This window comes from Pseudomonas sp. AM8, assembly GCF_036346475.1.
Classification (GTDB): Bacteria; Pseudomonadota; Gammaproteobacteria; order Pseudomonadales; family Pseudomonadaceae; genus Aquipseudomonas; species Aquipseudomonas marginalis.
Genome location: NZ_JAOTNX010000003.1, coordinates 114,416 through 345,101, shown reverse-complemented (window position 1 = coordinate 345,101; position 230,686 = coordinate 114,416). Strand labels below are relative to the sequence as shown.

216 protein-coding genes and 1 riboswitch (2 of these 217 cut by a window edge) are annotated in these 230,686 nt (G+C 61.9%); of the genes, 87 read left to right on the top strand and 129 right to left on the bottom strand.

Features of this window, described 5'->3' with window-relative positions:
• The 4 genes from V3W40_RS11035 to V3W40_RS11020 all read left to right on the top strand — a co-directional run.
• Positions 1–160: the final stretch of an ureidoglycolate lyase gene (locus V3W40_RS11035; RefSeq protein WP_027603915.1), read on the top strand. The gene continues 344 nt to the left of window position 1, outside the view; the window shows 160 of its 504 coding nt (coding positions 345–504); the start codon falls outside the window, past its left edge; its stop codon occupies positions 158–160.
• Positions 161–211: 51 nt separating this feature from the next.
• A complete protein-coding gene (locus V3W40_RS11030; protein ID WP_330215010.1) occupies positions 212–1,495 on the top strand; it encodes a urate hydroxylase PuuD in 1,284 nt (427 codons plus the stop codon).
• A 174-nt stretch (positions 1,496–1,669) separates the two neighbouring features.
• Complete coding sequence (locus V3W40_RS11025; RefSeq protein WP_141606963.1) at positions 1,670–3,019, top strand: nucleobase:cation symporter-2 family protein; 1,350 nt, start codon at positions 1,670–1,672, stop codon at positions 3,017–3,019.
• Between the two features lie 230 nt (positions 3,020–3,249).
• Positions 3,250–4,035: an outer membrane protein OmpK gene (locus V3W40_RS11020; protein WP_065927236.1), complete on the top strand. Its 786-nt coding sequence runs from the start codon at positions 3,250–3,252 to the stop codon at positions 4,033–4,035.
• 109 nt (positions 4,036–4,144) lie between these two features.
• On the opposite strand, the gene V3W40_RS11015 is transcribed toward V3W40_RS11020, so the two are convergent.
• Together V3W40_RS11015 and V3W40_RS11010 are read right to left on the bottom strand one after the other, a co-directional pair.
• Entirely contained in the window at positions 4,145–5,287 is a 1,143-nt protein-coding gene (locus tag V3W40_RS11015; protein WP_065927235.1) for a patatin-like phospholipase family protein, read from the bottom strand.
• Between the two features lie 31 nt (positions 5,288–5,318).
• Entirely contained in the window at positions 5,319–6,254 is a 936-nt protein-coding gene (locus tag V3W40_RS11010; protein ID WP_065927234.1) for a lipid A biosynthesis lauroyl acyltransferase, read from the bottom strand.
• Between the two features lie 119 nt (positions 6,255–6,373).
• Here V3W40_RS11010 and minC point away from each other — a divergent pair, with 119 nt between their 5' ends.
• The 7 genes from minC (at position 6,374) to V3W40_RS10975 (ending at position 13,073) form a co-directional block, all read left to right on the top strand.
• On the top strand, positions 6,374–7,111 hold the full coding sequence (gene minC / locus V3W40_RS11005; protein ID WP_027603909.1) for a septum site-determining protein MinC: 738 nt from the start codon (positions 6,374–6,376) through the stop codon (positions 7,109–7,111).
• A gap of 200 nt (positions 7,112–7,311) precedes the next feature.
• A complete protein-coding gene (gene minD, locus V3W40_RS11000; RefSeq protein ID WP_065927233.1) occupies positions 7,312–8,124 on the top strand; it encodes a septum site-determining protein MinD in 813 nt (270 codons plus the stop codon).
• Between the two features lie 3 nt (positions 8,125–8,127).
• Positions 8,128–8,382: a cell division topological specificity factor MinE gene (gene minE, locus V3W40_RS10995; RefSeq protein ID WP_003175252.1), complete on the top strand. Its 255-nt coding sequence runs from the start codon at positions 8,128–8,130 to the stop codon at positions 8,380–8,382.
• Positions 8,383–8,478: 96 nt separating this feature from the next.
• Positions 8,479–9,114, top strand: a complete 636-nt coding sequence (locus tag V3W40_RS10990; protein ID WP_065940525.1) for an RluA family pseudouridine synthase — start codon at positions 8,479–8,481, stop codon at positions 9,112–9,114.
• 116 nt (positions 9,115–9,230) lie between these two features.
• Positions 9,231–10,520 (top strand): M18 family aminopeptidase, encoded by a 1,290-nt coding sequence (locus V3W40_RS10985; protein WP_027603907.1) that lies wholly within the window; start codon positions 9,231–9,233, stop codon positions 10,518–10,520.
• A gap of 167 nt (positions 10,521–10,687) precedes the next feature.
• On the top strand, positions 10,688–10,855 hold the full coding sequence (locus V3W40_RS10980) for a hypothetical protein (protein WP_162494268.1): 168 nt from the start codon (positions 10,688–10,690) through the stop codon (positions 10,853–10,855).
• Positions 10,856–10,907: 52 nt separating this feature from the next.
• Positions 10,908–13,073 carry a mechanosensitive ion channel family protein gene (locus tag V3W40_RS10975; RefSeq protein WP_315872346.1) on the top strand — a complete coding sequence of 722 codons (2,166 nt, stop codon included), beginning with the start codon at positions 10,908–10,910 and terminating at the stop codon, positions 13,071–13,073.
• A gap of 224 nt (positions 13,074–13,297) precedes the next feature.
• Here V3W40_RS10975 and V3W40_RS10970 read toward each other — a convergent pair whose 3' ends face one another.
• From V3W40_RS10970 to V3W40_RS10950, 5 genes are all read right to left on the bottom strand, one after another.
• Entirely contained in the window at positions 13,298–13,519 is a 222-nt protein-coding gene (locus V3W40_RS10970) for an MbtH family protein (RefSeq protein ID WP_027603905.1), read from the bottom strand.
• 82 nt (positions 13,520–13,601) lie between these two features.
• Complete coding sequence (locus V3W40_RS10965) at positions 13,602–14,996, bottom strand: aspartate aminotransferase family protein (protein WP_065927231.1); 1,395 nt, start codon at positions 14,994–14,996, stop codon at positions 13,602–13,604.
• Between the two features lie 166 nt (positions 14,997–15,162).
• Positions 15,163–15,930: an N-acetylmuramoyl-L-alanine amidase gene (locus V3W40_RS10960; RefSeq protein WP_137213188.1), complete on the bottom strand. Its 768-nt coding sequence runs from the start codon at positions 15,928–15,930 to the stop codon at positions 15,163–15,165.
• A gap of 123 nt (positions 15,931–16,053) precedes the next feature.
• A complete protein-coding gene (locus tag V3W40_RS10955) occupies positions 16,054–17,376 on the bottom strand; it encodes an ATP-binding protein (RefSeq protein ID WP_330215009.1) in 1,323 nt (440 codons plus the stop codon).
• Positions 17,373–18,053 (bottom strand): response regulator, encoded by a 681-nt coding sequence (locus V3W40_RS10950; protein ID WP_065927228.1) that lies wholly within the window; start codon positions 18,051–18,053, stop codon positions 17,373–17,375. Before V3W40_RS10950 ends, V3W40_RS10955 begins: the two co-directional genes overlap by 4 nt.
• Positions 18,054–18,229: 176 nt before the next feature.
• On the opposite strand from V3W40_RS10950, the gene dsbD reads away from it, so the two are divergent.
• Genes dsbD through dsbG form a run of 3 tightly spaced genes read left to right on the top strand, consistent with a single transcriptional unit; the run spans position 18,230 to position 21,545 of the window.
• Positions 18,230–19,957: a protein-disulfide reductase DsbD gene (gene dsbD / locus V3W40_RS10945; RefSeq protein ID WP_323147536.1), complete on the top strand. Its 1,728-nt coding sequence runs from the start codon at positions 18,230–18,232 to the stop codon at positions 19,955–19,957.
• Entirely contained in the window at positions 19,957–20,808 is an 852-nt protein-coding gene (locus tag V3W40_RS10940; RefSeq protein WP_065927226.1) for a TlpA disulfide reductase family protein, read from the top strand. The genes dsbD and V3W40_RS10940 overlap by 1 nt, the downstream gene beginning before the upstream one ends.
• On the top strand, positions 20,784–21,545 hold the full coding sequence (dsbG, locus tag V3W40_RS10935) for a thiol:disulfide interchange protein DsbG (protein ID WP_330215008.1): 762 nt from the start codon (positions 20,784–20,786) through the stop codon (positions 21,543–21,545). Before V3W40_RS10940 ends, dsbG begins: the two co-directional genes overlap by 25 nt.
• Before the next feature lie 316 nt (positions 21,546–21,861).
• On the opposite strand, the gene V3W40_RS10930 is transcribed toward dsbG, so the two are convergent.
• Positions 21,862–34,758 carry a non-ribosomal peptide synthetase gene (locus V3W40_RS10930; RefSeq protein ID WP_330215007.1) on the bottom strand — a complete coding sequence of 4,299 codons (12,897 nt, stop codon included), beginning with the start codon at positions 34,756–34,758 and terminating at the stop codon, positions 21,862–21,864.
• A 51-nt stretch (positions 34,759–34,809) separates the two neighbouring features.
• Complete coding sequence (locus tag V3W40_RS10925) at positions 34,810–35,562, bottom strand: thioesterase II family protein (RefSeq protein ID WP_065927223.1); 753 nt, start codon at positions 35,560–35,562, stop codon at positions 34,810–34,812.
• A gap of 302 nt (positions 35,563–35,864) precedes the next feature.
• Here V3W40_RS10925 and V3W40_RS10920 point away from each other — a divergent pair, with 302 nt between their 5' ends.
• Positions 35,865–36,416, top strand: coding sequence for an RNA polymerase factor sigma-70 (locus V3W40_RS10920; RefSeq protein ID WP_027603895.1), 552 nt, complete (start codon positions 35,865–35,867; stop codon positions 36,414–36,416).
• Positions 36,417–36,672: 256 nt separating this feature from the next.
• On the opposite strand, the gene V3W40_RS10915 is transcribed toward V3W40_RS10920, so the two are convergent.
• The gene (locus V3W40_RS10915; RefSeq protein ID WP_330215006.1) at positions 36,673–37,461 is read right to left on the bottom strand and encodes a substrate-binding periplasmic protein; all 789 of its coding nucleotides are present in this window, start codon (positions 37,459–37,461) and stop codon (positions 36,673–36,675) included.
• A 93-nt stretch (positions 37,462–37,554) separates the two neighbouring features.
• Positions 37,555–38,178, bottom strand: a complete 624-nt coding sequence (locus V3W40_RS10910; protein ID WP_141606971.1) for a TetR/AcrR family transcriptional regulator — start codon at positions 38,176–38,178, stop codon at positions 37,555–37,557.
• A 153-nt stretch (positions 38,179–38,331) separates the two neighbouring features.
• Here V3W40_RS10910 and V3W40_RS10905 point away from each other — a divergent pair, with 153 nt between their 5' ends.
• The 7 genes from V3W40_RS10905 (at position 38,332) to ppnP (ending at position 47,508) form a co-directional block, all read left to right on the top strand.
• Positions 38,332–40,110, top strand: coding sequence for an acyclic terpene utilization AtuA family protein (locus V3W40_RS10905; protein ID WP_330215005.1), 1,779 nt, complete (start codon positions 38,332–38,334; stop codon positions 40,108–40,110).
• 101 nt (positions 40,111–40,211) lie between these two features.
• Positions 40,212–41,828: an acyl-CoA carboxylase subunit beta gene (locus V3W40_RS10900; RefSeq protein WP_074847399.1), complete on the top strand. Its 1,617-nt coding sequence runs from the start codon at positions 40,212–40,214 to the stop codon at positions 41,826–41,828.
• A gap of 16 nt (positions 41,829–41,844) precedes the next feature.
• Positions 41,845–43,002 (top strand): citronellyl-CoA dehydrogenase, encoded by a 1,158-nt coding sequence (gene atuD, locus V3W40_RS10895; RefSeq protein ID WP_330215004.1) that lies wholly within the window; start codon positions 41,845–41,847, stop codon positions 43,000–43,002.
• On the top strand, positions 42,999–43,760 hold the full coding sequence (locus tag V3W40_RS10890; RefSeq protein WP_092486482.1) for an enoyl-CoA hydratase/isomerase family protein: 762 nt from the start codon (positions 42,999–43,001) through the stop codon (positions 43,758–43,760). Before atuD ends, V3W40_RS10890 begins: the two co-directional genes overlap by 4 nt.
• Positions 43,761–44,529: 769 nt before the next feature.
• Positions 44,530–46,413: an acetyl/propionyl/methylcrotonyl-CoA carboxylase subunit alpha gene (locus V3W40_RS10885; RefSeq protein ID WP_330215003.1), complete on the top strand. Its 1,884-nt coding sequence runs from the start codon at positions 44,530–44,532 to the stop codon at positions 46,411–46,413.
• A 74-nt stretch (positions 46,414–46,487) separates the two neighbouring features.
• Positions 46,488–47,030 (top strand): exonuclease domain-containing protein, encoded by a 543-nt coding sequence (locus V3W40_RS10880; protein WP_065924152.1) that lies wholly within the window; start codon positions 46,488–46,490, stop codon positions 47,028–47,030.
• A gap of 193 nt (positions 47,031–47,223) precedes the next feature.
• Positions 47,224–47,508: a pyrimidine/purine nucleoside phosphorylase gene (gene ppnP, locus V3W40_RS10870; protein WP_027603886.1), complete on the top strand. Its 285-nt coding sequence runs from the start codon at positions 47,224–47,226 to the stop codon at positions 47,506–47,508.
• A gap of 63 nt (positions 47,509–47,571) precedes the next feature.
• Here ppnP and V3W40_RS10865 read toward each other — a convergent pair whose 3' ends face one another.
• Positions 47,572–48,378, bottom strand: coding sequence for an MOSC domain-containing protein (locus V3W40_RS10865; RefSeq protein WP_065924151.1), 807 nt, complete (start codon positions 48,376–48,378; stop codon positions 47,572–47,574).
• 39 nt (positions 48,379–48,417) lie between these two features.
• Positions 48,418–49,353 carry a chemotaxis protein CheV gene (locus V3W40_RS10860; protein ID WP_027603884.1) on the bottom strand — a complete coding sequence of 312 codons (936 nt, stop codon included), beginning with the start codon at positions 49,351–49,353 and terminating at the stop codon, positions 48,418–48,420.
• Between the two features lie 550 nt (positions 49,354–49,903).
• Here V3W40_RS10860 and V3W40_RS10855 point away from each other — a divergent pair.
• The 3 genes from V3W40_RS10855 (at position 49,904) to V3W40_RS10845 (ending at position 52,258) form a co-directional block, all read left to right on the top strand.
• A complete protein-coding gene (locus V3W40_RS10855; protein WP_027603883.1) occupies positions 49,904–50,353 on the top strand; it encodes a hypothetical protein in 450 nt (149 codons plus the stop codon).
• A gap of 355 nt (positions 50,354–50,708) precedes the next feature.
• A complete protein-coding gene (locus tag V3W40_RS10850; RefSeq protein ID WP_027603882.1) occupies positions 50,709–51,602 on the top strand; it encodes a sensor histidine kinase in 894 nt (297 codons plus the stop codon).
• Entirely contained in the window at positions 51,599–52,258 is a 660-nt protein-coding gene (locus V3W40_RS10845) for a response regulator transcription factor (protein ID WP_065924149.1), read from the top strand. Before V3W40_RS10850 ends, V3W40_RS10845 begins: the two co-directional genes overlap by 4 nt.
• Here V3W40_RS10845 and yegS read toward each other — a convergent pair.
• The 53 genes from yegS to V3W40_RS10580 form a co-directional block, all read right to left on the bottom strand.
• Positions 52,217–53,137, bottom strand: coding sequence for a lipid kinase YegS (yegS, locus tag V3W40_RS10840; RefSeq protein WP_330215002.1), 921 nt, complete (start codon positions 53,135–53,137; stop codon positions 52,217–52,219). The genes V3W40_RS10845 and yegS overlap by 42 nt on opposite strands.
• Before the next feature lie 80 nt (positions 53,138–53,217).
• Positions 53,218–53,367, bottom strand: coding sequence for a hypothetical protein (locus tag V3W40_RS10835; protein ID WP_442962838.1), 150 nt, complete (start codon positions 53,365–53,367; stop codon positions 53,218–53,220).
• A gap of 47 nt (positions 53,368–53,414) precedes the next feature.
• Positions 53,415–53,741, bottom strand: a complete 327-nt coding sequence (locus tag V3W40_RS10830) for a hypothetical protein (protein WP_065924147.1) — start codon at positions 53,739–53,741, stop codon at positions 53,415–53,417.
• 451 nt (positions 53,742–54,192) lie between these two features.
• Positions 54,193–54,585, bottom strand: coding sequence for a DUF2802 domain-containing protein (locus V3W40_RS10825; protein ID WP_065924146.1), 393 nt, complete (start codon positions 54,583–54,585; stop codon positions 54,193–54,195).
• Complete coding sequence (locus tag V3W40_RS10820) at positions 54,586–55,068, bottom strand: chemotaxis protein CheW (protein WP_005790025.1); 483 nt, start codon at positions 55,066–55,068, stop codon at positions 54,586–54,588.
• 81 nt (positions 55,069–55,149) lie between these two features.
• Positions 55,150–55,944, bottom strand: coding sequence for a CheW domain-containing protein (locus V3W40_RS10815; protein ID WP_330215001.1), 795 nt, complete (start codon positions 55,942–55,944; stop codon positions 55,150–55,152).
• Between the two features lie 2 nt (positions 55,945–55,946).
• On the bottom strand, positions 55,947–56,735 hold the full coding sequence (locus V3W40_RS10810; RefSeq protein ID WP_065924144.1) for a ParA family protein: 789 nt from the start codon (positions 56,733–56,735) through the stop codon (positions 55,947–55,949).
• Between the two features lie 51 nt (positions 56,736–56,786).
• Positions 56,787–57,674 carry a flagellar motor protein MotD gene (gene motD, locus V3W40_RS10805; RefSeq protein WP_065924143.1) on the bottom strand — a complete coding sequence of 296 codons (888 nt, stop codon included), beginning with the start codon at positions 57,672–57,674 and terminating at the stop codon, positions 56,787–56,789.
• Positions 57,675–57,816: 142 nt separating this feature from the next.
• Positions 57,817–58,557, bottom strand: coding sequence for a flagellar motor protein (locus tag V3W40_RS10800; RefSeq protein ID WP_027603872.1), 741 nt, complete (start codon positions 58,555–58,557; stop codon positions 57,817–57,819).
• Positions 58,557–59,690, bottom strand: a complete 1,134-nt coding sequence (locus V3W40_RS10795) for a protein-glutamate methylesterase/protein-glutamine glutaminase (protein WP_074847404.1) — start codon at positions 59,688–59,690, stop codon at positions 58,557–58,559. The genes V3W40_RS10800 and V3W40_RS10795 overlap by 1 nt, the downstream gene beginning before the upstream one ends.
• A 49-nt stretch (positions 59,691–59,739) precedes the next feature.
• Positions 59,740–61,965, bottom strand: coding sequence for a chemotaxis protein CheA (locus V3W40_RS10790; RefSeq protein ID WP_330215000.1), 2,226 nt, complete (start codon positions 61,963–61,965; stop codon positions 59,740–59,742).
• A gap of 11 nt (positions 61,966–61,976) precedes the next feature.
• On the bottom strand, positions 61,977–62,765 hold the full coding sequence (locus tag V3W40_RS10785) for a protein phosphatase CheZ (RefSeq protein ID WP_065924973.1): 789 nt from the start codon (positions 62,763–62,765) through the stop codon (positions 61,977–61,979).
• 18 nt (positions 62,766–62,783) lie between these two features.
• On the bottom strand, positions 62,784–63,158 hold the full coding sequence (locus V3W40_RS10780) for a chemotaxis response regulator CheY (protein WP_160385018.1): 375 nt from the start codon (positions 63,156–63,158) through the stop codon (positions 62,784–62,786).
• 169 nt (positions 63,159–63,327) lie between these two features.
• Positions 63,328–64,068 (bottom strand): RNA polymerase sigma factor FliA, encoded by a 741-nt coding sequence (fliA, locus tag V3W40_RS10775; protein WP_065924972.1) that lies wholly within the window; start codon positions 64,066–64,068, stop codon positions 63,328–63,330.
• Positions 64,065–64,898 (bottom strand): flagellar synthesis regulator FleN, encoded by an 834-nt coding sequence (fleN, locus tag V3W40_RS10770; protein WP_003192912.1) that lies wholly within the window; start codon positions 64,896–64,898, stop codon positions 64,065–64,067. The genes fliA and fleN overlap by 4 nt, the downstream gene beginning before the upstream one ends.
• A 105-nt stretch (positions 64,899–65,003) precedes the next feature.
• Positions 65,004–66,320 carry a flagellar biosynthesis protein FlhF gene (gene flhF, locus V3W40_RS10765; RefSeq protein WP_330214999.1) on the bottom strand — a complete coding sequence of 439 codons (1,317 nt, stop codon included), beginning with the start codon at positions 66,318–66,320 and terminating at the stop codon, positions 65,004–65,006.
• 12 nt (positions 66,321–66,332) lie between these two features.
• Entirely contained in the window at positions 66,333–68,447 is a 2,115-nt protein-coding gene (gene flhA, locus V3W40_RS10760; RefSeq protein WP_371856044.1) for a flagellar biosynthesis protein FlhA, read from the bottom strand.
• A 237-nt stretch (positions 68,448–68,684) separates the two neighbouring features.
• Positions 68,685–68,891 (bottom strand): cold-shock protein, encoded by a 207-nt coding sequence (locus tag V3W40_RS10755; protein WP_027603866.1) that lies wholly within the window; start codon positions 68,889–68,891, stop codon positions 68,685–68,687.
• Between the two features lie 116 nt (positions 68,892–69,007).
• Positions 69,008–70,144 carry a flagellar biosynthesis protein FlhB gene (gene flhB / locus V3W40_RS10750; protein WP_065946824.1) on the bottom strand — a complete coding sequence of 379 codons (1,137 nt, stop codon included), beginning with the start codon at positions 70,142–70,144 and terminating at the stop codon, positions 69,008–69,010.
• Positions 70,145–70,147: 3 nt separating this feature from the next.
• Complete coding sequence (fliR, locus tag V3W40_RS10745) at positions 70,148–70,933, bottom strand: flagellar biosynthetic protein FliR (RefSeq protein WP_027603864.1); 786 nt, start codon at positions 70,931–70,933, stop codon at positions 70,148–70,150.
• Between the two features lie 4 nt (positions 70,934–70,937).
• Positions 70,938–71,207 (bottom strand): flagellar biosynthesis protein FliQ, encoded by a 270-nt coding sequence (gene fliQ / locus V3W40_RS10740; protein ID WP_027603863.1) that lies wholly within the window; start codon positions 71,205–71,207, stop codon positions 70,938–70,940.
• 18 nt (positions 71,208–71,225) lie between these two features.
• Positions 71,226–71,969: a flagellar type III secretion system pore protein FliP gene (gene fliP / locus V3W40_RS10735; RefSeq protein ID WP_065924965.1), complete on the bottom strand. Its 744-nt coding sequence runs from the start codon at positions 71,967–71,969 to the stop codon at positions 71,226–71,228.
• A complete protein-coding gene (gene fliO, locus V3W40_RS10730) occupies positions 71,969–72,403 on the bottom strand; it encodes a flagellar biosynthetic protein FliO (protein WP_065924964.1) in 435 nt (144 codons plus the stop codon). Before fliO ends, fliP begins: the two co-directional genes overlap by 1 nt.
• Before the next feature lies 1 nt (position 72,404).
• A complete protein-coding gene (gene fliN / locus V3W40_RS10725; RefSeq protein ID WP_027603860.1) occupies positions 72,405–72,872 on the bottom strand; it encodes a flagellar motor switch protein FliN in 468 nt (155 codons plus the stop codon).
• A gap of 38 nt (positions 72,873–72,910) precedes the next feature.
• Positions 72,911–73,879: a flagellar motor switch protein FliM gene (gene fliM / locus V3W40_RS10720; protein ID WP_065924963.1), complete on the bottom strand. Its 969-nt coding sequence runs from the start codon at positions 73,877–73,879 to the stop codon at positions 72,911–72,913.
• A 9-nt stretch (positions 73,880–73,888) separates the two neighbouring features.
• Complete coding sequence (fliL, locus tag V3W40_RS10715; RefSeq protein ID WP_065924962.1) at positions 73,889–74,395, bottom strand: flagellar basal body-associated protein FliL; 507 nt, start codon at positions 74,393–74,395, stop codon at positions 73,889–73,891.
• A 390-nt stretch (positions 74,396–74,785) separates the two neighbouring features.
• Positions 74,786–76,126, bottom strand: coding sequence for a flagellar hook-length control protein FliK (locus V3W40_RS10710; protein WP_330214998.1), 1,341 nt, complete (start codon positions 76,124–76,126; stop codon positions 74,786–74,788).
• Positions 76,127–76,212: 86 nt separating this feature from the next.
• The gene (locus V3W40_RS10705; RefSeq protein ID WP_330214997.1) at positions 76,213–76,557 is read right to left on the bottom strand and encodes an Hpt domain-containing protein; all 345 of its coding nucleotides are present in this window, start codon (positions 76,555–76,557) and stop codon (positions 76,213–76,215) included.
• Between the two features lie 30 nt (positions 76,558–76,587).
• On the bottom strand, positions 76,588–78,306 hold the full coding sequence (locus tag V3W40_RS10700) for an ATP-binding SpoIIE family protein phosphatase (protein WP_065946826.1): 1,719 nt from the start codon (positions 78,304–78,306) through the stop codon (positions 76,588–76,590).
• The gene (locus V3W40_RS10695) at positions 78,303–78,608 is read right to left on the bottom strand and encodes an STAS domain-containing protein (RefSeq protein ID WP_092486525.1); all 306 of its coding nucleotides are present in this window, start codon (positions 78,606–78,608) and stop codon (positions 78,303–78,305) included. The genes V3W40_RS10700 and V3W40_RS10695 overlap by 4 nt, the downstream gene beginning before the upstream one ends.
• A gap of 95 nt (positions 78,609–78,703) precedes the next feature.
• Positions 78,704–79,153 carry a flagellar export protein FliJ gene (fliJ, locus tag V3W40_RS10690; RefSeq protein ID WP_027603853.1) on the bottom strand — a complete coding sequence of 150 codons (450 nt, stop codon included), beginning with the start codon at positions 79,151–79,153 and terminating at the stop codon, positions 78,704–78,706.
• 3 nt (positions 79,154–79,156) lie between these two features.
• A complete protein-coding gene (fliI, locus tag V3W40_RS10685; protein ID WP_027603852.1) occupies positions 79,157–80,515 on the bottom strand; it encodes a flagellar protein export ATPase FliI in 1,359 nt (452 codons plus the stop codon).
• Positions 80,505–81,269, bottom strand: coding sequence for a flagellar assembly protein FliH (fliH, locus tag V3W40_RS10680; RefSeq protein WP_330214996.1), 765 nt, complete (start codon positions 81,267–81,269; stop codon positions 80,505–80,507). Before fliH ends, fliI begins: the two co-directional genes overlap by 11 nt.
• A gap of 10 nt (positions 81,270–81,279) precedes the next feature.
• Positions 81,280–82,296: a flagellar motor switch protein FliG gene (gene fliG / locus V3W40_RS10675; RefSeq protein ID WP_017527617.1), complete on the bottom strand. Its 1,017-nt coding sequence runs from the start codon at positions 82,294–82,296 to the stop codon at positions 81,280–81,282.
• Positions 82,289–84,067 (bottom strand): flagellar basal-body MS-ring/collar protein FliF, encoded by a 1,779-nt coding sequence (fliF, locus tag V3W40_RS10670; protein ID WP_027603850.1) that lies wholly within the window; start codon positions 84,065–84,067, stop codon positions 82,289–82,291. The genes fliG and fliF overlap by 8 nt, the downstream gene beginning before the upstream one ends.
• A 16-nt stretch (positions 84,068–84,083) precedes the next feature.
• Positions 84,084–84,413, bottom strand: a complete 330-nt coding sequence (fliE, locus tag V3W40_RS10665) for a flagellar hook-basal body complex protein FliE (protein WP_005790083.1) — start codon at positions 84,411–84,413, stop codon at positions 84,084–84,086.
• A gap of 128 nt (positions 84,414–84,541) precedes the next feature.
• A complete protein-coding gene (locus V3W40_RS10660) occupies positions 84,542–85,918 on the bottom strand; it encodes a sigma-54-dependent transcriptional regulator (RefSeq protein WP_092486528.1) in 1,377 nt (458 codons plus the stop codon).
• Positions 85,919–85,922: 4 nt separating this feature from the next.
• A complete protein-coding gene (locus V3W40_RS10655; RefSeq protein ID WP_065924955.1) occupies positions 85,923–87,134 on the bottom strand; it encodes a sensor histidine kinase in 1,212 nt (403 codons plus the stop codon).
• Positions 87,135–87,244: 110 nt separating this feature from the next.
• Entirely contained in the window at positions 87,245–88,720 is a 1,476-nt protein-coding gene (locus V3W40_RS10650) for a sigma-54 dependent transcriptional regulator (protein ID WP_027603847.1), read from the bottom strand.
• A gap of 168 nt (positions 88,721–88,888) precedes the next feature.
• Positions 88,889–89,185, bottom strand: a complete 297-nt coding sequence (gene fliT, locus V3W40_RS10645; protein WP_027603846.1) for a flagellar protein FliT — start codon at positions 89,183–89,185, stop codon at positions 88,889–88,891.
• Positions 89,186–89,226: 41 nt separating this feature from the next.
• Complete coding sequence (gene fliS, locus V3W40_RS10640) at positions 89,227–89,631, bottom strand: flagellar export chaperone FliS (RefSeq protein WP_065924954.1); 405 nt, start codon at positions 89,629–89,631, stop codon at positions 89,227–89,229.
• Between the two features lie 141 nt (positions 89,632–89,772).
• Entirely contained in the window at positions 89,773–91,164 is a 1,392-nt protein-coding gene (fliD, locus tag V3W40_RS10635) for a flagellar filament capping protein FliD (RefSeq protein WP_330214995.1), read from the bottom strand.
• Positions 91,165–91,244: 80 nt separating this feature from the next.
• Positions 91,245–91,595: a flagellar protein FlaG gene (locus tag V3W40_RS10630; protein WP_330214994.1), complete on the bottom strand. Its 351-nt coding sequence runs from the start codon at positions 91,593–91,595 to the stop codon at positions 91,245–91,247.
• Between the two features lie 74 nt (positions 91,596–91,669).
• Positions 91,670–93,094 (bottom strand): flagellin N-terminal helical domain-containing protein, encoded by a 1,425-nt coding sequence (locus tag V3W40_RS10625; protein ID WP_065924974.1) that lies wholly within the window; start codon positions 93,092–93,094, stop codon positions 91,670–91,672.
• A 274-nt stretch (positions 93,095–93,368) separates the two neighbouring features.
• A complete protein-coding gene (locus V3W40_RS10620) occupies positions 93,369–94,298 on the bottom strand; it encodes a ketoacyl-ACP synthase III (protein ID WP_065924951.1) in 930 nt (309 codons plus the stop codon).
• Positions 94,299–94,572: 274 nt separating this feature from the next.
• Positions 94,573–96,174, bottom strand: coding sequence for a flagellar hook-associated protein 3 (locus tag V3W40_RS10615; RefSeq protein WP_323146404.1), 1,602 nt, complete (start codon positions 96,172–96,174; stop codon positions 94,573–94,575).
• 14 nt (positions 96,175–96,188) lie between these two features.
• The gene (gene flgK, locus V3W40_RS10610; protein ID WP_141606985.1) at positions 96,189–98,237 is read right to left on the bottom strand and encodes a flagellar hook-associated protein FlgK; all 2,049 of its coding nucleotides are present in this window, start codon (positions 98,235–98,237) and stop codon (positions 96,189–96,191) included.
• 10 nt (positions 98,238–98,247) lie between these two features.
• Complete coding sequence (gene flgJ / locus V3W40_RS10605) at positions 98,248–99,516, bottom strand: flagellar assembly peptidoglycan hydrolase FlgJ (protein ID WP_065924948.1); 1,269 nt, start codon at positions 99,514–99,516, stop codon at positions 98,248–98,250.
• 4 nt (positions 99,517–99,520) lie between these two features.
• A complete protein-coding gene (locus V3W40_RS10600; RefSeq protein ID WP_033901075.1) occupies positions 99,521–100,609 on the bottom strand; it encodes a flagellar basal body P-ring protein FlgI in 1,089 nt (362 codons plus the stop codon).
• A 27-nt stretch (positions 100,610–100,636) separates the two neighbouring features.
• Complete coding sequence (flgH, locus tag V3W40_RS10595) at positions 100,637–101,332, bottom strand: flagellar basal body L-ring protein FlgH (protein ID WP_065924947.1); 696 nt, start codon at positions 101,330–101,332, stop codon at positions 100,637–100,639.
• 53 nt (positions 101,333–101,385) lie between these two features.
• Positions 101,386–102,171, bottom strand: a complete 786-nt coding sequence (flgG, locus tag V3W40_RS10590) for a flagellar basal-body rod protein FlgG (protein WP_027603835.1) — start codon at positions 102,169–102,171, stop codon at positions 101,386–101,388.
• Between the two features lie 72 nt (positions 102,172–102,243).
• Positions 102,244–102,984: a flagellar basal body rod protein FlgF gene (locus V3W40_RS10585; RefSeq protein WP_065924946.1), complete on the bottom strand. Its 741-nt coding sequence runs from the start codon at positions 102,982–102,984 to the stop codon at positions 102,244–102,246.
• A 290-nt stretch (positions 102,985–103,274) separates the two neighbouring features.
• The gene (locus V3W40_RS10580) at positions 103,275–104,837 is read right to left on the bottom strand and encodes a sigma-54-dependent transcriptional regulator (protein WP_065924945.1); all 1,563 of its coding nucleotides are present in this window, start codon (positions 104,835–104,837) and stop codon (positions 103,275–103,277) included.
• Positions 104,838–105,094: 257 nt separating this feature from the next.
• Here V3W40_RS10580 and phhA point away from each other — a divergent pair, with 257 nt between their 5' ends.
• From phhA to V3W40_RS10565, 3 genes are all read left to right on the top strand, one after another.
• Positions 105,095–105,886 (top strand): phenylalanine 4-monooxygenase, encoded by a 792-nt coding sequence (gene phhA, locus V3W40_RS10575; RefSeq protein WP_065924944.1) that lies wholly within the window; start codon positions 105,095–105,097, stop codon positions 105,884–105,886.
• A 105-nt stretch (positions 105,887–105,991) separates the two neighbouring features.
• On the top strand, positions 105,992–106,348 hold the full coding sequence (locus V3W40_RS10570; protein ID WP_315872359.1) for a 4a-hydroxytetrahydrobiopterin dehydratase: 357 nt from the start codon (positions 105,992–105,994) through the stop codon (positions 106,346–106,348).
• Positions 106,348–107,541, top strand: a complete 1,194-nt coding sequence (locus V3W40_RS10565) for an amino acid aminotransferase (protein ID WP_330214993.1) — start codon at positions 106,348–106,350, stop codon at positions 107,539–107,541. The genes V3W40_RS10570 and V3W40_RS10565 overlap by 1 nt, the downstream gene beginning before the upstream one ends.
• Positions 107,542–107,677: 136 nt before the next feature.
• Here V3W40_RS10565 and V3W40_RS10560 read toward each other — a convergent pair whose 3' ends face one another.
• Entirely contained in the window at positions 107,678–108,487 is an 810-nt protein-coding gene (locus V3W40_RS10560; RefSeq protein WP_065924942.1) for a UDP-2,3-diacylglucosamine diphosphatase, read from the bottom strand.
• A 137-nt stretch (positions 108,488–108,624) separates the two neighbouring features.
• On the opposite strand from V3W40_RS10560, the gene V3W40_RS10555 reads away from it, so the two are divergent.
• The 3 genes from V3W40_RS10555 to V3W40_RS10545 all read left to right on the top strand — a co-directional run bounded on the left by V3W40_RS10555 (position 108,625) and on the right by V3W40_RS10545 (position 110,771).
• Positions 108,625–109,374 carry a helix-turn-helix transcriptional regulator gene (locus V3W40_RS10555; protein ID WP_330214992.1) on the top strand — a complete coding sequence of 250 codons (750 nt, stop codon included), beginning with the start codon at positions 108,625–108,627 and terminating at the stop codon, positions 109,372–109,374.
• A 99-nt stretch (positions 109,375–109,473) separates the two neighbouring features.
• Positions 109,474–110,358: a DMT family transporter gene (locus V3W40_RS10550; RefSeq protein ID WP_065946835.1), complete on the top strand. Its 885-nt coding sequence runs from the start codon at positions 109,474–109,476 to the stop codon at positions 110,356–110,358.
• A gap of 131 nt (positions 110,359–110,489) precedes the next feature.
• Complete coding sequence (locus tag V3W40_RS10545; protein ID WP_330214991.1) at positions 110,490–110,771, top strand: hypothetical protein; 282 nt, start codon at positions 110,490–110,492, stop codon at positions 110,769–110,771.
• A 41-nt stretch (positions 110,772–110,812) separates the two neighbouring features.
• Here the strand turns inward: V3W40_RS10545 and V3W40_RS10540 are convergent, their stop codons facing one another.
• Entirely contained in the window at positions 110,813–111,100 is a 288-nt protein-coding gene (locus V3W40_RS10540; protein WP_027603826.1) for a SelT/SelW/SelH family protein, read from the bottom strand.
• 84 nt (positions 111,101–111,184) lie between these two features.
• Here V3W40_RS10540 and V3W40_RS10535 point away from each other — a divergent pair, with 84 nt between their 5' ends.
• Complete coding sequence (locus V3W40_RS10535) at positions 111,185–113,374, top strand: patatin-like phospholipase family protein (protein WP_330214990.1); 2,190 nt, start codon at positions 111,185–111,187, stop codon at positions 113,372–113,374.
• Between the two features lie 207 nt (positions 113,375–113,581).
• On the opposite strand, the gene V3W40_RS10530 is transcribed toward V3W40_RS10535, so the two are convergent.
• Together V3W40_RS10530 and recQ are read right to left on the bottom strand one after the other, a co-directional pair.
• On the bottom strand, positions 113,582–114,016 hold the full coding sequence (locus V3W40_RS10530; protein ID WP_065924937.1) for a MarR family transcriptional regulator: 435 nt from the start codon (positions 114,014–114,016) through the stop codon (positions 113,582–113,584).
• Positions 114,017–114,137: 121 nt separating this feature from the next.
• Positions 114,138–116,264, bottom strand: a complete 2,127-nt coding sequence (gene recQ / locus V3W40_RS10525; RefSeq protein WP_315872363.1) for a DNA helicase RecQ — start codon at positions 116,262–116,264, stop codon at positions 114,138–114,140.
• Positions 116,265–116,543: 279 nt separating this feature from the next.
• Here recQ and V3W40_RS10520 point away from each other — a divergent pair, with 279 nt between their 5' ends.
• The 3 genes from V3W40_RS10520 to V3W40_RS10510 all read left to right on the top strand — a co-directional run bounded on the left by V3W40_RS10520 (position 116,544) and on the right by V3W40_RS10510 (position 121,125).
• Positions 116,544–117,131, top strand: a complete 588-nt coding sequence (locus V3W40_RS10520) for a UPF0149 family protein (protein WP_167656588.1) — start codon at positions 116,544–116,546, stop codon at positions 117,129–117,131.
• Between the two features lie 20 nt (positions 117,132–117,151).
• A complete protein-coding gene (locus tag V3W40_RS10515; RefSeq protein ID WP_027603821.1) occupies positions 117,152–117,535 on the top strand; it encodes a YbaN family protein in 384 nt (127 codons plus the stop codon).
• A 119-nt stretch (positions 117,536–117,654) separates the two neighbouring features.
• Positions 117,655–121,125: a hybrid sensor histidine kinase/response regulator gene (locus V3W40_RS10510; RefSeq protein WP_330214989.1), complete on the top strand. Its 3,471-nt coding sequence runs from the start codon at positions 117,655–117,657 to the stop codon at positions 121,123–121,125.
• A 62-nt stretch (positions 121,126–121,187) separates the two neighbouring features.
• On the opposite strand, the gene rmuC is transcribed toward V3W40_RS10510, so the two are convergent.
• Together rmuC and V3W40_RS10500 are read right to left on the bottom strand one after the other, a co-directional pair.
• On the bottom strand, positions 121,188–122,552 hold the full coding sequence (rmuC, locus tag V3W40_RS10505) for a DNA recombination protein RmuC (protein ID WP_330215064.1): 1,365 nt from the start codon (positions 122,550–122,552) through the stop codon (positions 121,188–121,190).
• Between the two features lie 175 nt (positions 122,553–122,727).
• Positions 122,728–123,051: a hypothetical protein gene (locus V3W40_RS10500; RefSeq protein ID WP_065924934.1), complete on the bottom strand. Its 324-nt coding sequence runs from the start codon at positions 123,049–123,051 to the stop codon at positions 122,728–122,730.
• A 457-nt stretch (positions 123,052–123,508) separates the two neighbouring features.
• Between V3W40_RS10500 and V3W40_RS10495 the strand changes: the two genes are divergently transcribed.
• From V3W40_RS10495 to V3W40_RS10480, 4 genes are all read left to right on the top strand, one after another.
• Positions 123,509–123,814 carry a hypothetical protein gene (locus tag V3W40_RS10495; protein WP_065924933.1) on the top strand — a complete coding sequence of 102 codons (306 nt, stop codon included), beginning with the start codon at positions 123,509–123,511 and terminating at the stop codon, positions 123,812–123,814.
• 444 nt (positions 123,815–124,258) lie between these two features.
• Positions 124,259–124,480, top strand: coding sequence for a hypothetical protein (locus V3W40_RS10490; protein WP_010563939.1), 222 nt, complete (start codon positions 124,259–124,261; stop codon positions 124,478–124,480).
• Between the two features lie 279 nt (positions 124,481–124,759).
• Positions 124,760–125,242 carry a hypothetical protein gene (locus V3W40_RS10485; protein WP_065946840.1) on the top strand — a complete coding sequence of 161 codons (483 nt, stop codon included), beginning with the start codon at positions 124,760–124,762 and terminating at the stop codon, positions 125,240–125,242.
• A 146-nt stretch (positions 125,243–125,388) separates the two neighbouring features.
• A complete protein-coding gene (locus tag V3W40_RS10480) occupies positions 125,389–126,672 on the top strand; it encodes an OmpP1/FadL family transporter (RefSeq protein ID WP_330214988.1) in 1,284 nt (427 codons plus the stop codon).
• Between the two features lie 65 nt (positions 126,673–126,737).
• On the opposite strand, the gene V3W40_RS10475 is transcribed toward V3W40_RS10480, so the two are convergent.
• The 14 genes from V3W40_RS10475 to cobO form a co-directional block, all read right to left on the bottom strand.
• Positions 126,738–127,289 carry a glutathione peroxidase gene (locus tag V3W40_RS10475; RefSeq protein ID WP_090400088.1) on the bottom strand — a complete coding sequence of 184 codons (552 nt, stop codon included), beginning with the start codon at positions 127,287–127,289 and terminating at the stop codon, positions 126,738–126,740.
• Between the two features lie 35 nt (positions 127,290–127,324).
• Positions 127,325–127,447, bottom strand: coding sequence for a hypothetical protein (locus V3W40_RS10470; RefSeq protein ID WP_260845652.1), 123 nt, complete (start codon positions 127,445–127,447; stop codon positions 127,325–127,327).
• Positions 127,444–128,643 (bottom strand): MFS transporter, encoded by a 1,200-nt coding sequence (locus V3W40_RS10465; RefSeq protein WP_166655305.1) that lies wholly within the window; start codon positions 128,641–128,643, stop codon positions 127,444–127,446. The genes V3W40_RS10470 and V3W40_RS10465 overlap by 4 nt, the downstream gene beginning before the upstream one ends.
• Before the next feature lie 63 nt (positions 128,644–128,706).
• On the bottom strand, positions 128,707–129,111 hold the full coding sequence (locus V3W40_RS10460; RefSeq protein WP_027603812.1) for a MarR family winged helix-turn-helix transcriptional regulator: 405 nt from the start codon (positions 129,109–129,111) through the stop codon (positions 128,707–128,709).
• A gap of 42 nt (positions 129,112–129,153) precedes the next feature.
• On the bottom strand, positions 129,154–129,882 hold the full coding sequence (locus V3W40_RS10455) for an adenosylcobinamide-GDP ribazoletransferase (protein WP_027603811.1): 729 nt from the start codon (positions 129,880–129,882) through the stop codon (positions 129,154–129,156).
• Positions 129,883–129,884: 2 nt separating this feature from the next.
• Positions 129,885–130,460: an alpha-ribazole phosphatase family protein gene (cobC, locus tag V3W40_RS10450; RefSeq protein ID WP_330214987.1), complete on the bottom strand. Its 576-nt coding sequence runs from the start codon at positions 130,458–130,460 to the stop codon at positions 129,885–129,887.
• Positions 130,457–131,512, bottom strand: coding sequence for a nicotinate-nucleotide--dimethylbenzimidazole phosphoribosyltransferase (gene cobT, locus V3W40_RS10445; RefSeq protein WP_323146411.1), 1,056 nt, complete (start codon positions 131,510–131,512; stop codon positions 130,457–130,459). The genes cobC and cobT overlap by 4 nt, the downstream gene beginning before the upstream one ends.
• The gene (gene cobU, locus V3W40_RS10440) at positions 131,509–132,030 is read right to left on the bottom strand and encodes a bifunctional adenosylcobinamide kinase/adenosylcobinamide-phosphate guanylyltransferase (protein ID WP_053133123.1); all 522 of its coding nucleotides are present in this window, start codon (positions 132,028–132,030) and stop codon (positions 131,509–131,511) included. The genes cobT and cobU overlap by 4 nt, the downstream gene beginning before the upstream one ends.
• Positions 132,031–132,388: 358 nt before the next feature.
• Positions 132,389–133,840 (bottom strand): cobyric acid synthase, encoded by a 1,452-nt coding sequence (locus V3W40_RS10435; protein ID WP_330214986.1) that lies wholly within the window; start codon positions 133,838–133,840, stop codon positions 132,389–132,391.
• Complete coding sequence (gene cobD, locus V3W40_RS10430) at positions 133,837–134,826, bottom strand: threonine-phosphate decarboxylase CobD (protein WP_065924923.1); 990 nt, start codon at positions 134,824–134,826, stop codon at positions 133,837–133,839. The genes V3W40_RS10435 and cobD overlap by 4 nt, the downstream gene beginning before the upstream one ends.
• On the bottom strand, positions 134,819–135,727 hold the full coding sequence (gene cbiB, locus V3W40_RS10425; protein ID WP_065924922.1) for an adenosylcobinamide-phosphate synthase CbiB: 909 nt from the start codon (positions 135,725–135,727) through the stop codon (positions 134,819–134,821). The genes cobD and cbiB overlap by 8 nt, the downstream gene beginning before the upstream one ends.
• The gene (gene bluB, locus V3W40_RS10420; protein WP_330214985.1) at positions 135,724–136,374 is read right to left on the bottom strand and encodes a 5,6-dimethylbenzimidazole synthase; all 651 of its coding nucleotides are present in this window, start codon (positions 136,372–136,374) and stop codon (positions 135,724–135,726) included. Before bluB ends, cbiB begins: the two co-directional genes overlap by 4 nt.
• Complete coding sequence (locus V3W40_RS10415; protein ID WP_065946845.1) at positions 136,371–137,720, bottom strand: cobyrinate a,c-diamide synthase; 1,350 nt, start codon at positions 137,718–137,720, stop codon at positions 136,371–136,373. Before V3W40_RS10415 ends, bluB begins: the two co-directional genes overlap by 4 nt.
• Complete coding sequence (cobO, locus tag V3W40_RS10410) at positions 137,717–138,328, bottom strand: cob(I)yrinic acid a,c-diamide adenosyltransferase (RefSeq protein ID WP_065924919.1); 612 nt, start codon at positions 138,326–138,328, stop codon at positions 137,717–137,719. The genes V3W40_RS10415 and cobO overlap by 4 nt, the downstream gene beginning before the upstream one ends.
• Positions 138,329–138,401: 73 nt before the next feature.
• A riboswitch (cobalamin riboswitch) is annotated at positions 138,402–138,658 on the bottom strand.
• A 99-nt stretch (positions 138,659–138,757) separates the two neighbouring features.
• Between cobO and V3W40_RS10405 the strand changes: the two genes are divergently transcribed.
• The gene (locus V3W40_RS10405; protein WP_330214984.1) at positions 138,758–140,071 is read left to right on the top strand and encodes a PQQ-dependent sugar dehydrogenase; all 1,314 of its coding nucleotides are present in this window, start codon (positions 138,758–138,760) and stop codon (positions 140,069–140,071) included.
• Positions 140,072–140,192: 121 nt separating this feature from the next.
• On the opposite strand, the gene V3W40_RS10400 is transcribed toward V3W40_RS10405, so the two are convergent.
• The 5 genes from V3W40_RS10400 to V3W40_RS10380 all read right to left on the bottom strand — a co-directional run bounded on the left by V3W40_RS10400 (position 140,193) and on the right by V3W40_RS10380 (position 144,777).
• Positions 140,193–140,729: a C40 family peptidase gene (locus tag V3W40_RS10400; protein WP_027603800.1), complete on the bottom strand. Its 537-nt coding sequence runs from the start codon at positions 140,727–140,729 to the stop codon at positions 140,193–140,195.
• Positions 140,730–140,873: 144 nt separating this feature from the next.
• On the bottom strand, positions 140,874–141,503 hold the full coding sequence (locus tag V3W40_RS10395; protein WP_027603799.1) for a C40 family peptidase: 630 nt from the start codon (positions 141,501–141,503) through the stop codon (positions 140,874–140,876).
• Positions 141,504–141,712: 209 nt separating this feature from the next.
• Entirely contained in the window at positions 141,713–142,417 is a 705-nt protein-coding gene (hda, locus tag V3W40_RS10390) for a DnaA regulatory inactivator Hda (RefSeq protein ID WP_027603798.1), read from the bottom strand.
• Positions 142,418–142,620: 203 nt separating this feature from the next.
• The gene (locus V3W40_RS10385; RefSeq protein ID WP_065940599.1) at positions 142,621–143,694 is read right to left on the bottom strand and encodes an AI-2E family transporter; all 1,074 of its coding nucleotides are present in this window, start codon (positions 143,692–143,694) and stop codon (positions 142,621–142,623) included.
• Between the two features lie 42 nt (positions 143,695–143,736).
• Positions 143,737–144,777, bottom strand: a complete 1,041-nt coding sequence (locus V3W40_RS10380) for a DUF2066 domain-containing protein (protein WP_330214983.1) — start codon at positions 144,775–144,777, stop codon at positions 143,737–143,739.
• Positions 144,778–145,134: 357 nt separating this feature from the next.
• Between V3W40_RS10380 and purM the strand changes: the two genes are divergently transcribed.
• The 4 genes from purM (at position 145,135) to V3W40_RS10360 (ending at position 147,961) form a co-directional block, all read left to right on the top strand.
• Positions 145,135–146,193 (top strand): phosphoribosylformylglycinamidine cyclo-ligase, encoded by a 1,059-nt coding sequence (gene purM, locus V3W40_RS10375; RefSeq protein ID WP_014719398.1) that lies wholly within the window; start codon positions 145,135–145,137, stop codon positions 146,191–146,193.
• Positions 146,193–146,843, top strand: coding sequence for a phosphoribosylglycinamide formyltransferase (gene purN, locus V3W40_RS10370; protein ID WP_065924915.1), 651 nt, complete (start codon positions 146,193–146,195; stop codon positions 146,841–146,843). Before purM ends, purN begins: the two co-directional genes overlap by 1 nt.
• Before the next feature lie 8 nt (positions 146,844–146,851).
• Positions 146,852–147,565, top strand: a complete 714-nt coding sequence (locus V3W40_RS10365) for a DUF3108 domain-containing protein (RefSeq protein ID WP_065940602.1) — start codon at positions 146,852–146,854, stop codon at positions 147,563–147,565.
• A 207-nt stretch (positions 147,566–147,772) separates the two neighbouring features.
• Positions 147,773–147,961, top strand: a complete 189-nt coding sequence (locus V3W40_RS10360; protein WP_065940603.1) for a hypothetical protein — start codon at positions 147,773–147,775, stop codon at positions 147,959–147,961.
• Positions 147,962–148,112: 151 nt separating this feature from the next.
• On the opposite strand, the gene V3W40_RS10355 is transcribed toward V3W40_RS10360, so the two are convergent.
• The 7 genes from V3W40_RS10355 to V3W40_RS10325 form a co-directional block, all read right to left on the bottom strand.
• On the bottom strand, positions 148,113–148,658 hold the full coding sequence (locus tag V3W40_RS10355; protein WP_010208656.1) for a DUF2058 domain-containing protein: 546 nt from the start codon (positions 148,656–148,658) through the stop codon (positions 148,113–148,115).
• Positions 148,659–148,683: 25 nt separating this feature from the next.
• Entirely contained in the window at positions 148,684–149,517 is an 834-nt protein-coding gene (mazG, locus tag V3W40_RS10350) for a nucleoside triphosphate pyrophosphohydrolase (protein ID WP_065924913.1), read from the bottom strand.
• A gap of 66 nt (positions 149,518–149,583) precedes the next feature.
• Positions 149,584–151,827: a GTP diphosphokinase gene (gene relA, locus V3W40_RS10345; protein WP_027603791.1), complete on the bottom strand. Its 2,244-nt coding sequence runs from the start codon at positions 151,825–151,827 to the stop codon at positions 149,584–149,586.
• Between the two features lie 123 nt (positions 151,828–151,950).
• Entirely contained in the window at positions 151,951–153,303 is a 1,353-nt protein-coding gene (gene rlmD / locus V3W40_RS10340; protein WP_065924912.1) for a 23S rRNA (uracil(1939)-C(5))-methyltransferase RlmD, read from the bottom strand.
• Positions 153,303–154,205, bottom strand: coding sequence for a cysteine synthase CysM (cysM, locus tag V3W40_RS10335; protein ID WP_053133073.1), 903 nt, complete (start codon positions 154,203–154,205; stop codon positions 153,303–153,305). Before cysM ends, rlmD begins: the two co-directional genes overlap by 1 nt.
• 230 nt (positions 154,206–154,435) lie before the next feature.
• The gene (locus tag V3W40_RS10330; protein ID WP_092355263.1) at positions 154,436–155,041 is read right to left on the bottom strand and encodes a tRNA-uridine aminocarboxypropyltransferase; all 606 of its coding nucleotides are present in this window, start codon (positions 155,039–155,041) and stop codon (positions 154,436–154,438) included.
• A 6-nt stretch (positions 155,042–155,047) separates the two neighbouring features.
• Complete coding sequence (locus V3W40_RS10325; RefSeq protein ID WP_065924693.1) at positions 155,048–155,941, bottom strand: LysR family transcriptional regulator; 894 nt, start codon at positions 155,939–155,941, stop codon at positions 155,048–155,050.
• Positions 155,942–156,090: 149 nt separating this feature from the next.
• Between V3W40_RS10325 and speB the strand changes: the two genes are divergently transcribed.
• From speB to V3W40_RS10305, 4 genes are read left to right on the top strand one after another with little or no spacing between them, the layout of a single operon-like run.
• Positions 156,091–157,041, top strand: a complete 951-nt coding sequence (speB, locus tag V3W40_RS10320; RefSeq protein WP_027603787.1) for an agmatinase — start codon at positions 156,091–156,093, stop codon at positions 157,039–157,041.
• Positions 157,041–157,463 carry a YybH family protein gene (locus V3W40_RS10315; RefSeq protein WP_065946848.1) on the top strand — a complete coding sequence of 141 codons (423 nt, stop codon included), beginning with the start codon at positions 157,041–157,043 and terminating at the stop codon, positions 157,461–157,463. Before speB ends, V3W40_RS10315 begins: the two co-directional genes overlap by 1 nt.
• A 21-nt stretch (positions 157,464–157,484) precedes the next feature.
• Positions 157,485–158,999, top strand: a complete 1,515-nt coding sequence (locus tag V3W40_RS10310) for a purine-cytosine permease family protein (protein WP_065924695.1) — start codon at positions 157,485–157,487, stop codon at positions 158,997–158,999.
• Between the two features lie 24 nt (positions 159,000–159,023).
• Entirely contained in the window at positions 159,024–160,406 is a 1,383-nt protein-coding gene (locus tag V3W40_RS10305; RefSeq protein WP_330214982.1) for a sodium:solute symporter, read from the top strand.
• A 65-nt stretch (positions 160,407–160,471) separates the two neighbouring features.
• Here V3W40_RS10305 and V3W40_RS10300 read toward each other — a convergent pair whose 3' ends face one another.
• The 3 genes from V3W40_RS10300 to ptrR all read right to left on the bottom strand — a co-directional run bounded on the left by V3W40_RS10300 (position 160,472) and on the right by ptrR (position 163,663).
• Positions 160,472–162,079 carry an NAD(P)-dependent oxidoreductase gene (locus tag V3W40_RS10300; protein ID WP_330214981.1) on the bottom strand — a complete coding sequence of 536 codons (1,608 nt, stop codon included), beginning with the start codon at positions 162,077–162,079 and terminating at the stop codon, positions 160,472–160,474.
• A gap of 424 nt (positions 162,080–162,503) precedes the next feature.
• Positions 162,504–162,626, bottom strand: a complete 123-nt coding sequence (locus V3W40_RS10295; RefSeq protein WP_330214980.1) for a PA1414 family protein — start codon at positions 162,624–162,626, stop codon at positions 162,504–162,506.
• 143 nt (positions 162,627–162,769) lie between these two features.
• Positions 162,770–163,663 (bottom strand): putrescine utilization regulator PtrR, encoded by an 894-nt coding sequence (gene ptrR, locus V3W40_RS10290; protein ID WP_065924698.1) that lies wholly within the window; start codon positions 163,661–163,663, stop codon positions 162,770–162,772.
• Positions 163,664–163,766: 103 nt separating this feature from the next.
• Between ptrR and V3W40_RS10285 the strand changes: the two genes are divergently transcribed.
• Positions 163,767–164,975: an MFS transporter gene (locus tag V3W40_RS10285; RefSeq protein WP_330214979.1), complete on the top strand. Its 1,209-nt coding sequence runs from the start codon at positions 163,767–163,769 to the stop codon at positions 164,973–164,975.
• Here V3W40_RS10285 and V3W40_RS10280 read toward each other — a convergent pair.
• The 3 genes from V3W40_RS10280 to V3W40_RS10270 all read right to left on the bottom strand — a co-directional run bounded on the left by V3W40_RS10280 (position 164,887) and on the right by V3W40_RS10270 (position 167,875).
• Positions 164,887–166,329 (bottom strand): NCS1 family nucleobase:cation symporter-1, encoded by a 1,443-nt coding sequence (locus V3W40_RS10280; RefSeq protein ID WP_027603780.1) that lies wholly within the window; start codon positions 166,327–166,329, stop codon positions 164,887–164,889. The genes V3W40_RS10285 and V3W40_RS10280 overlap by 89 nt on opposite strands.
• Positions 166,330–166,526: 197 nt before the next feature.
• Complete coding sequence (locus V3W40_RS10275) at positions 166,527–166,925, bottom strand: DUF2177 family protein (protein WP_330214978.1); 399 nt, start codon at positions 166,923–166,925, stop codon at positions 166,527–166,529.
• A 113-nt stretch (positions 166,926–167,038) separates the two neighbouring features.
• Positions 167,039–167,875 (bottom strand): CvfB family protein, encoded by an 837-nt coding sequence (locus tag V3W40_RS10270; RefSeq protein ID WP_027603778.1) that lies wholly within the window; start codon positions 167,873–167,875, stop codon positions 167,039–167,041.
• 322 nt (positions 167,876–168,197) lie between these two features.
• Here V3W40_RS10270 and V3W40_RS10265 point away from each other — a divergent pair, with 322 nt between their 5' ends.
• The 3 genes from V3W40_RS10265 (at position 168,198) to V3W40_RS10255 (ending at position 170,240) form a co-directional block, all read left to right on the top strand.
• Entirely contained in the window at positions 168,198–168,377 is a 180-nt protein-coding gene (locus V3W40_RS10265) for a hypothetical protein (RefSeq protein WP_003193095.1), read from the top strand.
• Between the two features lie 206 nt (positions 168,378–168,583).
• Positions 168,584–169,306 (top strand): TorF family putative porin, encoded by a 723-nt coding sequence (locus V3W40_RS10260; RefSeq protein ID WP_330214977.1) that lies wholly within the window; start codon positions 168,584–168,586, stop codon positions 169,304–169,306.
• Between the two features lie 67 nt (positions 169,307–169,373).
• Positions 169,374–170,240 carry a DUF6279 family lipoprotein gene (locus V3W40_RS10255; protein ID WP_315871620.1) on the top strand — a complete coding sequence of 289 codons (867 nt, stop codon included), beginning with the start codon at positions 169,374–169,376 and terminating at the stop codon, positions 170,238–170,240.
• Here V3W40_RS10255 and copD read toward each other — a convergent pair.
• From copD to V3W40_RS10230, 5 genes are all read right to left on the bottom strand, one after another.
• Positions 170,237–171,118: a copper homeostasis membrane protein CopD gene (copD, locus tag V3W40_RS10250; RefSeq protein ID WP_330214976.1), complete on the bottom strand. Its 882-nt coding sequence runs from the start codon at positions 171,116–171,118 to the stop codon at positions 170,237–170,239. The genes V3W40_RS10255 and copD overlap by 4 nt on opposite strands.
• A complete protein-coding gene (copC, locus tag V3W40_RS10245) occupies positions 171,115–171,501 on the bottom strand; it encodes a copper homeostasis periplasmic binding protein CopC (protein WP_027603774.1) in 387 nt (128 codons plus the stop codon). Before copC ends, copD begins: the two co-directional genes overlap by 4 nt.
• A 50-nt stretch (positions 171,502–171,551) precedes the next feature.
• On the bottom strand, positions 171,552–172,376 hold the full coding sequence (locus tag V3W40_RS10240) for a copper resistance protein B (protein WP_330214975.1): 825 nt from the start codon (positions 172,374–172,376) through the stop codon (positions 171,552–171,554).
• A 10-nt stretch (positions 172,377–172,386) separates the two neighbouring features.
• On the bottom strand, positions 172,387–174,102 hold the full coding sequence (locus V3W40_RS10235) for a copper resistance system multicopper oxidase (RefSeq protein WP_330214974.1): 1,716 nt from the start codon (positions 174,100–174,102) through the stop codon (positions 172,387–172,389).
• A gap of 130 nt (positions 174,103–174,232) precedes the next feature.
• Entirely contained in the window at positions 174,233–174,622 is a 390-nt protein-coding gene (locus V3W40_RS10230; RefSeq protein ID WP_017134854.1) for a hypothetical protein, read from the bottom strand.
• A 154-nt stretch (positions 174,623–174,776) separates the two neighbouring features.
• Here V3W40_RS10230 and V3W40_RS10225 point away from each other — a divergent pair, with 154 nt between their 5' ends.
• Positions 174,777–175,052: a hypothetical protein gene (locus tag V3W40_RS10225; RefSeq protein ID WP_065940618.1), complete on the top strand. Its 276-nt coding sequence runs from the start codon at positions 174,777–174,779 to the stop codon at positions 175,050–175,052.
• Between the two features lie 48 nt (positions 175,053–175,100).
• Here the strand turns inward: V3W40_RS10225 and V3W40_RS10220 are convergent, their stop codons facing one another.
• Entirely contained in the window at positions 175,101–176,447 is a 1,347-nt protein-coding gene (locus V3W40_RS10220; protein ID WP_027603770.1) for a DEAD/DEAH box helicase, read from the bottom strand.
• Between the two features lie 193 nt (positions 176,448–176,640).
• Here V3W40_RS10220 and V3W40_RS10215 point away from each other — a divergent pair, with 193 nt between their 5' ends.
• The 6 genes from V3W40_RS10215 (at position 176,641) to V3W40_RS10190 (ending at position 183,005) form a co-directional block, all read left to right on the top strand.
• On the top strand, positions 176,641–177,927 hold the full coding sequence (locus V3W40_RS10215) for a mechanosensitive ion channel family protein (protein ID WP_330214973.1): 1,287 nt from the start codon (positions 176,641–176,643) through the stop codon (positions 177,925–177,927).
• Positions 177,928–178,196: 269 nt separating this feature from the next.
• Positions 178,197–179,576: an iron-containing redox enzyme family protein gene (locus tag V3W40_RS10210; RefSeq protein ID WP_242001066.1), complete on the top strand. Its 1,380-nt coding sequence runs from the start codon at positions 178,197–178,199 to the stop codon at positions 179,574–179,576.
• Positions 179,577–179,588: 12 nt separating this feature from the next.
• Positions 179,589–179,903 carry a Rieske 2Fe-2S domain-containing protein gene (locus V3W40_RS10205; RefSeq protein WP_065924709.1) on the top strand — a complete coding sequence of 105 codons (315 nt, stop codon included), beginning with the start codon at positions 179,589–179,591 and terminating at the stop codon, positions 179,901–179,903.
• Between the two features lie 8 nt (positions 179,904–179,911).
• Entirely contained in the window at positions 179,912–181,093 is a 1,182-nt protein-coding gene (locus V3W40_RS10200) for an MFS transporter (RefSeq protein WP_330214972.1), read from the top strand.
• A gap of 3 nt (positions 181,094–181,096) precedes the next feature.
• The gene (locus tag V3W40_RS10195; RefSeq protein ID WP_330214971.1) at positions 181,097–182,323 is read left to right on the top strand and encodes an ATP-grasp domain-containing protein; all 1,227 of its coding nucleotides are present in this window, start codon (positions 181,097–181,099) and stop codon (positions 182,321–182,323) included.
• Between the two features lie 4 nt (positions 182,324–182,327).
• Positions 182,328–183,005 (top strand): phenylalanine--tRNA ligase beta subunit-related protein, encoded by a 678-nt coding sequence (locus V3W40_RS10190; RefSeq protein WP_027603764.1) that lies wholly within the window; start codon positions 182,328–182,330, stop codon positions 183,003–183,005.
• A gap of 28 nt (positions 183,006–183,033) precedes the next feature.
• On the opposite strand, the gene V3W40_RS10185 is transcribed toward V3W40_RS10190, so the two are convergent.
• From V3W40_RS10185 to V3W40_RS10170, 4 genes are all read right to left on the bottom strand, one after another.
• On the bottom strand, positions 183,034–183,450 hold the full coding sequence (locus V3W40_RS10185; protein WP_027603763.1) for an Lrp/AsnC family transcriptional regulator: 417 nt from the start codon (positions 183,448–183,450) through the stop codon (positions 183,034–183,036).
• A gap of 68 nt (positions 183,451–183,518) precedes the next feature.
• Positions 183,519–184,394 carry a carboxylate/amino acid/amine transporter gene (locus tag V3W40_RS10180; protein ID WP_027603762.1) on the bottom strand — a complete coding sequence of 292 codons (876 nt, stop codon included), beginning with the start codon at positions 184,392–184,394 and terminating at the stop codon, positions 183,519–183,521.
• A 211-nt stretch (positions 184,395–184,605) separates the two neighbouring features.
• On the bottom strand, positions 184,606–185,208 hold the full coding sequence (locus V3W40_RS10175) for an FMN-dependent NADH-azoreductase (protein WP_330214970.1): 603 nt from the start codon (positions 185,206–185,208) through the stop codon (positions 184,606–184,608).
• 151 nt (positions 185,209–185,359) lie between these two features.
• On the bottom strand, positions 185,360–185,674 hold the full coding sequence (locus tag V3W40_RS10170; protein WP_027603760.1) for a hypothetical protein: 315 nt from the start codon (positions 185,672–185,674) through the stop codon (positions 185,360–185,362).
• Between the two features lie 49 nt (positions 185,675–185,723).
• On the opposite strand from V3W40_RS10170, the gene V3W40_RS10165 reads away from it, so the two are divergent.
• The 5 genes from V3W40_RS10165 to aqpZ all read left to right on the top strand — a co-directional run bounded on the left by V3W40_RS10165 (position 185,724) and on the right by aqpZ (position 190,875).
• On the top strand, positions 185,724–186,647 hold the full coding sequence (locus tag V3W40_RS10165; protein ID WP_330214969.1) for a LysR family transcriptional regulator: 924 nt from the start codon (positions 185,724–185,726) through the stop codon (positions 186,645–186,647).
• Positions 186,648–186,661: 14 nt separating this feature from the next.
• Positions 186,662–187,465, top strand: coding sequence for an alpha/beta fold hydrolase (locus tag V3W40_RS10160; RefSeq protein WP_065924715.1), 804 nt, complete (start codon positions 186,662–186,664; stop codon positions 187,463–187,465).
• Between the two features lie 3 nt (positions 187,466–187,468).
• Positions 187,469–188,032: a peptidylprolyl isomerase gene (locus tag V3W40_RS10155; RefSeq protein ID WP_027603757.1), complete on the top strand. Its 564-nt coding sequence runs from the start codon at positions 187,469–187,471 to the stop codon at positions 188,030–188,032.
• 82 nt (positions 188,033–188,114) lie between these two features.
• Positions 188,115–189,947 (top strand): ABC transporter ATP-binding protein, encoded by a 1,833-nt coding sequence (locus V3W40_RS10150; protein WP_074847437.1) that lies wholly within the window; start codon positions 188,115–188,117, stop codon positions 189,945–189,947.
• Between the two features lie 226 nt (positions 189,948–190,173).
• A complete protein-coding gene (aqpZ, locus tag V3W40_RS10145; RefSeq protein ID WP_065924717.1) occupies positions 190,174–190,875 on the top strand; it encodes an aquaporin Z in 702 nt (233 codons plus the stop codon).
• Between the two features lie 53 nt (positions 190,876–190,928).
• Here aqpZ and V3W40_RS10140 read toward each other — a convergent pair whose 3' ends face one another.
• The 3 genes from V3W40_RS10140 to V3W40_RS10130 form a co-directional block, all read right to left on the bottom strand.
• Entirely contained in the window at positions 190,929–191,177 is a 249-nt protein-coding gene (locus V3W40_RS10140) for a BrnA antitoxin family protein (protein ID WP_065946863.1), read from the bottom strand.
• Positions 191,155–191,433, bottom strand: a complete 279-nt coding sequence (locus tag V3W40_RS10135) for a BrnT family toxin (protein WP_330214968.1) — start codon at positions 191,431–191,433, stop codon at positions 191,155–191,157. Before V3W40_RS10135 ends, V3W40_RS10140 begins: the two co-directional genes overlap by 23 nt.
• Positions 191,434–191,510: 77 nt before the next feature.
• Positions 191,511–192,635: a GNAT family N-acetyltransferase gene (locus V3W40_RS10130; RefSeq protein ID WP_065946865.1), complete on the bottom strand. Its 1,125-nt coding sequence runs from the start codon at positions 192,633–192,635 to the stop codon at positions 191,511–191,513.
• Between the two features lie 283 nt (positions 192,636–192,918).
• On the opposite strand from V3W40_RS10130, the gene V3W40_RS10125 reads away from it, so the two are divergent.
• A complete protein-coding gene (locus tag V3W40_RS10125; RefSeq protein ID WP_027603753.1) occupies positions 192,919–194,262 on the top strand; it encodes a putative porin in 1,344 nt (447 codons plus the stop codon).
• 107 nt (positions 194,263–194,369) lie between these two features.
• On the opposite strand, the gene V3W40_RS10120 is transcribed toward V3W40_RS10125, so the two are convergent.
• The 5 genes from V3W40_RS10120 to aceK all read right to left on the bottom strand — a co-directional run bounded on the left by V3W40_RS10120 (position 194,370) and on the right by aceK (position 202,405).
• Positions 194,370–194,615, bottom strand: coding sequence for an anti-sigma factor family protein (locus V3W40_RS10120; protein ID WP_027603752.1), 246 nt, complete (start codon positions 194,613–194,615; stop codon positions 194,370–194,372).
• Positions 194,609–195,223: an RNA polymerase sigma factor gene (locus tag V3W40_RS10115; RefSeq protein WP_027603751.1), complete on the bottom strand. Its 615-nt coding sequence runs from the start codon at positions 195,221–195,223 to the stop codon at positions 194,609–194,611. Before V3W40_RS10115 ends, V3W40_RS10120 begins: the two co-directional genes overlap by 7 nt.
• Before the next feature lie 17 nt (positions 195,224–195,240).
• Positions 195,241–196,362, bottom strand: a complete 1,122-nt coding sequence (locus tag V3W40_RS10110) for a beta-ketoacyl-ACP synthase III (protein WP_137212098.1) — start codon at positions 196,360–196,362, stop codon at positions 195,241–195,243.
• A 297-nt stretch (positions 196,363–196,659) separates the two neighbouring features.
• Entirely contained in the window at positions 196,660–200,571 is a 3,912-nt protein-coding gene (hrpA, locus tag V3W40_RS10105; RefSeq protein WP_330214967.1) for an ATP-dependent RNA helicase HrpA, read from the bottom strand.
• A gap of 118 nt (positions 200,572–200,689) precedes the next feature.
• Positions 200,690–202,405 (bottom strand): bifunctional isocitrate dehydrogenase kinase/phosphatase, encoded by a 1,716-nt coding sequence (gene aceK, locus V3W40_RS10100; protein WP_065924721.1) that lies wholly within the window; start codon positions 202,403–202,405, stop codon positions 200,690–200,692.
• Positions 202,406–202,795: 390 nt separating this feature from the next.
• Here aceK and V3W40_RS10095 point away from each other — a divergent pair, with 390 nt between their 5' ends.
• The gene (locus tag V3W40_RS10095; RefSeq protein WP_065946869.1) at positions 202,796–204,421 is read left to right on the top strand and encodes a methyl-accepting chemotaxis protein; all 1,626 of its coding nucleotides are present in this window, start codon (positions 202,796–202,798) and stop codon (positions 204,419–204,421) included.
• A 52-nt stretch (positions 204,422–204,473) separates the two neighbouring features.
• A complete protein-coding gene (locus tag V3W40_RS10090; RefSeq protein WP_065924723.1) occupies positions 204,474–205,358 on the top strand; it encodes a DMT family transporter in 885 nt (294 codons plus the stop codon).
• A gap of 30 nt (positions 205,359–205,388) precedes the next feature.
• Here V3W40_RS10090 and V3W40_RS10085 read toward each other — a convergent pair whose 3' ends face one another.
• Positions 205,389–206,249 carry a DMT family transporter gene (locus tag V3W40_RS10085; RefSeq protein WP_065946870.1) on the bottom strand — a complete coding sequence of 287 codons (861 nt, stop codon included), beginning with the start codon at positions 206,247–206,249 and terminating at the stop codon, positions 205,389–205,391.
• Positions 206,250–206,674: 425 nt separating this feature from the next.
• Between V3W40_RS10085 and V3W40_RS10080 the strand changes: the two genes are divergently transcribed.
• Together V3W40_RS10080 and V3W40_RS10075 are read left to right on the top strand one after the other, a co-directional pair.
• Positions 206,675–207,466 (top strand): CPBP family intramembrane glutamic endopeptidase, encoded by a 792-nt coding sequence (locus V3W40_RS10080; protein ID WP_323146425.1) that lies wholly within the window; start codon positions 206,675–206,677, stop codon positions 207,464–207,466.
• A 103-nt stretch (positions 207,467–207,569) separates the two neighbouring features.
• The gene (locus V3W40_RS10075) at positions 207,570–209,135 is read left to right on the top strand and encodes a methyl-accepting chemotaxis protein (RefSeq protein ID WP_137212092.1); all 1,566 of its coding nucleotides are present in this window, start codon (positions 207,570–207,572) and stop codon (positions 209,133–209,135) included.
• A gap of 93 nt (positions 209,136–209,228) precedes the next feature.
• Here the strand turns inward: V3W40_RS10075 and V3W40_RS10070 are convergent, their stop codons facing one another.
• A complete protein-coding gene (locus V3W40_RS10070) occupies positions 209,229–209,921 on the bottom strand; it encodes an alpha/beta family hydrolase (protein WP_074847447.1) in 693 nt (230 codons plus the stop codon).
• 79 nt (positions 209,922–210,000) lie between these two features.
• Here V3W40_RS10070 and ccoN (V3W40_RS10065) point away from each other — a divergent pair, with 79 nt between their 5' ends.
• The 16 genes from ccoN (V3W40_RS10065) (at position 210,001) to hemN (ending at position 224,647) form a co-directional block, all read left to right on the top strand.
• On the top strand, positions 210,001–211,425 hold the full coding sequence (gene ccoN, locus V3W40_RS10065) for a cytochrome-c oxidase, cbb3-type subunit I (protein ID WP_065924734.1): 1,425 nt from the start codon (positions 210,001–210,003) through the stop codon (positions 211,423–211,425).
• Between the two features lie 10 nt (positions 211,426–211,435).
• The gene (gene ccoO, locus V3W40_RS10060) at positions 211,436–212,044 is read left to right on the top strand and encodes a cytochrome-c oxidase, cbb3-type subunit II (protein WP_017735321.1); all 609 of its coding nucleotides are present in this window, start codon (positions 211,436–211,438) and stop codon (positions 212,042–212,044) included.
• 3 nt (positions 212,045–212,047) lie between these two features.
• Positions 212,048–212,248: a cbb3-type cytochrome oxidase subunit 3 gene (locus tag V3W40_RS10055; RefSeq protein ID WP_065924735.1), complete on the top strand. Its 201-nt coding sequence runs from the start codon at positions 212,048–212,050 to the stop codon at positions 212,246–212,248.
• Complete coding sequence (gene ccoP / locus V3W40_RS10050; RefSeq protein WP_065924736.1) at positions 212,245–213,192, top strand: cytochrome-c oxidase, cbb3-type subunit III; 948 nt, start codon at positions 212,245–212,247, stop codon at positions 213,190–213,192. The genes V3W40_RS10055 and ccoP (V3W40_RS10050) overlap by 4 nt, the downstream gene beginning before the upstream one ends.
• Positions 213,193–213,542: 350 nt before the next feature.
• Entirely contained in the window at positions 213,543–214,985 is a 1,443-nt protein-coding gene (gene ccoN, locus V3W40_RS10045) for a cytochrome-c oxidase, cbb3-type subunit I (RefSeq protein WP_027603733.1), read from the top strand.
• A complete protein-coding gene (gene ccoO, locus V3W40_RS10040) occupies positions 214,985–215,593 on the top strand; it encodes a cytochrome-c oxidase, cbb3-type subunit II (protein WP_003193167.1) in 609 nt (202 codons plus the stop codon). Before ccoN (V3W40_RS10045) ends, ccoO (V3W40_RS10040) begins: the two co-directional genes overlap by 1 nt.
• Positions 215,594–215,599: 6 nt before the next feature.
• On the top strand, positions 215,600–215,785 hold the full coding sequence (locus tag V3W40_RS10035) for a CcoQ/FixQ family Cbb3-type cytochrome c oxidase assembly chaperone (RefSeq protein ID WP_003193169.1): 186 nt from the start codon (positions 215,600–215,602) through the stop codon (positions 215,783–215,785).
• Positions 215,782–216,759 carry a cytochrome-c oxidase, cbb3-type subunit III gene (ccoP, locus tag V3W40_RS10030; RefSeq protein WP_330214966.1) on the top strand — a complete coding sequence of 326 codons (978 nt, stop codon included), beginning with the start codon at positions 215,782–215,784 and terminating at the stop codon, positions 216,757–216,759. The genes V3W40_RS10035 and ccoP (V3W40_RS10030) overlap by 4 nt, the downstream gene beginning before the upstream one ends.
• 172 nt (positions 216,760–216,931) lie before the next feature.
• The gene (locus V3W40_RS10025) at positions 216,932–217,186 is read left to right on the top strand and encodes a type II toxin-antitoxin system Phd/YefM family antitoxin (protein ID WP_027603731.1); all 255 of its coding nucleotides are present in this window, start codon (positions 216,932–216,934) and stop codon (positions 217,184–217,186) included.
• Positions 217,186–217,596: a type II toxin-antitoxin system VapC family toxin gene (locus tag V3W40_RS10020; protein ID WP_053132925.1), complete on the top strand. Its 411-nt coding sequence runs from the start codon at positions 217,186–217,188 to the stop codon at positions 217,594–217,596. The genes V3W40_RS10025 and V3W40_RS10020 overlap by 1 nt, the downstream gene beginning before the upstream one ends.
• A gap of 207 nt (positions 217,597–217,803) precedes the next feature.
• Entirely contained in the window at positions 217,804–219,231 is a 1,428-nt protein-coding gene (gene ccoG, locus V3W40_RS10015; RefSeq protein WP_027603729.1) for a cytochrome c oxidase accessory protein CcoG, read from the top strand.
• Positions 219,232–219,246: 15 nt separating this feature from the next.
• Positions 219,247–219,786, top strand: a complete 540-nt coding sequence (locus V3W40_RS10010; protein ID WP_065924741.1) for a FixH family protein — start codon at positions 219,247–219,249, stop codon at positions 219,784–219,786.
• Between the two features lie 8 nt (positions 219,787–219,794).
• Positions 219,795–222,245 carry a heavy metal translocating P-type ATPase gene (locus V3W40_RS10005; RefSeq protein ID WP_330214965.1) on the top strand — a complete coding sequence of 817 codons (2,451 nt, stop codon included), beginning with the start codon at positions 219,795–219,797 and terminating at the stop codon, positions 222,243–222,245.
• A 22-nt stretch (positions 222,246–222,267) separates the two neighbouring features.
• Entirely contained in the window at positions 222,268–222,486 is a 219-nt protein-coding gene (gene ccoS, locus V3W40_RS10000; RefSeq protein ID WP_065924743.1) for a cbb3-type cytochrome oxidase assembly protein CcoS, read from the top strand.
• On the top strand, positions 222,479–223,162 hold the full coding sequence (locus tag V3W40_RS09995; protein ID WP_065924744.1) for a sulfite exporter TauE/SafE family protein: 684 nt from the start codon (positions 222,479–222,481) through the stop codon (positions 223,160–223,162). Before ccoS ends, V3W40_RS09995 begins: the two co-directional genes overlap by 8 nt.
• Positions 223,163–223,264: 102 nt before the next feature.
• On the top strand, positions 223,265–224,647 hold the full coding sequence (gene hemN / locus V3W40_RS09990) for an oxygen-independent coproporphyrinogen III oxidase (protein ID WP_065946877.1): 1,383 nt from the start codon (positions 223,265–223,267) through the stop codon (positions 224,645–224,647).
• Here hemN and V3W40_RS09985 read toward each other — a convergent pair whose 3' ends face one another.
• Positions 224,648–225,115 carry a hypothetical protein gene (locus V3W40_RS09985; RefSeq protein WP_083221141.1) on the bottom strand — a complete coding sequence of 156 codons (468 nt, stop codon included), beginning with the start codon at positions 225,113–225,115 and terminating at the stop codon, positions 224,648–224,650.
• A 151-nt stretch (positions 225,116–225,266) separates the two neighbouring features.
• Between V3W40_RS09985 and fnr the strand changes: the two genes are divergently transcribed.
• Together fnr and V3W40_RS09975 are read left to right on the top strand one after the other, a co-directional pair.
• A complete protein-coding gene (gene fnr / locus V3W40_RS09980; protein ID WP_065924746.1) occupies positions 225,267–226,001 on the top strand; it encodes a fumarate/nitrate reduction transcriptional regulator Fnr in 735 nt (244 codons plus the stop codon).
• Positions 226,002–226,080: 79 nt separating this feature from the next.
• A complete protein-coding gene (locus V3W40_RS09975; RefSeq protein WP_027603721.1) occupies positions 226,081–226,629 on the top strand; it encodes an adenine phosphoribosyltransferase in 549 nt (182 codons plus the stop codon).
• A gap of 78 nt (positions 226,630–226,707) precedes the next feature.
• Here the strand turns inward: V3W40_RS09975 and recR are convergent, their stop codons facing one another.
• From recR to dnaX, 4 genes are all read right to left on the bottom strand, one after another.
• Positions 226,708–227,310 (bottom strand): recombination mediator RecR, encoded by a 603-nt coding sequence (recR, locus tag V3W40_RS09970; RefSeq protein WP_137212089.1) that lies wholly within the window; start codon positions 227,308–227,310, stop codon positions 226,708–226,710.
• Between the two features lie 66 nt (positions 227,311–227,376).
• Entirely contained in the window at positions 227,377–228,411 is a 1,035-nt protein-coding gene (locus V3W40_RS09965; protein WP_065924748.1) for an NADP-dependent oxidoreductase, read from the bottom strand.
• Between the two features lie 136 nt (positions 228,412–228,547).
• On the bottom strand, positions 228,548–228,886 hold the full coding sequence (locus V3W40_RS09960; protein WP_003193199.1) for a YbaB/EbfC family nucleoid-associated protein: 339 nt from the start codon (positions 228,884–228,886) through the stop codon (positions 228,548–228,550).
• A gap of 43 nt (positions 228,887–228,929) precedes the next feature.
• On the bottom strand, positions 228,930–230,686 hold the 3' portion of the coding sequence (gene dnaX / locus V3W40_RS09955; RefSeq protein WP_330214964.1) for a DNA polymerase III subunit gamma/tau. 292 nt of this gene lie beyond the right edge of the window; 1,757 of the gene's 2,049 nt are visible here — the last part of the coding sequence; its start codon lies beyond the right edge, outside the window; it ends in the stop codon at positions 228,930–228,932.

Sequence of the window (230,686 nt, the reverse complement as noted above, 5' to 3'; positions counted from 1 at the left end):
GCAGGGCATCAATTACCATCGCGGCGTCTGGCACCACCCGGTGCTGACGATCGAAAAGCGGGATGACTTCCTGGTGGTTGATCGCAGTGGCACAGGCAATAACTGCGATGAGCATTTTTTCAAAGAGGATGAGCGGTTGATCCTCGCCCCCCACCAATAAGAGAAGGCCGGATCACCCGACAACAAGGGTGACAGGCGAGAGGTAAAGACTGTGGAAGCACATCTGTTGGAATGGCTGAACCTCAGCGTGCGCTGGGTTCACATGATCACTGGCGTCGCCTGGATCGGCGCTTCGTTCTACTTCGTCTGGCTGGAAAACAACCTCAACCGCGTCAACCCCAAGGACGGCCTGTCCGGTGACTTGTGGGCGATCCACGGTGGCGGTATCTACCACCTGGAAAAATACAAGCTGGCCCCGCCGACCATGCCGGACAACCTGCACTGGTTCAAATGGGAAGCCTATTTCACCTGGATGTCGGGCGTCGCGCTGCTGTGCGTGGTGTTCTACCTCAACCCGACGCTGTACCTGCTCGCCCCCGGCAGCAGCCTCAGCGGCAGCGAAGGCGTCTTGCTGGGCATCGGCTCACTGTTCGCCGGTTGGTTCATCTACTCCTTCCTCTGCGACTCGGCCCTGGGCAAACGCCCTGCCCTGCTCGGCTTGATCCTGTTCGTGCTGTTGATTGCCGCCGCGTACGGCTTCAGCAAAGTGTTCAGCGGCCGGGGTGCGTACCTGCATGTAGGCGCAGTGATTGGCACCATCATGGTCGGTAACGTGTTCCGCATCATCATGCCGGCGCAGCGCGCGCTGGTGGCGGCGATCGCCGAGAACCGCACCCCCGATCCGGCCCTGCCGGCCAAGGGTCTGCTGCGCTCACGGCACAACAACTACTTCACCCTGCCGGTGCTGTTCATCATGATCAGCAACCACTTCCCGAGCACCTACGGCAGCCAATACAACTGGCTGATCCTGGCCGGGATCGCGGTGGCGGCAGTGTTGGTGCGGCACTACTTCAACACGCGGCATAACAGCCAGAAGTATGCGTGGACCTTGCCGGTGGGGGCGTTGGCCATGATTTGCCTGGCGTATGTGACCGGGCCCAAGCCGGCCGAACCGATTGCCAAGGCACCGGCGGCCATTGAGTACCAACCGTTGCCGGAAACCGCATTGGGCGGTGGCCTGAAACCCGCCGCGCCGACAGCTCCGGCCGCCGCACCTGCGCCGGCCCAGGCGACGGTTGATTTCGACAAGGTCCACGGAGTGATCCAGGAACGCTGCGCCGTGTGTCATTCGGCCAAGCCCACCAGCCCGCTGTTCAGCACTGCCCCGGCCGGGGTGATGTTCGATACCCCGGCGCAGATCCAGCAACAGGCGGCGCGCATCCAGGCGCAGGCCGTGGCAAGCCAGATCATGCCGTTGGGCAACATCACCCAGATGACCCAGCAGGAGCGGGATTTGATTGGCACCTGGATCAATCAGGGGGCGCGTACCAACTGACTGATTCAAACAGTTCCAATGTGGGAGGGGGCTTGCCCCGATAGCGGTGTGTCATTTAAAACATCAGTGACTGAACCACCGCAATCGGGAGCAAGCCCCCTCCCACAGGGGACTGCAGTGATTTAGAGATGACGTTCTACACAACACAAAAATAAAAAAGATCCGAGGTGTTGCATGACCGAGTTAGTCGAACCGCAGATTCCTGCCGCACCCGCCATGGTGCGGCTGCCCCTCTTGCAACTGATTCTGGTAGGCCTGCAACACGTCTTGCTGATGTACGGCGGCGCTGTCGCCGTCCCCCTGATCATTGGCCAGGCCGCCGGCCTGAGCCGTGAAGAAATCGCCTTTCTGATCAACGCCGACCTGCTGGTAGCCGGCATCGCCACCCTGGTGCAGTCGTTCGGCATCGGCCCGGTGGGCATCCGTATGCCGGTGATGATGGGCGCCAGTTTCGCCGCTGTGGGCAGCATGGTCGCCATGGCCGGCATGCCCGGTATCGGCCTGCAGGGCATCTTCGGCGCCACCATCGCCGCCGGGTTCTTCGGCATGCTGATCGCGCCGTTCATGTCCAGGATCGTGCGCTTTTTTCCGCCGCTGGTGACCGGCACCGTGATCACCGCCATCGGCCTGTCGCTGTTCCCCGTGGCCGTGAACTGGGCCGGTGGCGGCAGCGCAGCCGCCACCTTCGGTTCACCGATTTACCTGGCGATTGCCGCCCTGGTACTGGCGACCATCCTGCTGATCAACCGCTTCATGCGCGGCTTCTGGGTGAATATCTCGGTGCTGATCGGCATGGGCCTGGGTTACGCCTTGTGCGGGGCCATCGGCATGGTCGACCTCAGCGGCCTGGCCCGGGCACCGTGGGTGCAAGTGGTGACGCCGCTGCACTTCGGCATGCCCAGGTTCGAGCTGGCGCCGATCCTGTCGATGTGCCTGGTGGTGGTGATCATCTTTGTCGAATCCACCGGAATGTTCCTGGCGCTGGGCAAGATCACCGGCCAGGACGTCACGCCGAAAATGCTGCGCCGTGGCTTGCTGTGTGATGCCGGTGCGTCGTTCTTCGCCGGTTTCTTCAACACCTTCACCCACTCCTCCTTCGCGCAGAACATCGGCCTGGTGCAGATGACCGGCGTGCGTTGCCGTTCGGTGACAATGATGGCCGGTGCCTTCCTGATTGTGCTCAGCCTGTTGCCCAAGGCCGCGTACCTGGTGGCGTCGATTCCCCCGGCGGTGCTCGGCGGGGCGGCGATCGCCATGTTCGGCATGGTGGCGGCCACCGGCATCAAGATCCTCCAGGAGGCCGATATCGCCGACCGTCGCAACCAGTTGCTGGTGGCGGTGAGCATCGGCATGGGCCTGATCCCCGTGGTGCGCCCGGAGTTCTTCGCACAGTTGCCCGTGTGGATGAGCCCGATCACCCACAGCGGCATCGCCATGGCGACCCTCAGCGCACTGTCGCTGAATATCCTGTTCAACATTCTCGGCGGGGCCGAACGCCCCGTAGTCGACCCCGCCCACACCTGACACATGCCCCATTGTCGCCCTGTGCGCGCTGTAACGGCGCACTTGAGCCCTGACGTGGGAGCCAGTATTCTCCGCGCCCGCTTGAATCGACGGTTGTTTGCCGCCTTGGCGCGGGTCTTGCTGTAGCAATAAAGCTGACCATTCAGACCACTTTTGTAACCACCAAAGGCGCCGCACCAGAGCGCTTGTGTAGAAGAAAAACCATAAAACTTTAACTCGGGAGCAACCGAATGAAACCTCTGTTCAAAGGCCTGATGCTGGCGGGATCCCTGCTGGCCGGCGGCCAGGCCGTGGCCGGTGACTTGTTGCAGTGGCAGAACAACAGCCTGACGTATCTGTGGGGCAAGAGCTTTACCGTCAACCCACAGATCCAGCAAACCGTCACGTTCGAACATGCCGATGCCTGGAAGTACGGCGACAACTTCGTCTTCGTCGACCGCATCTTTTACAACGGCAAGGAAGACGGCAACGTCGGCCCAAGCACGTACTACGGTGAGATCAGCCCGCGACTGTCGTTCGGTAAGATTTTCGACCAGGACCTGTCCTTCGGCCCGATCAAGGATGTGTTGCTGGCCTTCACGTATGAGTTCGGCGAAGGCGACAACGAGTCGTACCTGCTCGGCCCTGGCTTCGACCTGAACATCCCGGGCTTCGACTACTTCCAGCTGAACTTCTACCAGCGCCAGACCGAAGGCAATCGCCCAGGCGACGGTGTATGGCAGATCACCCCGGTATGGTCGTACACCCTGCCGGTGGGCAACTCCGACATCCTGATCGACGGCTTTATGGATTGGGTGGTGGACAACGACAAGAACGCCCGTGGCACTTACCACGCCAACCTGCACTTCAACCCGCAGGTCAAATACGACTTGGGCAAGGCACTGCATTGGGGCGACAAGCAGTTGTACGTGGGCTTTGAATACGACTACTGGAAGAACAAGTACGGGATCGAGGATTCCGGCGCGTTCAAGACGACCCAGGACACGGCGAGCTTCCTGGTCAAGTACCACTTCTGACCCCCTGTAGGAGCGAGCTTGCTCGCGAAAAACCAGAGATCACCGCGTTTATTCAGAACAAAAGCGGTGCCTATGGGTTCTTCGCGAGCAAGCTCGCTCCTACAAGGGTTCATGCCAAGCCCAGGAACCGCATGATCTCTTCACGCTTGGCCAGCGCATCCTTCCTGCCCAACTCAATCAACTCGCTGCAATACCCCGCCTCGAACAGCAAGTAACTCAGCACCCCTGCCCCGCTCGTCTTGGTCGCCCCCGGCCCACGCAGGAACAGACGCAATGCCGCCGGCAATTCCTGCCGATGCCTTGCGGCGATTTCGTCGATCGGCTGGCTTGGCGCAATCACCAGTACTTCCACCGGCGCCAGGCCACGGGCCGCACTGTCGGCTGGCTGGTGATGGCTGAACTGGTTCAGACGCTCCAGCAGTTCGATATCGCTTTCCAGGCTGTCGATGAATGTGCTGTTGAGCATATGCCCGCCGATCTGGGCCAACGTTGGCTCCTGGCCGGTATAGGTGCGTTGCGCCATCGGTTCATTGCCCCGCGGGTTACCGCTGACACCCACCACCAGCACCCGGGTCGCCCCCAGGTGCAGCGCCGGGCTGATGGGCGCCGACTGGCGCACCGCGCCGTCGCCGAAGTATTCCTGGTCGAGCTTCACCGGGGCAAACAGCAAGGGGATCGCCGAACTGGCCAGCAGGTGTTCAACGGTCAGTTGCGTCGGCACACCGATACGCCGATGGCGCAACCAGGCGTCGATGGTGCCGCCGCCCTGATAGAAGGTCACCGCCTGCCCGGATTCATAGCCGAAGGCCGTGACGGCGACCGCATGCAGGTGCTGTTGGCGGATGGCCTCGTCGATACCTGCCAAATGCAGTTTGTCCTGCAACAAGTCCCGCAGCGGCGAGCTGTTGAGCAGCGCCACCGGTAACTGCCGGCCCAGGCCCAGCAAGCTGTGGGTAAAGAAGCGACTCGCCTGGCGCACCACCCCCGGCCAATCGCTGCGCAATACCAGGTGGCTGCGAAACCCCTGCCAGAACGCGGTCAGGCGCTGGATGGCCGCCGTGAAGTCCATCGCACCGCTGGCCAGGCTCACCGCATTGATCGCACCGGCCGACGTGCCGACGATCACCGGAAACGGATTGGGCGCCCCCGGCGGCAACAGCTCGGCAATCGCCGCCAATACCCCCACCTGATACGCCGCTCGCGCCCCGCCGCCGGAAAGAATCAAGCCTGTAACCGGTTCAGCTGCGCGCATTGCATCACTCCACGTGGGGGGAAAGTCGGTCTTAGCGACGACGTTTTTCGTACAGCTTGGGTTCGCCCGGTGGCCGGCTCTTGAAGCGGCGATGGGTCCACAGGTATTGCTCGGGACATTCACGCACCGAGGCTTCGACCCACTGGTTGATGCGCAGGCAGTCGACTTCATCGCTTTCGCCGGGGAAGTCGGTCAACGGCGGGTGGATGACCAGGCGGTAACCGCTGCCGTCCGCCAGGCGCTCCTGGGTGAACGGCACCACCAGCGCCTTGCCCAGCTTGGCGAACTTGCTGGTGGCAGGCACGGTGGCGGCCTGGATGCCGAACAGCGGCACGAAGAGACTTTGCTTGGCGCCGTAGTCCTGGTCCGGTGCATACCAGATGGCGCGACCGGCACGCAGCAGCTTGAGCATGCCGCGCACGTCTTCGCGCTCGACCGCCAGGGAGTCGAGGTTATGCCGCTCGCGGCCACGTCGCTGGATATAGTCGAACAGCGGGTTGCCGTGCTCGCGGTACATGCCGTCGATGGTGTGCTTCTGCCCCAGCAGGGCCGCACCGATTTCCAGGGTGGTGAAGTGCAGGGCCATGAGGATCACGCCCTTGCCATCCAGTTGGGCCTGCTTGAGGTGTTCCAGGCCTTCGACATGGGCCAGGCGCGCCAGGCGCTGGCGCGACCACCACCAGCTCATGGCCATTTCAAAGAAGGCAATGCCGGTGGAGGCAAAGTTTTCCTTGAGCAGCTTCTTGCGCTCTGCGGCGGTTTTTTCCGGGAAGCACAGTTCCAGGTTGCGTGCGGCGATGCGGCGACGTTCGCCGGCCACACGGTACATGCCTGCACCCAGCAGGCGACCAATGGTCAGCAGCGCACGGTACGGCAGTTGGGTCACCAGCCAGAGCAGGCCGAGTCCCAGCCATAACAGCCAAAAGCGCGGGTGAAAAAATACAGCTCGAAAACGCGGGCGATCCATTACAGATTCCGGGAAAGACAGGGCCGCGCATTCTACAACGGTTCGACTCGGCTTGCGGCCAGTGAGTGTTCTCGTTATAAGTCTCGACACTTTTCGTGACAAGCCGCTTTTTGCCGACCATGAGCCAAACCGAACCGCTAGACCAAGATCCCGTGTTCCAGCTGAAAGGCAGCATGCTCGCCATCACCGTGCTGGAACTGGCCCGCAACGACCTCGACGCCCTGGACCGCCAGCTCGCCGCCAAGGTTGCCCTGGCGCCGAACTTCTTCAACAACGCCCCGCTGGTACTGGCCCTGGACAAACTGCCGGCCGGCCAGGGCAGCATCGACCTGCCCGGCCTGATGCGCGTGTGCCGCTCCCATGGCCTGCGAACCCTGGCGATTCGTGCCAGCCGCATCGAAGACATTGCCGCAGCCATCGCCATTGAACTGCCAGTACTGCCACCCTCCGGCGCGCGTGAGCGTCCACTGGAACCTTTGGTCGGCGAAGTGCAGAAAAAACCGGAAAAACCAGCGGAACCGACGATCAAGCCTACAAAGATAATCACCACGCCCGTACGCGGCGGACAGCAGATTTACGCCCAGGGCGGCGACCTGGTGGTGATCTCTTCGGTCAGTCCCGGCGCGGAACTTCTCGCCGATGGCAATATCCATGTATACGGCCCGATGCGCGGACGTGCCCTCGCCGGCATCAAGGGGGATACCAAGGCGCGCATTTTTTGCCAGCAATTGACCGCTGAGCTGGTGTCCATCGCGGGCCAGTACAAGGTTTCGGAAGATTTGCGCCGCGATCCACTGTGGGGAGCCGCGGTGCAGGTCAGCCTGTCGGGCGATGTGTTGAACATCATCCGTCTTTAACGGATACTGCCGCATTTTCCAAGCATCTCTAGACTCTGATAGCACAGCGAAATTGGCATTACTTGCGTAGGAACATTTGAAGGTTGGCGTTTTTCCTGCGAAAACCCGTCTTTTTCCTACAAAGGCTGTCCGCCTGCGGCGAGTTCCAAGAGATGTTTTTCAGGGGCTGAAAAGTCCTTTTTCCTTAGGGGTGAAACACCTTGGCCAAGATTCTCGTGGTTACATCCGGCAAGGGTGGTGTGGGTAAGACCACCACCAGCGCCGCTATCGGTACCGGCCTCGCTCTGCGCGGCCACAAGACAGTCATCGTCGACTTCGACGTCGGTTTGCGTAACCTCGACCTGATCATGGGCTGCGAACGCCGCGTGGTGTACGACTTCGTCAACGTGGTCAACGGTGAAGCCAACCTGCAACAGGCCCTGATCAAGGACAAGCGCCTTGAGAACCTGTACGTACTGGCCGCCAGCCAGACCCGCGACAAAGATGCGCTGACCAAGGAAGGCGTAGGCAAGGTTCTCGCCGAGCTGAAGGAAACCTTCGAATTCGTGGTATGCGACTCCCCGGCCGGTATCGAAACCGGTGCTCACCTGGCGATGTACTTCGCCGATGAAGCCATCGTGGTGACCAACCCGGAAGTGTCTTCGGTACGTGACTCGGACCGCATGCTGGGCCTGTTGGCCAGCAAGTCCAAGCGCGCCGAGGAAGGCCAGGACCCGATCAAGGAACACCTGCTGCTCACCCGCTACAACCCTGAGCGCGTCAGTAACGGCGAAATGCTCGGTGTTGAAGACGTCAAGGACATCCTCGCCGTGACCCTGCTGGGCGTGATCCCGGAATCCCAGGCCGTGCTGAAGGCGTCCAACCAGGGCGTCCCGGTGATTCTCGACGACCAGAGCGACGCCGGCCAGGCGTACAGCGATGCGGTTGATCGCTTGCTGGGCAAGACCGTGGAACATCGCTTCCTCGATGTTAAGAAGAAGGGATTCTTCGAGCGTATCTTTGGAGGCAACTAAACAATGAAATTTCTCGACTTCTTTCGCGCCAACAAAAAGCCAAGCACCGCGTCGGTCGCGAAAGAGCGTCTACAGATCATCGTGGCGCACGAACGCGGCCAACGCAGTACCCCGGATTACCTGCCGGCCTTGCAGAAGGAGCTGGTGGAGGTGATCCGCAAGTACGTCAATATCGGCAACGATGACGTGCATGTCGCCCTGGAAAACGACGGCAGCTGCTCGATTCTGGAACTCAATATCACCCTGCCTGATCGTTGATCGAACAGGCGGCCGCCACGGCGGCTCGGTCACCTTGATCCCTTTGCGGGAACCGGGTGGTCGAGCCGCCGTTGGCGTTTGTTACGAGGCTGTTTAATGCCGCTGTCCACTATTCATATCCTGCATCAGGACGACGCTGTCCTGGTGGTGAACAAGCCGACCCTGTTGCTCTCGGTGCCTGGCCGCGCCGATGACAACAAGGACTGCCTGATCACCCGCCTGCAGGAAAACGGCTACCCCGAAGCCCGCATCGTCCATCGACTGGACTGGGAAACCTCGGGGATCATCCTGCTGGCCCGGGATGCCGATACCCATCGCGAACTGTCCCGCCAGTTTCACGACCGCGAAACCGAAAAGGCCTACACCGCGCTGGCCTGGGGCCAACCAGCACTGGACAGCGGCAGCATCGACCTGCCCCTGCGCTACGACCCGCCGACCAAACCGCGCCATGTGGTGGACCACGAGTTCGGCAAGCACGCGCTGACGTTCTGGAAAGTGCTGGAACGCTGTGGCGACTGGTGCCGCGTCGAGCTGACACCGATTACCGGAAGGTCGCACCAGTTACGCGTGCATATGCTGTCCATCGGGCATCCGTTGCTCGGTGACGGCCTGTATGCCCATGAACAGGCCCTGGCCGCCTGGCCGCGCCTGTGCCTGCACGCGAGCATGCTGAGCTTCACTCACCCGCAAAGCGGCGAGCGCTTGCGCTTTGAGTGCCCGGCTCCCTTCTAAAGCTGTAAATACAGTGCATGTGGGAGGGGCGGTGCGACTTGCCTCCTCCCACATTTGTTCTGTGCACTTCTCGCCCTCGAACGGTAAACTCCGCGCATTGCTGTCTGGAGCTATTTATGCGCGAAGCGTTGAATCAAGGCCTGATCGACTTCCTCAAGGCCTCCCCTACTCCTTTTCATGCCACCGCCGCCCTGGCCCAGCGCCTGGAAGCGGCCGGTTTCCAGCGCCTCGACGAGCGCGAGACCTGGGCCACCGAAGCCAACGGTCGCTACTACGTGACTCGCAACGATTCCTCGATCATCGCCTTCAAGCTCGGCCGACATTCGCCGTTGCAAGGCGGGATTCGCCTGGTCGGCGCCCATACCGACAGCCCGTGCCTGCGGGTCAAGCCCCAGCCTGAGCTGCAACGCCAGGGCTTCTGGCAACTCGGCGTGGAAGTCTACGGCGGCGCGCTGCTGGCGCCGTGGTTCGACCGCGACCTGTCCCTGGCCGGCCGCGTCACCTTCCGTCGCGACGGCAAGGTCGAAAGCCAGCTGATCGACTTCAAGCTGCCCATCGCCATCATCCCCAACCTGGCCATTCACCTGAACCGTGAAGCCAACCAGGGCTGGGCGATCAATGCCCAGACCGAATTGCCGCCGATCCTCGCGCAATTTGCCGGTGATGAACGCGTGGACTTCCGTGCCGTGCTCACCGAGCAGCTGGCACGGGAGCACGGGCTGAACGCCGATGTGGTGCTCGACTACGAGTTGAGCTTCTACGACACCCAGAGCGCCGCCGTCATTGGCCTGAACGGCGACTTCATCGCCGGCGCGCGCCTCGATAACCTGCTGTCGTGCTACGCCGGCCTGCAAGCCTTGCTCACCAGCGAGAGCGACGAAACCTGCGTGTTGGTGTGCAACGACCACGAGGAAGTCGGTTCCTGCTCGGCCTGCGGTGCCGACGGCCCGATGCTGGAACAGACCCTGCGTCGCCTGTTGCCTGAAGGTGATGAATTCGTACGCACCATTCAGAAATCCCTGCTGGTGTCGGCCGACAATGCCCACGGCGTACACCCGAACTACGCCGACAAGCACGACGCCAACCACGGCCCCAAGCTCAATGCCGGCCCGGTGATCAAGGTCAACAGCAACCAGCGCTACGCCACCAACAGCGAAACCGCCGGGTTCTTCCGTCACCTGTGCATGGCCCAGGAAGTGCCGGTGCAGAGCTTTGTGGTGCGCAGCGACATGGGCTGCGGCTCGACCATCGGCCCGATCACCGCCAGCCACCTGGGTGTGCGTACGGTGGATATCGGTTTGCCGACGTTTGCCATGCACTCCATTCGTGAACTGTGCGGCAGCCATGACCTGGCGCATCTGGTGAAGGTGTTGGGCGCGTTCTACGCCAGCCACGACCTGCCCTAAGACCAGGAATGGATGTCGTCAACATATGGGAGGGGCGGTGCGACGATTCGCACTTGCCCCCCACATTTGGTTTACGTCCACCTGATCTGCATCACCTGCATTTCCTGCAATCCGACCTAGACTTGTCAGTATTCCCACTCCGACAAGGCCGTCGCCCCATGATCTCCATGTCCTCTTTCCACGCCATGCTTATCCCTATCCTGATCGGCATGATCATGCTCGCCGTTGGCTTCAACTTCCGCGACAAGCCCCTCGGCGTATTCGGCATGTGGGTCGGCATGCTGCTGATCCTGGGCACCGTGGTGTACAAGATCCTCGCCAAACTGGCCGAATGACGCTTGCACTCGTACACTCGCTCAACCCGTCGTTTCCAAGGTTGACCGCCTCGTGCTTTCCCGTCTGTTTGCGCTGCCCTGCTGTTTCCTGATCGCCCTGCTCACGCTGCTGCCGCTCTCGTCTGCCCAAGCGGTGGGCCTGCCCGGGCTGCTCGGCACCACCAAGACCCAACCCCAGGCCGACGTGCCGTTGGGGCAGTCGTTGGACGAGGTGATCAAGACCCTGGAAAACGACCAGCAACGCACCCAGTTGCTGAGCGACTTGAAGAAGCTGCGCGCCGCTACCCAGAAGGCCCAGCCCGCCGCCGAGCAAGGCGTGCTCGGGCTGATCGGCAGTACGCTGTCGGGCCTGGAGCAGCAGTTCTCCGGCGCCGACAGCCCGCTGGGGCGCTGGTCGAATGAAGTCGACCTGGCCAAGGACGAACTCAGCGCACTGATGCTGCCGGCCAGCGAATGGCTGCCGATCATTTTCGGCTTTGCAGTGATTCTCGCGGTATGGAGCCTGCTGGCAGCCGCGTTGATCTGGCTGAGCCACCGGGTACGCGAGCGCTTCGGCCTGCCCGAGGAGTTGCCGCAACACCCGCGTACCTGGGACATGCTGCGCTTCGCCCTGCGCAAATTGGGGCCCTGGCTGATCGCACTGGTGATCACCGTGTACCTGAGCTACGCCCTGCCCTCGTCCCTGGGCAAATCCCTGGCAATGGTGCTGGCTTATGCGCTGGTGGTCGGTACCTGTTTCTCGGCGATCTGTGTGATTGCCTTCTCCCTGCTCGACGGCCCGCACCGCCACCGCGCGCTGTATATCCTGCGCCACCAGGCGTTCCGCCCGTTGTGGTGGATCGGCAGCTTTGCCGCCTTTGGTGAAGCCTTGAGCGACCCGCGGCTGGTGGCTGCGCTCGGCCAACACCTGGCCCACACGGCGGCCACGGTCGCCAATGTGATGGCCGCGCTGTCCACCGGCGTGTTCATCCTGCGTTTCCGGCGGCCGATCGCCCACCTGATCCGCAACCAGCCCCTGTCGCGCCGCCTGACCCGCCGGGCCCTCAGCGACACCATCGAGATCATCGGCACCTTCTGGTACATCCCCGCCTTGCTGTTGGTGGGCATCTCGCTGTTCGCCACGTTCGTCTCCGCCGGCGACACCAGCACCGCCCTGCGCCAGTCGCTGTTGTGCACGGTGTTGCTGGTGTTGTGCATGGTGATCAACGGCCTGGTGCGGCGCCATGCACTCAAGCCGCAGCGTGGGCACAAGCGCCATGCGCTGTACTCCGAACGCCTGAAAAGCTTCGTCTACACCCTCGCCCACCTGGTGGTGTGGCTGGTGTTTATCGAACTGGGGCTGCGGGTGTGGGGCCTGTCGCTGATCCGCTTTACCGAAGGCGACGGCCATGAAATCAGCGTCAAGCTGTTCGGCCTGGGCGGCACGCTGCTATTTGCCTGGTTGATCTGGATCCTCAGCGACACCGCCATCCATCACGCCCTCACCCGCTCGCGCAAAGGCCTGGCCAATGCCCGCGCGCAGACCATGATGCCGTTGATCCGCAACGTGCTGTTCGTGACCATCTTTATCATCGCCGCCATCGTCGCCCTGGCGAACATGGGCATGAACGTCACGCCGCTGCTGGCCGGTGCCGGTGTGATCGGCCTGGCCATCGGTTTTGGTGCGCAGTCACTGGTGGCCGACTTGATCACCGGCCTGTTCATCATCATCGAAGACTCCCTGGCCATCGATGACTACGTGGATGTCGGCGGCCACCTCGGCACCGTCGAAGGTCTGACCATCCGTACCGTACGCCTGCGCGACATTGACGGCATCGTGCACACCATCCCGTTCAGCGAGATCAAGAGCATCAAGAACTACTCGCGGGAGTTCGGCTACGCGATCTTCCGGGTGGCGATCCCCTACAACATGGAAATCGACGATGCGATCAAGCTGATGCGCGATGTCGGCCAGAAAATGCGTAACGATCCGCTGCAACGCCGCAATATCTGGTCGCCGCTGGAGATCCAGGGGGTGGAAAGCTTCGAGTCGGGCAGTGCGATCCTGCGCGCGCGGTTCAAGACGGCGCCGATCAAGCAGTGGGAAGTGTCGCGGGCGTTCAACCTGTCACTGAAGCGGCATCTGGATGACGCCGGTCTGGACCTGGCCACGCCGCGCTTGAGTGTGCAGGTGGTGACGGGGGCTGCGGGGGGGTTGGAGAAGGACAAGAACGCGTAAGGTCATGGCGAATGTGATGAGCTTATTGTGGTGAGCGGGCTTGCCCCGCGCTGGGCTGCGAAGCAGCCCCACTCAAGAAGCACTCGGTGTATCAGACATAACTCAGCGGCTGGTTTTGGGGCTGCTTCGCAGCCCAGCGCGGGGCAAGCCCGCTCACCACAACAAGCCCGCTCGCCACAACAGGCCCGCCCACCACGACAAGCCGGCCTACTGCAGGTTTTGCGTCAGGCCAGCGTTGCGCCGTCCATCTTCTGGCGCAGGCTCAACGGACGCATATCGGTCCAGGTTTCTTCGATGTAGGCCAGGCACTCTTTCTTCAGGCCGCTCTTGCCCACGGTGCGCCAGCCTTCCGGCACGGCCTTGTAGTCGGGCCAGATGGAATACTGTTCTTCATGGTTGACCACTACCTGAAACAGGATGTCGTCGCGGTCAAATACTGAGGTCATTGCTGTTCTCCATCGCTCAAAGGCTGGCTGCGCACCATGCGCAGCGCTGATATCTGTAGAAACGTACCAACACGCCAAAAAATTAGAGGCTGGCGACGGCTGCCGCCAGGGCGCGCCCGAAGATCTCGGCCACGCGGTCGATCTCGGCGGCGGTGATCACCAGTGGCGGCAGGAAGCGCACCACGCTGCCATGCCGGCCGCCCAGCTCGAGGATCAGGCCGCGCTTGAGGCATTCACGCTGTACCAGCGGTGCCAGTTGGCGATGCACCGGCGGGTGGCCCTGGATATCCAGGGCGCCGTCCGGGTCCACCAGTTCCACACCGAGCATCAGCCCGCGCCCGCGAATATCCCCCAGGTGCGGGTAGTCACGCTGCAGGATGCGCAGGTGTTCGCCCAGGCGCTCGCCCATGACGGTCGCATGGCCGGCCAGGTCGTGCTCCTTGAGGTAGCGCATCACCGCCGAACCGGCCGCCATGGCCATCTGATTGCCACGGAATGTCCCGGCATGGGCGCCCGGCAGCCAGGTGTCGAGCCAGTCGCGATACACCACCACCGCCAACGGCAGGCTGCCGCCGATGGCCTTGGACATCACCACCACATCCGGAATGATGCCGGCGTGTTCGAAGGCAAACATCTTGCCGGTACGGCCGAAACCGCTCTGGATCTCATCGACGATCAACGCCACGCCGGCCTGCGCGGTGATGCGCCGCAGGCCGCGCAGCCAGTCGAGATCGGCCGGGATCACCCCGCCCTCGCCCTGCACCACCTCGACAATCACCGCCGCCGGCAGCAACACCCCGGCTTCCGGGTCGTTGAGCAGGTTTTCCAGGTAATGCAGGTTGACCCGCACGCCTTCTGCGCCGCCGAGACCGAACGGGCAACGGTAGTCGTAAGGGAATGGCAAAAACTGCACGCCATTGCCGAGCAAGGCACCCAAGGGTTTTTTCGGCCCCAGGCTGCCCATCAGGCTCAACGCGCCCTGGCTCATGCCGTGATAACCGCCCTGGAACGACAGCACCGTGCTGCGCCCCGTGGCAGTACGCACCAATTTCAATGCTGCTTCCACGGCATCAGTACCGGTGGGGCCGCAGAACTGGATCTTGGCTTCCCGCGCCAGCTCCGCCGGCAGCAGGCCGAACAGGTCCTGCACAAACTGGTCCTTGACCGGAGTGGTCAGGTCCAGGGTGTGCAACGGCAGTTCGTCGCTCAGCACTTGCTGGATGGCCTGGATCACCACCGGGTGGTTGTGCCCCAACGCCAGGGTGCCGGCGCCGGCCAGGCAATCGATGAAACTGCGGCCCTCCACGTCTTCCACATAGATCCCCTTGGCGCGCTTGAGCGCCAGGGGAATGCGCCGTGGGTAACTGCGGGCGTTGGATTCCTGCTGGCGCTGGCGGGCCAGCAGCGGGCTTTCGTCGAACTGATAAAGCGTTTCATGCACCTGGGTATCTTCGATACGGCTGGTAGCGACTGACATCTCTCGATCCCTCAATACGCGGATGATGGTGACCAAACTGCCGATCCGTTGGCGTCTGGCCCAAGGGCATGCGCACGGATTTCCTGTTCTGGAAACGCACCAGCTTCAATCGGATTTAGGGGCTGTTGTCGGTAACTGATGCATGAAGATCCAAATATGCCGGGCTTTACAGTCCGCGGTACTTTTCATTCAGGGCATACAGGATCGCGCAGGTCTCGGCATCCAACACACCACAATAATCCCGCGCCCGAAAGTGCATCTGAAACGCCCGGGTGCGCTGCTCGAACGCCTGGCGATTCTGCGCCGGCTTATAGCCATAGCGCTGAAATGCCCGCTCCACCTCCACTTCAGGCGGCAGCCCGACACAAAACCGGCGCTGGTACATGGCCCGCGTCGACTCGTCGAACCACGCCCCGACTCCCGCCTCGAACAAACCGCGCCACGGCAGGCGCGGTCCCGGATCGCTCTTGCGCCAGTACGCCACGTCCGAGTGCCCGAGAATGTCGGCCGGCCCGATCTGCGGGTAACGCCCAAGGATGTCGCGAAGCAATGCAATCAACACCGCCACCTGCTCCTGGCCGTACGCTGGAAAGGTGAATACGCCCCCGTCATCCCGGGCCAGGTTGACAATCTCGATGCCGATCGCCCGACTGTTGAGGTTATCGCGCCCCGCCCAGTGACTCGCCCCGGCATGCCAGGCGCGCTGGTTTTCGTGCACCAGGCGGAACACGCGCAACTCGTCATACCCGGCGGCGCGGTAGCCGGGCTCATGGGGATCTGGCAGCAGGTAATGCGCGCTGATCCCGTTCCGGGTCAGGGTGCGCAAGGAGGAGGCGAACGGCGCCGCGGTGTAATGCAGGATCACCTGCCGCACGGGTTCGCCGTGACGTTCGTTGAAATCCCTGGCGGGGAAACTGGTATCGATGACCAACATAAGAACCGTCCTTTTCAATACAGGCCGAGTCTTTCGGCCCGTTCAAGCGCAAAAAAATTACCGCCATCCTGAAGGCTTGCACTTCAAGCGGGCGGTAACTATTTGGCTTGTGAAAAAACGCGGTCAGCGTCGCAACGGCATGCCCAGGTCAACGCGCAGGCCATCCACCTGGCTATCGAACGTCAACGAGCAGGAACAGCGCTGCACGATCGCCTGCACGATCGCCAGGCCCAGGCCACAGCCCTCGCTGTTGCCATTGCGCCAGAAGCGTTGGGTGAGGTATTGCAGGTCTTCGGGGGAGATCTGCTTGCCGTGGTCGCGCACGCGGAAGATCACGTGATCGGCGGCGGTGAACACACTGAGCTCCACCCGTGTGTCTGCGGGTGTATGGCGCAGGGCGTTGTCCAGCAGGTTGCGCAGGGCCGCGACCGCCAGGCCCACCGGCATGTCCACCGGGGTTTCGCTGAGGTTGTCCGCCAGGTTCAGGTCGATACGCCCATTATCGCCGGCATTCGCGTCCTGGATCGCCAGCCGCGCGACTTCCTCGGCGCTGGACTGCAAGCCATCGTCGAATGACAGGCTGCCTTCCACCCGCGCCAACAGCAGCAATTGCTCCAGGGTGCGATGCAAGCGGTCGGCGCCCTCCTCGGCGTGGGCCAGGGATTGGTCGCGGGCCGCGCCCTCGGTCATGCGCGCCACTTGCAGGTGGGTCTTGATCGCCGTCAGCGGGCTGCGCAGCTCGTGGGCGGCGTCGCCGGTGAGGCGGCGTTCGCGCTCGATGGTCTTGGCGATGCGTTGCAGCAGTTGGTTCTGGGTGTCGAGCAGCGGCTTGAGTTCGCTGGGCAATGGGCGGATCTGCAACGGTTCGAGGGAATCGGCACTGCGGCGCATCAGCGCGTCACGCATGCGGTTGAGCGGCAGCAGGCTCTGGCCGATGCCCAGCCACAACAGGCACAGGCAACCGAGCATCGCCACGCCCACCGGCACCGAGGCGGCGAGCAGGATCGACAGGTTCAGCGCCTCGCGCTCCACCTGGCGGTCGGCGGTGGTGATCAACAGGTCGCCACGGGACAGGGTAAAACTGCGCCAGCCCACGCCATCGATGACTTGGTCACGAAAGCCGCTCTTGCGCGACTCCAGGCCCTCATCCGGCGTGGTATGGCTGCGGGCGAGGATTTCCCCGCGCAAGGAGCTGACCTGGCAGGCCATGCCCCCCGGCACATTCAGTTGCTCGGCACTGAAATGCGCGCCGCCGCTGACACTGGCCAGGCCCGGCATCTGCTCGGTCAGGCCCGCCACCATGCGCGCCGACGCCACCAGGCGCTGGTCGAGGGAAAACATCATCTGGTTGCGCAGGTCGTTAAGCATCCAGGCCGCCGCCAGGGCCCAGATCAGCACAAACGCGGCGCCGAGCTTGAACGTCAGGCGCAGGCGCAGGCTTTTCACGAAGCGTTCTCTCCATCATCTGCCGGGCCGAGGCGATAACCCAGGCCGCGTACGGTCTCGACGATGCCATTGCCCAACTTGCGCCGCAGGTGATGGATATGCACGTTGAGGGCGTTGCTTTCCAGTTCATCGTTGAAGCCGTAGACGCTGTCCTTGAGTTGCTCGCTGGACAGCACCCGGCCCTTGTTGTGCAGCAGCGCCTGCAACAGCGCCTGTTCACGTCGGGACAGGTCCACCGGCTGGCCGCCCAACAGGGTTTCGCGGCTGCTCGGGTCGTAGGTCAGCCGGCCGTGCTCGATCAGGTTGACGCTGCGCCCCGCCATCCGGCGCAGCAGGGTTTGCAGGCGTGCGGCCAATTCGCGCAGGTCGAAGGGTTTGAGCAGGTAGTCATCGGCACCGGCTTGCAGGCCGTCGACGCGGTTGGTCACCGAGTCCCGCGCGGTAAGGATCAGCACCGGAATCTCCAGGCCCTGGCTGCGCAGCTGTTGCAGCAGCTTGAGGCCGTCTTCGTCGGGCAGGCCGAGGTCGAGCACCATGATGTCGAAGGTCGCCGCCTTGAGCATCGCGCGCGCAGCGGCAGCCGTGGCCACGCGCTCGACTGTAAAGCCCTGGGCACCGAGGCCGGCCACGATGCCGCTGGCGATCAGTTCGTCGTCTTCACAGACCAGTACGTGCATGCTGAACCCTTCATGAAAGATGGGGGGATTAAAAGTGCAACGGATTAAGCGCAGATTATGCCGTGAAAAGATGCAAGCTCAGATAATCCCTACACTTTAGAATAGCGCCCGGTTAATCATCGGTTAATCAACGCCACACATTGTGTGCCTCACTTGCATCGAACTAAGGCTTGACCATGCGGCATCTGTTTACCTTTCTGCTGGTGTTATTCGCGGGGTTCGCCCAGGCCGCGCCGGGCAATCCGTTTGAGACCAAAGCCGATTTCCTCCCGGTGGGCAAGGCCTTCACCTTTACCTCCGAACGTCTTGAAAGTGGCGAGACCCAGCTGTATTGGCAGATTGCCGACGGTTATTACCTGTACAAGCAGCGCATGAAGTTCGATGGCCTGGCCGAAAAGCCCGTGCTGCCGCAAGGCGAAGCCCATAGCGACGAGTTCTTTGGCGAGCAGGAAGTGTATCGCCAGGGCCTGGAAGTGAAGATTCCCGCCGGTGTCACCGGCCAGGTCAAGCTCGGCTGGCAGGGCTGCGCCGATGCGGGGCTGTGCTATCCGCCGCAGTCGATCAGCGTAGACCTGGGCGGCAACCCCGCCGTTGCGGCCACCGCCGAAGCCCAGGACCAGAGCCTGGCCAGCGGCCTGCAACAACGCAGCCTGGGCTGGAGCCTGCTGGTGTTCTTCGGCCTGGGCCTGCTGCTGGCGTTTGCCCCGTGTTCGTTGCCGATGCTGCCGATCCTCGCCGGCCTGGTGGTGGGCAGTGGCGCCAGCCCGCGTCGCGGCTTTGCCCTGGCCGGCAGCTACGTGGTGTGCATGGCGCTGGTGTATGCGGCGCTCGGTGTACTCGCCGCCCTGCTCGGCGCCAACCTCGCGGCGCTGTTGCAAACCCCGTGGATCCTCGGCAGCTTCGCCGCCTTGTTCGTGATCCTCGCCCTGCCGATGTTCGGCTTCTTCGAACTGCAACTGCCCGTGGCCTTGCGCGATCGCCTGGATAACGTCAGCCGCAACCAGAGCGGCGGCAGCCTGGTCGGCGCCGGGGTGCTCGGCGCGCTGTCCGGCCTGCTGGTGGGGCCGTGCATGACCGCGCCCCTGGCCGGTGCATTGCTGTACATCGCCCAGAGCGGCAATGCCCTGCACGGCGGCCTGATCCTGTTCGCCATGGGCATCGGCATTGGCGTGCCGCTGCTGTTGCTGGTGACCGTGGGCAACCGTTTCCTGCCCAAGCCGGGCACCTGGATGAATGTGCTCAAGGGCATCTTCGGCTTCCTGTTCCTGGCCACCGCCGTGCTGATGATTCGCCCGGTGATCGACGAAAGCCTGTGGCTCGGCCTGTGGGGCGTGCTGGCCATGTCCATGGCCTATTGCGGCTGGCGCCTGGCCCAGGATTTCGGGCGGGTCGCCATGCTGTTCGGCGCCGGTTCCGTGGTCGTGGGGGTGTGGGGCGGCCTGCTGCTGGTGGGTGCGGCGGGTGGCAGCGACGACCTGTGGCAACCGTTGAAGGTCTACAGCGGCTCGCGGACCACTGCCGCACCCACCGCCCACGAAGCCTTCATGACCATCAATGATCCCGGCGTGCTGCAAGGCCAGCTCGACAGCGCCAAGGCCCAGGGCCAATGGGTGCTGCTGGACTACTACGCCGACTGGTGCGTGTCGTGCAAGATCATGGAAAAACAGGTGTTCGGCAAACCCGAAGTGCTCGACGCGCTGAAGGATGTACGCCTGCTACGCCTCGACGTCACCGCCGACAATGCCGCCAGCCGCGCACTGCTGGGCCGCTACCAGGTGCCGGGGCCGCCCAGCTTCGTGTGGATCGGCCCTGACGGTGAGGAACGCCGCGCCCAGCGCATCACCGGCGAAGTGGATGCCGCCGCTTTCCTGCAACGCTGGACTCAAGCCCGGGACGCCCTCTGATGCTGACCCTGACCATCGGCACCTTCGCCATCGCCCTGAATCACATCCTGCTGATCAGCGCGTTGATTCTCGCCACCCTGGTGGGTTGGCGCGTGGCCAAGCGTGGCGGTGAAAATCCGGAATCGGTGCTGTTCAGCCTGTTCCTGCTGGGCATGCTGGCGGCCCGCGTCAGCTTCGTGCTGATGTACTGGAGTTACTACAGCAATGACTGGCTGCAGATGGTCGACCTGCGCGACGGCGGTTTTCTCGCCTGGCCCGGTATCGTCGCCCTGATCCTCGGTGCACTGCTCTATGGCTGGCGTCGCCCGGCGCTGCGCAAGCCCCTGAGCGCCGGGGTCATCACCGGGCTGGTGTTCTGGGGCATGACCAGCCTGTCCTTGAGCGTGTATGAAAAAGGCACACGCCTGCCGGACATCACCTTGCGCAACGCCAATGGCGAAGTGGTGCAACTGGCGGATTACCAGGGCGGCCCGCTGGTGATCAACCTGTGGGCCACCTGGTGCCCGCCGTGCCGCCGCGAAATGCCGGTGCTGGAAAACGCCCAGCGCATGCGCCCCGACGTGACCTTCCTGTTCGTCAACCAGGCCGAAAGCATGCAAAGCGTCAGCACCTTCCTCGCCACCCAGGGCCTGACCCTCGACAACGTGTTGTTCGACGCCAGCGGCCGCCTCGGCCAGGCCGTGGGCTCCATGGCCCTGCCCACCACGCTGTTCTACCAAGCCGACGGGCGCCTGATCAACAGCCACCTGGGCGAGTTGTCCCAGGCCAGCCTGGCCCGTGCCATGGAACCCTTCGACACCGCCCCTGCCGCCACAAGGAAACCGACATGCCTCGCCTCCGCCACCTGCTGACCCTGCTGCCGCTGACGCTGGCGGCCACCCTGGCCCAGGCCGAAGACTGGCCGGCACCGATCAAACAGATCGAAGCCAAAGGCGCCAAAATCCTCGGCAAGTTCGACGCCCCCAGCGGCCTCACCGGCTACGCCGCGCAATACCAGAACCGCGGCATGGCGCTGTACCTGACCGCCGACGGCAAGAGCGTGATCGCCGGCAACCTGTACGACGCCCAGGGCAATGACCTGAGCAGCGCGCCCCTGGAAAAACTGGTGTACGCGCCGATGGCCAAGGAAGTCTGGGCCAAAATGGAAAAAAGCAGCTGGATCCAGGACGGCGACAAAAACGCCCCGCGCATCGTCTACCTGTTCAGCGACCCCAACTGCCCGTACTGCAACATGTTCTGGGAACAGGCGCGGCCATGGGTAAAAGCCGGCAAGGTGCAGTTGCGCCACATCATGGTCGGCATCATCCGCGAAGACAGCGCCGCCAAGTCGGCCGCCCTGTTCGCCGCCAAGGACCCGCAAAAGGCCCTGGAAGAACATGAAGCCGCCGGCAAGGGCAGCAACTTGCAGGCGCTGGCCAAGATCCCGGCGGACATCGAAGCCAAGCTCGATGCCAATATGAAGTTGATGGATGAGCTGGAACTGTCGGCGACGCCGGCGATTTTCTACCTGGATGACAAGGGCGGCTTGCAGCAACAGCAAGGGGCGCCGTCGCCGGAGAAGTTGGCGAAGATTATGGGGCCGAAGTAAGCGGCGCCTGGTCTGACGCCATCGGGGCATGGGTATCTACGCAACTTTCAGTGAATACGGAATTTATGGCAATTAGGCTTCTGTAGTGAGCGGGCTTGTCGAATCGTCGCACCGCCCGCGCTGGGCTGCGAAGCGGCCCCAATAAGGTCACCGCAGAGTGCCAGAATCAATCGAGGTGAAGGTTTTGGGGCTGCTTCGCAACCCAGCGCGGGGCAAGCCCGCTCACCACAGAGTTATGTGTCAGCCTTTAAGAGTTGTGTAGATACCTATGGCCATCGGGGGCAAGCCCCGATGGCGTCCTGACAGACAGCGAAGATCAGAGCCCTTCCAGCTCCGCCATCAAATCACTCAACCGATCCACCTTCTCCGCACTGATTTCATTGGCCGCCAGCCCCTCGATGTACGCGGCCAACTCCGCCACCGTGCTGCATTCGAACATCGCACGCAGCGGCACATCCCGCTGCAGGGTCTTCTGCACGCGCGAGGCAATCTGCGTGGCCAGCAACGAGTGGCCGCCCAGTTCGAAGAAGTTGTCCTGTACCCCTACCCGTTCGACTTTGAGCACCTCGGCCCAGATCGCGGCCAAGGTGTTTTCCAGTTCGTTGCGCGGCGCCAGGTAGTCCTGGCTGTGCAACTGGCCGATCTCCAGTTCCGGCAGGGCCTTGCGGTCGAGTTTGCCGTTGGCGTTGAGCGGCAGGCGCTCGAGCCATAACCAGTGCAACGGCACCATGTATTCCGGCAGTTCGGCACGCAGGCGTTGCTTGATGCGGTCCAGGCGTTCGCTTGAACTCAGTGCTTCATCGGCCGCCACCAGGTAGCCGACCAGATGCTTGCCGTTGACGCCTTCCTGCACGCCCACTGCCGCGTCGCGCACTTGCGGTTGTTCATGCAGGCGCGCTTCGATTTCACCCAGCTCGATGCGGTAGCCGCGAATCTTCACCTGATGGTCGATACGCCCGACGTACTCCAGCACACCATCGCTGCGCCGCCGTGCCAGGTCGCCGGTGCGGTACAGGCGCTCGCCCGGTGCACCGAACGGGTTGGGCACAAACACCTGGGCGGTGCGCAGCGGATCGCTGACATACCCGCGGCCGACCCCGGTGCCGGCCACGCACAGCTCACCGACCGCCCCCTGGGGCACCAATTCCAGCGCGCCATCCACCACGTACAAACGGTTATTGTCCGTCGGCGTACCAATCGGCAGGTAAGTGCCACGGGTGGACGCCAGGTCCACGCGGAAGAACGCCACATCGTCCGAACATTCCGCCGGGCCGTAGGCGTTGACCAGGCCGATGTTCGGGTAACGCAACAACCACTGGTGCGCCAGCTCCGGCGGCATCGCTTCACCGGTCGGCAGCATCCAGCGCAAACCGTCCAGGCTGATGCGATCCTGGGCCAGCATGCCCTGGATCAGCGACGGCACGCTTTCCAACACCGTGATGCCGTGTGCCTGCACATGGGCCAGCAAGCCCTGCGGATCGTGGGCGATGCTGTTCGGCACGATATCCACCCGTGCGCCGAACAGCGGCGCGGCGAGGAATTGCCACACGGAAATATCGAAGCTTTGCGAGGCGGTCTGGGCGATCACATCCGCTGGCGTCAGGTCCATATACGGCACCTTGCTCAATTGGTTGTTGAGCATGCCGCGCTGTTCGACCATCACGCCTTTGGGCAGGCCGGTGGAGCCCGAGGTGTAGATCACGTAGGCAAGGTTATCCGGGCCGCTGTAGATGCCCGGATTTTCCCCACGGGCAGGCACGTCCTCCCAGACCAGCAACTGGCAGTCGACGCCGTCCAGCAGCTCGATGGCCTGCTCGCGGCACGCTTCGGTGCAGACCAGCAACGGTGTGCGACTCAGGTCGATGATGCGGCTCAGGCGCGGGCGTGGCAGGCCCGGGTCCAACGGCAGGTAACCGGCACCGGCCTTGAAGCTGCCGATGATCATGCCCAGCAGGTCCAGATTACGCTCGGCCAGCAACGCCACCGGTTGGTCCAGGCCGACACCCGCCGCAATCAATGCATGACCCAGGCCGTTACTGCGCCGGTTCAGCTCGTCATAGGTCCATTGCCGGTCCAGGCAACGGGCGGCGATGCGCTGCGGATGCGCGCTCACCTGGGCTTCGAACAACTCGATATAGCTGCGTTCCAGCGGGTAGGCATGTTCGCTCTGGTTGCAGCCGTCCAACAGGAACGCACGTTCCTGTTCGCCCATCAGTGGCAGGTCGGCCATGTCGCCATGGAAGCCCTGCACCAGCGCCAGCAGCAGGCGCTTGAATTCACCCAGCATGCCCTGCACGGTGGTTTCATCGAAGTAACGCTGGTCGTAGGACAGGTGCAGGCCGAGGTCATCCCCCGGATAGCACACGGCGGTCAGCGGGAAATTGGTGTGGGTGCGGCCGGAGTCCGAGGTGGCATTCAGGCTGTGGGCGCGGTCCAGCACCGAGACTTCCACCGGGGCGTTTTCGAACACGAACAGGCTGTCGAACAGCGGCTGGCCCTTGGGCAGTTCGCTGTGTTCCTGGATCGTCACCAGCGGCAGGTATTCGTACTCGCGCAGTTGCATATTGCTGTCGAGCAACGCGTTCAACCACTGGCGTACGCTGCAACGCTGATCGTCCTCGGGCAGCTTCACCCGCAGCGCGATGCTGTTGATAAACAGGCCGACGGTGCGTTGCATCTCGGGCATTTCCACCGGGCGCCCGGCCACGGTGACGCCGAACAGCACGTCACGCTCGCCACTCAAGCGTCGCAGCACCAAGGCCCAGGCCGCCTGGGCAAAGGTGTTGACGGTGAGTTGATGGGCCTGGGCCAGTTCGCGAAGTTGCGCACCGTCACGGGCGTCGAGGCGGGTGTAGCAGTCACCCACCACCATGCCGCCACTGTGGCCGGCATGTTCGCGCAGGAACGGCCGGTCGCTGGGGATCGGCGTGGTGCGCTCGAAACCTTGCAGGTTCTGCTGCCACCACTGGCGTGCTTCGGCCAGGTTCTGGCGTTGCAGCCAGGCGATGTAGTCGCGGTAGCGCGGCGGCGTGGCCAGCTGCGCCTCACGGCCTTCGCCAAGGGCCATGTAGATATCGAAGAAGTCATTCATCAGCAGCGAGCGGCACCAGGCATCGATCAGGATGTGGTGGTTGCTCATCATGAACCAGTAGCGCGCTTCACCGACGCGGATCAGGCGCAGGTGGAACGGCGCCTGGTTGAGCAGATCGAAACCGGCTTCGCGTTCGGCCTTGAGCAGCGCTTGCAGGCGCGGTTCCTGTTCACTTTCCTGGTCGGCACTCCAATCCAGGTACTCGATCGGCGTGCTGCCCGGCTTGTGGATCACTTGCAGCATGTCTTCGCCGACGTTCCAGCAGAACGAGGCGCGCAAGGCTTCGTGGCGAGCGATCACCGCTTGCCAGGCCTGGGCGAAACGCTCGGGGTCCAGAGCGCTGTTGATGCGGTAGCGGTCCTGCATGCAGTAGAGGCCGGTGCCCGGTTCCAGCAGGGTGTGCAGCAGCAGGCCCTCTTGCATCGGGGTCAGCGGGTACACGTCTTCGATGGCGCTGGCCGGTACCGGCAAGCTGTCGAGTTGCGACTGGCTCAAGTGCGCCAGGGGGAAGTCGGACGGCGTGAGGCCGCCGGCGTTGTCCTCCAGGCAATGGGCGACCAACGCTTGCAGTTCGGCCAGGTAGGCCTGCGCCAGGTCCTGGATGGCCTGTGGGTCGTGGCGTTCGCGGCTGAAGGTCCAGCGCAGCACCAGTTCGCCGCCGTACACCTGGCTGTCCACACTCAGTTCGTTGGGCAGCGGCGCATCCGGGTCATGGGCCAGGCCCGCCGATTCGTCCAATGGGTGGAACAGTGCATCGGCGCCGAAGCTTTGGTCGAACTGGCCTAGGTAGTTAAAGGTGATCTGCGCGCTAGGCAAGGCGGCCATGCTCTGTTTGCACAGGTCATCGGCGAGGTAACGCAGCACGCCATAGCCCAACCCTTTATGGGGCACCGCACGCAGTTGTTCCTTGATCGCCTTGATCGAGTCGCCCTGCCCGGTTTGCGGGGTCAGGCGCAGCGGGTAAGCGCTGGTGAACCAGCCAACACTGCGGGTCAGGTCGATGTCGTCGAACAGGCTTTCGCGGCCATGGCCTTCGAGCTGGATCAGCGCCGCCCCGTGCCCGCTCCAGCGGCACAGCACTCGGGCCAGGGCGGTCAGCAGCAGGTCGTTGACCTGGGTGCGGTAGGCGCTCGGCGCCTGTTGCAGCAACTGGCGGGTGTGTTCGGCATCCAGGCGCACGCTGACGGTGTCGGCATCACGGTTGCGCCGCGAACCGTGCGGGTGGGCCACGGGCAATGCTGCGTCAGGGCCGGCCAACCGGTCCTGCCACAGGCTCAGCTCTTCACGCAGGGATTCGCTGCCGGCATACGCCTGCAAGCGCGCGGCCCAATCGCGCAGGGCGCTGGTCTTGGCCGGCAGGCTGACGGACTGGCCGTCGCTGAGCTGGCGGTAAACGTTTTGCAGGTCTTCGAGCAACACGCGCCACGACACACCGTCCACCACCAGGTGATGGATCGCGATCAGCAAGCGTTGCTGGCCTTGGGGGCCATCCACCAGCAAGGCGCGCACCAGCGGGCCGTGCTCCAGGTCGAGGCTGCGCTGGGTGTCGGTGAACAGCGCGGTGCACTGTTGCATGTCGCGCACTTGCGCCTGCATCAGCACGCCGCCTTTGGGTACGGCCAAGTGTTCGGCATGCCATTGCGCATCGCGCCGGGTGAAGCTCAGGCGCAGGGCGTCGTGGTGTTCGAGTACCGCCAGCAGCGCTTGCTCCAGGCGATGAGGCTCGAGCAGTTGCAGCGGCTTGAGCACCAGCGCCTGGTTCCAGTGCTGGCGCGCGGGAATATCGGTGTCAAAGAACCAGTGCTGGATCGGTGTAAGGCCCGAAGCGCCGGTGAGCACGCCTTGCTCGGCGCTGACCTGCTCGGAGCGCGTGGCCACCCCGGCCAGGGTTTGCACGGTCTGGTGCTGGAACAGGTCGCGAGGGCTGAAATGAATCCCCGCCTGCCGCGCGCGGCTGACCACCTGGATCGACAGGATCGAATCGCCGCCCAGTTCAAAGAAGTTATCGTCGAGGCCGACTTGCTGCACGTTCAACACCGCGCACCAGATCGCTGCCAAGGTGCTTTCCAGCTCGTTGCGCGGCGCCACGTACTGTTGCCGATTGGCCTCGGGATCGGGTTGCGGCAGGGCGCGGCGGTCGAGCTTGCCGTTGGCGGTCAGCGGCATGCTGTCGAGTACGATCAGGTGCGCGGGCACCATGTAGTCCGGCAGTTGCGCCTTGAGATGGGCCTTGAGCGCCTCACGCAAGGTGCCGTGGTCGGCGTCGCTGACCAGGTACGCCACCAGTTGCTTGCCACTCGGCGAATCCAGCGCCAGCACCACCGCTTCGCGCACGGCGGCGTGCTCCAGCAGGCGGGTTTCGATCTCGCCCAGTTCGATCCGGAAACCGCGAATCTTCACCTGGTGATCGATACGCCCCAGGTACTCCACCAGGCCATCGGCGCGCTGGCGCACCAGGTCGCCGGTGCGATACAGGCGACCGCCCTGGCGGGCAAACGGGTCGGCGACAAACCGTTCGGCCGTCATCCCCGGACGTTCGTGGTAACCCTGGGCCAGACCGGCGCCGCCCACATACAACTCGCCGGTCGCGCCTTGTGGTACCAAGGCCAGGTCGGCGTCGAGAATATAAGCCACGCGGTCGCCGATGATGCTGCCGATCGGCACACTGCCGGCGCCCTCATCCAGTTGCCGGGGCGCCAGGCTGGCCAGGGGCATCACCACGGTTTCGGTCGGCCCATAGGCATTGAAAAACACCTCGGGCTGGAACGCCGCACGGATACGCTGCAGGTGTTCGCCGGTCAGCGCTTCGCCGCCGGTGATGCACATGCGCACCGGCAAGGTCTGGTGCTGGGTTGCCAGCCACTGCGCCAACTGGCTGCCGTAGCTCGGGGTAAAACCGAGGATGTTGATGCCATGGGTACGGATCAGCCCGCAAATTTCCTCGGCATCCCACTGGCCCTGGGCGCGCAGGACCACCTGGGCACCGCTGAGCAGCGGCACCAGCAAACGCTCGGTGGCGGCGTCGAAGTTGATCGAATAGAAATGCAGCTCGCAATCGTCCGGGCGCATGCCGAAGCGCTCGATCACGGCCTGGCAATGCATGGCGATTTCACCGTGGGACACCACCACACCCTTGGGTTTACCGGTGGAACCGGAGGTGTAGATCAGGTAGGCCTGATGTTGCGGCAAACTGATAAACGGCAGCTCGCCGGCCGGGTAATTGGCCAGCACCGGCAAGTCATCTTCCAGGCACCAGCAGGCCACGCTCGCCGGCAATTCGCCAAGGGCGTCGAACATCGCCGCATCGCTGAGCAACAGGCCGATGCCGCTGTCTTCGATCATGTAATGCAGACGGTCCAGCGGGTATTCCGGGTCCAGCGGCACATAGGCGCCACCGGCCTTGAGGATCGCCAGCAGGCCGATGACCATTTCCAGCGAGCGCGGCAGCGCCAGGCCGACCCGCACCTGCGGGCCCACGCCGCGCTCGCGCAGCATCCAGGCCAGGCGGTTGGCGCGGGCGTCGAGTTCAGCGTAGGTGAGGGTCACACCGGCAAAGGTCAGCGCCGGGGCATCGCCACGCTTGAGCGCCTGCTGGCTGAACAGTTGCTGGAGGCACTGGTCGAGACGATGCTCGCCCGCCTCCACTCCCAGGCTGTCCTGCAACGCGCGTTGCTCGGTGGCGCTCAGCAACGGCAGTTCGCTGAGGCGTTGTTGCGGGTTGGCGATCAACGCTTCGAGCAGGTTGCGCCAATGCTCGGCCATGCGCGCGATGCGCGGTTCATCGAACAAATCGGTGCTGTAGGTCAGGCAGCAACCCAGGCGGTGGTCGAGGTCGGTGACTTCCAGGTTGAGGTCGAACTTGGTCGCGCGAGCATCGTTGGCCAGGTATTCGACGGTCATGCCAGCCAGTTGGCGGCGCTGCTGGAATTCCCAGCGCTGCACGTTGCACATCACCTGGAACAACGGGTTGTACGCCGCGCTGCGTGGCGGTTGCAGGGCCTCCACCAGATGGTCGAACGGCAGGTCCTGATGGGACTGGCCTTCGATCACGGTGTGACGGACCTGCTCGAACAGCTCGGCAACACTCATCTGCCCCGTGAGCTGGCAACGCAGCACCTGGGTGTTGAGGAACGCGCCGATCAGCCCTTCGCTTTCCGGGCGAATGCGGTTGGCCACCGGCGCGCCGATACGCAGGTCGGTCTGGCCGCTGTAGCGGTAGAGCAGCACGGCCAGGGTGGCGGTCATGGTCATGAACAGGGTCAGGCCACGTTCGGCGTTGAAGGCACGCACACGGGCGGCCAGATCGTCGCTGAGGTCGAAGCGGTACAGCTCGCCCCGGTGACTTTGCACCGGTGGCCGTGGGCGGTCGCCGGGCAATTCGAGCAGTGGGTGTTCGTTGCCCAGTTGCGCGGTCCAGTAGTCCAATTGGCGTTGGCGTTCGCCGGACTCCAGCCACTGGCGTTGCCACACGCTGTAGTCCAGGTACTGCACAGGCAACGGTGCCAGCGGCGACAGGCGCTCATCGATAAAGGCTTCGTACAGCGCGCTGAGTTCACGGGCAAAAATGTCCATGGCCCAGCCTTCGGTGACGATATGGTGCAGGGTCAGCACCAGGTAGTGTTCCTGCTCACCGGCCTTGACCAGGCAGGCGCGCAGCAGCGGCCCGGTTTCCAGGTTGAACGGCGTGTGAGCTTCAACATCGGCCAGTTGCTGCAGACGCTGCTCACGTGCGCATTCGTCCAGTGCAGACATATCCTGCCAATCCATGCGCAGGCCGGTCTGCGCCGAGACCTTTTGACAAGCCACGCCGTCGACACTCGGGAAGGTGGTGCGCAAGGTTTCGTGGCGCATGATCAAGGCCTGCAACGCCGCCTCGAAACGCCCCACATCCAGCACGCCACGCAGGCGCGCCATGCCGCCGACGTTGTAGGCCGGGCTGTCCGGTTCCATCTGCCAGAGGAACCACATGCGCTGCTGGGAATACGACAACGGCACCGGCAGGCTGCGGTCGACGGTGGCGATTGCGGTTTGCTGGTTGCGTTGGCCGCTGGCCTGGATCAGGCCGACTTGCTCGGCAAAAGCGCCCAGTTCGCTGGCTTCGAACAAGGTGCGCAACGGCAGCTCGACGTCGCAGGCCTGGCGGGTGCGGGAGATGATTTGCGTGGCCAGCAACGAGTGGCCGCCGAGGGCGAAAAAGTCATCGCGCAGGCCGATTTGCGGCAGGCCGAGCACCTCGCGCCAGATCGCTGCAATCTGCTGCTGCAACGGTGTTTCGGGTTCGATGTGTTCGCGGGTTTGCCACACCGGCGCTGGCAATGCGCGACGGTCGAGCTTGCCGCTGGGGCTCAGCGGCATCGCGTCCAGGCGCATCAGTTGCGCGGGCACCATGTACTCCGGCAGCTCGGCGGCCAGGGCCGCTTTGACGTCCTGTTCGTCGAGGGCGGCATGGGCGGTGTAGTAACCGATCAACTGCGCGTCACGCACCAGCACCACGGCCTGGGCGACACCGTCCAGGGCCAGCAGGCGCGCTTCGATTTCTTCCGGTTCCACCCGGAAGCCGCGCAGCTTGACCTGCTGATCGAGACGACCGAGGTATTCAAGCACGCCATCCACGCTCCAGCGTGCGCGGTCACCGCTGCGATACAAGCGTGCGCCCGCCTCGCCCAACGGGTCGGCGACAAAGCGCTCAGCGGTCAAACCGGCACGCCCAAGGTAACCGCGCGCCAGGCCGATACCGCCAATACACAGCTCACCCGGCACACCAGCCGGCAACGGGTTGAGCTGCTCGTCCAGCACGCGGCAGATCACATTGCCCAGCGGCCGGCCAATCGGCGAGCGCTCGCCATCCTCGGCGCGGCACTGCCAGTGGGTGACGTTGATCGCGGTCTCGGTCGGGCCATAGCGGTTGTGCAATTGCACCGCCGGCAACTGCGCCAATACGCGATTGCGCAACTCAGCAGGCAAGGCTTCGCCACCGGAGAACAGGCGACGCAGGCTGGTGCACTCGGGCACCAGCGGTTCGTCGATAAACAGCTGCAACAGCGGCGGCACAAAGTGCAGCGTGGTCACGCCGTGCGCCTGCACCAACTGCGCGATGCGGTGCGGATCGCGGTGCTCGCCAGGACCGGCCAGCACCAGACGGCAGCCGGTGATCAGCGGCCAGAAGCATTCCCACACCGACACGTCGAAACTGATCGGTGCCTTTTGCATCAGCACGTCGCTGTCATTGAGTTGATAGGTGGCCTGCATCCACTGCAAGCGCTCGGCCAGGGCCGCATGGGTATTGCCCACGCCCTTGGGCTGGCCGGTGGAGCCGGAGGTGTAGATCACATAGGCGAGGTTGTCGCCATCGAGGTGCAGGCCGGGCGGCTGGGTCGGCCAGCTGTCGAGGTGCAGGCTGTCCATGGCAATCACGCACACGCCTTCGGCACTCGGCACGCGGTCCAGCAATGCGGTCTGGGTCAACAGCAGGTGCACGCCGCTGTCCTTGAGCATGTAGGCCAGGCGCTCGGCGGGGTAATCCGGGTCCAGCGGCACATAGGCGCCACCGGCCTTGATGATCGCCAGCAGGCCCACCAGCAACTGCGGCGAACGCTCGGCGGCGATGGCTACGCACACGTCCGGGCCGACGCCTTTGTCGCGCAGGTAATGGGCCAGGCGGTTGGCCTGGGTGTGCAGTTGGGCGAAGGTCAGGCTGCCGTCCTGCCAAACCAGCGCGGTGTTGTCCGAGGTGTGCTGGTTGAGCAGTTCGGGCAGCCATTGTTGAGCGGGTGCGCACGGCGCCTGGCACCACGTTTGCTGTTCATCCTGCTGCATCAGCTGGATGTCGCCGAGGGCTTGCTGCGGTTGCTCACAGACCGCTTGCAACAGGTGGATGAAGTGCTCGGCCAGGCGCTGGATCGTCGCGCTGTCGAACAGTTCATCGGCGTAGTCGAAGGACAGGCTCAGGCGCCCGTTGCGGTCTTCTTCGCTGTGCAGCTGCAGGTCGAACTTGGCTTCGCGGCTGTGCCAGGGCAGCTCGTCGGCGAGCATGCCCGGCAGGCGGCGCAAGGCGCTGAGGTCACGTTGCTGGTGGTTGAACATGACCTGGAACAGGCCTTGTTCGCGGGCTTGCGGGAAGGCTTCCAGCAGTTGCTCGAAGGGCAGGTCCTGATGGGCCTGAGCGCCCAGTGCAGTCTGGCGGGTGGCGGCCAACAGCTGATTGAACGGCAGGCGCCCGTCCAGCTCGGCACGCAGCACCAGGGTGTTGATAAAGAAGCCGATCAGGCCCTGGGTTTCCTGGCGCGGGCGGTTGGCGTTGGGCACGCCGATGCGGATATCGCGCTGGCCGCTGTAGCGGTAGAGCAAGGTCTGGAACGCCGCCAGCAACAGCATGAACGGCGTGGACTCGTGGGCCTGGGCGGTCTGGCGAATCGCCTCGCTGAGGCTGACACTCAGGCGCACACTATGGCGCGACGCACTGTGGCGTTGCCGGGCCGCACGCGGGTGGTCGGTGGCCAGGCTCAGGGTCGGGTGCTCGTCCCCCAGTTGCGCTTTCCAGTACGCCAGTTGGCGCTGGCCTTCACCGTCGGCCAGCCATTGGCGCTGCCAGCTGCCGTAGTCAGCGTACTGCAAGGCCAGTGGCGGCAACGCCAGGGTCTGGCCCTGGCTTGCGGCGGCGTACAGGCGCGAGAACTCGTCGATGAGGATATTCAACGACCAGCCATCGGCGATGATGTGGTGCAGGGTCACCAGCAACTGGTGATCGTCTTCGTCCAGGCGCACCAGGGTCACCCACAGCAGCGGGCCTTTTTCCAGGTCGAACAGGGTGCGGGCTTCGTCCTCACGGATCTGTTGTGCGCGGGCTTCACGCTCGGCGACAGGCAAGTCGCTGAGATCGATAACCTGCAGGTCGAAATCACTATTGGCCTCCACACGCTGGAAGCCCTGCCCATCGCGCTCATAGAAGCGGGTGCGCAGGGCTTCGTGGCGCTGGATCAGGTGCTGGAAGCTCGAGCGCAGCGCGTCTTCATCCAGTTCGCCACGCAAACGCAAGGCGCCGGGGATGGTGTAGGCGCTGCTCTGCGGGTCCAGTTGCCAGGTGATCCACAGGCGGTTCTGGGCCAGGGATTGGGGCAGTTCGTCCTGGCGCGACAACGGGCGGATCGCACCTTGGGCAATGCCGCCGTCCTGTTGCAGTTGCGCCACGCCGGCGGCGAACCCGGACAACGTCGGCGCCTCGAACAGCAGGCGCAGGTTCAACTCCAGGCCGAGGGTTTCCCGCAGGCGCGCGACCACTTGGGTGGCGGTAATGGAGTTGCCGCCGAGCAGGAAGAAGTGGTCGTCGGCCGCCACCGTGGCGACCTGCAACTGCTCGCACCAGATCGCGGCGATGCGGCTTTGCAGTTCGGATTCCAGCGCAACAGCGCTCGCCTGGGCGTGCAGATCGGGGAACTGCGCGTAGCAGTCGAGGCTGTCGTCGGCCTGCCGAAGCGCGCACGCTGCACGCTGCACCTTGCCGCTGGAGGTCTTGGGCAGGCCGCCGGGGTTGAGCAATACCACCACGCACGGCGCCTCTTGATAGGCCTCGGCCACGGCTTGGCGGATGGCTTTGATCAGCGCTTCAGGCGGCAGGATCTTCTGCACGCTGCGACTGATTTCCGCGGCGATGCCGATGCCTTCCAGGCCTTTGTCATTCACCGCAAACGCCGCGACCCGGCCCTTGCGCACCACTTCCACTTCACGCTCGATGGTCTGTTCGATGTCCTGGGGGTACAGGTTATGACCGCGCACGATCAGCAGGTCTTTCAGGCGACCGGTGATGTACACCTCGCCCTCGCGGATAAAGCCCAGGTCACCGGTGCGCAGCCAGGTACGGCCGGCATGCTGCACGAAGGTCTTGGCGCTGGCCTCCGGGTTGCGCCAGTAGCCGTGGGCGATGCTCGGGCCGCTGGCCCAGAGTTCGCCGACGCAGTTGTCGGCCAGCTCGCTCAGTGTGTGCGGGTCGGCGATCAGCACCGCGTGTTCCGGCTGGGAGGTGCCGCAACTCATGATCGCACTGCCCTGCCCCGGCTCGGCGCGGTTGGCGGCCAGGGCCTGCTCGTCGACGCGCAGCGCCGGGATGCCATGGCCACGCCGGCCGCCGGCGACAAACAGGGTGGCTTCGGCCAGGCCGTAGGAGGCGAAGAAACTATCCGAGGTAAACCCGCAGGCGGTGAACTTCTCGGCGAAGCGCTCGAGGGTGTCGAGGCGGATCGGTTCGGAGCCGGAATAGGCCACGCGCCAGTTGCTCAAGTCCAGGCGTTCCAGGGCCGACTCACTGACCCGCTCGCTGCACAGGCGGTAGGCGAAATCCGGCCCGCCGCTGATGGTGCCGCGGTATTCGCTGATCGCTTCGAGCCAGCGCAGCGGCCGGCCGAGGAAATAGGCCGGCGACATCAATACGCACGGCACGCCGCTGAAAATCGGTTGCAGCAGGCCACCGATCAGGCCCATGTCGTGGTACAGCGGCAGCCAGCTGACGATCACGTCGTCAGGGTTCAGGTCGATGCCAAAGCCGCGCCGGATCAGCACTTCGTTGGCCACCAGGTTGCCGTGGCTGACTTGCACGCCCTTGGGCAACGCGGTGGAGCCGGAGGTGTATTGCAGGAAGGCGATGTCGTCGGGGTGCAGGTCGGGGGCGCTCCAGGCGCTGGCGATCTGTGCGTCGAGGGTGTCGACACTCAGCACCGGCGGCGCGTTTTCGATCTGCGCGAGGCCATCAGCCAGGCTGGCGATGGTCAGCAACAGGCGCGGTTCGGCGTCACCGATAATCGACAGCAAACGCTCCTGGTGATGACGGCGGGTGGACTCCGGCGGGTAGGCCGGCACCGCGATCACTCCGGCGTACAGGCAGCCGAAGAACGCCGCGACGTAGTCCGGGCCACTGGGGAACAGCAGCACCGCACGGTCGCCCTGTGCCGCATTGGCCTGGAGGGCGGCGGCGATGGTGCGGGCGCGTTGGTCCAGGTCACGGTAACTGAGTACCACGTTGTGCTCGGCCAACTCGGCGAGGAAGCGCAGGGCGACCTGGTCCGGGGCCTGGGCGGCGCGACGTTGAAGGGACTCGACCAGGGTGCGGGGAAGTTCGAAGGCGTCCATCATGGGGTTCCTGCCTGAAATCGGCTTACGGGAAATTCGGGAATGGGAGAGCGATCAGCCGGCGGCCAGTTGCCGCGCCGCGCCAATGCGCCAGCGGGCCAGGTGTTCGTCGGCATAGCGCCGCACGCAGCGCAATACGGCGCTTTCGTGCTGGATAAGGAAGAAGTGGTGGCCGTCGAACATGTCCAGGGAAAAACCGCTGGCGGCATCGAGCTGCCAGTCGAGCAACTGGTCGGCGCGCACGCTGTCCTGCTTGCCGCCGAACACATGGATCGGCAGGTCCAGCGGCTTGCGCTCGCCGTAGGTGAAGCTGCCGCACAGCAGGAAGTCGGCACGCAGGATCGGCAGCATCAACTGCATCAGCTCGGGATTGGCCAGGGCTTCTTCGGCGGTGCCTTGCAGTTCGCGCAGGCGGGCGATCAGTTGCGCGTCGGTCTTTTCGATGGCGTATTCGCTGACATCGCGGCGGGCCGGGCCGGCCGTGCCGGAGGCGAACAGCGCCAGCGGCGCAGGGACATTTCGTGCGTTTAACGCGTGGGCCAATTCAAAGGCCAGCAGGCCGCCGAGACTATGGCCGAACAATGCATAAGGGCCGCTCAAGTCGCGACTGATTTCCTCCGCGAGCTGCGCCGCCAAGGCCTTGATATCGCGCTGCAGGGGCTCGTCCATGCGCATGCCCCGCCCAGGCAGTTCCAGCGGACACACCTGCAACCACTCCGGCAACGTGCGGCGCCAACGTGCGTAAACCATGGCGCTGGCGCCCGAATAGGGCAGGCAGAACAGGCGCAGTCGAGTCGGCGTAGTCATCCAGCGACGACTCCAAACTGAAACACGCTGTGTGCACGATAAAAACCCATGTCGTCCTCCTGCGGGTGCTGATCCTTGGCCGCTTGACTAGCGACCCTGTCACCCAGAAGAACGGACGGCACCGGCAAATAATTAGTCGCCGGGTACCTGCGAGACGTGGTTCACACCAAACAAGAAAGCATAAGATTAGTTCGCCTTCTCATTTGACAATCATTATCATTCAGCATAATTTGTTGCCCGATGTGTAGGAGGCCTCAGCAAGGACGCCCTCCCCTAACCTCTTTTGCGACAAGGTGATTTCCATGACGGAACAAGTATCCACAGGCAGGTGCGACTCACCGCTTCTCCAGGCATTTGTCGACAATCGACTGATTCTGGTGAAGATTGCGGCACGTATTACCGGGTGCCGCTCCCGCGCCGAGGATGTAGTGCAGGATGCCTACTTCCGCCTGCAATCGGCGCCGACGATCACGTCATCGTTCAAGGCCCAACTGAGTTATCTGTTCCAGATCGTGCGCAACCTGGCGATCGATCACTACCGCAAGCAGGCCCTGGAACTCAAATATTCCGGGACGGAAGAGGAAGGCTTGAATGTGGTCATTCACGGCGCTTCACCGGAAACCTCCCACATCAATTTCAACACCCTGGAAAACATCGCCGACGCCCTGACGGAGTTGCCCCAGCGCACCCGCTACGCGTTCGAGATGTACCGCCTGCACGGTGTGCCGCAAAAGGACATTGCCAAGGAACTGGGGGTTTCACCGACGTTGGTGAACTTCATGATTCGCGATGCGCTGGTGCACTGCCGCAAGGTGTCCGGCAACCATAGCGATACGTTTGCACGGCGGGTGTGATTGAGGTGAAAGGGCTTGTTGTGGTGAGCGGGCAAGCCCTAATGCCAGTCAGTTAAGCGTACATCGCCTCCTGTAGGAGCGAGCTTGCTCGCGAAAAACGTCAACGATAACGCGTGCTTCCTGAATGAACGCGGCGCCTGTGAGTTTTTCGCGAGCAAGCTCGCTCCTACAAAAAGCCTTAACTGACTGGCATTAGGGCTTGCCCCGCTCACCACAACCAAAACCCGAACCACAGCCGCACTCATCCGAGCCAAGATCAGGGCACAGGCATCACATCAATACGATACGGCTCGAAAATCTTCAGCATCTCGCCGCTGTCGCGCAAGCGCTTGAGCAACGCCGAAAACGCCTCGCCCGTGATCGGCGCCTTGGGCCGCAGCAACGCGTAGTGGTGATAGACCTGGTCGATGCGCTCCGAGACCAGGAACTGCCCGGCCATATCCGCATTGCGCACCATGAAGTCACTCAGGTACGAACGGGTTACCAAGGCGATGTCCGCACGCCCGCGCGCAACCATCAGCAGGTTGCTGTCATGGGAATAGGTCAAGGTGGCGTTGAAGTGCTCGGCCAAGTACTTGGGGTCGGGGTTGAAGTTGGCAAAGGCGTAGTGATAGCCGCTGAACACCGCCAGGCGTTTCCCGGCAAGGTCGGCGAAATAGTCCTGGCCTCGACCGGGCTCACGCTGAGCGACGAAGATTTCCGCATCTTCCAGGCCCATGTCGATGCTGGTGTGGGCGACCTTCTGCCAGCCCCAATCGGGATTTTCGAAGATGGCCATGTCGATACGGCCTTGCTCGAAATCGCGAAAACGCCGGGGGATGGAGGTCGGTACCAGCACAAACTGGTAGTCGGTCTGCGAGGCGTTCAGGGCCTCCACCAGTTGCGGCAACAGACCGGTGTCGGCGCCCTGCTCCGGGCGCACGGTGTAGGGCGGAAAATGCGCCGCGCCGATGCGCACCAATTGCGCAGCCGAAGCCGGCAACCACGCTGCGGTGCCGAGTGCCCATAAAGTAAGTCCTGCAGCCAACCGCCATGGCGAAAACATCAAGGCACACACCGTTCAATACATCGATGTCGATAAGCTAGGCGTTTTTGTCCAGCTAGACAACTTTCCACCGGCAAATTAATAGCTTGCGCCTCAATCGGCCTTCAAAACCATCAACAAGGCTTCTTCGGCCAATTGCTCCAGGGTCAGGTTGCCCTCGGCGCGAAACCAGGTGGTGGTCCAGGACAAGGCTCCGGTGAGGAAGCGTCGCGCAATAAACACATCGCCCTTGATGTAACCCGCCGCCTTGGCCTCGCCCAGCACCTGCAGCCAGATGTCTTCGTACACATCGCGCAACGCCAGCACCTGGGCCTGGGCGTCGGCCGAGAGCGAACGCCATTCATACACCAGCACCGCCATGGCCTCGCCGCTGCCGCCCATGATCGACTGCAATTCGCAGCGAATCAGCGCCAGCACACGGTCGCGTACGTTGCTCGCCTCCTCGAGCGAGGCGCGCATCAAGGCGGTGTTGTAGTGGATGGTTTCCTCCATCACCGCGCGCAGGATCTCGTCCTTGCTCTTGAAGTGATGAAAGATGCTGCCGGACTGGATGCCCACGGCACTGGCCAGGTCGCGCACGGTGGTGCGTTCAAAGCCCTTGTTGCGAAACAGGTGCGCCGCGGTTTGCAGCAACTTGCCCCGGGCACTGTCGGGGTCGGTCAATTGGCCGCCGTCGACCATGGTGCGCATCACCCGCAGGGCTTTGTGCTCATCCATGCTGCTCTCCTCTACTTCTACTGACGTCTTGGCCGGCAATTTAGGCCGTGCCAGTCACCCAAGCAAGCGCTTGGGCAAAACTTGTGACCGGAGTTTACAAACCAAGCGCTTGCTTGGTAGTCTCGTTGCCAGCCATTCGAGGAAGGATTTCTCATGAGCAAGACGGTTCGTATCGGCTGCGCCAGCGCCTTCTGGGGTGACACCTGCAGCGCCGCCGCGCAGTTGGTGCACGGCGGCAAGCTGAACTACCTGGTGTTCGACTACCTGGCGGAAGTCACGATGTCGATCCTCGCCGGTGCACGGATGAAAGATCCCCAGGCCGGCTACGCCACGGATTTCGTCGAGGTGCTCACACCGCTGCTGGCCGAGATCCAGCGCCAGGGCATCCGCGTGATCAGCAATGCCGGCGGCATCCACCCCCAGGCCTGCGCCGCCGCCCTGCAAGCTGCCTGCGATAAAGCCCAGGTGCCGTTGAAAATCGCCGTGCTGCTGGGCGATGACCTGCACCCCCGGCTCAAGCACCTGCACGGCATCACCGACATGTTCAACGGCGCGCCGCTGCCGCCCCTGTGCGTATCGGCCAATGCCTACCTCGGCGCACCGGGCATTGCCCAGGCGCTGCAACTGGGCGCGGACATCGTCATCACCGGCCGGGTGGTCGACAGCGCGGTGGTCAGCGCGGCGCTGGTGCATGAGTTCGGTTGGTCGTGGCAGGACTATGACCGCCTGGCCCAGGCCGCGCTGGCCGGGCATATCATTGAATGCGGCGCGCAGTGTACCGGTGGCAACTTCACAGACTGGCGCGACGTGCCCGACTACGAGCACATCGGCTTCCCCATCGTCGAAGTCAATGCCGATGGCCAGTTCACGGTCAATAAAGTCGAGGGCAGCGGCGGCCTGATCAGCGAACTGAGCGTGGCCGAACAACTGCTGTATGAAATCGGCGACCCTCACGCGTATCTGCTGCCCGATGTGATCTGCGATTTCAGCCAGGTGAAGCTGCAGCAGCAAGGCAAAAACTGCGTACGCCTGCACGGCGCCAAGGGGTTGCCGCCGACGCACCAGTACAAGGTCAGCGCCACTTACCCGGAGGGCTTTCGCTGCACCGCCAGTTGCCTGATCGCCGGGATCGATGCGGTGGCCAAGGCCGAGCGGGTCAGCCAGGCGATCATCAACAAGACCTCGGAACTGTTCAGCCAGCGCGGCTGGGCGCCCTACACCGACGTAAATATCGAACTGCTGGGCAGCGAAGCGACGTATGGCCCCCGCGCCCTGCGCCACGACTGCCGCGAGGTGGTGGTCAAGCTGGCGGTGCGCCACCCGAGCAAGCCGGCGCTGGTGCTGTTCGCCCGCGAGATCGCCCAGGCGGCCACGGGCATGGCGCCGGGGCTGACCGGGATTGTCGGCGGGCGGCCGACGGTGTACCCGCTGATCCGCTTGTTCTCGTTCCTGATCGATAAGGCCGCCTGCGAGGTGGTAGTCGACTTCCAGGGCCAACGCCACGTCTGCACGCTGCCCGTCGCCGACGCCCCCCTCATGCCTGCCGCGCCGATGGATCCACCCCAGCCCCAAGGCCGCGCCGACGCCAGCGTGGCGCTGGTGAAACTCGCCGTGGCGCGCTCCGGCGACAAGGGCAACCACAGCAATATCGGGGTTATCGCCCGCGCCCCCGAGTACCTGCCGTGGATTGCCGAAGCGCTGACGCCGGAAGTGCTCGTCGACTGGATGGGCCACGTGCTCGACCCCGTGCACGGCCGCGTCGAACGCTGGTATTTGCCCGGCAGCCACAGCCTCAATTTCCTGCTGGAAAACGCCCTGGGCGGCGGCGGCATCGCCAGCCTGCGCATCGACCCCCAGGGCAAGGCCTTCGCCCAGCAGCTGTTGGAAATCCCCATCGCCGTGCCGCAACACATCGCCGATCAACTCACATAAAGGAGCGTCGCCGTGGCCTTCGACTCGACCTTCAAAGCCGGCCTGTTCCAGGGTCACACCGTGATCGTCAGCGGCCGCGACACAAGGCGGAGCAATAAACCATGCCGCTGATTGACAGCCTGATCGATCCCCACAGCCCGCAGTTCGCCCAGAACCGCGCCGCCATGCTGGCAGGCATCCAACACCTGCGCCAGTTGGAACAGACCCTGCTGAGCAAGGCCGAGGAGGCCAGGCCCAAGTTCGAAAAACGTGGCCAACTGCTGCCCCGCGAGCGCCTCAACCTGCTGCTGGACCCTGGCGCGCCGTTCCTGGAACTGGCGAGCCTGGCCGGTTACAAGCTGCATGATGACAAGGACGGCAGCGCCGCCGGCGGTGGGCTGATCGCCGGCATCGGCTACGTCAGCGGCGTGCGCATGCTGGTGGTGGCCAATAACAGCGCGATCAAGGGCGGCACCGTTTCGCCCTCCGGCCTGAAAAAATCCCTGCGCCTGCAACAGATCGCCATGGACAACAAACTGCCGGTGGTGACCCTCGCCGAAAGCGGTGGCGCCAACCTCAACTATGCCGCGGAGATTTTCATCGAAGGCGCGCGCAGCTTTGCCAACCAGGCGCGCATGTCCGCCATGGGCTTGCCGCAGATCACCGTGGTGCACGGCTCGGCCACGGCGGGTGGCGCGTACCAGCCAGGGCTGTCGGATTACGTGGTGGTGGTGCGCGGCAAGGCCAAGCTGTTCCTTGCCGGCCCGCCGCTGCTCAAGGCGGCGACCGGTGAAGTCGCCACCGATGAAGAATTGGGCGGCGCCGAAATGCATGCACAGATCGCCGGCACTGCCGAATACCTGGCGGAAAATGACGCCGATGGCGTGCGCATCGTGCGTGAAATCGTCAGCCTGTTGCCCTGGGATGAGCGCCTGCCGTTGACGCCCAAACGCACTTACGCCGAGCCGCTGTACCCCATCGACGACCTGCTGGGGCTGATCCCCGCTGACCCGAAAAAGCCCTACGACGTGCGCGAAATCCTCGCGCGCCTGGCCGACGGTTCGCAGTTCCTCGAGTTCAAGGCAGCGTTCGACGCCCATACCGTCTGCGGCCATCTGCACATCCAGGGCCGCGCGGTCGGCGTGATCGGCAACAACGGCCCGATCACGCCCAAGGGCGCGAGCAAGGCGGCGCAGTTTATCCAGCTGTGTGACCAGAGCCGCACACCGCTGCTGTTCCTGCACAACACCACCGGCTTCATGGTGGGTACCGAAGCGGAGCAGCAAGGGGTGATCAAGCATGGCGCGAAGATGATCCAGGCGGTGGCCAACGCACGGGTGCCTAAACTCACGGTGGTGGTCGGTGGCTCCTACGGCGCCGGCAACTATGCAATGTGCGGTCGCGGCCTGGACCCGCGTTTTATCTTCGCCTGGCCCAACAGCCGCACGGCGGTGATGGGCGGAGCCCAGGCGGGCAAGGTGCTGCGGATCGTCACCGAGGCCAAGCAGTTGAAGGACGGCCTGGTGCCGGATCCCAAGGTGCTGGACATGCTCGAACAGGTCACCGCGCAAAAACTCGACAGCCAGTCCACCGCCCTCTATGGCAGCGCGAACCTGTGGGATGACGGGCTGATAGACCCACGGGATACCCGTACCTTACTCGGCTTTCTGCTGGACATCTGTCACGAGGCCGAGGTCCGCGAGTTGCAGCCCAACAGCTTCGGCATCGCGCGCTTCTAACCGGAGAACAAGAACAATGATCTTCACCCAGGAACACCATGAACTGCGCCGCACCGTCCGTGCCTTCGTCGACCGCGAGATCAACCCCCATGTGGACGCATGGGAAAAGGCCGGGCGCTTCCCCATCCACGACATCTTCCGCAAGGCCGGCGACCTCGGCTTGCTGGGCATTTCCAAACCGGAACAATTCGGCGGTATGGGCCTGGACTACAGCTACTCGATCGTCGCCGCCGAAGAGTTCGGCACCATCCGCTGCGGCGGCATCCCCATGTCCATCGGCGTGCAGACCGATATGTGCACCCCCGCCCTCGCCCGCTTCGGTTCCGATGAATTGCGCGACGAATTCCTGCGCCCGGCCATCAGCGGCGAGCAGGTCGGTTGCATCGGCGTCTCGGAAACCGGCGCCGGCTCCGACGTGGCCGGGTTGAAAACCCATGCGCGCAAGGACGGCGACGACTATGTGATCAACGGCAGCAAAATGTGGATCACCAACTCGCCCAGCGCCGACTTTATCTGCCTGTTGGCCAACACCTCCAATGACAAGCCGCATATCAACAAGTCGCTGATCATGGTGCCGATGAACACCCCAGGGATCAGCGTCAGCCCGCCCCTGGAAAAACTCGGCATGCACAGCTCCGAGACCGCCCAGGTGTTCTTCGACGGCGTGCGCGTACCCCAGCGCAATCGCATCGGCCATGAAGGCGCGGGTTTCATGATGCAGATGCTGCAGTTCCAGGAGGAACGCCTGTTTGGCGCGGCCAATATGATCAAGGGCCTGGAGTACTGCATCGACAGTACCGTCGAGTACTGCAAGGAACGCCAGACCTTCGGCAAGGCGCTGATCGACAACCAGGTGATTCACTTTCGCCTGGCCGAACTGGCCACCGAAATCGAATGCCTGCGCGCACTGGTCTACCAGGCCACCGAACAGTACATCAAGGGCCAGGACGTGACCCGCCTGGCCTCCATGGCCAAGCTCAAGGCCGGGCGCCTTGGCCGCGAAGTCAGCGACAGTTGCCTGCAGTACTGGGGCGGCATGGGATTCATGTGGGACAACCCGGTGGCCCGCGCTTATCGCGATGTGCGCCTGGTGTCGATTGGCGGCGGTGCCGATGAAATCATGCTGGGCATCATCTGCAAGTTGATGGGCACTTTGCCGGGGAAAAAGCCATGAATACCCTGCTGCTCGAACCCCACAACGGCGTGTTGCACATCACCCTCAACCGGCCCGAATGCCGCAATGCCATGAGCCTGGAAATGGTCAACGAACTGCGCGCGGTGCTGGCCGGGTTGGACAGCCAGGTGCGCGCCGTGGTGATCAGCGGCGCAGGCGGGCATTTTTGCGCCGGTGCCGATGTGAAGGACCTGGTCAGCGCCGGCGATCAATTGCAGGCCCTGAACCGGGCCTTCGGCACGTTGCTGCAAGCGGTGGAAGCCGTGTCGCAAGTGGTCATCGTGGTGCTGCAAGGCGCGGTGCTGGGCGGCGGGTTTGGCCTGGCCTGCGTGAGTGACATCGCGATTGCCGATCACCAGGCGCAGTTCGGTTTGCCGGAGACCAGCCTGGGGTTGCTGCCGGCACAGATTGCGCCGTTTGTGGTCAAGCGTATCGGCCTGACCCAGGCGCGGCGACTGGCGCTGACGGCGGCGCGGTTCGATGGGTTGGAAGCTCAACGGCTGGGGCTGGTGCACTTCACCGAGACCGACCCGCAGGCGTTGGCGGAGCGTCTGGATGAGGTGCTGGGGCAGGTGCTGCGCTGCGCGCCGGGCGCCAACGCGCGTACCAAGGCGCTGTTGCTGGCCAGCGTGGAGCAGCCCTTGGGGCCGCTGCTGGACCAGGCGGCGCAGTGGTTTGCCGAGGCGGTGACCAGTGCGGAAGGGATTGAGGGGACGCAGGCGTTTGTGCAGAAGAGAAAGCCTCGGTGGTGCAAGTGACGCCCGCTGAGCATGGGTATCTACACAATTTTCTGTGGTCTGTGGCGAGGGCGCTTGCCCCCGTGGCGGCCTTCGGGCCGACCATGTCGTTGGCTTTGAGCGCGTACATATCCGTTGCTGCGGTCACGGCCGCTATGGGTTCCGCCCTTACGGCGGGTCACTTTGGAAAAGCCCCAAAGTAACCAAAAGGCTCTTGCCCCACCACTCGGTACCTCGCCTAGGCTCGGTATGCCCGAACGAAGGCTTGAATCCGTGGGCCGCCGTCATGGGCCATCCTTGGCCCAGGACGGCTAACCCGGCGTCCTGCCGGGTTACCCACGGATTCAAGCCTGCGTTCGGCCAGCGTGGTTAACGGGGCGCCTGAGATCAAGATCAAAAGCCAGAGCCAGATCAAAAGATTGCTGACTTCGCCAGCGGTTAAGGAAGTAGAAGCCACACCGCGTACGCTTCAATGATCAGGTCGGCTTTAAGGCCGCCTCGTCTTGTTTTTGATTTGGGATCGCCCCGTCAAACACGCTGGCCGAACGCAGGCTTTGGAGCGTGGGTAACCCGGCAGGACGCCGGGTTAGCCGCACTGGGCCATGGATGGCCCATTGCGGCGGCCCACGCTCCAAAGCCGGAGTGAGGGCACACCGAGCCTAGGCGAGGTGCCGAGTGTTGGGGCGAAGACCTTTTGCTTACTTTTGGGTCTTTCCAAAAGTGAGCCGCCGTAAGGGCGGAACCATAAGTGGCCGTTACCTAAATAACGGATATGCACACGGAGCAAAAAATGCCGCAGTTCACAAAAATCCTCATCGCCAACCGCGGCGAAATCGCCTGCCGCATCCAACGCACGGCCCAGGCCTTGGGCTACCGCACCGTCGCCGTCTACAGCGACGCCGACGCCGAGGCCCTGCACGTGCAGATGGCCGACGAAGCCGTGTGCATCGGCCCCGCGGCGGTACAACTGTCCTATCTCAACATCCCGGCCATCCTCGAGGCCGCGGAAAAAACCGGCGCCGACGCCATCCACCCCGGCTACGGCTTCCTCTCGGAAAACCCCGATTTCGCCCGCGCGTGCCAAGACGCCGGCCTGACGTTCATCGGCCCCAGCGCCGAGGCCATCGAACTGATGGGCAGCAAGCGCCGCTCCAAGCTCGCCATGCTCGAGGCCGGGGTGCCTTGCATCGCCGGCTACCAGGGCAGCGCCCAGGACGACACCTGCCTGCAACGTGAAGCCGAGCGCATCGGCTACCCGCTGATGATCAAGGCCAGCGCCGGCGGCGGTGGCCGTGGCATGCGTCTGGTCCACCAGCCGGAGGCGCTGCTGGAAAGCCTGCACAGCGCCCGCTCGGAGGCCAGGAACGCCTTCGGCAGTGACGAACTGATCCTCGAACAGGCGCTGATCGAGCCGCGCCACGTCGAGATCCAACTGTTCGGCGACCGCCACGGCAACCTGATTTACCTCGGCGAACGGGACTGCTCGATCCAGCGCCGCCATCAGAAAGTCATCGAGGAAGCGCCCTGCCCGGTGATGACGCCCGAACTGCGCCAGGCCATGGGCGAAGCCGCGCTCAAGGCCGGACGCGCAGTGAATTACCTCGGCGCCGGTACCGTGGAGTTCCTGCTCGACCGCAACGGCCGGTTCTACTTCCTGGAAATGAACACCCGCCTGCAAGTGGAGCACCCGGTCACCGAGCTGATCACCGGCCTCGACCTGGTGGCCTGGCAACTGCAAATCGCCGCCGGCCAGCCGCTGCCGCTCGAGCAGGCGCAGGTGAGCCTGAACGGCCACGCCATGGAAGTGCGCCTCTATGCCGAAGACCCGGCCCAGGGCTTCCTGCCGCAAACCGGTGAGGTACTGCGCTGGGAACCGGCCGTGGGCGTACGGGTTGACCATGGGCTGTGCGAAGGCGAAACCATCAGCCCGTTCTATGACCCGATGCTCGGCAAGCTCATCGCCCATGGCGCCACCCGCGAAGAAGCCCGGCGCAAGCTGCTGCGGGCGGTGGAAGACACGCTGTTGCTGGGGGTGACGACCAATCAGCGCTTGTTGGCTGAACTGCTCAAGCACCCAGGCTTTATCGACGGTGATTTCAGCACCGGGTTTATCGCCGAGCACTTCAGCGAAATACCGCGCCCGGCCGCGACAAGTGATCAACTCGCCCTGGCCGCCGCGCTGTTTTACCAACACAGCGCCGACCAGCATCCCCACGGCCTCGCGGGATGGCGCAACAACGCCCGTGTTCCCTGCACCTTTCGCCTGGAGGCCGACGGCGAAACCCACACCGTCACCGCCGCCGCCCTGCCACTCAGCACCGATGGCCGTCGCGCCACCCTGGTGCTCAACGGCGTTCGCCGTCGCATCGCCTATCACCTGGAGGGCTCCCGGCTGTGGCTGCCTGGCCTTATCGTCACCAACCGCACCCAGCAGGTTGCCGGGCGCCAGGCCGACGCCGGCAGCGGCACGGTCAAGGCACCGATGGACGGTGCCATCGTCGACGTCCGCGTCAGCACCGGTGAACAGGTGACTAAAGGCCAACTGCTGCTGGTGCTCGAAGCCATGAAAATGGAGCATCCACTCAAGGCCGACAGGGACGGCGTGGTCAAGGCCGTGCAGGTGATGGCGGGCGAACAGGTACGCAATCGCCAGGTTCTGCTGGAGATCGAATAACCCCCTAGTCGGAACTACAAGGCCGGTCTACGCTCTATCCCCAACAGGAAAGGACGAGTACGGGAACCTGCGCGATGCCTCATTGGCTGATTATTGACCTTGAAGCCACAACGGATGAAGGCGGCTGGCCCGTGACGGAGATGGAAGTCATCGAGATCGGCGCGAGCCTGGTGAACCGCCAGGGCCGCGAGCTGGACCACTTCCAGCGCTTTGTGCGGCCGCTGCGCCGCCCCTTGCTCACGCCCTTTTGTCGCCAGCTGACCCATATCACCCAGGCAAATATCGACGGCGCTGCGCCGTTCATCGAGGTGTGGCCGCTGTTCGAGCGCTGGCTGGGCCAGCATCAGGCGCGCCTGGAAGGCTGGGCCAGTTGGGGTGACTACGATCGCGTACAGCTGGAGCTCGAGTGGCAGCGCCATGGCCTGACCAGCGCCATGGCCCCCACGCCCCATGTCAACCTCAAGCAACGCTTCGCCAAGGCCCGGCGCCTGGACAAGCCCCTGGGGCTCAATGGCGCCCTGCAATTGGCGGGGATGCAGTTCCAGGGCCAGCAACATCGAGCGCTGGAAGATGCACGCAACACCGCGCGCCTGCTGCCGCTGATTTTGCCGGTCTAGGCAGCGCCCGAAGCCTTGGGCATACTGACTCCCCCTTTTCCTTGCTGCTCAACTGTAGGAGCGAGCTTGCTCGCGAAGGTCGTTAACGATAACGCGGTAAACCTGGCACCCAGCGGCGCTCTCAGGTTTTTCGCGAGCAAGCTCGCTCCTACAGGATGAGCGTAAAGCATCAACTTTTTCCGAGGATTCGCCCATGTTCAAAGTCAACGAGTACTTCGACGGCACCGTCAAGTCGATCGCTTTCGGCACCGCAGAAGGTCCGGCGACCATCGGCGTGATGGCCCCGGGTGAATACGAATTCGGCACCGCCCAGCGTGAAATCATGCACGTGGTGTCCGGCGCCCTGAGCGTCAAGCTGCCCGACGCCAACGACTGGGAAACCTTCGCCGCCGGCAGCCAGTTCAACGTACCGGCCAACAGCAAGTTCCAGCTGAAGGTCGCGGTAGACACCGCTTACCTGTGCGAATACCGCGGCTGATCGCTGCGCCGCAAAAAAAATGCCCGTCTCCTGCGAGACGGGCATTTTTTATGGGCGCATGACTTATTCGAGGATGATCACCGGCATGCCCACTTCCAGGCGGCCCACACCATCGTTGACCAGGTTCTGGCCAAAAATCGCGCCGTCCTCGGTCTTGCGGTAGGCCTCCAGCGTCACAAAAGGCTCACGGTCGGGGCTGCGCTCGCCGGTGTGCGGATCGATGGTGGTGAGAATGCAGCGTGAGCAGGGCTTGACTGCGCGAAACTCCACATCCCCGATGCGCAGGCGCTTCCAGCCGTCTTCGGCGAAGGCGTCGCTGCCTTCGATCACCAGGTTGGGGCGAAAGCGCAGCATGTCCATGGGACGGCCGACTTTCTGCGAGAGGTCGTCGAGGGACGCTTGCCCGATCACCAGCAACGGATAACCGTCGGCGAACGCGACCTGGTCATCATCGCGGCCGTAACCTGCCTGGGTAGTGCGCGCCCGTTCCAGAGGAATCTGCACCAGCCGCGTGGGCTTGCCGATAAAGGCGCTGACCCAGGCGGCGGCTTCGTCGCCGGCGTCCGGCACACGCAAGGTGTCGCGCCAGATGGTCACGCCACGTAACTCAGCCGCGCTGCCGGGCAGCGCCACATCCAGCGGCGCGTAGCCAGGCGAACTCAGGGTCAGGCCGCCGCTGCTGTTCCACAGCGCCGACAGTTGGCTCATCTTTGCCACGGCGCGCTGGGTGAGGAAACGCCCGCTGGCCTCATCCACCAGCATCCAGCGTCGATCGCCGTCCAACCCCAGTTTATCCAGGCCGACCTGTTGAAGAGTTTCGGCCTTGCCGGACTTCAAGGGGTAACGGTACAACGCGCTGAGACGAAGCATGGGCCAACATTCCTGAGGGGCAAAGCCGTCACCCTAAGGTCAAGCGGACGCTTCGTCCAGCATCAGGCGCTGACGTACCACATCCACCAGCTTGTCCGGCTGGAACTTGGACAGGAAGTTGTCGCAGCCGACCTTCTTCACCATCGAGTCGTTGAAGCTGCCTGACAGCGAAGTGTGCAGTACCACGTAGAGCTTGCGCAGCCGTGGGTCGTTGCGGATTTCGGTGGTGAGGCGGTAGCCGTCCATCTCGGGCATTTCGGCGTCGGTGAAGATCATCAGCAGCTTGTCGGTCATCACATGGCCGGCGTCGGCCCAGGCCTTGAGCATATTCAACGCCTTGAGACCGTCGCTGGCGATGTGCATCTTCACGCCCAGTTGGCCGAGGGTGTCGCGCAATTGCGACAGGGCCACGTTGGAGTCGTCCACCAGCAGCACTTCGCGGCCACGGGCGCGTTCCAGCACCGGGTCGTCGAGTTTTTCGCGGGAGACCTTGGCGTTGTACGGCACGATCTCGGCGAGGACTTTTTCCACGTCGATGATCTCCACCAACTGGTCGTCGACCTTGCTGATGGCGGTGAGGTAATGCTGGCGCCCGGCGCTGGTCGGCGGCGGCAGGATGGCCTCCCAGTTCATGTTGACGATGCGGTCCACACCACCCACCAGGAACGCCTGCACCGAGCGGTTGTACTCGGTGACGATAATGGTGCTGTTGGGGCCCGGCACCAGCGGACGCATGCCGATGGCCTGGGACAAGTCGATCACTGGCAGGGTCTGGCCCCGCAGGTTGACCACGCCGCACACGAAGGGGTGGCGCTGGGGCATCAGGGTCAGCTTGGGCAGTTGCAGGACTTCCTGCACCTTGAACACGTTGATGGCGAACAGCTGCCGCCCGGCCAGGCGGAACATGAGGATCTCCAGGCGATTCTCACCCACCAGTTGCGTGCGTTGGTCTACCGTGTCGAGAATGCCGGCCATTAAGAGCTCCTGGTGTGCGCTGGAAAGTAATGCGCGAAGTGTTTGTGCAGTTAGCTTGTTATCGGCGGCAAACGCCGGACCTTGACCCCGGTAAAATGCCACGTAAACTCATTGATGTCACACTGACATCATGCTTTACTGCTGAGGCCTGTTCATATGGCGGTGCAGCGACGTTGCGCGACATTCAAATCGACGCAAGGTTCCGTCATGTAAGGGATTCCCCTAGGCACAATCAGGCCCAACCTGATGTTCGCAATATCTAATAGCCATTAATGTGACGCCATTCTCATTGCATGAATGGAGTCAGGCTTTTGTTTGCCATCCCCAGCCCTCGTCTTATGGGTTTTCCAGACGTTCACGTGACGGCAACTGAAGGTGTGCAATCGAGCCCGCTCACGGGGGCCACGCACAGCCGTCGCCGTCATTCAAATAAACGTCCTACTGAAAACTCAGAAGCAACCTACAGATTCCCGTTATCTTTCAGCGGTAGTTTTACGCCATTCACCCGGTGCGACCTCTCATCACCCGACCTTATGTTGTGGAGACTTGCATGATGAACGACGGTAACGAGTGGCAACTTGCACTTCCTGAGTTCCTGCGCGAGGCTGAAAAGCTGCTGACCAAGTCGGAAGAATGCCTGAGCCACCTGCATTTGATCCGCAACGACAGTGACGCCATCGACTGCATGAAAATCAGCCTGATCAAGCTCGCCGAAAAGGCCGATTGCCTGGCCCTGCAAGCGATCAGCGAGTTCTCGCGGCATATCCAGGACGTGATCGCCAACGCCGAAAACCCGTTGCAGTTACATGATCAAGCCCTGGACGCCCTGCATGACTGCCTGACATTGCTGGCCTGGCAGTTGGAATTGATCGATGCAAAAACAGGCCAACTGCCCCTGGATGAAGAAGAACAGACCAAGTTGATTGACACGGTCACCCTGCACATTCCGCAAAAGGGTTTCAGTTACAATCCGCAACAACGTATGCACCATTTGTCTTGAAGCGTTATCAGGTCGCATTCAAGCACGGGGTTATCTAAAAACGACGACTCCAACTAATCTGCTGGAGAAAAATGGCTATTCAATATCAATTAGCCATTAACGATACAAACCCTTTGAAATAATACAACCTCACTTCATTAACTCTGGGATTATCATTCCTCGAGTTGTTGCGCGTTTAAATAGGCCCGCCAGGCACGGCACCTGGCGACCAACGGTAAGAGTGGTGGTACTATGCACCCGCTTGAAGTGACTCAACTTCAGCCTGCTTGAGAACGATTCAAGAACGTATTCCAAACAGAGCCCGGTCAGCCGCGACCGGTCTTCCCGCAGCGAACCTTCATTGGCTCCATCCGCTATGCATGCCAGCCTCAAGACATTCATCGCAAGGTCCGCGTCCCGCAGTAACGCACGCCGTTTGATCCTCGCCCTGTGCCTCGGCTCGCTGCTGCTGAGCCTGTGGGCCTACAGCCGCTCCGCGCCGCTGCCACTGCTGGTGCTGCTGCTCAACCTGGCCATCTTGGTGGTGGTTGGCCTGCAACAGTGGCGCTCGCGTAAATCCATCAAGTTCCAGCCCCAGGAGTTGGCCGATCGCCTGTTGCAAGTGCAGGAAAACGAACGTCATCGCCTCAGCCGTGAACTGCATGACGATATCGGCCAGTTGCTGACCGCCGCCAAGCTGCAAAGCGAATGGCTCAAGCGCCGCCTGCCGGAGGAGCTGCAAAGCCAGTGCACCGTGCTGTGCAACACCTTGAACGAGACCCTGGCCAAGGTGCGCGACGTGTCCGCCATCCTCAACCCCCGGCAGCTCGCCAGCCTGGGCCTGGAAGCCAGCCTGCGCGCGCACCTGCTCAAGACCCTGGAAAACACCCCGGTGCACTGGAGCCTCGAATGCCAGCAACGACTGACCGGCATCCCTGAAGAAATGGCCGTGGCGGCCTTTCGCATTACCCAGGAAGCCGTGACCAACATGCTGCGCCACGCCCAGGCGCGCAACCTGCTGGTGCGCCTGCAGCGCCTGCCCGAGGGCCTGTCGCTGACCATCTGCGATGACGGCCAGGGCTTTTCGCCCGCCATCAACCCCGGCCTGGAAGGCCAACGGGGCATGGCCGGCATGTCCGAGCGCATTGACCAGCTTGGGGGTTCATTGTCCGTCAGCAGCCAACCAGGCCACGGCACACGGATCGACGCGCTTTTCCCCTGGGCGCCTCGCTCCCTCGAACGGGCCAGCGCCCCTAAGGTTATCGAGTGACCTGCACATTACTCCTGGTGGATGACCATGCACTGATCAGGGCCGGCGTACGTGCGCTGATCCAGGATATTCCCGGCTACACGGTGACCGGCGAAGCCAGCGATGGCGCGCAATTGCTGGAGCAGTTCAATACCTTGCTGCCGGATATCGTGCTGTTGGACCTGTCCATGAAGCACACCAGCGGCCTCGAGGCGCTACAGCAACTCAAGCATGCGCACCCCAGGAGCAAGGTGCTGATCCTGTCGATGCACACCGACCCGGAGCTGATCATGTGCGCGCTGGAGGCAGGCGCCCACGGCTACCTGCTCAAGGACACCACTGCCAACGAGCTGGAACACGCGTTGCTGGCCTTGCGCAACAACGAGCGCTACCTGAGCCCGGCGATCGCCCATACCGTGATCAACCAGGCGCTGGTGCGCAGCCAGGGGCCGACCACGCCCGCCAGCCACAGCCATAACCTCACGGCCCGCCAACTGGAAATCCTGCGCCTGATCGTGCGCGGCAAATCCACCCGCGAGATCGCCCACGGCCTGGGCCTGAGCATCAAGACCGTAGAAGCCCACCGCTCGCAAATCATGAAGCGCCTGCAGATATTCGACGTGGCGGGCCTGGTGTTATTTGCCGTGCGCGAGCAGATCATCAGCCTGGACGACTAGGGGCGAACCCACCGGCAAATGCACGCGCAGGGCCTTGGGCAAGGCCTCGAAGTGCAGGTCGTCACCTTCCAGCGGCTCGCCATCGAGGTTGATGTACAAGCCCTGCGCGACCTTGATGTTGACCCACGGCAGGCGTGCCCGCACGAACATCGCGTCCAGCTCCCAGCCGTTGCCCATCAGCTCGCGCAAGGTGCCCACCACTTCCTGGGGGGCCGGCAGGATACTGATGTCGAGCAAGCCATCGTCGGCCAATGCCCCAGGGCACAGCACATGCCCACCGCCCGCCTGGCGACCGTTGCCGATGCCCAGCGCGAGCAGCTCGCCTTTCCAGTGAAAATCCGGCCCGTCCAGCTCGGCATAGGCGGCCTTCAACTCGCTGAAGCGCGTCAGGCCGGTGAACAGGTAGGCGGCGCCACCGAGGACTTTCTTCAGGTCTTCGGAGGTATTGGCGGTAACCTGGCTGCCGAAGCCGCCGGTGGCCATATTCAGGAAGATTTGCCCGCCGACCTGGCCGAGGTCGATCGCACGGGGCGGCACATCCAGCAACGCCAGGGCCTGGGCCGGCTCCAAGGGCACGCCGGCAGCCTTGGCGAAGTCATTGGCGGTCCCCAGGGGCATCAGCACCAGGCTGGCTTCACCCTTGGCCTCGGCCATGGCCTCGGCCACGTCGCGCAAGGTGCCGTCGCCGCCGCCGGCAACGATGTGGGTATAGCCGCCCTCCAAGGCTTCCTTGACCAGGCGCTTTGCGTCACCGCCCTCCCAGGTCACCCGTACCGCCAGCTCCCCACCCTGCCTGCGCCGGGCCAGCACGGCGCTGCGCACGTCCTCGTTGAGGGCTTGCTTGCCGTGGAGGATCAACAGTGCCTTGGGGGTGGTCATGGGTGGCTTACTCCTGGATTCAAAGGTGCTTGAAGGATGTGGACCCTGGGCGACCGAAAAAAAGCCATGGGCGTTGAAAATTAATCCCGCGACCCAGGCATGCCCAGGCTTTCGCCGCTGTGATCGGGGAAGCCCGCTTTCGTCGACGCCATCACCCCGGCGCCCGGCACGTTCCAGTCCAGGCAATCACGCCCCGGCACCGCGCGCACCAGCAGCGCCACGGGAACCACACGTAAAATGTCATCAGCAGTCAACTCGCAGAGGAATAAAGGGCTGCTTACGGCTGACGGCAATTCTGTTTGACCGACAGCCGCGGCGCCGGCTCGTACTTCACCTGCTGCAAGCCATCGGCGCCCTGGAAGATGAAGTATTTGATCCGGCAGTCCTTGAACATCGGCGAGTAACCCTCAGCCCGGAAGCCTTGGCCGTCGACCTGCTTGGTCACAGTGTTGTTGCGGCTGACCACCGCGAGCACCTGGGCATAACCCTGGCCCATCTTCACCCCCGGCTCGCCGGTGACCGTCATCGACGAGGCGCAACCACCCAACCCTGCCGCCGCCAATACCAGCGCGACGCCGTACAGTCCATTGCGTAGATCGTTCATTCACTGCTTCCCTTCAGTGATGGATCAGCGGCGGCCATCGCACACTGGAGATTCGCCAACGCGTCCCTGGCATGGCCCGCGGCTCAACGTGAGGTCAATGCCGCTGGCACCGATGCAACGTCCTTGCAACGGATCATCGACAGGGTTTACTGGACATCTTCAGCCTGATCGCCACTGAGCACTACGCGGTCGATCTTGAAGCACGGCGTTTGATTGCGCGCTAAGCGCGGAAGTGGCCACCCAAGACGGCAGCCAAACAGAGGGTTTTGCTCGAGAGGGGGATCAACAGACATTTCGCATCCTTGTGAGTGAAATTTCCTACATGCGTAGATGGGTCATCACAAAGAAGTAAAAGTGCCACGGAGAACCATGGCACTGTGACACATCCGACACAATCAGCCGCAGCCGGCATTCAAGGCATAGAGAGAGGCGCACGGTTCACACGGCGCAATCAGCTCTTGTGTAACTTACTCATCAACTGCGCCTCAGCCTGGGTCAAGCCACACGACTGGGTCAGTTCATCCACGGTAGCGCCCATGCCCACCAGCTTCGCCGCCTGGGCAAATGACAGGCTGGAAGGATCACGCTGCTCGATCTGCGCCAGTTTGTCCGGCAACGGCGCGAGGATGGCGCGCAGTTCATGCACCTCGTCCCCGACCTTCACCGCACTCTGCTGGAAGTGATCGACCCGCTTGACCAACTCCAGCACCCGTCGATCACGCACCGCATCGCGCTCGGCCTGCTGCATCGCCAATTCGCGCTGCTGGCGTATATAGCGCAGCAGAAAACCCAAGGTCCCGGCCCACAACAGGGCCAGGACAATCACCGCGACCTCAAGGAACAATCAGATGCTCTCCAGTTCCGACCATTCTTCTTCGCTCATCATTTTGTCCAGCTCAACCAGAATCAACAGTTCGTTGTTCTTGTTGCACACGCCCTGGATGAACTTGGCCGATTCCTCGTTGCCCACGTTCGGCGCGGTTTCCACTTCCGATTGGCGCAGGTAGACCACTTCCGCGACGCTGTCGACCATGATACCGACCACTTGCTTGTCGGCCTCGATGATGACGATACGCGTGTTGTCGCTGACTTCGACCGTGTCCAGGCCAAAACGCTGGCGGGTGTCGATCACCGTCACCACGTTGCCGCGCAGGTTGATGATGCCCAGCACATAGCTTGGCGCACCGGGAACCGGAGCGATCTCGGTGTAGCGCAGCACTTCCTGCACGCGCATCACGTTAATACCGTAGGTTTCGTTGTCCAGTTTGAAGGTAACCCATTGCAGGATCGGATCATCCAAACCTTGTGCGGACGCTGACTTGTTCATATCTCTGACCCCTTCAAATGCCGATGTAGGCGGCGTGTGTACTTCTTTTGGCCGCACGCTCGCGCGGCCCTTATTGTCCAATCAACTGCGTTTGTTCACCGGCATCGCCTTAACGGCACCGCTGGCGATCAACTCGGCCAGTTCGGCAACGTCCAGCAACGCGCACATGTGTTCGATCACGGTGCCTGCCAGCCAGGGCCGCTGGCCCCGGTGGCTGCGCCATTTGATTTCATTCGGGTCCAGGCGCAGCGAGCGGCTGACTTGATGCACCGCCAGCCCCCATTCGTAGCCCTGCACCGAGATCACGTATTGCAAGCCTTGGCGGAAGTCATCGCGGTAGCGGTCGGGCATCACCCAGCGCGCGGTGTCCAGCACCTTGAGGTTACCGGCCTGGCTCGGCAGGATGCCCAGGAACCACTCCGGCTGCCCGAACAATGGCGTCAGTTCCTGGCCCTCCAACGAGTAGATCGAGCCCAGGCACACCAACGGCACCGCCAGGGTCAACCCGGCGACGTCGAACAGCAGACATTCAAATGGCTCGGCCGCCCAGGCCGGACGATCATCGCCGCTCACCGGCGGTGGCGTGATGCTCGGTGGCAGGTGCACTTCCACGACCGGCTCGACCACCACAGGCACGACGGGCGCGACCACCGGGACGCTGACCGGGACGACGAGTGCATCGCGGGCCTGCTCTTCCAATACAGCCAACTGGAACTCATCCAGGCTGCTCGACGACGGCACTTCGACCGCCGGCTCCAGCACCAGGATCGGTTCCGGCAATTCTTCTGCGGTCGCGTCCTGCAGCAAGGCATCCAGGTAGGATTCCAGTGCCAGTTGCGGGCGGGTCTTGACCTTGAGTTCGACGGGACGGTTCATCATCAGGCCACCTGCGCCACAAGCTGCTGGGACAGCAGGTGCTTGAGCAACGCCCGGTAGGCCAGCACACCGCGGCTTTTGCCGTCGAACTGCGACGGCGTGAGCCCGGCACGGCTGGCATCACGCAGGCGGGTATCCACCGGGATGTAGCCGTTCCAGATGGTCTCCGGGTAGGCATCGCGCAGGACGCGCAAGGTGCCCAGGGACGCCTGGGTGCGGCGGTCGAACAGGGTGGGCACGATGCTGTAGGGCAACGCCTGTTTGCGCGAACGGTTGATCATCGCCAGGGTACTGACCATGCGCTCCAGGCCCTTGACCGCCAGGTGCTCGGTCTGCACCGGGATCACCAGTTGCTGGCTGGCCGCCAAAGCGTTGACCATCAGCACGCCGAGCAACGGCGGGCTGTCGATGATGGCGTAGTCGAAGTCCTGCCACAGTTGCGCCAGGGTCTTGGCGATCACCAGGCCCAGGCCGCTCTGCCCCGGCGACTGGCGCTCCAGGGTGGCCAGCGCGGTACTCGACGGCAGCAGGGAAATGCTTTCGTTACTGGTGGGCAGCAGCAATTGCCCGGGCAGGTCGGCCGGTACGTTGCCTTTGTGCAGGAACAGGTCGTAGTTGCTGTGCTCCAGCGCATCCGGGTCGTAGCCGAAATAGCTGGTCATCGAGCCGTGGGGGTCGAGGTCGACCACGACCACACGCTTGCCCGCCTCGGCCAGCAAGCCGGCTAAAGCGATGGAGGTGGTGGTCTTGCCGACTCCACCTTTTTGATTGGCAACTGCCCAGACTCTCATTCGGATGGTTCCTCCCGGTGGGCACACGCGCGACCGAGACATTGCATAAGGTTATTGAGCCGGCGACGGAGAATTGACGGCACTCTGCTGAACCGGCGGCTTTGCAGGGGCCGGTGCAGTTTGTGTGCCAGCGCGCTTCAAGGCCGCATCCGGTGTTGCATTGGCGGTACCGGTGCCGGTCAGGCTACGGCGCACCTCCAGGTTTCGGGACACCACCAGCACCACCCGACGGTTGCGTGCGCGGCCTTCGAGCGTGGCGTTATTGGCCACCGGCTGGAACTCGCCATACCCCACCGACGCCAGGCGTCCAGGGTTCACGCCCTGCATCGCGAGCATGCGCACGATGCTTGCGGCACGGGCCGATGACAGCTCCCAGTTGGTCGGGTACTGCGCAGTACTGATCGGCACATTGTCGGTAAAGCCTTCAACGTGGATCGGGTTTTCAAACGGTTTGAGGATCGCCGCCACCTTGTCGATGATGGTGAACGCCTGGTCGCTGGGCAATGCATCGGCACTGGCGAACAGCAGGCTGGAATTGAGCTCGATCTCCACCCACAACTCATTGCCGCGCACGGTCATCTGGTTGGAGCTGATCAGGTCGCCAAACGCGGCACTGATGTCATCGGCGATGCTTTTCAGCGGATCACTGGTGCCGCCCACACCGGCAGCGGTTTCGTCGCTGTCATTGACCAGCGGCTTGGCCGGGGTCACGGTCTTGGGCCGCTCTTCGCCAATCGGGATCGGCTTGAGCGAACGGTCGGCGTCGTTGAACACACCGATCAACGCCTGGGAAATGACCTTGTACTTGCCTTCGTTGATCGACGAGATGGAGTACATCACCACGAAAAAGGCGAACAGCAAGGTGATGAAGTCCGCATAGGACACCAGCCACCGCTCGTGGTTGACGTGTTCTTCAGGCTCGCGACGGCGACGGCTCACAGGCGATTACCTCCGCAAAACAAATCAACTGTAGGAGCGAGCTTGCTCGCGAAAAACCCGAGAGCAACGCGTTCATCCACGATGCCCGCGTTATCGTTGACGATTTTCGCGAGCAAGCTCGCTCCTACAGGGTTCATGACCATCAATCCATGAAGCCCTGGAGCTTCAATTCGATGGAGCGCGGGTTCTCGCCCTCGGCAATCGACAGGATGCCTTCCAGCAGCATCTCGCGATAGCGCGACTGGCGCATGGCAATCGACTTGAGCTTGCTGGCCACCGGCAACAGCACCAGGTTGGCACTGGCCACCCCGTAGATGGTGGCAACGAACGCCACGGCAATGCCGCTGCCCAGTTGCGACGGATCGGCCAGGTTGCCCATCACGTGGATCAGGCCCATCACCGCGCCGATGATGCCGATGGTCGGCGCGTAGCCGCCCATGCTTTCAAACACTTTGGCGGCGTTGATGTCGCGGCTTTCCTGGGTGTAGAAATCCACCTCGAGGATGCTGCGGATCGCTTCCGGCTCGGCGCCGTCCACCAGCAATTGCAGGCCTTTGCGCGAATAGCTGTCGGGTTCGGCATCGGCCACGCCTTCGAGGCCCAGCAGGCCTTCCTTGCGCGCGGTGAGGCTCCAGTTGACGACGCGATCGATGCCACCGGCCAGGTCGACACGCGGCGGAAAAATGATCCAGATGAGGATTTGCATCGCGCGCTTGAACGAACTCATCGGTGACTGCAGCAACGCGGCGCCCACCGTGCCGCCAATCACGATCAGCGCCGCCGGGCCGTTGGCCAGGGCGCCCAGGTGACCGCCTTCGAGGTAGTTGCCGCCAATAATGGCGACAAACGCCAGGATGATGCCGATCAGGCTCAATACATCCATCAGAGGCAGGCCTCCACCAGATGCCTGCCGATATCGTCCAGGCTGTAGACGGCGTCGGCCAGGTCAGCCTTGACGATGGCCATGGGCATGCCATAGATCACGCAGCTGGCCTCGTCCTGGGCCCAGATCGCACTGCCGCCCTGCTTGAGCAGGCGCGCGCCTTCACGACCGTCGGCGCCCATGCCGGTGAGCACCACCGCCAGAACTTTGTCGCCGTAGGACTTGGCCGCCGAACCGAAGGTGATGTCCACGCACGGCTTGTAGTTGAGGCGCTCATCACCCGGCAGGATTTTGATCGCGCCACGGCCGTCGACCATCATCTGCTTGCCGCCCGGAGCCAGCAACGCCAGGCCAGGACGCAGGATGTCGCCATCCTCGGCTTCCTTGACGCTGATGCGGCAGAGCTTGTCCAGGCGCTCGGCAAAGGCCTTGGTGAACGCGGCGGGCATGTGCTGGATCAACACGATCGGCGCCGGGAAGTTGGCCGGCAATTGGGTCAACACGCGCTGCAAGGCGACCGGGCCGCCGGTGGAGGTGCCGATGGCGACCAGTTTATAGGCCTTGCGCTTGGGCGCAGGCGAATGGGCAGCCGCCGGTGCGGACGTGCGCACCGGCGGCGCGGCAGGCCGTGCAACCGGCGCAGGCGCCGGGCGGCCAAACGTGGAACCGGCAGGCGCCGCCGGCGCAGCAACCGGTGCCGGCGCAGGGGCTGGCGCGCTGAACAGGCTGCGGCGGTTGCTGCGGGAAATACTGTGGACTTTCTCGCACAGCAGTTGCTTGACCTTCTCGGGGTTGCGCGAGATGTCTTCGAAATTCTTCGGCAGGAAGTCCACCGCCCCCGCATCCAGCGCGTCGAGGGTCACTCGGGCGCCTTCGTGGGTCAGCGAGGAGAACATCAATACCGGGGTCGGGCAGCGTTGCATGATGTGCCGGACTGCCGTGATGCCATCCATCATCGGCATCTCGTAGTCCATGGTGATCACGTCCGGCTTCAACGCAATGGCTTGATCAATCGCCTCTTTGCCGTTGGTGGCCGTGCCGACCACCTGGATGCTTGGATCGGCGGAAAGAATTTCCGAGACGCGGCGGCGGAAGAAACCCGAATCGTCCACCACCAGGACCTTGACTGCCATAAACACTCCGTTAGGTGGGGCGGGCAATACCGCCTATGCCCCACCAGAATCAAATACGCCGAGCGGCGTAACGCTTGAGCATGCTCGGAACATCGAGAATCAGCGCGATCCGACCGTCACCGGTGATGGTCGCACCCGACATGCCCGGGGTTCCCTGCAGCATTTTGCCCAAAGGCTTGATGACCACTTCTTCCTGGCCAACCAGTTGATCGACGACAAAGCCGATACGCTGGGTGCCCACGGAGAGAATCACCACATGGCCTTCGCGCTGCTCTTCATGGGCGGCCGATGCAACCAGCCAGCGCTTGAGGTAGAACAGGGGCAACGCCTTGTCCCGCACGATCACCACTTCCTGGCCGTCGACCACGTTGGTGCGCGACAGGTCGAGGTGGAAGATCTCGTTGACGTTGACCAGCGGGAAGGCGAACGCCTGGTTGCCCAGCATCACCATCAGGGTCGGCATGATCGCCAGGGTCAACGGCACCTTGATGACGATCTTGGAGCCCTGGCCCTTGGTCGAGTAGATGTTGATCGAACCGTTGAGCTGGCTGATCTTGGTCTTCACCACGTCCATGCCCACGCCACGGCCCGACACGTCGGAAATCTCGGTCTTGGTCGAGAAGCCGGGGGCGAAGATCAGGTTGTAGCACTCGGTGTCGGTCAGGCGGTCGGCGGCGTCCTTGTCCATCACGCCACGCTTGACGGCGATACTGCGCAGGATATTCGGGTCCATGCCCTTGCCGTCATCGGTGATCGACAGCAGGATGTGGTCGCCTTCCTGCTCCGCCGCCAGGATCACCTTGCCGCCACGGGACTTGCCTGAGGCTTCGCGTTCTTCCGGGGTTTCGACACCGTGGTCGACAGCGTTGCGCACCAAGTGGACCAGCGGGTCGGCCAGGGCCTCGACAAGGTTCTTGTCGAGGTCGGTTTCTTCACCCACCAGTTCCAGGTTGATCTCTTTCTTCAGCTGGCGCGCGAGGTCGCGAACCAGGCGCGGGAAGCGGCCGAAGACTTTCTTGATCGGCTGCATGCGCGTTTTCATCACCGCGGTCTGCAGGTCGGCGGTGACCACGTCGAGGTTCGACACGGCCTTCTGCATGGCTTCATCGCCACTGCTCAGGCCCAGGCGCACCAGGCGGTTACGCACCAGTACCAGCTCGCCGACCATGTTCATGATGTCGTCCAGCCGCGCGGTATCGACCCGTACGGTGGTTTCGGCTTCACTGGCCGGTTTTTCCGCGACCGGCGCCGTAGCGGCACGCGCTGGAGCCGGGGCAGCAGCCGGCGCAGGCGCAGGCTTGGCGGCGGGCGCGGCGGCTTTGGCGGCAACCGGTGCCGCCGTGGCTGCAGCAGCGGCCGGGGCGACTTCGGTGAACTTGCCCTTGCCGTGCAGATCGTCCAGCAGTGCTTCGAATTCGTGATCGGAGATCAACCCATCGTCCGCAGGCTTGGCGCCGGCAGCGGGTGCTGCCGGGGCCGCGGCCGTAGCGGCGACTGCCGGCAAGGCATCGGCCGCGAAGGTACCCTTGCCATGCAACTGGTCGAGCAACGCTTCGAATTCATCGTCAGTGATGTCGGTGCTGGCAGAAGCGGCAGGCGCCTGCGCAGCACCGGCGGCGGCACCGGCAGGCGCCACGGCGTCGGCGGCGAACTGGCCCTTGCCGTGCAATTGATCGAGCAGGGACTCGAACTCAGCGTCGGTAATGTCCTCGCTGGTCGGCGCGACAGCCGGGGCAACCGGGGCAACCGCAGCCGGCGCTTCGGCTTCGGCCTTGACGGCACTGAGGGAGCTGAGCAGTTGCTCGAACTCGCTGTCCGTCACATCCGCTTCAGGCTCCGCCACCGGTTCCGGTACGGCTTCGACCACCGGCGCTGCCGAGGTGTCGGCCGGCTCTGCATAGCGCGCCAGGGCGGCCAGCAGTTCCGGAGTGGCTGCGGTGATCGGGGCACGCTCGCGCACTTCGCTGAACATGCCGTTGACCGCATCCAGTGCTTCGAGAATCACGTCCATCAACTCCGAATCAACGTGACGCTCACCCTTGCGCAGGATGTCGAACACGTTCTCGGCGATGTGGCAGCACTCCACCAGCTCATGGAGCTGGAGGAAGCCGGCGCCCCCTTTTACAGTATGAAAACCGCGAAAAATTGCATTGAGCAGGTTCGCATCATCCGGGCGGCTTTCCAGCTCGACCAGTTGTTCGGACAGTTGCTCTAAAATTTCGCCGGCCTCTACAAGGAAATCCTGAAGGATCTCTTCATCGGCGCCGAAGCTCATGTGGGTGCTCCTTAGAAGCCTAAACTGGATAACAGGTCATCTACGTCATCCTGACCTGACACAACGTCTTCACGTTTATCGGCATGAATCTGCGGACCTTCACCCTTGGCGAGATGTTTTTGTGGATCTTTTTCAGAGAGGATCGCTTCGCGGTCATGTTCGATGCCGGCAAAACGGTCGACCTGGCCGGCCATGAGTACCAATTTGAGCAGGTTGCTTTCCACTTCGGTGACCAACTGGGTCACACGCTTGATCACCTGACCGGTCAGGTCCTGGTAATCCTGGGCGAGCAGAATGTCATTGAGGTTGCTGGAAACCGTGCGGTTTTCCTGCTCGCTGCGCGACAAAAACCCTTCGACCCGACGTGCCAGCTCACGAAACTCTTCCGCACCGACTTCACGGCGCATGAAGCGGCCCCAGTCAACGCTCAGGGCGTGGGCTTCCGTGGCCATGCCGTTGACCAGGGGCGTGGCGTTTTCCACCAGGTCCATGGTGCGGTTGGCCGCCGCCTCGGTCAGCCTGACCACATAGGACAGGCGTTCGGTGGCGTCGGTGATCTGCGAAATCTCTTCGGCCTGGGGCATGTGCGGGTCAATCTGGAAATTGACGATCGCGCTGTGCAGCTCGCGTGTGAGCTTGCCCACTTCCTGGTACAGGCCTCGGTCACGGGTCTGGTTGAGCTCATGGATCAACTGCACCGCATCGCCGAACTGGCCTTTTTCAAGGCTGTCGACCAACTGGTGAGCATGCTTTTTCAGGGTCGACTCAAAGTCTCCCTGTGACGTTTCTTTATGCTCCATAGCTCCCCCGCGATGGCATCAGCCGTGGATGCGTTCGAAGATCTTTTCGATCTTCTCTTTCAAGGCCTGTGCAGTGAATGGTTTGACCACGTAACCGTTGACCCCGGCCTGGGCGGCTTCGATGATCTGTTCACGCTTGGCTTCGGCGGTCACCATCAACACGGGAAGGCTGCGCAATTTTTCGTCGGCACGCACGTGGCGCAACAAGTCGATACCGGTCATCCCCGGCATGTTCCAGTCCGTTACCAGAAAGTCGATGCTCCCGCTGTTGAGGATCGGAATCGCCGTAAGGCCGTCATCCGCCTCGACCGTGTTTGTGAACCCAAGGTCACGCAACAGGTTTTTTATGATCCGCCGCATCGTTGAGAAGTCATCAACGATGAGGATTTTCATGTTCTTGTCCAATTCGACCTCCAAGCAGTCTTAAACGCGCCCAGCACCTGGACGCGCCATTTCAATCAACAGGCATTACACAAAAAGGACTGCCGAGGGCACCACGGCCCGAGCCCGCGAAGGCTATCACCTTCGCGGTATCGCTTTGCAATGCTCCCCACACTGCCTGTCAGCGCGCTCGCCACTCTCCCAGACGCCCCCGCAAGCGGGCCGCGCACTGGCTGTGCAACTGGCTGACACGGGATTCGCTGACCCCCAGGACCTCACCGATTTCCTTGAGGTTCAGCTCTTCGTCGTAGTACAACGCCAACACCAACCGCTCACGCTCCGGCAAGTTGGCAATGGCGTCCGCCAACGCTCCCTGGAAACGCTCATCTTCCAGGTCACGCGACGGCTCCATATGCGTGCTCGCGCCGTCCTCATGCAGCCCTTCGTGTTCGCCGTCCTGTAACAGGTCGTCGAAACTGAACAGGCGGCTGCCCAAGGTATCGTTCAAAATCCCGTAATAATCGTCGAGACTCAATTGGAGTTCGGCCGCAACTTCGTGATCTTTAGCGTCGCGACCGGTTTTTGCTTCAATTGCACGAATTGCGTCACTGACCATGCGTGTATTGCGGTGCACCGAACGCGGCGCCCAATCGCCTTTGCGCACTTCGTCGAGCATCGCGCCACGGATGCGGATGCCCGCATACGTCTCGAAGCTCGCGCCCTTGCTCGCGTCGTACTTGGTCGACACTTCGAGCAGGCCGATCATGCCCGCCTGGATCAGGTCTTCGACCTGGACGCTGGCGGGCAGGCGTGCCAGCAGGTGATAGGCGATGCGCTTGACCAGTGGCGCATAGCGCTCGATCAACTCGCCCTGGCTGTCACGGGCAGACTTCTTGTAAGCGTTATAGCCGTTCGCTGTCATAGCACCGGTCCTGCACTCGTCTGATGCACCAATCGCTCGACGAAAAACTCCAGATGCCCCCGAGGGTTGGCAGGCAACGGCCAGGTATCGACCTTCTGGGCAATAGCCTTGAACGCCAATGCGCACTTGGAACGAGGGAACGCTTCGTAGACTGCACGCTGCTTTTGCACAGCCTTGCGCACACACTCGTCGTAGGGAACTGCACCGACGTATTGTAAGGCGACATCGAGAAAGCGATCCGTGACCTTGGTCAACTTGGCGAACAGGTTGCGACCTTCCTGCGGGCTCTGGGCCATGTTGGCCAGGACGCGGAAGCGGTTCATGCCGTAGTCACGGTTAAGCAGTTTGATCAGGGCGTAGGCGTCGGTGATCGAGGTGGGTTCATCGCAGACCACCAGCAAGACTTCCTGCGCCGCGCGCACGAAGCTGACCACGGACTCGCCGATCCCGGCGGCGGTGTCGATCACCAGCACGTCAAGGTTGTCGCCGATGTCACTGAATGCCTGGATCAGGCCGGCATGCTGCGCCGGGCTCAGGTGCACCATGCTCTGGGTACCGGAGGCGGCCGGCACGATGCGGATCCCGCCAGGGCCCTGGAGCAGCACGTCGCGCAGCTCACAGCGCCCCTCGATCACATCGGCCAGGGTGTGTTTGGGCGTCAGTCCCAGCAGAACGTCGACGTTCGCCAGCCCCAGGTCAGCATCCAGCAGCATGACGCGACGGCCAAGCTCTGCCAGGGCCAGGGACAAATTCACTGACACGTTAGTTTTTCCGACGCCACCTTTGCCGCCGGTCACCGCGATCACCTGTACGGGATGCATGCTGCCCATTTTATTTCTTTACCTTGTCTTGCTTAGACGCAGGCTACATGGCTTGGCCGCGTGAATCGCTTGCAGACCATCGATGTAGGTACATTTCACGGTGTTCATCGCGCCTCAACCCACCCGCTTTGCCGGGTTGTGGTAAAGGTCGGCGAACATATCGGCCATCGCTTCCTCGCTAGGCTCTTCTTGCATTTGCACGCTGACAGCGCGGCTGACCAGTTGATGACGGCGCGGCAGATGCAAATCATCCGGGATCCGCGGGCCGTCGGTCAGGTAGGCAACCGGTAGTTCATGGCTGATAGCCAGGCTCAACACTTCGCCCAGGCTGGCGGTTTCATCCAGTTTAGTCAGGATGCAGCCGGCCAGACCGCAACGCTTGTAGCTATGGTACGCAGCGGTAAGAACCTGTTTCTGGCTGGTGGTTGCAAGCACCAGGTAATTTTTCGACTTGATACCACGCCCGGCCAGGCTTTCCAGTTGCAGGCGCAACGCCGGATCGCTGGCCTGCAGGCCGGCGGTGTCGATCAGCACCACGCGCTTGCGCAGCAACGGATCGAGCGCGTTGGCCAGGGATTGGCCCGGGTCGACGTGGGTGACCGGCACATTGAGGATACGGCCCAGGGTCTTGAGCTGTTCCTGGGCGCCGATGCGGTAGCTGTCCATGCTCACCAGCGCGATGCTGTTCGCGCCGTACTTGAGCACATAGCGCGCCGCCAGCTTGGCCAGGGTGGTGGTCTTGCCCATGCCGGCAGGGCCGACCATGGCGATCACACCGCCCTCTTCCAGGGGTTCGATTTCCGGGGTGGCGATCATCCGCGCCAGGTGGGCCAGCAACATGCGCCAGGCCTGGCGAGGCTCTTCGATTTCGGTGGTCAGGGCCAGCAGGTCGCGGGACAACGGGCCGGACAGGCCGATGCGTTGCAGGCGGCGCCAGAGGTTGGCCTGGTGCGGTTTGCTGCCTTGCAGTTGGGTCCAGGCCAGCGAACCCAGTTGCACTTCCAGCAATTCGCGCAGGCCGTTGAGTTCAAAACGCATCGAGTCGAAGACGCGCTGGTCGACTGCGGCGGCCGGGGCTGGCGCGGCAGGACGTGGCGGTTCGATGAACGTTGGCTCAACCAGCGGCTCGGCGGCGGTCAGCGGCAGGCCGGCGAACAACTGGCGATTGGTGGAGGCATCGCTGTCGCCACGCATGCTCAGCTCAGCCTGGGCCGAGACGATGCGCGAAGCGGTCTTGCGCAGCTCGTCTTCGAGCTCCATGTTCGGCACACGCGGCGCCAATGCCGAGGGGGTGTAGTCCAGGGCAGCCGTCAGCTCGACACCGCCGGCAATACGACGATTACCGATAATCGCGGCATCGGCGCCCAGCTCATCGCGGACCAGTTTCATGGCCTGACGCATATCGGCGGCGAAAAAACGCTTAACTTGCATAACCCACTACCCTCAGCCGTTGGGCCCTACTGTCGCGACGATAGTCACTTGCTTGTTGTCAGGAATTTCCTGATAAGCCAAAACGTGCAAATTCGGTACTGCCAGACGTCCAAACCGCGACAACATCGCCCGGACCGGACCCGCCACCAGCAGAATCACGGGTTGGCCCTGCATTTCCTGGCGCTGTGCGGCGTCGATCAACGAACGCTGCAGTTTCTCAGCCATGCTTGGCTCCAGCAGAACGCCCTCTTCCTGGCCTTGTCCTGCCTTCTGAATACTATTGAGCAATATCTGTTCCAACCTTGGTTCCAAGGTGATCACAGGCAGCTCGGAGTCAAGCCCTACAATGCTTTGCACGATTGCGCGGGACAATCCGACACGCACCGCCGCCACCAGCGCGGCGGTATCTTGACTCTTGGCGGCATTGTTGGCGATAGCCTCGGCAATGCTGCGAATGTCGCGTACCGGCACCTGTTCGGCCAACAGCGCCTGCAGCACCTTGAGCAGTTGCGACAACGACAGCACGCCCGGCACCAGCTCTTCTGCCAGTTTTGGCGAGGCCTTGCCCAGCAAGCCCATCAATTGCTGGACTTCTTCGTGGCCGATCAGCTCGTGGGAGTGCTTGTACAGGATCTGGTTGAGGTGGGTTGCGACCACGGTACTGGCGTCCACCACGGTGTAGCCCAGGGACTGCGCCTGGCTGCGCTGGCTGATTTCGATCCACACCGCCTCCAGGCCAAAAGCCGGATCTTTGGCGGTAATGCCGTTGAGGCTGCCGAATACCTGGCCGGGGTTGATTGCCAGCTCGCGGTCCGGGTAGATCTCGGCTTCGGCCAGGATCACGCCCATCAGGGTCAGGCGGTAGGCACTGGGGGCCAGGTCGAGGTTGTCGCGGATATGCACGGTGGGCATCAGGAAGCCCAGGTCCTGGGACAGCTTCTTGCGCACGCCCTTGATCCGCGCGAGCAACTGGCCGCCCTGGTTGCGGTCCACCAGCGGAATCAAGCGGTAGCCGACTTCCAGGCCGATCATGTCGATCGGGGTCACGTCGTCCCAGCCCAACTCCTTGGTTTCCTGGGCGCGGGCCGGGGACGGCAGCAGTTCCTGCTGGCGCGCAACTTCTTGCAGGGCCTGGACCTTGACCGCATTCTGCTTTTTCCAGAACAGGTAGGCACCACCGCCCGCCATGGCTGCCATGCTCAGGAACGACACATGGGGCATGCCCGGCACGATCCCCATGATCGCCATGATGCCGGCCGCCACGGCCAGGGCCTTGGGCGAGGCAAACATCTGGCGGCTGATCTGCTTGCCCATGTCTTCGGAGCCCGAAGCACGGGTCACCATGATGGCGGCAGCTGTAGATAACAACAGTGATGGCAATTGCGCCACTAAACCGTCACCGATGGTCAGCAGGGCGTACACCTTGCCCGCATCGCCGAAGGTCATGCCGTGCTGGAAGATCCCGACCGCCATGCCGCCGATCAGGTTGATGAACAGGATCAGCAGGCCGGCGATGGCGTCACCGCGCACGAATTTACTGGCACCGTCCATGGAACCGTAGAACTCGGCTTCCTGGGCGACTTCCAAGCGGCGGGTCTTGGCCTGGTTCTGGTCGATCAGGCCGGCGTTGAGGTCGGCGTCGATAGCCATCTGCTTGCCGGGCATGGCGTCGAGGGTAAAGCGTGCGCTCACCTCGGAAATCCGCCCGGCGCCCTTGGTCACCACCACGAAGTTGATGATCATGAGGATCGCGAACACCACGATACCGACCACGTAGTTACCGCCAATCACCACCTCACCGAAGGCCTGGATCACCTTACCGGCAGCGGCGTGGCCATCCTGGCCGTGGAGCATGACCACACGGGTGGACGCCACGTTCAGCGCCAGGCGCAACAGGGTTGCCACCAGCAGGATCGTCGGGAACACCGCGAAATCCAGCGGCCGCAAGGCGTAGACGCACACCAGCAGCACGACGACGGACAGGGCGATGTTGAAGGTGAAGAACACGTCCAGCAGGAACGGCGGCATCGGCAACATCATCATTGCCAGCATGACCAGCAACAACAACGGCACACCCAGATTGCCCCGCGAGAGGTCAGTCAGGGTGCCACGGGCCGTGCTGAACATTTGAGAGCGATCCACCACCGGTATTCCTCGTTTCCTTGAAGCAAACTTTTGACGCCGGGAGACGTCCTGGAGGCGGTATTGCAAGAAGCCTTCCAACTTTGCTTTTGAGGAGGTGGATCGCTACAGGCGCCCGAGTTCTATCGGATGTAAACACTCCAACTGCGGGAGGGGACAAGCCCCCTCCCATAGTCGGTTCTGTGCACATCCATTACCGACAGCGAAACTAGCGCCCACGGGCTAGCTCACAGTTTTAACTTCAGTTGCCTGCAGCCCCTTGGGACCGTTGGCAAGCACGTATTCGACCTTTTGGTTTTCATCCAGGCTTTTGAAACCGCCGGAAACGATCCCCGAGTAATGCACAAATACATCTTCAGAACCGTCGTCCGGCTTGATGAAACCAAACCCCTTTTCTGCGTTGAACCACTTTACGATGCCGGTTGCCATTAACCTTCTCCACCCTGCTTGTTTTAAGACCTGAGCCTAATCAAACGCGCTGGAAATAAGATTGACTACTGTCAAAGTTGACAGGTAGACGGCAGTTAGTGACGAGTGGTAAGAGGTCAGGAATCGCGACGCAACTCCGGCGGAATCGGCAGGTCCTTGAGCGGATCCGGGCGTTTCCCCTTACCCGCGCGATATTGGCGAATCTGATAGACATACGCCAACACCTGGGCCACGGCCAGGTACAACCCCGCCGGGATTTCCTGGTCGAGGTCGGTGGAGTAGAAGATCGACCGCGCCAGCTCCGGCGATTCCAGCAGCAGGATGTCGTGGGCCACGGCGATTTCACGGATTTTCAGTGCGGTAAAGTCGCTGCCCTTGGCCAGCAGCATCGGCGCGCCGCCCTTCTCCGGGTCGTACTTGAGGGCCACGGCGTAGTGGGTCGGGTTGGTGATGACCACGTCGGCGTCGGGCACCGAGGCCATCATCTTGCGCTGGGACATTTCCCGCTGCAGCTGGCGGATGCGTTGCTTGACCTCGGGGCGACCTTCCTGGTCCTTGTGCTCGTCGCGCACTTCCTGCTTGGTCATCAGCAGTTTCTTGTGGCTTTCCCACAACTGGATCGGCGCATCCACCGCCGCGATGATGATCAGCCCGGCGGCCATCCACAGCGCACTCCAGCCCACCACCTGCACGCTGTGGATGATCGCCGACTCCAGGGGTTCATGGGCGATGCGCAGCAGGTCGTCGATGTCGGACGACAACACCATCAGCGCCACGAACAAAATCAGGATGAACTTGGCCAGGGCCTTGAGCAGCTCCACCAGGGCCTTGGCGGAAAACATGCGCTTGAGCCCTGCCGCAGGGTTCATGCGGCTGAACTTGGGCGCCATGCTGCCGGCGGCGAACAGCCAGCCGCCGAGGGCGACCGGGCCGATCAGTGCGGCCAGCAGCAGGGTGATCAGGATCGGCTGCACCGCCAATATCGCGATCTTGCCCGAGTGCAGCAGGTATTGGCCCATGGAGCCGGGGTTGAGCAACACATCGCGGGGCAAGGTGAAGTTGTGCTTCATCAGTTCCATCAAGTCCAGCGCCAGGCCGCCGCCATAGATCAGCAAGGCACCGGATCCGGCCATCATGGTCGCAACGGTATTGAGTTCCTTGGAACGGGCAATCTCGCCCTTTTCCCTGGAGTCCTTTTTACGTTTCTCCGTGGGGTCTTCTGTCTTGTCCTGACCACTCTCGCTCTCGGCCATGGCTCAGCGCGCCCGTGCCAGATCACGTAGGAACTGCAAGGCGTCGGTCGCCAGCGGTTGATACTGATTGAGAATGTCGGCCAGGCCGACCCAGAAAATCCCCATGCCCAGCACCAGGGTCAAGGGGAAACCAATGGAGAAAATGTTCAGCTGTGGCGCCGCGCGGGTCATGACGCCAAACGCGATGTTGACCACCAGCAAGGCCGTGATCGCCGGCAGTACCAGCAACAGCGAGGCACCGAGCACCCAACTGAGACGCCCCACCAGCTCCCAGAAGTGATTGACCACCAGCCCGGAGCCTACCGGCAAGGTGGTGAAGCTTTCGGTCAACACCTCGAACACCACCAGGTGGCCGTTCATGGCCAGGAACAACAAGGTCACCAGCATGGTCAGGAACTGCCCGATCACCGCCGCCGATACGCCGTTGGTGGGGTCGACCATGGACGCGAAGCCCATGCCCATCTGGATCGAGATGATCTGCCCGGCGATCACGAACGCCTGGAAGAACAGTTGCAGCGAAAAGCCCAGCAGCGAGCCGATCAGGATCTGCTCGGCAATCAGCATCAAGGCACTGAGGTCGAGTGCGTTGACCGGGGGCATCGGCGGCAGGCCAGGCACGAGCACCACGGTGATCGCCACGGCGAAATACAGGCGGATGCGGCGCGGCACCAGGGTAGTACCGAACACCGGCATGCTCATCAGCACCGCCGTCACCCGGAACAACGGCAGGATGAACGAGGCCACCCACGTGCTGATCTGGGTGTCGGTCAATGCCAGCAAGGACTGCATCGGGTCAGCCGATCAACTGCGGAATACTGCCGTACAGCTGCAGGATGTATTCCATGAAGGTTTGCACCAGCCACGGGCCGGCGACAATCAGGGTGATCAGCATCACCAGCAGGCGCGGCAGGAAACTCAAGGTCTGTTCGTTGATCTGGGTCGCGGCCTGGAACATCGCCACCAGCAGGCCCACCAACAGGCTCGGCACCACCAGCACGGCAACCATCACGGTGGTCAGCCACAGTGCTTCACGGAACAGGTCGACGGCGACTTCTGGGGTCATGCTGCTTCACCTAACAAATCACACCCCTCCGAAACTGCCGGCCAACGTGCCGATAATCAGCGCCCAGCCGTCCACCAGCACAAACAGCATGATCTTGAACGGCAATGAAATAATCAGCGGCGACAGCATCATCATCCCCATGGCCATCAGCACGCTCGCCACCACCAGGTCGATGATCAGGAACGGGATAAAGATCATGAAGCCGATCTGGAATGCGGTCTTCAGTTCCGAGGTGACGAACGCCGGCACCAGGATGGTCAGCGGCGCCTGGTCCGGGGTCGCGATGTCGGTACGCTTGGACAGGCGCATGAACAGCTCAAGGTCGCTGGAGCGGGTCTGCGACAGCATGAAATCCTTGATCGGCCCTTGCGCCCGGTCAATCGCAACCTGGGCCGTGATGGTCTCGGCCAGGTACGGCTGCAGGGCTTGCTGGTTCACCTTGTCGAACACCGGCGCCATGATGAACAGCGTCAAGAACAATGCCATGCCGGTGAGGATCTGGTTCGACGGCGTCTGCTGCAGGCCCAGGGCCTGACGCAGGATCGAGAACACGATGATGATCCGCGTGAAGCTGGTCATCAGCATGACAAACGCCGGGATAAAGCTCAGCGCAGTCATGATCAGCAGGATCTGCAGGCTGACCGAATACTCCTGGGCCCCCGCGGCGTTGGTACCCAGCGTAATCGCCGGGATCGACAACGGGTCGGCGGCCAGCGCCAATGGCGCGGCCAGCAACAGCATGAGCGTCAATAAAACGCGCATTACTTCTTATCCTTCTGATCCTTGCCCAGCAATTCCATCAGGCGCTGGGCGAATTCTGGCGTGGCGGGCTGGGATTGGGTGGTGGGCACCGGGGTCTTGAGCACATGCAGCGGCGTGATTCGGCCGGGGGTAATGCCCAGCAGGATCTGTTCCTCGCCCACTTGCACCAGCACCAGCCGGTCACGCGGGCCGAGGGCGCGCGAGCCGATCATTTCGATGACCTGGGCATTGCCCGGGCCGATGCTCTGCACACGACGCATCAGCCAGGCCAACACGAAGATCAAGCCGACCACCAGCAACAGGCCCAGCACCAGCTGCGTCAGTTGCCCGCCAACGCTGCCGCCGACGGGCGCAGCGGCAACTTGGGCCGCCGGCTCCGCCGCCCACGCCACCAATGGCAGCGCGGCGAACAGTCCCACCATCAGCCGTTTCATATCAGCGCAACTTCTTGATGCGTTCGCTTGGGCTGATCACGTCGGTCAGGCGGATGCCGAACTTTTCGTTGACCACCACCACTTCGCCGTGGGCGATCAGGGTGCCGTTGACCAGCACGTCCAGCGGCTCACCGGCCAGGCGATCCAGCTCGATCACCGAGCCCTGGTTGAGTTGCAGCAGGTTGCGGATGTTGATGTCGGTACTGCCCACTTCCATGGAGATCGACACCGGGATGTCGAGGATCACGTCCAGGTTCGGCCCATCGAGGGTCACCGGGTCGTTGTTCTTCGGCACGCTGCCGAACTCTTCCATGGGCAGGCGATTACCCGCTGGTGCTGTGGCGGCATCAGCGGCCAGCAGTGCGTCGATATCATCCTGGCCAACATCGCCGGTCTCTTCCAGGGCCGCAGCCCACTCGTCAGCCAGGGCCTGGTCTTCGGCGGAAGTGTTTTCGTGTTCGGTAGCCATTACATGTCCTCGGCGGAGCAAACATTCATAAATAGGGATCAGCGACGGTTGATCGGCTCAACCACTTGCAAAGCGAGGTTGCCCTTGTGGGACCCCAGCTTGACCTTGAACGACGGCACGCCGTTGGCGCGCATGATCATTTCGTTCGGCAATTCGACCGGGATAATGTCCCCCGGCTGCATGTGCAAAATATCCCGCAGGCGCAACTGGCGCCGGGCCACGGTGGCGCTCAGCGGCACGTCGACATCCAGCAGGTCTTCGCGCAGGGCCTTGACCCAGCGTTCGTCCTGGTCGTCCAGGTCGGACTGGAAGCCGGCGTCGAGCATTTCGCGCACCGGCTCGATCATCGAGTACGGCATGGTCACGTGCAGGTCGCCGCCACCGCCATCGAGCTCGATGTGGAACGTGGACACCACAATGGCCTCGCTCGGCCCGACGATGTTGGCCATGGCCGGGTTCACTTCCGAGTTGATGTACTCGAAATTGACTTCCATGATCGCCTGCCAGGCTTCCTTCAAGTCAATGAAGGCCTGTTCCAGCACCATGCGCACCACGCGCAATTCGGTAGGGGTGAATTCACGGCCCTCGATCTTGGCGTGACGGCCGTCACCGCCGAAGAAGTTGTCCACCAGCTTGAACACCAGCTTGGCGTCGAGGATGAACAGCGCGGTACCGCGCAATGGCTTGATCTTGACCAGGTTGAGGCTGGTGGGCACGTACAGCGAGTGCACGTACTCGCCGAACTTCATCACCTGCACGCCGCCCACCGCCACGTCCGCCGAGCGGCGCAGCATGTTGAACATGCTGATCCGGGTGTAACGGGCGAAACGTTCGTTGATCATCTCAAGGGTCGGCATGCGTCCACGGACGATGCGATCCTGGCTGGTCAGGTCATAACTTTTGACGCTGCCGGGCTCGGCAGCCATTTCAGTCTGTACCAGACCGTCGTCGACGCCATGCAACAGCGCGTCGATTTCATCCTGGGACAGCAGGTCCTGCACGGCCATGGGGTGATCCTACTGCAATACGAAATTAGTGAAGAGCGCCTGCTCGATCACGACTTTGCCGAGCTCCTTCTGGGCCACTTCCTGCACGCTGGCAGTGACCTTCTGACGCAGCATTTCCTGGCCCACCGGGGTGGCCAGGGTGTCGAAACTCTGCCCGGAAAACAGCATCACCAGGTTGTTGCGGATCACGGGCATATGCACCTTGAGGGCATCCAGGTCCGACTGGTTACGCGCCAGCAAAGTGATGCTCACCTGCAGGTAGCGTTGACGACCGTTCTGATTGAAGTTGGCGACAAAGGCCGGAAGCATCGGCTCGAAGATTGCCGGTTGCTTGGCGTTAGTGGCGGTTTCGGCGGCAGGTGCCGGCTTGCTGGCACTGCTGTGCATGATGTACCAGGTGCCGCCCACCGAGGCGCCGATGGCCAGGAGCAGGCCCACGACAATCATCAGGATAAGCTTGAGCTTGCCTTTGCCTGCGGGTGCGGGTGCTTTTGCTGCGTCGTCGCTCTTCGCCATGCCAATAATCCGTCACTATTCGGGGATTCATAGATCTACGGAAAGGCAAGAGCAAGTGTTATGCCAGAGTTGGTTGGCTGAACGCAGACGAGGGAACACCACAAATCAAGTGTGGGAGGGGGCTTGCCCGATGAGGGTGTATCAGTCAACTGATGCATGAACTGACACACCCTCATCGGGGCATAAGTATCTACACAACTTCAGTAGGATAACGCGTAGCAGCTGTCGAGCCTTGGCGAGGCTGCGTCGGCGGTGTGTCAGACGCGCCGCAAACGCAGCCTCGCCAAGGCTCGACAGCTGCTACGCAGGGGACTCGGCTCAAGATGTGTAGATACTTATGCTCATCGGGGGCAAGCCCCCCTCCCACATTTGTCCTATGCCAGACTTACATCAGGCGTAGTAATCGACGGCGCTGGAGCCGATCACCGTCGAAGTCACGGGCGCCACGGCTTCGGCCACTTCAATGTGGCTGCCGCTGTCGCCGCTGTCGCCACCCCGCCCGCTACGACTAACGCCCCCCGTCTGCGCCTGCTGTTGCTGCTGCTCCTGGCCACGGGACTGGTCGGACACGTTCACATCCACCTGCCCCATGCCCTGCTGGGCGAACATCTCGCGCAAGCGACCGGACTGGCTTTCCAGGGCTTCACGCACCACCGGGTGGGCGCTCATGAAGTTGACCTGGGCCTGCTGGTCGGCGGTCATGTTGACCTTGATGTCCAGGCGCCCGAGCTCAGCCGGCTGCAACTGGATCTCCGCCGACTTGAGGTTGGCGCTGGAGAGGTACATCACACGGTTGACGATCTCGTCGGTCCAGCCGCTCTGATGCATGGCCAGCGGCGCATTCGTCACCGGCGGCAAGGCATTCGCGGTTTTCGGCGTGGCCGCCTGGGTCAATGCGGCCAGGCGGTTGGCGAAGTCATCGACGCGGGTGTCGCTGCTGGCCTCCTTCAAGTCCTTGAGGCCGCCTTCGATCAAGCCGCTGAAGGCCTTGTCGCCACCCTGGTCCGTACTGTCCTTGGTGGCTTGCTGGTCGACCATGGTGGCCAGGCCAGCGGCAAAGTTCTGGGCGGCGGTTGGCTGGTCCTGGGTGGTCGTCGGTGCGGTTTTGGCCGGTGCCTGGCTGCTGGCCGACACATGCCCGCCCTGCTCCATTGCCAGGCGTACGGCCGGCATGGCGTCCAGGGGATCGGCCTCAGGGTCGAAGGCCGGCGTGGCGTCCTCGGTCGCTGCGATTGGCGCCGCAACCACGGGTGCAGCCTTGTCATCCTTGGCAGCGGCAACGGGTGCCGGATTTTCCACCGGCACTGGCACCACCACCAACGGGGTGACCGTGGCAATCAATGCCGGGTCGACCACCGGGTCCACCGCAGGCTGCTGCGCCAGGGCCGGATCCACAGGTGCAGCGTCATCCTTGCTGGCAGTGTCGTCGGACGATGCCGCAGGCTTGGCAGGCAAGGTATTGCCGCTATCGGCAACCGCTGGCGTGGCGGCGGCAGGTTTGTCGTTGCCCGCCGCAGGCTTGGCGCTGGCATCGGCAGGCTTGTCCCGCGAGGGCTTGGCCGAGTTGTCATCAGCCTTGACCGTGGGTTTGGAACCCTGGCTGGCGAACACCTGAGCGAAGCCAGGGCCCTTGTCCCGTGGGTCCGCAGCCACTGCCGGTGGATTGACGGCAGGCGCTTGAGGCTTGGCCGCAGGGGCAGCCTGGAGAAGCGAATTCGGGGCGACTGGCATAGGTAAAGGTCTCCACTGCATGGGGATCGGGGATGCAGTATCAGGAGGTAGAGCAAGAGTCGGGCCAGGTTTTCAAACTGATGGAATCAAATCTGGAACCGCTGCCGCTCCGACTCATACATCGGCTTCACCAAGGCAAACTCATGATCGATCTGGTCCACCAGCGCCCCCAGGTCCGCCGCGGCCTCGACCGACTCCGCCTCCAAGCGCTGGCACAGGTACGCCAACCGCACTGCGCCGAGGTTGCCACTGCTGCCCTTGAAGCTATGGGCGATACGCCCCAGTGCCTTGGCGTCGTCCCGTGCCTTGCGCAACGCTTCGACGCGTTTTTGGGAGTCATCGAGGAAGGTATCGAGCAGCTTGGGGTACTCGCCTTCCATGACCTCCTGCAAACCCGACAACACGTTCGGGTCCATATGAATCTCAGCCACTTGCTCGCTCCTTGATCAAGAATCGGCGGATTATGCCAGAGCCCCCCAGCAAAACTCTACGCAGACACTGCGCCCGCCGTCGGACCAGCGCACCTCGCTGCTGAGTTGACGCACCAGGCTCAGGCCCCGACCGGACAGGCAATCAATGTCCAGCGGCCGGGCCAGCACCTGCTCCACGTCGAACCCTGGCCCACTGTCTTCAACGCGCAGGGTCATCTTGCCGCCCGCCTCGGTGGGCACCACCTGCACATGCACGCGCACATAACCACTGTTCAACTGCGCCAGGCGGTCATTGCGCTGGCGATAATACTCGGCAAAGCCCCGGGCATCGCGCTTGAGCCGCGAGTCCAGGCCCAGCACGCCATGTTCCAGGGCATTGGAATACAACTCGGCCATGACGCTGTAGAGCGCCCCGCTCTGCTCGCGCAGCCCCTGGATCTCCAGCAGCAGTTGCAGCAGGTAGGGCAAGGGGTTGTAACGCTTGAGGGTTTCGGCACGAAATTCGAAACTCACCGACCAATCCAGCGGGCACGACTGGCCGCTGTCGGCATACAACGGCCCGGTGGCCCGCAGCGGCTGCCCGGGACGCAGTGTGATTTCCACCATGCTCACATCATCCCGCGTCACACCGCGAAAGGCCGCCAGGGCCTGCTCGATGTCGTCGAAGAGTCGGTCGGGCTCACGGTTGGCGGCAAAGACCTGCTGCAAGCGCTCGACGCCAAACAGCTGGTCGTTGGCGTCGGCGGTGTCCAGCACGCCATCGGAGAGCAGGAACACGCGGTCACCCAGCGCCATGGGCCAGACCTCGGTGCGATCATCAAATGCCTCAGCCGACAGCACCCCCAACGGCAAATGCCGCGACTGCAGCGGCGCGCGCTTGCCGCTGGCGACTTCATGCACATAGCCTTCGGGCATGCCGCCGTTCCACACCTCCACCACCCGTCGCTGCGTGCTCAGGCACAGCAGGGTGGCGCAGCAGAACATATCCACCGGCAGGATGCGCTTGAGCTTGGCATTCATCTCCCGCAGGATCTGCGCCAGGCCGTAGCCCTTGGCAGTCATGCCGTAGAACACCTCCGCTAGGGGCATGGCGCCCACCGCCGCCGGCAGGCCATGGCCGGTGAAATCGCCAAGCAGCACGTGCATGTCGCCCGACGGCGTATATGCCGCCAGCAGCAGATCGCCGTTGAACAGCGCATAGGGCGATTGCAGGTAGCGGATATTCGGCGCCGCGTTGATGCAGCCGGAATGGGCGACTTTATCGAACACCGCCTTGGCCACCCGCTGCTCACGCAACAGGTACTCATGGTGCCTGGCGATCTGGTCACGCTGCTGCAGCATCGTCGCCTGCAGCCGGCGCAGGCGGTCCATGGCGTTGATCTTGGCCGCCAGGATCAGCTGGTTGTAGGGTTTGGGCAGGAAATCATCGCCGCCGGCATCCAGGCACTCGGCCAGGGCGGCACTTTCGCGCAGGGACGTGAGGAAGATGATCGGCACCAGCTCCTCCCCCGCCAACTGCTTGATCCACCGCGCGGCGGCCAGGCCATCCATCACGGGCATGATCGCGTCCATCAACACCAGTTGCGGACGCTCGCGCGCGAACAGTTCAACGGCCTCCTCGCCATTGGTTGCAGTGAGCACCTGGTGCCCCTGGCGTCGCACAATGGTCGACAGCAACAGCAGGTCGGCGGCGCTGTCTTCGGCGATCAGGATCGTCAGCGGCTCAACCGCGGGGGCCAGGGCGCTCAATTGATGTCGAACAATTTGTCGAAGTTGGAGATAGCGAGGATCTTGCGCACATCGGGGTTGGTGTTGATCACCTGGACCTCCGACTCCTCGCCGCCGGCATGGTCCCTCAACAGCAGGAGCATGCCCAGGGCCGAACTGTCCATATAAGTGGTTTCCTTCAGGTCGACCACATACGACTCAGGCACCTTGTAGAAACGCTCGTAAGCCTCACGAAACGCCTGGTGGCTGCTGAAATCGAACCGACCCTTGATTGCGATCGTCAACTTCTTCCCGTCCAGGGATACTTCTGACTCAATTGACATGCGACTGCTTCCTTGTCATAGGCATAGACACAAGGTGTAGCAGGCGAATGGGATACCAGCAACACAGCAGATCAAATGTGGCAGGCGGGCAACCGTCAGTATTGTGATTGGCGCGGCAGGCGCTGGGACAATTCGTCGAGCAGTTTCTGCTCGCGCTTGTCTTCCAATGCCCGCGCTTCGTCGATGTAGCGCTGCACCAGTTTGCGCAGGCCCTCGACGCGCGCGAAGGCTTGCTGCCAGCTCTCGCGGGCCTTGTCGAGGTTGTTCTGGTGCCAGGCCAGGCTTTGGCGCTGCTGGCCGACGGCCGTCTCCAGCTGATTGAGAAAGCCCTGGTAACCCATCAGCCATTGCCCCGATACACCTTGCGTGCCGCGTTCGATCCATTGCTGCTGGTACTCGCCACGAAAGCGCTCCAGGTCGCCCAGCTTGCTTTCCGCCAAACGCACCTGGCCCTGGAAATACCCCAGGCGCTGGACCGCGGTTTTCTCGGCTTTTTCGGCCATGTCGACCACCGGGGCCAGGCGCGCAGCGCGGCTGTTGGCCATGGCTTAGCCGCCCGGCGCAGGAGCGAAGATCGAACCCAGGTGCGCTTCGCTTTCACCCATGCTGATCTTGTCGTTGAGGCCCTGGCGCAAGTAAGTCACCAACTGCGGTTGCAGGGCGATCGCCAGGTCGGTGTCGCGGTCGCCACCGGCCACATAGGCGCCGACGCTGATCAAGTCGCGGCTCTGTTGATAACGCGACCACAGCTGCTTGAACTGCTGCGCGCGGGCCATATGCTCCGGCGTGACCACCGCCGGCATGACCCGGCTGATGGACGCTTCGATGTCGATGGCCGGGTAGTGCCCCTCCTCGGCCAGACGCCGCGACAGCACGATGTGGCCGTCGAGCACGCCCCGCGCCGAGTCGGCGATGGGATCCTGCTGGTCATCGCCTTCGGACAATACGGTGTAGAACGCGGTGATCGAGCCGCCACCGGCCTCGGCATTACCGGCGCGCTCCACCAGCTTGGGCAGCTTGGCGAACACCGACGGCGGGTAGCCCTTGGTGGCCGGGGGCTCGCCGATGGCCAGGGCGATTTCCCGCTGGGCTTGGGCGAAACGGGTGAGCGAGTCCATCAGCAACAGGACGTTCTTGCCCTTGTCGCGAAAATATTCGGCGATGCGCGTGCAGTACATGGCCGCGCGCAGACGCATCAACGGTGCATCGTCCGCTGGGGATGCGACCACCACCGAACGCTTGAGGCCTTCTTCGCCGAGGCTGTGTTCGATGAACTCCTTCACCTCGCGGCCCCGCTCGCCGATCAGGCCCACCACGATGATGTCGGCCTCGGTAAAGCGCGTCATCATGCCGAGCAACACCGACTTACCCACACCCGTACCCGCGAACAGGCCCAGACGCTGGCCACGGCCGACCGTCAATAAACCGTTGATGCTGCGAATCCCCACGTCCAGCGGCACGCTGATGGGGTTGCGGTTGAGCGGGTTGATGGTGGGGCCGTCCATCGGCACCCAGTCTTCGGCTTTCATGCCGCCCTTGCCGTCCAGTGCGCGACCGGCGCCGTCCAGCACCCGGCCGAGCATGCTCATGCCCATGGGCAGGCGGCCGGTGTCGGCCAGGGGCACCACGCGGGCGCCGGGGGCGATGCCGGCCAGGCTGCCGACGGGCATGAGGAAAATCTTGTTGCCGGAAAAACCCATCACTTCGGCTTCGACCTGCACCGGATGGTAGCTGTCGTCGTTGATCACCATGCAACGGCTGCCCATGGCGGCGCGCAGGCCCTCGGCTTCGAGGGTCAGGCCGACCATGCGCAACAGACGCCCTTCGAGGATTGGCTGGCCGGGCAATTCGGTGGCCTCGGCATAGCCGCCCAGGCGCTTGGCGAAGCTGGTGCGATCAAGGCGCATCGGCGGCGTCCAGGTCCACGCTCAGGTCCGGCTCGGCCGGGTTCAGCGCCTGCTCGTGTTGTTGATCAAGCAGCTTGGCCATGATCTGGCTGATGCGGGTTTCCACCGTGGCATCGATGCGGCTGTGCTCGGTCTCGACCCGGCAACCGCCGGGCTGCAGCGCCGCATCTTCGACGATGCGCCAGGTTTCTTCATGGCGCTCGCGCATCGCTTTGACCTGTTCGAAGTCCTGCGGGTTGATGTACAGCCGCACATTGCCGACGCCCAGGGGCAGCAACTTGAGGGCTTCGCGCATCACGCTTTCGATCTGGCTGGAATCCAGCACCAGTTCGCGCTGAATCACCTGGCGGGCGATGTGCTGTACCAGGCCGACCATGGCTTTTTCGATTTGCGAATCCTGCTCGGCGATGGGCGCGAACAGGTTGCCCATCAGGCGCTCCAGGCTGGCCAGCTTGACGCTCAGCGCCGCCTCGGCTTCCTGGCGCACCTTGAGGGTGGTGCTGCGAAAACCGTCTTTCTCGCCAGCGGCAAAGCCTTCGTTGTAGGCCTCCTGACGGATGCTTTCCAACTCTTCCAGGGTCAGTGGCTGGACTTCCTCCAGCGGCACTTCTTCCATTTCCACCGGCGGCTCTTCAACCGGTTCCGGCTCGGGCTCGGGCACATGCGGATCGAAGCTGGGCAACGACCAGATGTCGAACCCACCGACGTCCCGTGCGCGAATCAGATCGCTGGGCGCCTCATCTTTGTTCGACATGGGGAGCGCCTTAGATCATTTCTTCGCCGCCCTTCCCACCGAGAACGATTTCTCCGGCTTCGGCCATACGGCGGGCAATGGTGAGGATTTCTTTCTGGGCGGTTTCCACGTCGCTGACGCGCACCGGACCCTTGGCTTCCAGGTCGTCGCGCAACAGCTCGGAGGCACGCTTGGACATGTTCTTGAAGATCTTCTCCTTGACGCCTTCGTCCGAGCCCTTGAGGGCCAGTACCAGCACGTCGGAGGACACTTCGCGCAGCAACGCCTGGATGCCACGGTCGTCGACATCGGAGAGGTTGTTGAACACGAACATGAGGTCTTCGATCTGGCCGGACAGGGTGTCGTCGATCTCGCGGATCGAGTCCATCAACTGGCCTTCGACCGAGCTGTCGAGGAAGTTCATGATGTCGGCCGCGCGCTTGATACCACCCAGGGTAGTGCGCGAGGCGTTCGAGTTGCCCGAGAACTGTTTCTCGAGAATCGTGTTGAGTTCCTTCAGGGCCGCCGGCTGCACGGTGTTCAGCGACGACACGCGCAGGATGATGTCCAGGCGCACCTTATGGTCGAAGTGGCCAAGCACTTCACCGGCCTGGTCCGGGTCGAGGTAGGCCACCACGATTGCCTGGATCTGCGGGTGCTCGTAGCGGATCACGTCGGCGACCGCGCGCGGTTCCATCCACTTGAGGCTGTCCAGGCCACTGGTGTTGCCGCCCAGCAGGATGCGGTCGATCAGGCCGTTGGCCTTGTCTTCGCCCAGGGCCGAGGTGAGCATCTTGCGGATGTAGCTGTCGGAGCCGACGCCCAGGCTGGTCTGGTCGCCGACGATCTCGACGAACTCGCTCATCACCTGCTCGACTTGCTCGCGGTGCACATTGCGCATTTGCGCCATGGCCACGCCCACCCGCTGGACCTCTTTGGGGCCCATGTGGCGCAGCACTTGGGCGGCGTCGGTTTCCCCCAGGGACAGCAGCAGGACTGCGGCTTTGTCGACCCGGGAGAGCTTGGCAACAGCGGCTCGATCACTCATCTGCGTTAATCCACTCTTTCACGACCTGGGCCACACGGCCCGGGTCTTCTGCTACCAGACTTTTGATTGCGTTCAACTGAGCGTCATAGCCTTCGCTCGGGCTCGGCAACAGGATGCTTTGCGGGCCGCCGAGGCTGACGCGGTCGTTGGCCAGTTCGCCGTCCAGGCCGCCCATGCCACCCAATTCGACATCGCTGCCACCGAAGGCCGCCAGTTGTTTCTTGCCGTTGCCGGTGATGTTGTTGAGCACCGGACGCAGCACGCCGAACACCAGCACCAGGATGAACAACACACCCAGCACTTGCTTGACGATGTCCCAAAACCACGGCTGGGTGTAGAACGCCGCTTCGGCGATCACTTCGCCACGCTCGGCGGAGAACGGCATGTTGATCACGCTGACGCTGTCACCCCGACTGGCGTCAAAACCAACGGCGTCCTGCACCAGGCGTGTGAAGCGCGCCAATTCGTCGGCGCTCCACGGCGCACGCGTTACGGCACCATCCGCAGCGTTGACCTTGACCTGGTCATCCACCACCACCGACACCGACAGGCGATTGACGCGACCCTGCTGCTGCTTGGTGTGGCTGATGGAACGGTCGAGTTCGAAGTTCTTGGTGGACTGGTTACGCTTGTCCGCCGGGTACGGCGCGAGCATCGGCTGGCCGGTGGCCGGGTCCATGATCTGCTGGCCGTTGGCATCCAACAGTGGCTGGCCAGGCTGGATCGCGCCCGCGGTGGCAGCGGCGCCACCGGTGGTTTGCGGCGCCGAGGCCGGGGCCGGCGGCTGGTTGCTCAGGGCACCCGGCACACCTTGCGGGCCATTGCTGGCGGTACGTTGTTCGCTGGTCGATTGCTCACTGCGCAGGGCCGGTTGGTCCGGGTTGAACTGCTCGGAGGTCGACTCGACGGCGCTGAAGTCCACGTCGGCAGACACTTCCGCCTTGTAGCGGTCATTGCCGAGCACCGGTTGCAGGATGTTGTGCACACGCTGGGTGAGCATGCTTTCCATGCGGCGACTGTAGTCGAACTGCTTGCCGGCCTGGGTCAGCGCGGAGTTTTCGGCCATGTCGGAGAGCAAGTTGCCCTTCTGGTCGACCACGGTGATTTGCGACTTGCTCAGTTCGGGAACGCTGGTGGCCACCAGGTTGATGATCGCCATGACCTGGCCAGGCTCCAGGGAGCGGCCGGAAAACAGTTCGACCAATACCGACGCACTTGGCTTGCGCTCATCGCGCACAAACACCGAGCTTTTCGGAATTGCCAGGTGCACGCGGGCACCCTTGACGTTGTTCAGGCTGGAAATGGTGCGCGCCAGCTCGCCTTCAAGGCCACGACGATAGCGCGTGGCTTCCATGAACTGGCTGGTCCCCAGGCCCTGGTCCTTGTCGAGGATCTCGAAACCGATATTGCTGTCGGACGGGGTCACGCCGGCGGCGGCCAGCTTCATACGCGCACGGGCCACATCGTCAGCCTTGACCAGCAGGGCGCCGGAGTTGGGCTCCACGGTGTAGGCGATGTCGGCGGCGGCAAGGGTTTCCATGATCTGCTTGGAATCCATGCCTGCCAGGCTGCCATACAACGGCCGGTAATCGGGCTGCTGTGACCACAACACCACGGCAAAACCAATCGCCACGCTGGCAGCCAGGCCGACCATCAGGCCCACCTGACGCAGCATGGTCATTTCCGAGAGGTTTTCCAGGAACGACAGGCCAAACAGCGGCGGCTTGCCGTCTGTCTTGGCGGGTACGTTGTCGGAGACTGCTTCTGCCATGACTTAAATCTCGCCCTTAAACCGGCATCTGCATGATGTCTTGATAGGCCTGAACCAGCTTGTTACGCACTTGGGTCAGGGCCTGGAAGGAGACGCTGGCCTTTTGCGAGGCGACCATCACATCGGTGAGGTCCACGCCGCTTTTGCCGATTTCGAACGCAGTGGCCAACTGGCTGGAAGCTTGCTGGGTGTCACTGACTTTGTTGATGGCCTGGCCGAGCATGTCGGCGAAGCTGCTTTGGCCCAATTCCGGCGCTGGCGCGACGGATTTCGGTTGAGCCATGGCATCCATCTGCATGGCGCGCATATCCAACATCAACCGATTGAACTCAATACCCTGGCTCATGACCTTCTCTCTCCAACCTGCAATTTTTTGACACTACGCAGCGATTACTAGGGGAGGTAGCAACAAGGGTGCCAGATCCGCATCAACTCGTAAGAAAAGGCGACAAACCTTGTCGACCTTCTTACCGGTTACGTGGCGAATAGATACGCTTCCACATCCATTCCGGCGTCACGCATCTGCGCCAGCTTGTAGCGCAGGGTGCGCGGGCTGATGCCCAGGCGCTCGGCGGCCTCTTTGCGCCGGCCGCGCTCGGCGCGCAGGGTGTCGATGATCATCTGGAATTCGCGGCGGCGCAGGTCGTCGCCGAGGGCACCGGCCGATTCAGCCTCTGCAACCACCGGCGCGGGCGCCAACGTCGGCAATGGCGCCGCGCCACTGCCCATGGACAGGCAGAAATCCTGGGGCTGGATCAAGCCGCCTTGCTGCAGGATCAGCGCGCGCTGGATGGCGTTATCCAGCTCCCGTACGTTGCCGGGCCATGGATAACTGATCAGGCAGGCCTGGGCTTGCGCCGATAGCCGCGCCTGGGCGTGCTTCATTTTTTTGACGTGGTTGTTCAGCAGGCGCTCGGCCAGCGGAATGATATCTGCCGGGCGTTCACGTAGCGGGCGCCAGGCCAGGGGGAACACCGAGAGCCGATAGAACAGGTCTTCCCGGAAGCGCCCCGCCGCCACCTCGCCGGCGAGGTCCCGGTTGGTGGTGGCGACCACACGGATATCCAGCTGGATCGGCTTGCGCGCCCCCACCCGCTCCACTTCGCGCTCTTGCAGCACGCGCAGTAGTTTGGCTTGCAGGCCCAGGGGCATTTCCGAAATTTCATCCAGCAAAATGGTGCCGCCATCGGCCTGTTCGAACTTGCCCGCCTGGGCCGCGATGGCGCCGGTGAACGAGCCCTTTTCGTGGCCGAACAGGGTGGCTTCGAGCATGTTGTCGGGGATCGCCGCGCAGTTGATGGCGATAAACGGTTGCTGGGCGCGGGTCGACTGCTGGTGGATATAACGCGCCAGCACCTCTTTACCGGTGCCGGACTCGCCGGAGATCAGCACGGTGGAATCACTGCGCGCCACACGGGCCGCCAACTCAAGCAATTGTGCACTGGCCGGCTCGAAGGCGATCGGGCCCTCGCCTTCGTTGGCCGGGATCACCCCCAGGGCGTGGCGCGCCACCAGTTCGATCAGGGCTTTAGGCTCGAAGGGCTTGACCAGGTAATCCGCGGCGCCCTGGCGCATCGCGTCCACGGCACGCTCCACCGCACCATGGGCGGTCATCAGCAGCACCGGCAGTTGCGGCTGACGCGCACGCAAGAGACCGAGCAACTGATGGCCGTCCATGCCGGGCATGTTCACGTCGCTGACCACCAGGCTGAAGGCTTCCTGCTCCACCGCGTCCAAGGCGTCCTCGGCAGAACCGACCGCCCGATAGTCATGGCCCGCCAACAACAGCGTGTCAGCCAATGCTTCACGCAGGGCGCGATCGTCTTCCACCAACAAAACCTTGATAGCCATATCCTTACTCCGCGCTTGCCGCGCATGAAAACAGCGGCAAGGTCATCAATGCACAGGTGCCACGCCCAACGCGGGAATGCAGCTGCAATTCTCCCTGATGGGCACGCGCCACCGCCTTGACCACGGTCAGGCCCAGGCCGGTACCGTTGGTCTTGGTGGTGAAAAAGGGTTCACCCAGGCGCTTGAGCACCACCGGGTCGATACCGCTGCCGCTGTCGCTGATGCACAGGCGCAGGGTTTGCTCGCGGTTGTACAGGTGCACCTTGAGCCGCGCGCCGGGGCCGCTGGCCTGGGTGGCGTTTTCGATCAGGTTGAGCAGCGAGCCCACCAGGGTGTCGCGGTTGCAGAGCAGCTCGCCGAGGTGACTGTCGCACTGCCAACGCACGTGCACGTCCTGGATATGGGCAGCGGCCGCCGCTTGCAGGGCCTGCATCAGTTGGGCCGGCGTCACGCGGTCGGTCAGCGGCAATTCGCCGCGGGCAAACACCAGCATGTCGCGGACCTGGTGCTCCAACTCATGCAGACGCTCCTTCAGGCGCCCGGCAAAGCGCTGGTGCGTGGCGGCGGGCAATTGCTCATCAGTCAAATGACTGGCGTAGATCAACGCGGCCGACAACGGCGTACGGATCTGATGCGCCAACGAAGCGACCATCCGCCCCAACGAGGACAAACGCTCATGGCGCGCCAACTGGTCTTGCAGATGACGGGTTTCAGTCAGGTCGTTAAGCAGCACCAACTGGCCTGGCTCCGCATCCAGGGAACGGGTGGCGATGGACAGGCGGCGCCCGTCCTTCAGGGAGATTTCGTGGCCATCGTCCTCACGCGGCGCAAAGCAGCGGGTGATGACATGGCGCCACAGCTCGCCTTCCAGCGGCAGGCCGAGCATGTCGCAGGCCGCCGGGTTGGCTTCACGCACGCGGCCTTCTTCATCGATGACGATCACGCCACCGGGCAACAGCGACAACAGGTTTTGCAAACGGTTGGCCAGGCGCTCTTTTTCGGCCAACTCTTCCATGCGCTGGGCGCTGACTACCGCCAGTTCGCCTTTCAGCTCGGAGACCCGGGCTTCCAGCAGGCTGTAGGAGTCGGTCAGCTGGCTCGACATCTGGCTGAACTGCGAGAACGCCTGCTCAAGACCCTGGCGGGTCGGCGGCTCGACAGGCGGAACCAGCCCCTGGATGGCAGGGGCCGAAGATAGTTGGGCGGCGTGGGGCATGATGCTCTCTCGCTTGGCTGACCGTCAGTTAAACGGAACGTTGCGAGGGCTGTAGCAATAGTTGTGCCGAAAAAAAACCGCTGAAATATCAGCGGCTTGGAAAACAGGCGTCAATCATCTGCCTGTTCATCACCTTCTTTGCGGCTCATTCCGTACTTGCGCATCTTCTCCACCAGGGTGGTTCGACGGATGCGCAGGCGCTCGGCGGCACGGGCGACGATGCCGTTCGCGTCGTCCAGGGCCTGCTGGATCAACCCCTGCTCGAGGTTGCCGAGGTAGTCCTTCAAGTCCAGGCCTTCGGGCGGCAGCATGGCGGTGGAGCCGAAGTCCGGGGTGTGGCCGTTGATGGCAACCCGTTCTTCCATGTCGCTGCGCAGGCTGTCGACCAGTTGCTCGTCTTCGTCGTCGACGTAGCGGAATTTCTTCGGCAGCTCGACCACGCCGATCACACCGTAGGGATGCATGATCGCCATGCGCTCCACCAGGTTGGCCAGTTCACGGACGTTACCGGGCCAGCCGTGGCGGCACAGGGACATGATCGCGGCCGAGTTGAAGCGGATCGAACCGCGCTTTTCGTGCTCCATGCGCGAGATCAGTTCGTTCATCAGCAGCGGGATGTCTTCCACGCGCTCACGCAGCGGGGCCATCTCGATCGGGAATACGTTGAGGCGGTAGTACAGGTCTTCGCGGAAGCTGCCGACCTCGATCATGCTCTCGAGGTTCTTGTGGGTCGCGGCGATGATGCGCACGTCGACGCTCTGGGTCTTGTTGCTGCCCACGCGCTCGAAGGTGCGCTCCTGCAAGACGCGCAGCAGCTTGACCTGCATCGGCAGCGGCATGTCGCCGATTTCGTCGAGGAACAGGGTGCCGCCGTTGGCCAGCTCGAAACGCCCGGCACGGCTGGTGATCGCCCCGGTAAAGGCGCCCTTCTCGTGACCGAATAGTTCGCTTTCAAGCAGCTCTGCCGGGATCGCTCCGCAGTTGACCGGCACAAAAGGCCCGTCGCGGCGCTTGGAGTGATAGTGCAGGTTGCGCGCGACCACTTCCTTGCCGGTGCCCGACTCGCCGAGGATCAGCACGCTGGCGTCGGTATCGGCCACCTGCTGCATCATCTGGCGCACGTGCTGGATGGCGCGGCTGGTGCCGACGAGGCTGCGGAACAGGTTGGGCTCGCGGTGGCGACCGCGCTCGCGGGCCTGGTCGTACATCTCGCGATAGACCTGGGCACGGTGCAGGGAATCGAGCAATTTGCTGTAGCTGGGCGGCATTTCCAGGGTGGAAAGCACACGACGGCGCTGGTCTTCGGGCAGGTCGACAGAAGAAATATCGCCTATTAGCAACACCGGAAGGAACTCATCCCAGGTTGACAGTGTCTTTAACAAGCCCAAAACAGCGCCAGGAGCGTTTACCGTCCCGATCAGCACACAAATGACTTCACGGCTCGATGACAATGAGCTGACTACCTGCTGCCAGTCATGGCTGCCGCAGGGCAGATTTTCTTCGCCAAGAAAATTCAAAATCACCGCTAAATCGCGGCGGCGGACGCTATCGTCATCGATCAGCAGAATTTTGGTTTCACGCCACATGCAATAGCAACTTCCCTAGTAAAACGCTCTGCCCAGTGTAAGGGCAATCGAGACGGCCGTAAGACTTCTTACTTTATAGACGTCTGAAATCTGAAAACAGCACTAGTTAAGTCAAAAAAGCTGGCACGGTCAAATTTATGACGCGCCGTTCGGATTAACTGCGTCTGTTCAGCCGAACAAATGGTAAACCTTTGACGCGTTCTTCGCTTGGTTGATCTGCGACATCTCTTCAAAAATCGCCTGGCGCTCGCCCGTCGTCACCTCAAGCAACTGCTGGTATACCGCCAACAGGCTCTCAAGCTTTTCACGCAACGCATCCTCATCCACCGGCGCTTCGCTGAGCACCTCGTCGATCACGTTGCGACAGCCCATGTCCAGCTCGCCAATGGCGTCCCAGTTACGGTCTGCCAGCGCGCCGATCAGCGCTTCACGGGTTTCATCAATGCGTTGCAGTGCTTGGCTCATGACGTATTCCTCAAGGCCCTCAGGCCCTTCTTTGCTGCGCCTTACTCGGTTGCAGCCTGTGGCGCGGCGATGGCATCCCAGCCTTCTTTCACGGTAATCAGCAAACGGGCGACTTCGTCGATCATGTCGGCATCGTTATGCAGGTTCGCTTCCATCAGGCGGTTAGTCATGTACGCATACAGACTTTCCAACTGCTGGACGTAAGCCGGGTTGTCACTCTTTTCAGCATTCAGGCCGTCGCGCAGGCCGATCACGATATCGATGGCCTTGCCCAGCATCAGGCCCTTCTGGGCGATGTCGCCACGAGCCAGCGCACCCTTGGCCTGGGCCATGCGGTCCAGGCCGCCCTCCATCAGCATCTGCACCAGGCGATGCGGGCTGGCTTCAGAGATCTGGGCATGGGAATTGACCTTCTGGTATTGGCGAAGGGCTCTCATGGGATTCATGTTTCTACCTCGTGACAGGCGACAGCGAAAAGGATTCTAGTAACCAATATGTCGACGGGTTTGCAAAAAGCTTTAGCCCCCGTCGTCCCGCGATAAAAAAGGCCAGGCAGATTGCCTGGCCTTTTTTTGTTCGGCAGGGGATCAAGTATTGGTCTTTGGATTGTTCAAGGCATTGAGCGTGGTCATCACGCTGGTGCTTTGCTGGCGCAACTGGGCGACCAGGGTGTCCATGGCGTTGTACTTGGCCGACAGGCTGCTGGTGAGCAGGGTCATGCGCTCGTCCAGCGTCGACTGCTGCTTGGTCAGGTCCTTGAGCGTGTCGGACAAGGACGTCGAGCGGGTCGCCAGAATGCCGGTAGTGGATTTGGCAAAGTCATCCGTGGCGCTTTTCATCCGTGCCAGCATGCCGCCCTTACCGCTGAACATGCTGTTGATGTCGGCGCCGTTGGTTTTAACCGCCGCGTCCCACTTCTTGTCATCGATCGCCAGCAGACCCGTGCTCGAACTGGTGGTCACGCCGAACTGCGCCAGGGACTTGAACGCACCGGTGCCCGACAGCGCGTTGAACTCATTGCGGATAGCGCTCTGCAACGAACGCATGGTCGAGTCGCCGGTCAACGCTGCCGCTGTAGTGCTGCCGTCCAGGTTCGTGGTGACCTTGGTTTCGGCGTTCATGGCAGTGATCAGGGCGTTGTAGGTATCAATGAAACCCTTGACCCCGGACTTGAGTGCGGTGTTGTTGGTGCTGACGGTGATGAGCGTTACGTTTTTATCGACGGTGGAATTGGTCTTGTAAGTCGACGCAGCTACCAGCTTGATATCCACCCCGCTAAGAGCGCCTGTGATGGTGTTGGACTTGGACACAGACGCAACCCCATCGATGCTGTAGAGCGCATCCTTGGGCGGATCGACGACCGTGGCACCCACATCGAGGCCCGAAGTGCCAGAGAGTGTAAGGTCCGAGCCGGTCCCCATGGTGGTAGAGGTCAGGATCAATCGCGAACCGTTGGAGTCGGTTTGAATGTTGGCGCTCAGCCCCGAAGTACCAAACTGGGTATTGATCGAGTCACGCACCTGCTGCAGGGTCGCACCCGCGGGAACATTGAGGTCGTATGACTTGCCCGATTGACTGATGGTCAGCGTCGTCGGCTTGTCCGTCGCGTTGACTACCGTCGAGGTGCCACCGCTGAAGTTCTTGCTCGACAGCTTGGACGCTTGGGCCAACTGATCGACGACCAGCCGGAAGCTGCCGTTCGAGGCCGTGTTGCTGGCCGTCATGGTCGCGGTCTTTTCATCCGAGGACGAACCGGTCAAGCCGGTGAAACTGCTGTCCTTGGCCATGGTGTCCAAGGCACTGCGAAACGCATCCAGCGCGGCCTGAACCTTGCCGATCGAAGACAGCGTGGTGGTCGCCTTCGCAGACGCGGTATTGATCTGCGTTTGCTTGGGCACCTTTTCGGCGTTGACCAAGGATGTCACGATCGCTTGCGTATCGATGTTCGAACCGATACCACTTACCGTTGAACCCGCCATCATCTATCTCCTGTTCGGTGGCTGCCGTTATCTTGACTTATTACGCCTCAAGACCAGACAGCAACAAGTTTCATGCCAGCTCAGGCCTTGTCGTCAAACAACAAGTTGCTTGCGCTGCTGAGGTTCTGTGCCAGCTTCAAGGCTGTTTCCGACGGAATCTGGCGAATCACTTCACCATTGTCGGTATTGATGACCTTGACCACCACGCGGTGGGTGGAGTCATCAATGGAAAAGTCCAGGCTACGCTGGGTAGCCTGAACGAAATCACGAATATCGGTTACTGCTTTTTCCAGGTCGGCGCGTGCGGGCTCTTGGCTGGTCGCGGGCGTTGCCAGGACATTCTTGACACCGTTGTCAGTCACTACCTTGGCAGGTGCGCTTTGAGGTGCAACCGGCGGATAAGACTGGTTCAGCTTTACACTCATGTCCATGTCCAATCTCCTCTAAACCGAAAAAACGGAAGGGCACGTAGACGCGCCCTTCCGTTAGTTACCAAGCGCTGGGATTACTGAAGCAGCTTCAGTACAGCGGATGGCAGCTGGTTAGCCTGCGACAGGATCGCGGTAGAAGCCGACTGCAGGGTTTGTTGCTTGGTCAGTTCGGCGGTTTCGGAAGCGAAGTCGACGTCCTGAACGGTGGAACGTGCAGCGGTGGAGTTCTTCTGAATGTTCTGCAGGTTGTCTGCAGTGGTAGTCAGACGGTTCTGGGTAGCACCCAGGCCCGAACGAACGCCGTCGATGGTGCCGATGGCCTTGTCGATAACAGCCAGGGCGTTTTGAGCGTTGGTAGCGTCGGTCACGTCGGTTTGGGCGATGGAGGTTTTGGTCGACGAAACGGTAGCAGCCGAGAACAAGTCCGAAACACCGGTACCGGCGTCGCTCAAGGAGTAGCCTTTAGCCGAGTCGAGGGAGACTTGACCGGTAACAACGATTGCAGCAGCACCCAGAGCAGCCGGGGTAGCGAATGCGCCAGCGCCATCTTTCGCGCCAACCAGGATGTTCGTCTGAGCGTTGGCATCAGCGCCAGCGAACGACAGGTTTTCACCGGAATCCGACTTAACCGACAGGCTCTTGTTAACTTCGTCGTAGTTGACACTGATACCCAGCTTGGCAGCGTTGGACTTCAGTTGGTCAGCCAGGCCAGCCAGATCGGTAACGCCTACGAAGCTCACAGCGCCGCTGTTACCAACAGCCAGAGTGAAGTTCGACGGGGTTGCGGCACCCACTTCCAGCTTGACTTCGGTGCTGGCGGTAGCGGTCAGGCCACCGATCGAACCGTTCAGGCCGGAAGCAATGTCTTTAGCCGACGCGCCTGCTGCATAAGTAACGGCTTTGCTTTGGCCGTTGCCGGTTACTGTGATGCTGCCGCCAGCCAGGCCAGTTGCGCTAGGCACGATGGCCTTGGTTTTGATCTGCTGCGAACCAATGTTGTTGGCTGCAACGTTTTCCAGGCTCAGGTTGATGGTTTCGTTAGCGTTGGCGCCAACCTGAATGGCCTTGGTACCGTACGAACCGTCCAGCAGCTTCTGGCCACCGAAAGTGGTGGTGTTGGAGATACGGGTCAGTTCCGAAGTCAGAGCCTGGTATTCGTCGTTGTTCGACTTACGGTCGTCAGGGCTGAGGGAACCAGTCGCGGAAGACAGAGCCAGGGTACGCATTTTTTGCAGGATGTCGGTCGAAGCCTGCATCGCGCCTTCAGCGGTCTGAGCGATGGAGATACCGTCGTTCACGTTTTTTACAGCTTGGCCCAGGCCGTTGATTTGGCTGGTCAGGCGGTTAGCGATCTGCAGGCCGGCTGCGTCGTCTTTAGCGCTGTTGATACGCAGGCCGGAAGACAGGCGCTGCATGGAGGTGGCCAGGGCGCCGCCGGCTTTGTTCAGGTTGCCCTGAGTAGTGATCGAAGCAATGTTGGTGTTTACTGTTAAAGCCATGACGAAATCCTCGTTGGATGGATACTGCGGCTTCCGGCCCTGGCAACCGCCGGGTGTGGCCTGAGAACCTACGTAATAGTTATCGTCGTGGTAGCCGGTTGCTTGAGGATTTTTTTTGATTTTTTTAATGGCGCCGTGCCACCCCTTGTAATTCAAGGGCTTACGCCGGCTAAAAACCCATATTTCATTGGGTTTTCTGGCGCCAAATAAAAAACGCCGATGTTCTTTCGAGCATCGGCGTTTGCTTTTACGCAGAAAGCAGTCTATCGAAGCGTCACGGACGATAGAGAATCGCCGATCCCCACGACAGGCCCACGCCAAAACCGCTGATTGCCACGCGCTTCCAGGTGGCGTCCATCACATGCTTTTCCAGCAGCAACGGAATGCTCGACGACACGGTGTTGCCGGTCTCGACCATGTCCTTGATGAACTTCTCCACCGGCGCGTCTTCGAAACGCCGGGCCACGGCGTCGACAATCGCCGCACTGCCCTGGTGAATGCAGAACGCATCGATGTCATCGGCCGCAAGGTCCGACTCGTCGAGCAGCTCGTGCAAATGCGCGGGCACCTTGAGCAAGGCGAAGTTGAACACCTGGCGACCGTTCATGAAGAACACGCCATCGCTGACCTTGAGATGCGGTGCGCCGGAACCGTCCGTGCCGAACTTGGACTTGCCCAGCAACCACGGCGCGTCTTCGCCCATCCAGGTGGCGGTGGCGGCATCGCCGAACAGCATGGTGGTGTTGCGGTCTTCCGGGTCGACGATCTTCGAATACGGGTCGGCGGTGACCAACAGGCCGTTTTTCAGGCCGGTGGCTTCCATGAAGCCCTTCATCGCGTAGATGCCGTAGACGTAGCCAGAGCAGCCCAGGGAAATATCAAACGCCGCCACGTGGGTGGGCAGGCCGAGTTTGTCCTGGACGATCGCGGCCGTATGGGGCAAACCCTCTTCATCGCCGTTCTGGGTGACGACGATCAGCGCATCGATGGACTCGCGCTTCAAATCCGGATTGTTGGCAAACAAAGCGTTGACCGCCTCGACACACAGATCGGAGGTTTCCTGCGCGGCTTCCTTGCGCGGCAGGAACGCCGAACCGATCTTGCCGATGATGAATTCTTCATCCTTGGCGAACTTGGCACCCTGGGCGTAGTTATCGATCCCGTCTGCCGGCACGTAACTGGCGATGCTTTTTATGCCAATCATTGTGGCTTCCCAATACTAAATAGCTGGAGAACACCCCAGACGTGGCCTGGAGTGCTGACAATAAAGGGGATAACCCCATAAAAATCTCGCTGAAAGCCGCCCCGCAAGGACCATGTGACGACTTATCCTTTTCACACGATACAGTGAAGATGCGCTTTATGACTCACAGGTCACTCAATTGTGTGTGCTTTGTGCAAAACCTTCAAACAATTAAGTCCCAGAAACGGCAACGGCCCGCCCTGTTTCCAGAGCGGGCCGCTTGACTTGACGCCACTTACATCTTGTTGAACAAGCTCAACTGCGAGACTTTCACGAAAGCCAGCTGCGAGGCCTCCAGCATGGTTTGCTGCAGGGTCAGGTTGATCGCTGCCTCGCCCATGTCAATGTTGGCCAGGTCACTCATCGTGGTCTTGTTGGCCAGGCCGACACTGGTGTTTTCACTGGACTGCACCGTGAGTGCATTCTGTCGCGCACCGATGGAGCCACGCACGTTGTCCACCTGGTCGGCCGAGTTGGTCAGGTTACTGACCGCGGCGTTCAGGGCGTCCTGAAGCTTGACCCGCGCACCGGGAATACCATCCGCCGGCTGTTCCAGGGCCTGGCGCAGCTGGCTCAGGGTGTCGAGGGCATTCTGGGTTTTCTGGGTGGTGTTGCCGACCGAAAACTGATCGCCGGTGTTCGGCGTACCGCTCAACTCGAAGGTGACACCCGCGGCGGTGATCGTGTCCTTGGCTGGCGGCGTACCGCTGACGATCACGCCATTATCGACAATCGGCTTGCTGTCGGGGGTATACGGCTGGGCATACACCTTATAAGCAGTCGGGTCGACATCGTCGAACTTGATCAGTACGCCGCTGTTGGGAAACGTACTGGAGTAGTCGGCTGCACTGCTGACGCGGGCATTGGTCAGTTGCGCCGCCGAAGTGTTGCTTGCGGTGCGAGAGACATTGAACGCGTCCGGCTTGGCGGCCAGGGTGAACTCACGCCCTGCAACCAACGCATCGGCATCCGGCCCGGTGGCCACGCCGGTGAGGTCTGCGGTGATATCGAATTTGACCCCGCGTACATTGATACTGGCGCTGCCTTCCTTGGTGGAGTCGAACGTACCATTACCTGGAAGCTGCGAAGTAATGTCGTTGTTGTCCTTGTCGGTCACAACGTACTGCGTGCTACTGGTAAAGGTCACCTTATAGGGCTGGCCGTCGGCAAACTGCTTGGTGTAATCGATGCCCGACGTTACCAGGCCTGCCGAGATCGCGACCTTGTGGTCATCCACCGTTGCAGGCGTCGTGTAGGTGGCTTGGGTGCGGCTGGTGTTGACCGCGCCTTCCAGGATGGTCTTGCCCGTATCGCTGGTGCGCACCTTCAGCGTCTCGGAAACCTGCAGGCTCAGCTCGTTTTCGTCGCCTTGATAGCTATAAGTACCATCATTGTTGCGCGAATACGGCGGCGTATCGGTCTTGGAACCGGAGAACAGATAGTTGCCCGCCGCATCCTTGCTGTTAAGCAAACCGAGCAGCTGATTTTCAAGCGCGCCCACCTCGACCGCAATGGACTTGCGGTCAGCATCGCTGGTCACGCCACCCGCACGCAGCGCCAACTGGCTGCCGGCCTGGATCGTGGTATTGATCGCCTCCAGCACGCTTTCTTCGTTCGTCAGGGTATTTTGAATGCTGGTGATGTTGCCGCTGTACTGGGCCAGCATGTCTTTTTGCTGTTGCAGCATCAGCAAGCGCTGGGCGGCAACCGGATCATCCGAAGCGGTCTGTACACGCACGCCGGAGCTCGCCTGTTCCTGGGCCTTCACAACGCTGGAATAGTTGTTCTGATACTTGACGGCACTGGTGTCGTAATACTGCTGTGTAGAAATGCGCATCGTCCCAGACTCCCTTAAAGACTATTGATCAGCGTGCTGAAGGTTTCTTGCGCAGCCTTGATGATCTGCGACGACGCCGTGTAGTACTGCTGGAACTTGATCATGTCGCCCGCCTCTTCATCCAGGTTCACCTGGGATACGGAGTTGCGCGCGTTCTTGTTGGCGGCCAGCAGCGCACCGGTAGCGGTGTTGTCAGTGCCGGCCGAAGCGGCCTTGGCGCCCACGGTGGAGACCAGCTTGCTGTTGGCGCCCACCAGGCTGGTGCCGCCGCTGCCATCGGCCGCCAGGCCCACGGTTGCCTTGGTCTGCAGGTCGAGCAACGCCTGGGCGTTGCGATTGTCGGACTTGCCGGTGGCATTGAACGAGAACGAGGTGCCGTCGCCGTTGGCCGGCGAACCGCCCACCGTGGTGTCGAAACTGAAGCTCTTGGCTGGCGACACCAAGGCACCGCTGGCATCACGCATCGGCACGCTGATGCTGATCTTATTGGCCTGTCCCGGAATGATGGTGCCGGAACCGATGGGATCGCCCTGGGCGTTACTCAGCGTATAAGGCTGGGTGCCATCGGCCGCCGGTTTACCGAAAACCATCTTCACCGGCATCGAGTATTCGATGCCGGTACGCAGTTGTGCCGTATCGGCACCACCCTGTATGTCCAGGGGCACGGTGAGCGTCGGCGGCGTGAAGGTGCCGGTGCCCTGGTTGGTCTTGCTGGCCTCGCCCTGCAACGGCGCGGCAAAGGCAATCTTGCTGGGGTCGCTGAGGACCGTGCCGATTTCCTTGGCGCCGTTGGCGGTGGGGCTGACCTTGAAGCTGTCACCGGCCTGCACCGTACCGCTCTTGACCGCCAGGGTGAACCCATCGATGACCGGAGGCGGCGTGGCACTGAGGTCATAGGTACCCATGGCCTTGCCGTCGGAGCGCAGCACCGTGACCTTGTTGAGGTCGGTGCCGTCGTTGAAGCTGACCTTGTAATCGAAGTTGGTCAGCTGAGTGCTGTCCTTGATCGTCACGCCCAGGGCACCGTCGCCCAGGTTGCCTTGGGCAGCCAGGCTACGCAGGGCAACCGAGGCTGCGTTGTTGATGTCGGTGAACATCGAGGCGCCGAACTCGCCATTGAGGTCCAGGCCCTGGCCCAACTGGCTGTTGACCGTATCGGCGGTGGCAATCGCGATGCGCCCCAGATCATTGATCGCAGGAATCAACGCGTCGCTGCGATAGCGCAACAGGCCGCCGATGCTGCCGCCGCTGATCACGTTGCCCAGGTCCATCGTCGTACCGCCGGCCGCATTGAGCTGGATCGTGTACTGGCTGGTGTCGCTCTTGCTCGGTACGGCGGAAATGGTATTGGACTTGTCACCCAGCACCAGGGATTGGCCGCTACCGGTGCTGACACTGAACACGCCGTTCTTCTCAGTGGCGGTCACACCGATCAGCTCATTGAGCGAGCGCACGGCTTCGGCGCGCGAGTCCAGCAGGTTGGCCGGGGTGGTGTTCGACGAACCCTGCACCTGGGCGATCTGCTTGTTGAGAGAGGCAATCGACGAAGTCAGCTGGTTGACCTGATCGCTCATCGAGGACAACTGGCTGTTAATGGTCTCTTTCTGCTGGCTCAACTGGCTGGAAATGGAGTTGAACCGGTTGCTCAGCGTCTGGGCGTTCGTGAGCAGGATCTGGCGGGCCGAGGTATCGTTGGGGTTCGCCGAGGCGGTCTGCACAGCAGCGAAGAACGAACTGAGTACGGCGGACATGCCGGTGGTCTTGTCCGACAGGGTCTTGTCGACGGCACTGACCTGATCAAGATAAGCCTTGGCATCGCTGTTGAGCGAGGTGCTGTTCTGGTAGGCGGTGTCCAGGTATTCGTTGTACACCCGGCGCACGTCGGCCAGGGTGGTGCCGCTGCCGATGAACACGCCGCCATACTGGTTCGACGCATTTGCGCTCTGGGTGGTCTGCTGACGCGAATAACCCGCGGTATTGGCGTTGGCGATGTTGTTACTCAAGACCGACAACGATCCTTGAGCGGCGTTAAGCCCCGACATCCCGATATTGAGCAAACTCATGGTTCAGACCTTATAAATGAGTGGTCGCGCCCGCGGCAGCGTAATTCTGGTAACTGTTCATGGTTTTTGCGATCTGCGAAATCTTGCTGGCGTAGGCCGGGTCCGTGGCGTACCCGGCTTTTTGCAACTCGCGCACAAACTGTTCCGGGTTGTCGGCCGATTTCACAACATCTTTATAGCGATCATTGCTTTGCAGCAATGTCACGAGGTCATGGAAGCTGTCCTGGTAAGAATCGTAGGACCGGAACTGCGCCGTTTCCTTGACCATCGCCCCATCACGAAACTCGCTGGTGATTGCACGGGCCTGGCCGCCCTGCCAGCTCTGGCCGGCCTTGATGCCGAACAGGTTGTGGCTGCTGCTGCCATCCTCGGCGCGCATCACCGACTTGCCCCAACCGGTTTCCAGGGCGGCCTGGGCCACCAGGTACTTCGGATCGACACCGATACGCGCGGCCGCCGCCTTGGCCATCGGCAACATGGTCGCGACAAACTCATCCTGGGAGCTGAACGCCTTCTTCACCGGTGCCAATGGCGGCTGGGCCACGGCGCGGCCGTAGACCTGCATGCGCCCGCTCGGCACGGCAAACGTGCGCGCCGTGCTGTTGACCACATTGTCGGCGGCCGCGCTGTTACGCAACGGCGCCGCCTGGGCAACGGTGGTGGTGTCGGTGCTCGGCACGATACCGGCGAGCAGGCGATCGGTGAGCTTGCTCGGCAAGGCGATACGGCGCTGGTTCATCAGTGCGATGTCATTGCTATGGGCCGCTGCAGCGCCCGCCTGGGGCTCCGCCACGCGATAGGCCCACAGTGGACGCTGGCCATTGGAACGCCCCAGCGGGCCCTCGGCCTGGGTACCGGCGGCAATTTGCGTCGGCACATCGACTTTCTTGACCGCCTCGGCCGCCGCCGGGCCCTGCAAGGTGGCCGCCTGGGCGTCCACCGGCTTGTTCTTCTGCATCTGGCGCATCAGCACATCGGCCAGGCCGATACCGCCGCCTTCGCGGGACATGGAAACCGCCAGTTGCTGGTCGTACATTTCCTGGTACTGCTTGGCGGCCGGGGTGTTCATCGGGTTGTCCTTGCCCAGGGCCTCGGTGGCCGAGCGCATGGACTTGAGCATCTCGCTCAAGAACAGCGATTCGAATTCCTGCGCCACCTTGCGCATGTTGCCTTCGCTGTTCTTGTCGCCGACCTTCAGTTGGTTCAGGCGATTCAAGTCGGAATACGAACCCGAATCCGCCGTGCTGGTCAGGCCGCTGTTACGCATGTCCATGGCCATGGCCTTAAATCACGATCAGGTCGGCTTGCAACGCGCCGGCCTGTTTCAAAGCTTCGAGGATCGCCATCAAGTCGCCTGGCGCTGCGCCCACCTGGTTCACTGCACGCACAATCTCATCCAGGGTGGTACCGGGGCCGAACTTGAACATCGGCTTGGCTTCTTGCTGGGCATTCACTCGCGAGCGTGGCACCACCGCCGTCTGGCCATTGGACAACGGCCCAGGCTGGCTGACGATCGGATCTTCGGTGATGGTCACGGTCAGGCTGCCGTGGGTCACCGCCGCCGGCGAGACCTTGACGTTCTGGCCGATCACGATGGTACCGGTGCGCGAATTGATGATGACCTTGGCCACCGCCTGGCCCGGATCGACTTCGAGGTTTTCCAGGATCGACAGGTAGTCCACACGCTGGCTGGGGTCCAGCGGCGCGGTGACGCGGATCGAGCCGCCGTCGATGGCCTGGGCCACGCCAGGGCCGAGCATGTCGTTGATCTTGTCGACTACACGCTTGGCGGTGGTGAAGTCCGAACGGTTGAGGTTCAAGGTCAGGCTGTTGCCCTGGTTGAAACCGCTCGGCACGGTGCGTTCAACCGTGGCGCCACCCGGGATACGCCCGGCCGACGGCACGTTGACAGTGATCTTCGAACCGTCGCGACCTTCAGCGTCAAACCCGCCCACCACCAGGTTGCCCTGGGCGATGGCATAGACGTTACCGTCGATACCTTTAAGCGGGGTCATCAGCAAGGTGCCGCCCCGCAGGCTTTTGGAGTTACCGATGGACGACACAGTGATGTCGACCACCTGGCCCGGCTTGGAAAACGCCGGCAAGTCGGCACTGATCGACACCGCCGCGACGTTCTTCAACTGCACGTTGCCCGAACCCGCCGGCACCTTGATGCCGAACTGCGACAGCATGTTGTTGAAGGTCTGCAGGGTGAACGGGGTCTGGGTGGTCTGGTCGCCCGTGCCATTGAGCCCCACCACCAGGCCGTAGCCGATCAACTGGTTGGAACGCACGCCGGAGATGCTGGCGATGTCTTTCAGGCGTTCGGCCTGGGCGACTGCGCTCAGGCTCAGCAACAGTGCGGCCGCCATCAGCTGTTTGAATTTCAAAGTAGTCACCTAGAAAGGGAACAGCGGGCTGAGGAAGAAACGGTCGAGCCAACCGGGCTGACTCGCATCAGCAAAAGCACCGGTACCGGAATAGGTAATGCGTGCATCGGCAATCCGCGTGGAAGGCACGGTGTTGTCCGTGGAAATATCATCGGCGCGGACCATACCGGCTATGCGCACCAATTCGTCACCAGTGTTGAGGGTCATCCACTTCTCGCCGCGCACGGCAATGATGCCGTTGGGCAATACGTCAGCGACCGTCACGGTGATCGAGCCGGTCAGGCTGTTGCCCTGCCCCGCCGCACTCTTGCCGTCGGTAGCGCGGCTGCCGCTGTAGCCGGCGTTCAAGGTCAGGTCACCGTCGCTCAACGGGTTATTGACGTTGGGCACGGCGCCAAACAGAGAACTCAAACCAAGGCTGGCGGTGCTGTTCTTGCCCACCTGGGAGTTGGCATTCTTGCTGGCCTGGGTGCGTTCGTTCAGGGTGATGGTGATGATGTCACCGACCCGGAACGCCTTGCGGTCGCTGTACAGGTTCTGTTCGAAACCGGCCTGGTAGATCGAACCGTTGTTGGCCGCCGCCGGCAGTGGGGTGCGCGGCAACACCGGCGCGTAGTACGGGTCATTGGGTTTTGGCGTCGGGGCGACACAGCCCGCGAGCACGGCAATCCCACTCAATGCCAGAACGGAAACATAGCGATTCATGACCCTTACCTCACGGTGTTGCAGGTGCTCTCAGGAGCGCCCCATAGACTTGATTACAGATTCTGCGTTACGAACGAAAGCATCTGGTCGGCGGTGGAAATCACCTTGGAGTTCATCTCGTAGGCGCGTTGAGTGGTGATCATGTTGACCATCTCTTCAACGGTGCTGACGTTGGAGGTTTCCAGGGTGCTTTGCAGCGTGGTGCCGAAACCGTTCAGGCCAGGGGTGCCGATTTGCGGCGCGCCGCTGGAAGCGGTTTCCAGGAACAGGTTGTTACCCATCGCCTGCAGGCCGGCCGGGTTGATGAAGTCGGCGGTTTGCAGGTTGCCGATCACTTGCGACGCCGGGTTACCGGCCACGGTGATCGACACGGTGCCGTCGTTGCCGACGGTGAAGGTCTGGGCGTTGTTCGGCACGACGATAGCCGGTTCCAGGGCGAAACCGTTGGCCGTCACGATCTGGCCATTGGAGTCCAGGTGGAAGGTACCGTCACGGGTGTAGGAAGTGGTCCCATCCGGCTGCAGGATCTGGAAGAACCCTTTACCGTTGATGGCCATGTCCAGCGGCTGCCCGGTCTGCTGCAGGTTACCGGCGTTGAAGTTCTTCTGGGTGCCGACGATCTTCACACCGGTACCCAGTTGCAGGCCCGACGGCAATTCGCTGTCCTGGGTCGACTGGGCGCCTGGCTGGCGTTTGATCTGGTAGAGCAAATCCTGGAACTCGGCGCGGTCACGTTTGAAACCCGTGGTCGACACGTTGGCCAAGTTGTTGGAAATGGTGGTCAGGTTGGTGTCCTGGGCGGACAGGCCTGTTTTGGCAACCCATAGAGCCGGAAGCATGCTGTTCTCCTTCGTGCGCCTGTTTGTTGGCGCTGCGCTGCAAAAATTAGTAGTCGGTCAATAACGCGGCTATCAGCTCATCGCCATTACGCGGGTCATGGCCTGGTCGTCTTCCTTGGCGCTGTTCATCATCTTGATGTGCAACTCGAACTGCTTGGAAAGCGCCAGGACCGCGGTCATTTCTTCAACCGCGTTGACGTTGCTCGCCTGCAGGAAACCCGAGGTCAGCGTGACGTTCGCATCGGCGACGGCCGGCTGGCCATCCTTGGTATGGATGGTGCCATCCAGGCCTTTATTCATATTCTTGAGGTCGGGCTGGACCAGCTTGATGCGGTCCACTTCAGCCATCACCCGCGGGCCTTCGCCCATGGCGCGGATGCTGATGGTGCCGTCGGCGCCCACTTCGACTTTCTGCTGCGGCGGTACGGCGATCGGGCCACCGTTGCCCATGATCGGCATGCCGTTGCCGGCGCGCAGCACACCCAGCGCATCGACGTTCATGCTGGCACTGCGCACGTAGGCTTCACCGCCATCGGGGGTTTGCACCGCCATCCAGCCATTGCCGTTCACCGCCACATCCAGGTCGCGACCGGTCTCGATCATGGCGCCAGGGCTGAAGTCGGTCGCGGGACGTTCGGTCATGGCAAACGCACGCGCCGGAAAGCTGTCACCGAACACCGGCATCGAACGCGCCTGTTCCAGGTCACGTTGAAAACCGTTGGTGGAAATGTTCGCCAAGTTGTTGGCATGGGCCTTCTGCGCCAGTGCATTCTGGCTGGCGCCGGTCATTGCCACATAAAGGTACTTGTCCACGCTCTTTCCTCTTTCTGACGCAGGCTTGCCGCCCACCGCTGTACTGATGAGGCTTAAGCAATTTGCGAACCAACTTTTTAAAAGAGGACGAAGCCCAGCAACGACGGGGGTTTGCGCGAAGGTATTGAAAAATATGGATGGAGGGATAGTCGAAAAAACGGCGGACTACTGCCGCTTACGGCAACGGCGCAGATCAATGTGGGAGGGGGCTTGCCCCGATGGCAGTCTGTCAGCCAGATTACTCTTAGCTGACACACCGCTATCGGGGGCAAGCCCCCTCCCACATTGGGTTATTTGTCGGACTTGAGGATTTCGTAATCACGCAACTTATTGGCGATGGTGGTGTGTGACACCCCCAGGCGTTTCCCCAACTGCCGGCTGCTGGGATGCTCGGCATACAGGCTCTCCAGCACCGCCTTCTCGAAGCGTCCGACGATCGCCTCCAAACCGCCCTCCAGGGAAAAGTCGCCAAGGGGTTGGCGCACGCCGTAGTCCGGCAGGCGGATGTGTTCGACCTTGACCGTCCCGCCGTCACACAGCGATACCGCCTGGAACAGCACGTTTTCCAGCTGCCGCACATTCCCCGGCCAGTGGTAGTGGCTGAGCTTGTCCATGGCGGCAGGCGCCAGCCTGGGCAGCGGGCAGCCAATCTGCCGGCTGGCCTGGTCGAGAAAGTGCTCGACCAGGGGAGCAAGGCCGTCGAGGCATTCGCGCAGGGGCGGGATATGCAAGGACAGCACGTTGAGGCGGTGATAGAGGTCCTGGCGGAATTCGCCACGGGCGCAGAGTTCGGACAGGTCCACCTGGGTGGCGCAGATCACCCGCACATCCAGGTACACCTCTTCGTCACTGCCCACGCGCCGAAAGCAGCCGTCCTGCAGGAAGCGCAGCAATTTCACCTGCAAGCGCGCGCTCATTTCCCCGACACCATCGAGAAACAACGTACCGCCTGACGTCAGCTCCAGCAGCCCGAGCTTGCCTTCGGCCCGCGCGCCTTCAAAAGCGCCGGGGCCGTAGCCGAACAATTCGGTCTCGGCCATCGACTCGGGCAGCCCAGCGCAGTTCAGCGCCATCAACGGCGATTGCCCGCGCGGGCTGGCCAGGTGGCAAGCGCGTGCCAACAACTCTTTGCCGGTGCCGGTTTCGCCTTCTATTAATAGAGGCGCATCCAACGGCGCCATGCGCCGGGCTTCACGTACCACGGCGGCCATGACCTTGGAGCTTTGGAAAATACTGTCGAAACCGCGCAGCTCCTGTTTGCGCACATTGTAGATACGCTCACCCACACGGTCGGCACGGTGCAGGGTCAACACGGCACCGGCCATGGCTTCGCTGTCGTCATGTTCGGAGGATTGCAGCGGTGCGATATCCGCCAGGAACACGTCACCCTTGACCTTGACCCGCAGGCCATTGATCCGCGATTTACTCGCGCGCACCAGTTCCGGCAAGTCGAAATCCTCGGCGTAGCGCGACAGCGGAATGCCCGGCACCTCGTCCACCCGTACCCCGAGCAACTGCGCGGCCGCGCGGTTGGCGGCGACGATGGAGCCGCCCATGTCGATGGACAGCACCGGAAACTCAAGCGCACCGAGCAGCGCATTGAGCTCCATATGTCGACGCTCACTGGGCATCAGCCCTACCCGTTTAACGCCAAACACCCCGGCAATCGCCTCGAACTGCGGGCGCAGCGCCTGGAATTGCATGTTCACCAGGTTTGGGCAGAACAGGTAAATGGCGTTGCCATGCTCGCCCCCCACCTCACCCTTGGCGACGTTGACGCCGTACTCCACCAACAGGTTGAGGATGTCCCGCAGGATGCCGATGCGGTTCTGGCAGTGCACTTTGATACGCATGAAAAGGCTCGAAAAGTGGGTAGGCGCCGCGTCTTTTTGTCGCTGGGCGCAGATAGTCGTCAAGATTATGTGACAGCTTGGGGGCTTTTCCCAGCCCAATACCGTATTGAGCCAAGCAAGCGTAACGAATACTTTACGAAAATCGGTAAATTTTCCTACATGAGCGCTTTTGAAGCCGATGGAATCTTGCCCCGCACGGCGTATCAATAGGCTCATCCCAGGACATAACAAGAACGAATGCCTAGCAGGAGAGCCGTATGAAGCAGACGCACTACGTGGCCCGCGAGCCCGATGCGCAAGGTTTTATCCACTACCCGCCGGAAGAACACGCGGTGTGGAACACCCTGATCACCCGCCAGTTGAAAGTGATCGAGGGCCGCGCGTGCCAAGAGTACCTGGACGGCATCGACAAGCTCGGCCTGCCCTTGGATCGCATCCCGCAACTGGGTGAAATCAACCAGGTGCTGGCCGCGACCACCGGCTGGCAAGTCGCTCGCGTGCCGGCGCTGATCCCCTTCCAGACCTTCTTCGAATTACTCGCCAACAAGCAGTTTCCGGTGGCGACCTTTATTCGTACCCGCGAAGAACTGGATTACCTGCAAGAGCCGGATATTTTCCACGAGATCTTTGGCCACTGCCCGCTGCTGACCAACCCGTGGTTTGCCGAGTTCACCCACACCTACGGCAAGCTCGGCCTGGCGGCCAGCAAGGAGCAACGGGTATACCTGGCGCGCCTGTACTGGATGACCATCGAGTTCGGCTTGGTGGACACCCCCGACGGCCGGCGTATCTACGGTGGCGGGATTTTGTCGTCGCCCAAGGAAAGCGTGTACTGCCTGTCCGACCAGCCTGAACATCAAGCCTTCGACCCGCTGGAAGCGATGCGCACCCCGTATCGCATCGACATCCTGCAACCGCTGTATTTCGTATTGCCCAACCTCAAGCGCCTGTTCGAAGTGGCGCAGGAAGACATCATGGGCATGGTCGAGCACGGTATGCAGTTGGGCTTGCACGCGCCGAAGTTCCCACCCAAGCCCAAAGCCGCGTGAGCCTCAGCTTTTAAGGCCAGGTGAGTCTGTTCCCTGGCCCCGCGTTGCTTTAGGGTGACGCCACTGACGACCGTTTTTAAACACTCGAATTCAGGACACCACCACATGACCACCTTGAACCAAGCCCACTGCGAAGCCTGCCGCGCCGATGCCCCGCAAGTCAGCGATGAAGAACTGCCGGTGCTGCTCAAGCAGATCCCCGACTGGAACATCGAAGTGCGCGATGCCGTGATGCAGCTGGAAAAGGTTTTCCTGTTCAAGAACTTCAAGTTCGCCCTGGCCTTTACCAACGCCATGGGTGAAATCTCCGAAGCCGAAGGCCATCACCCAGGCCTGCTCACCGAGTGGGGCAAGGTCACCGTGACCTGGTGGAGCCACTCCATCAAGGGCCTGCACCGCAACGACTTCATCATGGCCGCGCGCACCGACGAAGTGGCCAAGGACGCCGAGGGCCGCAAGTAATGCATTTCGATGCCATAGGCCGCGTGCCCGGCGACCCGATCCTCGGCTTGATGGACCTGTATGCCCAGGACGCCAACCCGAACAAGTTCGACCTCGGCGTGGGCGTTTATAAGGACGACCAGGGCCTGACGCCGATTCCCGCTTCGGTGAAGCGCGCCGAACAGCGCCTGGTCGACACCCAGGCCACCAAGACCTATATCGGCGGCCACGGCGATGCAGCGTTCGGCAGCCTGATCAGCGAACTGGTGCTGGGCGCCCACTCCGCCCTGCTGCGCGAACACCGTGCCGGCGCCACTCAAACCCCAGGCGGCACCGGGGCCCTGCGCCTGAGCGCCGACTTTATCGCCCACAGCCTGCCCGGCCGTGGCGTGTGGTTGAGCGACCCGACCTGGCCGATCCACGAAACCATCTTTGCCAAGGCCGGGCTCAGGGTCAGCCATTACCCCTACGTGGGCGCGGATAACCGCCTGGATGTGGCGGCGATGCTGGCAACCCTCTCCACCGTGCCCAAGGGCGACGTGGTCTTGCTGCACGCCTGCTGCCATAACCCGACCGGCTTCGACCTGTCCCAGGATGACTGGCGCCAGGTACTGCACATCGTGCGTGAGCGCCAGTTGCTGCCACTGATCGACTTCGCCTACCAGGGCTTTGGCGACGGCCTGGAGCAGGACGCCTGGGCGGTGCGCTTGTTTGCGGCTGAACTGCCGGAAGTATTGATCACCAGTTCATGCTCGAAGAACTTCGGCCTGTACCGCGACCGTGTCGGCGCGTTGATCGTGTGCGCGGCGGATGCCGAGAAGCTGAAGGATGTACGCAGCCAACTGGCGAATACCGCGCGCAACCTGTGGTCGACGCCGCCGGACCATGGTGCGGCGGTGGTCGCGACCATCCTGGGGGATGCCGAGCTGAAAAAGCAGTGGAGCGAGGAAGTCGAAGCCATGCGTGCGCGAATCGCGCAGTTGCGTTCCGGACTGGTGGAGGCGTTGGCGCCCCACGGTTTATCGGAACGGTTTGCGCACATCGGGGCGCAACGCGGGATGTTTTCCTACACCGGCTTGAGTGCCGAGCAGGTCAAGCAACTGCGCGAGAAGCACAGCGTGTATATGGTCAGTTCGGGGCGGGCCAACGTGGCGGGTATTGATGCGACACGCCTGACACTTCTGGCCGAAGCCATCGCCGACGTCTCCAACTGAAGAAACACAAAACCAATCGTAGGAGCGAGCTTGCTCGCGAAGAACTCATAAGCACCGCGCCTATTCAGGCTGCACGCGTTATCGTTGACGTTTTTCGCGAGCAAGCTCGCTCCTACAGTTGGACTGTGGTTGGCCTTCAGTTTGTGATCATCTCAGCTTTCAACTGCGCTTCTTTCGCCTGGGCATCCGCCAACCGATACAACTCGATGCTCCCGTCCCAGTGCTCGATCAACGCCGTGCACGACTCCACCCAATCCCCGCAGTTGAGGTAATCCACCTCGCCCACCTTGCGAATCTCCGCATGGTGGATATGCCCGCACACCACGCCATGCAACTCGCGCCGGGTCACTTCGTGGGCGATGGCCTCTTCAAAATCGCTGATAAAGCTCACGGCGGTTTTGACCTTGTGTTTCAGGTACGCCGACAAAGACCAGTAGCCATAGCCGTAGCGGGCGCGCCAGTGGTTCAACCAGCGGTTCAAGGTGAGTGTGAACTCGTAGGCCGAGTCGCCCAGGAACGCCAGCCAACGGTGATAGCGGGTGATCACATCGAACTGGTCGCCGTGGATCACCAGCAGATGGCGACCGTCGGCCGTCACGTGCACCGCCTCATCCACCAACTGGATATTGCCCAGGATCAGCTTGGAGTAGCGGCGCAGGAACTCGTCGTGGTTGCCGGTGACGTAGATCACCTCGGTACCGCGCTTGGCCATGGTCAGCAGGCGACGGATCACGTTGGTATGGGCCTGGGGCCAATACATGCCGCCGCGCATTTTCCAGCCGTCGATGATATCGCCCACCAGGTAGACCTTATCGGCGTGGTAGCCCTTGAGGAACTGCGATAGGTGTTCGGCCTGGCAATCCCGGGTGCCCAGGTGCACGTCGGAAATCCACAGGGTACGAACCCGCTGCTTGCGGCTGGGCTTGGTGAACTCGGCACTGGTCATGGGCATCCCTCGACGCTGTTTTCGCGAGCTTGCGCCCTGGCGATTAATAGCCCATGACAGTCGTGCGTCAGTCCGATGACAGCGCCCGCCGGCCGCGAAGCGTTGTAGACTGGCGCCCTGCCGCCCAGGAGACCGCGATGAGACCGTCGCTCACGCTACGCCACTACCTCGAAGCGCCCATCGCCCACAGCCATGACCATGCGCAGTTGGTGTTCGGCCTGTCCGGCCACCTGGACCTGGAAGTCGACGGCCGTGGCAGCCAGGTGCGCGAAAGCAGCGTGATGGTGCTGCCCTTCTCCGCCCACCACGCCTGTGGCAGTCGCGATGGCAGCCGTTGCCTGGTGCTGGATGTGCCCACGGAGCATTGGCTCCTGCAATCCCTGGGCGAACACGCCGACGCCAGCCGCCGCCTGCTCGATCAACCGGCACGCCTGGCCCTGGATTCCCGGCAGCACCAACTGGTGCAATGGCTGGCGCACAGCCCCGTGGATGATCCATTGATCGCCCAACAGGGTGCGGTGCTGTTGCTGGCCAGCCTCAATCATCCGCAGGCCCCGCAGGTGCCGGGCCGCCGCCTGCCGTATGCGGCATTCAATACGCACATCGAGCGACACGTCGCCCATCCGTTGCAGGTCGCCGACCTGGCGCGTATCGCCGGCCTATCGGTGGCGCGCCTGCATGCGCGCTTCATCGCCGAATGCGGGCAGACGCCCATGGATTACATCCGCAGCCGGCGCCTGCAACTGGCCCTGAACCTGCTGCGCGAGACGCCGCTGCCCGTCGGTGAAATCGCCGCGCGGGTTGGCTACACCTCACAAAGTGCCTTTGCCGCCGCTATGCTGCGCGAATTCGGCGCCTCTCCCGGCGCGTTGCGGCGCGCCACATAGGGCGAGCCTTGCGCTAAAAATCGCGAGTCCCACGACAGACGCACACACCGGCACCCTCTAGACTGCGAACCTGTCACTCCCGTTGGTTCAAGGATCGCAATGACTCCCCGCTCAGCCCTCGGCGCCCTGCATATCGGCGCACTGATGTTTGGCCTCACCGGCGTATTCGGCAAGCTGGCGGCCGCCTCCCCGGCCATCATCGTCTTCGGTCGTGCCGCGTTTGCCGTGATTGCCCTGGCAGTGTTTGCGCGCTTCGCCAGCAACGCCCCCTGGAAAACCCTGGCGCTGCAGGACTGGCGCCGCCTGCTGGTCAGCGGCGTGTTGCTGGCGGCGCATTGGGTGACGTTCTTCATTGCCGTCAAGGTCGCCGGCGTGGCCGTCGCCACGTTGGGGTTCACCGCATTCCCGGCGTTTACCGTGATCCTCGAAGGGCTGATCTTCCGCGAGCGTATCCGCGCCAATGAAATCGTGCTGGTGGCCTTGGTCACCGTTGGCCTGGTGCTGGTGACGCCGGACTTCAATCTCGCCAGCGAAGCCACGGGTGGCCTGCTTTGGGGGATTGTCTCGGGTTTGCTGTTCTCATTGTTGTCGCTGAACAACCGCGCCAGCTCCGGACGGATTCCCGCCGTGCAGGCAGCGCTGTGCCAGAACGTGGTGGTCGCGGTGTGCCTGCTGCCCGTGGCCGCGCCGGGGCTGGCGGACGTGCGCGCGCTGGACTGGTTGTGGATCGGCTTGCTTGGGGTGTTCTGCACCGGCCTGGCCCACAGCCTGTTTGTTGCCAGCCTCGCGGTGATCAAGGCGCGCACCGCCTCGGTGGTGTTCGCCATGGAGCCGGTCTACGGCATCACCGTGGCCTGGCTGCTGTTTGCCGAAACCCCGACCCTGCGCATGTTGCTGGGCGGCGCGTTGATCATCGTCGCCATCGTGCTTTCCGGGCTGATGGGCAGCGCCAGCCAGGCCAGACAGCCCGCTGCAACGGCCTGATCTATACTTTAAACATCCGCAACAGTCAGCCGTCGTTCAACGGATAAAGACTCCTCGACGACAGCCATGGTGTTTTCTGCAGTTGCTGCACGCGAGTGGTCACTCCATCAACGCGATGCAGGGGTTTCATCATGGAAATGTTCATCAGCTTGTTGGTTCAGATCATCAGCGGTGCCGTCGGTGGCAATTTGGCCGGCATGACCAAACAAAGCCTGGGCACCGGGCTCAATACCATGCTGGGGGGTGTCGGCGGGCTCGTGCTGGGCCAGGTCGTGGCCGCGCTGACCGGCACATCGGGCGGCGAGGCGCTGGATGTGGCGGCAGTCGGCAGCAACATCGTCGGCGGCGGTGTCGGCGGCCTGCTACTGACCTGGGTCGTGGGCTTCATCAAAAGCAAGATGGCCGCCAAATAGCGGCGCACTGAGGGGTCACCGCCCTGATGTGGCGGTGACCTTCATGGCGTACGGTCGTTGTGGCCCAGGTCGCGGTGTGGGTCGATCTGGTCGCGCACCCGCTGCTTGAGCACCTTGGCTTCAGGGAAGCCACCATCCGCCTTGCGCTCCCAGATCTGCACGCCATCGCAGGTGATGCGAAACGCCCCGCCGGTTGCCGGTTCCAGCGCCACCCGGCCGAGGTCATCGGCAAACGTACTCAACAACTCCTGCGCCAGCCACGCGGCGCGCAGCAGCCACTGGCACTGGGTGCAATAGGTGATGACAATCTCGGGTTTGCTCAGCGACATAATTTGAGAGGCTCCTGGTGTGACGGGCTCGGCGGATCGGATGGCTATAATACCGGCCTTTATCGCCCAGCCTCGAGATTCATGATGCGCCGCCTGTTGTCCTGCCTGTTCCTGTGCCTGCTCCCGCTTCTTGCCGACGCCGTTGAGACGCCCCGCCCCAAAATCGGCCTGGTGCTGTCCGGCGGTGCCGCCCGAGGCCTGGCCCATATCGGCGTGCTCAAGGCCCTGGAGGAACAGGGTATTCATATCGACGCGATTGCCGGCACCAGCATGGGCGCGGTGATTGGCGGGCTGTATGCGTCGGGCTACAAGATCGATGAGCTGGAAAAACTGGCCCTGGGCATCAACTGGCAACAGGCGCTGTCCGACGCACCGCCACGGGAAGACGTGCCGTTTCGACGCAAGCAGGATGACCGGGATTTCCTGGTCAAGCAGAAGCTCAGCTTCCGCGATGACGGCAGCCTCGGCCTGCCCCTTGGCGTGATCCAGGGCCAGAACCTGGCGCTGCTGCTGGAAAGCATGTTCGCCCACACCAGCAACACGCGTAATTTCGACAAGCTGCCGATCCCCTTTCGCGCCGTGGCCACCGACATCACCACCGGCGAGAAAGTGGTATTCAGCAAGGGCCACCTGCCCCAGGTGATCCGCGCCAGCATGTCGATCCCGGCCGTGTTCGCGCCGGTGGAGCTGGATGGTCGCCTGCTGGTGGATGGCGGCATGACCGATAACATCCCACTGGATGTGGCGCGTGAGATGGGCGTGGACATCGCCATCGTGGTCGACATCGGCACCCCGTTGCGTTCACGCAAGCAACTGGCAACGGTGGTGGACGTGCTCAACCAGTCCATCACCCTGATGACCCGGCGCAACTCCGAAGAACAACTCAAGGCCCTGCATCCCAAGGACGTACTGATCCAGCCGCCCCTGGCCGCCTATGGCGTGACGGATTTCGGCCGCGCCAAGGACATGATCGATGCCGGCTACCGCGCCACCCGCGCCCTTGACGTTCGCCTGGCCCATTTGCGCCCCGCCGAGCCGACCGACCCGCAACTGGTAGCCGCGCGTACCCCGGGCGAACGCACCCCGGTGATCACCGCGATCAAGGTGGAGAACGACTCGAAGGTCAGCGACGACGTGATCCGCTACTACATCCGCCAACCGTTGGGCCAACCGCTGGAACTTGGCCGCCTGCAGACCGACATGGGCACCCTGTATGGCCTGGATTACTTCGAGCAGGTGCAATACCGCGTGGTGAAAAAGGGCCAGGACAACACCCTGGTGATCAGCGCGCGCGGCAAACGCAGCGGCACCGACTACCTGCGCCTGGGCCTGAACCTGTCGGACGACATGCGCGGCGACAGCGCCTTCAACCTCGGCGCCAGCTACCGCATGAACGGCATCAATCGCCTGGGCGCCGAGTGGCTGACGCGGGTACAGATCGGTGATCGGCAGGAGCTTTACAGCGAGTTCTACCAGCCGATGGATACCGGTTCGCGCTATTTTGTCGCGCCGTATATCAGCGCCCAGGCACAGAACGTCGAGCTGATCCTGGACAACGACCCCATCTCCGAATACCGCCTGGAACGCTACGGCTTCGGCCTCAACGTGGGGCGGCAGATCGGCAACAGCGGCGAGATCCGCTTCGGCGTCGGCGAGGCCTGGGGCAAGGCGGATGTGCGCATCGGCGACCGCGACCTGCCAAGTGTGAGCTTCAGCGAAGGCTTCTATGAACTGAAGTATTCATTCGACTCCCTGGATAACGTGTACTTCCCCCACAGCGGCGAGGACATTGGCTTGGCGTTTCGCGAATTCGAACCGGGGTTGGGCTCGGACCAGCGCTATCGACAATGGGAGTTCAAGCTGGACAAGGCCATGAGCCATGGTCCGGACACCCTGGTACTGGGCGGGCGCTACGGGCGTACCCTGGATGATTCGGACGTGGTGATTTCCAGCTTCCTGCTGGGGGGTGCGCGGCAGTTGTCGGGCTTCCGCCAGGATGCGATATCCGGGCAGAACATCAGCTTGATGCGCGCGGTGTACTACCGCCGGCTGACACCGCGCTCCTACCTGCCGCTGGATTTCCCGCTGTACCTGGGCGCGTCCCTGGAACGCGGCCGGGCATGGAACAACGACAATGAATTCGACAGCGGCTATATCAACGCCGCGAGTATTTTCCTCGGGTTTGATACACCGCTGGGGCCGCTGAATTTCAGCTATGGCTTCAACGATGATAATCAGAAGGCGGTGTACCTGAACCTGGGGCAGACGTTCTGATACAACGCTGCACCCGTGTTGGAGCGGCTATTAATTGTGGTGAGCGGGCTTGCCCCGCGCTGGGCTGCGGAGCGGCCCTGAAACCAGGCCCTGCGGTTTTTCTGAAGAATCGCGGCGGGCTCATTGGGGCCGCTTCGCAGCCCAGCGCGGGGCAAGCCCGCTCACCACAGCAAGTCCCCCACATTTTGATCGTCACTTCACCTGGGATCAGGACTTTTCCAGGTTCGCCAGAATGTGCCCATGCACCCGCATGCAGACACGCATATCTTCTTCGTCAACGCCCATAAACAGCTCCTGGCGCAGAGCCGTGGCAATAGTCTCGATCTGCTCGATCAACGGCTTGGCGGTGTCACATAGCAAGATGCGCTTGGCGCGACGGTCTTCCACCACGGCCTGGCGTTGCACCAGGCCCTGGCCTTCGAGGCTGTCGAGCAACCGGGCCAGGGTCGGCCCTTCTACACCGACGCTTTGCGCCAACTCACGCTGGGTGGGAGCTTCTTCAAAACGGGCCAGGTGCAGCAGCACCAGCCAGCGCGCCTGGGACAGGCCCAGCCCGGCCAAACGGCGGTCGAGCTCGGCGCGCCAACCTCGGGACATTTGCGCCAGTTGCATGCCAAAACGGTGTTGATCGGTTAACGGCATAAAAAACTCATGGTTTAGACTGAAAATAAAGTATGGCTAATTATTAGTCAGCTAAGCATGAGCCATGTCACTAGGCAAGAGTTGCTATGTACTGATTCGTTACATTGTCGTAATTGGCACACTAAATTTCGAATTCAGACTGCAAAGCGGCCCGTACGCAGTACAAAACCCCTTCAGGCACACGCCCGACAAACAGCGGTGCTATCTCCGCAACCGGTGGCAATTCGCCTTCTCCGTCAAGGAATGCGTCCTGGATCTCGCCGAGCAAATCCTCCGGCAAATCAAGGGCCTGCTCCAGGGACAACTGCTGCTTGCCGATGGATTCGGCCAGCAAGGTGTAGACGTTTTTCTCCGAGCATTGCAGCTGGCCGGCGATCTGGATCGGGGTCATGCCGGCGCGGGCCAGGCTGATCAGTTCATGGCGAATATCGGCGATTTCCTTCGGCGCTTCGGCCTGGCCACCAAGCACTTCGAGGAATGCCTGGCCGTAGCGCTCCAGCTTACGCGCACCGACGCCGCTGACCCGTGCCATTTCGGCCATGGTGGTGGGCTGCTCGCGCAGCATCTCCAGCAACGTGGAGTCGGGAAAAATAACGTACGGCGGCACGCTGTGTTCCTGGGCCAGTTTGCGTCGCAGGGTACGCAGGGCTTCCCACTGTTCGCGCTCCTCGCCCCGTACAAGCTGGCTGGCCTGGCTGGTGCTGGTCTTGGCGGTGGTTTGCGGCTTGAGGTCGCGGCGCAGCTCCAGGCTCACCTCGCCCTTGAGCAACGGCCGGCAGCTGTCGTTCAGGCGCAGGCCGCCATACCCTTCGATATCGATGTCCACCAGACCGCGCGCGACCATCTGTCGGAACAACGAACGCCATTCGCCTTCGGCACGGGCCTTGCCGACGCCGTAGACCGAGAGTTTCTCGTGGCCGAAGCTGCGCACTTTTTCGTTGTCCTTGCCCAGCAATACATCCACCAGATGACCGACGCCATAACGCTGGCCGGTGCGATAGATCGTCGACAGCGCCTGGCGGGCGGGCTCGGTGGCGTCCCAGGTCTGCACCCCATCGATGCAGTTATCGCAGTGGCCGCACGGTTGCGGCATGTCCTCGTCGAAGTAGGCCAGCAAGGTCTGGCGGCGGCAGCGGGTCTCTTCACACAACGAGAGCATCGCGTCGAGCTTGTGCTGCTCCAGGCGCTTGTGGCGCTCATCGCCTTCGGAGTTCTGCAGCATCTGCTTGAGCATCACCACGTCCTGCAGGCCGTAGACCATCCAGGCATCCGCCGGCAGGCCATCACGGCCGGCACGACCGGTCTCCTGGTAATAGGCCTCGAGGGACTTGGGCAGGTCCATATGGGCCACGAAGCGCACGTTGGATTTGTCGATGCCCATGCCGAACGCGATGGTGGCCACCATGATCAGGCCTTCCTCGTTGAGAAAGCGCTTCTGGTGGGCAGCGCGCGTTTCGTTGGGCAGTCCGGCGTGGTACGGCAGCGCCGGGTAGCCCTGCTCGCAGAGGAACGCGGCCACTTCATCGACCTTCTTGCGCGACAGGCAATAGACAATGCCCGCATCGCTGCGTCGCTCGGAAAGGAATGCCAGCAACTGCTTGCGCGGCTGCTCCTTGGGTACGATGCGGTAGAAAATATTTGGCCGGTCGAAACTCGACAGGAACCGCTCGGCGTTCTGCAGGTGCAGGCGCTCGACGATTTCTTCACGGGTGCGCTTGTCGGCCGTGGCGGTCAGGGCGATGCGCGGGACGTCCGGGAACAGCTCCGCCAGTTGACCGAGCTGCAAATATTCGCGGCGGAAATCATGCCCCCATTGCGATACGCAGTGGGCTTCGTCGATGGCGAACAGGGCAATTTCCAGGCTCTGCAAAAACGCCAGCATGCGCGGCTGCACCAGGCGCTCAGGTGCCAGATAAAGCATCTTCACTTCACCGCGCTTGATCCGCGCGGCCAGGTCGCGTTGCTGCTCGGCACTGAGGGTGGAGTTCAAGGCGGCGGCAGCGACGCCAAGTTCTTCCAGGGTCGCAACCTGGTCGTCCATCAACGCGATCAGGGGCGACACCACCACTGCCAGCCCGTTGCGCAACAACGCCGGCACCTGGAAGCACAACGACTTGCCACCACCGGTAGGCATCAGGACCAGGGCATCACCGCCCTTGGCCACGCGCTCAATGATCGCACCCTGGCGACCACGAAAGCTGTCGTAGCCGAAGATGTCCTTGAGGACGCGTTGAGCCTGATCGAGCATGTATAACTCCAACAAAATAGTGCCGAAATCCCTCTGTACAGGCTGGTCGAAAAAATACGGGCTCACGGAAAATAATCCGTAAGCGAAGTTTTCTCGACCTGGCGCTTGGCCTGCAGGGGCATCACAAAACGCGGCAGTATACCCGAGCGTCATCCGGCAAAGGGCGCCGCTGACGAATTGCAGCCCGTCTCTAAAACCTGGCAAATATGCACGCCGACTGGCTTGGGCGCGCAAGAAAGCCTAGAATTCAGCATCGTTTATTCCCAAGGTAGTCCTTCAATGTCCTTCGCTGAGCAACTAACCCGCCTGCAAGCCTTCCTCGACGCCGATGAGCTGCATGACGAGGCGCTGGACTACGTGGCCGCCCACGGCTACCTGACCGCCCTGTCGATCTGCTCCGAGGTCGTTCCCGACCGTGAATGGATCGACGCACTGTTCGCCGAAGAGCCGCACTACGCCGACGCCGCCCAGCGCGAAGAAATCGAATCCACCCTGCTGGCCCTCAAGGCCCACATCGGTCGTCAACTGGCCTCCGATGAGGAGTTCGAACTGCCGTGCGAGCTGGACCTGGGTGAAGAGCCGGACGACTCCGACCTGCGCGGCTGGTGCATTGGCTTTATGGAAGGGGTGTTCCTGCGCGAAGCGGCCTGGTTCGAATCCGCCGAGGAAGAAGTCAGCGAAATGCTGCTGCCGATCATGGTAGGTTCGGGGCTGTTTGAGGAGGAAGCTGAGTTTTCCGATATCGCAGCCGACGCCAACCTGATGGACGACATGATCGTTCAGATCCCGGAAGCCCTGACCGCGCTGTACCTGCTGTGCAACGCCCCTGACGAAAAACCGGCGATCCTCAAGCCACGCCACCACTGAGTCGCTTGCCCGTGACACCCATGGGCAATCGCTCGCTGCTCCTGCGCTACGTGCTGCTGGCCATCGGCTGGCTGAGCGTAGCGTTGGGAGTGATCGGTATTTTCCTGCCGGTATTGCCGACCACCCCCTTCCTCCTGCTCGCCGCCGCCTGCTTCGCTCGAAGCTCCCCGCGTTTCTACCAGTGGCTGGTGGAACACCCGCGCCTGGGCCCCTGGATTCGTGACTACCTGGACGGCAACGGCATCCCGCTCAAGGGCAAGGTCTACGCCATCGGCCTGATGTGGCTGAGTATCGGTTTTTCCTGCTACCTGGTGCCGTTGCCATGGGCACGTGGCTTCATGCTGACCAGCGCCGTGCTGGTGACAATCTACATCCTGCGCCAGAAAACCCTGCCACCGCGCTAAGCGCCCCCTGCGACATTAGATCCCACACGACCTTGGTCGACACTGACTAACCCCAGGCATCATGCGAGACTGTCCAACCGGGCCTGGAATGCCTGGGTGTTCTCATGCTCGGAGTTACCATGACGCTGTCCAGCGGGCTGATCGCCGCCGTTGCCCTGGCCTATATGGCCATTATGTTTGCCATCGCCTTCTACGGTGACCGCCGCCGTGCGCCGCTGCCGCCGCGCATGCGTGCCTGGGTCTATAGCCTGTCGCTGGCCGTCTACTGCACCAGCTGGACCTTCTTCGGCGCCGTAGGCCAGGCCGCCGAACAACTGTGGGCGTTCTTACCGATCTACCTGGGACCGGTGCTGTTGCTGGTGTTGGCACCCTGGGTCCTGCAGAAGATGATCCTGATCAGCAAGCAGGAAAACATCACCTCCATCGCCGACTTCATCGCCGCACGCTATGGCAAATCCCAGTCCCTGGCGGTGGTGGTCGCGCTGATCTGCCTGGTGGGCGTGCTGCCTTATATCGCCCTGCAACTCAAAGGCATTGTGCTGGGGGTCAACCTGCTGATTGGCGCAGGTGCCGATACCACCGGCACCCGAGCCCAGGACACGGCGCTGATCGTGTCCCTGGTGCTGGCGCTGTTCACCATTGTGTTCGGTACCCGCAACCTCGACGCCACCGAACACCACCGCGGCATGGTGCTGGCGATTGCGTTTGAATCGTTGGTGAAGCTGTTCGCCTTTCTCGCGGTCGGGGCGTTTGTGACCTACGGCCTGTACGACGGTTTCGGCGACCTGTTCAGCCAGGCGATGCTCGCGCCACGCCTGGAGGAATACTGGAAGGAAACCATCAACTGGCCGTCGATGGTGGTACAGACCGGCGTCGCCATGATGGCGATCATTTGCTTGCCTCGGCAGTTCCATGTGACGGTCGTGGAGAACATCGACCCCCAGGATCTGCGCCTGGCCAAGTGGGTGTTCCCGGCCTACCTGATCCTCGCCGCGCTGTTTGTCGTGCCGATCGCCTTGGGCGGCAAAATGATGCTGCCCGGCTCGGTGCTGCCGGACTCCTACGTGATCAGCCTGCCCATGGCCGAGGCTCATCCGGCCCTCGCCGTGCTGGCGTTTATCGGCGGTGCGTCGGCGGCCACCGGCATGGTGATCGTGGCGAGCATCGCCTTGTCGACCATGGTCTCCAACGACATGCTGCTGCCCTGGCTGCTGCGCCGTTCCAGCGCCGAGCGGCCGTTCGAAGTGTTCCGCCACTGGATGCTGTCGGTGCGCCGGGTCAGCATCGTGATCATCCTGCTGCTGGCGTATGTCAGCTACCGCCTGCTGGGCTCCACCGCGAGCCTGGCGACCATCGGCCAGATCGCGTTTGCCGCGGTGACTCAACTGGCCCCGGCCATGCTTGGCGCACTGTATTGGAAGCAAGCCAACCGACGCGGTGTATTTGCGGGGCTGGCGGCGGGTACGTTCCTGTGGTTCTACACCTTGGTCCTGCCGGTTACCGCGAAAAGCCTGGGTTGGTCCCTCGCCATTTTCCCGGGGCTGACGTGGATGCATTCGCACCCGCTCGGTTTGTCCGTCACCTCACTGACCCTGGGCACCGTGTTCTCCCTGGCCGGTAACTTCACGCTGTTCGTGTGGGTGTCGATGCTGTCGCGCACACGTGTCTCGGAACACTGGCAAGCCGGGCGCTTTATCGGCCAGGAAATCAGCCAGCGCGCCAATGCCCGCTCGATGCTGTCGGTACAGATCAGCGACCTGCTCAGCCTGGCCGCGCGGTTTGTCGGCGAAGAACGGGCCCAGCAGAGTTTTATCCGCTTCGCCTATCGCCAGGGCAAAGGCTTTAACCCCAACCAGAATGCCGACAACGACTGGATCGCACACACCGAGCGATTGCTGGCCGGTGTGCTCGGCGCATCCTCGACTCGGGCCGTGGTGAAAGCGGCGATCGAGGGGCGGGAAATGCAGCTCGAGGACGTCGTACGTATCGCCGACGAAGCCTCGGAAGTGCTGCAATTCAATCGCGCATTGCTGCAGGGCGCTATCGAGAACATCACCCAGGGCATCAGTGTGGTGGACCAGTCCCTCAAGCTGGTGGCCTGGAACCGGCGTTACCTGGAGTTGTTCAATTACCCGGACGGGCTGATCAGCGTAGGCCGACCGATTGCCGACATCATCCGCTACAACGCCGAGCGCGGCCTGTGCGGGCCGGGGGAAGCCGAGGTCCACGTGGCGCGCCGCCTGCATTGGATGCGCCAGGGCCGCGCGCATACCTCAGAGCGGCTGTTCCCGAATGGGCGGGTGATCGAGCTGATCGGCAACCCGATGCCCGGCGGCGGCTTCGTCATGAGCTTCACCGACATTACCGCGTTCCGCGAGGCCGAGCAGGCACTCACCGAGGCCAACGAAGGCCTCGAGCAACGGGTGACCGAGCGCACCCACGAACTGTCGCAGCTCAATGTGGCGCTCACCGATGCCAAGGGCGTTGCCGAGTCCGCCAGCCAGTCAAAGACGCGCTTCCTCGCGGCCGTCAGCCATGACCTGATGCAACCGCTGAACGCCGCCCGCCTGTTCTCCGCTGCCCTTTCCCACCAGAACGACGGCCTGTCCAGCGAAGCCCGGCAACTGGTGCAACACCTGGACAGCTCACTGCGTTCGGCCGAAGACCTGATCAGCGACCTGCTGGATATCTCGCGCCTGGAAAACGGCAAGATCAACCCGCAGCGCCAGCCCTTTGTGCTCAACGAACTGTTCGACACCCTCGGCGCGGAATTCAAGGCCCTGGCCCAGGAACAAGGCCTGCGTTTTCGCCTGCGCGGCAGCCGCTTGCGCGTCGACAGTGACATCAAGTTGCTGCGACGGATCTTGCAGAATTTTCTGACTAACGCTTTCCGGTATGCCGACGGCCCGGTGCTGCTCGGCGTACGCCGGCGCAAGGGCGAGCTGTGCCTGGAAGTCTGGGACCGTGGCCCAGGTATCCCGCAGGATAAACAGAAGGTGATCTTCGAAGAGTTCAAGCGCCTGGACAGCCACCAGACCCGCGCCGAGAAAGGCCTGGGCCTGGGTCTGGCGATTGCCGACGGCCTGTGCCGGGTGCTGGGCCATCGCCTGAGCGTGCGCTCATGGCCCGGCAAGGGCAGCGTGTTCAGCGTGCGTGTGCCGCTGGCACGCAACCAGGCCAGCCCGCAGGTCAAGCCTACCCAGGAGAACGGCCTGCCGTTAAGCGGCGCGCAAGTACTCTGCGTGGACAACGAAGAGAGCATCCTGATCGGTATGCGCAGCCTGCTGACACGCTGGGGCTGTGAAGTGTGGACCGCCACCGACCAGGCCCAATGTGCGGCGCTGCTGGAGCAAGGCGTACGCCCGCAACTGGCACTGGTGGATTACCACCTCGACCACGGTGAGACTGGCACCGAGCTCATGGGCTGGCTGCGGGCGCAAATGGCGGAGCCGATTCCCGGCGTGGTCATCAGTGCCGACGGCCGCCCGGAGATGGTGGCAGAGGTGCATGCGGCGGGGCTGGATTACCTCGCCAAACCGGTGAAGCCCGCCGCGCTGCGGGCGTTGCTGAGTCGACACTTACCGCTATAAACCGGATGTACTCAGTCAACATGTGGGAGGGGGCTACACCCCTTCCACCTTTCGGATTGTGTTTATTCGGGAAGGTGCGCCACGCCGTCGGCGTCGGTCATCGCCCGCTCCAGCAAATCCGTCGGCAGGCTTTTGCTGGCACGCGCACCGAGCAACCTTAATTGCTCGGTGCGACTGACCAGGTTTCCGCGCCCATCTGTCAGCTTGTTCCGCGCCGCGCTGTAAGCCTTATCCAACTGCTGCAGACGATTGCCCACCTCATCCAGATCCTGGATAAACAGCACGAACTTGTCGTACAGCCACCCGGCGCGTTCGGCGATTTCGCGGGCGTTCTGGCTTTGACGCTCTTGCTTCCAGAGACTGTCGATCACCCGCAGGGTGGCGAGCAGCGTCGTTGGGCTGACGATCACGATATGCCGGTCGAAAGCTTCTTGGAACAGATTCGGTTCGGCCTGCAAGGCCGCGGAAAAAGCGGCTTCGATCGGCACGAACAACAACACGAAATCCAGGCTGTGCAGGCCTTCCAGGCGTTTGTAATCCTTACCGGCCAAGCCTTTGACGTGATTGCGCAGCGACAGTACGTGCTGCTTCAAGGCTGCCTGGCCGATCACCTCATCATCCGCTGCGACATACTGCTGATACGCCGTCAGGCTGACCTTGGAATCCACCACCACCTGCTTGTCGCCCGGCAACATGATCAGCACATCCGGCTGGAAACGCTCGCCGTCCGGCCCCTTGAGGCTGACCTGGGTCTGGTACTCGCGGCCCTTCTCCAGGCCGGCGTGCTCCAGCACCCGTTCGAGGATCAGCTCGCCCCAGTTGCCCTGGGTTTTCTGGCCCTTGAGGGCGCGGGTCAGGTTGGTGGCTTCGTCTGACAGACGCAGGTTCAGCTGCTGCAGGCGTTCAAGCTCCTTGGCCAGGGAAAAGCGCTCGCGAGCCTCGTTCTGATAGCTCTCTTCCACGCGTTTTTCGAAGGACTGGATGCGTTCCTTCAAGGGGTCGAGCAACTGGCCCAGGCGCTCCTGGCTGGTCTCGGCAAAGCGCTGCTCGCGCTCATCGAAGATCTTGCCGGCCAGCTCAGCGAACTGCGCACGCAACTCGTCCCGCGAGCCTTGCAGGTCGGCGAGGCGCTGCTGATGGCTTTCCTGCTGCTCGCGCAGTTCGGCGCGCAAGGCGGCCGACAGTGCGTCGAGGCGGCGTAATTCGGTTTCCTTGGCGCTGCGGTCAAGGTTCCAGGCGTGGGCGGCGTCGCGGGCGTTGTCGCGATCGATCTGCAACAGCTCGACCTCGCGGCGCACTGCAGCCAGGTCAGCTTGCTTGGCGGCGTTGGCCTGGCTCAGATCGCTGATTTCATCGCGACTGGCATCCAGTTGAGCGGCGAGGCCCTCCTGGGCCAGTTGCGCAGTGGCCAGGCGCTCTTCGAGCAGTTCCCAGCCAGTGGTCCGCGCGGTCAACCGCCGCTGAATCTGCCAGCACACCGCCAATAAAGGCACTGCGGCGCCAGCCAGGCCCAGGGCAACACTGGTCCAGTCAAAAACCATAGCCATTTCTGCCATCACCGAAAAGGAGCAAGGTTAACCAAGCGTAGAGCGTGAGGACAGCTCAGTCTTCGACCTGACCCAGTTCCCGTTGGGCACGGCGGTCACCGGCACGGGCGGCCAGGCGCAGCAGATCGTGGCCGATGCGGCGGTCGCGGGCGTTGCCGCACTCGCGGCACATCAATTGGCCCAGACGGCTTTGCGCAGCCACTACGCCCTCACGGGCCGGCTGCTTGAGCAAGCGCCCGGCGAAGTGTTTGATGTTGGTGCTATGGCCCAGGCGTGGGCTGTCGAGCAACCACAGGGCGACTTTCAAGGAAAAACGCTTGGGTGCGGTAACAGTCTGGGAGGTATCGGTAACAGAAGGTGATACTAAGCGAAACTTCATAAAGCACTGTGGGACAGAACGGAAGGCGCGCCACTCTACTCTTTTTTTCGCACAGGTAAAGCTGAAAAAACCCGGCACGCCCGTTCTAGAGCAAGCGCTTGGGACAATCCACAGAAGCTGTGGATAACTCAGTGGACAACCAGCCTTTAACTCGCGCAAAGGCCCATGGAACGGGGCCCACAGTCAAACTGACGATTTTTTCACCAATAAAAAAAAGCCAGATTTTTCATTGACTTAAATTTCCATTGCAGGCAAATGGCGGCCCTGTCCAGCGATTGACAGCCAGGTTACACACGCCGCAACTAATGTGCACAAGTACCGATCCGATGGTTATATCCCCGGCTTTTTTTGAAGCGATAGCCTTCAAAAATGTTACCGCCGAGGCAAAACAGGGACTTTTCAAATCTTTGCCAGCTCGCCACACTGCCCGACGGACAACACAACGCTGAGTGGGCCGATGAAAGGAATGCTGTTATTCGCCGTGTTGTTACTGGCCATCTGTGCCATTTCATTAGGGATAAATGTCGTACTGCCATCCCCGGATGGGGCGTTGTTTGCCATCGCCATCCTGCTATCGGCCGCGTTCACCGCCGTGAGCCTGTGCATCGAGCTGGGTGAAGGGCGTATCGATGACATGGGCGATGTGATGAAGATGGTCGAGACCGGCCAATCCTTGCGCCTGACCCTGGCCGCCTATGGGTTGGGTTGTTCCCTGGCCGCCGCCGTCACGGTGCTGGTGTATCGCGGCCTGCTGGGCGGCTGATTGAAGTTTTTTGACTAGCACGCTTCCATTGCCTGTTTCAATCCGTTACTATCCGCAGCGTTAGTACCAAGCTGAAAGTCAATTCTGGTCGAACAACTCCCCTGAACAACACGGGATCGACCACCTCGATGGTTTCCAGGTATCACTTGCGACGACACTGCCTTTGAACAAGCAAAGGGTGCCGCGAAGTTTTAATACTCTGACCGAACCAACCTGCAAATTGATCAGGATCTTCACCCCGGGCCCAGAACCTTTGCCCTTGTTGTGTTGCCTGCCCTCCTAAGTACCTACCTGCCAGCCCAAGCGCGCCTAACTTAATCAGCGCTTCAAACTGGCTGCTTTGTTCCAGTCGGGTTCTTCGTTCGATCAATGGTGATCAACGTTACTGGAACGTTTTAACGTTGCACGGTTCTTATCCGTGTCATTTGTAGGAACACCAATAATATGTCCGCTATCCATACTCAGGATGCCATTCGCACCCTCACCAACGCTTTTGCTCCAATGAACTGCCTGATCATGGCCGCTCGCAAAGGCTGCTTCAGTTTCACCCTGGTCAACGAACACGGCATCGCCCGTCACAGCGAACGCCTGTACCCCGATCAATACTCCAGCGCTGAACCGCTGCAGGCCGTGATCGAGCGTACCCGTCAGGCACTGGTTGCCTGATCGACCCGAGTCGCTGAAACACAAAAAACCCTGCTTAAAACGCAGGGTTTTTTATTGCCCGTCATTCCTGGCTCGAGTATTTGCACTAAGTTCAAATCGATATAAACGTTATAACTGGTTGAAGAAGATGTTTTAAAAACAGTCCTTTACCTCATGAATATGACACTACACTTCAACTCAAGCGGCATGATCCGCTTCCGACGAGCCTGAGAGCCGATCCACTGCTGCCAAGCCCCCTTTCTCAGGGCTCGTCGACCCTTTTCACGGATTGAGGCATGTATGGGTATCGCAGCCAGTGAATTGTGTCGCTATGTGATCCGGCCGACCCTGACGTACCTCGGCCAGCAGAGCCCAACGGCTGAGTCACTGCTGCTGGGTATCGCGGCCAGCCAGTCGGAATTGGGTTCTGCCCTGCATGATCGACGCGGCCACGGCCTGTACAGCATCACCGAACCTCGCCATCGTGCCTTGTGGGATAACTACCTGGCGCTCGACCCCGAGCGTGCCAGCCTGGTACGCGGGCTCGCCAGCCAACACGCCTTTCTCAGTGCACCCCAACTGGAGCTCACCGTAAACCTGCGTTATGCCACGGCCATCGCCTGGCTCCTGGTCGAACAACACAGCCCTGCCCTGCCACCACCCGGTGATGTTTTAGCCATGGCGCGTATCTGGAAAGAAATATTTCATCCTCAAGGAAGGCTGCGGGATTTCACCCAGGCCTGGCAAACCTGTGTTTCCCCCTTGAATCACGTGGCCTGCTGACCGGGCAATTTGCAAGATTCGGCAAAAAAGCCGAATTTTGGTCGGATTGTCCTACAAAACCGCTCTATCTCCTGCATTACAGCCTATAGCGCGATGTTAATTTTATTGATACTTTCCGCTGCGGTGATCACCACGGAGTTCTAATAATGAAAAAAGTAATGCTCAAGACCACACTTAGCCTCGCCGTTGCCATGGCATCCTCCCAACTGTTCGCAAGCGGTTTCGCACTGAACGAACAGAGCGTCAGCGGGATGGGTACGGGTTTCGCAGGTCGCTCCTCTTCTGCCGATGATGCAAGCACTGTCTACGGTAACCCGGCCGGTATGTCCCGTCTGAATGGCCAACAAATCACCGGTGGTGTCGCTGCCATTGATGCGTCGACCGATATCAGCAATACCGGTGGCAACTCTCGCGGGTCCAACAAAGGCGACATGGTTCCGTTCACCGCGGTGCCATTCGGTTTCTACACCAACAAACTCAACGATCAGTGGGCTATCGGCTTCGGTGTATACGCACCGTTCGGCCTGGTGACCGACTATGAAAACGGCTTCCAGGGTCGCGGCTTCGGCAGCAAGAGCGAAGTGAAGGTCATGACCTTCCAGCCAACTGTCAGCTACGCGTTCAACGACCGTGTATCCATCGGTTTCGGCCCGACCATCAACCGGATTTCCGGTGTACTCGAGTCGGACAGGACCCTCAGCCCGCTTGCTTCCGATACCAACGTCAAAATCAAGGGTGACGATACCGCCCTGGGTTTCAACGTCGGCGTATTGGTCCAGGCCACCGACACCACACGCGTGGGCCTGACCTACCACTCGAAGGTCAAGTACAAGCTCGAAGGCCACACCACCGTCAGCGGCCCAGCGGCCACTCAGCCGTTCCTGCGTAACAACCGTTACGACGCCTCGCTGAAAATCGACACCCCAGAGTCCTACGACCTGTCCGTCACCCAAGACCTGACCGACGCCTGGAAACTCTATGGCGGTGCAACCTGGACGCGTTGGAGTCGCCTGAAAGAGATCACCGTCAACAACGAAGGCGTAACGGCTGCCGGCGGCTTGCTGGCGCCAACCCAACTAGGTTCCATCACCGAAGAACAAAATTGGCACGACACCTGGGCCTACGCCGTGGGTACCTCGTATCAGTTGACCAAGCAAGTCGTGCTGCGTACCGGCCTGACCTTCGACCAATCCCCGGCCAACAACACCGATCGTTCGCCGCGCATCCCGACGGGCGACCGTACGATCTTCAGCGTGGGCCTGGGCTACAAAGTCATGGATAACATGACCGTCGACCTGGCGTATTCGTACCTGAAAGAAGAAGACGTCAAGATCAACCAGACGGCTAACGCCCCGTCGACAGCCAGTTACCGCGCCAAGTACGAAAACAGTGCCAACGGTTTCGGCCTGGGCATGACCTACACCTTCTGATCCGGACGGGTGTAAAAAAGCCCCGCTCTCCTGCAAGGGAGGCGGGGCTTTTCAGTGCCCGATAATCAGGGTTTGGACGCTATCGCCTGCTCCACTGCCTTGATCAGGTCGGGGCTGTCCGGCTTGGTGAGGCTGGAGAAATCGGCAATCACCTTGCCCTGGCGGTCGACCACGTACTTGTAGAAATTCCACTTCGGCGCATTGCTCTGCTGCGCCAATACCTTGAACAGGTGCACCGCGTCCGGCCCCTTGACCTTCTGCGGCTCGGTCATGGTGAAGGTCACGCCGTAATTCACGTAGCAGACCTTGGCGGTTTCTTCGCCGGTCTTGGCTTCCTGCTTGAAGTCATCGGATGGCACGCCGATCACCTCCAACCCTTCGCCCTTGTAGCGTTGATACAGCGCTTCGAGGCCTTTGAATTGCGGCGCGAACCCGCAAAAGCTCGCCGTGTTGACGATCACCAGAGGCTTGCCGGCAAAACGTTGGCACAGGTCGATGGATTCCTTGGCGCGCAATTTGGGCAATTGACCCTCCAGCAACGGCGGGCAATCGGCAGCCAACGCCACACCGCCAAAAGCAGCCATCAGCACAGGTACAGCCAGCCAGCGCATCTGCATGTCGAAAAGTCCTTTAAAAAGTTCAGACACCGAACTTAACAGATCGACATACCCAGTTGCATCAACGCCAGGCCACCGCGCTGCCAGCCCCACCAGGCCAGGGCCAGTAACAGCGCGGTCGCGGCTGCCCCGCCGAACCAATACCAGGTCGAACTCATGCCGCCTCCATCTGCGCCTGCAATCGCGCCACCGGCCGCTCACGCACCGGCCAATTCAGGGCTGCGGCGAGCACGCTCAACAGGATCGCCACTTGCCAGATCAAATCGTAGTTACCGGTTCGATCATAGACCACCCCGCCCAACCAACCGCCAAGGAACGAGCCGAGCTGGTGGAAAAGGAACACGATCCCACCGAGCATGGAAAGATTTCGCACCCCGAACAACGTGGCGACCGTGCCGTTGGTCAGCGGTACCGTGGACAGCCACAAAAAGCCCATGGCCATGCCGAACAGGTAGGCCGTGACTTCGGTCACCGGTGCCCACAGGAACAGGATGATCACCACCGCGCGCAGCAGGTACAACCCGGTCAACAGGCGCGGCTTGGACATGCGCCCGCCAAGCCAGCCGGCGGTATAGGTGCCGAAGATATTGAACAGCCCGATCAACGCCAGCACCGTGGTGCCGACCGTGGCCGGCAAGTGCTGGTCCACCAGGTAGGCCGGCAGGTGCACACCGATAAACACCACCTGGAAACCGCAGACGAAAAAGCCGAAGGCCAGCAGCCAGAACCCGGAGTGGGAGCAGGCTTCCTTCAAGGCTTCACCCAGGGTCTGCTGGCCGGCCATGACCGGCAGCGGGCGATCCTTTAGCATGCTCACCAGCGGCAGGATCAGCGCCACCATCAAGCCCAGCGCCAGCAAGGCGGCCGACCAGCCCAGCCAACTGATCAAGCCCAACGTGCCCGGCACCATGGCGAACTGGCCAAACGAACCGGCGGCACTGGCAATGCCCATGGCCATGCTGCGCTTTTCCGGCGCCACGGCGCGGCCGACCACGCCCAGAATCACCGAAAACGATGTACCCGACAGGCCAATCCCGATCAGCAGGCCGGCACTCAAGGACAATGACCACGCCGAATCCGACAGGCCCATCAACACCAGGCCTGCGGCGTACAACACCCCGCCGACAAACACCGCCCTGGTGGCGCCGAACCGGTCGGCCAGGGCACCGGTAAACGGCTGCGCCAGGCCCCAGATCAGGTTCTGCAAGGCGATGGCAAAGGCAAAGGTCTCACGGCCCCAGCCGAATTCGCTGCTCATCGGCGCCAGGAACAGGCCGAACCCGTGCCGCACGCCCAAGGACAACGCCAGGATCAGCGCACTCCCTACAAGGATCCAACCACTGGTGCGCCACATCGACGTCATTTCTTATTCTCCGTTCGCGGGTATATACCCGCTTGTATTCGAACAAACCCGCGTTCAGGCGAGTTCATCCAGCAAGGCCAACAGGGTTTCGCGTTTTTCCGCGCCGAGTTGATCGATCAATTTCTGTTGCGCCGCCTCCCAGGCGGGTAACGCTGCCGCCAGGCGCTCTTCACCGGCGGCGGTCAACAGCACCAGGCGGTTGCGCAGGTCATCGCCCTCTACCATCCGCACCAGGCCCTCACCTTCCAACACCCGCAGGTTGCGCCCCAAGGTGCTGCGATCCAGGCCCATGGCGTCGGCCAGGCTGGAAATGCTCGGTTGATCGAGGCGCTGCAGGTTGCACAGCAAGGAATACTGGGCGACGTTGATCCCGAAGCCGTCGAGGGCGCCGTCGTAGTGCCTGCTGACGCCACGGGCGGCACGTCGCAGGTTGGTGCATAAACATTGGGAGGCAAGCATGGAACGTGTATATACCCGCGATTAAGGAAATGCAAGAAAGTGTTACAAGGCCAAACCGACCAGAACAGCCACTTCCAGCAGCTCCAGCAGCGCGCCAGCGGTATCGCCGGTGGTGCCGCCGAGGCGATTGACCATCAGTTGGCGCAGGCCGATAAAACACACGGCCGCGAGCAGCACGGCGAGCCCCCCGCTGAAACCACCGATCAGGATGCAGGCCAGGCCACTGAGGATCAGCACCTGTTGCCCGACGACGCGCGGTAGATGATCCGACAACGCCTGGCCCAACCCACCCGCTCGCACATAACGGGTGGTGAGAAACAACCCCAGCATCGACGCACGGCCGATCAACGGCGCGAGAATCAACGCCACACCGTTGCGCTGTTCGATCAAAGCCACCAGCGCGGTGAACTTGAGCAGCAACACCAGGCCCAGGGTGACCACCGCAATCGGTCCGCTGCGCGGGTCTTTCATGATGCTGAGGGTGCGCTCGCGGTCGCCGAAGCCACCCAGCCAGGCATCGGCGCTGTCCGCCAGGCCGTCGAGGTGCAAGCCGCCACTGAGCAACACCCAGGCCGTCAGCAGCAGCGCGGCGTGCAACAACAGCGGTGATCCGGTCAACAGCGTATTGAGGCCCCACAGCAGCACGCCGAACAGCAACCCGACCACGGGATAAAACAGCAACGAGCGCCCCAGCTCCTGCGGCTGCGGCATACCCGGCAGGCGAATCGGCAAACTGCTCAGGAACTGCACGGCGATCCAGAACGGCAGCATGCTCAGATTCCTTCCTTCAACACGCCATCGGCGCCGACCTGCAGGTTGAACAACCCACCATGAGCGACTTCAACATTCAGCAACTGCTCACGGGGCAGCCCCCGAGCGTGGGCCAACAGCAAACGCATCACCCCGCCGTGGCTGATCAACAGCACACGCTCACCGGCATACGCCTTATGCAGGCGCAGGACGGCGCCCAAAACCCGCTGGGAAAACGCGTTGACCGGTTCGCCCTGGGGCGGCGTGAAGCTATAGGGATCGGCCCAGAACCGGCCCAGGCCTTCGGCGTCGGTCTCCATCAGCGCCGCCGCACTCTGCCCTTCCCAGGCACCGAAGTGCAGTTCCTGCAGGTCCTTTTCCAGGCTCATCGGCACATTCAACCGCGCGCCCAATTCCTCCGCGAACCGCGCGCAGCGTTGCAGCGGCGAGCTGATCAGCCGATCCCAGGGTCCCTGTGCCACCACGGCGGCGCGCATCTGTTCCCAGCCCTTGGTGGTCAATGCATCGTCCAGGCTGCCGCGCAGGCCACCCCCCAGTTCGGTTTCGCCATGGCGCAACAGGTCCAGGTGCAAGGTCATGCCGGACGGTCTGCCACGGCCGCTTCGGCAAACGTCGCCATCTGCCCGTGCAGCGCACAGGCCAGGCGCAGCAATGGCACCGCCAACGCCGCGCCACTGCCCTCGCCCAGGCGCAGGCCGAGTTCCAGCAACGGTTGTGCATCGAGGCTCTGCAAGACATGGCGATGGCCAGGCTCGGCGCCGCGGTGGCCGAACAGCAGCCAGTCGCGGCACGCCGGGTTCAAGCGCGTGGCGACCAGCGCCGCGACGGTGCAGATAAACCCATCCACCAACACCACGATGCCTTCCTGGGCGCAGGCCAGGTAAGCCCCCACCAGGGCAGCGATTTCAAAGCCACCGAGATTGCACAGGGTGTGCAGCGCATCCCCACGCTGCGCCGCATGCACGGCCAGCGCGCGTTCGATCACCGCCACCTTGTGACTGACGCCTTGGGCATTCAATCCGGTGCCCGGGCCTGTCAGCTCGGTCACCTGGCAATCGAGCAAGGCGCAGGCCAGCGCACTGGCGGCGGTGGTGTTGCCAATGCCCATCTCGCCGCCAACAAACAACTGCGCACCGCTTTCACGGGCGCGCAGCACACTGTCGCGACCCGCCTGCAATGCCAATCGGCCCTGGGCACCGGTCATTGCCGGGCCCTTGACGAAATTGGCGGTGCCCGCGCCGATATTCAGGTGACGCACGCCATGCAGGCTCAGCGAAGGGGTCACCGTACCGAGGTCGACCACTTCCAACTGCGCATCCAGTTGCCGCGCCAATACACTGATGGCCGCGCCACCGGTGACAAAGTTATGCAGCATTTGCCCGGTCACTTCCTGGGGAAACGCCGATACACCTTCGGCAACCACGCCGTGGTCACCGGCAAAGATGGCGATCCACAGCCGGTCCACCGACGGTTTGACCTGGCCCTGCAAGCCGGCCAATTGCACCGCCAGCGCTTCCAGCTGGCCCAGGGAACCGGCCGGCTTGGTCAATTGCTGCTGGCGCGCCAGGGCTTGTTCGTACGCCGAGGCGTCAATGGCCTTACAAGGGTTGAGCCACCAGGTGTCAGTCATAACGCAGTACCTTTCAACGTCAGGGGCAGGCCGGCAACCGTCAGGACAACACGCTGACACCGCTCGGCCAAGGCTTGATGCAGCCAACCGGCTTCATCCACATAGCGGCGAGTCAATTCGCCCAGCGGCACGACACCCAGACCGGTCTCGTTGCTGACAAAAATAATTTCACCCGGCAGCACGGCCAGGGTTTCCAGCAATTGATCGCGCTCAAACGCCAGGCGTTCTGCGTCTTCGAGCATCAGCAGATTGGTCAGCCACAGGGTCAGGCAATCCACCAACAGGCAACGACCGGGCGCAGCGTTTTCGCGTAGCACACGCGCCAGCTCGACAGGTTCTTCGATCAAACCCCAGTGATCAGGGCGACGCTCGCGATGCAAGGCAACACGGGCATTCATCTCGCCGTCAAGCGGTTGGCTGGTGGCGATATAAATGACGGGCAAAGCGCTGTCGCTGGCGAGCTTTTCGGCCAAGCGGCTTTTACCGGAACGAGCGCCGCCTAAAATCAGTTGAAGCATGAGACACCCCCTACCCACCCACCACTCCACGATGCGAAGCGAGTCGCTTTTGATCTGAAGTCGCCCCGTAAACCACGCTGGCCGAACGCAGGCTTGAATCCGTGGGTAACCCGGCAGGACGCCGGGTTAGCCGCACTGGGCCAGGGATGGCCCATTGCGGCGGCCCACGGATTCAAGCCTGCGTTCGGGCACACCGAGCCCAAGCGAGGTGCCGAGTGGTGGGGCGAAGGCCTTTTGCTTACTTTTGGGCCTTTCCAAAAGTGAGCCGCTGTAAGAGCGGAACCATAAGTGGCCGTTACCGCAGGAATGGATATGTACACCGAAAGTCCCCTCCCACATTTGAACCGTGTGTACACCCTTAAACCCCACACAGCTTGCGCAATAAATCGGTGTCCAGATGGTTCTCCACCAGATCCGCCAACCGTTCGATATCACGCTCGCGAAGGGCGTGATAATCCACCTCCTGCACATCCTGCAACCCAGCCCAACGCAGCAACGCACTGCAGGCCGCCGGAGTCTCGAACACGCCATGCAGATACGTGCCAAGAATCTGCCCGTCAGCACTTTGCGCGCCGTCACGGCGACCGTCCTCCAACAGCACGGCGGCGTTCGCCAGGGCCGCGCCGCACGTCACGCCGGCATGGATCTCATAGCCACTGACCTCGGCGTCCTCCAGCAACAAACGCCCGCGTACATTACGCAACTGTTTCTCGGCTTCCAGGGTGGTACTGAACGCCAGCAGCCCCAGGCCGTCGCTGGAGCCGGCCGGCCCTTCCAGGCCCAACGGGTCGTGCACCTGCTCACCGAGCATCTGCAAGCCGCCGCAAATCCCCAGCACCTTGCCGCCGTAGCGCAAGTGCCGCGCCACGGCGGTGTCCCAGCCATGGGCACGCAGGTACGCGAGGTCGCTGCGCACGCTTTTCGAGCCGGGCAGAATGATCAGGTCGGCGGCCGGAATCGGCTGGCCCGGCCCGATGAACTGCAAGTCCACTTGGGGATGCAGGCGCAGCGGATCGAAATCCGTATGGTTGCTGATGCGCGGCAGCACCGGCACGACCACCTTGAGCACCTGCGCCGCCTTGTCGATCTGGCGTTGGTCGATACCGTCCTCGGCTTCCAGGTGCAGGTCCATCACGTAGGGCAATACGCCCACCACCGGTTTGCCGGTGCGTGCCTGCAACCAATCCAGGCCGGGTTGCAGCAGTGCGATGTCGCCGCGAAAGCGGTTGATGATGAAGCCCTTGACCCGCGCCTGTTCGCTGGGAGAGAGCAATTCCAGGGTGCCGACCAGATGGGCGAACACCCCGCCGCGGTTGATGTCGGCAATCAGCAGCACCGGGCAGTCGACGGCCTCGGCGAAGCCCATGTTGGCGATGTCATTGGCGCGCAGGTTGATCTCCGCCGGGGAGCCTGCACCCTCCACCATCACCACCGGGTAGGTTTCGCTCAACCGCGCGTGGGAGGCCAGCACCGCCTGCATCGCGATGGCTTTGTAATCGTGATACGCCACGGCATTCATGCTGGTGACCGCACGGCCATGGATGATCACCTGGGAGCCGGTGTCGCTGTTGGGCTTGAGCAGCACCGGGTTCATGTCGGTATGGGGCGCCAGGTTGGCCGCCTGGGCCTGCACCGCCTGGGCACGACCGATCTCGCCGCCCTCGGCCGTCACCGCACTGTTGAGCGCCATGTTCTGCGGTTTGAACGGCACCACGGCAATGCCCTGGCGTACCAGCCAACGGCACAACGCGGTCACCAGGGTACTTTTGCCGGCATCGGAGGTGGTGCCTTGCACCATCAGCGTACTCATGAGGCGTCCTTGTAGGCAGCCAGCGCTTCGTCGAGACGCGACCAATCGGCCTCGGTGTCGGGCAGGCCAAACCGCACGCTGCTGTTGTGCACAAACAGGCGCAGCAAGATGCCGCGCTGGGCCATGAATTCGTGCATGCGCTCGGCGTGCGGGGTGATCAACCATTGGAACAACGCGCAGCCGCCCTGGGGTTGAAAGCCACGACGCTCGAGCAGTTCAAACAAACGCTGGCCGGCCTCGATGCAGCGTGCCCGCTGCCGTGCATGACCGGCGGTATCGCGCAGGCACACTTGGCCCAGTACCCGCGTCGGCCCGCTGACAGCCCAGGGCCCAACCTGTTCGGCCAGCAACTTGAGCAGCCTGCGCTCGGCCAGCACAAAGCCCAGGCGCACCCCGGCCAGGCCGAAAAACTTGCCGAACGAACGCAGCACAATCAGGCCGACCTGATGGGCCTGGCTCGCCAGGCTCAACTGCGGGGTGACATCCATGAACGCTTCGTCCACCACCAGCCAGCCGCCGCGCTGGGCCAGCCTTGTGTGCCAGTCCAGCAGGCGTTGCGGGGCCAGGCTCAGTCCGGTGGGGTTATTGGGATTGACCACCACCAGCACGTCGAGGACGTCGAGGAAGAAGTCGACTTCCTGCTCCTGCACTTCACGCACCACGTAGCCGGCACGCCGCCAGGCCTCGGCATGTTCGGCGTAGCACGGCGACAGCACGCCGACCTTGCCGGCACGGCGCAGGCGCGGCAGCAACTGAATCGCCGCCTGGGAGCCGGGCACCGGCAGCAGATGCGCGGCGCCGTAATACTCGCTGGCCGCCTGTTCCAGGCCGTCGTCGGACTCCGGCAAGCGCGCCCAGGCCCGCAGCGGAATCTCCGGGATCGGCCATGGCCAGGGTGCGAGGCCGCTAGACAGGTCCAGCCAATCGGCCTCGGCAATCCCGTACTGAATCGCTGCCTTGCGCAGCCGGCCACCGTGCTCAAGCATAAAATTGCCCCCCCACGCAGAGAATCAGCAACCACAACCATACGCCGCGCTGTACCAGTTGCCAGCCGCGGTCGATAGAGTCGGCATCCGCCGCCGGGCCTTCGCCCAGTGGCGGACGCTGGTGCACCTCGCCGTGGTAAATCGCGGCGCCACCCAGCTCAACGCCCAACGCGCCAGCGCCGGATGCCATCACCGGCCCGGCATTGGGGCTGTCCCAGGTCGGCCCCTGGGTGCGCCAGCATTTGAGGGCCAGGCGGGTTTTGCCCAGCACGGCGTAGGTCAAGGCCACCAGGCGTGCAGGCACATAGTTGAGTACATCGTCGATCTTGGCCGCGGCCCAACCGAAACGCTCGAAGCGTTCGTTGCGATAGCCCCACATCGCGTCGAGCGTATTGCTCAGGCGGTAGAGCACCACGCCCGGTACGCCGGCGACGACAAACCAGAACAACGCGGCAAACACCGCATCGCTGCCGTTTTCCAGCACCGATTCGGTGGCGGCACGGGCGACTTCAGTCCGATCCAGTTCACTGGTCTGGCGGCTGACCAGGTAGCTCACCCGTGTGCGGGCCGCGTCGAGGTCATCGCTGCGCAGGGCCTGGGCCACCGGGATCACATGCTCGCCGAGGCTGCGCATGCCGAGGGCGCAGTACAACGCGAGGATCTCCAGGACCCAGCCGATATACGGCGCCCACGACAACGCGGTGGCCAGCAGGGTCAATGGCACCACGGCGATAACCCACGCGGTCACGCCATGGCTGCGCCAGCCCCGGCCACCGCTGTTGAAACGCTGCTCGATGCGCCCGGCAAAATTGCCGAACGCCACCAGCGGATGCCAGCGCCTGGGCTCGCCCAGCAGCGCATCCAGCGCCACTGCTGCGACACACAGCAAGGCCACACTCATTGACTCACTCCCCACGCATTTTCATACACCATGTCACTCAACGGCCGAGGCTCGGTCCAGCCTTCGATCTGCAACATCGGTGCCGGGTAAAACTCCGTCACCGGCCCCAGGCACAAGACCGCCAGGGGTTTCGCACCGGGCGGCAGGCCCAGCAGGTCGGCCAGGGCCTGGGGTTCGAACAGCGAGACCCAGCCCATGCCCAACCCCTCGACCCGCGCGGCCAGCCACAGGTTCTGGATCGCACAGGACAGCGACGCCAGGTCCATCTCCGGCAAGGTGCGCCGCCCGAAGATGTGGCGCTCGCGATCATCCATCAACGCCGCCACCAGCACTTCGGCGCAGTCGTGAATGCCTTCGACCTTGAGCTTCATGAACGCATCGGAGCGCTCGCCCAACGCCTCGGCGGTGCGCACGCGTTCTTCTTCCACCAACTGTTGAATCCGGCTGCGCAACGCGCGGTCGCTGATGCGGATAAACCGCCAGGGCTGCATCAGGCCGACACTGGGCGCCTGGTGCGCGGCCTGGAGCAGGCGATGCAGCAATTCGGGCGCGACACTGCCGCCGCTGAAGTGGCGCATGTCGCGGCGTTCGGCGATGGCGCGGTAGACGGCGTCGCGGTCGGCCTGGGGGAAAGCGTTGTCGGTCATGGCCCTATCGGGGGCAAGCCCCCTCCCACAGTGGATGGGGTTTCAGCTCGGTCCGGGGCAAACAACGCGGCTACCGCCGTCGGATTCGACGGGAAATAGAAGTGCACGTAAGAGGCCGTCATCCGCCCGTGCCGGAACACCGCTTCGGCACCGCGCCCACCGTTCGGGCTCAGGCCACGGGCAATCGGCTGGCACTCGGTGCTGGTCAGGGAATGGTGGTACGTGTGCCCGCGCAGCACGCCTTCCGGCAGTTCGACACTTTGCAGGGCCAGGGCCGCGAGTTTCTTTTGCATCACCGCATCGCCTTGCAGCAGGCCGACCAGTTCGGCGCGGGTGCCGTCGACATCGGTGAGCGAGTCCAGCAGGTAGAGCATGCCGCCACACTCGGCGAGCAAGGGTTTGCCGGCGGCATGATGGTTACGAATGGCGTCAAGCATCGGCGTGTTTTGCGACAGCGCCTGGTGGTGCAATTCCGGGTAACCGCCGGGCAAATACAGGCTGTCAGCCTCGGGCAGCTGGCGATCATGGATCGGCGAGAAGAAGTGCAACTCGGCCCCCATCGCCCGCAGCAGGTCGAGGCTGGCGCCATAGGTGAAGGCGAAGGCTTCGTCACGGGCCACCGCAATGCGCACACCGGCCAGCAATGGTTCGGCCATGATCACTTCCGGCGCGGCGAAGGTCACCGGTGGCGGCAATGCGACTTCGCAGCTGCTGCCCAGGGCCTGGGCGGCGGCGTCCAGGCGCACGTCGAGGTCATTCAGCTCGCTGGCCTGCACCAGGCCCAAATGGCGGCTGGGCAGTTCGATCCCGGTTTCGCGGGACAGGGCGCCATACCAACGCAAGCCTTCGGTGAGGCTGCCTTCCAGCAACTGCGCATGGCGCAGGGTGCCGACGCGGTTGGCCAGCACCCCGGCAAACGGCAGGTCCGGCTGATAGCGCGCCAGGCCCAGGGCCAGGGCGCCAAACGTCTGGGCCATGGCGGTGCCGTCGATCACACCGAGCACCGGCACGCCGAAATGCCGCGCCAGGTCGGCGCTGGACGGTGTGCCATCGAACAGGCCCATCACGCCTTCGATCAGGATCAGGTCGGCCTCACCCGCCGCTTCCCACAGCAGGCGGCGACTTTCCTGCTCGCCCACCATCCACATGTCCAATTGATACACCGGCGCACCGCTGGCGCGCTCGTGGATCATCGGGTCCAGGAAATCCGGGCCGCATTTGAACACGCGTACCCTGCGCCCCAGGTTGCGGTGCAAACGGGCCAGCGCGGCGGTGACGGTGGTTTTGCCCTGGCCGGACGCCGGTGCAGCGATCAGGACGGCCGGGCAGTGACGGGGCTGATTCAAAGTTCGACGCCCTTCTGTGCCTTGATCCCGGCCTGGAACGCGTGCTTGAGCATGCCCATTTCGGTGACGGTATCGCCCATTTCGATCAACTCAGGCTTGGCGCCACGACCGGTGACGACCACGTGCTGCATCGGCGGACGCGCTTGCAGGTCGCTGAGGACCTGGTCCAAGTCGAGGTAACCATGCTTGAGGGCGATGTTCAGCTCATCCAGCACCACCAGGCCGATGCGCGGGTCTTGCAGCAGTTCGCGGGACACGGCCCAGGCGGCTTCGGCGGCAGCGATATCGCGCTGGCGGTCCTGGGTCTCCCAGGTGAAGCCTTCGCCCATCACGTGGAAACGCACTTGCTCGGGGAAACGGCGGAAGAACAACTCCTCACCGGTGCTGTTGCGCCCCTTGATGAACTGCACCACACCGCACTGCATGCCGTGGCCCATAGCGCGCGCGAGCATGCCGAATGCCGAGCTGCTCTTGCCTTTGCCGTTGCCGGTCAGCACCAGCAGCAAGCCGCACTCATTGGGGGAATTGGCGATGCGCTCGTCGATCACGGCTTTTTTGCGCAGCATGCGCGCCAGGTGGCGTTCGTCGCGGTCGGGGGTATCGGTCATGGCAGCTCTCCATTGGGGCTGGACAAAAACGGCAGGCAGGAAAAAACAGACAGCCAAGCATCGCCCACCGTGATGCTGTTGGATGATCCAGGCCGGTCTCCGGGCTCATGAGTGGTGCGCTGGCTCATCGACAGAGCGAACACGCCGACGGCGCGCCTTCCCATATCGCGGGCGATACAGTGGCAAAAGGCACCGTCTTGACTCATTTACCGTTGCGGGGGCAGCGCCGGAATCGCGGCAGCACTGTGTACAAGTGCGCTCGCTCACCGGCTTCCCTGTTTCACTCGGTCGACCCATGGGTCACAGAGCACCTGGAACAAGCCGCGAAGGTTAGTGGGTTGGGGGTGGAGCGTCAATTAAAGCTGGCCTTGCACTTGAACCATCGCACCAGCGCCCTCCTCTACCCTTACAGGTATCAAGGAGAACACCATGCATAAAACCAGACTCGCCCTACTCATCATGCTCGCCGGCACCCTCGCGGCCTGCGGTGAAAGCTCCACCCTGCAGGTGTCCGATGGCACCGGTCCGTCGCCCCAGCTACCAGAGCCGAACAAAACCCTGATTCCCACGGTGAACATTGCCCCGGCTATCGGCTGGCCGGAGGGCGTGCAGCCAACGGCGGCGGCCGGCACCCAAGTGGCGGCGTTCGCCGAAGGCCTGGATCACCCGCGCTGGCTGTATGTATTGCCCAACGGCGATGTGCTGGTGGCAGAAACCAATGCGCCGCCCAAACCGGATGATTCCAAGGGCATTCGCGGCTGGGTCATGGAGAAGGTCATGGGCCGCGCCGGTGCCGGGGTGCCGAGCCCCAATCGCATTACCCTGCTGCGCGACGCCGATCACGATGGCGTTGCCGAGACCCGTACGGTGTTCCTGGAAAACCTCAACTCGCCCTTCGGTATGACACTGGTCGGCAATGACCTGTACGTCGCCGATTCGGACAAGCTGCTGCGCTTTCCCTATCAAGCGGGCGAAACCGCGATCAAGGCACCTGGCACCAAGGTGGTCGACCTGCCGGGCGGGCCCCTGAATCACCACTGGACCAAGAACGTGATCGCCAGCAAGGACGGCAGCAAGCTGTACGTGAGCGTCGGCTCCAACAGCAACGTCGGTGAGAACGGTCTTGAGGCGGAACAGGGCCGGGCGGCTATCTGGGAAGTGGATCGCGCCAGCGGCCAGCAGCGCATCTTCGCTTCCGGCCTGCGTAACCCTAACGGCATGGCCTGGGAACCCCAGAGCGGCAAGCTATGGACAGCGGTAAACGAGCGCGACGAGATCGGCAGCGACCTGGTGCCCGACTACATCACCTCGGTCAAGGATGGCGGGTTCTATGGCTGGCCCTTCAGCTATTACGGCCAGCATGTGGATGTACGCGTCACGCCGCAGAACCTGGACCTGGTGGCCAAGGCAATCGTGCCGGACTATGCGGTAGGGCCGCACACCGCGTCTTTGGGACTGACGTTCGCCGAGGGCAGCAAACTCCCGGCGCCGTTCAGCAACGGCGCGTTCATCGGCCAGCATGGCTCATGGAACCGCAAGCCCCACAGTGGCTACAAGGTGATCTTCGTGCCGTTCGAGGCAGGCCAGCCTAAAGGGCAGCCAGTGGACGTGCTGACCGGGTTTCTCGATAAAGATGAGAACGCCATGGGCCGGCCGGTGGGCGTGGTGATCGATCAGCAAGGGGATTTGCTGGTGGCGGATGATGTGGGGAATAAGGTGTGGCGGGTGTCGGCCGCTAAATAAACGCCCCAGAAGCATCACAAAACCAATGTGGGAGGGTGCTTGCTCCCGATAGCAGTGGGTCAGGCACAGATACTGTGACTGATACTTCGCTATCGGGGGCAAGCCCCCTCCCACATTTGGTTCAGGGATTACGTGCCAGGTTTGCTGGCAACACACGCTTGGCGCTCAGATAGGCATTCTGCCAATACGCCTTGGACAAGGTGTCCAGCTTGACCGTACCGCCGGTCTGCGGCGCATGCACAAAGCGACCTTCGCCCACGTAAATCCCGGCGTGGCTGACCTGGGAGCCGCCACCGGTGGCGAAGAACAGCAGGTCGCCGGTCTGCAGGTTCTGCTCGCTGACATCCTGGGCGCGCATCACGATCAGTTCGCGAGTGGTGCGCGGCAGGGAGATGCCGGCGGCGTCGCGGAAGACGAAGCCGATCAGGCCACTGCAATCGAAACCCGAGTCCGGCGTGTTGCCGCCCCAACGGTAAGGCGTGCCGACCAGGCCCAGTGCACGAAAGAGTACGTCTTCGGCCGCAGGCGAGAAATTCTGGGTGGAATAGTTGAATACCGGCTTGGGCTTGACCGCAACGGGAGCGGGTGGCGGCCGGCTGGCGCAGGCGCTGATAAGCGCGGCGCAGAGAATAAGGAGCAGGCGGGCTGAGGTCGACATGTGCAGAACAATCCTGGTCTGGATGCGGCTATCGCTGCCGAACGCTGAAAACCAGAACGCGCAAGCAAAGCTCGCGCGAACGGATTACAACAATGTCCAGGGATTCTAGCGCTTACACGTCAAACTTCAAGTATCACTTTAAGTTTACTTACTGGCGGTAACCGTAGTCGGGGCCATGGCGAGTGCGCGCTTGGCTTCGATGAAGGTTTTGCTCCAGTAGCTGTCACCCAGGCTGTCGACTCGAACACCGCCACTGCGACGGCTGCTGGAGTGGATAAACTGGTTATCGCCCAGGTAGATACCGGCATGGCTGACGCGACCACGACCTGCAGTACTGAAGAAAAGCAGATCACCGGGCTTGAGGTTGTTGCGCGCGACCAACGGTGCTTTCACGTTGATCATTTCGCGAGTGGAGCGTGGCAGGTTCATGCCAGCTTCTTCACGAAACAGGTAGCCGATGAAACCGCTGCAGTCGAAACCGGCTTCAGAAGTACCGCCGAAACGGTAACGGGTACCGATCAGGGACATGCCGCGTTCGAGGATGCTGTCGGCCAGGACTGGAAGCTGGTAAGGCTTGTTGCCGGAAAAATCGGCCAGTTCCTTTTCGGTTGCCACCTCTTCTTCATAGACAGAAGCAGACTGTGCAGCAACGAATTTTGCCTGGGACTGTTGTTGAGGTTTTTGCTGCTCAACCACCTGTTGAGGGTGGGAGGCGCAACCAAACAAGAGGGTAACGAGTGCGAGGGGCACGAGGGGTGCGAAGCGATTTAGCATGGGCACGACCGTGGCTGGTATGTAAAGAAGTCGAGACTATGCCTTCTATCACATCGATTTGCAAATTCAATCGTGATCTATGTGACTTCGCGATTGGACTATGACATCTAAGCCGTAATTCCATTTATCGGTTCACATGCGTAGCCAACGTGGCTTAAACGCAGGGTTTCTGGCGCCTGGAAATTGCCGAACCCCGTAGATTCAACCAGTTACCAGCCCAATGTTTCCTTGAGAAAAGGGATCGTCAATTTTCGTTGAGCCTGCAAGGAGGCCTGATCGAGCTGCTCGAGCAAATCGAACAACGCGCTCATGCTGCGGGTGCCACGGGTGAGGATAAAGTGCCCGACTTCATCGGTGAGGTGCAGGCCGCGACGGGATGCACGCAATTGCAGGGCACGCAGTTTGTCTTCGTCGGAGAGTGGGCGCATCTGGAAGATCAGCGCCAGGGTCAGGCGCGACTTGAGGTCGGCCAGCTTCACCGGCAACTCCCGTGGCGAGGTGGAGGCCGCAATCAACAAGCGCCGGCCGCTGTCACGCAGGCGGTTGAACAGATGGAACAGCGCCTCTTCCCAATCCGCCTTGCCGGCCACTGCCTGCAGATCGTCCAGGCACACCAGTTCGTATTGCTCAAGGTTGTCGAAGATCCCGATGCCGCGATCCATCAACTCGGCCAGGGGCAGGTAAACCGCCGGCTCGCCCATCTGCTCGAAACGCAGGCAAGCGGCCTGCAACAGGTGGGTACGCCCTACGCCGTGTTTACCCCACAGATAGATCAGGCTTTCGGTCCACCCGGCGTCGGCTTCGCAGAGCCGCTCGACATAGCCGAGTGCAGCGGCATTGGCGCCTGGGTAGTAATTGATAAAGGTAGCGTCATCACGCAGACGCACACCTAAGGGCAGCTGAATCGGTTTCATGCTGACTGAACGGCTCCCATCGAACCGTTAGTGGCCTCTGTGTAAAGTTTGCAAAGTTTATACCCGTGACGCCGGGCGCACAATGCAGCAGACCACAAGCAAAATCAAAGGTTTGCGTTAACTTGCCGGTTTTAAGCGGATTGTTTGACGCCATAGCCCCATAAACAACAAACCCGGCCGAAGCCGGGTTTATGACGCAGCGGTTACAGGTCGGGGTCTTCGACCCCCGTATAGGCGTCGGAATCCTTGTACAGATCGTGCACATGACGCACCAGCACCATGATCACCGCCGCCACCGGCAGTGCCAGCAGAATGCCGGTAAAACCGAACAGCTCGCCGCCCGCCAGGATCGCAAAGATCACTGCCACCGGGTGCAGGCCAATCCGGTCCCCCACCAGCAACGGCGTGAGCACCATGCCTTCCAAGGCCTGGCCGACCATGAACACCGCGACAATCCCCAGCATCGGGTACAGGTCGCCGCCAAACTGGAACAGGCCAGCCACCAACGCCGCACCGATACCGATCACAAAGCCCATATACGGCACGATAGCGGCGAGGCCGGCGATCAGGCCGATCAACAGGCCCAGCTCCAGGCCGATGGCCATCAAGCCCGCCGCGTAGATGATCCCCAGTGCCAGCATCACCAGCAACTGCCCACGCACAAAGGCGCCAAGCACCTCATGGCACTCGCCGGCCAGGGCCACGATGCGCTCTTCACGGTTGCGGGGCAGCAGGCTGCGGATCTTGGCCATCATGATGTCCCAATCGCGCAGCAGGTAGAACGCCACCACCGGGATCAGCACCAGGTTGGTCAACCAGCCGATCAGCGCCAGGCTGGAGGCGGTCGCCTGGCTGAGGATCACCCCCACAATATCGGTGGTCTGGCCCATGTGCTCGCTGATCGCCGCCTTGACCTTGTCGAACTTCCAGAAGCCATCCGACAGGCCCAACTTGGCCTGGGCCCACGGCATCGCCGTGTGCTGCAGCCAGTCGAGCATCTGCGGCGCCAGCTCATAGAGACGAAACAGTTGCTTGGCCAGCATCGGCACCAGCACCAGCACCAGCGCGGTGATGATCAATGTGAACAACGCAAACACCGCAACCACGCCCAAGGTCCGCGACAGACCGGCTTTTTCCAGGCGATCCACTACAGGATCGAACAGATAGGCGAGCAGCAACGCAACCAGGAACGGCGTCAGGATCGAATGCAGCAGGAACACAAAAACGCACAGCAGGACGATCCCGCCAAGCCACACCCAACGACGCGTATCCGCCATAAACCACTCCATTATTTGCTTCTATCTATATAGGAAGAACTTTTACCAACGAAAATGCAGTTGCGCCTGGGGCGCAGGTGCCGCTGCCGGTTGTGTGCCATCGACCGCAGGCTGCTGCGCCGGGGCCTCACCGGCAGGCACTTCCTGCAACTTGGCCAGGCTCAACTGGGTACGCAACTGATCGGCGCTGCCGTTGACCCGATACACAATACGATTGCCATCCACCCATTGCGGCTGACCGCCAAACGGCTCAAGCAGATGCCCCAGGGCCGCGTACCGCTCCAGGTTCATGCCCTGCACTTCCAGCAGTTGCTCGGTACTCACACCGGGCTTGACCGCAAAGCACGGCGCCAGTTTTTGGCTGACCGCCAGCATGACTGCATCGGCCAGCGCGCCCGTGTCGGCGCCTTGCGCGGCGCCCTGCTCGCTCTTGTCACCCAGCCACAGGCGCCATTTGGCCTGCCATTGATTGCCTTCCTGGCGTGCATGCACGGCCAGCAAGGCGTCGGCACCGTAGCGCTCGGACGCGGCGCGCAACGGCGTGGCATCGGCGTTTTCAAGATTCGGCGCGGTGGCGACCACCTGTTCATCCAGGTCCCCCAGGGGCAGGCGCAATGGCAAGCCACGGTGCTGTGCCGCACGGCGCAGCGCCTGGGCAGCGGCCTGGCCATCGCCGACCAGGCTGCTGCCTTCGGTGGAGTCGTTCAGCCACCAGCCGAGGATTGATGGCCGATTGCTGCCCCAGATCGACAGGCCGGCGTCACGCAAGGCGCGATCAGTGCTGACCGGGTCAAAGTCCACTTGCAGGCTCTCGGGCGGGCCGGCGTCGTAACCGTATTGAGTGATGATTTGCTGCGGATCCTTGCGAATCGCCGCCAGGCCCGGGCCTTGCGCAGCCTTGGCGTCGCCGGTGAGGCGGATCACCAGGGTCTCCACCGCGCGCTGGGTCGCCTGGTCGCGCTCTTGCGGCGATTGGCTGCTGACGGGTTCGAGTACCTGGTACAGGCCATTGAGGGTTTCGGCATGACTCGCCAGGCTGATCAACGACAAGCAGCCTACAAAAAAGACATTACACAGACGCATGGAAGATTCCCGAACGACAAATTTAGCGGCTGGAACAGACCGCGTGAAATCGGTATAGCCAGGCTGTGACCACAGCGACAACTAAAACATTCACGGGGTCCTGGTAAGTTTTCGCCATGTCATTAACGACAGCGGTTTAAAGGCTATACCTTAATACGTGCCTGAACAGACCCGATCAGCATTTTTTTAACCTGCTTTTTTAAATCTATCTGCCCTGCCCGTCGGCCCGAGGATGGCCGCTGCCCCTCAAGCCTGATAAAATCGCGCGCCTTCGCAGACCGTCAACGGCTGGGCCTTTTACCAAAAGTGCCCGCCCGCTCGGTCGTTACCCCTGAATCCCCCCTAAAGGCCTGGATCATGAGCAAGCAACCCTCCCTGAGCTACAAGGACGCCGGTGTAGACATCGACGCCGGTGAAGCATTGGTCGAACGCATCAAGAGCGTTGCCAAGCGCACTGCGCGCCCCGAAGTCATGGGCGGCCTGGGCGGTTTTGGCGCCCTCTGCGAGATCCCGGCCGGCTACAAGCAGCCTGTATTGGTTTCCGGTACCGACGGTGTGGGCACCAAGCTGCGCCTGGCACTGAACCTGAACAAGCACGACAGCATCGGCATCGACCTGGTCGCCATGTGCGTCAACGACCTGGTGGTATGCGGTGCCGAGCCGTTGTTCTTCCTCGACTACTATGCCACCGGCAAGCTGAACGTCGAGACCGCCACCCAGGTGGTGACCGGCATCGGCGCCGGCTGCGAACTGTCGGGTTGCTCCCTGGTCGGCGGCGAAACCGCTGAAATGCCAGGCATGTACGAAGGCGAAGACTACGACCTGGCCGGCTTCTGCGTCGGCGTGGTGGAAAAAGCCGAGATCATCGACGGCTCCAAAGTGGCTGCCGGCGACGCCCTGCTCGCCCTGCCATCCTCCGGCCCGCACTCCAACGGCTACTCGCTGATCCGCAAGATCATCGAAGTGTCCGGTGCCGACATCGAGAACATCCAGCTCGACGGCAAGCCGCTGACCGACCTGCTGATGGCCCCGACCCGCATCTACGTCAAGCCACTGCTCAAGCTGATCAAGGACACCGGCGCGGTCAAGGCCATGGCCCACATCACCGGCGGCGGCCTGCTGGACAACATCCCGCGCGTACTGCCAAAAGGCGCCCAGGCGATCGTCGACGTGGCCAGCTGGCAGCGTCCTGCGGTATTCGACTGGCTGCAGGAAAAAGGCAACGTCAATGAAACCGAAATGCACCGCGTGCTGAACTGCGGCGTGGGCATGGTGATCTGCGTGGCGCAGGAACACGTTGAAACCGCGCTGAACGTATTGCGTGAAGCCGGCGAGCAGCCTTGGGTCATCGGCCAGATCGCCACCGCTGCCGAAGGCGCGGCTCAGGTTGAACTGAAGAACCTCAAGGCTCACTGATGCCTCGGACCTGTGATGTCGTGGTGCTGCTTTCCGGCACTGGCAGTAACTTGCAGGCCCTGATCGACAGCACGCGCACCGGCGACAGCCCGGTGCGCATCGCTGCGGTGATCTCCAACCGCAGCGACGCCTACGGCCTGCAACGCGCCAGGGACGCGGGTATCGAAACCCGCTCGCTGGATCACAAGGCTTTCGAAGGCCGCGAGGCCTTCGACAGCGCCTTGGTCGAACTGATCGACGCCTTCAACCCCCAACTCGTGGTACTGGCCGGTTTCATGCGCATTCTCAGCCCTGGCTTCGTGCGGCACTACGAAGGGCGCCTGCTGAATATCCACCCTTCCCTGCTGCCCAAGTACAAAGGCATGCACACGCACCAACGCGCCCTGGATGCCGGTGACAGCGAGCATGGCTGCAGCGTGCACTTCGTCACCGAGGAACTCGATGGCGGGCCTCTGGTCGTACAGGCAGTGGTTCCGGTAGAGTCTGACGACTCGGCGCAGACCCTTGCGCAACGGGTTCATACCCAGGAACACAGGATTTACCCGCTGGCTGTGCGCTGGTTTGCCGAGGGGCGGTTGATTCTTGGTGACCAGGGTGCATTATTGGACGGTCAGTTACTTGCGGCCAGCGGCCACTTGATTCGAACCTAGGAGATTTTATGCGTCGCGCCTTGCTCTTCGCTTTTGCGCTGTTCGCCTTGCCTGCCGTGCAAGCGGCAGATCTACACCCGTTCTCCGCCAGCTACACCGCCGACTGGAAACAGTTGCCCATGAGTGGTTCGGCAGAACGCAGCCTGACCAAGAACGGCGACGGCACCTGGACCTTGAACTTCAAGGCTTCCATGATGATCGCCAGCCTGACCGAAACCAGCGTGATCCTGTTCGACAAGGACACCCTGCAACCGAAGAGCTACGCCTTCGAACGCGGCGGCCTGGGCAAGACCAAGAAGATCAACCTGGACTTCGACCCGTCGACCAAGAAAGTCACGGGCTTTGAAAACAAAGACCCGGTCAATGTGCCCCTGCAAAGTGGCATGCTCGACAAGTCGACCTACCAGTTGGCCTTGCAGCGCGACGTGGCAGCCGGCAAGAAAAGCATGAGCTACAACGTGGTTGAAGGCACTGACGTCGACACTTACGACTTCCGTGTGATCGGCCCGGAAAAGGTCCAGACCAAGGTCGGCAGCATTGACGCGATCAAGGTCGAGCGCGTACGCGACCCGACTCAAAGCAAGCGCATCACCCAGATGTGGTTTGCCAAGGACCAGGGCGGCATTTTGGTTGCCCTGCGTCAGGTTGAGACCGACGGCAAGGAATACAACATCATGCTGCAAGACGGTACCGTTGACGGCAAGGCTGTCAAAGGCAACTGAGTGCGCGGATGAGCTGAACAAGAGCCTCGCTGAATGCGGGGCTTTTTTTCGTCTGGGGGTTTTGGGTTCAAGTGTCTGCCGTCATCGGGAGCCCAACATGAAACTTCTGTCATAAACCTCTAAAGCGGTTTACTTAGCAAGCTAACAAACCGTATAAAAAGACCTGCGACGACTTGCCGCATACCCACCAGAAATTGGAGCAAGCAGATGACTGTAAAAGTAACTGAACGCGACGACGAACATATGTCCCACGAAGCGCTGGGCCATGGGATTCACATCTGGGATGTCCACCAACAGGACCTGCTGGTCGGCATGTTTCACAACGAGAGCGACGCTCATAATTATAAAAACGAGCTCGAAGCCCTCGAGATGAAACGCCAGACGCAAAGCTCCTGAAACTTCGAAATCCTGTAGGCCCCCCAGCCCCACGCAGCTGGGATGCCTGTAAAACACAAACCCCGCCTTTTGAGCGGGGTTTGTGTGTTCTGGGGTTGCTTCGCAGCCCAACGCAGGGCAAGCCTGCTCACCACAATTCGTAGCTACAGCCTTACCACATCAAATCATCCGGGATCTGGTAAGCCGCGTACGGATCATCCTCATCCGGCACCTGGCTTTCGGTGAGGATATTGAGCTGCACGATACGCTCCGGTGCGCGCTCCTGGATCTTCAGCGCGGCTTCACGGGGGATCACCTCGTAGCCGCCACCGTGATGCACGATGGCCAGGGAGCCGTTGCTCAGCTTGTTGCGCATCAACGTGTTGACCGACAGGCGCTTGACCTTCTTGTCATCCACGAAGTTGTAGTAGTCCTCAGTCGTGAGCTTAGGCAGGCGCGAGGTCTCGATCAGTTGCTTGACCTGGGCCGTACGGGCCTTGGCCTCGGCTTTTTCCTGCTGCTGGCGGTTCAGCTCCTGGTCACGCTTGACCTTCTCGGCCTGCGCTTCGGCGGCCAGGCGAGCCTGGGTGTCATCGGCCTCGATCTGGCCCTTGTGGACCAGGCGCTGCTGTTTCTGTTTCTCTTTGCCGACCTGCTTGGCCTGCTTTTGGTTGACCAGACCTGCTTTGAGCAACTGGTCGCGAAGGGAAAGGCTCATGGTGCTTACTCACTTAGGCAACTGCTCAACCGCAGCTGGACACGTTCTTTTCCTGACGTTTGGCTTCGCCCCACAGGGCGTCCAACTCTTCGAGGGTGCAATCTTCTATGGGTTGGTGGGTGTCGCGCAATGCCTGTTCGATAAATCGGAAGCGTCGCTCGAACTTGGCATTGGCGCCACGCAGCGCGGTTTCCGGGTCGACCTTGAGGTGACGGGCCAGGTTGACCGCCGCGAACAGCAGGTCACCGACTTCATCGGCGATGGCCTCCGGGTCGTTGTCGGCCATGGCTTCGAGCACTTCGTCCAGCTCTTCGCGCACGTTATCCACCACCGGCAACGCCGATGGCCAGTCGAAGCCGACCTGGCTGGCGCGCTTCTGCAATTTGGCGGCCCGGGACAGGGACGGCAAGGCGCTGGGCACATCGTCCAGCAGGGACAGCTGCTCCGGCGCGTCGGATTTTTCCGCACGCTCCTCGGCCTTGATCTGCTCCCAACGTTCCTTGACCTGTTCTTCACTCAGTTGAGGAATATCCAGCGGCGCATACAGATCGCCGGTCGGGAACACATGGGGATGGCGGCGAATCAGCTTGCGGGTGATGCTGTCGATCACCCCGGCAAATTCGAAACGCCCCTCTTCCCGCGCCAGCTGGCTGTAATACACCACTTGGAACAACAGGTCGCCCAACTCACCCTGCAGATGATCAAAGTCGCCGCGTTCGATGGCGTCGGCCACTTCGTAGGCCTCTTCCAGGGTGTGCGGGACAATGGTCGCGTAGGTTTGCTTGATGTCCCACGGGCACCCGTATTGCGGGTCCCGCAGGCGGTTCATCAGGTGCAGCAGGTCTTCAAGTGAATACATCTTTCTGTGTCCGATCAGTGTGGGAGCAAGCCCCCTCCCACATTTAGCCTGCATTCATTCTGCGAATCATGGGGTACGGTTGCGCCGCGTCTCAATGATGTTCGGCAACTGGGAAATCCGCCCCAGCAGCCGCCCCAGCGCGTCCAACCCCGGAATCTCGATGGTCAGGGACATCAACGCGGTGTTGTCCTCTTTATTCGAGCGGGTGTTGACCGCCAGCACGTTGATGCGCTCATTGAGCAGCACTTGCGAGACGTCGCGCAGCAGGCCGGAACGGTCGTAGGCACGGATGATGATGTCCACCGGGTAGGTGAGCACCGGCACCGGACCCCAGCTGACCTGGATAATCCGCTCCGGCTCGCGCCCGCCCAGTTGCAGCACCGAGGCGCAGTCCTGGCGGTGAATGCTTACGCCACGGCCTTGGGTGATGTAGCCGACGATGGCATCCCCCGGCAACGGCTGGCAGCAGCCGGCGATTTGCGTCAGCAGGTTGCCGACGCCCTGGATCTGGATATCGCCGCGCTTGCCGGGCTTGTAGCCGGTGGCCTTGCGTGGGATCAGCTCCAGTTGTTCGTTGCCGCGCTCCGGCTCGACCAGTTGCTGGGCCAAGTTGACCAGTTGCGCCAGGCGCAGGTCGCCGGCACCGAGGGCGGCGAACATGTCTTCGGCGATCTTCATGTTGGCCTTTTCGGCCAGCTTGTCGAAGTCCACCTGGGGCAGGCCCAGGCGGCCCAGCTCGCGTTCGAGCAGGGTCTTGCCGGCGGCGACGTTCTGGTCGCGCGCCTGCAGCTTGAACCAATGGACGATCTTCGCCCGCGCCCGCGATGTGGTGATGTAGCCCAGGTTCGGGTTCAGCCAGTCGCGGCTCGGCGTGCCGTGCTTGCTGGTGATGATCTCGACCTGCTCGCCGGTTTGCAGGCTGTAGTTGAGCGGTACGATGCGCCCGTTGATCTTGGCACCTCGGCAGTTATGGCCGATCTCGGTGTGCACGCGGTAGGCGAAGTCCAGCGGCGTGGCGCCCTTGGGCAAGTCGATGGCATGGCCGTCGGGGGTGAAGATGTAGACCCGGTCCGGCTCGATATCCACGCGCAACTGTTCGGCCAGGCCGCCGATGTCGCCGAGTTCTTCGTGCCATTCCAGCACTTGGCGCAGCCAGGAGATTTTCTCCTCGTACTGGTTGGACCCGGCCTTCACGTCGGTGCCCTTGTAGCGCCAGTGCGCGCACACGCCCAGTTCTGCCTCTTCGTGCATGGCGTGGGTGCGGATCTGCACTTCCAGCACCTTGCCCTCGGGGCCGATCACCGCGGTATGCAGCGAGCGATAGCCATTTTCCTTGGGGTTGGCGATGTAGTCGTCGAACTCCTTGGGAATGTGCCGCCACAGCGTATGGACGATACCCAGCGCGGTGTAGCAGTCGCGCATTTCCGGCACCAGCACGCGCACCGCACGCACATCGTAGATCTGGCTGAAGGCCAGGCCCTTGCGCTGCATTTTGCGCCAGATCGAGTAGATGTGTTTGGCGCGGCCGCTGATGTCGGCATCGACCCCGGTGGCCTGCAGCTCGGCGCGCAACTGGCCCATCACGTCGCTGATAAAGCGCTCACGGTCGAGCCGCCGCTCGTGCAGCAGCGTGGCGATCTGTTTGTATTGATCAGGTTCGAGGTAGCGGAAGGACAAGTCCTCCAGCTCCCACTTGATATGGCCGATACCCAGGCGGTGGGCCAGGGGCGCGTAGATGTCGAAGACTTCGCGGGCAACGCGGTTGCGCTTTTCGTCGTCCGCAGTCTTCACCGCACGGATTGCGCAGGTGCGTTCGGCCAGCTTGATCAGGGCGACACGCACGTCGTCGACCATCGCCACCAGCATCTTGCGCAGGTTTTCCACCTGACCCTGGGTGCCCAGCACCATGGACTGGCGCGGGCTGAGGCTGGCGCTGATGGCGGCCATGCGCAGCACGCCGTCGATCAGCTTGGCCACCACCGCGCCAAAACGCTGGCTGACGGTCGGCAACTGGATGTGCCCTTCGCGCACGCCGCGATAGAGCACGGCGGCGATCAGCGAGTCCTGGTCCAGCTTGAGATCGGCAAGGATCTCGGCGATTTCCAACCCGGTGCGAAAGCTGGAAGTGCCTTCGGCCCACAGGTTCTTCGCTGCATTGTCTTGTTGCTCAGACTCACGAGCGAACTCGCAGGCTGCTTTCAAGGCTTCACGGTCCAGTGCCGGGTCGACACTGATGGCATGATCCAGCCATGCCTCGAGATTGATACTGCCGTCGGTGTTGATCGGCTGGTGTGCTCTCACCTGTACCATCTTGCTTACCTTCCCTATGACGCACCTTGGATGCGCCAAAATCATCGCCGACCTTTTTACTGCGAGCTCCGCGGCAGATCATAGGCCTTGGAGAACGCAGGCCAGTCGGATTAAACGGGCATCCTAGCCCGCTTCAAATAACGCCATGGCCTCGACATGCGCTGTCTGCGGAAACATGTCGAGGATCCCGGCACGTTTTAGCCGGTAGCCTTGCTTGACCAGCTCAACCGTGTCCCGCGCCAGCGTCGCCGGGTTGCAGGACACATACACCAGGCGCCTGGCCCCCAGGGTGGCGAGCTTGCGCACAACCTCCAGGGCACCATCGCGGGGTGGGTCCAAGAGTACCGCAGAAAAGCCCTGTTTGGCCCATTCCACGTCATTCAAAGGCTGGGACAAATCGGCCTGAAAAAACTGCGCATTATGCAAATTGTTGCTGATGGCGTTCCGTGCAGCCCGGTCCACCATGGTCTGCACACCTTCCACCGCCACCACTTCGCACACCTGTTTCGCCAGCGGCAGGGCAAAGTTGCCCAGGCCGCAGAACAGGTCCAGCACCCGCTCAGCAGGTTGCGGCGCCAGCCAGTCCAGGGCCTGGGCAACCATCGCCTCGTTGACCCCGGCGTTGACCTGGACAAAATCCCCCGGTCGGTACGCCAACTCCAAGTCCCATGGGTCCAATCGAAACCCTAGTGACTGATCGGGCTCAATCGGTTCCGGCTGACCTTCACCATGCAGCCACAGCTGGGCGTCATGGAAGCTGCAGAATTCTTTCAGGATCAGCAGGTCCGCCCCCGACAACGGCGCCATATGCCGCAGCAACACGGCGACGGACGAACCACTGAACAACTCCACATGCCCCAGGGCCTGAGGTTTGCTCAGGCGGCGCAGCATGTTCGGCAGGCGCTGCATGATCGGTTGCAAGGCCTGTACCAGCACCGGGCAATCATCGATGGCGACGATGTCCTGGCTGGCCACGGCGCGGAAACCCACCTCGAGCTTCTTCGCCTTGGCATCCCAACGCACCGCCACCCGGGCGCGGCGCCGGTAAGCGAATTCCGGCCCACTCAATGGAGCGGCCCACTCCTGCGGTTCGACACCGGCCACGCGGGACAGTTGCTCGGCGAGCATGCGCTGTTTCAGGGCAAGTTGTTCGGCATGGGGCAAGTGCTGCACGCTGCAACCGCCACAGCGACCGAAGTGCGCGCACGGTGCCGGACGGCGCAGTTCACTGGCCGTGAACACACGCTCGGTGCGGGCCTCGACCACCTTGCCGTGGGTGCCCAACACTCGCGCTTCAACCTCTTCGCCGGCCAGCGCACCGTTGACAAACCAGGTGCGGCCTTCAAAGAACACGATGCCGCGGCCGTCGTTGGCCAGGCGCTCGATGGTCAGGCGTTGCTTCTTGCCCACGGGAATCTGTGGGGCCCGGCTGCCGCCCGTCGGTTGGAAGCGCAGGCCTCTCTCGTGCTTGGCCATCAGTTGGGTTCGTCGAAAATGCCGGTCGACAGGTAACGGTCGCCTCGGTCACAGATGATCGCGACGATCACCGCGTTTTCCACTTCCCGGGACAAGCGCAACATACCCGCCACGGCGCCGCCGGACGACACGCCGCAGAAGATGCCTTCTTCACGCGCCAGGCGGCGGGTGGTGTCTTCGGCTTCACGCTGGGCCATGTCGATGATGCGGTCCACGCGGGTCGCGTTGTAGATCTTCGGCAAATACTCTTCGGGCCAGCGACGAATGCCTGGGATCGCCGCACCTTCCATCGGTTGCAGGCCGACGATCTGGATCGCCGGGTTCTGCTCCTTGAGGTAGCGCGAGTTGCCCATGATGGTGCCGGTGGTGCCCATGGAGCTGACGAAATGAGTGATGGTGCCCTGGGTCTGGCGCCAGATTTCCGGACCGGTGGTGGTGTAGTGCGCTTCGGGGTTGTCCCCATTGGCGAACTGGTCCAGCACCTGGCCACGGCCTTCGGCGGCCATGCGCTCGGCGAGGTCGCGGGCGCCTTCCATGCCTTCTTCCTGGGTGACCAGCACCAACTCGGCGCCATAGGCGGTCATGGCCGCCTTGCGCTCGGCGCTGCCGTTGTCGGGCATGATCAGCACCATCTTGTAGCCCTTGATCGCGGCGGCCATGGCCAGGGCGATCCCGGTATTACCCGAGGTGGCTTCGATCAGGGTGTCGCCGGGCTTGATCTGCCCGCGCAGTTCCGCGCGGGTGATCATCGACAGCGCCGGGCGGTCTTTTACCGAGCCGGCCGGGTTGTTGCCTTCGAGCTTGAGCAACAGGGTATTGCTGGTTTCACCCGCCATGCGTTGCAAGCGGACCAGGGGCGTGTTGCCGACGCAATCGGCGATTGTAGGGTACTGCAAGGTCATGGCGTATTCGCAATCCAGACTGCGGGGGCGAACATCATACCGGGAAAGGTCGGCGGGCCATATCACGCAAAGTGTGGTGCTTATGGCTTAAAGGAATAAGCGGAAAAGAGGGTGAGCTTGAGGGCCCCATCGGGGGCAAGCCCCCTCCCACCCTGGACCGCATTTTCATGCTGGAACTCGGTCGAATGTGGGAGGGGGCTTGCCCCGATGGCCGCGCCTCGATATCCCGCCTAGCGCAAATGCCCATCGCCATGATTTCTCCGAAAGACCTCCTCCCCCATCGCCGCAATCTGCCCTTCGATCAATGCATCAAACGGCTTGAGCAACGGCTCGAACGACACCGGCGCCTCCAGCACCTGCAACGCCTGCACAATCGCCTCCACCGTCGACAACGCCCCTGGCCCCGGCGCCTTGCGCAGTCGATAGCGAGACACGGCGCCCTCGACCAGCGTGACCCGTGGCAACGCCGCCAACACAGGATTGAGGTGCAGCAGTTTGCGCGCCTTGCGCCAGGTGCCGTCGGGCACCACCAGCAACAGCGGCTGATCGCCGGGTGCATAGGCTTGCAGCGGCTGGGCATCGTCAGCCGGAAACAACAGCCGCGCCTGATAGCCGGGCGGGTTCAACAGGGTCGGCAAGTCATCAAAGACCTCGCCCACCACCAACTGCGCATTGTTCAATCCCAACGCCGCCAGCCGCGCGGTATTGAGCGCATGGTTGACCTCACTCGGGTGCTGCAAAACAAGCACACGTGTGCGGCTGTCGAGGCTGGGAATCAGCGCGCACAGGCAATGGGCGGCGGGCCTGAGGCAGCGGGAACAGTGGGGTCGGGACATGGTTGTTCAGGCCTGGTTGAGCTGGGCTTTGAGTAGATCGCGGAAGGTCTGGATCAGCGGTTCGCGGCTGCGACCCCGGCGCATGATCATCGAGAACGGCGCCTGGTAGCCGAAGGTCGCCGGCAGCAATACGCGCAGGTCGCCCTTGTCGGCCCAGGCCTGGGCGTAGTGCTCGGGCAGGTAGCCGATGTAGGCACCCGAGAGCACCAGGATCAGCTGCGCTTCCATACTTTCCACCGTGGCGGCGCTGTGTTTGAAGCCGTGGCGCGCCAGTTCGGCCTGGCTCCAGTAGCCGCGCCCGACCATGCGCTGCTGAGTGATCACCTGCTCGGGGATGCGTCGTTCGCTGAACAACGGATGGCGGGTGCTGCAATACAACCAGTGCTGCTCGCGGTACAGCGGCATGTAGATCAGCCCGCTCATGCGGTTGGAGAAGGCACCGATGGCCAGGTCCAGGCGGTTGTCCTGCACGCCGAGTTGCAGTTCGTAGGGGCTCATCACCGATAGATTCAGGTGCACCGCCGGGTGCTCCAGGCTGTAGGCGCCGATAACCTCGGCGAACGGCAAGGCCTTGTCGCTCACTGTAGAGTCGAGCACGCCGAGCTTGAGCGTCCCGCGCAGCTCGCCCTTGAGCGCGGCGGCGTATTGCTCGAAGCCTTCCAGTTCGCCGAGCAGGCGCAAGGTTTCCTGGTGGAACAGCTCGCCTTTGCTGGTCAGGCTGAACCCACCCCGCCCGCGATGGCACAGCACCAGGCCCAACGCACTTTCCAACTGGCTCATGTAGGTGCTGATGGCCGAGGTGGACAGGTTGAGTTCGTGCTGGGCATTGGCGAACCCCTGGTGGCGCACGACGCTGACGAAGATGCGCAGGAGTTTCAGGTCGGGCAAGGCGCTGGCCATGGTCGGCTCCGGGTGTAGATGTGGGCAGTCTACCTGCCCGCATTAGTTTAGAAAAACCTGAACTAAGTATTTGCCCCTGCCGATTCTTCCCTTCCTGCGCTTTTCGCAGAATCGGCCCCTGATAAACACAACAACGATGAGGCAATCCCGTGGACAAGATTTTCCACCAACCACTGGGCGGCAACGAAATGCCGCGCTTCGCCGGCATCGCCACCATGATGCGTCTTCCCCACCTGCAATCGGCCAAGGGCCTGGATGCGGCCTTTATCGGCGTGCCCCTGGACATCGGCACCTCGCTGCGCGCCGGTACCCGCTTCGGGCCGCGTGAAATCCGCGCCGAGTCGGTGATGATCCGCCCTTACAACATGGCCACCGGTGCCGCGCCGTTCGACTCGCTGTCAGTGGCGGATATTGGCGACGTGGCGATCAACACCTTCAATCTGCTGGACGCCGTGCGCATCATCGAAGAGGCCTACGATGAGATTCTCGAGCACAACGTGATCCCGATGACGTTGGGCGGCGACCACACCATCACCCTGCCGATCCTGCGGGCGATCCACAAGAAACACGGCAAGGTCGGGCTGGTGCACATCGATGCCCACGCCGACGTCAACGACCATATGTTCGGCGAGAAAATCGCCCACGGCACCACCTTCCGCCGCGCCGTGGAAGAAGGCCTGCTCGATTGCGACCGCGTGGTGCAGATCGGCCTGCGCGCCCAGGGTTATACCGCCGAAGACTTCAACTGGAGCCGCAAACAGGGCTTTCGCGTAGTGCAGGCCGAAGAATGCTGGCACCACTCCCTCGCGCCACTGATGGCCGAGGTGCGGGAAAAAGTCGGCGGCGGCCCGGTGTACCTGAGCTTCGACATCGACGGCATCGACCCGGCCTGGGCGCCCGGCACCGGCACCCCGGAAATCGGCGGGCTGACCACCATCCAGGCGATCGAAATCATCCGTGGCTGCCAGGGCCTCGACCTGGTTGGTTGCGATCTGGTAGAAGTTTCGCCGCCCTACGACACCACCGGCAACACCTCGCTGCTGGGCGCCAACCTGCTGTACGAGATGCTCTGCGTACTGCCTGGCGTGGCGCACCGCTGATGAGCGTGCCGCAGGTATTGAAAGCCGCCGCCGACCTGGTGTCGGCCTTTGCGCGTAACGACCGCGCCGCCTACTTCGGCGCGTTCACGGCCGATGCCAGCTTTGTGTTCTACACCCTCCCCCAACCGCTGCTCAGTCGCGATGCCTACCAGGCGTTGTGGGACAGCTGGCGCCGGGATGAAGGATTTGAGGTGCTGTCCTGCACCTCAAGTAACGCCGTGGTCAGCCTGCAGGGTGACGTGGCGATATTTATCCATAACGTGGCCACCGAGCTGCGCATGAACGGGGAGCAATTCTTTAGCCAGGAACGCGAGACCATTGTCTTCAAACGCCAAGGATCTCGCACAGAACAACAAGAAGGCCCGTGGCTGGCCTGTCACGAACATTTGTCCGCTATGCCGGAAGGGCTGCCGTCCCCTTAGCCAATGTGATCGGAGCTGATCATGAATAATAAAAACAACGATAAAAGTATTCGCACAATAGAAACCAACGGGGTCGAACAGATCCCGGACAACGAACGTACCGCCACCCCCAAGGATCTGTTCCGCCTGATCTTCGGCGGCGCCAATACCTTTGCCACCGCCGTGCTCGGTTCCTTTCCGGTGTTGTTCGGCCTGTCGTTCCAGGCCGGCGTCTGGGCGATTGTGCTGGGTGTGCTGGTGGGTGCGTTGATCCTGGCGCCGATGGGCCTGTTCGGGCCGATCAATGGCACCAACAACGCAGTGTCTTCCGGTGCGCACTTCGGCGTGCACGGGCGGATTGTCGGCTCGTTTCTGTCATTGCTGACGGCGATTGCCTTCTTCTCACTGTCGGTGTGGAGTTCAGGCGATGCGCTGGTCGGCGGTGCGAAACGGCTGATCGGCCTGCCGGAAACCGACCTGACCCTGGGCCTGGCCTACGGCGTATTCGCCATGCTTGTCCTGACGGTGTGCATCTACGGCTTTCGCTTCATGCTGTGGGTCAACCGCATTGCGGTCTGGGCGGCAAGCCTGCTGTTTCTGTTGGGCATCTTCGCGTTCGCGCCGACCTTCGACAGCCACTTCGCCGGCACCGTAGCCCTAGGCCAGACCGGCTTCTGGGCGGCCTTTATCGGCGCGGCGCTGGTGGCCATGAGCAACCCGATTTCCTTCGGGGCGTTCCTGGGTGACTGGTCACGCTATATCCCGCGTGAGACGCCGAAAATGCGCATCATGCTGGCGGTAGTCCTGGCACAGATCGCCACCTTGATCCCGTTCCTGTTCGGCCTGGCCACCGCCACCATCGTGGCGATCAAGGCGCCGGACTACATCGCGGCCAACAACTACGTCGGCGGTCTGCTGGCGGTGGCACCGACCTGGTTCTTCCTGCCGGTGTGCCTGATCGCGGTGATTGGCGGCATGTCCACCGGCACCACCTCGCTGTATGGCACCGGGCTGGACATGTCCAGCGTGTTCCCGCGCCTGCTGTCGCGGGTCAAGGCCACGCTGCTGATCGGGGTGATGTCGATTGCCTTCATCTTTATCGGACGTTTCGCCGCCAACCTGGTGCAGAGCGTGTCGACCTTCGCCGTGCTGATCATCACCTGCACCACGCCATGGATGGTGATGATGATCATCGGCCTGATCGTGCGTCGCGGCTTCTACTGCCCGGATGACCTGCAGGTGTTCACCCGGGGTGAAACCGGCGGCCGCTACTGGTTCAGCCATGGCTGGAACTGGCGCGGGCTGGGGGCCTGGATTCCGAGTGCGCTGGTGGGCCTGTGCTTCGTCAACTTGCCGGGGCAGTTTGTCGGGCCGCTGGGCAACCTGGCCGATGGCATCGATATCAGCCTGCCGGTGACGCTGGGGTTGGCGTCGGTGGTGTACCTGACGTTGTTGCGTGTGTTTCCGGAGCCGGCTTCGGTGTATGGCCCCAAGGGTCCGCTTCGCAGCCCTGCGGGAGCAGGCTCCGCTCCCACAACAAGTTCGCCTGTTACCTAAAACAATAATCGGAGACCCGCCGTCATGGCTTTGGATTTATTCGTCGTACTCATCTACGCCGCCGGCATGCTCGTGCTCGGCTATTACGGCATGCGCCGCGCCAGGACCCACGAAGACTACCTGGTGGCCGGTCGCAACCTGGGCCCGTCGCTGTACATGGGCACCATGGCCGCCACGGTACTGGGCGGTGCATCCACCGTCGGTACCGTGCGCCTGGGTTATGTGCATGGCATCTCCGGCTTCTGGCTGTGTGCGGCGTTGGGCATGGGGATCATCGCGCTGAACCTGTTCCTGGCCAAGCCGCTGCTCAAGCTGAAAATCTTCACCGTCACCCAGGTGCTGGAAAAACGCTACAACCCCATGGCCCGCCAGGCGAGTGCGGTGATCATGCTGGCCTATGCGCTGATGATCGGCGTGACCTCGATCCTGGCCATCGGCACCGTGCTGCAAGTGCTGTTCGGCCTGCCGTTCTGGATTTCGGTGTTGCTGGGCGGTGGTGTGGTGGTGGTCTACTCGACCATCGGCGGCATGTGGTCGCTGACCCTCACCGACATCGTGCAGTTCGTAATCAAGACCGTCGGCCTGATGTTTATCCTGCTGCCGATCTGCCTGTACCGCGTCGGCGGCTGGGATGAGCTGGTGGCCAAGCTGCCGGCATCGAGCTTCAGCTTCACCGCGATCGGCTGGGACACGATCATCACCTACTTCATGATCTACTTCTTCGGCATCCTGATCGGCCAGGACATCTGGCAGCGGGTGTTCACCGCCCGTGACGAAAAGGTCGCCAAGTACGCAGGCACTTTCGCCGGCTTCTACTGCATCCTTTACGGCCTCGCCTGTGCGCTGATCGGCATGGCGGCCCATGTGCTGATTCCGGACCTGGACAACGTCAACAACGCGTTCGCGGCCATCGTCAAAGTCTCGCTGCCGGACGGCATCCGCGGCCTGGTGATCGCGGCGGCACTGGCGGCGATGATGTCCACCGCCAGCGCCGGCTTGCTCGCCGCCTCCACCGTATTGACCGAAGACCTGCTGCCACGCCTGCGCGGCGGCAGACAATCGAGCCTGGCAATCAACCGCCTGTTCACGATGCTGACCGGTATCGTCGTGCTGGGCATCGCACTGGTGGTCAATGACGTGATCAGCGCCCTGACCCTGGCCTACAACCTGCTGGTGGGTGGCATGCTGATCCCGCTGATCGGCGCGATCTTCTGGAAGCGCGCGACCACGTCGGGGGCAATCACCTCCATGAGCCTGGGTTTTGTAACGGCGCTGGTGTTCATGTTCAAGGATGGCCTGGATGCGAACACGCCGATCTACTACAGCCTGGCAGTGGCGCTGGTGAGTTTTGTGCTGGTGAGTGTGTTGTCACACCGGCCCGAGGCGGAGGTGGTTCGGGCGGTGTAAGCAATAACGGGGAGTGGAGCGGTTTCTTCAGCGGGTGCGACGTCGGATGTCGCACCCGTTTTTTATCATGAGTACATTGTGGAAACTGCTGGCGCCTTAGTCTGGATGATTTCCTCGACCAAGGAGGCCCACACCAATCCCTGGGTGGTGCCCCCGGCATACGTTCCGCCGGCGGCAATGCGGTTGTAGGCGGAGCAATAAACTATCGACAGTCCATCAGGCTCCTCTCCTTCCATGGCCGTGACGACGAACTGTTCTCTGCTCAGTTCAGCAATGCGGGCCGGACTCAGATGCTGGGGCAGGAACCAAACCCCAGCGCGCCGCAAAAGCGCCTCTATCTCATCCATCAAATGCGCAATGCCCAGATCGTCGCCCGATGCGTCAATTGATGGATTGTCGGCCAGAAACTTTTCAAACAGCTCAATGCCTGCACGGTTGCACTCCACGGCCAGGTACTGGTTTCCAGGCGTCAGATAAGCGTTGTCCAGCGGCTTTGCAGTCGTCTCCGTGGCTGAAAGGTGGCGCATGTTCACCTGCTTATGACTGGCGCCATCGCTCTGCTGATGTCCTCCGTAGACCGAGACCTGATAATTGGCCAAGCGGAACATCACGGCTTGGAGCAGGCCGTTGATGCCTCGACCGATGATCGATACGCGCGGCGCGCCGGCATCTGCCTGTTGCGCGGGGATCATCAATGAGTGGGCAAGTTTGCGCCGGACCAGGCAGCGCAAGGCGGTCAGGCTCAGTTGAATCGAGACGGCATAGTCAAGGTCGCCATGGCAGGCTTCAGTCATTGCCGCCTGGGTTGTCAGGGTCGCCGGTTTGCGCCACTTGGAGACACTGCAGCCGAGTGCCTGCGCGCGCACCCGAAATGCATCCAGTGTCCCAGGCCCGTAGTCCAATACAAGCTGGATAGCTTCAGCCGTTGCCAGGGCCCGCAAAGCGTCATCGCTGAAGACATCCGGCTTGGCGACGCAGACCAGACGAGCCTGTCTGTGCAGGCACTGAATAAGGGCCCGATCAATGCGATGGGTGGACTCATCATTCAGGGATAAACAGATAGCGACGGCACGAGCCCCCTCCAGCACCTCGAACCAGTCCACGCCAAAGGACACTCGGCTGTCGGAATAGGCTCTGCCGAGAGTGTCCGGCCTCTGACCATGTCGATCCAATACCTTGATCCGAACCTCCGGATCTCGATCAAGCAACAACTTGACCAGCTCCCTGCCCACGTTGCCGTATCCCAGCACACAGATGTCGCGCGGCAGGGAGCCATCGGCCAGTGTCAGCCAGCGCGCCATATAGGCGGCGACATGTGGCGCGTTGACCCCCGGCGTATTGACTACGCGGATGTCGTTGGAGCCGCAAAGGTCCAGTCGCACCTTATCCAGGCTCGTACCTCTGCGGATCAAATGGAGGTCGCCAAACGGGTGGGATATGCGCCATTGAGCGATGACGTCTGCATCGATCGCCTGGTCCCCGACAATGATCGCCGATGGACTCAGGAGACCGATCTGTATGAGCAGATCGTGTTTGGTCAATGTCGGGGGAAAGAACACCACGTTACTGGGTGCGTGAGCTTTCCAGGCTCTCGACACCGGTGCGAGATGCAGGATATTTCCGGTTATGGCGATGAGTGACGCGGCGACTGGCGGAATGGAAGAGAGCCTCATAGCTGTGTCTCCAACACTTCTGACGGACTGATGCCTCGCAGAGAGCCCTTCAATAAAGGTGGGCGTTATTGGAAGGCCGTTGAGGAACTCAACCTACGCTCATGGTTTGAATTGAATAAGCCAGCCAATTCTGATGAACAAGTAGCCTGATTCCGACACGTGAAGGTCAGAGGCCTGACTGACCTGCATGGATTCGGACTACTCCCCCAAGCTACCGAGGGGCGAGTGAGTGTTATGGCGTGAGGGGGCTATCGCGCAGGCCCGAGGCAAGGGTGACTGGGGCGGCGGGAGGTAGGACTGGCGTTGGAAACGCTGTGTGGACGCTGCGACGTGGGATGTCACGCCCGCTGGTTTTGCCTGGCGCAAAATAAACGGTGGGAGCGGGCTTACTCGCCCCCACCTTTAATCCTGCTTCAGCCAGAGATTATCCGCGGCGAGGACGACGCTGCTCGTCATCGGTACGAATCGGCACCGGTTGCAGGGGTGGCTCGATCAAGCCCAATGCAACGCCAAGGTCGTGGAGCCAGTTCTGGATTTTCTCTTTCATGGTTTGCCCCCTTTGAGGGAAATGCTGGTCGGCGCAAGTTCTGTCGCCTTTTCCTACATTGATAGTAGCCCTAAGTCCTACGTATTGCTTGAATGAAACCACAACGAACTGTTACTGAATTGATGCAAATCCTGACGGATCGCTCAAGCAATCGCACGTGCGTCTTGCAGGACCTCGGCCCTGCCCTCTTGCTGCAGGTCGATCCATGCGTTGAGGTTAGCGCCGAGCATACCCTTTCGCCACATCAGCCAGGTCGTCGCAGTGGCAAATTGCCCTGTCAGCGGATGAACGGACACGCTGTCCTTACCTGGCAGGCTGTCGAGCATGGATTCGGACATCAGCGCCACCCCTGAACCGGCGATGACACAGGCGAGCATGCCTTGGTAAGACTCGATCTCAATCGCCCGCCCCATGGCGACGTGCTCGTGGGAAAACCAGGTTTCCAGGCGCGTGCGGTAGGCGCAACTGCGGCGAAAAGTGAACACCGAACGGCCAGCAACATCCTGTGGCCCGCGCACCGGTGGGTGGTCGGCTTCGCATATCAGCACCAGGCGTTCTTCGCACAGGGCCACACCGTCCAGGGAGGCAATCGTGATGGGCCCGTCCACAAATGCGGCGTCCAGGCGACCGGTGATCAACCCTTCGAGCAGTTCACCGCTGGGCGCCGACAGCACCTGGAGGTTCACCATCGGATACGCCTTGTGATAGCACGCCAGCAGCTTCGGCAAATGCACTGCTGCCGTGCTGTACATGCTGCCCAGTACAAAATTGCCGGCCGGTTGCCCGCCTTGCACGGCGCCATGGGCTTCATCATGCAGCGCCAGCAGACGGGTGCTGTAGTCCAGCAACACCTTGCCCGCCGGAGAAAGCTGCAAGCGCTGGCGCTCGCGCACGAACAATTCCACGCCAAGCTGTTCTTCCATCTGCTTGAGCCGGGTCGACAAGTTCGACGGCACTCGATGCAGGCGCTCGGCAGCGCGGGTGATGGAGCCCTCTTCCGCCACGGCCTGGAAGATGCGCAATTGACTGAACTCCATGGCTTTCTCCAAAACTGAACAAGTTACTCACTATTATTCATTTTTACAGAAAGTCAATCCGCTCTAGCCTGACGGTATTCGCTTACCCGCAGGACACCCGACCATGTCACCCCTCATCCGCTTACTCGCCAGCTTTATCGCCCTGATGATGGCCATGGGCATTGGCCGCTTCGCCCTTACCCCGCAAATGCCCCACTTGCTCAGTGAAGGCCAGATCGACCTGACCGACGCCGGACTGATCGCAGCGGCCAATTACCTGGGCTACTTCGTGGGCGCGGTGGATTCGATTTTTGCGCGCAGCCATCACCATGTGCGGGGTCGCCTGTATGGCGGGCTCTGGTTGTGCGTGCTGCTGACCCTGGCGTCGTACTGGGCCCAGGGTTTCTGGCCACACATGCTGTTGCGCTTCGGTACCGGCGTTGCAAGTGCCTGGGCATTGGTGATGATCACCAGCCTGAGCCAGCCGCTGGCGATTGCCGCCGGGCGTGCACGCCTCGGCGCCCTGGTGTTCGCCGGGCCGGGGCTGGGGATTGTGTTGACCGGGTTGCTGGCGCTGGGCTCCAACCTGTTGGGCCAAAGCTCTGCAACCTTGTGGCTGATCTATGCGGTAGTGGCGCTGGTGATGCTGCTGGCAATCTTGCCCTTCCTGCCACAGCCGTCCACCGTCACTGCGCCTGTTGCAAGCCACGCCGACACGGCCAGCAACGGCAGCATTACCCACCTGTGCTGGATCTACGTGTTGTTCGGCCTGGGCTACATCATTCCGGCGACCTTCCTGTCACAGATGGCCAGCGCGCAATTAAAGGGCGCCTGGCAGGCTGATCTGTTCTGGCCCTGCTTTGGTTTGGCCGCGGCGATTGGGGTAGTGGTCGCAAGCCTGCGTCCAAAGGACCCGGACACCACCCGCCGCTGGCTTATGACCACATTGTGGCTGCAGGCGGCCGGGGTATTCGCCTGCCTGCTGGGCAACGGTTGGGGCCTGGCGCTGGGGGTGTTGCTGTGCGGCGGGCCGTTCCTGGCCTGCATGCAGTTGGTGATGGCGCGCCTGCGGGACGTTGCGCCCCACGGCTATCAGCGCAACACCGGGCTGCTGACCGCCAGCTTTGCCATCGGCCAATTGAGCGGGCCGTTGCTGGCGTCGGTGAGCAGTCACCTGAGCGGTGGCCTGCAACCGGCGCTGGTGATTGCCGGTGCAGGCCTGTCAGTGGCGGGAGGGGTGTTGGTCAGCCGGCGACCAACGGTGCCGGCGCACGAACCTGCTCACGCCGCGCCAACACCAGGAAAAACAGCCCACCCAGGAAGCAGCCGGTGAACCAAGCAAAGTTAGCCATGCCCTGCAACGCCGGCGTGAAGGTGATCGCGACCCCCGCCAGCGTCGCGGGCACCAACGCCTTGACCGCCGTCCAGTTCACACCGCCGTCGAAGTAATAGCGCCCGCTCGGGCTGTCATCGAACAGCGCGTCCACGTCGATCTTCTGCTTTTTGATCAGGTAGAAGTCCACCAGCAGAATCCCGAACAGCGGGCCGATAAAGGCCGCGAGGATATCCAGGGTGTAGTGGATCATCAGCGGGTTATTGAACAGGTTCCACGGGGTGATGAAAATCGACGCCACCGCGGCGATCATGCCGCCGGCGCGCCAGCTGATTTTGCTCGGTGCGACGTTGGCGAAGTCGAACGCCGGGGACACGAAGTTGGCGACGATGTTGATGCCGATGGTGGCAGTCACAAATGCAAAAGCGCCCAGCAGCACCGCCATGCTGTTATCAATGCGCGAGACGGTAGCGATCGGGTCATGGAGCATTTCGCCAAACACCGGCAAGGTGCCCGAGACAATCACCACGGTCACCAGGGAAAACGCCAGGAAGTTCACCGGCAGGCCCCAGAAGTTGCCACGCCGCACGTCCTGCATGCTGCGGCAGTAACGGCTGAAATCACCGAAATTCAGGGTTGGCCCGGAAAAATACGACACCACCAGCGCCGTCGCCACGATCACTTGGCCGAACGCCTGCCAGCCCGACAGGGATTTTTCCGCCAGGGTAAAGCTGATATTTGCCCACCCTGCCTTCCAGACGATCCAGCCGGCCAGGGCAAACATCACCGCATAGACCACCGGCCCCGCCCAATCGATAAAGCGGCGGATGGACTCCATGCCGGCCCAGAACACGGCCGCCTGCAACACCCATAAACTGAGGAAACCAAACCAGCCCAGGTAAGACAGGCCTGCAAAATGCGGCTCTGCAAACACCGCCATCTGTGGGAAAAAGCGCAATACCACAATGATCAGGGCACTCGACGCCAGGTAGGTCTGAATCCCGTACCAAGCCACCGCAATCAAGCCCCGAATCACGGCGGGAATGTTCGCGCCGAACACGCCAAACGCCAGCCGGCAGATCACGGGATAGGGCACGGCGGCCTGCTGGCTGGGCTTGGCCACCAGGTTGGCAATCAATTGCACAATGCAAATGCCTGCCAGCAAGGCAATCAACACCTGCCAACTGGCCAGCCCCAGCGCAAACAGACTGGCGGCGAACACATAGCCACCCACGCTGTGCACGTCACTCATCCAGAAGGCAAAGATGTTGTACCAGGTCCACTTTTGCGGCAGCGGCCCCAGGTCCTGGTTGTACAGGCGGGGGCTGTAGCCTTTGGGCAATTGTTCGGTCATCGCGGGCTCCTCGTCATACCGGCCTGCGCTTCCGTCACGGGGTGCATACGGGAGGCGGCATGGTTTGTATACGAGACAGTCAGCAGAATACGTGCCAATAGCACACAATCCCTCTAAACCCGCGTTCCAAAGGGCTACACAGAGCTTTAGTAACGGGGACTGCGCTCAGCAACGGTGCAGATTAATCCTGTACACAATCACCGGTGCACCCGATGTGCACACAAGTACCCGACCGTGCAACAGGCCGCTGTGAGGAAGGTGCCCCAGGCCATGTCCATCACCGCCAACCCGCCGGACCAGCCTTGCAGCGTGGCCCAATTGCTCAGGTCATAGGTGCCGTAGGCCACCAGGCCCAGCAATGCACCCAGTCGCGCCGCGCGCTGCCAGCTGGCACTGGGCAAGACCACGAACAACACGCAACCGAGGACATACAGGAGATAGAACAGCACTGCGGGCAACAGGCGAGGCTGATCGAGCATCAGCGGGCCCAGCAGGGATTTGTAGGTCGGGCCCATGAGGACGCCAAGCCAGAGGCCGTCGAGGACCAGGAAGGCAAGCAAGGTGCCGAGGTAGGCAAAGACAGACTTCTTGGACATTGATGCAGCCTCTGTAGGAGCGAGCTTGCTCGCGAAAATATTCCAGGCGCATCACGCTGTCGGATGGACCTTTTTCGCGAGCAAGCTCGCTCCTACAGAAGAGCAAACCGCACTCAGCTTAGTTCAATGCGATCCGCGTGAATCACGATCTGGCCCTGCTTGTAGAGTGCACCAATGGCTTTCTTGAAGTTGCCCTTGCTCACGCCAAACAAGTTGCTGATCACCGCCGGGTCGCTCTTGTCGCTGACCGGCAAACTGCCGTTGTTTTCACGCAACTTGGCGAGGATCTTCGAGTTGAGGCTGGACGCCGCTTCCTGGCCGACCGGTTGCAGGCTCAGGCTGATGTTGCCATCGGCGCGGATCTCTTTGATAAAGCCTTTTTCTTCCTTGCCCGGGCGCAGGAACTTGAACACTTCGTTCTTGTGGATCAGGCCCCAGTGCTTGTTGTTGATGATCGCCTTGAAGCCCATGTCGGTGGCTTCGGCGACCAGCAGGTCGACTTCCTGGCCCACGACGTAGTTGGCCGGCGTCTTGTCCAGGTAGCGGTCGAGGCGCGCGGTCGCGGTAATACGCTTGGTGTGTTTGTCGAGGTAGACATGCACCACGCAGTATTCACCGGCGGTCAGCTGACGTTTCTCTTCCGAATACGGCAGCAACAGATCCTTTGGCAACCCCCAGTCGAGGAACACGCCAATGCTGTTGACTTCCACGACTTTCAAGCTGGCAAATTCGCCGACTTGAACTTTCGGTTTTTCGGTAGTGGCGATAAGTTTGTCATCGCTGTCCAGATAAATGAAAACGTTAAGCCAGTCTTCATCTTCACTGGGAATATCTTTGGGGATATACCGATTAGGCAAGAGGATTTCGCCATCTTGCGCCCCATCGAGGTACAAACCAAAGTTAGTGTGTTTAACCACTTGCAAGCTGTTGTAGCGCCCGACTAAAGCCATTTCCAATACCCTCATTGCGTGGGCGGCATTCTACCCGAGTTGCCCTCGCCGCGCGCGCGCGCCTGAAAAATCGCGGGTTTGCCTGGCGTTCCAGTGGCACCGCCCCGCTCGTCCGATCATTCGGCTGAATTTTGCCACGCCACCGGTGCTGGCTCAGCCCATGGTTTCGAGTTAAAACAGTAAGTTAGGGGCTAATATCAAAAATAAACTTTGGCTGTTCTCAGCTGCCGCTCTTATTCCCGGGGGATATTTACCAAGCAATTGTCAAGTATTTCCTGTACGATGCCTGGCCAAGTTAATTTTCTACAGGTTAGTGGCCGCCATGCGTGTAAAAGCATCCAACAGCAAAGCAAAGCCAGCTCCCGCCGTTGAAACCAGCGAATCGATCAACAGCCAGATTGCTGCTTTCCTCAAGTCCGGTGGCGAAATCCAGCAAATTGCCAAGGGCGTGAGCGGCCAGACTTTCGGCCCGTCCAAGCAGATCAGCCTGGGTAAAAAGTAATACCGCGCAGCACATCTGGTCCCTAAGCGTCTTGCCTTCAAGGCGCTAGGACTAGAGCCCGAAATACCCTCTCGCGTCACCTTCAGAACGTGCAAATCGACGAACGGGCCTCACCTCCTGGCATTCGCCGGTATGCTTGCACACGTCTAGCACGGGCATCTGCCCTATTTTTCCGTTACTGCTCCTCGCTTTTCATGGAGTGAAGCATGCTTAAACGCTGCATTTTCGTGGCCAGTATCCTGGCGGCCAGCCCTCTCGCCGAAGCGCAGATTTTCCAGCGTGAACTGGGCGACTTCGACCTGAAATTGGGCACCACCCCCAGCCGCAGCATGGCCCAGGGCCTGGTCAAGCCGACCTCGCCGGGCAGTGACTCGTTCCATGGCGGGCTGGACCTGAGCCATGACAGCGGCCTGTACTTCGGCCAGTTTTCGCCGAACATGGGCCTGTCCTCGGCCAGCACTCTCGAAGTCGATTCGTACATGGGGTTCAAGCACCCTTTCGACCAGACCCTGGGCTATGAAGTCGGCCTGATCCACTACAGCTACCCCAAGCTCAGCCCCCTCGACAGCCAGGAGTTCTACGGCGGTCTGAATCTACTCGGCAATCGTTTCGGCGCTTCCTTCAGCAACGACCCGGAACGCCAGGACAGCACGCTGTTCGCCGACCTCGGCGGTACCCAGCCCTTCGGCATCGGCGTCAGCATGAAATACACCACCCATCAGCTGGGCACGCCGGCTTCGGTAGAGGGCGGCACCATCAGCAGCTTCAGCGACTGGTCGGTACAGTTCTCCCGCGCCTGGAAAGGCATCGACCTGGACCTGATCTACAGCGACTCCAGCCTCAGCGGTGGCGATTGTTCGGCCTACTCCGGACACAATTCGCAATGCGATGGCCTGTTGACCCTGAAGGCGGTGCGGTCGTTTTATTGATGGGCTGAACTGTCGCGTGCGCCGCGGGTTCACATGCATTAACTCCCCTCTGCGCAAGGACACGCCCATGTTGCATCGGCTCAAACTGCTGGTGGTATTCCTGACCCTGAGCCTGGTGCTCGCCGGCTGCAACCGCGTGGGCCTGGCCTACCGCAACCTGGACGTGATCATCCCCTGGACCCTCAACGACTACCTGGACATGAACGCCGGGCAGAAGAGCTGGTTCAACGACAAGCTCAAGGACCACCTGGCCTGGCACTGCACCACACAATTGCCGGGTTACCTCGACTGGCTCGACCGCCTGCAAGCAATGGTCGAGAGCAACCAGGTCACCGATGCAGCGCTGCAAACCCGCACGGTTGAGGCCAAGCAGGCGATTGCCGAGGTGGCACGGGAAATCACCCCGTCGGCGATTGAATTGTTACAAGGGCTGGATGACCAGCAGGTCAACGACATGAACGATGCCCTGGCCAAGGACCTGCGCAAACGCCAGGACGAATACCTCAAGCCGCCGCTGGCCAAGCAGATCCAGGACCGCGCCGAGCGTATGAACAAGCGTCTGGATGCGTGGATGGGGCCACTGAGCGATAGCCAGAAGAACCGGGTCATGGCCTGGTCCATCAGCCTGGGCAAGCAAAATGAACAATGGATCGGCAACCGTGCCCACTGGCAGGCACAATTCATCGACGCCGTGCAGCAACGCCACAGCGCCGATTTCCCGCAGAAAATCCAGCAACTGCTGGTGGACCGCGAAAGCCTGTGGACACCGGAGTATCGCGCGGCGTATGCCCAGACCGAAGCCGCCGCGCGTAGCCTGATCGTCGACGTCATGGCCGACAGCAGCGTGCCGCAACGGCTGAAACTCACCCAGAAAATCGACAAGGTCCGCAGTGACTTCCAGGCGCTCAAATGCCTGAAAAGCGCGCAGTCCTAATTGGGCGCCAGGGTGCCCAACCAGGCTACCAGCGCGAGGATCAGCGCCCCTGCCCCCATCTCCAGCACCATGCTGCGCCGTAGCGCAGCCATGGCAGCGACATAATCACCGGTCGCCACGGACCGTTGCAGAAGCGGCGTCAGGTGGAAACGATTGAGCGCCGCCAGCCCCAGCATCAAGCCAAACAGTCCCAGCTTCAGGCACAACAGGATCGCGTAGACACCGCCGGTAAGGCCCTCCAGATTCAGCCCGACCACCAGCAGATAGTTGGCCACCCCGGTGCCGATCAGCACCGCGACAAATCCCGCTCCCACATGCTCGAACCCCTTCAGCGCCCTTGCCAGCACCCGAACGTGATAAGCATCGTGCAAAGACGTGCGCCTCGACAACAACCCGAACGCCGTCAACGCCCCGACCCAGCCGCCGGCCGCCAACAGATGCGCGCCGTCGCTGAGGATGTGCCACACACCCAGCGTGCCTTCATGCATCACGCCGTGCCCGGTCCACGCCAGCGTCACCAACGCGGCGGCGCCCGACAACGTGGCCAATGGCAGGCGAGTGCCAAGCGCAGCCACCACCAGCGCCGCCATCCGTAGCCACCACGTCAAGCCCAGGTCGGTCTGCCAGAGCATCATGTGCAGATGCGGCCACAGCGTCTGCCAATCCGTTGCGCCACTCATGGCCTGGGTCAGCGTCAACAGCGACGCCATCGACAGCACTATCCCGACGCCAGCCGTCAGCCGCAGCAGGCCCCTCAAATTCAGCAGCACGCGCTCCGGCGCCTTGAGCCCGTAAAGACCAAAGAGCCCCAGGCCAAACAACAGCATCAGGTCAAGATAGAGCGCAAAGCGCAGTGTGACTTGGGTCAATTCGCTCATGGCTGGACGCTGAACACCACGTTACCGGTAATCGGGTGCGTGTCGGATGACACTGCGCGCCAATCGACCCGGTAGGTGCCGGTAGCCAGTGCAGAGGCCGGCTTGATCAGCATCACCCTGGGGTCGGTGCTCGCCGCGACACTGGCCTTGATGGGCATCGGCGAATTGGGCATGCCGGGCATATCGGTCATGGTCAGCCTGGCCCCGGAAAACTGCGTCAGCAGGTTCTCCGAAAAGCGCAGTTCAATGACGGCCGGCGCGGCACCTTGGGCCCCGGCTGGAGGGAGGGAGGACAACAGTTTCGGATGGGCCGAGGCCGGCAGGCTGATCATCAATCCGACCCACAGCGCCCCCCCTGTTAACGCGGTTTTCAACATCGACATGCAAGGCTCCAGGCCGCTCAAGGCGGCGAGTTATAGGAATAAGAAACCGGTTAAAACCAAAGGCGCACACCGACCACCCAGCGCAGCTGGCTGATGTCTTCGCCTTCGTCGCGAGCGTACTGCGCCGTCCGCCCATAGCTGCGGTTCCAACTCACCCCCACGTAAGGCGCCAACTCCCGGCGCACCTCGTAGCGCAAGCGCAGGCCCAGCTCGCTTTCCGACAGGCCTGCGCCCACCCGGCGCTGCGGATCGTTCTGCGCATAAAAATTGAGTTCGGCCGTCGGCTGAAGGATCAGGCGGTTGGTCAGCAGGATGTCGTAGTCCCCTTCCAGACGTGCCGCGGTGTGGCCCGACTCACCCACAAACAGCGTCGCCTCGGCCTCGAAGTCGTAGAGCGCCATGCCCTGCAGGCCGAACGCCGCCCAGGTCTGGCTATCTGCGGGCTTGAAGTCCTGGCGCACGCCGCCAACCAGGTCCCACCAAGGGCTGATGGCGTGCCCCCACAACGCCTGGGCTTCGGCGCTGTCAGTGCGACCGGCGCTGCGCTCGCCTTCGCTGCGCAGCCACAGGCGGTCGATGTCACCACCGAGCCAACCCTTGATGTCCCAGTTCAGCGCACCACCGCCACCGCCGCCTTGCCATTCCAGCTGATTGACCAGCAGCATTGAGTTGATGCCGCTGTCATGCACCACATGCCCGCCCGGCGCGTTATACACAGCGGCGCGATCCGCGTCGGTGAGCAGCGGGATCGGCGTACGGCTTTCGCTCAACGCCGGAACCGCCGGGCTCATGCCTTGAAACTCCTCGGCCTGCGCCAGCGAGCCGAATGCCCACCCGGCCAGCGCGATACACACAGATAAAACCCGACGGTTCATGCTCGCTTCCTCATTCATGCACGCGCACTTCACGGAACATGCCCATTTCCATGTGGTACAGCAGGTGACAGTGATAGGCCCAACGCCCCAGGGCATCGGCGGTCACCCGGTAACTGCGGCGCGAGCCCGGCGGCATGTCGATGGTGTGCTTGCGAACCTGGAACTGGCCGTTTTCATCCTCAAGGTCGCTCCACAGGCCGTGCAGGTGAATCGGGTGGCTCATCATCGTGTCGTTGACCAGCACCAGCCGGACGCGCTCGCCATAGGTCAGTTGCAAGGGCTCGGCATCGGAGAACTTCACACCATTGAATGACCAGGCGAACTTCTCCATATGCCCGGTGAGGTGCAATTCAAGGGTGCGCGTGGGATCGCGGCCATCGGGATCGTCGAAGGTGCTGTGCAGGTCGGCATAGGTCAGCACTCGCCGACCGTTGTTGCGCAGGCCGATCCCCGGGTCGTCGAGCTTGGGCACCGGGCTCATCGCCTGCATGTCCACCAAAGGGTTGTTCTGCTCGCTGGCCGGGTGGCTCTGCATCGACATCGCGCCCATCGCGCTGTGATCCATGCCCGCCATATCCGGCATGTCCGCCATGGCGCCGTGATCCATCCCACCCATGCCCATGTCGTCCATGGTGAGCCAGGGGCGCGGCTCAAGTGCCGGTACGGGTGCCGTCGCCCCCGCCTGGCGGGCAAGCGTGCCACGGGCATAACCCGTGCGGTCCATGGACTGGGCAAACAGCGTGTAGGCCGTTGCCGTGGGCTCCACCAGCACATCGAAGGTTTCGGCGACCGCAATGCGGAACTCATCGACGCTGACCGGCTTGACCGGCTGGCCATCGGCGGCGATGACGGTCATCTTCAGCCCCGGGATGCGCACATCGAAATAGGTCATCGCCGAACCGTTGATAAAGCGCAGGCGAATTTTCTCCCCGGCCTCAAATACCCCGGTCCAGTTGAGGCCGGGGGGCTGGCCGTTGAGCAGGTAGGTGTAGGTCTGGCCGCTGACGTCCGCAAGGTCGGTAGGGTTCATCTTCATCTGCGCCCACATCAGCCGGTCGCTGACGGTGGCCGACCAGCCCTGCTTGCCCACATCCCGTACGAAATCGCCCGCGGTGGGCTTATGCCGGTTGTAGTAATCGGACTGCTTCTTGAGGGTCTTCATCAGGGCGACGGGATCTTCGTCGGTCCAGTCCGAGAGCATCACCACGTAGTCGCGCTGGCAGGTGAAGGGCTCGGGCTCCAACGGCTCGATGACCAGCGGGCCGTACACCCCCTGCTGCTCCTGGAACCCGGAATGGCTGTGGTACCAGTAAGTGCCGTGCTGTCTGACCTTGAACTGATAGACAAACACGCCACCCGGCTCGATGCCCTTGAAACTCAGGCCGGGCACGCCGTCCATGATCGACGGCAACACGATGCCGTGCCAGTGGATCGACGTCGGCTCGCTGAGGCGGTTGTGCACGCGCAGGGTCACGGTGTCGCCCTCACGCCAGCGCAGCAACGGGCCGGGCAGGCTGCCATTGATGGTCAACGCGGTGCGCTGTTGACCCGTGAGGTTGACCGGCGTCTGGTCGATAAACAGAGCGAATTCGCTGCCCGCCAGCACGGTGGGCTCGCCCGCACTTGTCAGCGCCCATACCGGCGTGCGCCATAGCCCGAGCCCGCCGAGCAGGCCGCCGGCGGCCAGGCCTTTGACGAAGGTTCGTCTGGAGGTAGTAGAGTGCATGCCGATTCAAGTCCGTCAGTTGAATGGCAGCAGATTAGGGGGCGCCGGCTGTCAGCAACCTTAGCGGCAGATTACCGATCCGACAGTTTCGGCGTGCCCGGCACCGCCTGGGGGCCGGGGCATGGAGGGGTCAGGCGATCTGCGCTTTGGAGGCCACTTCTGCAAAGGTCGCCGGGTCCAACGCATCGGCCTGCTCATCCAGCACCTGGCGCGGATGATCATTGCCCGGGATGGAGCTGTCGATCAGCGCCAACAGCTGCGCGCCCAGTGCGGTCAGAATGAAATTCTCTCCGTTACCGCCTTCTTCCTCAGGCCGCGACTCGATAAACCCACGCTTGAACAACAGCGCTTCATAGTCCGCGGCGGTCTTTTTCAGCGCATCCAGGTTACCGGTGGACTCGCCCGCCGTGGCCTTCTCGGCCGCTTCCTGCTCGGCGTATTTGCGCGGGGCAAAACTGCCCTCGCCGTTCTGCACTTCATGCAGCAGACGTTCGATCAGATCCCAGTTGTAAGTCGTCATCCTGATTCCTCCTGCAGGCCTAAGGAAAGTAGCCCGTCTGTAGGAGTGACCCTATGGGGCTGTGGCCGTTCATACCAACCGACGGGCGTCATTTCTCTGAACTTTCCAGACGTTCGCCCCCTCAACTGAGCATCACCGCCAAGGAGGTCCGACCATGAAAACCCTGATGAACCTGGCCATCGCCGCCACGTTGCTCACCGCCCTGCCCGCCTGGGCCTGCACCCCGGAAGAGGCCACGGCCAAGCGCGAGCAACTGGCCCAGGAAGTGGCCAAACTCACCGAGCAGAACCCGACCAAGGCCAAGGAGATGAACGACGAGCTGCAGAAGATGGACCTGGATACTGAAAGCGCGGAGTTTCCCGACAAGTGCCAGTTGATCGACGCCCGCCTCAAGGAATTGAAAGAAGCGGCGGCCAAAGCGAAAAACTGAGGCCATAAAAAAACCGGACAACGTCCGGTTTTTCACATCCCTCACGCCTTACTCGGCAGCGGGTGCTTCTGGCTTGCGACGCTTGAGCGGCGCCATGCCATCCTTGCTGACCAGCGACAGGTTGTCGGTCTTCGGCCGGTTGGCGATCTTGCGCTTGGTCGGCGACTTGGCACCGGCCTTTTTCTTCTCGCCCTTGGCGTCGGTCTTTTTCTTCTTCACGCCAACGGCCTTGCCCGATGCCTTGACCTTCTTCGGCCCGGTGTAGGTGCCTTTGACTTCCTTGATGGTGCGGCGCTCGAACGACTGCTTGAGGTAGCGCTCGATGCTTGACATCAGGTTCCAGTCGCCGTGGCAGATCAGCGAGATCGCCAGGCCATCGTTGCCAGCACGCCCGGTACGGCCGATACGGTGCACGTATTCGTCGCCGCTGCGGGGCATGTCGAAGTTGATGACCATGTCCAGGCCGTCCACGTCCAGGCCGCGCGCGGCGACGTCGGTGGCGACCAGGATCTTCACGCCGCCGGCCTTGAGACGGTCGATCGCCAGTTTGCGGTCCTTTTGGTCTTTCTCGCCGTGCAGCACGAACGCCTTGTAGTCCTGGGCTACCAGGCGGCCGTAGATGCGGTCGGCGGCAGCGCGGGTGTTGGTGAACACGATGGCCTTCTGATAGGTCTCGTTGGCCAGCAACCAGTTGAGGATCTGTTCCTTGTGCACGTTGTGGTCAGCGGTGACGATCTGCTGGCGCGTGGTGGCGTTCAGGTCGCTGACGTTGTTGACCTGCAGGTGCTCAGGGTTGTTCAGGACCTTGGCGACCATCTCGCGCAGGGTCGAACCACCGGTGGTGGCGGAGAACAGCATGGTCTGCTGGCGATTCACGCATTCAGCCACCAGGCGCTGCACGTCATCGGCAAAGCCCATGTCGAGCATGCGGTCGGCTTCGTCGAGCACCAGCACCTCGACTTCCTTGAGGTCAAGGTTGCCGGCGTTGAGTTGCTCGATCATGCGCCCAGGCGTGCCGATCAGGATGTCCGGCACCTTGCGCAGCATGGCGGCCTGGACCTTGAAGTCTTCGCCACCGGTGATCAGGCCGGACTTGATGAAGGTGAACTGCGAGAAGCGCTCCACCTCCTTCAAGGTCTGCTGGGCCAGCTCGCGGGTCGGCAGCAGGATCAGGGTCTTGATGCTGACGCGGACTTTGGCCGGGCCGATCAGGCGGTTAAGAATCGGCAGCACGAAAGCGGCGGTCTTGCCACTCCCGGTTTGAGCCGTCACCCGCAGGTCACGCCCTTCTAGCGCGAGCGGGATGGCCGCTGCCTGCACAGGCGTAGGCTCGACAAATTTAAGCTCGGCCACGGCTTTGAGCAGGCGTTCGTGCAGGGCGAATTGGGAAAACACGGGTGCTACCTCGAAGAAATACAAAAAATCAGCTGCATAGGGTACCGGTTTCGGGCGTCCAAACCGAGTGTCTTTACGCGAACGGCGCTAATCAGTTGCTTTTTTGTCAGAGCATTTGTCCACGGCATCAACTTTGTTGCACTTAAATGCTCTAATCGCGCCGTCTTGTCTTACAGAAGAATCGGTTTCATCCATGGATATCAAACAGCTCTGGCTCAACGTCCAAGACCTCTGGGGCACCCTCGACGAACACCCGCTGCTGCATGCCAGCCTCGGTTGCCTGGTGTTGCTGGTGGTGGCCCTGCTGCTCGGACGGGTGGCGCGTTACCTCATCCTCCACGCCGTCAAATTGCTCGGCCGGCAACCGGCGCTGCACTGGCTCAACGACCTGCGGCACAACAAAGTCTTCCACCGCCTGGCGCAGATGACGCCGTCGCTGGTGATCCAGTTCGGCCTGTACCTGGTGCCGGACCTGAGCAAGACCGCCATCCTGTTTATCGGCAATGTGGCCCTGGCCCTGACCATCCTGTTCCTGATGCTGGCCATGAGCGCCCTGCTCAACGCCCTGCTGGACATCTATGCGCGCACCGAACACGCGCGTACCCGCTCGATCAAGGGCTACGTGCAGTTGGCGAAGATGGTGCTGTACGTGTTTGGCGCGATCATCATCGTCGCGACCCTGATTGACCGTTCGCCACTGTTGCTGCTGTCGGGCCTGGGTGCGATGTCGGCGGTGATCCTGTTGGTCTACAAGGACACGCTGTTGTCATTCGTCGCCAGCGTGCAATTGACCAGCAACGACATGCTGCGCGTCGGCGACTGGATCGAAATGCCCCAGGTCGGCGCCGATGGCGATGTGGTGGACATCACCCTGCACACGGTCAAGGTGCAGAACTTCGACAAGACCATCGTCTCCATCCCGACCTGGCGCCTGATGTCGGAATCGTTCAAGAACTGGCGCGGCATGCAGGCCTCGGGTGGGCGACGCATCAAGCGCAGCCTGTTTATTGATGCCAGCGGCGTGCGCTTTTTGCGTGACGATGAAGAAGTGCGCATGACCCAGGTGCACCTGCTCACCGACTACATCGGGCGCAAGCAGGCCGAACTCAAGGCCTGGAACGAAGCCCAGGGCCACAGCGCGCAACTGTCGGCGAACCGCCGGCGCATGACCAACCTCGGCACCTTCCGCGCGTATGCCCTGGCCTACCTCAAAAGCCATCCGGACATCCAGCCGAACATGACCTGCATGGTGCGCCAGATGCAAACCACCGCCGAGGGCGTGCCGCTGGAGATCTACTGCTTTACCCGCACCACCGTGTGGGCCGATTACGAGCGGATCCAGGGGGATATTTTCGACTACCTGCTGGCCGTGTTGCCGGAGTTCGGATTGAACCTGTACCAGCAACCCAGCGGCACCGACTTGCGCACCGGGATACTGGCCCTGGCAGGCACTGCCCGAACCTTGGAAACCCCGGCGTAGTGACAACGATATCGACGAGGGGCTGGTAAGCGCCTCGTCGCTATATAGGACGATGGGCGCAACCGTATTCATCTAAACACGACCGATAAAAGCCAGCGTCTATGTATAGCCGCTGCTGCCGATTATTCAACGGGCCCACTCCATAAAGAAAATTTCTCCTACGCCTTTAGTGAATTTCACTACTTGCGCGCACTATTTCTAATCTGTTTTAAAAAAAATCCACGCCTTAGCATCTGGCCATCAAACAACGCCAGCAAAAGGCCCCCCTCATGTTATGGACAACTCAGCTTTCCGATAATGCAGCAGACTTTGTATTAAGTTCGAATGCCGAAGCATTGACCCACTATTGTGGTGCTGGCGCCTTTGCTCAACCCCACGATTTTTATACCCAAAACCCCTACCAGCGCCCTTCGCGGCCGCAGGACGTAACCGATTCAATCATCACCACCTGCCTGACCAGCGACCAGCTTTCAAACAGCCAGCATCTATTGGCACAGCGGTTGTTATTGAATATCTACGAACAAGACCTGGTCTTCTTGCCCAAGCCGCCATTGGAACTGGACTTCAAGGCGTTCAAGCGTTTCTATGATCCGCAGCACGCGGCCAGTGGCAAAAAGATCCGCCCGTTGCTGGAACACTACTTGTACAACTGGCTCAAGGAAGAAGTACATATCAATGGCCCTTGGTGCCTGGACTCTTTTATCGCCCACACCGATAAAGTATTGGATGACGTCGCCCGATCCGAGTCCAAACTCCATGAAGTGCTGACCACCAGCCGCCATCCCGAGCGAGCCGCCAGGTTTTTCATGACGCAATGTGCGGGAGACTTCCTCAGTGAAGCATCGGCCATGGCCCGCAACGTACTGGGCAACAGCGGTGTGTACACCAGCGAATTGTTCAAGATCCTGATCGACGAGTATGGCTACGGCGTCGACAAAAAGAAGCACAGCACCATTTTTGAAGACATGCTCCAGGACATGGGCATGTCCCATCACGTGCACCACTACTGGCAGTTCTATACGCCGGCGTCGCTGTCGCTCACCAACTACTTCCACTACGTATCGGCCAACCATGGCGAGCTTTTCCGCTATATCGGCGCCATGTACTACACCGAAGCTACATTGGCGCTGACCACCAAGCACCAGTCACGCGCGATCAAGACCATCTTCAACGGCAGCGTCTCCACGGGCTATTTCGATGAGCATGCCCACATCGATGTGCACCACGGAAGAATGGCCCTCCAGCGCCTGATCATTCCCATGATCAAGCAGTTCGGCCCCCAGATCATCCCCGACCTTATTCGCGGCTTTGAAGAGTTCAGGCTGCTTCAGGACATCGCCGACGAAGAGTTGTATGCCCATATCAACTGGCATGACGCGTTCGATGAGCATCGCGCACAGGCAGCGGCGCTCCAGGGCCACAAACCCGTGGACCTGAGGATTACCGAGACCGAACACGAGCTGTCGGTGCTGCATACCCACCCGAATGACGAACTGTTTTGGGTCGAATCAGGCGAGCTGGAGTTCGTCGCCAGCCCCGAACTGACGGTGCGCCTCAAGGCCGGCGAAGGCGTGGTAATTCCCAAGGGAATGCTGCACGGCACCCGCATCACCAGCCCGTCCTGCACGTACACCGTCACCGCCATCTGAGTAGGCAACCCAATGAAAGCCATCAGCCTGAATATCACCCACGCCAACTATGTGGCCGTGGGGGAAAGAACCTACTTTCTCAAGCGTCATGCGTATTCGACGCAATTGCTGCCCACCGCATGCCCCCATCGTGGCGGCCCGCTGCATATGGGCGAAGTGACAGGCGACGGCCAAAGCGTGATCTGTCCCTGGCACGACAACGCCTACAAGGTCTGCAACCTGGAAAAAAAAGCACTGCCCACGGTGCGCGTCAGGAACCAGATCAGCACCGTCGTCGGCGACACCGAGCGCTGTGTGCCGCTGCTTAAAATCTCCCGCTACAACTGATGAAGCCCATGAATACTAAATCGACATTGACCGCGTTCTATTCAATCGTGACCCTGTTCACCGGCCTCGACATGGCGATTGTCATCGCGATGGTCTGGTTCGGCCTGGAGACCACCGGTTCAACATTCCTGGTCGGCGCCACCTTGTGCGTGGCGACCGTGGTGCCCTATTTGTGCGAACAGTACATCGGCAAGTTCTTTACCATTGAGCTCAGCCTGAAACGACTGCTGTACATTCGCCTGGCGGCCTTCGCCGCAGTACTGGGGCTGTCGTTTACCCAGGCCGCCTTGCTGCCGATCGGCTTCCTGGCCATCGCGTTCGTGGTGGGCGTCACCGACTACTTCACCATCAGCACCCTGGAATCGAAAAATACCAAGCTGGTGCTGGCCGGCCTCACCGACAGCGATACCTGCGCGCGGTTGATGCAAACCTCCATCCAGATCGGTGCTTTCGGCGGTGCGCTGCTGGGAGGGTTGATCGTGGATGTGTTCTCGGTCAACCAGACGCTGCAGATCATCAGCCTGGCGGCGATCCTCTCGCTCGCGGCCATTCTCCTGGTGGCCGACAACCCCAACGAACATACCGCCGAACAGGCCACTGGGGCCTCCAATGCACCACCGCTGGACCTGCCGCGCAACCTCTACATTCTGATCATCGTGTTGAGCATGATCGGCTTCCATATCGGCGCGTTCAACAGCCTGGTGCCCATCGTTTTTCAAAAGCTCAATGAGTGGAATGCCACCCTGTTTGGCGTCGCCAGTGGCCTGGCCGGCCTGGGCGCCTTCAGCGCCGCGGTATTGCCGCGCATCAAGCTCAACAGCTACGGAGCCATCTCGCTGGTGATACTGGCGGACGTGGCAATCGTCTACTTCCAGAACCTCTACGTGATGATGGCCGCGGCCTTCCTGCTGGGTTTTTGCATCAACAGCCTACGGATCCAGTTGCGTAAAACCCTGATCGAGTCGGCGCCCAACGCCCGGGTAGCCGATGTGATCGCGGCCAAGAGTTCGCTCTACTACCTGCTGGTCAGTGGCTCGGCACCGATGATCCTGACGTTCTTCACCACCTCGGGATTTCTCGGACTCGAAGGCGCCCGCCTGTTGATGATCGTCTCCGCCGGCCTGTTGGCCACCGCCGTACTGGCGTGGAACCTGACCCCGGCCGCCGCGCCCACCGCCACCACGGAATAAGGAATGCACGACGTGAAAACCGTACTGATCGTTGACCCGTTCTCCACGGGCAAACTCTACGCGCCCTTGCTCAACGCACAGGGCATACGGTGCATCGCCGTGATCTCCACACGCGCCTTGCCTGAACACTTCACCAACGACCTGATCACAGAGAACTTCCATGAGGTGTATGCCTGGGAAGAGAGCCTGTTGATTACCCTGGAAGCCTTGTCACCGAGCGCCGTGATCGCCGGTTGCGAAACCGCGATCTACCTCACGGACTACCTGACGGAGCTGCTCGACATCCCGGGCAATAGCCGTATCACCAGCGACCTGCGACGCAACAAGTTCTCCATGCAGCAGGCGCTGAAAAAATACCAGTTGGCCCACATCGATTCGCACTTGCTGAGCTCACCGAGCCGCATCGGCGAAGTGCTGGCCAAACTCGACGAGGCGGCCACCTATGTGGTCAAGCCGCTGAACTCGGCCGCCACCGAAGGCGTGGTGTTTGCCCAAGGCAAGCGCGAAGTGGAGACCGCCTTGAAAAACGCGGCCTGGCAGCAGAAAAACGACCTGGGCGAAGTCAACCTCGGTTTTATCGTGCAGTCGTTCATAGCGGGACCGGAGTACGTGGTGGATATGGTCGCCTTTGACGGCACCTACGTCGTTGCCAGCGTCTGCAAGTACACCAAGATCCAGAAGAACGGCAGCATGTTTGTCTACGAAAGCCTCGACACCCTCGACCCGCGGGCTGAAGAACTGCAACCGCTGACCGATTACGCGCGCCAGGCGGCAGCGGCCCTGGGCGTGCGGGTCGGGCCGATTCATATGGAAATCATCTGGTCAGAGGCCGGGCCGGTGATGATCGAGGCCGGCGGTCGCTTGCACGGCGGCATCGCGCCCCTGCTGTTCCAGCAGGTGTATCACCCCGACTTGCTGTCACTGTCGATCGACAGCTACCTCGGCCACCCACGCCCCGAGGCCGATGCGGTGAGCCAGATCAGCCATGGCCGGATCGGTTTCTTCTGTTCCGATGAACGCCATGCCTTCGCTCCTCCCTCACCCCAGGCCATACAAAGCGCCCAGGCGGACGAGGCCTATTGCGGGCACCGTTATTTCCTCAGCGCCGGCGATACCACGCCGGTCACGATCGACTTCGCCACCTGTCCAGGGCTGTTCTGGCTGCAAAGCCCTTCGGCGCAGCAACTGGACACCAGTACCGCCAACCTGCGAAAAAAACTGTGGGGCTAAGGTTATGAAAAGTCGTTTGATCATCAGAAAGTCAGCCTGTGAGCTGGGCATCAATAATGCGTGCGCCGCCGTGATCGAAGACATCACCGTGTCGGATGACCAGAGCTTCGTCGGGGTACTGCAAAGTAACCTGAACCACGTGGCCTCGCGCCTTAACGAGCTGGACTCGAACGTCGTGTACGAGGGGTTTGCCAAACAGCTCAAGAAACTCGGCTACGAAAATACCGTGAGTGCCAACGAAAAGCTGCTGCGCCGCTTCATCGCCAAAGGCGTGTACCCCATCAACAACATCGTCGACGCCTATAACGCGGTCGCGATCCGACATGGGGTCAGCATCGGCGTGCACACCTATCATCAGAAGGATGACATCTACGTGATGCGGTCGGAAAAGCCGAGGGTGCTACGCCCCCTGTTCGCCAAGAAGGCCATCACGATTCCCGTCGGCGATATCGTCTATACCTGCGGTGATGTGCCGTTGGCGAGCATCGGCAAGGTGGATGCCGATGCCCATGACTTCCGGCTGACAAAAGACTCGTCGAGGTTGTTGGTGGTGATCCTGGGGCATGACGACACATCGTTCCAATTCAACCAGGCGGTCATCGAAGAACTCGTGGACACCCTGCGTCAGAAAATGCCGAACCTGAGCCATCATTTTCTTGAAACCGTGCGCGATCACGCCTGAAGCCAGCACATGAAGGGCTGGCCGGCGCCTAGCGCCAGGCCTTCAGCACCGGGTTGACCACCACTTCCTTCACATGCTCGATCTTCAGCAGGCTGTCCTTGAAGACCATCAGCTCTTCAAAGCTCCTGTACCGAACGTCGAGCATCATGTCCACGTCGCCAAACAGGGAATAGGCATGCACCACCTGGCTGAACTGCTGGATCTTCGGAAACACCAGATGGCAGTTGCTGCCATTGAGCGTAAGCATCAAGAACGCCGCTTGCAGGGTCTCATCGCCCTCGGCGACGTTGATGGTGAAGCCCAGGATGATGCCTTTTTCAATCAGCTTTTGAACGCGCGACTCCACTGCGGTTCGAGACTTGTGAACTTGCCGCGCCAATTGCGCCAGGCTGACTCGGGAGTCATCCTTCAAGGCTGCAATGATCAGTTCATCAATCTTGTCCACTCTGCCGCCCCCACACCGTTCTTTTCGATAGCAGACTTTCATTGCCGCTCACGCTCGCCTTCGACCGATCACGTCGCAGACTGTACGCCAGGCGCGGGCTTTACGCCCAATCGACTTATCCACACCGCCCCCAGGATCACCAGGCCACCCAAGGCCAGGCGACCCAGCGGCTCGTGCTGGTTCCAGATCAGCAGGTTCAGCAACAATCCTACCGGCACATGCAGGTTGTTCATCACCGCCAGGGTTCCGCCATGCACCAGGCAGGCGCCTTTGTTCCACCAATAAATGCCAAGGGCAGTGCTGACCAGCCCGAGGAACAGCAAGACACCCCATTGCAGCGGCGCTTGCGGCAGGAAATCGGCCTTGCCGAACAACAGGAACGCCGGCAACACCACCAGCAACGCACCGAGGTAGAAATAACCGAAACGCCGGTAGTGCGGCAGGTCACTCGGGTAGCGTGCCACCAGGTGCTTGTACATCACTTGCCCGGCGGCGTAGGTGAAGTTAGCCAGTTGCAGCAGCAGGAAGCCCATCAGGAAGTGCGGGGTGATCTGGTCGAAGCGAATCACCGCCGCCCCCGCCACTGCCACCAGGGCAGCAACCAGTGCCCACGGGTTGAAGCGCCGGTTGAGTGCATCCTCGATCAAGGTCACGTGTAACGGCGTGAGAATGGTGAACAGCAGCACCTCCGGCACCGTGAGCACACGAAAGCTCAGGTACAGGCACACATAGGTCACGCCAAACTGCAGCGCGCCGATCACCAGCAGGCCGCGCATAAAGGCAGGTTCGACCGAGCGCCAGCGGGTCAGCGGGATAAATACCAGCCCGGCCAGCACGACACGCACCAGCACCGCGAAGTAGCTGTCGACATGACCGGCGAGGTATTCGCCGATCAAGCTGAAGGAAAATGCCTGAATCAGGGTGACAACCAGTAGATAGCCCATGTGCGCCTCGCATCGAATGGGCGGGACATTAAAGGTTTTCGGCGATTGAAGAAACTCGGGGCAAAAAAAACCCGACCTCGCTAAAGCGGCAGTCGGGCAGGAGCACTCAGGAGCAACAAGTGCAAAGGGAGGTTCGTACGCGTACTTGAAGGGTTGGCGTGGAGCGATATAAACACCGCGCGATTATCTGACGATTAAAGGATCAACCACCTCATGCCACGAGCTGTACCAGCTGGGCCTTGGCGTGGTTGATGCCCTTTTCCTGGAAGTCCCCGCTCAGGTTCACCCCTTCGGCGTGAATGAAAGTGACATCGTGGATGCCGATAAAGGCCATGACCTGGCGCAGGTACGGTTCCTGGTGATCGGAACTGGCGCCGGTGTGGATGCCACCCCGCGCGGTCAACACAATGGCACGCTTGCCGGTCAACAAACCTTGCGGCCCGGTGGGGGTGTACTTGAAGGTCACACCCGCCCGCAACACGTGATCCAGCCAGGCCTTGAGGGTGCTGGGGATGGCGAAGTTGTACATCGGTGCGGCCATCACCAGCACGTCGGCGGCCAGCAGTTCGTCGGTCAACTCGTTGGAGCGGTCGAGGGAAGCCTGTTCGTTACCGTTGCGCTGATCCGCCGGTTTCATCCAGCCGCCGAGCAGGTTGGCGTCCAGGTGCGGAACCGGGTTGAGCGCCACGTCACGTACCGTGATCCGGTCCATCGGGTGGGCGGCCTGCCATTGGCTGATGAACTGCTGGGTCAGTTGGCGGGAGATCGAATCCTGCTGGCGGGCGCTGCTTTCGATGATCAGAATATTGGACATGGCTTCGTAGGCTCCATCTGTAATTGCTGTAAGTCGATGGAGTGGAGATTAGACAGAGCCAATTCGATAAAAAAGCGCAAAAAACTGCTATAACCCATCTATAAATTTGTTTATAAGCGGAGTATCCCGATGGGCATGCTCCGCTGCTGTGTTATTTCGGCGCGCAGGCCAACGCGATACGCATCTTGATAATGGCGCGGTTGAACTTGACCGTGGTGTTGGTGCTTTTCCCCGCCGGCACCGTAACCGTGCGACGACGCGGCGATTCCGGGCCGTTGGTGAACGTTACCGAACACACGGCGTCCTGGGTGCCGTAGTTATTCAGCTGGATCGAGCTGATATCGCCGTCCACGTCGGAGGCGGTGTAATCGATGCTCACGCCGTCGATCTTTTTCGTCACGTCGATGGGGTAGGCAAACGCGCTCATCGGCAGCAGCGTCAGCAACACACAACAGAATTTTCTCATTCGGCAGTCTCCAATAGGGACCGCCAGCTTAGGACAAGAGGAACACATCTTGAAAGCGCCCCGCGTTACCCTCGATCAATGGCGCACGCTGCAAGCCGTCGTCGACCACGGCGGCTTCGCCCAGGCAGCGGAAGCGCTGCACCGTTCGCAGTCCTCGGTGAGCTACACCGTGGCCCGTATGCAAGACCAACTCGGCGTGCCGCTGCTGCGCATCGACGGGCGCAAGGCGGTACTCACCGACGCCGGTGAAGTGCTGCTGCGCCGCTCCCGGCAACTGGTGAAAAACGCCAGCCAGCTGGAAGACCTCGCCCACCATATGGAACAGGGCTGGGAAGCCGAAGTGCGGCTGGTCGTCGATGCGGCCTACCCCAACGCGCGCCTGGTACGTGCACTCACCGCGTTCATGCCGCAGAGCCGTGGTTGCCGGGTGCGTTTGCGTGAAGAGGTGCTGTCCGGCGTCGAAGAGCTGTTGATGGAAGGCGTGGCCGACCTGGCGATTTGCGGCTTCAGCATCCCCGGCTACCTGGGCGCCGAAATGAGCGACGTGGAATTCGTCGCCGTGGCCCACCCCGAGCACGCCTTGCACCGCATGAACCGCGAGTTGAACTTCCAGGACCTGGAAAGCCAGATGCAGGTGGTGATCCGCGACTCCGGCCGCCAGCAACCCCGGGATGTAGGCTGGCTCGGCGCCGAACAACGCTGGACCGTCGGCAGCCTGGCCACCGCCGCCGCCTTTGTCGGCAGCGGCCTGGGCTTTGCCTGGCTGCCACGGCACATGATCGAGCGTGAACTCGCCGAAGGCGTGCTCAAGCAGCTACCCTTGGAACAGGGCGGCAGCCGCCACCCCACGTTCTACCTGTATTCAAACAAGGACAAACCCTTGGGGCCGGCGACGCAGATCCTCGTGGAGCTGTTGCGCACCTTTGACACCGCCCCCCTGGACGCGCCTTTCGCCGCCCCCCAGCAAGCCTGAAACGGAGTTCATGCATGGCCTGGTTCGACCATGAAGGCTGCAGCCTGCACTATGAGGAGTACGGCCACGGCACGCCGCTGATCCTGATCCACGGCCTGGGCTCCAGCAGCCAGGATTGGGAACTGCAGGTGCCAGCGCTGGCCCGCCACTACCGCCTGATCGTGGTGGATGTGCGCGGTCATGGGCGCTCCGACAAGCCTCGGGAGCGCTATAGCATCGAAGGGTTCACCTACGACCTGGTCGCCCTGATCGAGCACCTGGACCTGCCGCCCGCCCATGTGGTGGGTTTGTCCATGGGCGGCATGATCGCGTTCCAGCTGGCGGTGGACGAACCCGGCCGGGTCAAGAGCCTGTGCATCGTCAACAGCGCGCCCCAGGTCAAGGTACGCAGTGCCCAGGAGTACTGGTGGTGGGCCAGGCGCTGGACGCTCGCCCGTGTGCTCAGCCTCGCCACCATCGGCAAGGCACTCGGCGACCGGCTGTTCCCAAAACCGGCACAGGCCGACCTGCGCCGCAAGATGGCCGAACGCTGGGCAAAAAACGACAAACGTGCTTATCTCGCCAGCTTCGATGCGATTGTGGGCTGGGGCGTACAGGAACGACTTTCGAGGATTACCTGTCCAACCCTGGTCATCAGCGCCGACCACGACTACACCCCCGTGGCCCAGAAAGAAAACTATGTAAAACTGCTGCCCGATGCGCGACTGGTGGTGATCGAGGATTCCCGCCATGCCACGCCCTTGGACCAACCCGAAGTCTTTAATACCACCCTGCTCGATTTTCTAGAGACAGTCGAAACCACTACCCAGGATCACTGACCCATGCTGAAAAAAATCGCCTTTTTTGCCGGTTCCGTTCTGTTCGCTGCCAACCTGATGGCCGCCGAGCCTTCCAAGGCGCCACACGTATTGATCTCCACCACCAACGGCGACATTGAAATCGAACTGGACCCGGTCAAGGCGCCGATCAGTACCAAGAATTTCCTCGCCTATGTCGACAAAGGCTTCTACACCAACACGATCTTCCACCGCGTGATCCCGGGCTTCATGGTCCAGGGTGGCGGGTTCACCCAGCAGATGTCGCAAAAGCCGACCGAAGCGCCGATCAAGAACGAAGCCAGCAATGGCCTGCATAACGTGCGTGGCACGCTGTCGATGGCCCGCACCTCGAACCCGGATTCGGCCACCAGCCAGTTCTTCATCAACGTGGCTGACAACGCCTTCCTCGACCCGGGTCGCGATGCCGGTTATGCGGTGTTCGCCAAAGTGGTCAAGGGCATGGATGTGGTCGACATCATCGTCAACTCCCAGACCACCACCAAGCAAGGCATGCAGAACGTGCCAATCGATCCTGTCCTGATCAAGTCGGCCAAGCGCATCGACTGAAGTCTGCAGGAAACTCCGCGCACGGCCCACAAGGCCGCGCGCGCATTTGAAAGGAGAGCCCGCCAGGCGGGCGTCAACCCTAATGCTCTATCGTCGTTTTGAACAACTGATCGATATTTTCCGCGACGCTCCCAGCGCCGCCCCTCCCGACAAAGTCCTGCCCTTCTACCTCTACTACCTGCGCCAGGTGTGGCCCTGTTTTGCCGCACTGCTGGTGGTGGGCCTGGTCGGTGCGCTGATCGAAGTCGCGCTGTTCAGCTACCTGAGCCGTATCATCGACCTGGCCCAGGGCACACCGCCCGCCGACTTCTTCCAGATCCACAGCACCGAGCTGATCTGGATGGCCGTGGTCGCCCTGCTGCTGCGCCCGATTTTCAATGGCCTGCACGACTTGCTGGTGCACCAGACCATCAACCCCGGCATGACCAGCCTGATCCGCTGGCAGAACCACAGCTATGTGCTCAAGCAGAGCCTGAATTTCTTCCAGAACGATTTCGCCGGGCGCATTGCCCAGCGCATCATGCAAACCGGCAACTCCTTGCGTGACTCTGCGGTGGCAACAGCGGAAGCCATCTGGCACGTGTCGATCTACGCCATCACCTCCCTGGTGCTGTTTGCCGAGGCCGACTGGCGACTGATGATTCCGTTGATCACCTGGATCATTTGTTACTGCCTGGCATTGCGTTACTTCGTACCGCGGGTGAAAGAGCGTTCGGTGATTTCTTCCGAAGCCCGTTCCAAACTCATGGGGCGCATCGTCGACGGCTACACCAACATCACCACCTTGAAGCTGTTCGCCCATACCCAGAATGAGCAGGAATACGCCAAGGAAGCGATCATTGAGCAAACCGAAAAAACCCAGCTGGCGGCACGCGTGCTCACCAGCATGGATGCGGTCATCACCGTCCTCAACGGCCTGCTGATCGTCACCACCACCGGCCTGGCCCTGTGGTTGTGGACCCAGTCGCTGATTTCCGTGGGCGCCATCGCCCTGGCCACTGGCCTGGTGATTCGCATCGTCAACATGTCCGGCTGGATCATGTGGGTGGTCAACGGCATTTTCGAAAATATCGGCATCGTGCAGGACGGCCTCAAGACCATTGCCCAACCCCTGGCCGTGGTCGACCGCGACAACGCCCCGCGCCTGACAGTGCCCCATGGCGAAGTACGCTTCGAGCAGGTGGATTTCCACTACGGCAAGCAGAGCGGGATCATTGGCGGCTTGAACCTGAACATCCAGGCCGGTGAAAAGATCGGCCTGATCGGCCCGTCCGGCGCGGGCAAGTCGACCCTGGTCAACCTGCTGCTGCGCCTCTACGACCTGCAAGGCGGGCGGATCCTGATCGACGGCCAGAACATCGCCGAAGTGGCCCAGGAAACCCTGCGCGAACAGATCGGCATGATCACCCAGGACACCTCGCTGCTGCACCGCTCGATCCGCGACAACCTGCTGTACGGCAAGCCGGACGCCACCGACGAACAACTCTGGGCCGCCGTGCACAAGGCGCGTGCCGACGAGTTCATCCCGCTGCTGTCGGACTCGGAAGGCCGTACCGGGCTGGATGCCCACGTCGGCGAACGCGGGGTGAAACTCTCCGGTGGGCAGCGTCAACGTATCGCTATCGCCCGTGTACTGCTCAAGGATGCGCCGATCCTGATCATGGACGAAGCCACCTCGGCGCTGGACTCGGAAGTGGAGGCGGCGATCCAGGAAAGCCTGGAGACCCTGATGCAAGGCAAGACGGTGATTGCGATTGCGCACCGGTTGTCGACCATCGCGCGGATGGACCGCCTGGTGGTGCTGGAGAAAGGCCAGATTGCCGAGACGGGCAGCCATGCCGAACTGCTGGCCCATGGCGGTTTGTATGCACGCTTGTGGCAGCACCAGACCGGAGGGTTTGTCGGCATCGACTGAAGCAAATGTGGGAGGGGGCTTGCTCCCGATATCGGTGGGCCAGTCACCACATTTTGCGACTGACACTCCGCTATCGGCAGCAAGCCCCCTCCCACATTTGGTGGCCTGGATTTGTGTAAAAACCGTGCTGTACTCAGTGCAGTGCCCAGACGGGCGCTGAAGTAAATCTGCAGGGAGCATCACTGATTTACTGATTGGGTAGAGCGATCTATCAAGGACGTGCTGCATGTCTTTGTTCAAGCGTTCAGTCACAGAGGGGTTGGGAACGTTTTGGCTGGTGTTGGGTGGTTGCGGGAGTGCGGTGTTGGCCGCCGCGTTTCCCGCAGTCGGGATCGGATTGCTGGGCGTGGCCCTGGCGTTCGGGCTCACGGTGCTGACCATGGCGGTGGCCATCGGGCATATCAGCGGTTGTCACCTCAACCCGGCGGTATCGGTGGGGCTGGTAGTGGGCGGGAGGTTTCCGGCCAGGGAGTTACCGGCGTACATCGTGGCCCAAGTCGTCGGCGGGGTGGTCGCCGCCGCATTGTTGTACTTCATCGCCAGCGGCAGGCCGGGCTTTGAACTGGCCGGTGGGCTGGCCTCCAACGGCTATGGCGAGCATTCGCCGGGCGGCTATTCAATGGCAGCGGGGTTTGTCTGCGAGCTGGTGATGACAGCCATGTTCGTGCTGATCATCCTCGGCGCCACCGACCACCGTGCCCCGAAGGGCCTCGCGCCCATCGCCATTGGCCTGGCCCTCACCTTGATCCACCTGATCTCCATCCCCGTGACCAACACCTCGGTCAACCCGGCCCGCAGTACCGGCCCGGCATTGATCGTGGGCGGGTGGGCGATCCAGCAGTTGTGGATGTTCTGGCTCGCGCCGATCCTCGGTGCGGTGGTGGGCGGTGTGGTCTATCGATGGCTGGGCAAGGAGGAGCCGGTCTGAGACAAAGGGTCAGCCCTGCCGGTAGAGCAGGGCTGATTTCAATGGGCAGATACTCAACCCTGATGAGCCTGCATATATTGGCGCAACAATTGATTGATGCGCGTCTGGTAGCCCGTACCCTGACCTTTAAACCACTCCAAAACGTCGGCGTCCAGTCGAATAGTAACGGCTTGCTTTATTGGAACGCGTAATTCTGCACGTCGGAAAAATTCCGCGTCCAACTCAGGAATATCGCTGGTATCAACTTCTTCATCATTCATCTTGGCCAGGCGCTCCCAATCAGTTTTCGATGTTTGCGTCATAATATTTGGCCTCCTTCTTGGTTGCTTTTCGGGCGGAAATGATACGGATCACATCACCATGCCGCTCGGTGTATACGACTACACCCATTAACAATTTGATCCAGCCAATACTGATCCAACGCTCTTCGCCATAATCCGCTCGATCATCGCGCAAGGCCAGCATTGGATGCCGAAAGATATCCGGAACGTCGTTGAAATCGATGCCGTGCTTGGAAATATTGACTTTGTTCTTGGACTCATTCCACTCAAAATGCATGGCACATCCTGTATGTACTTTTGTACATACAGGATATCGACTCCATTACGTCCTGCCAGCATTGCCAGACCAATGGTTCAGCCCTGCCGGTAAGGCAGCGCCGCCCTCGCCTCTTCGGCATACGCCACAATCCCCACCCGCTCGCGCTCGAGGAAATCCTCCACGGCATTCTTCAACCCGGGGTGGCGCAGGTAGTGCCACGACCGGGTGATCACCGGCTCGAACCCGCGAATCAATTTGTGCTCGCCCTGGGCGCCGGCGTCGAAGCGTTGCAGGCCATGAGCGATGGCGTAGTCCATGCCCTGGTAGAAGCAGGTTTCAAAATGCAGCCGGTCAAACTCCGCCAGGCAACCCCAGTAGCGGCCGTAGAAGCTGTCGCCACCGATCAGGCTGAAGGCCATGGCCACCGGTCGCGTGCCTTGCCTGGCCAGCACCACACGGATCGCCTCGGGCATGCGCTCGGCCAGCAGGCTGAAAAACGCGCGGGTCAAGTACGGTGCCTGGCGGCGTACTGCGTAGGTATTGGCGTAGCAGGCGTAGACAAAATCCCACTGCGCCTCGTTCAGCTCGTGGCCTTGCAACCATTCGAAGTCGATGCCCTGCCCCGCCACTTGTTCGCGCTCCTTGCGCATCTGTTTGCGTTTGCGGGAACTGAGGGCGTCGAGGAAATCCTGGAAGTCACGGTAGCCGCGATTCTGCCAGTGAAACTGACAACCCAGGCGCTGCAACCAACCCGGTTGTTGGGCTAACGCCTCATCGGCCAAGCCGTCGGTGAAGTTGATATGGGCACTGGAGAGCCCTTCGATTTCCAGGTAGCCCGGCAGGCTCTTCAGCAGTTCGAAACCATCGTCGACGCTGGCCGCCAACAAGCGGGGGCCGCTGACCGGGCTGAATGGTACGGCCGTCAGCAGCTTGGGGTAGTAATCAATGCCCGCACGCTCGCAGGCATCGGCCCAACCATGGTCGAACACGTACTCGCCGTAGGAATGCCATTTGCGATAACTGGGCAATGCCGCCACCAGTCGGTCGCCTTCCCAATGTAACAAATGCTCCGGTTGCCAGCCCGCTTGAGGGCCCAGGCTGGCACTGTCTTCCAGCGCGCTGAGGAAGGCGTGCCGCACAAAAGGCTGGGCGTCCGGCACCAGTGCGTCCCAGGCCTGCGGGGCGATTTCGGACAGGCTGTCCAGGCGTTGCAGCGGCATTGGCATCCTCACTACGTCATGGCATGAAAACCTCGCGAGTATCGCTTATCGCAGGTCCGGGCACACCCCCGAATCGCCCGACAAGGCTCTAAATCAATAGTTCCATTCTTAAATAATTTGTCATCTACATGACATCACTTCGCCACTGCTCCGTCATAAACGATCGTGATACTGACGCCTGTTTTTAGAGCGCCTGGTTCTATCAGGTGGTTACTTTTCCGTCCGTCATCGGTCGGTTGTGTCCTGGATGGTTTGCCATCCCTCCTCACTTTCGGAGATTGATATGCGTCTTGCTTCCACTAAAACTGCAGCGGCCCTGTGCGGGGGCCTGTTACTGGCCCTGAGCGTTCCGGCCAGCGCTGCAGTCGACGCTAAATTGCTCGACATGCTCAAGGCCAACGGCCAAATCACCGCTTCGCAGTACACCGAACTGCAAAACGAGTTGGCCAAAGACCAGAAAGAACAGCAGATCGCACGGCAAGCTCAACAAGAGACCAACGAACAGATCGCGGCCACCGCGAAGAAAACCAACGAGCTGAGCAGCTTCGACCAGAAACTGGCCTGGGCCGCCAAGACTCAGTTCAAGGGTGATGTGCGCATGCGCCACGAGACCATCAAGGTCGAAGGCGAAAATGGCGTTACCCGCGCCGGCGTCACCGGCCGTGACAAGGACCGCGAACGGATCCGCGCACGCCTCGGCGCCTACACCGAAATCAACCCGCAGGTGGACACCGGTATTCGTATCGCCACCGGCGGCGGCAGCGATGCGCGCTCCACCAACCAGGACCTGGACGGCTACTTCGATAAAAAATCGATCTGGCTGGACCTCGGCTATATCGACTACCACCCTGACCAGATCAAAAACCTGCACATCATTGGCGGCAAAATGCTGCAGCCCTGGGTCAACATGGGCGATGTGATCTGGGATAGCGACATCAACCCGGAAGGCCTGGCACTCACCTACAAGTACCCACTGGGCGGCAGCGCCGAGCTGTTCGGCAGCCTGGGTAACTACAACCTCAAGGACAATGTGGACGGTGACGGCGTGCAGTACCGCCATGACCTGCGCCTGACCACCGGCCAGTTGGGGACCCGCTTCTCGGTGACCGACAACCTGAAAATGACCCTGGGCGGCAGCGTCTACGCCTACCAGAACGATGAAGACAGCCGCGCCTCAGGCACCAGTACCCCGAACGTGCTGGCCACCAACGGCAACACCCCCAACGGCGAGTTCCGCCTGTATGAAGGCTTCGGTCAAGTCGATATCGGCGGCCTGGCGGTGCCTCTGTCGTTCTACGGTCAGTACGTGAAAAACAACGACGCAATCGACGATGCGGACACGGCCTGGTTGCTGGGTGCCAAGTCCAAGGTGTTCGGTTTCAACCTGGACTACAACTATCGCGACGTGCAGAAAAACGCCGTGGTGGGGGCCTTCACCGATTCGGACTTCGGCGGCGGCTTCACCGGTTCCCGTGGTCACAAGTTCAAAGTCGGCTATGACATCGACAAGAACTTCGCCGTCGGCGCGACCTACTTCCTGACCAAGACCGACACCTACAGCCGCACGCTGGTGGACGGTAGCGCCAAAGCCAACACCTTCCAGCTGGATGCAGAAGCCAAGTTCTAAAGATAAGTGTTCAAGACCTCGGGCCAGGACGGCCCGAGGTGGCTGTACCAGACTTGCGTGGGTGGATCGGTCCCCATCATCCGTCCGATCGCCCCACGCGAGCCTGCTTATTCCCCGCCTTTCTGATCCTTGAGCCGCTCGGCAGCCAGCCGCTGCGCCAAGGCATCCACATCCTTCACCGGTTCCTGCGGCAGCATCCGCAACGTCGCCTGCAGCAGGCGCATCTGGCGGATAAACCGTCGGCAGTTGGGGCAGAACATCAAGTGATGACGCACCAGCAGACGTTCGCGAAAGGTCAATTGCCCATCGAGATAGTCACTGGAACGTGCCACTTGTTCTTTACAGGTCAACATTCGCCCGTTTCCTCAAAATGCTCCACCGTGGCGAAGACTTTAAGCCGTGCTCGATGCAGCAGCACGCGGACATTGGAGAGTGAGAGCGTCAGAAGATTACAGATCTCCTCCAGCTCCAACCCCTGGCGTTCACGCAGCACCAGCACGCTGCTTTGCAGTTCGGACAAACTCAGCAACGTGTGCTCCAGGCACTTGCGCAGTTCATCCTCGGTCAGCAAGGCTTCCGGGGTGTCCTGGTGCCAGGCATACGGGGCGACGGCCCAGTGGCCATCATCGGGGGAGAATCGATCATCGCCGATGGTGCCGTGGGGCGAAGGCAAATCGTCGAGCAACACTTCCCGGCGATTCTGCTTATAGCGCCCCTTGGCAGCGTTGGCGGTAATGGTCAGCAGCCAGGTCTTGAGGCTGGAACGCCCTTCGAATTTGGCCAGGTTGCGCACCACCGACAGCCAGGCGTCCTGCACCACTTCGTCGGCATGCCGCTGGCCGGCGATGGCATACGCCACCGCCCGCATTGCGCTTTGGTACGTGGTGACCAATTCCTTGTAGGCCCGTTGCTCGCCCTTGAGCAGTCGTTCAAGCAGGTGCGCGTCGTCCGCTGCTGCCATTCAAGACCTCGATTGTCTTAACGCTTGCGCAGGATCACGCTACCGATCGAATAGCCTGCGCCAAACGAACTGAGTACCGCGACGGCGCCCTTGGGCAGATCGTCCTGGTAGGTGTGGAATGCAATCACCGAACCCGCCGAGCTGGTGTTGGCGTAAGTATCGAGGATCACCGGTGCTTCTTCCACCGTGGCTTCGCGGCCCAGCAGTTTCTTCACAATCAGGTGGTTCATGCTCAGGTTGGCCTGGTGCAGCCAGAAGCGCTTCACATCGGCCACGTTCAACTGGTTCTCGGCCAGGTGCACGCCGATCAGTTCGGCGACCATCGGGCACACGTCGCGGAAGACTTTGCGGCCTTCCTGCACGAACAGCTTGTCGGGCGCACCGATGCCCTCTTCCGCCGCGCGGTTGAGGAAACCGAAGTTGTTGCGGATGTTATTGGAGAACTTGGTCAGCAGCTTGGTGCTCACCACGTCGAACTGATGCGCGGAGGTCGCCAGGTCGGCGCGCTCGAGGACGACGGCCGTGGCGGCGTCGCCGAAGATAAAGTGACTGTCGCGGTCGCGGAAGTTCAAGTGGCCGGTGCAGACTTCCGGGTTGACCATCAGGATCGCCCGGGCCTGGCCCAGCTGGATGCTGTTGGCGGCGTTCTGGATACCGAAGGTCGCCGAGGAACACGCCACGTTCATGTCGAAACCGAAGCCTGCGATGCCAAGGGCTTCCTGGACTTCGATGGCGATGGCCGGGTAGGCACGTTGCAGGTTGGAACAGGCGACGATCACACCATCGATGTCGGCGGCGGTCTTGCCGGCGCGCTGCAGGGCCTGCTCGGCGGCACCGATGGCCATCTGGCAAAGCACGGACCACTCGTCATTGCTGCGCTCGGGCAGGCGCGGCGCCATGCGCTGCGGGTCAAGAATGCCCTCCTTGTCCATCACAAAGCGGCTCTTGATGCCCGAGGCTTTTTCGATGAACGCAGCGCTCGACTCCGTCAGCGCCTGGACTTCACCGCGCTCGATGGCAGCGGCGTTGTCCGAGTTGAACTGGTGCACGTAAGCATTGAAAGACTGCACCAGTTCTTCGTTGCTGATGCTGTTGGCAGGGGTGTAAAGGCCAGTGCCGCTGATGACGACGTTATGCACGATCGTTCCTCTAAATCTGTCAGGCAGATGATATTGGTACCGACGTACCAAACCGTAAGTAGTTCTATTCCGCCCAGCGGACATCAAACTGGCATCGCTTTATTCCATCGCGCCGTGGCTACACACCAGCCCATCACGACGATCCCGGCATTTATAACCGCGAAGTTTGCCACAAACCCTGGGGTTTGGCGCCATATGCCGGATAAACACCCTGATCAAAGCGCGATCAAGTTTCAATGTGGGAGATTGCCCCCTCCCACATTTGGACCTGTCTGGTCTGGATAACCGAGAAAGGGATCAGGCCTCGACCAGGCTCCACTGCTTGCTCAAGCGCTTGTCGGAAATCGGCACCTTGGTCCCCAACTGCTGTGCAAACAACGACACCCGGTATTCCTCCAACCACCAGCGATACAGCTCCAGTTGCGGGTCGCGCTTGCCTTCCTGGGTGTGCTTGTTCAAGCGGTTCTGGTACTGCGCCCACAGGCCGCCCAGTTCGCTGCTCCACACACGATCCTTTTGCACCTGGCCAGGCAGTTTCTCCAGGCGCAATTCGATGGCCTTGAGAAAACGCGGCAATTCCTTGAACCACTGCGCCGGGGTTTCGCGCACAAAGCCGGGATACACCAGGTTGCTCAATTGCTGCTTGATGTCGTTCAGGGCCACGGCCTGGGCCAGGTCGATCTTGCCCTTGAAGCGCTTTTGCAGGCCATGCCAGAGCTTCAGCACGTCCAGGGTCAGGCGCGCCAGGCGTTCGGCGTGTTCGGTCCAACTGCCACGCTTGCGTTCAGCCAGCGCCGCCAAACCGGCACCGTCACGGGGCAGGCTGGCTTCGCCTTCCAGCACACAGGTGTCGAGGCTGGCCAGCAGGATGTCTTCCACCAGGGCGTCGATACGCCCCAGTTCGCGGTACATCAGGCCCAGTTCAGTGAGGCCGGGCAATTTGCCGCGCATGAATTTGGCCGGTTCCGCCAATTGCTGCATCAACAGGCGTTGCAACGCACGGCGGTGCTGGAACTCAGCCTCGGCGGCGGTGGAAAAACGGCCCTCTTTCACGGTGCCGTTTTCTTCCACCAGCGCCGGATAGACCGTCATCGACAGCCCGGCGATCTTCTGCTGGGTTTTCTCGGCCACCGCCGCGAACACCTTGGCCTCCACCGGCTGCTGGCTTTTCGCGGTGTGCGGCACGGCCAGCGCGGCCTGGCTGGCTTCGACAAAACGCGCGGTCAACTCGGCCAGGTCGCGGCCCTCGCCAAGGAACTTGCCTTGACCGTCGACCACTTCCAGGTTCATCTTCAGATGGTTTTCCACCTGCTGCGCCGCTTCGGCCCAGGCCTCATCGCTGACCCGCGCCCCGGTCATGCGCAGCAATTCGCGCCCCAATGCCTGGGGCAGCGAACCCTGGCCAAACTCGATGCGCTGCAGCGCCGCCTTGACGAAATCCGGCACCGGCACGAAGTTCTTGCGCAGGGCCTTGGGCAGGTTGCGCACCAGGGCGATGCACTTGGCTTCGATCAGCCCCGGCACCAGCCACTCCAGGCGCTCCGGCGGCAAGGCCGGCAGCAGCGGTGCCGGTACGCGCAGGGTCACGCCGTCGCGGGGGTGGTTGGGCTCGAAGTGGTAACTCAGGGCCAGTTCCAGATCGCCCAGGTGCAGGGTGTCCGGGTAATGGGCGGCAGTGACTTCACTGGCCTCGCGGGCCAACACGTCTTCCTCGCGCATGATCAGCAACTGCGGATCTTTCTGGCTGTTGACCTTGTACCAGCTGTCAAAGGTGGCGGTCTGGTGGATCTCCGCCGGCAGCCGTGCATCGTAGAAGGCGTACAAGGTCTCTTCGTCGGCCAGGATATCGCGGCGGCGTGCCTTGGCTTCCAGTTCGTCGAGCTGCTCCAGCAGTTGCTGGTTGGCCGTCAGGCATTTGGCGCGGGACTGGATCTCGCCACGCACCAAGCCTTCGCGAATAAACAACTCCCGCGACACCACCGGGTCAATCGGCCCGTAATGCACCGGCCGACGCCCGACCACGATCAGCCCGAACAGGGTGATCTGCTCGAACGCCACCACCTGGCCGCGCTTCTTCTCCCAGTGGGGTTCGAAGTGGTTTTTCTTGATCAGGTGCCCGGCCAGCGGTTCGATCCAGTCGGCATCGATCTTCGCCACCATGCGCGCATACAGCTTGGTGGTTTCCACCAGTTCGGCGGTCATCAGCCATTGCGGGCGTTTCTTGCCGATACCCGAGGACGGGTGAATCCAGAAGCGTCGCTGACGGGCGCCGAGGTAATCGCCGTCTTCGGTCTTCTGGCCGATCTGGCTGAGCAGGCCGGACAGCACCGCCTTGTGCAGCTTGGGGAAGTCCGCCGGTTCTTTGTTGACGGTCAACTGCATGTCGCGGCAGATCAGGCTCAACTGGCGATGGGAGTCGCGCCACTCGCGCAGGCGCAGGTAGTTGAGGAAGTTCTTGCGGCACCAGTTGCGCAGCGGGCTGGCGGTGAGTGCCTGGCGCTGCTCTTCAAAACCACGCCACAAATTGACCAGCCCGGCGAAGTCCGAGTCCGCATCTTTCCACTGCGCATGGGCCTGGTCGGCGGCCTGCTGGCGCTCCGGTGGGCGCTCGCGCGGGTCCTGGATCGACATGGCGCTGGCCACGATCAACACTTCCTGCAAACTACCAAGCTTGGCGGCTTCGAGCAGCATGCGGCCCATGCGCGGGTCCACCGGCAGGCGCGCCAACTGACGGCCCAATGGCGTGAGCTGGCTGTTGCGGTCGACCGCCGAGAGTTCCTGCAACAGGTTGAAACCGTCGCTGATGGCCTTGCCGTCCGGCGGTTCGATAAACGGGAAATCGGTGATTTCGCCCAGGCGCAGGTGCAGCATCTGCAGGATCACCGCCGCGAGGTTGGTGCGCAAAATCTCAGGGTCGGTAAATTCCGGACGGCCGATAAAATCCTCTTCGCTGTACAAGCGAATGCAGATCCCCGGCTCCACCCGGCCGCAACGGCCTTTACGCTGGTTGGCACTGGCCTGGGAAATCGCCTCGATCGGCAGGCGCTGCACCTTGGCGCGATAGCTGTAGCGGCTGATGCGTGCGGTGCCGCTGTCGATCACATAACGAATGCCCGGCACCGTCAGCGAGGTTTCCGCGACGTTGGTCGCCAGCACCACTCGGCGCCCTGGGTGGGACTGGAAAATGCGCTGCTGTTCGGCCGGCGACAGGCGTGCGTACAACGGCAGGATCTCGGTGTGCTTGAGCTGGGCCTTGCGCAGCATCTCGGCTGCATCGCGAATCTCGCGCTCGCCGGGCAAAAATACCAGCACGTCACCAGGGCTGCGGCGTTCGCTGCGCTCATAGGCGGCGATTTCGTCGAGGGTGGCGAGGATCGCCTGATCGACGGTCAGGTCGTCTTCGACACGGTTGCCCTCCTCGTCCTGTTCCAGGGTCAGCGGGCGGTACCAGGTGTCCACCGGGAAGGTGCGGCCCGAGACCTCGACAATCGGTGCGTCGTCGAAGTGCTTGGAAAAACGCTCCAGGTCGATGGTCGCCGAAGTGATGATAACTTTCAGGTCCGGACGACGCGGCAGCAGGGTTTTCAGGTAACCCAGCAGGAAGTCGATGTTCAGGCTGCGTTCGTGGGCTTCGTCGACGATGATCGTGTCGTAGCGTTCCAGGTAACGGTCGTTCTGGGTTTCCGCCAGCAGGATACCGTCGGTCATCAGCTTGATCAGGGTGTTGGCGTCGCTTTGGTCTTCGAAGCGCACCTGATAGCCGACCAACGCGCCCAGCGGCGTGGCCAACTCTTCGGCGACGCGGCTGGCGACGCTGCGCGCAGCGATCCGGCGTGGTTGGGTATGGCCGATCAGGCCATATTGGCCGCGGCCGATCTCCAGGCAGATCTTCGGCAACTGGGTGGTCTTGCCCGAGCCGGTTTCGCCGGCAATGATCAGCACCTGATGCTTTTGCAGCGCGTCCTTGATCTCATCGCGCTTGGCCGCGATCGGCAAACTGTCGTCGTAACGAATCACCGGCAGGCTGGCGCGCCGCGCCGTGACCTGGGCGCAGGACGCCTGCATGCGCGTGACCCACTGCGCCAGCTTCTCCTCGTCGGGCTTCTTGCGCAGCTCAAGCAGTTGCCGCCGCAAGCGGTGACGGTCGGCGAGCATGGCGTGGTCGAGGTTTTTCAGCAGTTGGTCGATAGCGGGCGCTTGGTCAGTCATCGGGTACGCAAAGGTCGTCTATTTATGCAGGGTGCGGATTGTCGCAGAAAAGCAGCTGCGAGCGGCAAGCTTCAAGCGGCAAGTCAGGGCGGATCTGCTTTTACTTGCCGCTTTGAGCTTATGGCTGCTCTTTTCTTTTATAAGGGAAGACATCGATCACTTTGCCTGCACGAATCGCATCCTGCAGGCCTTTCCAATAATCAGCGTTATACAGCTCGCCATGCAGTTCATCGAACAGCTTGCGCTGGCCGGCGTCGGCGAACAGGAACGGCGGGAATTCTTCCGGGAACACGTCCAGCGGGCCGATGGAGTACCAGGGCTCCGAGGCCATTTCATCCTCGGGCGTGCGCGGCGCGGGGATGTGGCGGAAGTTGGCTTCGGTGAGAAAGCAGATTTCGTCGTAGTCGTAGAACACCACGCGACCGTGACGGGTGACGCCGAAGTTCTTCAGCAGCATGTCGCCGGGGAAGATGTTCGCTGCCGCCAGTTGCTTGATCGCCAAGCCGTAGTCTTCCAGGGCTTCGCGCACCTGGGCGGGGTTGGCGTTTTCCAGGTAGAGGTTGAGCGGGGTCATGCGCCGTTCGGTCCAGCAGTGGCGGATCAGTACCGTATCGCCTTCCACTTCGACGGTGCCGGCAGCGACGTCCAGCAGTTCAGCCAGGCACTCGGGCTCGAACTTGCCCAGGGGAAAGCGGAAGTCGGCAAACTCCTGGGTATCGGCCATGCGCCCGACGCGATCGACGCTTTTGACCAGGCGGTACTTCTCGATCACCGTGGCGCGGTTGACGTTTTTCGACGGTGAAAAACGGTCCTTGATGATCTTGAACACGGTATTGAAGCCCGGCAGGGTGAACACGCTCATGACCATGCCACGCACGCCGGGGGCCATGATGAATTGATCGTCGGTGGTGGCCAGGTGGTTGATCAGCGCGCGGTAGAACTCCGACTTGCCGTGTTTGTAGAAACCAATCGAGGTGTACAGCTCGGCAATGTGCTTGCCCGGCAGGATGCGTTTGAGAAAGCCGATAAATTCCGCCGGCACCGGCACGTCGACCATGAAGTAGGAACGGGTGAACGAAAAGATGATCGACACCTCGGCCTCGTCGGTGATCAGCGCATCGATCTGGATGCCCTGGCCTTCGCGGTGCAGCAGAGGAATCACCAGGGGCCATTGTTCGTCGCGGGTGTAGATGCGCCCGACGAGGTAGGCGCCTTTGTTGCGGTAGAGCACCGAGGAAAACAGCTCGACCTTGAGGTCCGGGTCCTTGCACACCCAGTCCGGCAGGTTTTCCCGCAGTTGGGTTTCGAGGCGACCCAGGTCGGTTGCCAGGTCGGCGTAGGGCTCGCTGAAACGATAGTCGGCAAAAATCTGCGCGAGCATCTCGGGAATCTGGCCGGCGGGCGCGTAGGTATGGGTTTGTGCCGCCCGTGCCCGGCGCAGGCTCGGCCGCGTGGTGTGGATGAACATGCAGCCGTCGCTGATCAGGTCATGGCTGAACAGGCCGCAGAAGATCGAGTTGTACCAGGTCTCGGACAGCTCATCGTCAAAACGCAGGTCGATCAGGCCGATATAGGCGCTTTTCACCAGCGGCCACAGGTCAATGTCGAGCAATGCGCTGCCCTCGAAGTTCGCGCGCAGGCGCGCGCTCACTTCACCGACCTTGTCTTCGTACAGGTTGATCCGCGCCGCCGATGCCGCCTGCCCCTGTTGCCACTGGGCCTTTTCGAAACGCTCGCGGGCGCCATCGGTGATCTGGCGAAAGTGCTCGCGGTAATCGTCGAAGCCTTCGAGGATAGTGCGGGCGATAGCGAGGGCAGGCGTGGATGGCGACATGCGGGAAACCTCGAGCGGGCATCTGGGATGCCCTGAGCTTAGCCAGTGTACGCAGGCAGGAGAAGGGTCATTTTTTGCACTGACTTGTACAGCTCCGTTCATTTCGTACATTTATTTTCAATTTTTTAATTCGACCGATCGGTCAATAAACGCACCTCACAGTCGATCCGCGTTTGATCCACAGGCCTTGAGCGCCGTGGCCTGGCAGGTAGAAGCCGAAAAACCGCCAACCAGAACGGCCGCGGGTCCTCCATAGGGCTTTGGATCCAACTAAGGGAAACCCCGATTACTACCTTGATGGCACTTTGATATATAGCGCGCCCTCTCCCACCCTAACAAGGTCCGAAGACCGACCCGGGAGCAGGTTCTAATCGCCCAAGGAGCATTGAGATGTCATTGAGGAATATGAGGATCGGTCTGCGTGCCAGTCTGAGTTTTGGGGTTTTGGCCAGCTTGCTGGTGATTGTGGGAATGTTTGGCCTGGGCCAGATGGCCAAGCTGCGGGAAAGCGCGCTGGTCATTGAACAAACCTGGATGCCGAGCATCGAGAATATCCATGACAGCGCAGCCTTGGTGGCCACTGTCCGCCTGGAGTCCCTGCGCCTGGTGAGCACCGACGAGTCTCGCGTGCGTGAGACCAGCAGAGGCCTGATCACCCGCACCAGCAGCGAACTGCAAGCCCTGCTCGAGCGCCATGAAACCTTGCTGAGCAATGACGAAGAGCGCGAACTGCTGAAAACCCTCAAGGCCAATGTCGCGACATACCTGGCCATCGTCGGGCAGATGGTTGCGTTGGTGGACAAGGATCAACAGCAAGACGCCCTCGACCTGCTCGTCAGCCGCCTCGCCCCCCAGGGCACGATCCTGAGCCAGAGCCTGGAAAACCTGATCGTCTTTAACCAGAACGGCGTGGAAGCGGCGGCCGATTCGGCCGCACAGATGTATTCGAGCGCACAGTGGATTGTCGGCCTGATTATCGCAGTCGCACTGATCGCCACCTTGCTGCTGGCCTGGCTGCTGACCCGCAGCATCACCGCGCCGATCGGCCAGGCCCTGAACGTGGCGCGCACCATCGCCGCCGGCGACTTGAGCCAGCCGATCGTGGTGCACGGCCATGACGAACCCGCGCAATTGCTGAGCGCCCTGGCGACCATGCAAGCGCAGCTGCAGACCACCATCCGAGGCATCAGCGAATCGGCGCAGCAACTGGCTTCCGCCGCCGAAGAAATGAGCGCGGTGATGGAACAAAGCACGCGCGGCCTGCAGGCGCAGAACGATGAAATCGAGCAGGCTGCCACCGCCGTGACCGAGATGAGCACGGCAGTGGACGAGGTCGCGGGTAATGCGGTGTCCAGCGCCGAGGCGTCCCAGGCTTCCGATGAAGACAGCAAGCACGGCCACTACCAGATCAGCGAAACCATCAGCTCGATCCAGAACCTGGTGGACGAAGTGCTCGGCGCCTCGAACAAGGCCGAAGGCCTGGCGCTGCAAGCGCAGGACATCAGCAAGGTGCTGGAAGTGATTCGCGGCATTGCCGGGCAAACCAACCTGCTGGCGCTCAACGCCGCGATTGAAGCGGCGCGTGCCGGTGAAGCCGGGCGTGGGTTCGCGGTCGTCGCCGACGAGGTGCGTTCGCTGGCACAGCGCACCCAGGACTCCACCGAAGAAATCGAGCAGATGATCACCGGTATCCAGCAAGGCACCCAGGCCACCGTCGAGGCGCTGAACAGCAGCGCCGAGCATGCCGGCCAGACCTTGCAACGGGCCAACAGCGCCGGCAGTGCCCTGGAAAAAATCACCGCCGCCATCTCGCAGATCAGCCAGCGCAACCTGGTGATCGCCAGCGCCGCCGAGCAACAGGCGCTGGTAGCGCGCGATGTGGACCGCAGCCTGGTGAACATCCGCGACCTGTCCACCCAGACCGCCGCCGGCGCCACCCAGACCTCGGCCGCCAGCCAGGAACTGTCGCGGCTGGCGGTGGACCTGAATGGGCTGGTGACGCGGTTTGTCCTGTAATCAATGAAGGCGGCGTGCAACACTCGCGGCCTTATTGATGTAGGAGTGTTCCGTGAGGCCCGTTGACACCCTTTACCTGCTGGGGCTCGCCGCCATCTGGGGCGCGAGTTTTCTGTTCATGCGCATCATCGCGCCGGAAATCGGCACGCTGCCGACCGCATTTTTCCGCGTATCGATTGCCGCCGCCGGGCTATTGGTGATCCTGGCGATGGCGCGGGTGAACTGGGATTTCCAGGGCAAGTTCAAGACGGTCCTGTTGCTGGGGGTGATCAACTCGGGGATCCCGGCGACCATGTATTCGGTGGCCGCCCAGGTGCTGCCGGCGGGTTACTCGGCGATCTTCAATGCCACCACGCCGTTGATGGGGGTGTTGATTGGCGGGCTGTTTTTCAGCGAACGCCTCACCCCGTCGAAGATCGCCGGGGTGTGCCTGGGTCTGTTCGGTGTAGGCGTGCTGACCCGTGCGGGACCGGTGGCGTTTGACCTGGAATTATTGATGGGCGCACTGGCTTGCCTGTTGGCCACCACCTGTTATGGCTTTGCCGGGTTCCTCGCCAGGCGCTGGCTGGACCAGCGTGGCGGGCTGGACAGTCGTCTCGCGGCCCTGGGCAGCATGCTGGGCGCGACGCTGTTTCTGCTGCCGTTATTTGCCTACAGCGCGATCAGCCATCCGCCTGCGAGTTGGGGTGGGTGGCAGGTCTGGTCGTCGCTGCTGGGGTTGGGGCTGGTGTGTACGGCGTTTGCGTACGTGTTGTACTTCCGGCTGCTCACCGCGATTGGGCCGGTGAGGTCGATGACCACCACCTTCCTGATCCCGCCGTTCGGCGTGTTGTGGGGGGCGTTGTTGCTCGACGAGCCCTTATCGATGGCGCATTTATATGGCGGCGTGTTGATTGCCGGGGCGTTGTGGCTGGTATTGCGGCCTCGAAAACCGTAGGCGCCGGCTGGCCGGCACCTACGGGGGGCATCAGTTTTTGCGGAACACGAAGACCAGCCCAATGATGATCAAGCCCATCCCCAACAGGCTCAGCATCGCGAGCCGATTGCCGAAGATCAGGTAATCCATCACCGCCGTCACCGCTGGCACCAGGTAGAACAGGCTGGTGACATTCACCAGGTTGCCCCGGGCGATCAGGCGGTACAGCAACAGCGTTGCCAGCAACGACACTACCAGGCCCATCCACAGCACCGGCAGGTAAAAGCCGGCGTTGTGTTCAACGTGGAACGGCTGGAACGGCACAAACACCGAACACAACAGCAGCCCCGCCAGGTACTGCACCGGCAGGGTGCCAAGGGGGTTGTCGGTGATGCGCTTTTGCATGATCGAGCCGAAGGTCATGCTTGCCAGGGCCAGCAGCCCGAACAGCATCCCGGCCAGGGACATGCCCGCCAGCCCGATGCCTTGGTAGACCACCATGATCAGCCCGGCCAGGCCCAGACTCAGGCCGAACATCCGGCGCCAGGATCGCTGGCGCTCCATCAGCACCACGGTGAGGATCGGCTGCACCCCCATGATGGTCGCCATGACACCTGGGGTGACGCTGAGGTCCAGGGCCAGCAGATAGAAAATCTGATAGGCCCCCAGCAATACCAACCCGGTTGCCACCGCGTACAACAGGGGCTTGCCGGGACGCGGCAGTTTCAACCGCAGGACCGGCACCAGGATCACCAGCCCCGCCAGGGCGATGGCAAAACGGATCAGCAGGAAGGCGAAGGGCGAAGCATGGGCCAGGCCCAGCTTGGAGAAGATGGCCCCGCTGCTCCACAGCAGGACAAACAGGCTCGTCGAGGCCGCCGCGGCCACGGAGTGTTTCGAAAGAACGGACATGGTTACCACCTGTAATCAGGCAAAAAAAGCCGATTCAGCCGCAGAGGCTGAAATTCAGTAGTTTTTTTCAGGCAGGCAGAGCGGGCACAGCAACGTGCCGATCAGCCCGAAATGCCAACACCCGGCGGTGATACGACTGCGTACACCGGCGTGCTACTGACAGGTGGGGGGTAGTGACTGATCTGCGCAGGCTGCTTGTTCGCGCACGGCACGCGCACAGCGTTGACCGCTGAATCGACTACCGCTATGCGCAGGGAAGCTGGCATGTGCTGATCTTTTTGAAGGGATAAGGACGCGAGGACTATAACCAGCCGATGACATGTTTTGCAATCACTTGCCCAAGCCCTTTTGCGGGGAGGCGTTTTCACGTTTCGGGGCGCGGGCCGTCGCTATAATGCCGACCGGTATTTTCCAAGGACTCCCCCATGCTCCCATTGCCCTGGCTGTACCTGGCGCTTCTTTCCATCGGCTATCTGCTGGCCTTGGCCTACGGGAAACTGGGCGTACTGGCGCTGGTGTCCGTCGCCTTGCTGTTGATCGCCGGCTATGCCGTACGCCAGCAGCGCACGCCGTGGGCGCGTTACCTGGGTCACGGGCTGTTTGTCGTGTTGGCGCTAGGCCTGGCGATGCACTGGCTGCCGGGGTTCTATAACGGTCGCGGCATTGACCCGCAGCGATTTACGCCTGATGCCGTGCCGTTCTCGATGTACCTGAACCAGGACAAGCCGCTGATTGGTTTCTGGTTGCTGCTGGCCTGCCCGTGGATTGTGGCGCGGCGTTCGTTGCGCCTGTCGATCTGCGTCACCGCGTTGGTACTGACCCTTACCGCCATCGTCGCGCTGGGTGGCGCAGCCTTGCTGGGCGTGATCAGTTGGGCGCCGAAATGGCCGGACCAGGCCTGGCTGTGGGTACTCAACAACCTGTTGCTGGTGACCCTGGTGGAAGAAGCCCTGTTCCGTGGCTACATTCAAGGCGGCTTGAGCCGACGCTTCAAACAGTTGCCCTACGGCGAAAACCTCGCGCTGCTGCTGGCATCGCTGCTGTTCGGCCTGGTGCACGTGGGTGCAGGGTGGCAATGGGTGCTGCTGGCGGGCATCGCCGGGGTCGGTTATGGCCTGGCGTATCGGTTTGGCGGGCTGGGTGCGGCGATTGCCACGCACTTTGGCTTGAATCTGCTTCACTTCGGGTTGTTTACCTATCCAATGCTGGCGGGTTGACATCCCCTCGAGGAATGACCAACCCGCCGATTGTTGCAAAAATAAGTTAAATAAACCCCCGTTACCGCCGATACCCAATGAAAGCCTTGCGGATTGAACAATCATGCGTAATAACCAGCCCGTTACCCAGCGCGAACGTACCTTCCCCGCTCAGCAACGGTTGATCTCCACCACAGATGCCAAAGGCGTGATCACCTACTGCAACGACGCGTTTGTCGAAATCAGTGGGTTCTCTCGCGACGAACTGGTGCGTGCCCCGCACAACCTGGTGCGTCACCCGGACGTGCCAGCGGCCGTGTTCGGGCATATGTGGACCACGCTCAAACAAGGCTTGCCATGGATGGGCATCGTTAAGAACCGCTGCAGGACGGGCGATCACTACTGGGTCAACGCCTATGTGACGCCGGTCTTCGAAGGCAACCAGGTGGTCGGCTACGAATCGGTGCGCATCAAGCCCACCGCCGAGCAGATCCGCCGTGCCGAAGCGCTCTACCAACGCATCAACCAGGGCAAGTCGGCCGTCCCCCAGCGGGACAAGTGGCTGCCGGTGTTGCAGGACTGGCTGCCGTTTATCCTGATCAGCCAGTTGAGCTTCATGATCGGTGCGTCGCTCAACTCCCACTGGGGCTTTGCCCTGGCGGCGGGTTTGTCGGTGCCATTGGGGCTGCTGGGCCTGAGCTGGCAACAGCGCGGCCTCAAGCGCCTGCTGCGCCTGGCCGAGCAGACCACCTCCGACCCGTTGATCGCGCAGATGTACACCGACAGCCGTGGTGCCCAGGCGCGCCTGGAGATGTCCATTCTCAGCCAGGAGGCACGCCTGAAGACCTGCCTGACGCGCTTGCAGGACACTGCCGAGCACCTCAACGACCAGGCGGCGCAGTCCAATACCCTGGCGCATAACAGCTCCAGCGGCCTGGAACGCCAGCGCGTGGAAACCGAGCAGGTGGCCACGGCGGTCAACCAGATGGCGGCGACCACCCAGGAAGTGGCCAGCCATGTGCAGCGCACGGCCGATGCGACCCAGGAAGCCAATCGCCTGACCAGTCGCGGTCGCGATATTGCCGGGGAAACCCGCGAGGCGATTCAGCGTCTGTCGGTGGCCGTGGGCGAGACCGGCGTGACCGTCACCCAACTGGCCAAGGACAGCGACGAGATCGGCGGCGTAGTCGACGTGATCAAAGGCATTGCCGACCAGACCAACCTGCTGGCGCTCAACGCCGCCATTGAAGCGGCGCGAGCCGGTGAGATGGGCCGTGGGTTTGCGGTGGTCGCCGATGAAGTGCGCCAACTGGCGCAGCGCACGGCTGAGTCGACCGGGCAGATCCATGCTCTGATCGCCAAGCTGCAGCAAACTGCTGCCGCTGCCGTGCAAACCATGGACACCGGGCATCGCCAGGCCGAAGAGGGCGTGGCGCGGGTAATGGAGGCGGACCAGGCATTGGTGGGCATCAGTGAAGCGGTGGCGCATATCACCGACATGACCACCCAGATCGCGGCCGCCACCGAAGAGCAAAGCTCGGTGGCCGAAGAGATCAGCCGCAATATCAGCACCATTGCGCTGTTGGCAGATCAGACCTCGGAGCAGGCGTTGAACTCGGCGCAGTTGAGTGAAGAGCTGACGCATACGGCGAATACCCAGTATTCGTTGGTCGAGCGTTTCAACCGGTAGACCGATATCGGGAGCAAGCCCCCTCCCACAGTTAACCGCGTACATCCCTTGGAATGCGGTCGAATGTGGGAGGGGGCTTGCTCCCGATTGGCCCTAACAGGCGCTGAGAAACTCAGCCACCTGCACGGCCGCAGCCTCCAAATGCTGCTCATGCGCAAACCCCGAAGCCTTCAACGGCTTCAAATCATGATCCCCCGCCACCAGCCACATCACTTCGATGCTCGGCGACAAGTCATACCCTTCCACCGCCGCCCGATTGCCCAGTGCATCGCGCTCGCCCTGCACAATCAACGTCGGCGTCTTCAATCCGGCCAAATGCGCTACACGTGGTTTCTCCGGCTTGCCCACCGCATAAAACGGATAACCCAGGCACACCAGCCCATCGACGCCCAATTCATCGGCCAAAAGACTGGCCATCCGCCCGCCCATCGACTTGCCGCCAATGACCAGTTTCCCAGCGACATGACGTCGCACCTCGGCATACACCCCGCGCCAGGCTTCCAGCAGTCTTGGCGCCGGGTTGGGCGGGCGTTTGCCGCCGTCCAGTCGGCGCTGGGCCATGTAGGGAAACTCGAAGCGCAACACGTTGACGCCATGTCCGGCAAGGCGTGCAGCCATGTCGTTCATGAAGGATGAGTCCATCGGTGCGCCGGCGCCATGGGCCAGGATCAACGTCACGCAATCACCGGAAGCTACGCCCGACGCGACATCCCAAAGCCAACCGTGTTCCCGCACACACTGCGCCCATTGATCCCCGTCAATACTGGCCTTGTGCTCTTTGCCCATGCTTGCCTCGCTATTCAGTCTGCCTATAACTCCAGCCCAAGTGCCGCATCTGCTTGGGTTGAACCGTGGATGGGGAACCATGAACACTACTTTAAGTACCGCCTATAACTACAAGGTGGTCCGCCAATTCGCCATTATGACGGTGGTGTGGGGCATCGTCGGCATGGGGCTCGGGGTTTTTCTCGCCGCCCAATTGGTTTGGCCCGCGCTCAACTTCGACTTGCCCTGGACCAGCTTCGGCCGCCTGCGCCCACTGCATACCAATGCGGTGATCTTCGCGTTCGGTGGCTGTGCGCTGTTCGCCAGCTCCTTCTACTCGGTGCAGCGTACCTGCCAAACCCAGCTGTTCGCGCCGAAAATCGCCGCGTTCTGCTTCTGGGGCTGGCAACTTGTCATCCTCCTGGCCGCGATCAGCTTGCCGCTGGGCTACACCAGCTCCAAGGAATACGCCGAACTGGAATGGCCGATCGACATCCTGATCACCATTGTCTGGGTGGCCTACGCCATCGTGTTCTTCGGCACGGTGATGAAGCGCAACACCAAGCATATCTACGTCGGTAACTGGTTCTTCGGCGCGTTCATCATCACCGTGGCGATCCTGCATATCGTCAACAACCTGGAAATCCCGGTCAGCCTGACCAAGTCCTACTCGCTGTATGGCGGTGCGACGGATGCCATGGTGCAGTGGTGGTACGGGCATAACGCGGTAGGCTTTTTCCTCACCGCCGGTTTCCTCGGGATGATGTACTACTTCGTGCCGAAACAGGCCGAGCGCCCGGTGTATTCATATCGCCTGTCCATCGTGCACTTCTGGGCGCTGATCACCCTGTACATCTGGGCCGGTCCTCACCACCTGCACTACACCGCGCTGCCGGACTGGGCACAGTCCCTGGGCATGGTGATGTCGCTGGTACTGCTGGCGCCGAGCTGGGGCGGCATGATCAACGGTATGATGACCCTGTCGGGCGCCTGGCATAAGTTGCGCAGCGACCCGATCCTGCGCTTTTTGGTGGTGTCCCTGGCGTTCTACGGCATGTCGACCTTCGAAGGGCCGATGATGGCGATCAAGACCGTCAACTCGCTGTCCCACTACACCGACTGGACCATCGGCCACGTACACGCCGGCGCCCTCGGCTGGGTAGCGATGATCTCCATCGGCGCCCTGTACCACATGATCCCGAAAGTCTTCGGTCGCGAGCAGATGTACAGCCTCGGCCTGATCAACGCGCACTTCTGGCTGGCCACCATCGGCACCGTGCTCTACATCGCCTCGATGTGGGTCAACGGCATCGCCCAGGGCCTGATGTGGCGTGCGATCAACGAAGACGGCACCTTGACCTACTCCTTCGTCGAAACCCTGGTGGCCAGCCACCCAGGCTTCATCGTGCGGCTGGTGGGCGGTGCGGTATTCCTCAGCGGCATGTTCCTGATGGCTTACAACACATGGCGCACCGTGCGCTCGGCACAACCTGTCGAAGCCGCCCCTGCCGCGCAGATGGCCTGAGGAGTCAGTGATGAAACACGAAACGATTGAAAAGAACGTCGGCCTGCTGATGCTGCTCATGGTGCTCGCCGTGAGCATCGGCGGCCTGACCCAGATCGTCCCGCTGTTCTTCCAGGACGTGACCAACAAGCCGGTGGAAGGCATGAAGCCCTACACCGCGCTGCAACTGGAAGGCCGCGACATCTACATCCGCGAAGGCTGCGTACAGTGCCACTCGCAGATGATCCGCCCGTTCCGCGCCGAGACCGAGCGCTACGGCCACTACTCGGTGGCCGGTGAAAGCGTGTGGGACCACCCGTTCCTGTGGGGCTCCAAGCGTACCGGGCCAGACCTGGCCCGCGTCGGCGCACGCTACTCGGACGACTGGCACCGCGCGCACTTGTACAACCCTCGCAACGTCGTGCCTGAGTCGAAGATGCCGGCCTACCCGTGGTTGGTCACGGCTGCGGTCGACAGCAGCCACACCGAGACCAAGTTGAAAGTAATGCGCACCCTCGGCGTGCCGTACACCGACGACGACATCAGTGGCGCCGTGGCCAGCCTCAAGGGCAAGACCGAAATGGACGCGCTGGTTTCGTACCTGCAAGTACTCGGCACTGCCATCAAGAGCAAGAGGTGAGCCATGGGATTTGAATTCGATGCGGGCACCATCCGCGGCCTCGGCACGCTGGTGGTCGCCATCGCCTTTATCGGCCTGTCGCTGTGGGTATTCAACAACCGGCGCAATTCGGAATTCGAGGAAGCGCGCCTGCTGCCCTTCGCCGATGAACCTTCGCCATCCGACGCTCACCAAGAGCCTGCAACAAGGAGCAACCGGCCATGACTACCTTCTGGAGTACATGGATCTGCGTACTGACCATTGGCAGCCTGATCGGCCTGACCTGGCTGTTGTTCGCCACCCGCAAGGGCGAGACCAAGGGCAGCGTCGACCAGACCATGGGCCATGCCTTCGACGGCATCGAGGAATACGACAACCCCCTGCCCCAGTGGTGGTTCATGCTGTTCGCCGGCACCCTGGTGTTTGCGGTCGGCTACCTGATTCTCTACCCGGGCCTGGGCAACTGGAAAGGCGTGTTGCCGGGCTATGAAGACGGTTGGACCTCGGCCAAGGAGTGGGACAAGGAGATGGCCAAGGCCGACACCAAGTTCGGACCGATCTTCGCCAAATTCTCGGCCATGCCCGTGGAACAAGTCGCCAAAGACCCGCAGGCGCTGAAAATGGGCGGTCGCCTGTTCGCCTCCAACTGCGCGGTGTGCCACGGCTCGGATGCCAAGGGCGCATTCGGCTTTCCCAACCTGGCTGACAACATCTGGCGTTGGGGCGGTTCGGCCGAAGCGATCAAGACCACCATCATGAACGGTCGGCACGCGGCGATGCCGGCCTGGGGTGACATGCTCGGCGACGACGGCGTAAAAAACGTCGCCGCCTATGTGCGCCACGACCTGGCCAAGCTGCCATTGCCGGCGGACAGCACCGCCGACCTGGCCGCTGGCCAGGCCGCGTTCAACACCACCTGCGTGGCCTGCCACGGTCCGCAAGGCCACGGCATGGAAGCCATGGGCGCGCCGAACCTGACCCTGCCCGCCGGTTACATCTACGGCACCAGCCTTGCGCAGTTGCAGCAGACGATTCGCCACGGCCGCCAAGGCCAGATGCCAGCGCAGGAAGTGCTGCAGGGCAATGACAAAGTGCACCTGCTCGCCGCCTACGTTTACAGCCTGTCCCATAACGCTGATGGCGCAACGCCAGAAAGCCAAGCCCAGTAACACCTGACTGCCGCCCCAATCTGGGGCGGCAGCTCTACCGCGCTACGCGACCAAGTGTCGCACCCTTCCAAAGCACACCTTTCCCCTCCTGCCATTCGGGTCTACGCTTGCTTGCACAGCGGACCGATCCTGGCGTACGCGACGACAGTCGTTGCGACCCCCGAAATTTCCTGTCCACTCGATCAGCTTTCGATTTCGGATTTTATCCTTACGCCAAACATGGAAAGGGCGCAGAATCTGGCGTGGAACGCATTGACACAGGTCAGCCTTGCGTTGCAATGGCCCCTTGCTTTCTACATACTTGCGGCCGAATTTTACCTATAAAAAAACCTAAACCGTGGAACCTTAGAATGAGCACAGCAATCAGTCCGACTGCTTATAACTATAAGGTAGTCCGCCAGTTCGCCATCATGACGGTGGTCTGGGGGATCCTTGGCATGGGGCTCGGGGTGTTCATCGCCTCGCAACTGGTGTGGCCGGAATTGAATTTCGGTCTGCCATGGACAACCTTCGGCCGCCTGCGCCCGCTGCACACCAACCTGGTGATTTTCGCCTTCGGCGGATGTGCATTGTTTGCCACCTCCTACTATGTCGTGCAGCGAACCTGCCAGACGCGACTCATCTCCGACAGCCTCGCGGCCTTCACTTTCTGGGGTTGGCAAGCGGTGATCGTCGGCGCCATCGTCACCCTGCCGCTGGGCTACACCACCACCAAGGAATACGCCGAGCTGGAATGGCCGATCGCGATTCTGCTGGCCATCGTCTGGGTGACCTACGCAGTAGTGTTCTTCGGCACCATCGTCAAGCGCAAGACCAAGCACATCTATGTGGGCAACTGGTTCTACGGGGCCTTCATCCTGGTGACGGCGATGCTGCATATCGTCAACCACGCCTCGTTGCCGGTCAGCCTGTTCAAGTCCTACTCGGCCTACGCCGGGGCGACGGATGCGATGATCCAGTGGTGGTACGGCCACAACGCCGTGGGTTTCTTCCTCACCACCGGTTTCCTGGGGATGATGTACTACTTCGTGCCCAAACAGGCCGAACGGCCTATTTACTCGTATCGCCTGTCCATCGTGCACTTCTGGGCGCTGATCACCCTGTACATCTGGGCCGGCCCGCACCACCTGCACTACACCGCATTGCCGGACTGGGCCCAGTCCCTGGGCATGGCGATGTCGATCATCCTGCTGGCCCCGAGCTGGGGCGGCATGATCAACGGCATGATGACCCTGTCGGGCGCCTGGCATAAGCTGCGCACCGACCCGATCCTGCGCTTTTTGGTGGTGTCCCTGGCGTTCTACGGCATGTCGACTTTCGAAGGGCCGATGATGGCGATCAAGACCGTCAACTCGCTCTCCCACTACACCGACTGGACCATCGGCCACGTACACGCCGGTGCCCTCGGCTGGGTAGCGATGATCTCCATCGGCGCCCTGTACCACATGATCCCCAAGCTGTTCGGCCGTGTGCAGATGCACAGTGTCGGGCTGATCAACGCGCACTTCTGGCTGGCCACCATCGGCACCGTGCTCTACATCGCCTCGATGTGGGTCAACGGCATCACCCAGGGCCTGATGTGGCGTGCGATCAACGATGACGGCACCCTCACCTACTCCTTCGTCGAAGCGCTGCAAGCCAGCCACCCTGGTTTCATCGTCCGCGCCCTGGGGGGGGCGTTCTTTGCCAGCGGCATGCTGTTAATGGCCTACAACGTCTGGCGCACCGTGCGTGCCTCGGACCCGGCAGAAGCCGAAGCCGCCGCCAAGATCGCCGTTGTGGGAGCCCACTGATGAAGCATGAAGTCGTCGAGAAGAATATCGGCCTGCTGGCCTTCTTCATGGTCATCGCCGTGAGTATCGGTGGCCTGACCCAGATCGTTCCGCTGTTTTTCCAGGACGTGACCAACAAGCCGGTCGAAGGCATGAAGCCGCGCACCGCCCTTGAACTGGAAGGCCGCGACGTCTACATCGCCAACGGTTGTGTCGGCTGCCACTCGCAGATGATCCGCCCGTTCCGCGCCGAAACCGAACGCTACGGCCACTACTCGGTCGCCGGTGAAAGCGTGTGGGACCACCCGTTCCTGTGGGGTTCCAAGCGCACCGGCCCGGACCTGGCCCGTGTCGGCGGGCGTTACTCCGATGACTGGCAACGTGCGCACTTGTACAACCCGCGCAACGTGGTGCCTGAGTCGAAAATGCCGGCGTATCCGTTCCTCGTGGAAAACAAGCTCGACGGCAAGGACACCGCGAAGAAGATGGAAGTCCTGCGCACCCTGGGCGTGCCCTACACCGACGAAGACATCGCCGGTGCAGCCGCAGCCGTGAAGGGCAAGACCGAAATGGACGCATTGGTGGCCTACCTGCAAGGCCTGGGCACCATCATCAAAAGCAAACGGTGATTCTTCATGGATATCGGGATGATTCGAGGCCTGGGCACCGTTGTGGTGATGGTGGCCTTTATCGGCCTGGCGCTGTGGGTGTTCAGTCCCCGGCGCAAGTCGGAGTTTGACGACGCGACCATGTTGCCCTTTGCGGATGATCCCGAAGCCATCAAGCACGTCGAGCAAGCTTCTAGGAGTAACAAAGAATGACTACGTTCTGGAGTCTGTACGTCACAGTCCTCAGCCTGGGTACCATCTTCGCCTTGACCTGGCTGTTGCTGTCGACCCGCAAGGGCCAGCGCGCCGAGCAGACCGACGAGACCGTCGGCCACTCGTTCGACGGCATCGAGGAGTATGACAACCCGCTGCCCAAGTGGTGGTTCATGCTGTTCGTCGGCACCATCATCTTCGCCCTTGGCTACCTGGTGCTCTACCCCGGCCTGGGCAATTGGAAAGGCCTGCTGCCGGGCTACAACTACCTCGACAACGACAAGCAAACCCCGTTCGCCAACGGCCAGACCGGCTGGACCGGCGTGCACGAATGGGAAAAGGAAATGGCCAGGTCGGATGCCAAGTTCGGGCCGATCTTCGCCAAATTCGCGTCGATGCCGATTGAAGATGTCGCCAAGGACCCGCAAGCCTTGAAGATGGGCGGTCGCCTGTTCGCCTCCAACTGCTCGGTATGCCACGGCTCCGACGCCAAGGGCGCCTATGGCTTCCCCAACCTGACCGACGCCGATTGGCGCTGGGGTGGCGAACCGGCCACCATCAAGGAAACCATCATGAAGGGCCGTCATGCCGTCATGCCGGCCTGGCTGGACATCCTCAAGGAGCAAGGCGTCAGCGACGTTGCCGCGTTCGTCGTCACCAACCTCGACGGCCGCAAGCTGCCGGAAGGCGTGAAAGCCGATGTGGCCAACGGCGAGAAACTCTTCGCCGCCAACTGCGCGGCCTGCCACGGCCCGGCCGGCAAGGGCACCCCCGCCATGGGCGCGCCGGACCTGACCCACCCGGGTGCATTCATCTACGGTTCGAGCTTCGCCCAACTGCAGCAGACCATCCGTTGGGGCCGCCAGGGCCAGATGCCTGCGCAGGAGCAACTGCAAGGCAACGACAAGGTGCACTTGCTCGCGGCGTATGTCTACAGCTTGTCCCATGGGGATAAGAAGGCTGACGAGCAGTAAAGCTCACCGACACACAAAAGCCCCGCCTGAGTGATCAGGCGGGGCTTTTTTATAGATCGCATCGACACCCCCATGGGAAAAGCACGTTGACCGCTTGTAGCTTTAAGCTTGTGGCTCGCCAAGGCCAAGTAGTAACGTAACTACATTCAACCCGCTCCAGGGGAGGCGCACCATGACTTTCACCACCATTTCCAGCCGCGAATTCAATCAAGACACAAGCGGTGCCAAAAAAGCCGCTCGCCAAGGCCCGGTTTTTATCACCGATCGCGGCAAGCCTGCCCATGTACTGCTAAGCATTGAGGACTACCAAAAGCTGACAGGTCTCAATGCCAACATCGTTGACCTGCTGGTGATGCCGGAAGCGGCCGATATCGACTTTGAAACCGAACGTGCCGTGATCACTCATCGACCCGTGGACCTCTCTTGATGTATCTACTCGACACCAACGTAATCTCTGAACTGCGTAAACCCCAGGCTGATGCGAACGTGGTCGCCTGGGCCAAAAGTGTCATCGCACCGCGTATGTTTATTTCGGCAATCACCTTGAAAGAATTGGAAACCGGGGTCTTGCGCATTGAGCGGCGAGACCCGGCTCAGGGGAAGGTGTTGCGAACCTGGCTCAAGCGGCATGTGATGCCGGCCTTTGATGCCAGAATCCTGCCCGTCGATGCGGCAGTCGCGTTGCGTTGCGCACACTTGCATGTGCCGGACCGTGCCAATGAAAGTGATGCATTAATTGCGGCGACCGCGCTGGTGCATGGGCTCACGGTTGTCACGCGCAACGTCAGCGACTTCAAATCCAGTGGCGTTCCACTGATCAATCCTTGGGACGAATGACCGCCTCCCCCACGAAAACCGTCCATACTTCCCAAGTCAATTGATCCAGGTCACGTACACCATCAATTGATTTCCCCCAACGCGACCAAAGGTCGCACCCTTTGAGCCGTACCAGGGGCGTATCATTACGCCACTGCAAGACCCTTAATTTGACCCCGGTTGGCACGTACTGGCCGAGGCAAATCTCCACCGCCGTGGGATGCAATGATGAGCAACCAGATACCGGTACATGACGTTACCCCGCCTGCCAAAAACGCCAGCAGTGCTGACACCAAGACTGTCGACCTGTACGCCTCGCGCGAAAAAATCTACACCCGCGCCTTCACTGGCCTGTTCCGCAACCTGCGCATGCTCGGCGGCGCCGGCCTGTTCCTGCTCTACTTCGGCACGGTGTGGCTGAACTGGGGCGGCCACCAGGCGGTGTGGTGGAACCTGCCGGAACGTAAGTTCTTTATTTTCGGCGCGACCTTCTGGCCCCAGGACTTCATCCTGCTGTCGGGCATCCTGATCGTCGCGGCGTTTGGCCTGTTCTTCATCACGGTGTACGCCGGCCGCGTGTGGTGCGGGTATACCTGCCCGCAAAGCGTGTGGACATGGATCTTCATGTGGTGCGAAAAGGTCACCGAAGGCGACCGCAACCAGCGCATCAAGCTGGACAAGGCGCCCATGGGGGCCAACAAGTTCCTGCGCAAATTCAGCAAGCACACGCTGTGGCTGTTGATCGGTTTTGTCACCGGCATGACCTTTGTCGGCTACTTCTCGCCGATCCGCGAGCTGGTGTTCGACTTCTTCACCGGCCAGGCCGACGGCTGGTCGTATTTCTGGGTCGGCTTCTTCACCCTCGCCACCTATGGCAACGCCGGCTGGCTGCGCGAGCAGGTGTGCATCTACATGTGCCCGTATGCACGCTTCCAGAGCGTGATGTTCGACAAGGACACCCTGATCGTTTCCTACGATCCACGCCGTGGCGAAGTGCGTGGCCCGCGTAAAAAAGGCACCGACTACAAGGCCCAGGGCCTGGGTGACTGCATCGACTGTACAATGTGCGTCCAGGTATGCCCCACCGGTATCGACATCCGCGACGGCCTGCAAATCGAGTGCATCGGTTGCGCCGCCTGTATCGACGCCTGCGACACCATCATGGACAAGATGGAATACCCGCGCGGCCTGATCAGCTACACCACCGAGCACAACCTGTCGGGGCAGAAAACCCACAAGTTGCGCCCACGCCTGATCGGTTATGCCCTGGTGTTGCTGGCGATGATCAGCCTGTTGGCCGGGGCGTTCTTCATGCGTTCGCTGGTGGGCTTCGACGTGAGCAAGGACCGCGTGCTGTACCGCGAAAACGCCGAAGGCCGCATCGAAAACGTCTACAGCCTGAAGATCATGAACAAGGACCAGCGCGATCACACCTACGTGCTCGACGCCGCCGGCCTGCCGGACCTCAAGCTGCAAGGTCGACGTGAAATCAGAGTGGCGGCGGGCGATATCGTCAGCATGCCGGTGGAGCTGTCGAGTGCACCGGAGCAACTGCCGTCGAGTACCAACGAGGTGAAATTCATCCTCACCGATGCCGATGACGCCAGCGTCCACGTTGAAGCCAAGAGCCGATTCATCGGCCCACAAGTTCGATAACGAGAGAACTGAACAATGCCCGTAGCCACTGCCGCAAGCCCCTGGTACAAGCACCTCTGGCCCTGGATCATCATTGGGATCCTGGCCTGCTCGGTGACTTTGACCTTGTCCATGGTGACCATCGCGGTGAACAACCCGGACAACCTGGTCAACGACAACTACTACGAGGCCGGCAAAGGCATCAACCGCTCCCTGGACCGCGAACGGTTGGCCCAGACCCTGCAACTGCGCGCCAAGCTGCACCTGGATGAGCTGACCGGCGAAGTCGAGCTGCAACTTACCGGCTACAGCAACCCGAACACCCTGGAACTGAACCTGATCTCCCCGACCCAGCCGGAGAAGGATCGCAAGATCAACCTGACCCGCAGCGACAGCGAACCGGGCCGCTACATCGGTCAGGTCACCGACAAGGTCGAAGGCCGCCGCTTCGTGGAATTGCTGGGCGTGGAAGGCGACAGGACCTGGCGCCTGTTCGAGGAAGAAGAAGTCAGCCACGACAAGGACTTGCTACTGGGTGATGAACCGTTGCAGGGTGCTGAAGACCTGAAAAAATAGCAGCGCCCATGACCAGCCCAACCCCCTGCTACCACTGCGCCCTGCCCGTCCCGTCCGGCAGTCGGTTCACCGCCGTGATCCTCGGCGAGCGCCGCGAGCTGTGCTGCCCCGGCTGCCAGGCCGTGGCCGAAGCGATTGTGGCCGGTGGGCTGGAAAGCTATTACCAGCACCGCAGCGAAGCCTCGGCCAACCCCGAGACGCTGCCGGTGCAACTGGTGGATGAACTGGCGCTGTATGACCGCGCCGACGTGCAAAAACCCTTCGTGCACCACGAAGGCGACCTCGCCGAAACCACCCTGCTGATGGAAGGCATCAGTTGCGCCGCCTGTGGCTGGTTGATCGAAAAACACCTGCGCAGCCTGCCCGCCGTGGCCGAGGCGCGGCTGAACCTGTCCAACCATCGCCTGCAGGTGCGCTGGGCCGACGGGCAATTGCCGTTGAGCCAGGTGCTCAGTGAACTGCGCCATATCGGCTATGCCGCCCACCCGTATCAAGCAGACCGTGCGGCCGAGCAACTGGCCAGCGAGAACCGCCTGGCCCTGCGCCAGCTGGGGGTCGCCGGACTGCTGTGGTTCCAGGCGATGATGGCGACCATGGCCACCTGGCCGGAATTCAATATCGACCTGAGCCCCGAGCTGCATGTGATCCTGCGCTGGGTGGCAATGTTTCTGACCACCCCCATCGTGTTCTACAGCTGTGCGCCGTTCTTCAAGGGCGCCATGCGCGACGTGCGTACGCGTCACCTGACCATGGACGTGTCGGTGTCCCTGGCCATTGGCGGGGCTTACCTGGCCGGGATCTGGACCGCAATCACCGGCGTGGGCGAGTTGTATTTCGATGCGGTGGGCATGTTTGCGCTGTTCCTGCTGGCCGGTCGCTACCTGGAGCGCCGTGCCCGGGAGCGCACGGCCGCCGCCACCGCGCAGTTGGTCAACCTGCTGCCCGCCTCATGCCTGCGCCTCAAAGGTGACGGCCAGAGCGAACGCATTCTCTTGAGCGAACTGGCGCTGGGCGACCGCGTGCTGGTGCATCCGGGCGCGGTTCTGCCGGCAGATGGGGTGATCCTCGACGGCCGCTCCAGCATCGATGAATCGCTGCTCACCGGTGAGTACCTGCCGCTGCCGCGCCAAACCGGTGATGCCGTCACCGCCGGCACGCTGAACGTCGAAGGCGCGTTGACCGTCGAAGTCCGCGCCCTGGGCCACGAGACCCGCCTGTCCGCCATCGTACGCCTGCTGGAGCGGGCCCAGGCCGAGAAGCCGCGCCTGGCGCAGATCGCCGACCGCGCCGCGCAGTGGTTCCTGTTGTGTTCGCTGATTGCCGCGGCGGTGATCGGCCTGTTGTGGTGGGAGCTGGATTCATCGCGGGCGTTCTGGATCGTGCTGGCAATGCTGGTGGCCACCTGCCCCTGCGCGTTGTCCCTGGCCACGCCGACCGCCCTCACCGCCGCCACCGGCACCCTGCACAAGCTCGGGCTATTGCTGACCCGTGGCCATGTGCTCGAAGGCCTGAACCAGATCGACACGGTGATTTTCGACAAGACCGGCACCCTCACCGAAGGCCGCCTGGCGTTGAAAGCGATCCGGCCCCTGGCCGCTCTGAACAGCGACGAATGCCTGGGCCTCGCCGCCGCCCTGGAAAACCGCTCCGAACACCCGATTGCCCGCGCCTTCGGGCGTGCGCCGCTGGCCGCCGACGAGGTGCTCAGTTCCCCGGGCCTTGGCCTGGAAGGCCGTGTCGGCACACGCCAGTTGCGCATCGGCCAGCCGGGGTTTGTTTGTGCACTCAGTGGTTGCCCGATTCCCGCCGCTCCGGAGGATGACGGCCAATGGCTGCTGCTGGGCGACGGCGGCGGTGCCCTGGCCTGGTTCGTCCTCGACGACCGCCTGCGCAGCGATGCCCCTGCCCTGCTGGCCGCCTGCAAGGCGCGTGGTTGGCGCACGCTGCTGCTGTCGGGGGACAGTTCGCCGATGGTCGCCAGCGTCGCCGCTGAACTGGGTATCGATGAAGCCCACGGCGGCCTGCGCCCAGACGACAAGCTCCACGTGCTGCAACAACTGCACAAGGAAGGCCGCAAGGTGCTGATGCTCGGCGATGGCGTCAACGATGTGCCGGTGCTGGCCGCCGCCGACATCAGCGTGGCCATGGGCTCGGCCACCGACCTGGCCAAGACCAGCGCCGATGCGGTGCTGCTGTCCAACCGCCTGGATGCCCTGGTGCAAGCCTTCACCCTGGCGCGGCGCACCCGCCGGGTGATCATTGAAAACCTGCTGTGGGCGGGACTGTACAATGGCCTTATGCTGCCGTTTGCCGCCCTCGGTTGGATCACTCCGATCTGGGCGGCGATCGGCATGTCCCTCAGTTCGTTGACCGTGGTGCTCAATGCCCTGCGCCTGACTCGCCTGCCGAGTGCGCAGGCCAGAAGCGCCCCTTTGGTAACCCGTCCGCTGCCGGCTTGAGCCGCGCGGGCATGGAGTGCAGATGCCAGCTCTATACGTGATGATTCCGGCGGCGCTGCTGTTAGTGGGCGTGGCCATCTACATCTTCTTCTGGGCGGTGGACAGCGGCCAGTACGACGACCTCGACGGCCCGGCCCACAGCGTGCTGTTCGACGACCAGGACCCGAACCACCTGGCGGCCGTCGACGAAGCCAACGGCCCCGAGCAACCGCCCGTGCCCAAAGCCCCACCCCATGCTTGAGCTGGCGCCGCTGCTGGTCTCTGCGCTGATCCTCGGCCTGCTGGGCGGCGGCCATTGCCTGGGCATGTGCGGCGGGCTGATGGGCGCGCTGACCCTGGCGATTCCCAAGGAACAGCGCAGCCGCCGGTTCCGCCTGCTGCTGGCGTACAACCTGGGGCGCATCCTCAGCTATGCCACCGCGGGGTTATTGATCGGCCTGGCCGGCTGGGCGGTGGCCAACAGCCCGGCGGCCCTGTTCATGCGTGTGCTCGCCGGGTTGCTGTTGATCTGCATGGGGCTGTACCTGGCCGGTTGGTGGAGCGGCCTCACCCGTATCGAAAGCCTCGGGCGCGGCCTGTGGCGCTGCATACAGCCCGTCGCCAACCGTTTGCTGCCGGTATCCAGCCTGCCCCGCGCGCTGCTGCTGGGCGCGCTGTGGGGCTGGTTGCCGTGCGGGCTGGTCTACAGCACCCTGCTGTGGGCCGCCAGCCAGGGTAATGCGCTGGACAGTGCGCTGCTGATGCTGGCTTTTGGCTTAGGCACATGGCCGGTACTGCTGGCGACCGGGTTGGCGGCCGAACGCGTGACCGCGTTATTGCGCAAGCGCAGCGTGCGGATGGCCGGTGGCCTGCTGGTGATTGTTTTCGGTATCTGGACCCTGCCAGGTCCGCACCAGCACTGGCTGATGGGCCATTAAAAGGCTATGTGGCATAGCGCCGCTCCCCGTTGATGCAAATCAAGATGCCCTACCGGCCACGCCCCTAGACTCGGCTCACTAGCCTATCCGGGGAATGCCCGCATGCTCGACGCCATTCGTTGGGACTCACATCTGATTCACCGCTACGACCTGGCGGGACCGCGCTACACGTCCTACCCCACCGCCGTACAATTCGACAGCCAGGTCGGCACCTTCGACCTGCTCCACGCCCTGCGCGAAAGCCGCAAGGCCACGCGACCGTTGTCGCTGTATGTGCATGTGCCGTTCTGCGCGAACATTTGCTACTACTGCGCGTGCAACAAGGTGATCACCAAGGACCGCGGCCGCGCCCAGGCCTACCTGCAACGCCTGGAGCAGGAGATTCAGTTGGTGGCCTGCCACCTCGACCCGAAACAGTCGGTTGAACAACTGCACTTCGGCGGCGGCACCCCGACCTTTCTCAGCCACGACGAACTGCGCCAGGTCATGGGCAGCCTGCGCCAGCACTTCAATCTGCTCGACGACGACTCCGGCGACTACAGCATCGAGATCGACCCGCGCGAAGCCGACTGGGCGACCATGGGCCTGCTGCGTGAACTGGGCTTCAACCGGGTGAGCATCGGCCTGCAAGACCTCGACCCGGACGTGCAGCGCGCGGTCAACCGCCTGCAAAGCCTGGAAGAAACCCGCGCGGTGATCGACGCCGCGCGCACCCTGCAGTTTCGCTCGATCAATATCGACCTGATCTACGGCCTGCCCAAGCAGACGCCGATCAACTTCGCGCGCACCGTGGAGGAAGTGATCAAGCTGCAGCCGGACCGCCTGTCGGTGTTCAACTACGCGCATCTGCCGGAACGCTTCATGCCCCAACGACGGATCAACAGCGAGGAACTGCCGTCGCCGGAATCCAAGCTGCTGATGCTGCAGACCACCATCGAGCAACTGACCCAGGCCGGCTACCGCTATATCGGCATGGACCACTTCGCCCTGCCGGACGACGAACTCGCCATTGCCCAGGAAGAAGGCACGCTGCAACGTAACTTCCAGGGCTACACCACCCACGGCCATTGCGACCTGATCGGCCTCGGCGTGTCAGCCATCAGCCAGATCGGCGACCTGTACTGCCAGAACAGCAGTGACCTGAACGGCTATCAGAACGCCCTGGCCAACGCCCAACTGGCCACCAGCCGTGGTTTGATCTGCACCACCGACGACCGCTTACGTCGGGAAGTGATCCAGCAGTTGATCTGCACGTTCAGCCTGGCCTTCGAGCAGATCGAACAGGCGTTCAACATTGATTTTCGCGGGTATTTCGACGAGGTCTGGCCGCAACTTGAGGCGATGGCGCAAGACGGCCTGATCGAACTGGATGCCCAAGGCATTCGCGTGCTGCCCGCCGGACGGCTGCTGGTGCGTTCGGTCTGCATGGTGTTCGATGCGTACCTGGAGCACCAGAACCGGCAGCGGTTTTCGCGGGTGATCTAGTTACATCGACAACGACGCGGCTTTGAGCGCGTCATCGGCGCTCATGGTCTTCATCGCTTTGGCCAGAGAGGTCTGGGCCGTCATCAAACCTGCCTGCAACGAACTGATCGCGCCTTGCACATTGGCGGTCTTGGCCCGGGCCTGCTCCGGGGTCAAGCTTTTGTCTGCCGCGATCGCCTGAAGCTCAGCCATTTTCTCGGCGATCTGCTGTTTCAGCTTGCGGATCATTTTCAGCACCTGCTTGACGTTATCGTCCAGGCCGCTGTCGTCGATATCGGCATTCGCGCTTTTGGGCGCCCCGGCCGCCTTGAACGCTGCGGCGGAAATAGTCACCGTCACCCCTTCAATCACCTTGGTTTCAGGCGCCGGCGCGGTCACGGGCAGCTTTTCCTCGGCCTCGGCAGCGGGCTTCAAGTCCTGCACGCTGGGTACACGGATGGCAGGGTTGTAAGCCGCGATAACAGACATGATCCGAGCTCCGAATGGTAGATGTGCAACTGTATCGGCATCGGTACAAAAAGCTTTATACCGTTGCTTGTTTTTTGTACAGGCTGGCTTCACTGCCCACCAGTGCGGTACCCTTACGTATTATGTGTGTTTTCCCACAAGGATTTAAGAAATGTCCGAGCCAGTCAAACTGCGCGCTCACAGCCAGGCTCACTGCAAGGATTGCAGCCTGGCTCCCCTCTGCCTGCCACTTTCGCTGAATCTGGAAGACATGGAAGCGTTGGACGAAATCGTTAAACGCGGTCGCCCGCTGAAGAAAGGCGAGTTTCTGTTTCGCCAGGGGGACAAGTTCGATTCCGTCTATGCAGTACGTTCGGGTGCGCTGAAGACCTTCAGCCTGAGCGACAGCGGCGAAGAGCAGATCACCGGTTTCCACCTGCCCAGCGAGCTGGTCGGGTTATCGGGCATGGACACCGAGATTCACCCGGTGTCGGCCCAGGCCCTGGAAACCACGTCGGTGTGCGAAATCCCCTTCGAGCGCCTGGACGAACTGGCCCTGCAATTGCCACAACTGCGCCGTCAGTTGATGCGCGTGATGAGCCGCGAGATTCGTGACGACCAGCAGATGATGCTGCTGTTGTCGAAGAAAACCGCCGACGAGCGCATCGCCACCTTCCTGGTCAACCTGTCGGCGCGGTTCCGTGCCCGTGGTTTCTCGGCCAACCAGTTCCGCCTGAGCATGTCGCGCAACGAAATCGGCAATTACCTGGGCCTGGCAGTGGAAACCGTATCCCGTGTGTTTACCCGCTTCCAGCAGAGCGAACTGCTGGCCGCCGAAGGCAAGGAAGTGCACATCCTCGACCCGATCCAGCTGTGCGCACTCGCCGGTGGTTCCTTGGAAGGCTGATGCAGACGCTTGCGGCCGCGCCAATCGGTGAGGCCGCAGGTATACTTCGAGTCCGTTTTCCGCCCAGGACTCTTCGACGATGACTTTCGATTCGTTCGACATCAAATCCCTGATCCGCCCCGTCATCGACTTCCCCAAGCCTGGGGTGATCTTTCGTGACATCACACCGCTGTTCCAATCGCCCAAGGCCCTGCGCCTGGTGGCAGACACCTTTGCCCATCGCTATGTCGAGGCCGATTTCAGCCATATCGGCGCGATGGATGCGCGCGGCTTCCTGATCGGCTCGATCATCGCCTACCAACTGAACAAGCCGCTGATCCTGTTCCGCAAGCAGGGCAAGCTGCCGGCTGACGTGCTGTCCGAGGGTTACCAGACCGAATACGGCGAGGCCTTCCTCGAAGTGCATGCCGACAGCCTGTGCGAAGGTGATTCGGTGCTGATGTTCGATGACCTGATCGCCACGGGCGGTACCTTGATCGCGGCGGCCAACCTGGTGCGACGCATGGGGGCGAAGATCTTTGAAGCGGCGGCGATCATTGACCTGCCGGAACTCGGCGGCTCGCAACGCCTGGAAGACATGGGTATCCCGACGTTTTGCCTGACCCGCTTTGCCCTCACCGAGCGGTAACGGTTGCGCGGACTGACGCTATCAGGGGCAAGTGGATTCGCCGCACTGCCCCTCCCACATTTGATCCTGCGCTGATCGTTAGAGCGCGATCGGTTTACGACCGGCGAACGAATGCGCCAACGTGCCGCCGTCCACCAACTCCAACTCGCCCCCCAGCGGCACGCCATGGGCGATTCGCGAAGTGACCAGGCCTTTGTTGCTCAGCAGTTGGGCGATGTAATGCGCGGTGGCTTCACCTTCCACGGTCGGGTTGGTGGCTAGGATCACCTCGGTAAAGGTGCCCTGCGCCTCGATACGCGCCACCAACTGCGGAATGCCGATGGCCTCCGGCCCCAGCCCATCGAGCGGCGAGAGGTGGCCCTTGAGCACGAAGTAGCGCCCGCGATAACCAGTCTGCTCCACCGCGTACACATCCATCGGCCCTTCCACCACGCACAGCAGCGTGTCGTCGCGGCGCGGGTCGGCGCATTGCGGGCAGAGTTCTTCTTCGGTGAGGGTCCGACACTGGCGGCAGTGACCCACCCCGATCATGGCCTGGCTCAAGGCCTGGGCCAGCCGGGTACCGCCGCTGCGATCACGCTCCAACAGTTGCAGCGCCATGCGTTGGGCGGTTTTCTGACCGACACCCGGCAACGTGCGCAGGGCGTCGATCAGTTGGCGAATCAGGGGGCTGAAGCTCATGGGCGAGTGGTCCGACAAAACAACGAGACGCGGTTTATACCCGCGCCTCGGATTAGCGTCAAATGCTCAATCCTGCGCGACCCGTACCACCAACTTGCCGAAGTTGCGCCCTTCCAGCAAACCGATAAAGGCTTCGGGCGCCTGCTCCAGGCCCTCGACCACGTCTTCGCGGAACTTGATCTTGCCGTCGCGTACCCACGGCGCCATGGCGCTGAGGAACTCCGGCTGGCGGTCACCGTAGTCGTCAAACACGATAAAGCCCTGGATCCGTACACGCTTGGTCAACAACGTGCGTTGCAGCGCCGGCAAGCGGTCAGGCCCGCTGGGCGCTTCATGGGCGTTATAGCCGGCGATCAGCCCGCACAGGGGGATGCGCGCCTTGGGGTTGAGCAACGGCAGCACGGCGTCGAACACCTTGCCACCGACGTTTTCGAAATAAATGTCCACGCCCTTGAAGCAGGCCTGGGCCAAGTCGTCGGCAAACGTTGCGCTTTTGTGGTCGATGCAGGCATCAAAACCCAATTCGTCCACCACGTAGCGGCACTTCTCGGCACCGCCCGCAATCCCGACCACACGCAGGCCCTTGAGCTTGGCCACCTGGCCGACCACCGAACCCACCGCGCCGGAGGCAGCCGCCACCACCAGGGTTTCTCCGGCTTTCGGCTGGCCGATGTCCATCAGGCCCATGTAGGCGGTCATGCCCGGCATGCCCAGTACCCCCAGGGCCATGGACGGGCTGGCCAGGCCATTGGGCACCGGGATCAGGTTGCGGCCGTCGGAAATGCTGTGGCTCTGCCAACCGGTTGCGCCGACGACCAGATCACCCACCTCGAATTTCGGATTACGCGATTGCTCGACACGGCTGACAGCCCCGCCGGTCATCACCTCGTCGATTTCCACCGGCGCGGCGTAGGACGGTGCGTCGCTCATGCGCCCGCGCATATAAGGGTCGAGGGAGAGGTAGAGCGTCTTCAGCAGGACCTGGCCGTCTGCCAATTCCGGCAAGGTCACCCGTTCCAGGCGGAAGTTTTCCGGCGTGGGTGCGCCTTGAGGGCGTGAGACCAGGACAATGCGCTGGTTCAAAGTCGGTTCGTGAGGCATGAAGGGCTCCTTGATCGAATCTATCGGTATAGGGTGCAGACCATGGGTGCCGCGCCAGGGTTCGATTGGATTGGCGCACACAAACAAAAATGCCAGGCACGAGGCCTGGCATTGGAGTCTAGCTAAAGCCTGGCGATCAGAACGGCAGCTTCATGCCCGGTGGCAGTTGCATGCCGGCGGTCACGCCGGACATTTTGTCCTGGCTGTTGGCTTCGATCTTGCGCACGGCGTCGTTGACGGCCGCGGCGAACAGCGCCTCGAGCATTTCCAGGTCATCTTCGCCCACGCCTGGCAATACGCTTGGGTCGATGCTCACGCGCTTGATGTCGTGACGACCGGTCATCACCACACTGACCATATCGCCACCGGCTTTACCGGTGACTTCGGCGTTGGCCAGCTCTTCCTGCATCTTGGCCATCTTTTCCTGCATCTGCTGCGCCTGCTTCATCAGGCCGGCCATGCCACCTTTCATCATGGGAATCACCTCAAAAGTACGTGGATCAATGAATAGCCCGGTGTCAGGACGCCTGGGGCACCGGGGCTTCGACAGGTTCAATTGTATCTTGGCGAACGACCGCACCGAACTGCTGCATCATTTGCTGGATGAGCGGATCGTCGTGGATCGAGTCCTCCGCCTCGCGCTGGCGGTTGATACGCCGGCGGGTCGCGGCCTGGGCCGGGGTTTCCTGCTCGGGCTTGATCAACTCGATGGCGATGGTCAGCGTGCGCCCATGGTACTGGTTCAGGGCGTCATTGAGGCGCCGCTGCTGGGTCGCGTTGAACAGGGCGCTGTGGGCCGGGTCCAGGTGCAACAGCCAGTGGTCGCCGTCGATGGCGATCAGGGTGCAGTTGGCGGCGATGCTGCCGGTCATGCCGGAAATCGGCAGTTTCGGGAACAGCTCCAGCCATTGCAGGGCCAGGCCGGTGGCCGGTGCCGCAGCAGGCTCCGCCTCGTGTTCCGGGGCCGGCTCGGCGGTGTGCTCGCTGGCCAGGTCGTCCAGGTAGCTGTAGGCCGAATCCATGTCCGGCTCGATGTAATCTTCGTCCAGCGGCGGTTCGTCGTCGAGGTCGATGCCGGGGGTTGCGGCTTCGACTTGGGCCACGGTCGGCTCGGGAACCGGGGCCGACACCCACTCGGGGGCGGCCGGTACCACGCTGTCCGGCGTCGGCGCAGGCATCGGCGTCAGCTCAGGCTGCTCGCCAGCGGTTTCCAGTACCGGCTCGACATAGGGCTGCTGTTCGACCTCGACCTCAGCGTCTACCGGGTCATTCCAGGGCAGGTCGACGACAGGCTCGGGCTCGACAACCGGTTCCGGCTCAACCACCGCTGCCGCCACTACCGGTGCCGGCTCAGGCGCCGGCGCAACAGGGGCAGCAACCACTGGCGCGACCACCGCCGCGCCAGCCACTGGTTTGGCGGAATCAACTGTGGCCTGGCTGATCCCCACTGGCTTTAGCGGCTGTCTCGGTGCGTCCGCCGAATCGGCAGGCCGGAAGGCCAGCATCCGCAGCAGGACCATCTCGAAGCCTCCGCGCGGGTCGGGCGCCAAAGGCAGGTCGCGACGACCGATCAGGCCCATCTGGTAGTAGAACTGCACGTCTTCGGCTGGCAACGCCTGGGCCAGGGCCAACACGCGGTCGCGGTCGCCATGGCCGTTGTCGACACCTTCCGGCAACGCCTGGGCGATGGCGACACGGTGCAGCACATTGAGGATTTCCGAGAGCACGCCGTTCCAGTCCGGGCCTTGCTCCGACAGGTGGCGCACGGCTTCGAGCAACGCCTTGGCATCGCCCTCGATCAGCGCATGCAGCACGTCGAACACCTGGCCGTGGTCCAGGGTGCCGAGCATGGCGCGCACATCGGCAGCCATGACCTTGCCTTCACCAAAGGCAATGGCCTGGTCGGTGAGGCTCATGGCATCGCGCATCGAGCCATCGGCGGCGCGGCCCAGCAGCCACAGTGCGTCGTCTTCGAACGGTACGTTCTCGACGCCCAGCACGTGGGTCAAATGCTCCACCACGCGCTCGGGGGTCATGTTCTTCAGGGAGAACTGCAGGCACCGCGACAAGATCGTTGCAGGCAGTTTCTGCGGGTCGGTGGTGGCCAGGATGAATTTGACGTAGGGCGGCGGCTCTTCCAGGGTTTTCAACAAGGCGTTGAAGGAATGGCTGGAAAGCATGTGCACTTCGTCGATCAGGTAGACCTTGAAGCGGCCACGGCTGGGCGCGTACTGCACATTGTCGAGCAGCTCGCGGGTGTCTTCGACCTTGGTGC

Coding starts and splice junctions, on each gene's coding strand:
- V3W40_RS10615 (WP_323146404.1), bottom strand. CDS start 96,174: ATGCGCATTTCTACACAGCAGTATTACGACACCAGTGCCGTCAAGTAT.
- V3W40_RS10930 (WP_330215007.1), bottom strand. CDS start 34,758: ATGATGGACGCCTTCGAACTTCCCCGCACCCTGGTCGAGTCCCTTCAA.
- fliR (WP_027603864.1), bottom strand. CDS start 70,933: ATGCAGTCCTTGCTGGCATTGACCGACACCCAGATCAGCACGTGGGTG.
- V3W40_RS10075 (WP_137212092.1), top strand. CDS start 207,570: ATGCGTAATAACCAGCCCGTTACCCAGCGCGAACGTACCTTCCCCGCT.
- V3W40_RS10855 (WP_027603883.1), top strand. CDS start 49,904: ATGATGAACGACGGTAACGAGTGGCAACTTGCACTTCCTGAGTTCCTG.
- V3W40_RS10380 (WP_330214983.1), bottom strand. CDS start 144,777: ATGCGTCTGTGTAATGTCTTTTTTGTAGGCTGCTTGTCGTTGATCAGC.
- V3W40_RS10475 (WP_090400088.1), bottom strand. CDS start 127,289: ATGCAGATGCGCTGGCTGGCTGTACCTGTGCTGATGGCTGCTTTTGGC.
- V3W40_RS10025 (WP_027603731.1), top strand. CDS start 216,932: ATGACTTTCACCACCATTTCCAGCCGCGAATTCAATCAAGACACAAGC.
- V3W40_RS10810 (WP_065924144.1), bottom strand. CDS start 56,735: ATGAGAGTCTGGGCAGTTGCCAATCAAAAAGGTGGAGTCGGCAAGACC.
- flhB (WP_065946824.1), bottom strand. CDS start 70,144: ATGGCCGAGAGCGAGAGTGGTCAGGACAAGACAGAAGACCCCACGGAG.
- fliH (WP_330214996.1), bottom strand. CDS start 81,269: ATGTCGAACAAAGATGAGGCGCCCAGCGATCTGATTCGCGCACGGGAC.
- V3W40_RS10510 (WP_330214989.1), top strand. CDS start 117,655: ATGACGCTGTCCAGCGGGCTGATCGCCGCCGTTGCCCTGGCCTATATG.
- V3W40_RS10815 (WP_330215001.1), bottom strand. CDS start 55,944: ATGAACCGTCCCGTCGAACTCAAGGTCAAGACCCGCCCGCAACTGGCA.
- V3W40_RS10195 (WP_330214971.1), top strand. CDS start 181,097: ATGCACGACGTGAAAACCGTACTGATCGTTGACCCGTTCTCCACGGGC.
- V3W40_RS10325 (WP_065924693.1), bottom strand. CDS start 155,941: ATGGCCAGCGCCTTGCCCGACCTGAAACTCCTGCGCATCTTCGTCAGC.
- V3W40_RS10315 (WP_065946848.1), top strand. CDS start 157,041: ATGAGCGTGCCGCAGGTATTGAAAGCCGCCGCCGACCTGGTGTCGGCC.
- V3W40_RS10355 (WP_010208656.1), bottom strand. CDS start 148,658: ATGAGCCTTTCCCTTCGCGACCAGTTGCTCAAAGCAGGTCTGGTCAAC.
- V3W40_RS10115 (WP_027603751.1), bottom strand. CDS start 195,223: ATGGCAGCAGCGGACGACGCGCACCTGCTTGAACGACTGCTCAAGGGC.
- V3W40_RS10405 (WP_330214984.1), top strand. CDS start 138,758: ATGCATAAAACCAGACTCGCCCTACTCATCATGCTCGCCGGCACCCTC.
- fliL (WP_065924962.1), bottom strand. CDS start 74,395: ATGGCGAAGAGCGACGACGCAGCAAAAGCACCCGCACCCGCAGGCAAA.
- fliO (WP_065924964.1), bottom strand. CDS start 72,403: ATGAAACGGCTGATGGTGGGACTGTTCGCCGCGCTGCCATTGGTGGCG.
- V3W40_RS10620 (WP_065924951.1), bottom strand. CDS start 94,298: ATGATTGGCATAAAAAGCATCGCCAGTTACGTGCCGGCAGACGGGATC.
- V3W40_RS10865 (WP_065924151.1), bottom strand. CDS start 48,378: ATGCTTCGTCTCAGCGCGTTGTACCGTTACCCCTTGAAGTCCGGCAAG.
- V3W40_RS10125 (WP_027603753.1), top strand. CDS start 192,919: ATGCGTCTTGCTTCCACTAAAACTGCAGCGGCCCTGTGCGGGGGCCTG.
- V3W40_RS10550 (WP_065946835.1), top strand. CDS start 109,474: ATGACTCCCCGCTCAGCCCTCGGCGCCCTGCATATCGGCGCACTGATG.
- fliA (WP_065924972.1), bottom strand. CDS start 64,068: ATGACAGCGAACGGCTATAACGCTTACAAGAAGTCTGCCCGTGACAGC.
- V3W40_RS10880 (WP_065924152.1), top strand. CDS start 46,488: ATGCCTCATTGGCTGATTATTGACCTTGAAGCCACAACGGATGAAGGC.
- ccoN (WP_065924734.1), top strand. CDS start 210,001: ATGAACACTACTTTAAGTACCGCCTATAACTACAAGGTGGTCCGCCAA.
- V3W40_RS10540 (WP_027603826.1), bottom strand. CDS start 111,100: ATGTCGCTGAGCAAACCCGAGATTGTCATCACCTATTGCACCCAGTGC.
- V3W40_RS10755 (WP_027603866.1), bottom strand. CDS start 68,891: ATGGCAACCGGCATCGTAAAGTGGTTCAACGCAGAAAAGGGGTTTGGT.
- V3W40_RS10455 (WP_027603811.1), bottom strand. CDS start 129,882: ATGCTGCCGTTCTGGATCGCCGTGCAGTTCCTGAGCAGTTTGCCGATT.
- V3W40_RS10655 (WP_065924955.1), bottom strand. CDS start 87,134: ATGCCCCACGCCGCCCAACTATCTTCGGCCCCTGCCATCCAGGGGCTG.
- cysM (WP_053133073.1), bottom strand. CDS start 154,205: ATGACCTTGCAGTACCCTACAATCGCCGATTGCGTCGGCAACACGCCC.
- copC (WP_027603774.1), bottom strand. CDS start 171,501: ATGTCGATGTTGAAAACCGCGTTAACAGGGGGGGCGCTGTGGGTCGGA.
- V3W40_RS10130 (WP_065946865.1), bottom strand. CDS start 192,635: ATGCCGCTGCAACGCCTGGACAGCCTGTCCGAAATCGCCCCGCAGGCC.
- aqpZ (WP_065924717.1), top strand. CDS start 190,174: ATGTCTTTGTTCAAGCGTTCAGTCACAGAGGGGTTGGGAACGTTTTGG.
- V3W40_RS10710 (WP_330214998.1), bottom strand. CDS start 76,126: ATGCCAGTCGCCCCGAATTCGCTTCTCCAGGCTGCCCCTGCGGCCAAG.
- purN (WP_065924915.1), top strand. CDS start 146,193: ATGCCTCGGACCTGTGATGTCGTGGTGCTGCTTTCCGGCACTGGCAGT.
- V3W40_RS10200 (WP_330214972.1), top strand. CDS start 179,912: ATGAATACTAAATCGACATTGACCGCGTTCTATTCAATCGTGACCCTG.
- V3W40_RS10790 (WP_330215000.1), bottom strand. CDS start 61,965: ATGAGCTTCGGCGCCGATGAAGAGATCCTTCAGGATTTCCTTGTAGAG.
- V3W40_RS10970 (WP_027603905.1), bottom strand. CDS start 13,519: ATGACCTCAGTATTTGACCGCGACGACATCCTGTTTCAGGTAGTGGTC.
- V3W40_RS09985 (WP_083221141.1), bottom strand. CDS start 225,115: ATGTCTGTTATCGCGGCTTACAACCCTGCCATCCGTGTACCCAGCGTG.
- cobO (WP_065924919.1), bottom strand. CDS start 138,328: ATGACCGATACCCCCGACCGCGACGAACGCCACCTGGCGCGCATGCTG.
- V3W40_RS10080 (WP_323146425.1), top strand. CDS start 206,675: ATGCTCCCATTGCCCTGGCTGTACCTGGCGCTTCTTTCCATCGGCTAT.
- fliE (WP_005790083.1), bottom strand. CDS start 84,413: ATGAGCCAGGGTATTGAGTTCAATCGGTTGATGTTGGATATGCGCGCC.
- V3W40_RS10785 (WP_065924973.1), bottom strand. CDS start 62,765: ATGGAGCATAAAGAAACGTCACAGGGAGACTTTGAGTCGACCCTGAAA.
- cobU (WP_053133123.1), bottom strand. CDS start 132,030: ATGCTTCAACTGATTTTAGGCGGCGCTCGTTCCGGTAAAAGCCGCTTG.
- flgJ (WP_065924948.1), bottom strand. CDS start 99,516: ATGGCCATGGACATGCGTAACAGCGGCCTGACCAGCACGGCGGATTCG.
- fliP (WP_065924965.1), bottom strand. CDS start 71,969: ATGCGCGTTTTATTGACGCTCATGCTGTTGCTGGCCGCGCCATTGGCG.
- ccoS (WP_065924743.1), top strand. CDS start 222,268: ATGCCAGCTCTATACGTGATGATTCCGGCGGCGCTGCTGTTAGTGGGC.
- ccoP (WP_330214966.1), top strand. CDS start 215,782: ATGACTACGTTCTGGAGTCTGTACGTCACAGTCCTCAGCCTGGGTACC.
- V3W40_RS10950 (WP_065927228.1), bottom strand. CDS start 18,053: ATGCACGTACTGGTCTGTGAAGACGACGAACTGATCGCCAGCGGCATC.
- V3W40_RS10155 (WP_027603757.1), top strand. CDS start 187,469: ATGCTGAAAAAAATCGCCTTTTTTGCCGGTTCCGTTCTGTTCGCTGCC.
- V3W40_RS10120 (WP_027603752.1), bottom strand. CDS start 194,615: ATGTTGACCTGTAAAGAACAAGTGGCACGTTCCAGTGACTATCTCGAT.
- V3W40_RS10485 (WP_065946840.1), top strand. CDS start 124,760: ATGGGTATCGCAGCCAGTGAATTGTGTCGCTATGTGATCCGGCCGACC.
- V3W40_RS11020 (WP_065927236.1), top strand. CDS start 3,250: ATGAAACCTCTGTTCAAAGGCCTGATGCTGGCGGGATCCCTGCTGGCC.
- V3W40_RS10960 (WP_137213188.1), bottom strand. CDS start 15,930: ATGTTGGTCATCGATACCAGTTTCCCCGCCAGGGATTTCAACGAACGT.
- V3W40_RS10205 (WP_065924709.1), top strand. CDS start 179,589: ATGAAAGCCATCAGCCTGAATATCACCCACGCCAACTATGTGGCCGTG.
- V3W40_RS10170 (WP_027603760.1), bottom strand. CDS start 185,674: ATGAGAAAATTCTGTTGTGTGTTGCTGACGCTGCTGCCGATGAGCGCG.
- V3W40_RS10270 (WP_027603778.1), bottom strand. CDS start 167,875: ATGGCTTTAGTCGGGCGCTACAACAGCTTGCAAGTGGTTAAACACACT.
- minE (WP_003175252.1), top strand. CDS start 8,128: ATGAAATTTCTCGACTTCTTTCGCGCCAACAAAAAGCCAAGCACCGCG.
- V3W40_RS10020 (WP_053132925.1), top strand. CDS start 217,186: ATGTATCTACTCGACACCAACGTAATCTCTGAACTGCGTAAACCCCAG.
- V3W40_RS10925 (WP_065927223.1), bottom strand. CDS start 35,562: ATGACTACGCCGACTCGACTGCGCCTGTTCTGCCTGCCCTATTCGGGC.
- V3W40_RS10570 (WP_315872359.1), top strand. CDS start 105,992: ATGACCACCTTGAACCAAGCCCACTGCGAAGCCTGCCGCGCCGATGCC.
- V3W40_RS10910 (WP_141606971.1), bottom strand. CDS start 38,178: ATGGATGAGCACAAAGCCCTGCGGGTGATGCGCACCATGGTCGACGGC.
- recQ (WP_315872363.1), bottom strand. CDS start 116,264: ATGCTCGATCAGGCTCAACGCGTCCTCAAGGACATCTTCGGCTACGAC.
- ppnP (WP_027603886.1), top strand. CDS start 47,224: ATGTTCAAAGTCAACGAGTACTTCGACGGCACCGTCAAGTCGATCGCT.
- V3W40_RS10820 (WP_005790025.1), bottom strand. CDS start 55,068: ATGAACAAGTCAGCGTCCGCACAAGGTTTGGATGATCCGATCCTGCAA.
- V3W40_RS10395 (WP_027603799.1), bottom strand. CDS start 141,503: ATGCTAAATCGCTTCGCACCCCTCGTGCCCCTCGCACTCGTTACCCTC.
- V3W40_RS10490 (WP_010563939.1), top strand. CDS start 124,259: ATGTCCGCTATCCATACTCAGGATGCCATTCGCACCCTCACCAACGCT.
- V3W40_RS10480 (WP_330214988.1), top strand. CDS start 125,389: ATGAAAAAAGTAATGCTCAAGACCACACTTAGCCTCGCCGTTGCCATG.
- flgK (WP_141606985.1), bottom strand. CDS start 98,237: ATGAGTTTGCTCAATATCGGGATGTCGGGGCTTAACGCCGCTCAAGGA.
- hda (WP_027603798.1), bottom strand. CDS start 142,417: ATGAAACCGATTCAGCTGCCCTTAGGTGTGCGTCTGCGTGATGACGCT.
- V3W40_RS10860 (WP_027603884.1), bottom strand. CDS start 49,353: ATGGCCGGCATTCTCGACACGGTAGACCAACGCACGCAACTGGTGGGT.
- V3W40_RS10900 (WP_074847399.1), top strand. CDS start 40,212: ATGCCGCTGATTGACAGCCTGATCGATCCCCACAGCCCGCAGTTCGCC.
- fliD (WP_330214995.1), bottom strand. CDS start 91,164: ATGGCGGGTTCAACGGTAAGTGGTATCGGTTCGAACATCGATACGCAA.
- V3W40_RS10330 (WP_092355263.1), bottom strand. CDS start 155,041: ATGTCCCGACCCCACTGTTCCCGCTGCCTCAGGCCCGCCGCCCATTGC.
- copD (WP_330214976.1), bottom strand. CDS start 171,118: ATGAGCGAATTGACCCAAGTCACACTGCGCTTTGCGCTCTATCTTGAC.
- ccoO (WP_003193167.1), top strand. CDS start 214,985: ATGAAGCATGAAGTCGTCGAGAAGAATATCGGCCTGCTGGCCTTCTTC.
- V3W40_RS09975 (WP_027603721.1), top strand. CDS start 226,081: ATGACTTTCGATTCGTTCGACATCAAATCCCTGATCCGCCCCGTCATC.
- V3W40_RS10530 (WP_065924937.1), bottom strand. CDS start 114,016: ATGCCGTTAACCGATCAACACCGTTTTGGCATGCAACTGGCGCAAATG.
- V3W40_RS10175 (WP_330214970.1), bottom strand. CDS start 185,208: ATGTCCAATATTCTGATCATCGAAAGCAGCGCCCGCCAGCAGGATTCG.
- atuD (WP_330215004.1), top strand. CDS start 41,845: ATGATCTTCACCCAGGAACACCATGAACTGCGCCGCACCGTCCGTGCC.
- cobC (WP_330214987.1), bottom strand. CDS start 130,460: ATGACCTTGCACCTGGACCTGTTGCGCCATGGCGAAACCGAACTGGGG.
- fliG (WP_017527617.1), bottom strand. CDS start 82,296: ATGAGTGATCGAGCCGCTGTTGCCAAGCTCTCCCGGGTCGACAAAGCC.
- V3W40_RS10140 (WP_065946863.1), bottom strand. CDS start 191,177: ATGACGCAAACATCGAAAACTGATTGGGAGCGCCTGGCCAAGATGAAT.
- V3W40_RS10465 (WP_166655305.1), bottom strand. CDS start 128,643: ATGTGGCGCACCAGTGGTTGGATCCTTGTAGGGAGTGCGCTGATCCTG.
- V3W40_RS10495 (WP_065924933.1), top strand. CDS start 123,509: ATGAAAGGAATGCTGTTATTCGCCGTGTTGTTACTGGCCATCTGTGCC.
- bluB (WP_330214985.1), bottom strand. CDS start 136,374: ATGACCGACAACGCTTTCCCCCAGGCCGACCGCGACGCCGTCTACCGC.
- fliF (WP_027603850.1), bottom strand. CDS start 84,067: ATGGCAGAAGCAGTCTCCGACAACGTACCCGCCAAGACAGACGGCAAG.
- fliT (WP_027603846.1), bottom strand. CDS start 89,185: ATGAGCCAAGCACTGCAACGCATTGATGAAACCCGTGAAGCGCTGATC.
- V3W40_RS10190 (WP_027603764.1), top strand. CDS start 182,328: ATGAAAAGTCGTTTGATCATCAGAAAGTCAGCCTGTGAGCTGGGCATC.
- fliN (WP_027603860.1), bottom strand. CDS start 72,872: ATGGCTACCGAACACGAAAACACTTCCGCCGAAGACCAGGCCCTGGCT.
- V3W40_RS10085 (WP_065946870.1), bottom strand. CDS start 206,249: ATGTCCGTTCTTTCGAAACACTCCGTGGCCGCGGCGGCCTCGACGAGC.
- V3W40_RS11015 (WP_065927235.1), bottom strand. CDS start 5,287: ATGCGCGCAGCTGAACCGGTTACAGGCTTGATTCTTTCCGGCGGCGGG.
- V3W40_RS09995 (WP_065924744.1), top strand. CDS start 222,479: ATGCTTGAGCTGGCGCCGCTGCTGGTCTCTGCGCTGATCCTCGGCCTG.
- V3W40_RS10795 (WP_074847404.1), bottom strand. CDS start 59,690: ATGGCAGTCAAGGTCCTGGTGGTGGACGATTCGGGTTTCTTCCGCCGC.
- V3W40_RS10460 (WP_027603812.1), bottom strand. CDS start 129,111: ATGCTTGCCTCCCAATGTTTATGCACCAACCTGCGACGTGCCGCCCGT.
- V3W40_RS10230 (WP_017134854.1), bottom strand. CDS start 174,622: ATGACGACTTACAACTGGGATCTGATCGAACGTCTGCTGCATGAAGTG.
- V3W40_RS10275 (WP_330214978.1), bottom strand. CDS start 166,925: ATGTCCAAGAAGTCTGTCTTTGCCTACCTCGGCACCTTGCTTGCCTTC.
- flhF (WP_330214999.1), bottom strand. CDS start 66,320: ATGCAAGTTAAGCGTTTTTTCGCCGCCGATATGCGTCAGGCCATGAAA.
- V3W40_RS10295 (WP_330214980.1), bottom strand. CDS start 162,626: ATGAAAGAGAAAATCCAGAACTGGCTCCACGACCTTGGCGTTGCATTG.
- yegS (WP_330215002.1), bottom strand. CDS start 53,137: ATGACCACCCCCAAGGCACTGTTGATCCTCCACGGCAAGCAAGCCCTC.
- cobD (WP_065924923.1), bottom strand. CDS start 134,826: ATGCTTGAGCACGGTGGCCGGCTGCGCAAGGCAGCGATTCAGTACGGG.
- V3W40_RS10890 (WP_092486482.1), top strand. CDS start 42,999: ATGAATACCCTGCTGCTCGAACCCCACAACGGCGTGTTGCACATCACC.
- hrpA (WP_330214967.1), bottom strand. CDS start 200,571: ATGACTGACCAAGCGCCCGCTATCGACCAACTGCTGAAAAACCTCGAC.
- V3W40_RS10240 (WP_330214975.1), bottom strand. CDS start 172,376: ATGAACCGTCGGGTTTTATCTGTGTGTATCGCGCTGGCCGGGTGGGCA.
- V3W40_RS10565 (WP_330214993.1), top strand. CDS start 106,348: ATGCATTTCGATGCCATAGGCCGCGTGCCCGGCGACCCGATCCTCGGC.
- mazG (WP_065924913.1), bottom strand. CDS start 149,517: ATGTATTCACTTGAAGACCTGCTGCACCTGATGAACCGCCTGCGGGAC.
- V3W40_RS10280 (WP_027603780.1), bottom strand. CDS start 166,329: ATGACCGAACAATTGCCCAAAGGCTACAGCCCCCGCCTGTACAACCAG.
- V3W40_RS10535 (WP_330214990.1), top strand. CDS start 111,185: ATGCGCCGCCTGTTGTCCTGCCTGTTCCTGTGCCTGCTCCCGCTTCTT.
- V3W40_RS10260 (WP_330214977.1), top strand. CDS start 168,584: ATGCTTAAACGCTGCATTTTCGTGGCCAGTATCCTGGCGGCCAGCCCT.
- V3W40_RS10235 (WP_330214974.1), bottom strand. CDS start 174,102: ATGCACTCTACTACCTCCAGACGAACCTTCGTCAAAGGCCTGGCCGCC.
- V3W40_RS10560 (WP_065924942.1), bottom strand. CDS start 108,487: ATGACCAGTGCCGAGTTCACCAAGCCCAGCCGCAAGCAGCGGGTTCGT.
- V3W40_RS10070 (WP_074847447.1), bottom strand. CDS start 209,921: ATGGGCAAAGAGCACAAGGCCAGTATTGACGGGGATCAATGGGCGCAG.
- V3W40_RS10520 (WP_167656588.1), top strand. CDS start 116,544: ATGTCCTTCGCTGAGCAACTAACCCGCCTGCAAGCCTTCCTCGACGCC.
- V3W40_RS10500 (WP_065924934.1), bottom strand. CDS start 123,051: ATGAAGTTTCGCTTAGTATCACCTTCTGTTACCGATACCTCCCAGACT.
- V3W40_RS10265 (WP_003193095.1), top strand. CDS start 168,198: ATGCGTGTAAAAGCATCCAACAGCAAAGCAAAGCCAGCTCCCGCCGTT.
- fliM (WP_065924963.1), bottom strand. CDS start 73,879: ATGGCCGTGCAGGACCTGCTGTCCCAGGATGAAATCGACGCGCTGTTG.
- purM (WP_014719398.1), top strand. CDS start 145,135: ATGAGCAAGCAACCCTCCCTGAGCTACAAGGACGCCGGTGTAGACATC.
- V3W40_RS10005 (WP_330214965.1), top strand. CDS start 219,795: ATGACCAGCCCAACCCCCTGCTACCACTGCGCCCTGCCCGTCCCGTCC.
- V3W40_RS10470 (WP_260845652.1), bottom strand. CDS start 127,447: ATGAGTTCGACCTGGTATTGGTTCGGCGGGGCAGCCGCGACCGCGCTG.
- V3W40_RS10850 (WP_027603882.1), top strand. CDS start 50,709: ATGCATGCCAGCCTCAAGACATTCATCGCAAGGTCCGCGTCCCGCAGT.
- V3W40_RS10990 (WP_065940525.1), top strand. CDS start 8,479: ATGCCGCTGTCCACTATTCATATCCTGCATCAGGACGACGCTGTCCTG.
- V3W40_RS10300 (WP_330214981.1), bottom strand. CDS start 162,079: ATGAGGCTCTCTTCCATTCCGCCAGTCGCCGCGTCACTCATCGCCATA.
- V3W40_RS10780 (WP_160385018.1), bottom strand. CDS start 63,158: ATGAAAATCCTCATCGTTGATGACTTCTCAACGATGCGGCGGATCATA.
- V3W40_RS10650 (WP_027603847.1), bottom strand. CDS start 88,720: ATGTGGCGTGAAACCAAAATTCTGCTGATCGATGACGATAGCGTCCGC.
- V3W40_RS10160 (WP_065924715.1), top strand. CDS start 186,662: ATGGCCTGGTTCGACCATGAAGGCTGCAGCCTGCACTATGAGGAGTAC.
- flgG (WP_027603835.1), bottom strand. CDS start 102,171: ATGCTTCCGGCTCTATGGGTTGCCAAAACAGGCCTGTCCGCCCAGGAC.
- V3W40_RS10285 (WP_330214979.1), top strand. CDS start 163,767: ATGTCACCCCTCATCCGCTTACTCGCCAGCTTTATCGCCCTGATGATG.
- V3W40_RS10800 (WP_027603872.1), bottom strand. CDS start 58,557: ATGGATGTATTGAGCCTGATCGGCATCATCCTGGCGTTTGTCGCCATT.
- fliJ (WP_027603853.1), bottom strand. CDS start 79,153: ATGGCCAACAGCCGCGCTGCGCGCCTGGCCCCGGTGGTCGACATGGCC.
- minC (WP_027603909.1), top strand. CDS start 6,374: ATGAGCCAAACCGAACCGCTAGACCAAGATCCCGTGTTCCAGCTGAAA.
- V3W40_RS11010 (WP_065927234.1), bottom strand. CDS start 6,254: ATGGATCGCCCGCGTTTTCGAGCTGTATTTTTTCACCCGCGCTTTTGG.
- V3W40_RS10365 (WP_065940602.1), top strand. CDS start 146,852: ATGCGTCGCGCCTTGCTCTTCGCTTTTGCGCTGTTCGCCTTGCCTGCC.
- V3W40_RS10920 (WP_027603895.1), top strand. CDS start 35,865: ATGACGGAACAAGTATCCACAGGCAGGTGCGACTCACCGCTTCTCCAG.
- fleN (WP_003192912.1), bottom strand. CDS start 64,898: ATGGGCAGCATGCATCCCGTACAGGTGATCGCGGTGACCGGCGGCAAA.
- V3W40_RS10980 (WP_162494268.1), top strand. CDS start 10,688: ATGTCCTCTTTCCACGCCATGCTTATCCCTATCCTGATCGGCATGATC.
- V3W40_RS10600 (WP_033901075.1), bottom strand. CDS start 100,609: ATGGCGGCCGCACTGTTGCTGAGCCTGAGCGCAGTCGCCCAGGCCGAA.
- ccoG (WP_027603729.1), top strand. CDS start 217,804: ATGAGCAACCAGATACCGGTACATGACGTTACCCCGCCTGCCAAAAAC.
- V3W40_RS10885 (WP_330215003.1), top strand. CDS start 44,530: ATGCCGCAGTTCACAAAAATCCTCATCGCCAACCGCGGCGAAATCGCC.
- V3W40_RS10580 (WP_065924945.1), bottom strand. CDS start 104,837: ATGCGTATCAAAGTGCACTGCCAGAACCGCATCGGCATCCTGCGGGAC.
- recR (WP_137212089.1), bottom strand. CDS start 227,310: ATGAGCTTCAGCCCCCTGATTCGCCAACTGATCGACGCCCTGCGCACG.
- fnr (WP_065924746.1), top strand. CDS start 225,267: ATGTCCGAGCCAGTCAAACTGCGCGCTCACAGCCAGGCTCACTGCAAG.
- V3W40_RS10310 (WP_065924695.1), top strand. CDS start 157,485: ATGAATAATAAAAACAACGATAAAAGTATTCGCACAATAGAAACCAAC.
- V3W40_RS10225 (WP_065940618.1), top strand. CDS start 174,777: ATGAAAACCCTGATGAACCTGGCCATCGCCGCCACGTTGCTCACCGCC.
- V3W40_RS10830 (WP_065924147.1), bottom strand. CDS start 53,741: ATGAACGATCTACGCAATGGACTGTACGGCGTCGCGCTGGTATTGGCG.
- V3W40_RS10400 (WP_027603800.1), bottom strand. CDS start 140,729: ATGTCGACCTCAGCCCGCCTGCTCCTTATTCTCTGCGCCGCGCTTATC.
- rlmD (WP_065924912.1), bottom strand. CDS start 153,303: ATGGCCAAGCACGAGAGAGGCCTGCGCTTCCAACCGACGGGCGGCAGC.
- dsbD (WP_323147536.1), top strand. CDS start 18,230: ATGCGGCATCTGTTTACCTTTCTGCTGGTGTTATTCGCGGGGTTCGCC.
- V3W40_RS09960 (WP_003193199.1), bottom strand. CDS start 228,886: ATGATGAAAGGTGGCATGGCCGGCCTGATGAAGCAGGCGCAGCAGATG.
- V3W40_RS10385 (WP_065940599.1), bottom strand. CDS start 143,694: ATGGCGGATACGCGTCGTTGGGTGTGGCTTGGCGGGATCGTCCTGCTG.
- V3W40_RS10545 (WP_330214991.1), top strand. CDS start 110,490: ATGGAAATGTTCATCAGCTTGTTGGTTCAGATCATCAGCGGTGCCGTC.
- V3W40_RS10940 (WP_065927226.1), top strand. CDS start 19,957: ATGCTGACCCTGACCATCGGCACCTTCGCCATCGCCCTGAATCACATC.
- cbiB (WP_065924922.1), bottom strand. CDS start 135,727: ATGAGTGTGGCCTTGCTGTGTGTCGCAGCAGTGGCGCTGGATGCGCTG.
- V3W40_RS10010 (WP_065924741.1), top strand. CDS start 219,247: ATGCCCGTAGCCACTGCCGCAAGCCCCTGGTACAAGCACCTCTGGCCC.
- V3W40_RS10035 (WP_003193169.1), top strand. CDS start 215,600: ATGGATATCGGGATGATTCGAGGCCTGGGCACCGTTGTGGTGATGGTG.
- V3W40_RS10305 (WP_330214982.1), top strand. CDS start 159,024: ATGGCTTTGGATTTATTCGTCGTACTCATCTACGCCGCCGGCATGCTC.
- V3W40_RS10555 (WP_330214992.1), top strand. CDS start 108,625: ATGAGACCGTCGCTCACGCTACGCCACTACCTCGAAGCGCCCATCGCC.
- V3W40_RS10915 (WP_330215006.1), bottom strand. CDS start 37,461: ATGTTTTCGCCATGGCGGTTGGCTGCAGGACTTACTTTATGGGCACTC.
- fliS (WP_065924954.1), bottom strand. CDS start 89,631: ATGAATCCCATGAGAGCCCTTCGCCAATACCAGAAGGTCAATTCCCAT.
- fliQ (WP_027603863.1), bottom strand. CDS start 71,207: ATGACCCCAGAAGTCGCCGTCGACCTGTTCCGTGAAGCACTGTGGCTG.
- V3W40_RS10215 (WP_330214973.1), top strand. CDS start 176,641: ATGGATATCAAACAGCTCTGGCTCAACGTCCAAGACCTCTGGGGCACC.
- V3W40_RS10515 (WP_027603821.1), top strand. CDS start 117,152: ATGGGCAATCGCTCGCTGCTCCTGCGCTACGTGCTGCTGGCCATCGGC.
- V3W40_RS10985 (WP_027603907.1), top strand. CDS start 9,231: ATGCGCGAAGCGTTGAATCAAGGCCTGATCGACTTCCTCAAGGCCTCC.
- ccoP (WP_065924736.1), top strand. CDS start 212,245: ATGACTACCTTCTGGAGTACATGGATCTGCGTACTGACCATTGGCAGC.
- ccoO (WP_017735321.1), top strand. CDS start 211,436: ATGAAACACGAAACGATTGAAAAGAACGTCGGCCTGCTGATGCTGCTC.
- V3W40_RS10135 (WP_330214968.1), bottom strand. CDS start 191,433: ATGCATTTTGAGTGGAATGAGTCCAAGAACAAAGTCAATATTTCCAAG.
- V3W40_RS10965 (WP_065927231.1), bottom strand. CDS start 14,996: ATGTCAGTCGCTACCAGCCGTATCGAAGATACCCAGGTGCATGAAACG.
- V3W40_RS11025 (WP_141606963.1), top strand. CDS start 1,670: ATGACCGAGTTAGTCGAACCGCAGATTCCTGCCGCACCCGCCATGGTG.
- relA (WP_027603791.1), bottom strand. CDS start 151,827: ATGGTACAGGTGAGAGCACACCAGCCGATCAACACCGACGGCAGTATC.
- V3W40_RS10150 (WP_074847437.1), top strand. CDS start 188,115: ATGCTCTATCGTCGTTTTGAACAACTGATCGATATTTTCCGCGACGCT.
- V3W40_RS10435 (WP_330214986.1), bottom strand. CDS start 133,840: ATGAGTACGCTGATGGTGCAAGGCACCACCTCCGATGCCGGCAAAAGT.
- V3W40_RS10625 (WP_065924974.1), bottom strand. CDS start 93,094: ATGGCTTTAACAGTAAACACCAACATTGCTTCGATCACTACTCAGGGC.
- V3W40_RS10095 (WP_065946869.1), top strand. CDS start 202,796: ATGTCATTGAGGAATATGAGGATCGGTCTGCGTGCCAGTCTGAGTTTT.
- hemN (WP_065946877.1), top strand. CDS start 223,265: ATGCTCGACGCCATTCGTTGGGACTCACATCTGATTCACCGCTACGAC.
- dsbG (WP_330215008.1), top strand. CDS start 20,784: ATGCCTCGCCTCCGCCACCTGCTGACCCTGCTGCCGCTGACGCTGGCG.
- ptrR (WP_065924698.1), bottom strand. CDS start 163,663: ATGGAGTTCAGTCAATTGCGCATCTTCCAGGCCGTGGCGGAAGAGGGC.
- V3W40_RS10255 (WP_315871620.1), top strand. CDS start 169,374: ATGTTGCATCGGCTCAAACTGCTGGTGGTATTCCTGACCCTGAGCCTG.
- V3W40_RS10055 (WP_065924735.1), top strand. CDS start 212,048: ATGGGATTTGAATTCGATGCGGGCACCATCCGCGGCCTCGGCACGCTG.
- flhA (WP_371856044.1), bottom strand. CDS start 68,447: ATGTTCAGCACGGCCCGTGGCACCCTGACTGACCTCTCGCGGGGCAAT.
- V3W40_RS10695 (WP_092486525.1), bottom strand. CDS start 78,608: ATGTCAATTGAGTCAGAAGTATCCCTGGACGGGAAGAAGTTGACGATC.
- V3W40_RS10630 (WP_330214994.1), bottom strand. CDS start 91,595: ATGGACATGAGTGTAAAGCTGAACCAGTCTTATCCGCCGGTTGCACCT.
- V3W40_RS09965 (WP_065924748.1), bottom strand. CDS start 228,411: ATGCCTCACGAACCGACTTTGAACCAGCGCATTGTCCTGGTCTCACGC.
- V3W40_RS10180 (WP_027603762.1), bottom strand. CDS start 184,394: ATGGGCTATCTACTGGTTGTCACCCTGATTCAGGCATTTTCCTTCAGC.
- aceK (WP_065924721.1), bottom strand. CDS start 202,405: ATGTCGCCATCCACGCCTGCCCTCGCTATCGCCCGCACTATCCTCGAA.
- flgH (WP_065924947.1), bottom strand. CDS start 101,332: ATGAATCGCTATGTTTCCGTTCTGGCATTGAGTGGGATTGCCGTGCTC.
- cobT (WP_323146411.1), bottom strand. CDS start 131,512: ATGACTGACACCTGGTGGCTCAACCCTTGTAAGGCCATTGACGCCTCG.
- V3W40_RS10210 (WP_242001066.1), top strand. CDS start 178,197: ATGTTATGGACAACTCAGCTTTCCGATAATGCAGCAGACTTTGTATTA.
- V3W40_RS10660 (WP_092486528.1), bottom strand. CDS start 85,918: ATGGCTATCAAGGTTTTGTTGGTGGAAGACGATCGCGCCCTGCGTGAA.
- V3W40_RS10360 (WP_065940603.1), top strand. CDS start 147,773: ATGACTGTAAAAGTAACTGAACGCGACGACGAACATATGTCCCACGAA.
- fliI (WP_027603852.1), bottom strand. CDS start 80,515: ATGCGCCTTGATCGCACCAGCTTCGCCAAGCGCCTGGGCGGCTATGCC.
- phhA (WP_065924944.1), top strand. CDS start 105,095: ATGAAGCAGACGCACTACGTGGCCCGCGAGCCCGATGCGCAAGGTTTT.
- ccoN (WP_027603733.1), top strand. CDS start 213,543: ATGAGCACAGCAATCAGTCCGACTGCTTATAACTATAAGGTAGTCCGC.
- V3W40_RS10905 (WP_330215005.1), top strand. CDS start 38,332: ATGAGCAAGACGGTTCGTATCGGCTGCGCCAGCGCCTTCTGGGGTGAC.